Source organism: Tenacibaculum adriaticum (assembly GCF_008124875.1).
Classification (GTDB): Bacteria; Bacteroidota; Bacteroidia; order Flavobacteriales; family Flavobacteriaceae; genus Polaribacter; species Polaribacter adriaticus.
On record NZ_VNIA01000001.1, the window covers coordinates 57,672 to 242,846 of the forward strand.

General features: G+C 31.2%; 174 protein-coding genes, 1 tRNA gene, 2 pseudogenes and 1 riboswitch (1 of these 178 cut by a window edge). Of the genes and pseudogenes, 105 read left to right on the forward strand and 72 right to left on the reverse strand.

All coding sequences use genetic code 11. From position 1 onward, the window contains the following. The 19 genes from thrA to C7447_RS00410 all read left to right on the forward strand — a co-directional run. Nucleotides 1-843, forward strand: partial view of a bifunctional aspartate kinase/homoserine dehydrogenase I gene (gene thrA / locus C7447_RS00320; RefSeq protein ID WP_148868192.1) — the 3' end only. The gene continues 2,544 nt to the left of window position 1, outside the view; the window shows 843 of its 3,387 coding nt (coding positions 2,545-3,387); its start codon lies beyond the left edge, outside the window; it ends in the stop codon at nucleotides 841-843. Nucleotides 844-904: 61 nt separating this feature from the next. Next, nucleotides 905-2,071 (forward strand): O-succinylhomoserine sulfhydrylase, encoded by a 1,167-nt coding sequence (locus tag C7447_RS00325; RefSeq protein ID WP_148868193.1) that lies wholly within the window; start codon nucleotides 905-907, stop codon nucleotides 2,069-2,071. Nucleotides 2,072-2,099: 28 nt separating this feature from the next. Then, on the forward strand, nucleotides 2,100-2,507 hold the full coding sequence (locus tag C7447_RS00330; RefSeq protein WP_148868194.1) for an RrF2 family transcriptional regulator: 408 nt from the start codon (nucleotides 2,100-2,102) through the stop codon (nucleotides 2,505-2,507). 118 nt (nucleotides 2,508-2,625) lie between these two features. Next, nucleotides 2,626-2,880, forward strand: a complete 255-nt coding sequence (locus C7447_RS00335) for a DUF2061 domain-containing protein (RefSeq protein ID WP_148868195.1) — start codon at nucleotides 2,626-2,628, stop codon at nucleotides 2,878-2,880. Continuing rightward, a complete protein-coding gene (locus tag C7447_RS00340; RefSeq protein WP_211354882.1) occupies nucleotides 2,877-3,500 on the forward strand; it encodes a phosphoadenosine phosphosulfate reductase domain-containing protein in 624 nt (207 codons plus the stop codon). The genes C7447_RS00335 and C7447_RS00340 overlap by 4 nt, the downstream gene beginning before the upstream one ends. 11 nt (nucleotides 3,501-3,511) lie before the next feature. Beyond that, entirely contained in the window at nucleotides 3,512-4,417 is a 906-nt protein-coding gene (gene cysD, locus C7447_RS00345) for a sulfate adenylyltransferase subunit CysD (RefSeq protein WP_148868196.1), read from the forward strand. A gap of 91 nt (nucleotides 4,418-4,508) precedes the next feature. Further along, on the forward strand, nucleotides 4,509-5,756 hold the full coding sequence (locus C7447_RS00350) for a sulfate adenylyltransferase subunit 1 (protein WP_148868197.1): 1,248 nt from the start codon (nucleotides 4,509-4,511) through the stop codon (nucleotides 5,754-5,756). Nucleotides 5,757-5,764: 8 nt separating this feature from the next. After that, nucleotides 5,765-6,112 carry a 4Fe-4S binding protein gene (locus tag C7447_RS00355; protein ID WP_148868198.1) on the forward strand — a complete coding sequence of 116 codons (348 nt, stop codon included), beginning with the start codon at nucleotides 5,765-5,767 and terminating at the stop codon, nucleotides 6,110-6,112. A gap of 35 nt (nucleotides 6,113-6,147) precedes the next feature. Then, nucleotides 6,148-8,250 carry a nitrite/sulfite reductase gene (locus tag C7447_RS00360; RefSeq protein WP_148868199.1) on the forward strand — a complete coding sequence of 701 codons (2,103 nt, stop codon included), beginning with the start codon at nucleotides 6,148-6,150 and terminating at the stop codon, nucleotides 8,248-8,250. Nucleotides 8,251-8,258: 8 nt separating this feature from the next. Further along, nucleotides 8,259-9,026 carry a uroporphyrinogen-III C-methyltransferase gene (cobA, locus tag C7447_RS00365; protein WP_148868200.1) on the forward strand — a complete coding sequence of 256 codons (768 nt, stop codon included), beginning with the start codon at nucleotides 8,259-8,261 and terminating at the stop codon, nucleotides 9,024-9,026. Between the two features lies 1 nt (nucleotide 9,027). Next, complete coding sequence (locus C7447_RS00370; RefSeq protein WP_148868201.1) at nucleotides 9,028-9,615, forward strand: precorrin-2 dehydrogenase/sirohydrochlorin ferrochelatase family protein; 588 nt, start codon at nucleotides 9,028-9,030, stop codon at nucleotides 9,613-9,615. A 2-nt stretch (nucleotides 9,616-9,617) separates the two neighbouring features. Next, nucleotides 9,618-10,673 (forward strand): NAD(P)/FAD-dependent oxidoreductase, encoded by a 1,056-nt coding sequence (locus C7447_RS00375; protein ID WP_148868202.1) that lies wholly within the window; start codon nucleotides 9,618-9,620, stop codon nucleotides 10,671-10,673. A gap of 130 nt (nucleotides 10,674-10,803) precedes the next feature. Next, entirely contained in the window at nucleotides 10,804-11,691 is an 888-nt protein-coding gene (gene cysM / locus C7447_RS00380; RefSeq protein ID WP_148868203.1) for a cysteine synthase CysM, read from the forward strand. Between the two features lie 60 nt (nucleotides 11,692-11,751). After that, a riboswitch (SAM riboswitch) is annotated at nucleotides 11,752-11,856 on the forward strand. 50 nt (nucleotides 11,857-11,906) lie between these two features. After that, on the forward strand, nucleotides 11,907-12,917 hold the full coding sequence (locus tag C7447_RS00385) for a homocysteine S-methyltransferase family protein (RefSeq protein WP_148868204.1): 1,011 nt from the start codon (nucleotides 11,907-11,909) through the stop codon (nucleotides 12,915-12,917). A gap of 13 nt (nucleotides 12,918-12,930) precedes the next feature. Further along, the gene (gene metH / locus C7447_RS00390; protein WP_394343747.1) at nucleotides 12,931-15,585 is read left to right on the forward strand and encodes a methionine synthase; all 2,655 of its coding nucleotides are present in this window, start codon (nucleotides 12,931-12,933) and stop codon (nucleotides 15,583-15,585) included. A 163-nt stretch (nucleotides 15,586-15,748) separates the two neighbouring features. After that, nucleotides 15,749-16,705 carry a methylenetetrahydrofolate reductase [NAD(P)H] gene (metF, locus tag C7447_RS00395; protein ID WP_148868206.1) on the forward strand — a complete coding sequence of 319 codons (957 nt, stop codon included), beginning with the start codon at nucleotides 15,749-15,751 and terminating at the stop codon, nucleotides 16,703-16,705. A gap of 155 nt (nucleotides 16,706-16,860) precedes the next feature. Further along, a complete protein-coding gene (gene trxA, locus C7447_RS00400) occupies nucleotides 16,861-17,178 on the forward strand; it encodes a thioredoxin (RefSeq protein WP_148868207.1) in 318 nt (105 codons plus the stop codon). A 66-nt stretch (nucleotides 17,179-17,244) separates the two neighbouring features. Further along, nucleotides 17,245-18,171, forward strand: a complete 927-nt coding sequence (locus C7447_RS00405; RefSeq protein WP_148868208.1) for a DUF58 domain-containing protein — start codon at nucleotides 17,245-17,247, stop codon at nucleotides 18,169-18,171. Between the two features lie 65 nt (nucleotides 18,172-18,236). Further along, nucleotides 18,237-18,310, forward strand: a tRNA-Asp gene (locus tag C7447_RS00410). Between the two features lie 54 nt (nucleotides 18,311-18,364). Here the strand turns inward: C7447_RS00410 and C7447_RS00415 are convergent. Beyond that, entirely contained in the window at nucleotides 18,365-18,691 is a 327-nt protein-coding gene (locus C7447_RS00415) for a hypothetical protein (protein ID WP_246142996.1), read from the reverse strand. A gap of 2 nt (nucleotides 18,692-18,693) precedes the next feature. Continuing rightward, nucleotides 18,694-19,155, reverse strand: a complete 462-nt coding sequence (locus tag C7447_RS00420; RefSeq protein WP_148868209.1) for a hypothetical protein — start codon at nucleotides 19,153-19,155, stop codon at nucleotides 18,694-18,696. Nucleotides 19,156-19,450: 295 nt separating this feature from the next. Between C7447_RS00420 and C7447_RS00425 the strand changes: the two genes are divergently transcribed. The 7 genes from C7447_RS00425 (at nucleotide 19,451) to C7447_RS00455 (ending at nucleotide 25,555) form a co-directional block, all read left to right on the forward strand. Beyond that, complete coding sequence (locus C7447_RS00425) at nucleotides 19,451-20,275, forward strand: prephenate dehydratase (RefSeq protein ID WP_394343748.1); 825 nt, start codon at nucleotides 19,451-19,453, stop codon at nucleotides 20,273-20,275. Beyond that, a complete protein-coding gene (locus tag C7447_RS00430; protein WP_148868211.1) occupies nucleotides 20,272-21,414 on the forward strand; it encodes a pyridoxal phosphate-dependent aminotransferase in 1,143 nt (380 codons plus the stop codon). The genes C7447_RS00425 and C7447_RS00430 overlap by 4 nt, the downstream gene beginning before the upstream one ends. 1 nt (nucleotide 21,415) lies before the next feature. After that, on the forward strand, nucleotides 21,416-22,264 hold the full coding sequence (locus tag C7447_RS00435; RefSeq protein ID WP_148868212.1) for a prephenate dehydrogenase: 849 nt from the start codon (nucleotides 21,416-21,418) through the stop codon (nucleotides 22,262-22,264). Between the two features lie 20 nt (nucleotides 22,265-22,284). Next, entirely contained in the window at nucleotides 22,285-23,367 is a 1,083-nt protein-coding gene (locus C7447_RS00440) for a bifunctional 3-deoxy-7-phosphoheptulonate synthase/chorismate mutase type II (protein WP_148868213.1), read from the forward strand. 49 nt (nucleotides 23,368-23,416) lie between these two features. Continuing rightward, nucleotides 23,417-24,358 (forward strand): ribosome small subunit-dependent GTPase A, encoded by a 942-nt coding sequence (gene rsgA / locus C7447_RS00445; protein WP_148868214.1) that lies wholly within the window; start codon nucleotides 23,417-23,419, stop codon nucleotides 24,356-24,358. A gap of 20 nt (nucleotides 24,359-24,378) precedes the next feature. Beyond that, nucleotides 24,379-24,831: a D-aminoacyl-tRNA deacylase gene (gene dtd / locus C7447_RS00450; protein WP_148868215.1), complete on the forward strand. Its 453-nt coding sequence runs from the start codon at nucleotides 24,379-24,381 to the stop codon at nucleotides 24,829-24,831. Nucleotides 24,832-24,904: 73 nt separating this feature from the next. Beyond that, a complete protein-coding gene (locus C7447_RS00455; RefSeq protein ID WP_148868216.1) occupies nucleotides 24,905-25,555 on the forward strand; it encodes a YceI family protein in 651 nt (216 codons plus the stop codon). A 49-nt stretch (nucleotides 25,556-25,604) separates the two neighbouring features. On the opposite strand, the gene lipB is transcribed toward C7447_RS00455, so the two are convergent. Beyond that, complete coding sequence (lipB, locus tag C7447_RS00460; RefSeq protein WP_148868217.1) at nucleotides 25,605-26,306, reverse strand: lipoyl(octanoyl) transferase LipB; 702 nt, start codon at nucleotides 26,304-26,306, stop codon at nucleotides 25,605-25,607. An 82-nt stretch (nucleotides 26,307-26,388) separates the two neighbouring features. Here lipB and C7447_RS00465 point away from each other — a divergent pair, with 82 nt between their 5' ends. Further along, complete coding sequence (locus C7447_RS00465) at nucleotides 26,389-29,706, forward strand: reprolysin-like metallopeptidase (protein WP_148868218.1); 3,318 nt, start codon at nucleotides 26,389-26,391, stop codon at nucleotides 29,704-29,706. A gap of 66 nt (nucleotides 29,707-29,772) precedes the next feature. Here the strand turns inward: C7447_RS00465 and C7447_RS00470 are convergent, their stop codons facing one another. The 3 genes from C7447_RS00470 to C7447_RS00480 all read right to left on the reverse strand — a co-directional run bounded on the left by C7447_RS00470 (nucleotide 29,773) and on the right by C7447_RS00480 (nucleotide 34,281). Continuing rightward, the gene (locus tag C7447_RS00470) at nucleotides 29,773-32,502 is read right to left on the reverse strand and encodes a TonB-dependent receptor (RefSeq protein ID WP_148868219.1); all 2,730 of its coding nucleotides are present in this window, start codon (nucleotides 32,500-32,502) and stop codon (nucleotides 29,773-29,775) included. A 17-nt stretch (nucleotides 32,503-32,519) separates the two neighbouring features. Continuing rightward, a complete protein-coding gene (locus tag C7447_RS00475; protein ID WP_148868220.1) occupies nucleotides 32,520-33,359 on the reverse strand; it encodes a GLPGLI family protein in 840 nt (279 codons plus the stop codon). Nucleotides 33,360-33,447: 88 nt separating this feature from the next. Further along, the gene (locus C7447_RS00480) at nucleotides 33,448-34,281 is read right to left on the reverse strand and encodes a GLPGLI family protein (protein ID WP_148868221.1); all 834 of its coding nucleotides are present in this window, start codon (nucleotides 34,279-34,281) and stop codon (nucleotides 33,448-33,450) included. A gap of 121 nt (nucleotides 34,282-34,402) precedes the next feature. Here C7447_RS00480 and C7447_RS00485 point away from each other — a divergent pair, with 121 nt between their 5' ends. Genes C7447_RS00485 through C7447_RS00495 form a run of 3 tightly spaced genes read left to right on the forward strand, consistent with a single transcriptional unit; the run spans nucleotide 34,403 to nucleotide 37,344 of the window. Further along, nucleotides 34,403-36,001, forward strand: a complete 1,599-nt coding sequence (locus C7447_RS00485; RefSeq protein ID WP_148868222.1) for a sensor histidine kinase — start codon at nucleotides 34,403-34,405, stop codon at nucleotides 35,999-36,001. Then, entirely contained in the window at nucleotides 35,994-36,674 is a 681-nt protein-coding gene (locus C7447_RS00490; protein WP_148868223.1) for a response regulator transcription factor, read from the forward strand. Before C7447_RS00485 ends, C7447_RS00490 begins: the two co-directional genes overlap by 8 nt. A gap of 55 nt (nucleotides 36,675-36,729) precedes the next feature. Continuing rightward, a complete protein-coding gene (locus C7447_RS00495) occupies nucleotides 36,730-37,344 on the forward strand; it encodes a deoxynucleoside kinase (protein WP_148868224.1) in 615 nt (204 codons plus the stop codon). On the opposite strand, the gene C7447_RS00500 is transcribed toward C7447_RS00495, so the two are convergent. After that, nucleotides 37,341-38,069, reverse strand: coding sequence for a TrmH family RNA methyltransferase (locus C7447_RS00500; RefSeq protein WP_148868225.1), 729 nt, complete (start codon nucleotides 38,067-38,069; stop codon nucleotides 37,341-37,343). The genes C7447_RS00495 and C7447_RS00500 overlap by 4 nt on opposite strands. A gap of 71 nt (nucleotides 38,070-38,140) precedes the next feature. Between C7447_RS00500 and tamL the strand changes: the two genes are divergently transcribed. The 6 genes from tamL to folK all read left to right on the forward strand — a co-directional run bounded on the left by tamL (nucleotide 38,141) and on the right by folK (nucleotide 46,754). After that, entirely contained in the window at nucleotides 38,141-40,621 is a 2,481-nt protein-coding gene (gene tamL, locus C7447_RS00505; protein WP_148868226.1) for a translocation and assembly module lipoprotein TamL, read from the forward strand. Nucleotides 40,622-40,701: 80 nt separating this feature from the next. Beyond that, entirely contained in the window at nucleotides 40,702-41,769 is a 1,068-nt protein-coding gene (gene fbaA, locus C7447_RS00510; RefSeq protein WP_148868227.1) for a class II fructose-bisphosphate aldolase, read from the forward strand. 34 nt (nucleotides 41,770-41,803) lie between these two features. Then, a complete protein-coding gene (gene accD / locus C7447_RS00515) occupies nucleotides 41,804-42,661 on the forward strand; it encodes an acetyl-CoA carboxylase, carboxyltransferase subunit beta (protein ID WP_148868228.1) in 858 nt (285 codons plus the stop codon). A 135-nt stretch (nucleotides 42,662-42,796) separates the two neighbouring features. Beyond that, complete coding sequence (rpsO, locus tag C7447_RS00520) at nucleotides 42,797-43,066, forward strand: 30S ribosomal protein S15 (protein ID WP_148868229.1); 270 nt, start codon at nucleotides 42,797-42,799, stop codon at nucleotides 43,064-43,066. A 182-nt stretch (nucleotides 43,067-43,248) separates the two neighbouring features. Then, nucleotides 43,249-45,474, forward strand: a complete 2,226-nt coding sequence (locus tag C7447_RS00525; protein WP_148868230.1) for a polyribonucleotide nucleotidyltransferase — start codon at nucleotides 43,249-43,251, stop codon at nucleotides 45,472-45,474. A gap of 149 nt (nucleotides 45,475-45,623) precedes the next feature. Continuing rightward, nucleotides 45,624-46,754 (forward strand): 2-amino-4-hydroxy-6-hydroxymethyldihydropteridine diphosphokinase, encoded by a 1,131-nt coding sequence (gene folK / locus C7447_RS00530; protein WP_148868231.1) that lies wholly within the window; start codon nucleotides 45,624-45,626, stop codon nucleotides 46,752-46,754. 32 nt (nucleotides 46,755-46,786) lie between these two features. Here folK and gldC read toward each other — a convergent pair whose 3' ends face one another. Next, nucleotides 46,787-47,125, reverse strand: a complete 339-nt coding sequence (gene gldC / locus C7447_RS00535) for a gliding motility protein GldC (RefSeq protein WP_148868232.1) — start codon at nucleotides 47,123-47,125, stop codon at nucleotides 46,787-46,789. Beyond that, the gene (gldB, locus tag C7447_RS00540; protein WP_148868233.1) at nucleotides 47,125-48,081 is read right to left on the reverse strand and encodes a gliding motility lipoprotein GldB; all 957 of its coding nucleotides are present in this window, start codon (nucleotides 48,079-48,081) and stop codon (nucleotides 47,125-47,127) included. Before gldB ends, gldC begins: the two co-directional genes overlap by 1 nt. A 58-nt stretch (nucleotides 48,082-48,139) precedes the next feature. Between gldB and nadE the strand changes: the two genes are divergently transcribed. Then, nucleotides 48,140-48,928: an NAD(+) synthase gene (gene nadE, locus C7447_RS00545; RefSeq protein ID WP_148868234.1), complete on the forward strand. Its 789-nt coding sequence runs from the start codon at nucleotides 48,140-48,142 to the stop codon at nucleotides 48,926-48,928. 212 nt (nucleotides 48,929-49,140) lie between these two features. Here the strand turns inward: nadE and dnaG are convergent, their stop codons facing one another. The 12 genes from dnaG to C7447_RS00605 form a co-directional block, all read right to left on the reverse strand. Next, entirely contained in the window at nucleotides 49,141-51,144 is a 2,004-nt protein-coding gene (gene dnaG / locus C7447_RS00550; RefSeq protein ID WP_148868235.1) for a DNA primase, read from the reverse strand. 107 nt (nucleotides 51,145-51,251) lie between these two features. Continuing rightward, nucleotides 51,252-52,490 carry an ATP-dependent Clp protease ATP-binding subunit ClpX gene (gene clpX, locus C7447_RS00555; protein WP_148868236.1) on the reverse strand — a complete coding sequence of 413 codons (1,239 nt, stop codon included), beginning with the start codon at nucleotides 52,488-52,490 and terminating at the stop codon, nucleotides 51,252-51,254. A gap of 41 nt (nucleotides 52,491-52,531) precedes the next feature. Continuing rightward, on the reverse strand, nucleotides 52,532-53,191 hold the full coding sequence (gene clpP, locus C7447_RS00560) for an ATP-dependent Clp endopeptidase proteolytic subunit ClpP (protein ID WP_148868237.1): 660 nt from the start codon (nucleotides 53,189-53,191) through the stop codon (nucleotides 52,532-52,534). A gap of 129 nt (nucleotides 53,192-53,320) precedes the next feature. Continuing rightward, entirely contained in the window at nucleotides 53,321-54,094 is a 774-nt protein-coding gene (locus C7447_RS00565; protein ID WP_148868238.1) for a LytR/AlgR family response regulator transcription factor, read from the reverse strand. Nucleotides 54,095-54,098: 4 nt separating this feature from the next. Continuing rightward, nucleotides 54,099-54,845, reverse strand: coding sequence for a sensor histidine kinase (locus tag C7447_RS00570; RefSeq protein ID WP_148868239.1), 747 nt, complete (start codon nucleotides 54,843-54,845; stop codon nucleotides 54,099-54,101). After that, a complete protein-coding gene (locus tag C7447_RS00575; protein ID WP_148868240.1) occupies nucleotides 54,835-55,401 on the reverse strand; it encodes a hypothetical protein in 567 nt (188 codons plus the stop codon). Before C7447_RS00575 ends, C7447_RS00570 begins: the two co-directional genes overlap by 11 nt. Nucleotides 55,402-55,565: 164 nt before the next feature. Then, on the reverse strand, nucleotides 55,566-56,873 hold the full coding sequence (gene nqrF / locus C7447_RS00580; RefSeq protein ID WP_148869471.1) for an NADH:ubiquinone reductase (Na(+)-transporting) subunit F: 1,308 nt from the start codon (nucleotides 56,871-56,873) through the stop codon (nucleotides 55,566-55,568). 2 nt (nucleotides 56,874-56,875) lie between these two features. Then, entirely contained in the window at nucleotides 56,876-57,643 is a 768-nt protein-coding gene (nqrE, locus tag C7447_RS00585; RefSeq protein ID WP_148868241.1) for an NADH:ubiquinone reductase (Na(+)-transporting) subunit E, read from the reverse strand. Between the two features lie 30 nt (nucleotides 57,644-57,673). Beyond that, on the reverse strand, nucleotides 57,674-58,318 hold the full coding sequence (locus C7447_RS00590; protein WP_148868242.1) for an NADH:ubiquinone reductase (Na(+)-transporting) subunit D: 645 nt from the start codon (nucleotides 58,316-58,318) through the stop codon (nucleotides 57,674-57,676). Nucleotides 58,319-58,321: 3 nt separating this feature from the next. Then, on the reverse strand, nucleotides 58,322-59,068 hold the full coding sequence (locus C7447_RS00595; RefSeq protein WP_148868243.1) for a Na(+)-translocating NADH-quinone reductase subunit C: 747 nt from the start codon (nucleotides 59,066-59,068) through the stop codon (nucleotides 58,322-58,324). 2 nt (nucleotides 59,069-59,070) lie between these two features. Further along, nucleotides 59,071-60,276: an NADH:ubiquinone reductase (Na(+)-transporting) subunit B gene (locus tag C7447_RS00600; RefSeq protein WP_148868244.1), complete on the reverse strand. Its 1,206-nt coding sequence runs from the start codon at nucleotides 60,274-60,276 to the stop codon at nucleotides 59,071-59,073. A 3-nt stretch (nucleotides 60,277-60,279) separates the two neighbouring features. Further along, entirely contained in the window at nucleotides 60,280-61,626 is a 1,347-nt protein-coding gene (locus tag C7447_RS00605; RefSeq protein ID WP_148868245.1) for a Na(+)-translocating NADH-quinone reductase subunit A, read from the reverse strand. A 162-nt stretch (nucleotides 61,627-61,788) separates the two neighbouring features. On the opposite strand from C7447_RS00605, the gene C7447_RS00610 reads away from it, so the two are divergent. The 3 genes from C7447_RS00610 to C7447_RS00620 are packed head-to-tail and all read left to right on the forward strand — an operon-like array spanning nucleotide 61,789 to nucleotide 64,580. Next, entirely contained in the window at nucleotides 61,789-63,006 is a 1,218-nt protein-coding gene (locus tag C7447_RS00610; RefSeq protein ID WP_148868246.1) for a type IX secretion system plug protein, read from the forward strand. 51 nt (nucleotides 63,007-63,057) lie between these two features. Continuing rightward, nucleotides 63,058-63,444: a Co2+/Mg2+ efflux protein ApaG gene (gene apaG / locus C7447_RS00615; RefSeq protein ID WP_148868247.1), complete on the forward strand. Its 387-nt coding sequence runs from the start codon at nucleotides 63,058-63,060 to the stop codon at nucleotides 63,442-63,444. Then, on the forward strand, nucleotides 63,444-64,580 hold the full coding sequence (locus tag C7447_RS00620) for a DUF3667 domain-containing protein (RefSeq protein ID WP_148868248.1): 1,137 nt from the start codon (nucleotides 63,444-63,446) through the stop codon (nucleotides 64,578-64,580). Before apaG ends, C7447_RS00620 begins: the two co-directional genes overlap by 1 nt. On the opposite strand, the gene C7447_RS00625 is transcribed toward C7447_RS00620, so the two are convergent. Next, a complete protein-coding gene (locus C7447_RS00625) occupies nucleotides 64,577-65,290 on the reverse strand; it encodes an NRDE family protein (RefSeq protein WP_148868249.1) in 714 nt (237 codons plus the stop codon). The genes C7447_RS00620 and C7447_RS00625 overlap by 4 nt on opposite strands. A gap of 136 nt (nucleotides 65,291-65,426) precedes the next feature. Between C7447_RS00625 and pruA the strand changes: the two genes are divergently transcribed. The 9 genes from pruA to C7447_RS00670 all read left to right on the forward strand — a co-directional run bounded on the left by pruA (nucleotide 65,427) and on the right by C7447_RS00670 (nucleotide 74,056). After that, the gene (pruA, locus tag C7447_RS00630) at nucleotides 65,427-67,052 is read left to right on the forward strand and encodes an L-glutamate gamma-semialdehyde dehydrogenase (RefSeq protein ID WP_148868250.1); all 1,626 of its coding nucleotides are present in this window, start codon (nucleotides 65,427-65,429) and stop codon (nucleotides 67,050-67,052) included. A gap of 172 nt (nucleotides 67,053-67,224) precedes the next feature. Continuing rightward, nucleotides 67,225-68,274: a helix-turn-helix domain-containing protein gene (locus C7447_RS00635; RefSeq protein ID WP_148868251.1), complete on the forward strand. Its 1,050-nt coding sequence runs from the start codon at nucleotides 67,225-67,227 to the stop codon at nucleotides 68,272-68,274. A 90-nt stretch (nucleotides 68,275-68,364) separates the two neighbouring features. Beyond that, complete coding sequence (locus C7447_RS00640) at nucleotides 68,365-68,895, forward strand: type 1 glutamine amidotransferase domain-containing protein (RefSeq protein ID WP_148868252.1); 531 nt, start codon at nucleotides 68,365-68,367, stop codon at nucleotides 68,893-68,895. A gap of 26 nt (nucleotides 68,896-68,921) precedes the next feature. Beyond that, nucleotides 68,922-69,113, forward strand: a complete 192-nt coding sequence (locus C7447_RS00645) for a type 1 glutamine amidotransferase family protein (protein ID WP_148868253.1) — start codon at nucleotides 68,922-68,924, stop codon at nucleotides 69,111-69,113. An 11-nt stretch (nucleotides 69,114-69,124) separates the two neighbouring features. Further along, a complete protein-coding gene (locus C7447_RS00650) occupies nucleotides 69,125-69,541 on the forward strand; it encodes a nuclear transport factor 2 family protein (protein ID WP_148868254.1) in 417 nt (138 codons plus the stop codon). Between the two features lie 116 nt (nucleotides 69,542-69,657). Then, complete coding sequence (locus C7447_RS00655) at nucleotides 69,658-70,680, forward strand: serine hydrolase domain-containing protein (protein WP_148868255.1); 1,023 nt, start codon at nucleotides 69,658-69,660, stop codon at nucleotides 70,678-70,680. A 3-nt stretch (nucleotides 70,681-70,683) separates the two neighbouring features. Further along, entirely contained in the window at nucleotides 70,684-71,133 is a 450-nt protein-coding gene (locus C7447_RS00660; protein ID WP_148868256.1) for a YybH family protein, read from the forward strand. Between the two features lie 27 nt (nucleotides 71,134-71,160). Beyond that, the gene (locus tag C7447_RS00665; RefSeq protein WP_148868257.1) at nucleotides 71,161-72,591 is read left to right on the forward strand and encodes a serine hydrolase domain-containing protein; all 1,431 of its coding nucleotides are present in this window, start codon (nucleotides 71,161-71,163) and stop codon (nucleotides 72,589-72,591) included. A gap of 229 nt (nucleotides 72,592-72,820) precedes the next feature. After that, complete coding sequence (locus C7447_RS00670) at nucleotides 72,821-74,056, forward strand: DEAD/DEAH box helicase (RefSeq protein ID WP_148868258.1); 1,236 nt, start codon at nucleotides 72,821-72,823, stop codon at nucleotides 74,054-74,056. An 11-nt stretch (nucleotides 74,057-74,067) separates the two neighbouring features. On the opposite strand, the gene rsmG is transcribed toward C7447_RS00670, so the two are convergent. Next, nucleotides 74,068-74,697: a 16S rRNA (guanine(527)-N(7))-methyltransferase RsmG gene (rsmG, locus tag C7447_RS00675; protein WP_148868259.1), complete on the reverse strand. Its 630-nt coding sequence runs from the start codon at nucleotides 74,695-74,697 to the stop codon at nucleotides 74,068-74,070. Between the two features lie 142 nt (nucleotides 74,698-74,839). On the opposite strand from rsmG, the gene C7447_RS00680 reads away from it, so the two are divergent. Together C7447_RS00680 and C7447_RS00685 are read left to right on the forward strand one after the other, a co-directional pair. Further along, entirely contained in the window at nucleotides 74,840-75,931 is a 1,092-nt protein-coding gene (locus C7447_RS00680) for a fatty acid desaturase family protein (protein WP_148868260.1), read from the forward strand. A 12-nt stretch (nucleotides 75,932-75,943) separates the two neighbouring features. Further along, a complete protein-coding gene (locus C7447_RS00685; protein ID WP_211354883.1) occupies nucleotides 75,944-77,131 on the forward strand; it encodes a pyridoxal phosphate-dependent aminotransferase in 1,188 nt (395 codons plus the stop codon). A 59-nt stretch (nucleotides 77,132-77,190) separates the two neighbouring features. Here the strand turns inward: C7447_RS00685 and C7447_RS00690 are convergent, their stop codons facing one another. Next, nucleotides 77,191-77,670, reverse strand: a complete 480-nt coding sequence (locus tag C7447_RS00690; protein ID WP_148868261.1) for a retropepsin-like aspartic protease — start codon at nucleotides 77,668-77,670, stop codon at nucleotides 77,191-77,193. Nucleotides 77,671-77,830: 160 nt separating this feature from the next. On the opposite strand from C7447_RS00690, the gene C7447_RS00695 reads away from it, so the two are divergent. Both C7447_RS00695 and C7447_RS00700 read left to right on the forward strand, forming a co-directional pair. Next, a complete protein-coding gene (locus C7447_RS00695) occupies nucleotides 77,831-78,595 on the forward strand; it encodes a TatD family hydrolase (RefSeq protein WP_148868262.1) in 765 nt (254 codons plus the stop codon). A gap of 1 nt (nucleotide 78,596) precedes the next feature. Next, on the forward strand, nucleotides 78,597-79,070 hold the full coding sequence (locus C7447_RS00700; protein ID WP_148869473.1) for a methylated-DNA--[protein]-cysteine S-methyltransferase: 474 nt from the start codon (nucleotides 78,597-78,599) through the stop codon (nucleotides 79,068-79,070). A 76-nt stretch (nucleotides 79,071-79,146) separates the two neighbouring features. Here C7447_RS00700 and C7447_RS00705 read toward each other — a convergent pair whose 3' ends face one another. Continuing rightward, nucleotides 79,147-79,593 (reverse strand): nucleoside deaminase, encoded by a 447-nt coding sequence (locus tag C7447_RS00705; RefSeq protein ID WP_148868263.1) that lies wholly within the window; start codon nucleotides 79,591-79,593, stop codon nucleotides 79,147-79,149. 91 nt (nucleotides 79,594-79,684) lie between these two features. On the opposite strand from C7447_RS00705, the gene C7447_RS00710 reads away from it, so the two are divergent. Further along, complete coding sequence (locus C7447_RS00710; protein ID WP_170245859.1) at nucleotides 79,685-80,449, forward strand: UDP-2,3-diacylglucosamine diphosphatase; 765 nt, start codon at nucleotides 79,685-79,687, stop codon at nucleotides 80,447-80,449. A gap of 103 nt (nucleotides 80,450-80,552) precedes the next feature. On the opposite strand, the gene C7447_RS00715 is transcribed toward C7447_RS00710, so the two are convergent. The 4 genes from C7447_RS00715 to C7447_RS00730 are packed head-to-tail and all read right to left on the reverse strand — an operon-like array spanning nucleotide 80,553 to nucleotide 85,956. Then, nucleotides 80,553-81,275, reverse strand: a complete 723-nt coding sequence (locus C7447_RS00715; protein WP_148868264.1) for a hypothetical protein — start codon at nucleotides 81,273-81,275, stop codon at nucleotides 80,553-80,555. Next, complete coding sequence (locus C7447_RS00720) at nucleotides 81,265-82,077, reverse strand: hypothetical protein (RefSeq protein ID WP_148868265.1); 813 nt, start codon at nucleotides 82,075-82,077, stop codon at nucleotides 81,265-81,267. The genes C7447_RS00715 and C7447_RS00720 overlap by 11 nt, the downstream gene beginning before the upstream one ends. A gap of 10 nt (nucleotides 82,078-82,087) precedes the next feature. Continuing rightward, nucleotides 82,088-82,942 (reverse strand): hypothetical protein, encoded by an 855-nt coding sequence (locus C7447_RS00725; protein ID WP_148868266.1) that lies wholly within the window; start codon nucleotides 82,940-82,942, stop codon nucleotides 82,088-82,090. A gap of 11 nt (nucleotides 82,943-82,953) precedes the next feature. After that, entirely contained in the window at nucleotides 82,954-85,956 is a 3,003-nt protein-coding gene (locus C7447_RS00730) for a TonB-dependent receptor (RefSeq protein WP_148868267.1), read from the reverse strand. 241 nt (nucleotides 85,957-86,197) lie between these two features. On the opposite strand from C7447_RS00730, the gene C7447_RS00735 reads away from it, so the two are divergent. The 15 genes and pseudogenes from C7447_RS00735 to C7447_RS00805 all read left to right on the forward strand — a co-directional run bounded on the left by C7447_RS00735 (nucleotide 86,198) and on the right by C7447_RS00805 (nucleotide 101,063). Further along, the gene (locus C7447_RS00735; protein ID WP_148868268.1) at nucleotides 86,198-87,187 is read left to right on the forward strand and encodes an AAA family ATPase; all 990 of its coding nucleotides are present in this window, start codon (nucleotides 86,198-86,200) and stop codon (nucleotides 87,185-87,187) included. Nucleotides 87,188-87,226: 39 nt separating this feature from the next. Beyond that, complete coding sequence (locus C7447_RS00740) at nucleotides 87,227-87,556, forward strand: hypothetical protein (protein WP_148868269.1); 330 nt, start codon at nucleotides 87,227-87,229, stop codon at nucleotides 87,554-87,556. A 3-nt stretch (nucleotides 87,557-87,559) separates the two neighbouring features. After that, nucleotides 87,560-88,423: a DUF58 domain-containing protein gene (locus tag C7447_RS00745; protein ID WP_148868270.1), complete on the forward strand. Its 864-nt coding sequence runs from the start codon at nucleotides 87,560-87,562 to the stop codon at nucleotides 88,421-88,423. Between the two features lie 4 nt (nucleotides 88,424-88,427). Further along, nucleotides 88,428-89,306 (forward strand): annotated as a pseudogene (locus C7447_RS00750) (hypothetical protein); the annotation flags it as partial. Nucleotides 89,307-89,502: 196 nt separating this feature from the next. Next, entirely contained in the window at nucleotides 89,503-90,507 is a 1,005-nt protein-coding gene (locus tag C7447_RS00755) for a vWA domain-containing protein (protein ID WP_148868271.1), read from the forward strand. A 4-nt stretch (nucleotides 90,508-90,511) separates the two neighbouring features. Continuing rightward, complete coding sequence (locus tag C7447_RS00760) at nucleotides 90,512-91,552, forward strand: VWA domain-containing protein (RefSeq protein ID WP_211354884.1); 1,041 nt, start codon at nucleotides 90,512-90,514, stop codon at nucleotides 91,550-91,552. A 1-nt stretch (nucleotide 91,553) separates the two neighbouring features. Beyond that, nucleotides 91,554-92,369, forward strand: coding sequence for a tetratricopeptide repeat protein (locus C7447_RS00765; RefSeq protein ID WP_148868272.1), 816 nt, complete (start codon nucleotides 91,554-91,556; stop codon nucleotides 92,367-92,369). A gap of 52 nt (nucleotides 92,370-92,421) precedes the next feature. Continuing rightward, the gene (locus C7447_RS00770) at nucleotides 92,422-94,188 is read left to right on the forward strand and encodes a BatD family protein (protein ID WP_148868273.1); all 1,767 of its coding nucleotides are present in this window, start codon (nucleotides 92,422-92,424) and stop codon (nucleotides 94,186-94,188) included. Beyond that, complete coding sequence (locus C7447_RS00775; protein WP_148868274.1) at nucleotides 94,188-94,937, forward strand: tetratricopeptide repeat protein; 750 nt, start codon at nucleotides 94,188-94,190, stop codon at nucleotides 94,935-94,937. Before C7447_RS00770 ends, C7447_RS00775 begins: the two co-directional genes overlap by 1 nt. Before the next feature lie 83 nt (nucleotides 94,938-95,020). Continuing rightward, nucleotides 95,021-95,287: a hypothetical protein gene (locus C7447_RS00780; protein WP_170245861.1), complete on the forward strand. Its 267-nt coding sequence runs from the start codon at nucleotides 95,021-95,023 to the stop codon at nucleotides 95,285-95,287. Nucleotides 95,288-95,370: 83 nt separating this feature from the next. Next, nucleotides 95,371-96,963: a SulP family inorganic anion transporter gene (locus tag C7447_RS00785; RefSeq protein ID WP_148868276.1), complete on the forward strand. Its 1,593-nt coding sequence runs from the start codon at nucleotides 95,371-95,373 to the stop codon at nucleotides 96,961-96,963. 7 nt (nucleotides 96,964-96,970) lie between these two features. Next, the gene (locus tag C7447_RS00790) at nucleotides 96,971-97,774 is read left to right on the forward strand and encodes a universal stress protein (RefSeq protein WP_148868277.1); all 804 of its coding nucleotides are present in this window, start codon (nucleotides 96,971-96,973) and stop codon (nucleotides 97,772-97,774) included. A gap of 24 nt (nucleotides 97,775-97,798) precedes the next feature. Continuing rightward, a complete protein-coding gene (locus C7447_RS00795; protein WP_148868278.1) occupies nucleotides 97,799-98,425 on the forward strand; it encodes a carbonic anhydrase family protein in 627 nt (208 codons plus the stop codon). Nucleotides 98,426-98,559: 134 nt separating this feature from the next. After that, nucleotides 98,560-100,434, forward strand: a complete 1,875-nt coding sequence (locus C7447_RS00800; protein ID WP_148868279.1) for a SulP family inorganic anion transporter — start codon at nucleotides 98,560-98,562, stop codon at nucleotides 100,432-100,434. A 2-nt stretch (nucleotides 100,435-100,436) separates the two neighbouring features. After that, nucleotides 100,437-101,063 (forward strand): carbonic anhydrase, encoded by a 627-nt coding sequence (locus C7447_RS00805; protein WP_148868280.1) that lies wholly within the window; start codon nucleotides 100,437-100,439, stop codon nucleotides 101,061-101,063. Nucleotides 101,064-101,215: 152 nt separating this feature from the next. On the opposite strand, the gene C7447_RS00810 is transcribed toward C7447_RS00805, so the two are convergent. After that, a complete protein-coding gene (locus tag C7447_RS00810) occupies nucleotides 101,216-101,731 on the reverse strand; it encodes a CvpA family protein (RefSeq protein WP_148868281.1) in 516 nt (171 codons plus the stop codon). Between the two features lie 64 nt (nucleotides 101,732-101,795). On the opposite strand from C7447_RS00810, the gene C7447_RS00815 reads away from it, so the two are divergent. Then, on the forward strand, nucleotides 101,796-102,152 hold the full coding sequence (locus C7447_RS00815; protein WP_148868282.1) for a hypothetical protein: 357 nt from the start codon (nucleotides 101,796-101,798) through the stop codon (nucleotides 102,150-102,152). On the opposite strand, the gene C7447_RS00820 is transcribed toward C7447_RS00815, so the two are convergent. Then, nucleotides 102,145-102,939: an SDR family oxidoreductase gene (locus C7447_RS00820; RefSeq protein WP_148868283.1), complete on the reverse strand. Its 795-nt coding sequence runs from the start codon at nucleotides 102,937-102,939 to the stop codon at nucleotides 102,145-102,147. The two genes, C7447_RS00815 and C7447_RS00820, sit on opposite strands and share 8 nt — an antisense overlap. Nucleotides 102,940-103,065: 126 nt before the next feature. On the opposite strand from C7447_RS00820, the gene C7447_RS00825 reads away from it, so the two are divergent. Both C7447_RS00825 and C7447_RS00830 read left to right on the forward strand, forming a co-directional pair. Next, nucleotides 103,066-104,463, forward strand: a complete 1,398-nt coding sequence (locus tag C7447_RS00825) for a TlpA family protein disulfide reductase (protein WP_148868284.1) — start codon at nucleotides 103,066-103,068, stop codon at nucleotides 104,461-104,463. Then, a complete protein-coding gene (locus C7447_RS00830) occupies nucleotides 104,464-104,958 on the forward strand; it encodes a TlpA family protein disulfide reductase (RefSeq protein ID WP_148868285.1) in 495 nt (164 codons plus the stop codon). Here C7447_RS00830 and C7447_RS00835 read toward each other — a convergent pair. Continuing rightward, nucleotides 104,947-105,306, reverse strand: coding sequence for a YraN family protein (locus tag C7447_RS00835; protein WP_148868286.1), 360 nt, complete (start codon nucleotides 105,304-105,306; stop codon nucleotides 104,947-104,949). The two genes, C7447_RS00830 and C7447_RS00835, sit on opposite strands and share 12 nt — an antisense overlap. A gap of 38 nt (nucleotides 105,307-105,344) precedes the next feature. On the opposite strand from C7447_RS00835, the gene C7447_RS00840 reads away from it, so the two are divergent. Further along, nucleotides 105,345-105,551 carry a YgaP family membrane protein gene (locus C7447_RS00840; protein ID WP_148868287.1) on the forward strand — a complete coding sequence of 69 codons (207 nt, stop codon included), beginning with the start codon at nucleotides 105,345-105,347 and terminating at the stop codon, nucleotides 105,549-105,551. Here the strand turns inward: C7447_RS00840 and C7447_RS00845 are convergent, their stop codons facing one another. Continuing rightward, on the reverse strand, nucleotides 105,552-106,538 hold the full coding sequence (locus tag C7447_RS00845; RefSeq protein WP_394343753.1) for a S66 peptidase family protein: 987 nt from the start codon (nucleotides 106,536-106,538) through the stop codon (nucleotides 105,552-105,554). A 106-nt stretch (nucleotides 106,539-106,644) separates the two neighbouring features. On the opposite strand from C7447_RS00845, the gene metG reads away from it, so the two are divergent. The 4 genes from metG (at nucleotide 106,645) to C7447_RS00865 (ending at nucleotide 112,430) form a co-directional block, all read left to right on the forward strand. Beyond that, nucleotides 106,645-108,699 (forward strand): methionine--tRNA ligase, encoded by a 2,055-nt coding sequence (gene metG, locus C7447_RS00850; RefSeq protein WP_148868288.1) that lies wholly within the window; start codon nucleotides 106,645-106,647, stop codon nucleotides 108,697-108,699. An 18-nt stretch (nucleotides 108,700-108,717) separates the two neighbouring features. Beyond that, on the forward strand, nucleotides 108,718-108,981 hold the full coding sequence (locus C7447_RS00855) for a hypothetical protein (protein ID WP_148868289.1): 264 nt from the start codon (nucleotides 108,718-108,720) through the stop codon (nucleotides 108,979-108,981). A 434-nt stretch (nucleotides 108,982-109,415) separates the two neighbouring features. Continuing rightward, a complete protein-coding gene (locus C7447_RS00860) occupies nucleotides 109,416-110,213 on the forward strand; it encodes a hypothetical protein (protein WP_148868290.1) in 798 nt (265 codons plus the stop codon). Nucleotides 110,214-110,303: 90 nt separating this feature from the next. Beyond that, nucleotides 110,304-112,430, forward strand: coding sequence for a Tex family protein (locus tag C7447_RS00865; RefSeq protein ID WP_148868291.1), 2,127 nt, complete (start codon nucleotides 110,304-110,306; stop codon nucleotides 112,428-112,430). Nucleotides 112,431-112,454: 24 nt separating this feature from the next. Here C7447_RS00865 and C7447_RS00870 read toward each other — a convergent pair whose 3' ends face one another. Together C7447_RS00870 and C7447_RS00875 are read right to left on the reverse strand one after the other, a co-directional pair. Then, nucleotides 112,455-115,043: a phosphoenolpyruvate carboxylase gene (locus C7447_RS00870; RefSeq protein ID WP_148868292.1), complete on the reverse strand. Its 2,589-nt coding sequence runs from the start codon at nucleotides 115,041-115,043 to the stop codon at nucleotides 112,455-112,457. An 81-nt stretch (nucleotides 115,044-115,124) separates the two neighbouring features. Further along, complete coding sequence (locus C7447_RS00875; protein ID WP_148868293.1) at nucleotides 115,125-115,463, reverse strand: single-stranded DNA-binding protein; 339 nt, start codon at nucleotides 115,461-115,463, stop codon at nucleotides 115,125-115,127. 152 nt (nucleotides 115,464-115,615) lie between these two features. On the opposite strand from C7447_RS00875, the gene C7447_RS00880 reads away from it, so the two are divergent. The 3 genes from C7447_RS00880 to C7447_RS00890 are packed head-to-tail and all read left to right on the forward strand — an operon-like array spanning nucleotide 115,616 to nucleotide 117,022. Beyond that, on the forward strand, nucleotides 115,616-116,137 hold the full coding sequence (locus tag C7447_RS00880; protein WP_148868294.1) for a DinB family protein: 522 nt from the start codon (nucleotides 115,616-115,618) through the stop codon (nucleotides 116,135-116,137). Between the two features lie 2 nt (nucleotides 116,138-116,139). Next, on the forward strand, nucleotides 116,140-116,682 hold the full coding sequence (locus tag C7447_RS00885; protein ID WP_148868295.1) for a GNAT family N-acetyltransferase: 543 nt from the start codon (nucleotides 116,140-116,142) through the stop codon (nucleotides 116,680-116,682). Further along, on the forward strand, nucleotides 116,672-117,022 hold the full coding sequence (locus C7447_RS00890) for a hypothetical protein (RefSeq protein WP_148868296.1): 351 nt from the start codon (nucleotides 116,672-116,674) through the stop codon (nucleotides 117,020-117,022). The genes C7447_RS00885 and C7447_RS00890 overlap by 11 nt, the downstream gene beginning before the upstream one ends. Here the strand turns inward: C7447_RS00890 and C7447_RS00895 are convergent, their stop codons facing one another. Beyond that, the gene (locus C7447_RS00895; RefSeq protein ID WP_148868297.1) at nucleotides 117,023-117,490 is read right to left on the reverse strand and encodes a CBS domain-containing protein; all 468 of its coding nucleotides are present in this window, start codon (nucleotides 117,488-117,490) and stop codon (nucleotides 117,023-117,025) included. A 102-nt stretch (nucleotides 117,491-117,592) separates the two neighbouring features. Between C7447_RS00895 and C7447_RS00900 the strand changes: the two genes are divergently transcribed. Further along, nucleotides 117,593-119,887: a M20/M25/M40 family metallo-hydrolase gene (locus tag C7447_RS00900; protein ID WP_148868298.1), complete on the forward strand. Its 2,295-nt coding sequence runs from the start codon at nucleotides 117,593-117,595 to the stop codon at nucleotides 119,885-119,887. A gap of 55 nt (nucleotides 119,888-119,942) precedes the next feature. Here C7447_RS00900 and pyk read toward each other — a convergent pair whose 3' ends face one another. From pyk to C7447_RS00925, 5 genes are all read right to left on the reverse strand, one after another. Next, complete coding sequence (pyk, locus tag C7447_RS00905; RefSeq protein ID WP_148868299.1) at nucleotides 119,943-121,370, reverse strand: pyruvate kinase; 1,428 nt, start codon at nucleotides 121,368-121,370, stop codon at nucleotides 119,943-119,945. Nucleotides 121,371-121,373: 3 nt separating this feature from the next. Then, entirely contained in the window at nucleotides 121,374-121,844 is a 471-nt protein-coding gene (locus tag C7447_RS00910; protein ID WP_148868300.1) for an IPExxxVDY family protein, read from the reverse strand. 85 nt (nucleotides 121,845-121,929) lie between these two features. After that, nucleotides 121,930-122,667 carry a ribonuclease III gene (gene rnc, locus C7447_RS00915; RefSeq protein WP_148868301.1) on the reverse strand — a complete coding sequence of 246 codons (738 nt, stop codon included), beginning with the start codon at nucleotides 122,665-122,667 and terminating at the stop codon, nucleotides 121,930-121,932. A 7-nt stretch (nucleotides 122,668-122,674) separates the two neighbouring features. Next, entirely contained in the window at nucleotides 122,675-123,925 is a 1,251-nt protein-coding gene (fabF, locus tag C7447_RS00920; RefSeq protein WP_148868302.1) for a beta-ketoacyl-ACP synthase II, read from the reverse strand. Between the two features lie 7 nt (nucleotides 123,926-123,932). Beyond that, the gene (locus tag C7447_RS00925; RefSeq protein ID WP_068702406.1) at nucleotides 123,933-124,169 is read right to left on the reverse strand and encodes an acyl carrier protein; all 237 of its coding nucleotides are present in this window, start codon (nucleotides 124,167-124,169) and stop codon (nucleotides 123,933-123,935) included. Nucleotides 124,170-124,338: 169 nt separating this feature from the next. Here C7447_RS00925 and purN point away from each other — a divergent pair, with 169 nt between their 5' ends. Beyond that, nucleotides 124,339-124,908: a phosphoribosylglycinamide formyltransferase gene (gene purN / locus C7447_RS00930; protein WP_148868303.1), complete on the forward strand. Its 570-nt coding sequence runs from the start codon at nucleotides 124,339-124,341 to the stop codon at nucleotides 124,906-124,908. Beyond that, nucleotides 124,901-125,539: a ribonuclease H1 domain-containing protein gene (locus C7447_RS00935; RefSeq protein ID WP_148868304.1), complete on the forward strand. Its 639-nt coding sequence runs from the start codon at nucleotides 124,901-124,903 to the stop codon at nucleotides 125,537-125,539. The genes purN and C7447_RS00935 overlap by 8 nt, the downstream gene beginning before the upstream one ends. 1 nt (nucleotide 125,540) lies before the next feature. On the opposite strand, the gene C7447_RS00940 is transcribed toward C7447_RS00935, so the two are convergent. After that, nucleotides 125,541-125,939, reverse strand: coding sequence for a hypothetical protein (locus tag C7447_RS00940; protein WP_148868305.1), 399 nt, complete (start codon nucleotides 125,937-125,939; stop codon nucleotides 125,541-125,543). Nucleotides 125,940-125,989: 50 nt separating this feature from the next. Between C7447_RS00940 and C7447_RS00945 the strand changes: the two genes are divergently transcribed. Genes C7447_RS00945 through C7447_RS00955 form a run of 3 tightly spaced genes read left to right on the forward strand, consistent with a single transcriptional unit; the run spans nucleotide 125,990 to nucleotide 128,435 of the window. Further along, complete coding sequence (locus tag C7447_RS00945) at nucleotides 125,990-127,246, forward strand: Y-family DNA polymerase (protein ID WP_148868306.1); 1,257 nt, start codon at nucleotides 125,990-125,992, stop codon at nucleotides 127,244-127,246. Then, nucleotides 127,243-127,680, forward strand: a complete 438-nt coding sequence (locus tag C7447_RS00950; RefSeq protein ID WP_148868307.1) for a LexA family protein — start codon at nucleotides 127,243-127,245, stop codon at nucleotides 127,678-127,680. The genes C7447_RS00945 and C7447_RS00950 overlap by 4 nt, the downstream gene beginning before the upstream one ends. A gap of 53 nt (nucleotides 127,681-127,733) precedes the next feature. Further along, the gene (locus tag C7447_RS00955; RefSeq protein WP_148868308.1) at nucleotides 127,734-128,435 is read left to right on the forward strand and encodes a Bax inhibitor-1/YccA family protein; all 702 of its coding nucleotides are present in this window, start codon (nucleotides 127,734-127,736) and stop codon (nucleotides 128,433-128,435) included. 71 nt (nucleotides 128,436-128,506) lie between these two features. On the opposite strand, the gene C7447_RS00960 is transcribed toward C7447_RS00955, so the two are convergent. Then, nucleotides 128,507-129,718, reverse strand: coding sequence for an aminotransferase class V-fold PLP-dependent enzyme (locus C7447_RS00960; protein WP_148868309.1), 1,212 nt, complete (start codon nucleotides 129,716-129,718; stop codon nucleotides 128,507-128,509). Nucleotides 129,719-129,810: 92 nt separating this feature from the next. Here C7447_RS00960 and C7447_RS00965 point away from each other — a divergent pair, with 92 nt between their 5' ends. Continuing rightward, entirely contained in the window at nucleotides 129,811-131,133 is a 1,323-nt protein-coding gene (locus C7447_RS00965; RefSeq protein ID WP_148868310.1) for a serine hydrolase domain-containing protein, read from the forward strand. Between the two features lie 45 nt (nucleotides 131,134-131,178). On the opposite strand, the gene C7447_RS00970 is transcribed toward C7447_RS00965, so the two are convergent. The 4 genes from C7447_RS00970 to C7447_RS00985 all read right to left on the reverse strand — a co-directional run bounded on the left by C7447_RS00970 (nucleotide 131,179) and on the right by C7447_RS00985 (nucleotide 139,245). After that, complete coding sequence (locus tag C7447_RS00970) at nucleotides 131,179-131,925, reverse strand: LytR/AlgR family response regulator transcription factor (protein ID WP_148868311.1); 747 nt, start codon at nucleotides 131,923-131,925, stop codon at nucleotides 131,179-131,181. 121 nt (nucleotides 131,926-132,046) lie between these two features. Next, nucleotides 132,047-133,366 carry a RagB/SusD family nutrient uptake outer membrane protein gene (locus C7447_RS00975; RefSeq protein WP_148868312.1) on the reverse strand — a complete coding sequence of 440 codons (1,320 nt, stop codon included), beginning with the start codon at nucleotides 133,364-133,366 and terminating at the stop codon, nucleotides 132,047-132,049. 12 nt (nucleotides 133,367-133,378) lie between these two features. Then, nucleotides 133,379-136,690, reverse strand: a complete 3,312-nt coding sequence (locus tag C7447_RS00980) for a SusC/RagA family TonB-linked outer membrane protein (protein WP_148868313.1) — start codon at nucleotides 136,688-136,690, stop codon at nucleotides 133,379-133,381. 11 nt (nucleotides 136,691-136,701) lie between these two features. Then, entirely contained in the window at nucleotides 136,702-139,245 is a 2,544-nt protein-coding gene (locus C7447_RS00985) for a zinc-dependent metalloprotease (RefSeq protein WP_148868314.1), read from the reverse strand. A gap of 34 nt (nucleotides 139,246-139,279) precedes the next feature. On the opposite strand from C7447_RS00985, the gene C7447_RS15020 reads away from it, so the two are divergent. Further along, nucleotides 139,280-139,414 carry a hypothetical protein gene (locus tag C7447_RS15020; protein ID WP_262712193.1) on the forward strand — a complete coding sequence of 45 codons (135 nt, stop codon included), beginning with the start codon at nucleotides 139,280-139,282 and terminating at the stop codon, nucleotides 139,412-139,414. Here the strand turns inward: C7447_RS15020 and C7447_RS00990 are convergent. From C7447_RS00990 to C7447_RS01010, 5 genes are all read right to left on the reverse strand, one after another. Then, complete coding sequence (locus C7447_RS00990; RefSeq protein ID WP_148868315.1) at nucleotides 139,402-140,955, reverse strand: histidine kinase; 1,554 nt, start codon at nucleotides 140,953-140,955, stop codon at nucleotides 139,402-139,404. The two genes, C7447_RS15020 and C7447_RS00990, sit on opposite strands and share 13 nt — an antisense overlap. Before the next feature lie 92 nt (nucleotides 140,956-141,047). Next, nucleotides 141,048-143,306 (reverse strand): inorganic phosphate transporter, encoded by a 2,259-nt coding sequence (locus tag C7447_RS00995; RefSeq protein ID WP_148868316.1) that lies wholly within the window; start codon nucleotides 143,304-143,306, stop codon nucleotides 141,048-141,050. 73 nt (nucleotides 143,307-143,379) lie between these two features. Beyond that, the gene (locus C7447_RS01000) at nucleotides 143,380-144,270 is read right to left on the reverse strand and encodes a metallophosphoesterase family protein (protein ID WP_148868317.1); all 891 of its coding nucleotides are present in this window, start codon (nucleotides 144,268-144,270) and stop codon (nucleotides 143,380-143,382) included. 89 nt (nucleotides 144,271-144,359) lie between these two features. Continuing rightward, nucleotides 144,360-145,697 (reverse strand): DUF5689 domain-containing protein, encoded by a 1,338-nt coding sequence (locus tag C7447_RS01005; protein ID WP_148868318.1) that lies wholly within the window; start codon nucleotides 145,695-145,697, stop codon nucleotides 144,360-144,362. A 20-nt stretch (nucleotides 145,698-145,717) separates the two neighbouring features. Then, nucleotides 145,718-148,498: a TonB-dependent receptor gene (locus C7447_RS01010; RefSeq protein ID WP_148868319.1), complete on the reverse strand. Its 2,781-nt coding sequence runs from the start codon at nucleotides 148,496-148,498 to the stop codon at nucleotides 145,718-145,720. 162 nt (nucleotides 148,499-148,660) lie between these two features. On the opposite strand from C7447_RS01010, the gene C7447_RS01015 reads away from it, so the two are divergent. Next, entirely contained in the window at nucleotides 148,661-149,707 is a 1,047-nt protein-coding gene (locus tag C7447_RS01015; protein ID WP_148868320.1) for an endonuclease/exonuclease/phosphatase family protein, read from the forward strand. Between the two features lie 22 nt (nucleotides 149,708-149,729). Here C7447_RS01015 and C7447_RS01020 read toward each other — a convergent pair whose 3' ends face one another. The 6 genes from C7447_RS01020 to C7447_RS01045 form a co-directional block, all read right to left on the reverse strand. Continuing rightward, nucleotides 149,730-150,074: a hypothetical protein gene (locus tag C7447_RS01020; RefSeq protein WP_148868321.1), complete on the reverse strand. Its 345-nt coding sequence runs from the start codon at nucleotides 150,072-150,074 to the stop codon at nucleotides 149,730-149,732. A 53-nt stretch (nucleotides 150,075-150,127) separates the two neighbouring features. Next, nucleotides 150,128-151,813 (reverse strand): single-stranded-DNA-specific exonuclease RecJ, encoded by a 1,686-nt coding sequence (gene recJ, locus C7447_RS01025; protein ID WP_148868322.1) that lies wholly within the window; start codon nucleotides 151,811-151,813, stop codon nucleotides 150,128-150,130. A gap of 16 nt (nucleotides 151,814-151,829) precedes the next feature. Further along, a complete protein-coding gene (locus C7447_RS01030; protein WP_148868323.1) occupies nucleotides 151,830-152,255 on the reverse strand; it encodes an OsmC family protein in 426 nt (141 codons plus the stop codon). 199 nt (nucleotides 152,256-152,454) lie between these two features. Next, a complete protein-coding gene (gene mscL, locus C7447_RS01035; protein ID WP_148869477.1) occupies nucleotides 152,455-152,859 on the reverse strand; it encodes a large-conductance mechanosensitive channel protein MscL in 405 nt (134 codons plus the stop codon). 53 nt (nucleotides 152,860-152,912) lie between these two features. Beyond that, nucleotides 152,913-154,013 carry an alanine racemase gene (gene alr, locus C7447_RS01040; RefSeq protein ID WP_148868324.1) on the reverse strand — a complete coding sequence of 367 codons (1,101 nt, stop codon included), beginning with the start codon at nucleotides 154,011-154,013 and terminating at the stop codon, nucleotides 152,913-152,915. Then, on the reverse strand, nucleotides 154,010-154,615 hold the full coding sequence (locus C7447_RS01045) for a thymidine kinase (RefSeq protein ID WP_148868325.1): 606 nt from the start codon (nucleotides 154,613-154,615) through the stop codon (nucleotides 154,010-154,012). Before C7447_RS01045 ends, alr begins: the two co-directional genes overlap by 4 nt. Before the next feature lie 100 nt (nucleotides 154,616-154,715). Here C7447_RS01045 and C7447_RS01050 point away from each other — a divergent pair, with 100 nt between their 5' ends. The 4 genes from C7447_RS01050 (at nucleotide 154,716) to C7447_RS01065 (ending at nucleotide 157,604) form a co-directional block, all read left to right on the forward strand. After that, a complete protein-coding gene (locus C7447_RS01050; RefSeq protein WP_148868326.1) occupies nucleotides 154,716-155,561 on the forward strand; it encodes a hypothetical protein in 846 nt (281 codons plus the stop codon). A gap of 14 nt (nucleotides 155,562-155,575) precedes the next feature. Next, a complete protein-coding gene (locus C7447_RS01055) occupies nucleotides 155,576-155,971 on the forward strand; it encodes a DUF6165 family protein (RefSeq protein WP_148868327.1) in 396 nt (131 codons plus the stop codon). A gap of 47 nt (nucleotides 155,972-156,018) precedes the next feature. After that, nucleotides 156,019-157,041: a glycosyltransferase family 9 protein gene (locus tag C7447_RS01060; protein WP_148868328.1), complete on the forward strand. Its 1,023-nt coding sequence runs from the start codon at nucleotides 156,019-156,021 to the stop codon at nucleotides 157,039-157,041. An 86-nt stretch (nucleotides 157,042-157,127) separates the two neighbouring features. Next, on the forward strand, nucleotides 157,128-157,604 hold the full coding sequence (locus tag C7447_RS01065) for a DUF4252 domain-containing protein (protein ID WP_148868329.1): 477 nt from the start codon (nucleotides 157,128-157,130) through the stop codon (nucleotides 157,602-157,604). A 35-nt stretch (nucleotides 157,605-157,639) separates the two neighbouring features. On the opposite strand, the gene C7447_RS01070 is transcribed toward C7447_RS01065, so the two are convergent. Next, nucleotides 157,640-157,987 (reverse strand): arsenate reductase family protein, encoded by a 348-nt coding sequence (locus C7447_RS01070; protein WP_148868330.1) that lies wholly within the window; start codon nucleotides 157,985-157,987, stop codon nucleotides 157,640-157,642. Between the two features lie 40 nt (nucleotides 157,988-158,027). On the opposite strand from C7447_RS01070, the gene C7447_RS01075 reads away from it, so the two are divergent. Both C7447_RS01075 and C7447_RS01080 read left to right on the forward strand, forming a co-directional pair. Then, nucleotides 158,028-158,483, forward strand: coding sequence for a DinB family protein (locus tag C7447_RS01075; protein ID WP_148868331.1), 456 nt, complete (start codon nucleotides 158,028-158,030; stop codon nucleotides 158,481-158,483). A 37-nt stretch (nucleotides 158,484-158,520) separates the two neighbouring features. After that, nucleotides 158,521-159,675 (forward strand): cystathionine gamma-synthase, encoded by a 1,155-nt coding sequence (locus C7447_RS01080; protein ID WP_262712197.1) that lies wholly within the window; start codon nucleotides 158,521-158,523, stop codon nucleotides 159,673-159,675. A 94-nt stretch (nucleotides 159,676-159,769) separates the two neighbouring features. Here C7447_RS01080 and C7447_RS01085 read toward each other — a convergent pair whose 3' ends face one another. Both C7447_RS01085 and fbp read right to left on the reverse strand, forming a co-directional pair. Further along, nucleotides 159,770-160,378 (reverse strand): superoxide dismutase, encoded by a 609-nt coding sequence (locus C7447_RS01085; protein WP_148868333.1) that lies wholly within the window; start codon nucleotides 160,376-160,378, stop codon nucleotides 159,770-159,772. A gap of 108 nt (nucleotides 160,379-160,486) precedes the next feature. Then, nucleotides 160,487-161,488 (reverse strand): class 1 fructose-bisphosphatase, encoded by a 1,002-nt coding sequence (gene fbp, locus C7447_RS01090; protein ID WP_148868334.1) that lies wholly within the window; start codon nucleotides 161,486-161,488, stop codon nucleotides 160,487-160,489. Between the two features lie 207 nt (nucleotides 161,489-161,695). Here fbp and C7447_RS01095 point away from each other — a divergent pair, with 207 nt between their 5' ends. From C7447_RS01095 to C7447_RS01105, 3 genes are all read left to right on the forward strand, one after another. After that, on the forward strand, nucleotides 161,696-162,175 hold the full coding sequence (locus C7447_RS01095) for a GNAT family N-acetyltransferase (protein WP_148868335.1): 480 nt from the start codon (nucleotides 161,696-161,698) through the stop codon (nucleotides 162,173-162,175). Nucleotides 162,176-162,250: 75 nt separating this feature from the next. Beyond that, nucleotides 162,251-163,504, forward strand: a complete 1,254-nt coding sequence (locus C7447_RS01100) for an aspartate kinase (RefSeq protein ID WP_148868336.1) — start codon at nucleotides 162,251-162,253, stop codon at nucleotides 163,502-163,504. Nucleotides 163,505-163,553: 49 nt separating this feature from the next. Beyond that, complete coding sequence (locus tag C7447_RS01105; protein WP_148868337.1) at nucleotides 163,554-165,362, forward strand: GNAT family N-acyltransferase; 1,809 nt, start codon at nucleotides 163,554-163,556, stop codon at nucleotides 165,360-165,362. A 48-nt stretch (nucleotides 165,363-165,410) separates the two neighbouring features. On the opposite strand, the gene C7447_RS01110 is transcribed toward C7447_RS01105, so the two are convergent. Genes C7447_RS01110 through panB form a run of 5 tightly spaced genes read right to left on the reverse strand, consistent with a single transcriptional unit; the run spans nucleotide 165,411 to nucleotide 168,521 of the window. After that, nucleotides 165,411-165,842 carry a hypothetical protein gene (locus C7447_RS01110; protein ID WP_148868338.1) on the reverse strand — a complete coding sequence of 144 codons (432 nt, stop codon included), beginning with the start codon at nucleotides 165,840-165,842 and terminating at the stop codon, nucleotides 165,411-165,413. Between the two features lie 47 nt (nucleotides 165,843-165,889). Beyond that, the gene (locus C7447_RS01115) at nucleotides 165,890-166,279 is read right to left on the reverse strand and encodes a VOC family protein (RefSeq protein ID WP_148868339.1); all 390 of its coding nucleotides are present in this window, start codon (nucleotides 166,277-166,279) and stop codon (nucleotides 165,890-165,892) included. A 1-nt stretch (nucleotide 166,280) separates the two neighbouring features. Continuing rightward, nucleotides 166,281-166,739, reverse strand: a complete 459-nt coding sequence (locus tag C7447_RS01120; RefSeq protein WP_148868340.1) for a DUF1801 domain-containing protein — start codon at nucleotides 166,737-166,739, stop codon at nucleotides 166,281-166,283. 24 nt (nucleotides 166,740-166,763) lie between these two features. Further along, on the reverse strand, nucleotides 166,764-167,702 hold the full coding sequence (locus C7447_RS01125) for a 2-hydroxyacid dehydrogenase (protein ID WP_148868341.1): 939 nt from the start codon (nucleotides 167,700-167,702) through the stop codon (nucleotides 166,764-166,766). Next, a complete protein-coding gene (gene panB / locus C7447_RS01130; RefSeq protein WP_148868342.1) occupies nucleotides 167,703-168,521 on the reverse strand; it encodes a 3-methyl-2-oxobutanoate hydroxymethyltransferase in 819 nt (272 codons plus the stop codon). It lies immediately after the preceding gene. Nucleotides 168,522-168,645: 124 nt separating this feature from the next. On the opposite strand from panB, the gene C7447_RS01135 reads away from it, so the two are divergent. From C7447_RS01135 to C7447_RS01150, 4 genes are all read left to right on the forward strand, one after another. Then, on the forward strand, nucleotides 168,646-169,125 hold the full coding sequence (locus C7447_RS01135) for a nuclear transport factor 2 family protein (RefSeq protein WP_148868343.1): 480 nt from the start codon (nucleotides 168,646-168,648) through the stop codon (nucleotides 169,123-169,125). An 11-nt stretch (nucleotides 169,126-169,136) separates the two neighbouring features. Beyond that, nucleotides 169,137-169,712, forward strand: coding sequence for a sigma-70 family RNA polymerase sigma factor (locus tag C7447_RS01140; RefSeq protein WP_394343754.1), 576 nt, complete (start codon nucleotides 169,137-169,139; stop codon nucleotides 169,710-169,712). A gap of 3 nt (nucleotides 169,713-169,715) precedes the next feature. Next, nucleotides 169,716-169,982: a hypothetical protein gene (locus C7447_RS01145; protein ID WP_148868345.1), complete on the forward strand. Its 267-nt coding sequence runs from the start codon at nucleotides 169,716-169,718 to the stop codon at nucleotides 169,980-169,982. A 109-nt stretch (nucleotides 169,983-170,091) separates the two neighbouring features. Next, nucleotides 170,092-170,733, forward strand: coding sequence for an O-methyltransferase (locus C7447_RS01150; protein WP_148868346.1), 642 nt, complete (start codon nucleotides 170,092-170,094; stop codon nucleotides 170,731-170,733). Between the two features lie 2 nt (nucleotides 170,734-170,735). Here C7447_RS01150 and C7447_RS01155 read toward each other — a convergent pair whose 3' ends face one another. The 6 genes from C7447_RS01155 to C7447_RS01180 form a co-directional block, all read right to left on the reverse strand. Beyond that, entirely contained in the window at nucleotides 170,736-171,017 is a 282-nt protein-coding gene (locus tag C7447_RS01155; RefSeq protein ID WP_148868347.1) for a Sec-independent protein translocase subunit TatA/TatB, read from the reverse strand. Between the two features lie 95 nt (nucleotides 171,018-171,112). After that, nucleotides 171,113-171,394: a F0F1 ATP synthase subunit epsilon gene (locus C7447_RS01160; RefSeq protein WP_148868348.1), complete on the reverse strand. Its 282-nt coding sequence runs from the start codon at nucleotides 171,392-171,394 to the stop codon at nucleotides 171,113-171,115. A 10-nt stretch (nucleotides 171,395-171,404) separates the two neighbouring features. After that, a complete protein-coding gene (gene atpD / locus C7447_RS01165) occupies nucleotides 171,405-172,916 on the reverse strand; it encodes a F0F1 ATP synthase subunit beta (protein ID WP_148868349.1) in 1,512 nt (503 codons plus the stop codon). A 178-nt stretch (nucleotides 172,917-173,094) separates the two neighbouring features. Continuing rightward, nucleotides 173,095-174,465, reverse strand: coding sequence for an OmpA family protein (locus C7447_RS01170; RefSeq protein WP_148868350.1), 1,371 nt, complete (start codon nucleotides 174,463-174,465; stop codon nucleotides 173,095-173,097). Nucleotides 174,466-174,582: 117 nt separating this feature from the next. Continuing rightward, nucleotides 174,583-175,779: a glycine C-acetyltransferase gene (kbl, locus tag C7447_RS01175; protein WP_148868351.1), complete on the reverse strand. Its 1,197-nt coding sequence runs from the start codon at nucleotides 175,777-175,779 to the stop codon at nucleotides 174,583-174,585. A gap of 24 nt (nucleotides 175,780-175,803) precedes the next feature. Next, entirely contained in the window at nucleotides 175,804-178,959 is a 3,156-nt protein-coding gene (locus C7447_RS01180; protein ID WP_148868352.1) for a UvrD-helicase domain-containing protein, read from the reverse strand. A 265-nt stretch (nucleotides 178,960-179,224) separates the two neighbouring features. Between C7447_RS01180 and C7447_RS01185 the strand changes: the two genes are divergently transcribed. From C7447_RS01185 to C7447_RS14670, 3 genes and pseudogenes are all read left to right on the forward strand, one after another. Further along, complete coding sequence (locus C7447_RS01185; RefSeq protein ID WP_148868353.1) at nucleotides 179,225-181,543, forward strand: TonB-dependent receptor; 2,319 nt, start codon at nucleotides 179,225-179,227, stop codon at nucleotides 181,541-181,543. A 128-nt stretch (nucleotides 181,544-181,671) separates the two neighbouring features. After that, the gene (locus C7447_RS01190) at nucleotides 181,672-184,470 is read left to right on the forward strand and encodes a TonB-dependent receptor (protein ID WP_148868354.1); all 2,799 of its coding nucleotides are present in this window, start codon (nucleotides 181,672-181,674) and stop codon (nucleotides 184,468-184,470) included. Nucleotides 184,471-184,567: 97 nt separating this feature from the next. Continuing rightward, nucleotides 184,568-185,175, forward strand: a pseudogene (locus C7447_RS14670) (hypothetical protein); the annotation flags it as partial.

Below are 185,175 nucleotides of genomic sequence, written 5' to 3' on the forward strand. Positions count from 1 at the left end.
AAGCATCATTTAGAAAATTTAATAGCAATCGATAATACGGCTAGCAGCGATTTTATAGAACATTACATTCCTTTAGTTGAGGCTGGTTTTGATTTAGTCTCGTCAAATAAAATAGCCAATACGGTCTCGTATAATTTTTATAAAAAACTACGTGAAACATTAGAAAAAAATAAAAAAAATTACCTGTACGAAACAAATGTGGGCGCTGGATTACCATTAATAGACACCATAAAATTGCTACATGATTCAGGAGAAAATATTACGCGTATTAGAGGGGTTTTTTCAGGCTCTTTAAGTTATATTTTTAATCGTTTTTCTTCAGATGAAATACCTTTTTCAACCGTATTACAAGAGGCAATTGATAAAGGTTTTACCGAACCCGATCCTCGAGAAGATTTATGCGGTAATGATGTTGCTAGAAAATTGTTGATTTTAGCCCGTGAACTCGATTTAGAAAACGAGTTAGAAGATGTTTCTATAGAAAATTTAATTCCAGAAGAATTTAAAGAAGTTTCATCAGAAAATTTTCTATCTAACTTAAACAAGTTAAATATTTCTTTTGAAGAACAAAAAGAGGGTCAAAAAGAGAATCATGTACTAAGATATATAGGAGATTTATATGGCGATTTATCGCAACCGAAAGGAAATTTAGATGTAAAACTAGTATCTGTACCAGCTTCTTCTCCCCTAGGAAGTTTAAAAGGATCGGATGCCATTTTTGAAATTTACACAGAATCATATGGTGAACAACCAATTGTTATTCAAGGAGCTGGAGCTGGAGCTAAAGTTACGGCAAGAGGTGTATTCGGAGATATTTTACGATTAGCAAAAAATAATAACTAAGAGATTAAACATCAACTATAAAATATTAGGTGGCACAAAGCAAAGACTTAAACTATAAACAATGAGTAAAAATTTCGAAACACAAGCTATACGAACACAAACAGAACGTTCACAATTTTCAGAACATTCAACACCATTATATTTAACCTCAAGTTTTGTTTTTGACGATGCTGAAGATATGCGGGCTTCTTTTGCAGAAGAAAAAGAGAAAAACTTATACAGCAGATTTTCAAACCCAAACACATCAGAATTTGTAGATAAAATAGTTGCTATGGAAGGTGCCGAGGCTGGTTATGCTTTTGCTACTGGTATGGCAGCAGTTTTTTCAACTTTTGGAGCATTACTAAATGCAGGTGATCATATTGTTTCATGTCGTTCTGTATTTGGCTCGACCCATAGCTTATTTACCAAATATTTACCTAAATGGAATATAGAAACCAGTTACTTTAAAATAAATGAACCTCAACGTATAGAAAGTTTGATTCAACCAAATACTAAAATTTTATATGCTGAAACGCCTACAAATCCTGCTGTAGATATTTTAGATTTAGAATTACTAGGTAACATTGCTAAAAAACATAATTTATTATTGGTAATAGACAATTGTTTCGCTACTCCATATTTACAAAACCCAATAAAATTTGGAGCAGACTTGGTAATTCACTCAGCAACTAAATTAATCGACGGACAAGGAAGAGTATTAGGAGGGGTTACCGTAGGAAAATCAGATTTAATAAGAGAAATTTATTTGTTCTCCAGAAATACAGGACCTGCAATGTCTCCATTTAATGCTTGGGTTTTATCAAAAAGTCTAGAAACATTAGCCATTCGGGTAGAAAAACATTGTGAAAACGCATTAAAAGTGGCTCAGTTTTTAGAAAAACATCCGCAAGTAAATTTGGTGAAATATCCTTTTTTAAAATCACATCCACAATTTAAAATTGCAAAAAAGCAAATGCGTTTAGGTGGTAATATTGTTGCTTTTGAAATTAAAGGAGGAATAAATGTAGGTCGTAAATTTTTAGATGCCATAAAAATGTGTTCTCTCTCTGCAAATTTGGGAGATACTCGAACGATTGTTACACATCCAGCATCTACTACGCATAGTAAATTAAGTAAAGAAGATAGGTTAGAAGTTGGAATAACCGACGGATTAGTTAGATGCTCTATAGGATTAGAAAACATAGAAGATATTATAAACGATTTAAACCAAGCATTGAATAAATAGAAAATAAATAAAAGTGTATTTTTGTAATATGCTTTCTAAGAGAACAAAATACGGTATTAAATCACTTACTTTTATTGCTAGACAAGAAAAAGGAGTTAAAGTGCAAATTGCCACTATATCAGAAAGTGAAAATATTTCACATAAATTTTTAGAAAGTATATTACTTACCTTACGTAAAGCGGGTTTTTTAGGAGCTAAAAAAGGCAAAGGAGGCGGATATTATTTATTAAAGGAAGCAAAAGATATTAAAATGACAGAAATTATTAGAACCTTAGAGGGTCCTATAGCCATGCTTCCATGTGTTAGCCTAAATTATTATGAAAAATGTGATGATTGTCCCGATGAAGAGGCTTGTTCAGTTCACAAACTAATGATTCAAGTTAGAGATAATACTTTAAAAGTTTTGCACAACAATACACTTGCTGACTTAGTTTAAATAAAGCCATCAATATTAAAATTATTTTTTTAATTCATTTTTTTCTTTGAATTCAATAAAGGGTTTTTATATTTGTTGCTTAAAACCTAGTATTCCGATAGGATAATAGATTTAATTAATGATTGTAGAACAAATTACAGAAAACAAAGTTAATTATCACGAAGATAAACATTCAGAAAAACCAATTAGGAGCATAGCCAAATCAATAAGTTGGAGAGTAGTTGGAACAATAGATACTGTTTTGATTTCATGGATAATTACAGGAGAAATAATAACTGCTTTTTCAATAGGAGCCATTGAATTGGTAACAAAAATGGTATTGTATTTTTTTCATGAAAGAATGTGGAATAACATAAAATGGGGTAAAAAATGAATTTAGAGCATATTAATTTAAAAGAAGTAAATAAACAATTAAAGAATAAAGCACCACAAGAAATTGTAGAATGGGCTTTTTCCGTTGGAGGAAAACAAATTATTACAACAAACTTTAGACCTTATGAGAGTGCTATTTTACATTTAGTAACGTGTCAAAAAAAAGATGTTGAAGTAATTTGGTGCGACACAGGTTATAATACACCACAAACCTATAAACATGCTGAAGAATTAATTAAAGATTTAAATTTAAATATTCAGTTATATGTTCCAAAACAAACGGTAGCTCATAGAAATACAACTTTAGGATTACCAAGTATAAATGACCCTAATCATACAGTTTTTACAGAACAAGTAAAATTAGAACCTTTTAAAAGAGCAATGAAAATTCATAATCCTAATGTATGGTTTACCAATTTAAGAAAAGGACAAACTGCTTTTAGAGATAGCATTGATGTTATTTCAAAAAGTAAAGATGGAGTTTTAAAAATTAGTCCATTTTACAACTGGTCAGATAAGCAGTTAGATGAATATTTAGAAGAGCATAATCTTCCAAATGAATTTAAATACTTCGACCCAACAAAAGTAGAAAGTAATAGAGAATGTGGTTTACACATTTAAGAAACATAAAAATGAGTACAAGAACAATAAAAGTAGGAGCCTTAGAAAGTGAAGCCATATATATAATAAGAGAGGTAGTTGCACAATTTGAAAAACCAGTATTACTTTTTTCTGGAGGAAAAGATAGTATAACACTGGTCAGATTAGCTCAAAAAGCATTTTACCCTGCAAAAATTCCCTTTCCTTTATTACATATCGATACAGGGCACAATTTTCCTGAAACGATTGAATTTAGAGATCGTTTGGCAAAAGAACTAGGTGTAGAATTAATAGTACGAAATGTACAAGACAACATAGACGCTGGTAAAGTAAAAGAAGAAAAAGGAAAGTATGCTAGCAGAAATATGTTACAAACAGAAACCTTACTTGATGCTATAGAAGAATTTGGTTTTGATGCTTGTATAGGTGGTGCTCGTAGAGATGAAGAAAAAGCAAGAGCAAAAGAACGAATTTTTTCTGTAAGAGATGATTTCGGCCAATGGGATGAAAAAAACCAACGTCCAGAATTATTTGACATGTTAAATGGTAGAATTGATTTAGGACAAAACATTCGTGTTTTTCCAATATCCAACTGGACAGAGTTAGATGTCTGGTCATATATTCAACAAGAAAATATTGAAATTCCATCAATATATTTTGCTCATAAAAGAGCCACTTTTTTAAGAGATGGACTTATTTGGTCCGCAAATGATGATGTTGTGTATAGAGATGATAAAGAAGAGGTCCATGAACGCATGGTACGTTTTAGAACCGTTGGTGATATGAGCTGCACCGCAGCAGTTTTATCGGATGCCATAGACATAAATACCGTGGTTGATGAAATTAGAGAATCCTCAATTTCTGAAAGAGGTGCTAGAATAGATGACAAACGTTCTGAAGCTGCAATGGAAAAACGTAAGCAACAAGGATACTTTTAATAACAAAACAATAAAGCTAAAAAAGCTGTAAGAGATTAAATACATAATGGAGATTATAACACTTACAGCCTAAAGCATAAAATATAAAAAAATGAACGTACTAAAAATAGCAACTGCAGGAAGCGTAGACGACGGAAAGAGTACTTTAATAGGACGTATTTTATATGATACTAAATCATTAACGGAAGATAAATTACAGGCAATTGAAGAAAAAAGTAAACAACGTGGATTTGATTACTTAGATTTTTCATTAGCAACCGATGGTTTAGTAGCTGAAAGAGAGCAAGGAATTACGATAGATGTTGCCCATATTTATTTTTCAACACCCAAAACCAGTTTTATTATTGCCGATACCCCTGGTCATATTGAGTATACAAGAAATATGGTTACCGGTGCTTCAAACTCTCAAGTATCTATTATCCTTGTAGACGCTAGAAATGGTGTAGTGGAACAAACCTACCGCCATTTCTTTATCAATAATTTACTTAGAGTTAAAGACGTGGTAATTGCCATTAACAAAATGGACTTGGCCAATTATTCAGAAGAAAAATTTAACCAAATAAAAGGTGAAATAGAATATTTATCTGAAAAAAGTGGATATGAAAACCAGAGCCTAACTTTTATTCCTTTATCAGCATTACATGGCGATAATGTTGTTAAGGCTTCGAAAAAAATGGACTGGTATAAAGGAGAAAGTTTATTAAAATATCTAGAAAATTTAAATACTGAAAAAAATGAAAGCCCCTCACAAGCGCGTTTCCCTATACAAACAGTAATTAGACCTAAAACAGACAATTTTCATGATTACAGAGGGTATGCTGGTAAATTATATGGTGGCGATTTAGCGGTTGGTGACGAAGTAACAATATTACCATCAGCAACAAAATCAACAATAAAAAATATTCATTTTTTTAATAATGAGTTTCAAGTAGCAAAAAAGGGAAGCTCAATCAGCATAACTCTTCAAGATAATGTAAATATAAGTAGAGGTGATATGATTGTAAAAACAGGAGAAGAACCGAATGTTGTTAAACAATTAGAGGCTACCATTTGCTGGATGGACAAACTGCCTTTACAAACTTCAGAGAAATATTACATAAAACACGGAGTAAATGACGCTCAAGTGAAAATAACAAATATATCCTCATTAATTGAAACCGATTTTTCAGGTAAAAAAGAAGCCCCTAAACAATTATCATTAAATGAAATAGGAGAAGTTTCTTTAAAAGTAAGTAAACCTTTATTTATTGATTCATATCAAGAAAATAAAGCTAATGGAGTTTTTATTTTAATCAATCCTAAAACCAATAATACAGTGGGTGTTGGTTTTATTAAATAGGAACAAAAATGGCAATTATAATAACAGACGAATGTATCAATTGTGGGGCTTGTGAGCCAGAATGCCCAAATACAGCCATATATGAAGGTGCTGAAGATTGGAAATATAGCGATGGAACTTCTCTTACTGGTAATATAAAATTATTAAATGGTAATAAAATAGATGCAAATTCAGAGCAAGAACCCGTTTCTGATGAATATTATTTTATTGTTCCAGATAAATGTACCGAGTGTGTAGGTTTTCATGAAGAACCACAATGTGCAGCAGTATGTCCTGTAGATTGTTGTGTTCCGGATGAAGCACATGTAGAAACAGAAGAAGAATTGTTAGCAAAGCAACAATTTTTACACGATTAGGAGTAACGCTTTTTATAAGTAAATCATAAAAAATTATGCAAAGTTTTAGATCTGAAATAGAAAACCCTATTGTAGAAAAAGATATTCTTGAGTTAGAACGTAAAATTCAATTATTTAAAGAAGGAAAAATTGATGAAGAACGATTTAGAAGTTTACGTTTGGCCAGAGGTGTTTATGGGCAACGCCAACTAGGAGTGCAAATGATTCGTATAAAATTACCTTATGGTAAAGTTAGTAGCGAGCAATTGCATAGAATAGCCAATGTTTCTGACGAATACTCTCGTGGGCGATTGCATATTACGACGCGTCAAGACATTCAAATTCATCATGTAAGTTTAGATAGAACACCTGAGCTTTGGGCACAATTAGAGAAAGATGATATTACCCTTCGTGAAGCTTGTGGTAATGCTGTACGAAACGTAACAGCTTCTGAAACAGCTGGAATAGACATCAACGAACCATTTGACGTTTCCCCTTATGCACATGCTACTTTTCAATTTTTCTTACGTAACCCAATTTGCCAAGAAATGGGAAGAAAATTTAAAATGTCTTTTTCTGCTACGGATGATGATACAGCCTTAAGTTTTATGCACGATTTAGGTTTTATAGCTAAAACTAAAACAATAAACAAAAAAGAGGTTAAAGGCTTTAAAGTGTTATTAGCTGGAGGTCTTGGTTCTCAACCTCGTCATGCAGATGTAATTTATGAATTTTTAGAAGCAGATTTATTAATACCAACTATTGAAGGAGTTTTACGCGTATTTGATCGCTATGGTGAGCGTTCTAAAAGAGCTAAAGCACGTTTAAAATTTTTAGTAAAAGATCTAGGTGTAAATGAGTTTTTAACACTAATAGAAACAGAAAGAAAAGCACTTGCTTATCAGTCTTATCCTATCGACACTTCAAAATTTGAAGAAGAACCTGTTTTTAAAACTAACGATATACCTTCTGTTACTATTTTAAATCAAAAGGCATACCAAGAATGGAAAGAAACCAATGTAATAAAACAAAAACAAGAAGGCTTATATGCTATAGGAATTAAAGTTCATTTAGGAGATTTTTATACAGATAAAGCACGCTTATTAGCGGATTTAATAAAAAAATATGCCGCAAATGAATTGCGTTTTACTTTGCGCCAAAACATATTAATCCGTCACGTTAGAGAAGCTTTTTTACCTTTTTTTTATACCGAATTACAAAAATTAGGTTTTGCAGAGATAGGTTACAATAGTCTCTCAGACATTACTGCTTGTCCAGGAACAGATACTTGTAATTTAGGTATTTCGAGTAGTACAGGTATTGCGGCTGAATTAGAACGTGTATTAAAAACAGAGTATCCAAAATATTCAAACAATAAAGATATTACCATTAAAATTAGCGGCTGTATGAATGCTTGTGGACAACATAATATGGCGCATATAGGCTTTCAAGGAATGTCTATTAAAGTAGGTAATTTACTAGCACCTGCATTACAAGTATTAATTGGTGGAGGTATTCTAGGTAACGGTAAAGGTCGTTTCTCTGACAAACTAATTAAAATACCCAGTAAAAAGGGTCCAGAAGCTTTAAGAATTCTGTTAAATGATTTTGAAAAAAATCAAAAAATAAAGGAACCTTATTTAGACTATTATGATAGACTTGGAAAAACCTATTTCTACGATTTATTAAAACATTTATCTGACATTACTAATTTAAAAGAAGATGACTTTATTGATTGGGGACATGATCAAAACTACATAAAAGCTATTGGTGTTGGAGAATGTGCTGGTGTGGTCATCGATTTAATCGCAACATTATTATTTGAAAGTGAAGAAAAATTAGACAATGCTACAGAAGCCTGCAATGAAAAGCAATGGTCTAATAGTATTTATTTTTCATATACAGCAATAATTAACACAGCAAAAGCTCTATTAACTGCTGAAGAAGAAAAAACAAATACACAGGCTGGAATTATAACCAATTTTGATACTGTTTTTGTAGCTACTAAAAAAATAGATTTACCTGTTTCATTTTCTGATTTTGTGTATCAAATTAATAAAAATGAGCCTACAGAAACCTTCGCAAAAAAATATTTACAAGAGGCCAAGGATTTTTATAAAACCATTGATGCTTATAGAAAAGCTACAATAGAAAAATAATTATTAAAATGAAAAAGCAACCAAAATTAACAGTAGTAGGTGCTGGCCCAGGTGATATTGAATTAATCACCTTAAAAGCTATAAAAACATTAAAACAAGCAGACGTTGTTTTATACGATGCCCTAGTTAACATTAAACTTTTAAGCTATGTTCGTAAAAATACTGAGTTAATTTTTGTAGGAAAACGAAAAGGTTGCTACCGTTATCAACAAGAACAAATTAATGAATTGATTGTTGCTAGAGGTTTTTCACATGGTCATGTAGTTCGTTTAAAAGGAGGAGATCCTTTCATTTTTGGTCGTGGAGCTGAAGAGATGGAGTATGCACAAAAAAATGGATTAGAAGTAGCAATGGTTCCTGGTATATCATCATCATTAGCTGTTCCTGCATATCAAAATATACCATTAACAAAACGTGGTAGCTCAGAAAGTTTTTGGGTTATTACAGGCACCACAAAACAGCACCAATTATCAAGTGATGTAGAGCTCGCTGCTAAGTCTAATGCTACCGTTGTTATTTTAATGGGAATGGGAAAATTATCAGAAATAATTAATCTTTTTAAACAAGAAGGTAAAAACAAACTTCCTGTAGCTATTATTCAAAACGGTACTACACCGCAAGAAAAAATAGGAATTGGAACAGTAAACACCATTGAAAAAGTGGTAAAAGATAACCATCTTAGCAATCCTGCAATTATTGTTTTAGGAAGTGTAGTAAATCATCGACAAAAATTATTAAACGTTCAACAACAAGTTGAGATCAAAGATGTTGTTTGAAATGAGTGAAGAAAGAAACAACCTATATCCAGTTTTTTTAAAAGTTAAAAATTTAGAAATCTTGATTGTTGGTGGCGGATTTGTTGCTGAAGAAAAGCTTCATTTTTTACTAAAATCAAGTCCAGAGGCTAATGTAACTATGGTTTCTCCTTTTTACAGGGAAAAAACTGAGATTTTAGCCAAAAAATCAAATATTCATATAATTTCCGATGGTTATAACGAAAAATACATTGATGGAAAACATATCGTTATTGCTACTACAGATAACCCTAACGTTAATATTCAAGTTTATAAAGACTGTAGGGCTCAAAGTAAATTAGTTAATGTCGCAGATAACCCACCCTACTGCGATTTTTACATGGGAGGAATTGTTACCAAAGGAAATGTAAAATTGGCCATCTCAACCAATGGAAAATCTCCAACAACTGCTAAAAGATTACGTCAGTTTTTTGAAGAAGTTATCCCTGAAAACATAGATGATTTAGTTAAAAATTTAAACGAATATAGAAAAACAATTAAAGGCGACTTTGAACAAAAAGTTGAAACTCTAAATGAATTCACCAAAAGTTTAGTGGCTAAAAAAAAGTAAAAATGATACAAACAGATATATTAATTATAGGTGCAGGACCTACTGGATTATTTACCGTTTTCGAAGCAGGATTATTAAAATTACGTTGTCATTTAATTGATGCATTACCTCAACCTGGTGGACAATGTTCAGAAATTTACCCGAAAAAGCCCATTTATGATATCCCTGCTTATCCAGAAATTTTAGCAGGAGATCTAACCAAAAATCTACTAGAACAAATTAAACAATTTGAACCAGGATTTACCTTAGGTGAACGCGCAGACACTATTGAAAAACAAGATGATGGTAGTTTTATTGTAACCACTAACAAAGGAAACAAACACCACGCTCCTATTATTGCTATTGCAGGAGGCTTAGGTAGTTTTGAACCAAGAAAACCCCCCATTCAAAATATTACAAATTTTGAAGATAAAGGAGTTGAGTATATAATTAAAGAACCAGAATTATACCGTGATAAAGACGTAGTAATTGCTGGAGGAGGTGATTCAGCATTAGATTGGTCTATTTTCTTAACAGATGTTGCAAAATCAGTTACTTTAATTCACCGTAGAAACGAATTTCGTGGCGCTTTAGATTCTGTAGAAAAAGTTCAAGAATTAAAAAATTTAGGAAAAATAAAGTTAATTACACCTGCTGAGGTTAAAGGTGTTTTAGGAGACGACCACGTAACTGGAGTGGTTGTTGAACAAAAGGGAAAGGAACCATATATAATAGATACAGATCACTTTATACCGTTATTTGGATTAGCTCCAAAATTAGGTCCCATTGGAGATTGGGGTTTAGAAATTGAAAAAAATGCAATTAAAGTGAACAATGCTTTAGATTATCAAACAAACATTCCAGGAATCTACGCCATAGGAGATGTAAATACATATCCTGGAAAATTAAAATTAATTTTATGTGGTTTCCATGAAGCAACATTAATGTGTCAAAGTGCGTTTCAGCGTATTTTCCCAGATAAAAAATATGTAATGAAATATACAACAGTAGGTGGCGTAGATGGTTTTGATGGCACACGAAAGGAAGCACCAAAAGCAGTAGTTAAAGCAATAGAATAATGGAACAAGAGTGTGGTTTTCGTAATTGCTACCAAGAAAAGCATTATTATTTCGCTTTGCTAATTCAACAGTTATACATAAATTAGAAAAAGTATATATTTTTATTAGATCTCTTTTTAAAAATAAAAAAATGATAACAAAAAAAATAACAGATTTTGTAGGTAATACCCCTTTAGTAGAAGTTACAAATATTTTCAATAAAAAAAATGTTCACTTACTATTAAAATTAGAGGGTAATAACCCAGGTGGTAGTGTTAAAGACAGAGCTGCATATTATATGATCTCTGAAGCAATTAAAAGAAAAAACATTAAAAAAGGAGATACTTTAGTAGAAGCTACAAGTGGAAATACAGGTATAGCTCTTGCTTTAATGGCAAAAGTATTAGGTGTTAACATGGTGTTAGTTATGCCTGAAAATGCAACAATAGAAAGAGTAAAAACGATGAGGGCATATGGTGCAGAAGTCATTTTAACTCCTGCTTCAATAGGAATGGAAGGTGCTATTGATTATGCGCTTGAATTAAAATATAAAAAAGGATATTTTAGATTAAATCAGTTTGATAATTTAGATAATCCAAAAGCACATTATTCCACAACTGGTCCGGAAATCTGGAAAGATACCGAAGGAAAAATTACTCATTTTGTTTCTGCTATGGGAACCACAGGCACTATTACAGGAGTATCCAGCTACCTAAAAGAACAAAATAAAAATATTAAAATAATTGGTGTACAGCCCAAAGATGGAGCTAAAATACCTGGTATAAGGAAATGGCCAAAAGAATATTTACCCGCTATATTCAAACCTGAAAAAATAGATATGATATTAGAAGTTAATGAAGAAGAAGCAAAAACAATGACATTAAAGTTAGCACAACAGGAAGGTATTTTTTCTGGTATAAGTAGTGGTGGTGCAGTTGCCTCTGCTCTCAAAATAGCTAGCTCTATAGACGAAGGAGTTGTAGTTGCTATTATTTGCGATCGAGGAGACCGTTATTTATCTTCAGATATTTTTAATTAAATTATTAAATCAAAAAAAAAGTTCGTTAATTTGTAACCAAATTAGTTCATTAATTTATTGATGTTATCAAGAAAGGTGGAGGGATTAGACCCTTTGAAACCTTAGCAACCCTTTGTAAAAACAAAGAAGGTGCTAAATTCTACTGCATTTGCAGAGAGATAACGGAAAGAATTTTACTTCTCTTTTCCTGATAACACTATTATTTATATATCAGGATGTCAAATATTTATTCAGAAATACAAAAACGAATTCTCGTACTCGATGGGGCTATGGGAACCATGCTTCAGCAATATAATTTTACTGAAGAAGATTTTCGCGGCAAGCGATTTAAAGAACACCCCAGTTCTTTAAAAGGAAACAACGATTTATTATCAATTACACAGCCAGAAGCAGTAAAAGAAGTACATCGAAAATACTTCGCCGCAGGAGCAGATATTGTAGAAACCAATACTTTTTCTGGGACTACAATCGCTATGGCAGATTACCAAATGGAAGATTTGGTCTACGAACTCAATTATCAATCAGCTAAAATCGCCAAAGAAGTCGCAGATGAATTCACAATTAAAGAACCTCATAAACCGCGTTTTGTTGCAGGATCTATAGGGCCTACTAATCGAACTGCAAGCATGTCTCCAGATGTAAATGACCCAGGCTATAGAGCTGTAACTTTTAACGAACTTCGTATAGCTTACAAACAACAAGCAGAAGCTTTACTAGATGGAGGTTCAGATATTTTATTAGTAGAAACCGTGTTTGACACCTTAAATGCTAAAGCTGCTTTATTTGCTATAGAAGAAGTAAAAACGGAACGAAATATTGATGTTCCTGTAATGGTCTCTGGAACTATAACAGATGCCTCTGGAAGAACATTATCAGGACAAACAGCAGAAGCTTTTTTAATTTCAATTTCCCATATTCCGTTATTATCTGTCGGCTTTAACTGTGCTTTAGGAGCAAACTTAATGCAACCTCATTTAGAAGCTATTGCCTCTAAAACAAATTTCGCTATCTCAGCACATCCTAATGCTGGGTTACCTAACGCCTTTGGTGAATATGATGAAACCCCTAATGAAATGTCTATACAAATAGAAGAATATTTAAAAAAAGGTCTTATCAATATTATAGGAGGTTGTTGCGGTACAACACCAAAACACATTACGGCCATTGCAGAATTAGCAACTAAATATGAACCCAGAAAAATAAAAGAAGCTGTATATGGAGAGTGAGTGTATAAAATATATGAAATTATCTGGCTTAGAGCCATTAATAATTACTCCCGAAAGTAATTTTATTAATGTTGGTGAACGCACAAATGTTGCTGGTTCTCGCAAATTTTTACGATTAATAAAAGAAGAACAATTTGATGAAGCTTTAGCTATTGCTCGTCACCAAGTAGATGGAGGTGCTCAAATTATCGACATTAATATGGATGATGGTTTAATTGACGGGAAAGAAGCCATGGTTCGTTTTCTAAACCTAATTGCTGCCGAACCCGATATTTGTCGTGTTCCTATTATGATTGATAGCTCTAAATGGGAAATTATTGAAGCAGGTTTACAAGTTGTACAAGGTAAATGTGTTGTAAATTCAATCAGTTTAAAAGAGGGAGAAGAAAAATTTATTTGGGAAGCTACACAAATTAAAAGGTATGGTGCTGCAGTAATAGTAATGGCTTTTGATGAGATAGGACAAGCTGATAATTATCAAAGAAGAATTGAAATAGCAGAACGATCTTATAAAATATTAGTAGATAAAGTAGGCTTTCCTTCTGAAGACATTATTTTCGATTTAAATATCTTCCCTGTAGCTACAGGAATGGAAGAGCATCGAAAAAATGCGATCGATTTTATAGAAGCAACACGTTGGGTGCGTCAAAACTTGCAAAATGCAAGTGTTAGCGGAGGTGTAAGTAATGTTTCTTTTTCATTTAGAGGAAACAATACGGTTCGAGAAGCAATGCATTCTGTATTTCTATTTTACGCGATACAAGCAGGTATGAATATCGGAATTGTAAATCCAACAATGTTAGAAGTATACGATGATATTCCGAAAGATTTATTAGAGCATATAGAAGATGTAATTCTTGATAGACGAGACGACGCAACCGAACGTTTATTAGATTTTGCAGAAACAGTAAAAGGAATTAAAAAGAATGATTCTACAAAAAATTTAGAATGGCGTAGTTTACCTTTACAAGAAAGAATTACACACGCATTAGTAAAAGGAATAGATACTTTTATTATAGAAGATTCTGAAGAAGCTCGGTTAAGTGTAGCAAGACCTTTACATGTTATTGAAGGACATTTAATGACTGGAATGAATGTAGTTGGAGATTTATTTGGTGCTGGTAAAATGTTTTTACCTCAAGTGGTAAAATCTGCTCGTGTAATGAAAAAAGCCGTTGGATACTTAAACCCTTTTATTGAAGCCGAAAAAGGAGAAAAACAAAAAGCATTAGGGAAAATTTTAATGGCAACTGTAAAAGGAGATGTACATGATATTGGTAAAAACATTGTCTCGGTCGTATTAGGATGTAACAATTATCAAATTGTCGATCTAGGCGTAATGGTTCCTCCAGAAAAAATTATAGAAGCTGCAAAAAGAGAAAATGTTGATGCCATTGGTTTAAGTGGATTGATAACTCCTTCTTTAGATGAAATGGTTTATTTAGCCAAAGAAATGGAGCGCCAAAATTTTGAAGTTCCGTTGCTAATTGGTGGCGCAACAACTTCTAAAGCCCACACCGCAGTTAAAATAGATACTCAATATAAAAATGCAGTAGTTCATGTAAATGATGCTTCAAGAGCAGTAACAGTCGTTGGCGACTTATTAAACGAGAACACAAAAAACGAATATGTAGCCAACTTAAAAAAAAACTATGAAGAATTTCGGGAGAAGTTTTTAAAAAGAGGAAAAACCAAAACCTATATTTCTATTGAAGAAGCTCGTAAACGCAAGTTTAAAATAGATTGGAAAACATCAACCATCAAAAAACCGAAAGAACTAGGAATACAAACTTTACAACAAATAAGTTTAAAAGAATTAATTCCATATATAGACTGGTCTCCATTTTTTCGTTCTTGGGATTTACACGGAAAATTTCCCGATATTTTAACAGATGAACTTGTGGGTGAACAAGCTACAAGCTTATATGAAGATGCTCAAATAATGCTCCAAGAAATAGTCACGAAACAATTACTAAAACCGAAAGGAATTTTTGGCTTATTTGAAGCAAACACAATAAACGATGATGATATCTCTATTCAGAAAAAAGGAAAAGAAATTACAATTTTTAGAACCCTTCGTCAGCAATTAAAAAAGCGTGATGATAAACCAAGTTTTGCCTTAGCAGACTTTATTGCTCCGAAAACAACTAACAGAACTGATTATATGGGAGCTTTTTGTACAGCAATTTTTGGTGCTGACGAGTTAGCAAATAGATATAAAGCACAAGAAGACGATTATAATGCAATTATGGCACAAGCTTTAGCAGACCGTTTTGCAGAAGCCTTTGCTGAATATTTACATCACAGAATAAGAACTAAACATTGGGGCTATGCAATAAATGAAAACCTAACAAATGAAGATTTAATTAAAGAAAATTATAAAGGTATTCGTCCTGCTCCTGGATATCCTGCGTGCCCAGATCATTTAGAAAAAGAGACTATTTGGCAATTGTTAAACGTAAAAGAATCTATTGGTGTTACACTTACCGAAAGTTTAGCAATGTGGCCCGCTGCTGCTGTTTCTGGGTATTATTTTGCCAATGAACAAGCTAAGTATTTTGGATTAGGAAAAATAATGGATGATCAAGTGGAAAATTTTGCTAAAAGAAAAAATATTTCTTTAGATAAAGCACGTAAATGGTTGCATCCCAATATTACAGATAATTAACTTAATAAAATGTAGTTGCGCTAGCGATTGCATTGGCACCCCTTTTTTTAGCTATTACTTTAACAAAGCTGTAACTAAAAAAATATAATATAAAGCGTGCGCCTTGTGGTAACACCAAAAAAATAATTAATAATAAAAAGTCCTTTAATAAGGATTCAGAAACATGAAAGTAACAGAACATATAAAGAAAGCTAACGGCAACACCTTGTTTTCTTTTGAAATTTTACCCCCATTAAAAGGACAACACATTCAATCTGTTTTTGATAATTTAGATCCACTAATGGAGTTTAAACCTCCATTTATAGATGTAACATATCATAGAGAAGAATATACCTACAAAGAGCAAGAAAATGGTTTGTTAAAAAAACAAGTGGTAAAAAAACGACCTGGAACAGTAGGGATTTGTGCCGCAATTCAAAATAAATATCAAGTAGATGCCGTTCCGCATATTTTATGTGGTGGCTTTACCAAAGAGGATACTGAGAACTTTTTAATCGATTTAGATTTTTTAGGAATTAACAATGTGGTTGCTTTGAGAGGTGATGCTGTAAAAAGTGAGACGTATTTTAAAGCAGAAAAAGAAGGACATAAATATGCTAGTGATTTGGTAAATCAAATTCAAGATTTAAACAACGGATTGTATTTAGATGATGCCTTATTAAATTCATCAAAAACTGATTTTTGCATCGGCGTTGCTGGATATCCTGAAAAACATATGGAAGCGCCAAGTTTAGATAGCGACATCCATTTTTTAAAAAAGAAAATAAAAAAAGGTGCCGATTATATTGTTACACAAATGTTTTTTGACAACCAGAAGTATTTTGATTTTGTGGAAAAATGTAGGGAAGAAGGAATAACTGTTCCCATCATTCCTGGCTTAAAACCTTTATCAACCAAAAACCAATTAAATTTAATTCCACATCGTTTTAAAGTTGACTTACCAGATGAATTAATTAAAGAAGTAGTTTCTTGTAACGATAATAAAGCTGTAAGGCAGGTTGGTATAGAATGGTGTATATCTCAAAGTAAAGAATTAATACAAAAAGGAATTCCTGTTTTACATTACTATAGTATGGGAAAGAGTAGTAACATAAAAGAGATTATAAAAAAAGTATTTTAATTTATAGTGATTAATCTATATTCGTATATTGGCAGAATATAAGTTAAATCAATAGAACAATAATTAAAACAAATTTCATAAAAATTGGTTTGGTCAAATATTTGTTTATTTTTGTTGACTTAAATACGTGATTTATAAATTAAAACATAAATAAAATGGCATTAGAAATTACAGACGCGTCTTTCGAAGAATTAGTATTAAAATCAGACAAACCTGTATTGGTTGATTTTTGGGCAACATGGTGTGGTCCTTGTAGAATGGTTGGACCAATCGTTGATGAAATTGGTAAAGAATACGAAGGTAAAGCAATCGTTGGAAAAGTTGACGTAGATGCTAACCAAGAATTTGCAGCAAAATATGGTGTAAGAAACATTCCTACTGTTTTATTATTTAAAAATGGAGAAGTTATTGCTAAACAAGTGGGTGCAGCTCCCAAAAAATCTTACACAGAAAAATTAGATGCAGCTTTATAATAAAAAAAGCTTGTAATCCTAAAAAAGGTTTGGCAATAGCCAAACCTTTTTTTATTTTCGATATCTATGGTTGATCTTAGTAATCTTAATTCTGCCTCGGAAATTAAAAATCTTGACATACTTGCAAAACAAGTTGTTGAAGGTTTTATTACCGGAATGCATAAGAGTCCATTTCATGGTTTTTCTGTTGAGTTTTCTGAACACAAACTATACAACAAAGGTGAAAGTACACGCCATATAGATTGGAAATTATTTGCCAAAACAGAAAAACTTTACACCAAAAAATACGAAGAAGAAACCAATTTAAGATGTCATATTATTATTGATAATTCTGCATCGATGCACTACCCTATTGTTAAAACACAATCAATCAACACTCTAAATAAAATTGGTTTTTCAGCCGTGGCATCTGCATCATTAATAGAAATTTTAAAACGACAGCGTGACGCGGTTGGTTTAAGTGTCTATTCCGATACATATGAGTATTATGCTCCCGAAAAAGGAAGTGAACGACATAGAAAATTACTGATTAGTCAATTAGAAAGCTTATTATCCTCTCCCACAAGCTCATCTACAGAAACATATCAGTATTTACATGAAATAGCTGAGAAAATTCATCGTAGGTCGTTAATTTTTCTATTTACAGATATGTTTCAAACCTCTAAAAATCAAGAAGAATTATTTGATGCGCTACGCCATTTAAAATACAATAAACATGAAGTTGTTCTTTTTCATACTTATGATGGAAAGTATGAATTTAATTTTGATTTTGACAATACCCCTAAAAAATTTGTTGATGTAGAAACTGGAGAAGAAATTAATTTATACACCGCTACAATTCAAGAAAAATACACAAACTTAGTCTCTGAATATTTCAAAGAACTAAAAAACAAATGCTTACAATATAAGATTGATTATATACCTGTAGATATTCATAAAGGATTCAATGAAGTTTTAACAACCTACCTTGTAAGTAGGAGAAAAAATTTATAATTTTTTTTAAAAAAAGTTTTGCAGAAAGAAAAAAGGCTCATATATTTGCATCCGCTTAGAGCAACGGTCTGGTAGTTCAGCTGGTTAGAATACATGCCTGTCACGCATGGGGTCGCGGGTTCGAGTCCCGTCCAGACCGCAAAAAGCTTCTCAAAATTTGAGAAGCTTTTTTCTTTTTTACGACCTAAATTATTTAAAATACAAACCCTTTAATTACGTCGAAAATTGTTTTAATCACTTTATTCTTAAAATGACCTAAACTTATTTTAGACACACCTACCTTATGCAACGCTTTCATATGAAGTAAATCTTTTTGCGCGTTTAATAACCACTCAAAATCTTCTAAAGTTAATTTTCCTTCTGCTAACAAAAGTGTCCATCGTTCTAATCGATCTCTAGATTGTTTCAAAATCTCATCAATATCCTTCACAGATTCGCTTTTAAACTCCGAATATTTCTCTTTAAAAAGAGTTAAAAGAACGTTTTTTAATTCTTTGAGTATTTTTTCAAAATCTATCATGTTTAATTTTTTGAAATTATATCAAGTAATCTAGCTTTAAATTCAGGTTCTTTTTTTGCTTCATATTGAATTAACAAGTCCATCGCCTCTTCATTAATTTTTTTTGCTTCTTCAATAAAATAAGAACTCAATTTTTCTTTCTCTTTCCATCGTTTAAAAAAACCTGCTAGTAAATTTTTATCTTTATCAGAAAGCAACAACCACATTTTGTAGGTTACCTCATTATTCGGCTTATACTTTTCATACGCTACTATCTTTTCAATTTCCAATTCCAATTCGTCCACTTCATTTGAATATTGCTGATACTGTTCGGTTGCTTTTTCCATTAACTTTAAAGCTTCAATTTTGATTTCTATAGATTTCTGATAAGAATACTGATCAAAAACAGCAGTCTTAAGAGCGTTACATCCTAAAAGAATTACAGAAATTGAAAAAACTAAAAAAATTGATTTTAAAAATCTCATAACTAACTACTATTAAATTAGTTAAATTTAAATAAAATTCTATTATTAGAAGAATTAAACATATTATTAAATTGACACGTAAAAATCAACTGCATAATATTTGTTTATTTCAATTTAATGTTTAGATTTGCTTTTCAACAATTATTACAATGATGTTACAAAACGTTTGGCAAGGTTTTTATTTTTACTTTTATTTTTACAATAAGAGCGGAGACTTTGTATACGTTAGGTAAATTAAAATACTAAACTATTAATATAAAGTCTCGATAATTCGAGGCTTTTTTTTTATATAATAATGAAAATAATAGCCATTCAAGGAGTTGAAGGAAGTAATCACCATATTGTTGCTAATACTTTTTTCAAACACAACTTTACTCTCGACAAATGCATGTCTTTCGATGCCTTGGTAGATAGTTTATTAACGCGTAAAAGTGAGATTGGTGTAATGGCTTTAGAAAACTCCATAGCTGGCTCTATCATTCCAAATTATGCTTTAATTGACTCTAATAACCTACATATTATAGGTGAACATTATTTAAAAATCAGTATGAACTTTATGGCTTTAAAAGGTCAAAAAATTGAAAACATTACTGAAGTGTATTCGCATCCAATGGCATTGCTGCAGTGTAAAAATTACTTTAAACAATATCCGCATATAAAATTGATTGAAGATAAAGATACAGCGGAGGTTGCTGAAAGAATTCAAAAAAATCAATTAAAAGGAATTGCAGCTTTAGCTAGTAAACAAGCTGCAGAAATTTTTGATTTAGAAATTTTAGCCGCAGACATACAAACCATTCAAAATAACGCTACCCGCTTTGTAATTGTACAAACATCAAATTCAGTTATTTCTAAGGAAGAAATTAACAAAGCCTCTTTAAAATTTGAATTAGATCATAAACGGGGAAGTTTAGCAGCTGTTTTAAACGTTTTAAGTGATTGTAAATTAAATCTAACAAAAATTCAATCATTACCAAGAATAGAAACTCCATGGAAATATTCGTTTTTTGTGGATGTTACTTTTGATGCATATGATAATTATGACAAGGCAAAATCGATTATGCAAATTATGGCAGAGGATTTTAAAATATTAGGAGAATATAAAAACGGACGTATATGATACAATTTGCTAACCGATTACAAACCGTAGAGGAATACTATTTTTCAAGGAAATTACGTGAGGTACGTCAGTTAATTTCTGAAGGAAAACCTATAATTAACATGGGAATTGGAAGTCCTGATTTACTTCCTCCTACTTCAGTAATTGAAGTTTTAAAAGGGAGCTTAACTGACACAAACACCCATAAATATCAAAGTTACCAAGGTTTACCCGAGTTCAGAGAAGCGGTTGCTAATTTTTACTCAGATAAATTTTCGGTTTCAGTAAATCCAGATTCAGAAATACTTCCTTTAATGGGAAGCAAAGAAGGAATTTTACATATTTCATTAACAATTTTAAATGAAGGAGATGAAGTCTTAATTCCAAATCCCGGATATCCAACATACACCTCTGTAACCAAATTAGTGGGAGCAACTCCTATTTTTTACGATTTAACTGAAAAAAATAATTATCAACCTGATTTTTCAGCATTAGAAAAATTAGATCTTACAAAAGTAAAATTGATGTGGGTAAACTATCCACATATGCCTACAGGGGCAAAAGCTTCGAAAGAAACTTTTGAGAAATTGATTACTTTCGGGAAGAAACATAATATTTTGATTGTAAACGACAATCCCTATAGTTTTGTTTTAAATGATAATCCACAAAGTATTTTAAGCGTAGATGGGGCAAAAGATATCGCCATCGAGTTGAATTCATTAAGTAAAACCTTTAACATGGCAGGTTGGCGTGTGGGAATACTCTTAGGAAATCAAGAATTCATCAACCAAATATTAAAAGTAAAAACACAAATGGATTCTGGTATGTTTTACGGAATTCAAAAAGGTGCGATTGAAGCCTTGAAAACTTCAGCAGAATGGATTAAAAATCAGAATGAAGTCTATCAAAAAAGAAGAGAACTCATCTGGAAACTTGCAGAAAAATTAGATTGTACCTTCAATAAAAATAATTCAGGAATGTTTGTTTGGGCAAAACTGCCCGAAGGAAAAGAAGCCGAAAGAGTTGTAGATGATTTGTTATATGGGAAAGATATTTTTATCGCTCCAGGAACAATTTTCGGAACAAAAGGAGATGGGTATGTTCGATTTTCGTTATGTGTTTCTGAAGAAAAAATAACCGAAGCAATTAATAGGTTTTAAGATGAATGTATTTGTAATAGGTCTAGGATTAATTGGAGGAAGTTTATCTTTAGATATTCAAGAGCATTTTGTGGATGCGAAAATTTACGGAATTGATGTAAGTGAAAATCACTTACAAGAAGCTTTAGAAATTGGAATCATTCATGAAAAAGCAACATTTTCTGATTTAGAAAAAGCAGATGTTGTAATTGTTTCTATTCCAGTTGATGTTCAGTTGCAGGTTATTCCTGAAGTTTTAGATATAATAAATGATGATTGTTTGTTGATTGATGTTGGTTCTACCAAAGAAATGATTTGCACTGTTGTGGCAAATCATCCGAAGAGAAGAAACTTTTTAGCAGCGCATCCAATTGCTGGAACAGAATTTTCTGGACCCAAAGCAGCAATAAAAGGTTTGTTCAAAAACAAAACTAATATTATTTGCGAAGTAGAAAAAACAGCCTTTAAACTACAAGAAAAAGCATTAGAAATTTTTTCAACATTAGGAATGAGAATCCGTTATATGGATTCAAAATCGCACGATAAACATATTGCGTATGTTTCTCATTTATCGCACATAAGTGCATTTATGTTGGGAAAAACTGTTATCGAAAAAGAAAAAAATGAACGTGATATTTTTGATATGGCAGGAAGTGGATTTGCATCTACAGTTCGTTTGGCAAAAAGCTCACCAGCAATGTGGACGCCAATTTTTGAACAAAATAAAACAAATGTTATAGAAACTTTAAATGAATATATTATCAATTTACAACAATTTAAAGAGCTGATGGAGAACGATAATTTTCCTGAAATTTATAACGAAATGAAAAACACAAATTACATAAAGCAAATATTAAACGGCATAAAATAAAAGCCAAAACAATTAGAATAATGGAGAATACAAAAGAATTAAGAACATGGTTGGATGATATGAAATTAAATCATCCACTAGTAATAGCAGGGCCTTGTAGTGCAGAAACCGAAGAACAGGTTTTAAAAATTGCACACGAATTAAAAGATTCTGATGTAAATTATTTCCGTGCAGGAATTTGGAAACCAAGAACGCGTCCAGGTATGTTTGAAGGTGTTGGAGCAATCGGTTTAAAGTGGTTGCAAAAAGTGAAATCAGAAACAGGAATGAAAACCTGTACAGAAGTTGCCAATGCAGCACATGTAAAATTAGCGTTAGAATATGATGTGGATTTACTTTGGATTGGAGCAAGATCTACAGTTTCGCCATTTATTATGCAAGAAATTGCAGATGCTTTACAAGGAACAGATAAAATTGTATTGGTTAAAAATCCAGTAAATCCAGATTTGGCTCTTTGGTTAGGTGGAATTGAGCGTTTATACAAAGCAGATATTAAAAATTTGGGCGCAATTCACAGAGGGTTTTCAACATACGAAAAAACGAAATATAGAAATATCCCAGAATGGCAATTGGCAATTGAGTTTCAAAACAAATTTCCAGATTTACCATTAATTAACGATCCTTCTCATATCACTGGAAATAGAGATATGATTTTTGAAGTTTCTCAAACTGCTTTAGATTTAAATTTTGATGGATTGATGATTGAAACACATTTTGATCCAGACAACGCATGGAGCGATGCTGCTCAACAAGTTACTCCAACTACGTTAAAGCAGATTATGCAAGATTTAAAAATTAGAAAAGAGACAAACACAGAGGCAGATTATAAAAATTCTTTAGATAATTTACGTGCTCAAATTAATGTTGTTGACAACCAATTAATAGAAATGTTGGGTAAAAGAATGAAGGTTGCCGATGAGATTGGGAAACTAAAAAAACAGAAAAATGTTGCTGTTTTACAAACAAAACGTTGGAACGAAATTCTTGGAAACATGATTTTAGAAGGTGAAAGTAAAGGTTTAAGTGAAGAATTCATCTTAAAAATGTTTAAAGCAATTCATCAAGAAAGTATCAACCATCAAGAAAAAATAATTAATTCATAAAAATAAGTTCCCGCTTTTGCGGGAATTTTTTTATCCTCATCTTTGTTATATGACAGGAACGGTTTATAAATCAACAGGAAGTTGGTATTGGGTAAAATCTGGAGACGAATTTTATAATTGTCGTATTAAAGGAAAATTTCGTCTTAAAGGAATTAAAAGCACTAATCCAATAGCTGTGGGAGACAAAGTAGAATTTTCTTTAGAAACCAATAACGATGAAGTAACAGGCGTAATTACAAAAATCTTTGAAAGAAAAAATCACATTGTTCGTAAATCGGTAAACTTATCTAAACAAACGCATATTATAGCTGCCAATATTGATCAAGTTTTTTTATTAATTACCATAAACAACCCTCCTACTTTTACCACTTTCATCGATCGTTTTTTAGTTACTGCTGAAGCCTATTCAATAAAAGCAATTCTTGTTTTTAATAAAATTGACACTTATGAAATTGAAGAACGTGCAGAAATTTTATATTTAAAAGACATTTACGAATCCATTGGTTATGAGTGCATTGAAGTATCTGCCGTAACCGGTAAAAATGTAGATAAGATAAAAAAAATGATGCTTGGTAAAGTAAGTATGTTTTCTGGTCATTCGGGGGTTGGTAAAACTACTCTGTTAAATACTCTTGAACCATCATTAAATTTAAAAACAAAAGAAATTTCTGAACAACACAAACAAGGTCAACACACCACCACTTTTGCCGAAATGTTTGATTTAAGCTTTGATGCGCGAATAATCGACACTCCTGGAATTAAAGGTTTTGGTGTGGTGGATATGGAAAAAGATGAATTAGGTGATTATTTTCCTGAGTTTTTCGCGTTAAAACAGCACTGTAAATTTAACAACTGCATTCATGTTAACGAACCACAATGTGCTGTAAAAGAAGCTTTAGAACGTGAAGAAATTTCTTGGTCCCGTTACAAAAGCTACCTTCAAATTTTAGAAGGAGAAGAGGAACATTACCGAACGGATGTTTGGGAATAACAATCAAAAAAAAGAAGAATATGAAAGCTGTTATTCAGCGAGTTTCAAAAGCTAGTGTTACTATTAAAAATAAAAAAGTTGCCGATATTCAACAAGGATTATTAATTCTTTTAGGTATCGAAGATTTAGACACAATGGAAGATATAAATTGGTTATCAAAAAAAATTGTAAATCTTAGAATTTTTAATGATGAAAATAATATCATGAATAATTCGTTGTTAGAAATACAAGGTGATGCTATTGTAGTAAGTCAGTTTACACTACATGCATCTACTAAGAAAGGGAATAGACCAAGTTATATTAAAGCTTCTAAACCAGAATCTGCAATACCTATGTATGAAAAGTTTATTACTCAAATAGAGAACGTTTTAGGTAAGAAAGTAGAAACTGGTGAATTTGGAGCTGATATGAAAGTAGAATTATTAAACGATGGTCCTGTAACAATTATAATCGATTCAAAAGACAAAAAATAATTCCACGGAAAATAAATATTTAATATATTTGCCATGGAAAATATATTTAATCCATAATCAATTTTAAAAACAAATGAAAAAACTAATTTTATCCCTAGTAGTATTTGCATCAGTATTAACTGCATGTAAATCAGAAAAAAAAGAAAAAGTGGAAGTTAAAGAAGAAGTTGTAGTTGAAGAAACTGTAGCTGCTGAAGAAGTTGCTCTTGACAATGTTAATGTTGAAACTTCTGTATTAACTTGGAAAGGAACTAAGCCAACCGGAGCACACGAGGGTACAGTTGCTTTAAAAAGTGGTTCTTTAGTAGTAGAAGAAGGAACCGTTAAATCTGGAGAGTTTGTTGTTGATTTAAATACAATTAAATGTACTGATTTAGGTGATTCTGAATACGGACAAAAATTAATAGGACATTTAAAAAATGCTGATTTCTTTGATGTTGAAAAATACCCAACTTCTAAATTTGTAATTACTTCTGTTGAAAATAAAGACGATAAATTAGCTGTAACAGGTAACTTAACTATAAAAGATGTTACTAAAAGCATTACTATTCCTGCGACAGTATCTGAAGAAAACGGAGTTGTAACTTTTAAAAGTGATAAATTTAATATCGATAGAGCTGATTTTAATGTAAAGTATGCTTCTAAAAAATTCTTCGACAATTTAAAAGATAAATTTGTTGATGATTTAGTAGAACTGTCTTTTGAAGTAAAAGCTACGAAATAATTAAACTTATTATTTTATAAAAAAAAACCGAGCAAATGCTCGGTTTTTTTTATAAAATATAATTATCTACTTCAAACAAATTTTTAAAGTGTTTTAATATTTTTTCTTTCACCTCATCTGTAGGTATTTTTCTACCCAATTCAGACTCCATCGAAGCAACAGCTTTTCCACGAATTCCACACGGAATAATATTATCAAAATACCCTAAGTCAGTATTTACATTTAAAGCAAAACCATGCATGGTAACCCATCGGCTTGTTCTAATTCCCATCGCACAAATTTTACGTGCAAATGGAGTCCCCACATCTAACCAAACGCCTGTTTCTCCTTCACTTCTTTCTCCTTTTAATCCATATTCATCAATAGTTAAAATAATAGTTTCCTCTAACAATCGTAAATATTTATGAATATCAGTAAAGAAATTTTCTAAGTCTAAAATAGGATACCCAACAATCTGCCCAGGACCATGATATGTGATATCTCCTCCTCTATTTATCTTATAAAAAGTTGCTCCTTTTTCTTTTAATTGTTCTTCGTTGAGTAATAAATTGCTCATATCTCCACTTTTCCCTAATGTATATACATGTGGATGCTCAACAAAAAGAAAGTGATTTTTTGTTTGGATTGAAGATTCATTTCTTCTGTTTTGAATTTTTAAGTCGACAATACTTTGCAGTAAATCAGCTTGATAATCCCAAATATATTTGTAATCTTTTTGAGATAAATCCTGCAAATAAACATTTTTATTCATACTTTTGCTTAATTATTTCATTTTTATTGCGATTATCATAACGTAGAAAAACACTTTTTTTACCCCGAAACAACAAAAATATATGAAAAAAATTACATTGTTAGCTTTCTTTATGCTTTCTTTATGCATAAATGCTCAAGAATTATGGAAAAAAACAAAAGGTAATGAAAATATTAATGGTATCTCAACGCATAAGTTAGATAGTGATAATTTCACTATTGTTAACTTAAATTTATTAAAATTTAAGTCTTTAATTACTAATTGCCCTAAAAGAGGATTAACTTCAGGTAATTTAGTTACTATTCCTGATGAAAAAGGAAATATTGAGAGATTTGAAATTTTTGAAAATCCTATTCTTGCTCCTTCATTAGCCGCAAAATACCCTGAAATTAAATCGTACATAGGTGTAAACAAAAAAAATGGAGCTACTCTAAGAATGAGTGTATCACAAAAAGGTGTGCAAACTATGGTTAGCTACAAAAACAAACCAACTGTTTTTATACAACCAGTAGAAAACAGTACTGAAAAATATGTGGTTTATAATAGGTTATCTAAAACTAGCCTACCTAAAGAAGAATTCATTTGTTCTACGGCAGATGAAATTGTTTCTAAAGACAACATAAAAGACTCTTATAGCAGAGATGCAAATGACCAAACTTTGCGTAAGTTTAGATTAGCGATGTCTGTTAATGGAGAATATACAACATATCATGGAGGGACAGTTGCTGGAGCTTTAGCTGCAATAAATGCAACTATAACTAGAGTAAATGCTGTGTTTGAAACTGATATGGCAGTAACCTTTGAAGTACAAGATTTTCCAGAATTGATTTATACGGACCCAGCCACCGACCCTTATTCAGGTTCATTAAGTGCTTGGAATGTTGAATTGCAAAACACTTTGACAAATACGATAGGTAACGACGCTTATGATATCGGACATATGTTTGGTGCTTCCGGTGGTGGCGGAAACGCAGGATGTATTGGTTGTGTATGTGTAGATGATACAACTTCCATCAATGATGAAAACAAAGGAGCAGGAATTACTTCTCCTGCCAATGCAATTCCAGAAGGAGATACTTTTGATATAGACTATGTTGCCCATGAAATTGGACATCAAATGGGGGCAAACCATACATTTTCTCATAATACAGAAGGCACAGGCGTAAATGCAGAACCAGGTTCTGGTTCTACAATTATGGGGTATGCTGGTATTACAGGCTCTAACGTACAGCAAAATAGCGATCCATATTTTCACTATCATAGTATTCGTCAAATTTTAACAAATTTAGAAACTCAGACATGTTGGCAAAATAATAGTCCTATAAATTTAACAAATAGCCCTCCTGTAGCCAACGCAGGTAATGATTATATAATACCTGGAGGCACTGCTTTTGTATTAAGAGGAGATGCTACTGATGCTGATAGCAGTGATAATTTAATGTATTGCTGGGAACAAACAGATAGTGGCCAAGTTACAGCAAGTCAGTTTGGCCCTACAAGAGAAGTAGGAGCTCAAGCAAGATCTTTGTCTCCTTCTCCTGATTCAGACAGATATATACCAAAATTAAGCCGTGTAATTGCAGGGCAATTAACAGAAACCAACCCCAGCTCTGGTGATGATTGGGAAACTGTTTCTCTGGTTGATCGGGAACTAAACTGGGCTTTAACTGTGCGAGATAGAGAACCAACAGCTTTAGGTTTAGGAGGACAAACCAGCTATGACACTATGAAAATAACTGTTGATACCACTGCAGGACCATTTATAATTACTTCTCAAACCACTAATGAATTATGGGATGTTGGATCAACACAAACTGTTACTTGGGATGTTGCTGGCACAGATTCAGGCGCAGTTAATACGACAACTGTAAACATAAAAATGTCCGTTGATGGTGGTATAACATTTCCTTATATACTAGCTAGTAATGTACCTAATGATGGGAGTCATGAAATAATCACGCCTGCTACAGGTGGTGATACAACCTCTGCCAGAATTATGGTAGAAGGTAACGATAACATCTTCTATGCAGTAAATTCATCTAACTTCTCAACACAAGAATCTGAATTCGCTTTAACTATTGATAATCCAACTTTAGATGTTTGTAAACCTAATGATGCTGTTTATCAATTTACTTATAAAACATTTTTAGGTTTCACAGGTACTACGACATTTTCTGCAGATAATTTACCTGCTGGGGCTACAATTACATTCAACCCTGTTTCTGCAGTAGATAATAACACACAAGTAACTGCTACAATAACAACTACAGATGCTGCTAAAGCTAGCTACCCAATAATTTTAAAAGGAACATCTGGTAGTATTGTAAAATCCATAAATGCTACCTTAAATATATTTGATGATAGTTTTGACCAATTAACATTAACTTCTCCAACAGATGGAATTACAGGAGAACTTTTATCTCCCTTACTTAATTGGGTAGAAGACAACAATGCTACATCATATGACATAGAGTTAGCAATTGATAGTAACTTTGCAAGTATTGTTGCTAATGGTAATGTAACAACTAATTCTTATACCGTTCCTACAATTTTAGAGTACACTACTAGATATTACTGGAGGGTAAAACCTAAAAACAATTGTGGTGAAGGTTCTTTTTCTAACATTTTTAATTTTACTACAGAAGAACCCTCATATTGTAGTTCAACTTTTACACAGTCTAATGGAAGCGAATACATTTCTAATGTTACTTTCAATACCATTAATAATGATTCAGGAAATGATCACGATCCTGATGCAGATGATGGTTATCAGGATTTTACCAATATTTCAACCATAGTTCAATCTGGAGAAACCTATCAAGTGAGCGTTACATTTGATGCCAAAACCTTTAGAGACCATTGTTTTGTTTTCATTGATTGGAATCAAGACTATGTATTCAATATAGATGATGAAAGATATGATTTAGGCACAATATCTGGAAGTATTGTTACTGGAACCATGGACATTACTGTTCCAGAAAATGCAGTAAACGGATCTACCAGAATGAGAGTTATTATTGAATACACCAACCCAAATGAAGATAGTTACGGAGAAGGTGCTTGTGATGAAGATCAAGGAAGTGAGTGGGGAGAAACAGAAGATTACACAATTGTTGTGGATAACCCAGCATCCGTTAAAGACTTTTCTTTTAATAGCTTTAGCCTTTATCCTAATCCTTCAGAAGGAAAATTTAACTTGAGATTTGAAGTTTTAAATACAAATAAAGTTTCTCTTAAATTATTTGATATCAGAGGACGAATGATAGAGCAAAAAGATTATAAAAATACTTCATCTATTTTCTCTGAAGAATTAACATTTGACAAAATTAATGCTGGATTATATTTATTACAAATTCAAAACGGCAATAAACAAACAACCAAAAAACTAATTATTAAATAACCATACCTTTTATAAAGCAAAAAAGCGAACTTAAAAAGTTCGCTTTTTTATTGATTAATAATTAAATTACAAATTATACTTTACACTAAAAGTTGCATAACGTGGTTGTATTATATACGCTGACGTACTATTAAAAATAGTATTTGTATCGTCTTGATTCAAAGATTTTGTATTTAATAAATTAGTCATTCCAATTTTATATTCCCATTTACTATCTTTCTTCTGATAGGTTAAATCTGCATCCCAAAAACTATAAGTATTTAGTGTTTTTTCTTCATTTCTATAGTTATTATATGTATATTTTGTATTGAAAACTAAATCGTTTGTAATAAACGCATCAAAATTTATAAATGGACTATGAGTAGTAAACGTGTTTATATTCCCTCCTTGATCATACTTATTAATACTTACGTTGTATCCAACATCAAAGTTAGGGGCATCTCTAAAGTTAGAACTTAAACGAGTTCTATACAATTGTGTAAACGAATTTGATTCTCTGTTTTCATTTGTGTTTGTCTCGCTTGAAAAAAATAAGTTATTAGATTTTGAATATCCTACATTACCTCCTAATGATAATTTAAATTTTCGATAACTTTTTTGAAAATTAGCATTCGCTGAAATACTTTCATCTGGAAAAACCGAATTAATTGATGTTGAAGTTTGATCTACCCCATTAAACTCAGTTAATCCTTTTACAGCATCAATTCGTTTGTTATAATTAATGTTAGCAAACACATTTGTATAATTAAACATGTTAAAACTGAAATAGCTTAAACTAATATTATGAGAAAGCGCACTTTCTAACTCTCGGTTACCAGAATACAATCGATTGTAATTATTAAAGACGTACCCTTCTGCAACACTATTAATATCCGTAAAACTTACTTGTTGACTATAATTTAAACGTAATGTTTCTGATTTTTTTAACGCAACTTTAATCGAAGCATCAGGTAATAATTTAGTGAAATTATTATCAAACGATGTCCCTAATTGTATGTTTTCTGCTGAATATTGATGTAAAGTAAATCCTTGATCAAAGGTGAATATTCCTGTTATAAATTTATAATGCAATCCGCCAAAATAATCATTGAAAGTATACTCAACATCGTTAATTACATTTGTATTATTAATATTTTGTTGGTTTCCGTTATCTAAAACTTGGAAAACATCAGAATTAAATTGCTGGGTACTTAGAGTACTTCCTAAACTAAAATTCAAATTACTTTTAGCATTTAACACGTAATAATAATCAATTTTTACATCTAACTTGTTTGTCTTTACTCGTTTGTTTTGCGAAACATCAAACAACGTTTGGGGAGACGTTAATCCTAATTGATCAGCAAATGATAATTCTGCTAATTTTGCATTGTAAAATGGATCTTCGTTCTGCCATAAATGTTGCGCTTCAAAAGAAAAAATGTTTTTATCATTTAACGTATAATAATAATTTGCATTTTGACTGATTGAAAACGGATTTTGTGAAGAAACCTCATCAATAGGAACTGTAGTATTTGCTCCATTTACAGTTATTCTATTTGAAGTAAAATTTTGATATTCGTTTTGATCAGAAACTTTTATAAAAATATCATAATCAAATTGATTGTTTTCATTCTTTTTATAGCTAGAACTCAACTTTATCAACCCTAAATTACTTTTTTGATTTGTGGAACTCTGAGTTGTTTCTGTTTCTATAGCGTCTGGATTATTTTCTTCTGGATTGATATAATTCCTGGTTGTATTTTCTTCCATATCCGTATTAGTTCCTGAATAAATGGCAAACCCACTTAAGTCCCAATTCTGCTTAGGTGAGTAACTAAAATTTACGGCACCAAAACGCGTTTCAATTTCTTTAGCCTTATCATTTCTCATAGTTAAAAAACCAATATCCGAAGAAGCTACATTAAAACTTGTACCGCGACCTCCACCTCCTCTAAATCCACCAGTAAACTTAAAATAATCACGACGAGTAAATGGTATTTCTCCAATATTATTAAAGTCTGAAATTACATTTACACTATATTTTGGATTGTAATAAAATAATTTAGGATGTACTAAATAACGTTCATCTTGCATACCTAAACCAACTCCAGCAACTACTTCTCCAAACCAAAAATTTTTCTTTCCTTCTTTCAACTTCAAATTGATAACAATGTTATCTTCATTATCAGTAACTCTGCTCATTTGACTAACTTCACTATGATTTTTTAACACCTCTACTTTATCAATAGCATTGGCAGGAATGTTTTTGACAGCCAATTTAGAATCTCCATCAAAAAAATCTTTCCCTTCTACCATTACTTTTTTAACCGTTTTTCCTTCCACTTGAATTTCACCATCATCATTTACCTCAACGCCAGGTAATTTTTTTAAAACATCTCCTAATTTTTTTTCTGTTCCGCTTTTAAAAGAATCAGCATTGTACACAATAGTATCTCCTTTAACTGTAACTGGCATTTTAGAAATAATTTCAACCTCATCTAATGTTTCATCTAATTCAAGAATAATATCTTTTAAAAGATCAGATTCTTGTGTAACTATAGTTAGATCTGATGTTTTCATACCTACATAACTCGCTTTAATAGAATATGTCGCATTCTTCTTTAAATTAAGTTTATAATTACCATAAGAATCTGTAAACCCATAAGAATCTAACTTTTTAGTGTTATTATTAATAGCAATTAAATTTGCCATTTCTAATGGATTACCAGTACTATCTTTTACAACTCCTGATAGTTTAATTTGCGCATTGGTAATGTTAGCAATCATAATGACTGCGAGTAGTAATAGTTTTTTCATTTTTTTAATTTCACTAGTTATCTTCCTCCTCTTCCGCCATCTCGTCGTCCTCTAAACATTTCTCGCATTTCCTCCATCTTCTTTTTCATAATTTTATTATATTCTTCACGAGTTACCTTGTCTCCCTTAGTCGGTGCTTCAATCATAACTTTTTCTGTAGGATTTAAAACCACTTCTGTGCATAAAATTGTAGTTCTATCTGAATTAATTTCTAAAATCAACCCTGGCAATCCCCAATACTTCTCTGGCCCATTACTCACAGGAATTTGAGGTGTATACCAAGCAGTAACTAGAGTTTCCTTTGGCGTTTCAATTTCATCCGAAACTTTGATAACCTTCGTTGAGTCTTTTGGTTTGTCATCATTTCTCCTTCGCATACTTCTCCAATCAAAATCATCGTTCTTTTTTATCATCGTTGCTTTATAACAAGTATAGTTACCTATTTTTTTTGTTTCACCACTCATTTCCCATTGTGGCATTTCTACTTCTTCAGTTATTAAAAATTTTTTACCAAAAAACTCCTTGGCTTCTATCATTTTTTTTTCAGAAATATTTTTGTACTGTGTACCACCACTCATTCCTCCAAAACGAAAACCTCCTTGTCCTGGAGTTTCTAATTTTTCTTCTTCTTTATATAATGATGAAATTTTATTAAAATGAAGTATGTATGTTTTCTCTAACATATTCTTCATTCTATCCATCATTTGTTTTTTTCTTTGTTCAGACATTTCACGATCATTAAAACGACTCATATCGAATGAAGTTTTTGATTGATAAACCGCTTTTCCTTGAAAATCTTTTTGCGCAAATACAACAACTGAACAAAACAAAAACAGGTAAGTGAAAATTGATTTCATATTTTTAGCTTTAATTTTTTATAAAGATAATTCTTAGTTATCTTCGTTAGACTTAAAAAAAAGCTAAAGGTTTAATCGGTAATTATTTTTACCCTTGAATTTCTATACTAATAGATTCTCCGTCTTTTTTAGATTTTCTTTGATTTTTAAACCTTTCCATCATCTCTTGTGTTTTTTCTTTCATAATTTCATCAAACTTCTTTTGAGTTATTTTTTTTCCTTTTGTAGGTTCCTCTATTTCAATTTTATCTTTCGAATTTAAAACTAGTTCACTACATACAATCGTTTGTTTTCCCTCTTGAACTTCTAAAATTAATCCTGGTAACCCCCAGTGCATTCCTGGTCCATTACTAACAGGGATTTGTGGTGTATACCAAGCTGTTATTGCTACTGTAACTTCCTCTTTTTTCTCTTCTTTTTCTCCATCGGTCATAGTAAAACTAGTTCTCTTTTCTTCTCTACTTCTAGTTGCTTTATAACAAGTGTAATCACCAATTTTTTTAGTTTCTGATGTCATTTCCCATTCATGTTCTGGTAATTTATCTTTAATTAAAAATCGTTTTCCACTAATTTCAGTTTTGTTGGTATAACTTTTATCTACAATGTTTTTATATAACACATCGGTACCCCCTCCACTACCAAACATTACAACTTCAACTCCGCCTGATTTTACTTCTGGTTCTAATTCTTTATTTTGTTTGTAGGTAGAAGCCGACTTGGAAAAATTCAACGTAAATGTTTTTTGAAACATTTTCTTCATACGCTCATGTAGCTTCTTTTGCATATCTGCATTTGGCGCTCCTTTATCTGTACTGATTTTAATTTCCGTTTTTCGGTGTGTTTTATACGTTGCTTTTCCTTGAAAATCTTGAGAAAAAACTACAGAACTCATCAATAGAAATAATAGAATAATTTTTTTCATTTTTATTTAATTTTAAATTGAATACTTCAAAGATGAAAACTCTACTCAATTTTTATAGTTAATGAGTGTTAACGAGTGTTAACCGGTTAAAATTTATGATTATAAAACGTACTTTTGAAATGTGAATACAACAAGATATAACTGGGTACTCTATTTAATATCAGCAACAATACTAACTACCATTGCTGTACAATTCTATTGGAATTATAAAAATTATGAAGTAAATAAGCAGCGCGTAATGAACGAAATTCAATTAAGTTTAGACAACGCAATTGAACAGTATTATGTTGATTTATCTAAAAGAAGTTATTTTGCTATTGTAGAACCTAAGTTTCCTTCAAAATTAAATAACACAAAAAAGAGTAATCTTTTTAAAAAAATATTTACTTCAAGTTCAAAGAAAGATACACTTCATAACAATACTCTTGACGTTTCAGGTGCGTCACTGGAGATTACTACGGACAACAAAAATGAATTACAGGAAATAGATTCTGTTTTAAGCATTGTAACGAAAGAAGTTAAAAAAAAGTTAGGTTCTAGTGCTACTAATTCATTTAATAAAATAAAGGCTCTTACTCAGTTTTCTAAAGAGGGTAAATCTGGCTTTCACATACAATCAGAAGATATTAAAGAAGTAAAAGTATTTAAAGGAAAAAAAGCTACCGACAGTTTAAAACTCATTAAAGGATTACAAACCATTTTTGTTGCTGTACAAAACGATTCTTTAAATCATGAAAAAGTAGATTCAATTTTACAAAAAGAATTGACTCAAAAGAAAATAAATGTGTCATATGCTTTTAAATTTTTTAAGAATGATACTTTACATACTTGGCACAATTCATTAACTACAGATAAAAACCTTAACGAAATTGAGTCAAAATCTACTTTTTTGGGAGTTGGAAATCGTTTCGAAATGCTATACACAAATCCGTCAGCAGAGACATTAAAAAGAAGTTCAACTGGAATTTTATTATCTCTATTGTTATCAATTGCTGTAATTTCTAGTTTGTTTTATCTGTTGAAGATTATTAATCAACAAAAGCAATTAGCAGAAATAAAAAATGATTTAATCAGTAACATAACGCACGAATTTAAAACACCAATAACTACAGTTTCTACTGCTTTAGAAGCTATCAATAATTTTAACGTAATTGAAGATAAAGAAAAAACGCAGAAATATATTTCTATATCTGAAACCCAAATTAAAAAACTGCATTTAATGGTTGAAAAGCTATTAGAAACCGCAACTTTAGACAGTGAAAAGCTATTACTAAAAAAGGAAGATGTAAATCTTACTGACTTATTAGATAAGCTTACCAAAAAACATCTACTTATCGCTCCTGAAAAAACAATCTCTTTTTCATCTAACTTTGATGAATTATCTATAGAGGTTGATGAATTTCATTTTGAAAATGCGATTTCTAATTTAATTGACAATGCTGTAAAATACGGTGGAGGTACTATTGAAATTAGCTTATTAGCAGAAGACAATATAATTGCAATTTCAGTTTCAGACAATGGAAATGGGATTGAAAAATATCAGCAAGAAAAGATTTTTGGTCAGTTTTATAGAATTCCGAAGGGAAACACTCATGATGTTAAAGGCTTTGGGATTGGTTTGTATTACACTAAAAAAATCATTGAAAAACACGAAGGAACAATCAGCATAAATTCTAATCCGAAGAAAACAACATTTAAAATTAAGTTACCTAATGTCTAATAAAATTAAACTCTTACTCGCCGAAGACGAACCTAGTTTGGGACAAATAGTAAAAGAAAGCTTAGAGACTCGAGACTTTAAGGTGTTTCATGCTATAAATGGAGAGGAAGCACTTGATGTTTATAATCAAGAACAACCAGAAGTTTTAGTATTAGATGTAATGATGCCGAAAAAAGATGGTTTTACTGTAGCTAAAGAAATTAGGGAGAACAATAAATCGATTCCAATTATTTTTCTCACAGCAAAGTCTCAAACTAAAGACGTAATTGATGGATTTCAAAACGGTGGAAATGATTATCTAAAAAAGCCTTTTTCTATGGAAGAGTTAATTGTTAGAGTTCACGCATTATTAAATAGAATTCATGTGAAAAAAAATCAAGAAAATATAACCTTAGGAAATTTCAATTTTAACTACACTAAACAAACGTTAAGTTTTAATAACGAAAGTGAGTTACTTACACATAGAGAAGCTGAATTACTTTTTCATTTATCAGAAATGAAAAACGAAATATTAGATCGAAGTTTCATTCTAAATAAATTATGGGGTAGTGATGATTTTTTTAACGCTCGAAGTATGGACGTATTTATTTCTAAACTTCGAAAAAAGCTCAAAAAAGATCCAACAATTCAAATCATAAATATCCGCGGATTTGGATACAAATTGATGTGTTAATTCCTTTCAAAATCGGAAATAATGTGTAATTTTACCCTCCTCAAATTATTGAATTATGCACGTAGCCATTGCTGGAAACATCGGAGCTGGAAAAACAACCTTAACTAAATTATTAGCAAAACATTACAAATGGGAACCTCATTTCGAATCGGTTGATGAGAATCCTTATTTAGATGATTTTTATGCCGAAATGGAACGTTGGTCTTTTAATTTACAGGTGTTTTTCTTAAACAGTCGTTTTCGTCAAGTTTTAGAGTTACGTCAATCAGGTAAAGATATCATTCAAGATAGAACAATTTACGAAGATGCACATATTTTTGCTCCGAACTTACATGCTATGGGCTTAATGACCAATCGTGATTTCAGCAATTATTCTTCTTTATTTGAGTTAATGGAAAACTTGGTAACCCCTCCAGATTTATTAATTTATTTACGTGCGGATATCTCAACTTTAGTTGGGCAAATTCATAAACGCGGACGCGAATACGAAAGCTCTATTAGTATTGATTATTTAAGTAGATTAAATGAACGCTACGAAGCTTGGATAACAAAATACAACAAGGGGAAATTATTAATTATTGATGTTGATAATTTAGATTTTGTAGACAAACAAGAAGATTTAGGGTATGTAATTGACAGAATAGATTCACAATTACACGGATTGTTCTAGCCCCTTCTAAATTCACTTAATAAAATAGCGGTAGCCGTGGCTACATTCAAACTTTCAGTTTGTTGATTATCACCAAAACGAGGAATCGTTAATTTGTTTTTTACAAGTTGATTTATTTCTTCGGAAACTCCGTTAGCTTCATTTCCCATAACCAAAATCGCTTCTCTCGGTAAATTCGTTTTATATACATTTTTACCATCCATATCAGCAGTAAAAACAGGAAGTAAAGTTTCTTTTAAATAAGGATGTAAATCAGTATAATTAATTTGTACTCTTGTTATAGACCCCATTGAAGATTGTACTACTTTTTGATTGTAACAATCTACCGTATTTTTAGAGCAAATTATTTGTTGAACACCAAACCAGTCACACAAACGAATAATAGTACCTAAATTCCCAGGATCATTAATTGCGTCTAATGCAATTATTAATCCGTTCTCTTTAATTTCTTTTTCCTCCGGAATTTCAAATAGTCCTAAAACTTTGTTAGGTGCTTTAAGTGTACTTATTTTTTTTAATTCATTTTCTGAAATATGAATTATTCTACTAGTATCTGCTTCAAAAGTAAAATCTTCAACAATAAATAAAGTATCAATTTTTAATGATGATCTCAATAACTCACTTACTACTTTAACCCCTTCTGCAACAAATAAATTATGTTTTTGGCGATACTTTTTTTGCTGTAAACTAGTTATTAATTTTAATTGACTTTTAGATAAACTCATTTGCTTTTTTTTAACAAGCAATAACCACAAAAAAATAGTATTTTTGGTAATTAATGCGACGCGTAAAGTTAATGAAAAAACTTTCTATCTACTTTTTACTGTTACTATTTCTAAGCTCTTGTAGCACCATAAAACATGTTCCAGAAAAAGAACTTTTACTTACTAAAAACACAGTATACATAGACAGCGTAAAAAATTCTAAAAGTGAAATAACTGATTTATTATTACAACGCCCTAACACTAAAGCTCTTGGAATTCCTCTTTCATTATATTTTTATAACTTAGGAAACCCTAAAGGATCGCAAGATGTTTCTGAATGGAAAGAAAATCACCCAGGATGGTATCATACTTTTAAAGATCTTTTTTCTGAAAAACAAAGTATTTCAGTAGCAAGAACTTTTATTGGACTTAATAACTGGTACTTAGAAAACGGTCAAGCACCTATTATTATTAAGGATAAAAAAACTAAAGAAACCGTAAAAAACCTTGAGGCATACTATTTCACTGAAGGTTATTTTAGAACTAAAGTTTGGTCACAAAAAGACACACTTGGAAATAAAAAAGGAGCTATTAAATATTATATTTCGAGAGGTAAACCTTCTTTTCTAGATTCTATCTACAGTAATATAAAATCACCTGTTTTAGATTCTATTTACGCGACAACTTCTCAAAAAAGTTTTTTAAAAAAAGGAGAGCAATATAAAAATCAAAACTTCATTAATGAAGCTGATAGATTAATCAAGTTGTTTAGAAACAAAGGTATTTATCATTTTAATGAAAATAGTATTGAGTTTGTAAATGACACCTTAAATAATTACAAAAAAACGAATGTAGAAATTTCCATATCAGATAGATTAATTGAAAAGGAGGGCGCTTATATTTCAAAACCTTTTAAAATTCAAAGAATAAAAAAGATAAATATTTTTACAGATTACTTATACTCATTAAGAAATGAACTTCATAAAGATTCTATCAACTATAATGACATTTCATATTTTTCTCATACTAAATTAAGATACAATCCAAAATATTTATCACAATCTATTTTTATCAAACCCAATCAGGTTTATACGGACTCCCTTCGTAATTTAACTCGAAATCATTTACGTGGATTGCGAAATTTTAAAACAACTTCAATACGTTATACAGAGCTAAATGATGAAGAACTAGAAGCAAATATTTTTTTAACTCCCATAGAAAAGTACACCTTAGGAGTTGAAACTGAATTATCACGTTCTAACATCCGTACTTTTGATATTTCAGCAAAATTTTCTATCACAAACAGAAACACTTTTAAGGGAGCAGAAATTTTTAAATTTTCTATCCTTGGATCTTATTTTAATTCTAGAACAGTACCTGGTTGGGAAATAGGTAGTAACTTATCTTTAGAAGTACCTCGGTTTATGGCTCCTTTTGGTTTGCATAAATTTGTACCAAAAAGTATGTCGCCAAGAACAACTTTTCAAACAGGTATTAACATTCAAAAAAACATTGCTTTAGACAAGCAAAATATTTCTTTAGGGGTAGATTATAAATGGCAATATTCAAAACGAAAAACCATACAAGTTGAACTATTAAATGCACAATATATTAGAAATTTAAATGTAGATAATTACTTCAACATTTATAATTCTGAATATGAAAAACTTAATGAAGTATCCTTAACTTATGATGGTAATCCTTTACCTCAACCAAACAATCAAGAAAGTATAAATAAGATTGTGGATTTCATGAAAGAAAGAGCTTCAGATACTAATTTTAAAAGCACAGATCCAACAGCTTTTCAAGACAATCTAAATATTTTAAATCGATATAATATAATCACTTCCGATTTCTTAATTCCAGTTATAGCCTATAATTTTACTTATAATAATCAAGAAAATATTAGAGATGCAAATTTTTCATATTTTAGAGTTAGAGTAGCAAATTCTGGAAATATAATGGCTTTACTCTCTAATCAAACTGATGCTAAAGGTCAAAAAACAGTGTTTAAACTTCCTGTAGCTCAGTATTTTAAAACAGATATTGAATATAAGAAGTTTTGGAGATTGGGTGAAAATTCTGTACTAGCACACCGCTCTTTTTTAGGAGCTATTATAACGTATAACGACTCTAACATTCCTTTTTCGAAAAGTTATTTCGCTGGCGGCTCTAATGATATTCGTGCATGGAGAACCTACGATTTAGGACCAGGAAGAAGAACTCCTGGATTAGAGTACAACATTGGTAGCCTAAAATTTTTATCTTCTTTTGAATATCGTTTTGATATGATTTCTAGCTTAAAAGGAGCTCTTTTTGTTGATGCTGGAAATATTTGGGACATCACCAATTCTTCTTTAGTTGATGATGCAGCTAAATTTAAAAACTTAAAATCAATAACAGACATGGCTGTTGGGGCTGGTTTTGGACTTAGGTATGACCTCAAGTTTTTAGTCGCTCGTTTAGATTTAGGATTTAAAGCACGTGAGCCTTATTTAACAGACAAGAGGTGGTTTCAAAACTTTAATTTTAGTAACGCTGTATATAATATTGGAATCAACTATCCTTTCTAATCATCAGTTTATCATAAATTTTAGTCATCACTTTCTTAAAAAAGTGTAGATTTGTTTTCTAATTACCAAACAACTAAAAAATTAAAAACATGATTAAACCTGGAGTTGCCACCGGAAAACAAGTACAAGAAATCTTTCAACTTGCTAAAGAAAAAGGATTTGCTTTACCCGCAGTAAATGTAGTAGGTTCTAATACAATTAATGCCGTTTTAGAAACTGCTAAAGATTTGAATTCACCTGTAATTATTCAATTTTCTAATGGTGGAGCACAATTTAATGCAGGTAAAGGTCTCTCTAACGAAAATGAAAAAGCAGCTATAGCAGGTGCTGTTGCCGGTGCAAAACATATTCATCTATTAGCAGAAGCATATGGCGTTCCAGTTATTTTACATACAGATCACGCTGCAAAAAAATTATTGCCTTGGATTGATGGACTTTTAAATGCTAGTGAACAACATTTTAAAGAAACTGGCAAACCATTATATAGTTCTCATATGATTGATTTATCAGAAGAACCCATCGAAGAGAATATTGAAATTTGTAAAGAATATTTAGCTCGAATGAGTAAAATGGGAATGACTTTAGAAATAGAGCTAGGAATTACAGGAGGAGAAGAAGATGGAGTTGACAATAGTGATGTTGATGTATCTAAATTATACACACAACCAGAAGAAGTTGGTTATGCTTACGAAGAATTAAAAAAAGTAAGTGATCAATTTACAATTGCAGCTGCTTTTGGTAATGTACATGGAGTTTACAAACCAGGAAACGTAAAATTAACTCCAAAGATTTTAAAAAATTCACAAGAATATATTTCTAAAAAATATAACGTCCCTCATAACACAATAGATTTTGTATTTCACGGAGGATCAGGCTCTACAGTAGAAGAAATTAGAGAAGCTATTGGGTATGGTGTAGTAAAAATGAATATTGATACAGATTTACAATATGCATTTACTGAAGGTATTCGTGATTATATGAGTGAAAAATCTGCATATTTGCAATCTCAAATCGGTAACCCTGAAGGAGAAGAAGTACCAAATAAAAAATATTACGACCCTCGTAAATGGTTACGTGAAGGTGAATTAACCTTTAAAGCGAGATTAAAAAAGGCTTTTGAAGACTTAAATAATATAAATACGCTATAGGAAAAGAAGCCTAAAACAAACAACATTTAAAATTATGGCTTGGTTTAAACGTAAAGACAAAGGGATTCATACCCCTACTGAAGAGAAAAAAGACACACCAAAAGGCTTGTGGTATAAAACCCCAAGCGGAAAGGTTATAGACACCGAAGAATTAAAAGAAAACTTATATGTAAGTCCAGAAGATGGTTACCATGTAAGAATTGGAAGTAAAGAATATTTTGAGTTGTTTTTTGATAATAATGAATTTACAGAGTTAAATGAAAAACTAACTTCAAAAGATCCATTAAAATTTGAAGACACTAAAAAATATCCAGACAGACTAAAAGCAGTTCAAAAGAAAACAGGATTAAAAGATGCTGTTCGAACAGCTGTAGGAAAATCGGCAGGAAAAGACTTAGTTGTTGCTGCTATGGATTTTGCTTTTATCGGCGGATCTATGGGAAGTGTCGTTGGAGAAAAAATTGCACGTGCAATTGATTATGCTATCAAAAATGAAATTCCTTTTTTAATGATTTCTAAATCGGGAGGAGCGCGTATGATGGAAGCCTCACTTTCATTAATGCAGTTAGTAAAAACCTCAGCAAAATTAGCTCAATTAGCTGACGCAAAAATTCCATATATTTCATTATGTACAGATCCAACAACTGGTGGAACAACAGCCTCATTCGCAATGTTAGGTGATATTAATATTGCTGAACCAAATGCGCTAATTGCCTTTGCGGGTCCACGTGTTGTAAAAGATACTACAGGAAAAGAATTACCAGAAGGTTTTCAACGTTCGGAATTTGTTTTAGAACATGGTTTCTTAGATGCTATTTACGAACGTAAAGACTTAAAAAAACAAGTAAACCTATATATTGATTTAATCCAAAATCAACCTATTAGAGCATAATAAAAACAAAAAACTTAAATCTTGTAATCAAAATTCCTTAACAAAACGATATTCATTTATTTTAAAAATAGTTGTATATTTGCAACTTCAATGAAAAATCATTGTATACATTAAAATCATTTAAACAATATTGGTATGTATTTAACAAAAGAAGTTAAAGGAGAGATTTTCGCAAAACATGGTAAAGGAGCAAACGATACTGGTAGTGCAGAGGGTCAAATCGCGTTATTTACGCACAGAATTAACCACTTAACAGAACACTTAAAGAAAAATCGTAAAGATTATAACACAGAGCGTTCGTTAGTAATGATGGTTGGTAAGCGTAGAAGTCTTTTAGACTATTTAAAGAAAAAAGAAATCAACAGATATCGTGCGATTATCAAAGAATTAGGAATTAGAAAATAATTTCAACAAAAAGAGGCTCTATAAACGTGCCTCTTTTTTATTTTTAAAAGAATACTTTTCTATCTAATAAATAGAATTTTATATAAAAAACTCAAAATTAGTAACAGCAATTTTGAATTTCCATTGGAAAAACAACAACACAACAACAACAAACAAAGTAAAAAATTTAGAATTAAAAATTTATGATTCCAAAAGTATTTAGAGAGGTCATTGACCTTGGAGATGGAAGAACCATCTCATTAGAAACCGGTAAATTAGCAAAACAAGCACACGGTTCAGTTGTTGTTCAGATGGGAAAAGCAATGTTATTATGTACTGTAGTATCTAACTACAAACAATCTGATGTTGATTTTTTACCATTAACAGTAGATTATAGAGAAAAATTTGCTGCTGCAGGTCGTTACCCTGGTGGGTTCTTTAAAAGAGAAGCAAGACCAAGTGATGGAGAAGTATTAACAATGCGTTTAGTAGACCGTGTTTTACGTCCCTTATTCCCTAAAGATTATCACGCAGAAACACAAGTGATGATTCAATTAATGTCTCATGATGATGATGTGATGCCAGATGCTTTAGCTGGTTTAGCTGCTTCTACAGTAATACAGTTATCGGATATCCCATTCGAAACTCCAATTTCTGAAGTACGTGTTGCTAGAGTTAATGGAGAATTTGTAATCAATCCAAACAGGGAAGATTTAGCTAAATCGGATATTGACATGATGATTGGAGCTTCAGCAGATTCAGTAATGATGGTTGAAGGGGAAATGGATGAAATTTCTGAAGAAGAAATGGCAGATGCCATCAAATTTGCACACGAAGCTATTAAAGTACAATGTGCTGCCCAAATTCGTTTAGCTGAGGCATTTGGTAAAAAAGAAACTCGTGAATACGAACCAGAAAGAGAAGACGAAGATTTGGCTAAAAAGATTAACGATTTAGCCTACAATAAATGTTACGAAATCGCTAAAAAAGGTACTTCAAAAGCAGAAAGAGGGTTAGCTTTTTCTGAAGTAAAAGAAGAAATTATTGCTACTTTTTCTGAAGAAGAAATTGCTGATTTTGGAGATTTAATTGGAAAATACTTTAATAAAGCACAAAAGAACGCAGTTAGAGAGTTAACTTTAGCAGAAGGATTACGTTTAGACGGACGTAAGACTACTGATATTAGACCTATTTGGTGCGAAGTAGATTACTTACCATCTACACACGGATCTTCTATCTTTACTCGTGGAGAAACTCAAGCATTAGCAACCGTAACTTTAGGTACATCTAGAGAAGCAAACCAAATAGATATGCCTTCTTACGAAGGTGAAGAAACATTCTATTTACACTATAACTTCCCTCCTTTTTGTACAGGAGAAGCACGTCCTTTGAGAGGAACTTCTCGTAGAGAAGTTGGTCACGGAAATTTAGCACAAAGAGCATTGAAAGGAATGATTCCTGCTGATTGCCCATATACAGTAAGAGTTGTATCTGAAGTATTAGAATCTAACGGTTCTTCTTCTATGGCTACAGTTTGTTCTGGTACAATGGCGTTAATGGATGCTGGGGTGCAGTTAAAGAAACCTGTTTCTGGTATTGCAATGGGATTAATTTCTGACGGTGATCGTTATGCAGTTTTATCTGATATTTTAGGTGATGAAGATCATTTAGGAGATATGGACTTTAAAGTAACTGGTACAGCTGACGGAATTACAGCTTGCCAAATGGACATTAAAGTAAAAGGGTTAAGCTATGAGATCTTAGTAAACGCATTAAAACAAGCTCGTGATGGTCGTTTACATATCTTAGAAAAATTAACAGATACGATTGCTGCTCCTAATAAAGAAGTAAAAGCACACGCTCCTAAAATGGTAACTAGAGTTATCCCTAACGATATGATTGGAGCATTTATCGGACCAGGTGGTAAACATATTCAAGAATTACAAAAAGAAACAGAAACTACTATCGTTATTAACGAAGACCCTGTTACTGAAGAAGGAATTGTTGAAATCCTAGGAACAAGTCCAGAAGGAATTGAAAAAGTTCTTGCTCGTATCGAATCAATGTTATTCAAACCGCAAGTAGGTAGTGTTTACGAAGTAAAAGTAATTAAAATGTTAGATTTTGGTGCGGTTGTGGAATATACAGAAGCTCCAGGAAACGAAGTTTTATTACATGTGAGTGAGTTAGCATGGGAACGTACAGATAATGTTTCTGACGTTGTTAAATTAGGAGATGTTTTAGATGTTAAATACTTCGGAATTGACCCAAAAACCCGTAAAGAAAAAGTTTCTCGTAAAGCTTTGTTGCCAAAACCAGAAGGTTATGTAGCTAGACCTCCTAGAGATAATAGTAAAGGTAGAGATAATCGTGGACGTGATAATCGTCGTGACGATAGAAAACCTAGACAAGAAAAGAAAGAAAACTAAATATTTTCTTCCTAAGAATGTTGAAAAATCGGTAAAATATTTTACCGATTTTTTTTTTGCTTTTCGTTTCTTTGCTCTCGATATCGGCCTTAATTATTTTAACGCTATATCCACTTATAATTAATAATAAAGTATTTAGTGGTTTTATATTGAAAATTCAACGTGTTACATATTTATCTCTAGGTACTAACCAAGGAAACAAGTTAGAAAACTTACAAAAAGCCATCAATTTAATTAGTGATAAGATTGGTGCTATACAAAAAGTAGCTTCGGTTTACAAAACAGCTTCTTGGGGATTTGATAGCGAAGATTTTTTGAATACTTGCATTCAAGTTTCTACATATTTACCTCCAGAAGTTTTAATGGTAAAACTTCTTTCTATCGAAAAAGAATTAGGTAGAAATAGAAAAAACAAAAACGGTTATTCTGATAGAGTTATAGATATTGATATTTTATTATTTGATGATGAAATTATCTTTTCTAAAAATTTAATTGTTCCACATCCACGAATGTTGGAACGTAAATTTGCCTTAGCTCCTTTAGTTGAAATTGCTCGTAATGTAATTCATCCAATCGTTAAAAAACATTTGTTTATTTGTTTAGAGAATTGTAACGATGATTCTGAAATTACAGTTATTGATGAAAAGTTAGTTAGACCCATTCCAATTTCAGAGAAGTTTAATTACATTGCTATTGAAGGAAATATAGGTGCTGGCAAAACATCTTTAGCCAACATGATGTCTGACGAATTTAATGCCAAAGTAGTCTTGGAACGTTTTGCAGACAATCCGTTTTTACCTAAGTTTTATCAAGACGAAGAACGCTTTGCTTTTCCTTTAGAAATGAGCTTCTTAGCAGATCGTTATCAGCAATTATCAGATGATTTAGCCCAATTTGACTTGTTTAAAAACTTCATTGTTTCTGATTACTATATTTTCAAATCCCTCATTTTTGCTCAAGTTACTTTACATAAAGACGAATATATTTTGTACCGAAAAATGTTTGATATGATGTACAATGAAATCACAAAACCAGATTTGTATGTATACTTATATCAAAATACGGAAAGGCTACTACAAAACATAAAAAAACGTGGTCGTGATTATGAACAAAATATAGAAGGGAGTTACTTACAAAAAATACATGATGGTTACAGTAATTTTATCCAAACTCAACAAGATTTAAACATTTTAATTATTGATGTTTCTGAACTAGATTTTGTTAATAACGAAGATGATTACCACTATATAATAAACAAGATCAAGAATCACAATCCTTGATCTTATGAATATAATATTTTTTAGAAGACTGCTTACTTCTGAATCAATTCTAACTTTTCAGCAAAATACTCACAAAAATCGCGCATGGTAGCACTCATTTTTTGGTCGTCTGTTGCGCGTTCAAAAGAGTTCGCCATAGATACGAGTGTTTGATGAAAAAATTGCTTCATTTCATCTACAGGCATGTCTTTAGTCCATAAATCCATACGAAGTGTATCTTTTTTCTTATGATCCCAAACAGATAACATAATTGCTTTAGAAGGTTCATTATTAATCCCACCATCTTGTGCATTCCAAGAAATTTCTTCTGGTACTCTATTTTCGTCTAATCCTACTGTAAATGTAATTTTTGATGTATGCTCTACCGCCATTATCTTTTCGGTTTATATTTAGATTTTTGGAAGATTTCCTCTTCTTTTATTTGCATTAATTGTTGCAAAGATACATCATTATTTTGCATATAAGAACGTACAATTTGCCAGCCAATAAACACTCCTATTCGTCCTGGAGACAGCGTATCATTACCTAAATAAAACTTAGAAAATGGGGCTATATCTAAAAATCGCTGGTTTAATTTTAAATCGGTACTATATAATAAGTCTCTCTCTATAAAATACTTCCAAACATCTTCTTCTGAGTTTATTGCCCAATTAAATTTCTCCTCTGAATACCCTATTTTTTCTTTGTCAAATACTTTTGGTAAATAAGCATCTAGTAAGTACATCTTTTTCCCTTCTGAAATCATTTTCTCTAAAAACAGACGGTTTTTATTAGGTAAAACCTGTTTATTAATTATAGAATTAGCAACATCTACAATTATATGTTCTTTAGTATTGTTTTGTTTGATGTACGCTGGGTAATCATTATAAAACTCATGCTTCTTTCCTAAATAAGCATCTAAAGAAATCAACAACAAACTATCTGCAAAAACCACGCGATTATCATAATCGATATTGGTTAGCATAGTAATTACTCTAGGTGTGTTGAATTTAGGATTGTAATACTTTACATGCTGAAAAAGACTTTTTAATTGAACTTCAATAGCAGATACATTATTAAACACTTTTTGAGTCTCTGAAAATAATTCTTGCTCATCCTTATTCTTAATTTTTTGAACCCAAATACTATCAACATCCGAAGGAAATAACATAGGATATTTTTTCTTGGTCGATGATAATGTTTTTTCTGTTGATGTATAAAAATCAACATCAAATCTATCTATTTTTACATCTACTGGAATATGAGAAACATCAACCTGTTTTATAGTAGATTTTTGGCAAGAAATAAAAAGGAATATCAGTAGAGAAACTCTTAAAAAATTTTGCATTAACTTTAGTATATTTACATTCAAAATTAAAACTTCAAATTTACTAAAATAGTATATAATGAACGTACCAAAAGTTACTGAACATATTGTAAAATGGTTAAAGAATTACGCAGAAAATGCAAAAGTTAAAGGTTTTGTAGTTGGTGTTTCTGGAGGGATTGATAGTGCTTTAACTTCTACATTATGTGCTAAAACTGGCTTACCTACTTTATGTTTAGAAATGCCTATCCATCAAGCAGAAAGCCAAGTAAGCAGAGCTTTAAACCATGTAGATTGGTTAAAAAGTAATTTTGATAATGTCTCAATGAAACAAGTTAATTTAACCCCTGTATTTGACAGCTTAGTCAATTCCTTGCCTCCTGTAGAAAACGAAGAAGAACGTTTTATGGCTTTAGCAAATACCAGAGCTAGATTAAGAATGACATCTTTATATTATTTTGCTGGCTTACAAGGTTTACTAGTAGCCGGTACAGGAAATAAAGTAGAAGATTTTGGTGTTGGTTTCTTTACAAAATATGGTGATGGCGGTGTAGATTTAAGTCCCATTGCTGATTTAATGAAATCTGAAGTTTATGAAATTGCAAAACACTTAGGAGTAAACAAAGACATTATTGTTGCTCCCCCAACAGATGGATTGTGGGGTGATGATCGAACAGACGAAGATCAAATTGGCGCTTCATACGACGAATTAGAATGGGCAATGCGAATGCAAGACGCAGGAAAATTGGACACCGATTTTAAAGGTCGTGAATTAGAAGTGTATAAAATTTACACACGGCTAAACCGTATTAACCAACATAAAATGGTACCAATACCTGTTTGTAAAATACCTAATAACCTAAAGTAAATTTGCTGATATCATCAGCATTTTTATTTTTCTGTAGGCATGCTTTTTGTGACCATTAGATATTTGAAACGGGAGTTTTAAAAACAGCCAGACAAGCTGACAAATTTGTAGCAATTTTCTCATAATTTTTGGTTTTCTTATTCTTTTCTATAGGGGAGTGCCGCAAATGTACAAAAAAACAATGGATTAGTTAAAGTTATGAGAAAAAATAGTTAAACCACCCTATTTAACTTATCAAAAAGTAATTTTTTTAATTCAGTATAATTAGTGATTTCTTCTAAATCTGGAGTAATTTGCTGGGTTTGAATACCATTTAAAACTTCACTTATTTTCTTTTCAATTAAAATACGTCGTAAGTTTAACATCGCATCGCTTACCAATTTTGGTAGTATTTTAGCTGTAGAAGTGACAAATATTTCTTTTCGCTCCCAATCACTTAATGAATATTTTTCTTCATCCATTAAAATATTGGTCACTAAACCTGAAATCACTGGATTTTCATGAGCTACTAACTGTTCAATAGAAATTTTTTCTTCTTGGTTTAGTTGATGTATTAATTCATAATACACCGTTTTAAACACTTCATTAGAAAACTCAATCTCATCTTCTTGTAAATTCAAATACAACTCATTAGAAACAGTATTTTTATACTCCTCTTTTTCTATTATGGGTCTTCCTTGTTTATCTTCACCGTCTACCCAATTCACAAAATCTACTTCTTCATTTCCATACAATAATAGAATACGAAGTATCTCTTTTTCTAGAATATTAAGTTGGTTAATACTTTCTGATGATTTACCTGGTGACTTTACAACTCCCATTGCAGCTTGCTCTTGTTCTAAAAAGTACTCTGGCGGTGGTTGATCATAATTGCTTTGATTCTGTTTTGCTTTGTTTGTAACATCTTTTTTAAGTAATTGTGCTAATTCACTAAACAAAACACGTTCTGAGATATCCATAATACGAGCACATTCTTGTATATATACTTCTCGCTGGATAGCATCTGGGATTTTAGATATACTCGTAACAATATCACGAATTAAACCTGCCTTTTTTACAGGATCATTAGCAGCATCTTTCATTAATAAAGACACTTTAAAATTAATAAAATCTTGCGCTGTGGTTTCTAAATATTCTTTTAACTCAACATCTGAATGTGATTTAGCGAAACTATCAGGATCTTCTCCTTCAGGAAAAGAAACAACCTTCACATTCATTCCTTGTTCGAGAATTAAATCAATTCCACGAAGAGAAGCTCTTATCCCCGCTGCATCACCATCAAACAGCACTGTAATATTATTGGTTAATCGATGCACCAATCTAATTTGATCAGAAGTTAAAGCAGTACCCGAAGAAGCTACTACATTCTCTATTCCTGATTGGTGAAACGAAATAACATCTGTATATCCTTCTACTAAAAAACAATTATCTTGTTTTGCAATTTCCTTTTTAGCTTGATAAACTCCGTAGAGAATTTTACTCTTATGGTAGATATCGCTCTCAGGAGAATTTAAATATTTTGCCGCTTTTTTATCATTTGTTAGAATTCTTCCTCCAAAACCTAAAATTCGACCAGACATACTGTGGATAGGAAACATTACACGTCCTTTAAATCGATCGAATTTCTTTTCTTCTGCTCCTCCTTCTTTTACAATAGTTAACCCAGTAGATTTTAAGTATTTCAAGTCATATCCTTTACTCAATGCAGCCTTGGTAAAGTTGTCCCATTCATCTTTACAGTATCCTAAATCAAACTTCTCAACGACATCTTCTCTAAAGCCTCTCTCTTTAAAATATGATAACCCGATAGCACGCCCCTGTTGAGTGTTCATTAATACATCATGAAAATAATCTTTGGCAAATTTGGAAACCAAAAACATACTCTCTCGTTCATTAATTTGTTGCTTTTGTTCATCAGTTTGTTCAGTTTCTTCAATTTCTATATTGTATTTTTTTGCTAACCAACGAATAGCCTCTGGGTATGAATAATGCTCGTGTTCCATTAAAAATGAAATAGCATTTCCTCCTTTACCTGTACTAAAGTCTTTCCAGATTTGTTTTACTGGAGATACCATAAAAGATGGAGATTTCTCGTCAGTAAATGGACTTAGCCCTTTGAAATTACTTCCCGCTTTTTTTAATTGTACAAACTCACCGATTACCTCCTCTACACGAGCAGTTTCAAAAACACGGTCTATGGTTTGTTTAGTTATCATAAAAAGGAATTAAAAACCTCACAAACTTAAAAAATATCTGTGAGGTAATTTAGATTTTATTAAAGCACTCTCAATTATTTCGAGAGATAATAATTTTGTTCTTTTAATTAAGACGCTGCTTTTAATTTTTTTAATGTTGTATTCGTTAATTTATGTTCTGCATACTCTTTAGTCACCAAAAGTTCTTTGATTTCAGAACCTGGTAACTCAAACATTGCATCGGTTAAAATAGCTTCACATAAAGATCGTAAACCACGAGCTCCTAACTTATATTGTACCGCTTTATCTACAATATATTGTAAGGCCTCTTCTTCAATTGAAAACGCTACGTCATCCATAGAAAAAAGCTTGGTATATTGTTTAATTATTGAATTTTTAGGTTCTGTTAAGATGGCTCTTAATGTTTTGGCATCTAACGGATTCATATAACTCAATACTGGTAAGCGACCAATAATTTCTGGAATTAACCCGAACGATTTTAAATCTGAAGGAATAATGTATTGTAGTAAATTTTCTTCATCAATTTTATCATCCTCTAAAGATGCCCCAAAACCAACTGCTTGACGGTTCAATCTTTTACTGATAATTCTATCAATTCCTGAAAAAGCTCCTCCTGCTACAAATAAAATATCTTTTGTATCAACTTGAATAAACTTTTGCTCAGGATGTTTTCTTCCTCCTTTTGGAGCAACGTTAACTACTGTTCCTTCTAATAACTTTAGCAATGCTTGTTGTACTCCTTCTCCAGATACATCACGAGTAATCGAAGGATTATCTCCTTTACGAGCAATTTTATCTATTTCATCTATAAAAACAATTCCTTTTTCAGCTTTTTCAACGTCATAATCCGCCGCTTGTAATAAACGACTTAAAATGCTTTCCACGTCTTCGCCAACATATCCTGCTTGTGTTAAAACTGTAGCATCTACAATAGAAAAAGGAACATTTAACATTTTAGCAATTGTTCTAGCTACTAATGTTTTACCTGTACCTGTATCTCCTACTAAAACAATGTTCGATTTTTCAATTTCAACTTCGTTTACATCGCTCTTAGTTTGTAATAACCTTTTATAATGATTGTAAACAGCAACAGACATTGCTTTTTTGGTTTGATCTTGACCAATGATGTATTCATCTAAAAAGTCCTTTATTTCTTTAGGTTTTTTTAAAATCAAATCATTAGATAGACTTGTACTTTTTGCTTCCGCAACTTCTTCTTCTACTATTCCGTGTGCCTGCTCAATACATTTATCACAAATATGAGCATCCATACCTGCTATAAGCAAATCTGTTTCAGATTTTTTGCGTCCGCAAAACGAGCACTGTAAGTCTTGTTCTTTTGACATTTTTTTATTGTTAAACCTTTAGCTCAGAGCTAAACTGATCATTATTTTCTGCTTAAAATTTCATCAACCATACCATAAGTTTTCGCTTCTTCAGCTTTCATCCAATAATCTCTATCAGAATCATCGTGAACTTTTTCTATAGTTTGTCCTGAATGTTTTGCTATAATTTGATACAATTCATCTTTTAATTTCAAAATTTCACGAGTTGTAATTTCGATATCTGATGCTTGTCCTTGAGCTCCACCTAAAGGTTGATGAATCATAATTCTTGAATGTGGTAATGCAGAACGTTTTCCTGCTGCTCCTGCACACATTAATACAGCTCCCATAGAAGCAGCCATACCTGTACAAATAGTGGCTACATCTGGCTTTATAAACTGCATGGTATCATATATACCTAAACCTGCATACACTCCACCTCCAGGAGAATTAATATATATTGAAATATCTTTAGAAGCATCAACACTTTCTAAGAATAATAATTGAGCTTGAATGATGTTTGCTACCTGATCATCGATACCAGTACCTAAAAAGATAATTCTATCCATCATCAAACGAGAAAAAACATCCATTTGAGTAATATTCATTTGACGCTCTTCCATAATATAAGGCGTTAAACTACTTACTATTTTACCGTAATGAGTGCTATTTATTCCGTGATGCTTAGTTGCGTATTTTTCGAATTCTTTTCCGTAATCCATTATGGCTTTTTGTTTTTTAAGTTACGAACTGTAAAGATACAAAGATTTTCTGTGAAAAAAGAAGATGTTTCAGAGTTCCAAAATCACAACAAGGTTTCAAAGATAAACACGAAATTTCAGTTAAAGTATTTAATAGAAAATGTCATTGTCTTTTCTAAAAATAGATTTATATCGTTCACTAAAAGGAACTTTCTCATTATTATCTAGAACAATTAAACTGTCTTCAAAATACATTTCTTTAATCTTATCTAAATTAACTAAATAACTCCTATGCACTTGTTTAAATTTAGTTTCTGGCAATAATTTCATAACCTCCTTTAATGACATTCTTATTAAATAGGAACTATTTGCTGAATTTAGACTGCAATATTTTTCTTCTACCGAAACATAATAAATAGAAGGCACATCAATTTTTACTACTTTTTTATTTTTTTTAACAAAAAGGTATTTTGAATATTTTTTCTTTTCTTGAATTACATTCAAATCATTACCTACATCATTAATTTTATTTTGTTTTATTTTATTTTTATTAAAATTTTCTAATACTATATTTATAGTCGTTATCAAGGTAGCTTCTTGGTATGGCTTCATTAGGTAACCATTAGGTTTTGTAGCAACAACCTCATTTAATGTTTTTTGATCTCCGTATGCTGTTAAATAGATAATTGGAATATGAAAACGGCCTCTCACTTGTTCTGCTAACCAAATCCCATTTTTATCTCCTGCTAAGTTTACATCTAATAATATCAAATCCACCTCCATCGTTTGAAGATCATTCCATACGTTTTCTGCCTTTGCAGAAGATCCAACAACTTCAAAATCATGCTCAAATAACATATCTTCTAATGAGGCTCTTGCAATTGCAGCGTCTTCTACAATATAAATTTTTACCAAATCTTTCATATACTTACTTAATCTTAAAATTTAATGTATAAGACAATCCGTTATCATTTTTAACATTTAAATTTGCATCAATTTCTTCTGAAAACATTTTAATGAGTCTTAAACCTAATGTTTTTCTATCTCCTTTATTAGAGTTTAAATTCATTCCTACACCATTATCTTTATACTCAAATTCATATTCATCTTCACCAATATATTTTATTATGATTTCTATAACGCCAACTTCACCTTCAAATGCATATTTTATTGAGTTCGTTATTAATTCATTCAAAATTAAACCCAAAGTAGTCGCATAATTAACAGGCAACATTATCTTTTTAATTTTTATTTCTAATGAAATTTTTAAATCTTCTGATAACTTCACTAATCTACTTCCTAATTCACGCACATATTTATCCATTGAAATTGTTGATAACGTTTTTTCATTATAGAGCATTTCATGCACTAATGCAATGGAATTAATATATCGTTGTAAATCATTTAACATATTTTCGATTTCTGGATTCTTATATTTTTTAGATTGTAAATAGAGTAAGCCTGATATCAACTGCAAATTATTTTTAACCCGATGATGGATTTCTTTTAGCAAAACTGTTTTCTGTGATAAAACTTGCTCAATTTCGAGCTTTTGACTTTGAATATTTTGCCTATCGCTTCTAGATTTTATTATAAATACAATAATACTTGTTAGTATAATTAATAAAAAAACAATTGCATATGTAACCTCTTTTAATAATGTATTATCGACCATTATTAGCAACTTTATTTATAAATAACCATTCTTTAAATATCAAAAATTGAAATAAAATATAAAAAAAGGTATTAAAGATCCAAATATCAATATAAGGATCTTCTATAAACACAAGTTGATAGTTCCCTGACATAAATATTAGAGAACTACATATCAAGTATAAAATAAGCCCTATGCTAAAATAAAAATATTCTTTTTTATTATTCAACGTGTTAAATAAATGAATGAATCCATAAATAACCAATAAGGCTGAAGTACTTACTATTTCAAACAAGTTAAATTGCCAAAAAATTTTAGGATTCAAAACATAACCAGCTGTAATTAATAGAGTTATTGTAACGTAAGAAACAATCACAATTTTCTTTAAAGTTATATCAATAAATAATTCTCTAAAGAAAATACTCAACAATAAAAATTGACTGTTAAAATAAAAATGAGATAAAAAAGAATTTTCTCCTGGTTTTAAATAACCAATTAGATTGCATAATAATTCAACAAAAAATAAGATCACAAGATATGCAGTAACAGTTTTGTATAATTTGTTACGTTTTTTCATTTTTAATGAAAATAAAAAAGCATTCATCAATAATAAAAAAAGACTAAAAATACTAAGAGTAAAACCCCAAAAAAATGGATCCATAATTTTATACTATTTTTTACTAATATAAAAAAAACCGACACTTTCGTATCGGTTTTATATATTTAATAATTTTCATTGACCTATCCTCCAAAGTCATCAAAACGGATGTTTTCATCTGGTATACCAAAGTCTTCTCCCATTTTTTGTACTGCTTTGTTCATTAATGGTGGTCCACAGAAATATAATTCTATATCTTCTGGTGAATCGTGTTTACTTAAATAGTTGTCAATTACACAATTGTGAACGAATCCTACAAAACCATCCCCTTCTGCTTCCATGCTATCTTTTACTTTCCAGTTATCTTCTGGTAAAGGCTCAGATAATGCAATATGGAATTTAAAGTTAGGGAAATCTTTCTCTAACTGGTAAAAATGATCTAAATAGAATAATTCACGTTTAGAACGTCCTCCATACCAATAAGAAACTTTTCTTCCTGTTTTTAAAGTTTTGAATAAGTGATATAAATGAGAACGCATTGGTGCCATACCTGCTCCTCCTCCTACATATAACATTTCTGCGTCAGATTCATTAATGAAGAACTCTCCATAAGGTCCTGAAATAGTCACTTTATCTCCCACTTTTCTTGAGAAAACATATGAAGAAGCAACTCCTGGATTTACATCCATCCATCCACCTTTTGCTCTATCAAAAGGAGGAGTAGCAATACGAACGTTTAACATAATTTCACGTCCTTCCGCAGGGAAAGAAGCCATAGAATATGCTCTTTCAACCGTTTCTGGATTCTTCATTACTAACGGCCATAACTTAAACTTATCCCATTCCTCTTGGAACTTGTCTGGAGTTTCATGCTCTTCTGGGTGTGCTGTAATATCCATATCAGCAAACTTCACTTCACAAGGTGGAATTTCAATTTGAATATATCCTCCTGCTTTGTACCCCATATCTTCTGGTATTTCTACCACAAATTCTTTAATAAAGGACGCAACGTTGTAATTGCGAACTACTGTAGCTTCCCATTTCTTAATCCCAAAAATCTCTTCTGGGATAGAAATATCCATGTCTTGTTTTACTTTTACCTGACATGCTAAACGAATACCATGTTGTAATTCTTTGCGTGTAAAATGAGGTGTTTCTGTAGGTAAAGCTTCACCTCCGCCAGAGTTAACGTGACACTCACATTGTACACAAGATCCACCACCACCACATGCAGATGGTAAAAATATTTTTTCATTTCCTAAAGTTGACAATAAAGTACCCCCTGAAGCTACTTCTATTGTTCTTTCACCATTAATAGTAATTTTTACAGGTCCTGATGGCGCTAATTTTTGTTTTACAAATAACAATAAAGCTACTAATACTAAAGTAATAACTAAAAATGCTAATACTGTTACAGCTACTGTTCCTCCTGTGCTTACTTCTAAAAACATCATTATTCTGTAATTTTTTTAGTGTTATCTGCTAATTCTTTTTCAGTTTCTTCTTTCTCTGTTTCGTTTACTTTTGTTAACGAATCTTCTACTTGTTTTTGCTCTACTTTGATTTCAGCCTTTGGCGCTTCTTTCTTCTTACTAGCATCATCTCCACCAGTTAACATTCCACCAAAACTCATAAATCCAATAGCCATCAAACCAGTAATAATAAATGTAATTCCTAGTCCTCTTAAGGCAGGAGGCACAGAAGAATATCTGATTTTCTCTCGAATTGCAGCAATTGCTAAAATAGCCAAAAACCAACCAATACCTGAACCAATACCATAAACTAATGATAAACCTAATGTTGGAATCTCACGAGACTGCATAAATAAAGATCCTCCTAAAATTGCACAGTTTACTGCAATCAACGGTAAGAAAATACCTAATGAATTGTATAATGCTGGTGCAAACTTCTCAACAATAATTTCTACCAATTGTACCATGGTTGCAATGGTTGCAATAAACATGATAAATGATAAGAAACTTAAATCGTACTCTGCATATTCTGCTCCTAACCAAGACAATGCTCCTGGCTGTAATAAATATTGATCTAATAACCAGTTGATAGGTACGGTAACTGCCAATACGAAGATTACCGCTGCTCCTAAACCTACTGCTGTAGATACTTTTTTAGATACTGCAAGATAAGAACACATTCCTAAGAACGTAGCAAATACCATGTTATCTATAAATATTGACTTGAAAAATAATTCTAAATGTTCCATTTTTCTATATTTTAATGAATCTAACTAAGGTTAGTCTTCAATTAATGCTTTATTTCTACTACGTTGTACCCAAATGATAATCCCTACAACTATTAATGCCATTGGTGATAATAACATAAATCCGTTGTTTTCATATCCTAAAGCATATAATCCAGTTTTTTCTATTGGATCTCCTAGTACTTTAAATCCTAATAGAGTTCCCGAACCTAATAATTCTCTAAAAAAACCAACAGCAATCAATATTAAACCGTAACCTGCTGCGTTCCCAATTCCATCTAAGAATGATCTCCATGGTCCGTTACCCAAAGCAAATGCTTCAAAACGCCCCATAATAATACAGTTTGTAATAATTAACCCAACAAAAACAGATAGTGTTTTACTCAATTCGTAAGCAAAAGCTTTTAAAACTAAATCAACAATAATTACCAATGCTGCAACAACTATTAATTGTACAATAATTCTAATTTTTGATGGAATGATATTACGCATTAATGAAATTACCACATTCCCAATAGCTAAAACTGCCATTACAGAAATAGCCATCACTATTGACGCTTTTAACTCTGCAGTAATTGCTAATGCTGAACAAATACCTAATACTTGAATAGTAATTGGGTTGTTGTCTGCTAATGGGTCAGTAATTAATGCTGCGTCTTTTTTTGATAAAAGTCCCATATATTATTTTTTTAAAGTTTTAAAATAAGGCATGTAAAGGTTTAAATCACTTTTAATCATAGCTGTTACACCATTCCCAGTAATTGTTGCTCCTGCTATAGCGTCTACCTCGTTATCTGTCTTATTTTCGTTTTTTGGATCGTTGTTTCCTTTGGTTACATTAATTCCTTTAAAATCACCTGCTTCATTTAACAAATGTTCACCGATAAAATCATCCATAAAGAAACGTTGCTTTATATTAGCACCTAAACCAGGTGTTTCTCCTTTGTGATCAAAATAAGCACCTTGTACCACCATGTTTTCATCCATAGCTACGTACCCCCAAATAGCATCCCAAAGACCTTTACCTCTAATTGGAGCTATATAAAACATTTTACCTTCTTTTTCCCCAACAAACAATGGCAATCTTCTTGTTTTACCTGCCTTTGCATTTGTTTGTTCTTTTTTAACATCAATTAAATATGCTTGACTATCTTCAGTAATTTTATCACCTTCAATAACGATTTGTTTTTTGATGTACTTCGTAAACTCTTGTTCTGCAATCTCTGTAGAAACAAAATTTGCATTTGTTTCATCATTTTGATTTACGCCCATGGCGTATAAAATGTTTTGTTGCTTTTCTATACGTTTATTAGCATCAATATTTCCTCTTAATGAAGATGCTGTAAAAGCTAATAATGCACCTACTATTAACACCATTCCTATGGCGAAAAGTATTGTATATAAATTACTATCTGTTCTCTTACTCATAATTAGGCAGTTTTAACTTTAGCACGTTTTAATCTTCTCTTCACATTTCCTTGAACCACATAATGGTCAATTGTTGGAGCAAAAACGTTCATTAATAAAATCGCTAACATCACTCCTTCTGGATATGCGGGATTAAATACACGAATCATAATCGAAACAAAACCGATTAAGAAACCGTAAATCCATTTTCCTTTGTTTGTTTGTGATGCAGATACTGGGTCTGTTGCCATATATACTGCTCCAAATGCAAAACCTCCAATTAGTAAATGTTTCCAAAAATCTAAAGACATCAATCCATAGAATTTACTTGTTTCACCAATCCAACCAAAATCAACAACTTGGTTAAAGATGAATCCCATTACTAAGGCTCCAATTACTGATGACAACATAATTCTCCAACTTCCAATCTTCGTAAAGATTAAGAATAAAGCTCCTAATAAGATTAAGAATGTTGAAGTTTCACCAACTGAACCCGGAATAAATCCGAAGAACATATCAGAAACTGAATAGCTTAATGGCTGTGATTGTGCTAAACTTCCTAGAATCGTTTCACCAGAAATAGCATCTGCTTTCCCTATTGACTCTACCGCTCCTTGTACCCAAACCTTATCTCCAGACATCCAAGTTGGATATGCAAAGAATAAAAACGCACGAATTGTTAGTGCTGGGTTTAAGATGTTCATCCCTGTTCCTCCAAAAACTTCTTTACCAATTACCACACCGAATACTACTGCAACAGCTAACATCCATAATGGTAAATCTACTGGTACAATTAACGGAACTAACATTCCTGTTACTAAGTACCCTTCTTCTACTTCGTGTCCTTTAATTACAGCAAAAATGAATTCTACTGCCAGACCAACCACATAAGAAACTATAACTAATGGAAGAATCTTAACAATTCCAATCCATAAGTTATCAAGATTCCAAAAGTTTCCGCTAAAAAAGCTCATTGCTCTTTCAGCCTCTCCTGTTGCTACGTGATGTTGGTAACCAGCATTAAACATCCCGAAAATTAAACACGGCACTAATGCCATAATTACGATATTCATCGTACGTTTTAAATCGTCTGCTGCTTTAATATGAGTTCCATTGTGAGTGGTCTCATTTGGCAAATATAAAAAGGTGTGAATTGCGTTAAACGCAGGTGCCATCTTAGTACCTTTATATTTCTCTTTTAAATTATGTAAATTTTGTTTTAAGCCCATATCTTATCCTAATTCTTCTCTCATTAAATCTAATCCTTCGCGAACTATCTTTTGGTGAGGTTGTTTAGACACACAAATAAATTCTGTTAAAGCGAAATCTTCTGGTGCAACTTCGTAAGCTCCTAATCCTTCCATTTCGTCAAGATCTTTATACATACAAGCTTTTAATAATTGCATCGGATAGATATCTAATGGAAATACTTCTTCGTACGAACCTGTTACCACAAATGCTCTGTGCTCCCCGTTTGTATTCGTATTTAAGTCGTATTTTTTCTTTGGATTTAGCCAAGAGAACGTAAATGCTCTTGAAGTAGAAATCTTATTAAATACTGGCTTGTTCCATCCGAATAACTCATAATCATTTCCTTCTGGAATAGCCGTAATTTGATTGTCATAAAAACCAATAAATCCTTTTTCACCAACTTCTAATCCGCTTAATACATTTCCACTAATAACACGGGTGTTATCAGTATCTAAATTCCCTTTTACAACCTCAGCAATATTCGCTCCTGGTAATGCAGTAACATATTGTGGAGTTTTAAATTTAGAACCTGTTAAAGCAATCGTACGTTTTGCATTGAACTTCCCTGTTAACAATAACTCACCGATAACCACTAAATCTTGAGGTGTAACGACCCACACAACTTCTCCTTTGTTAATAGGATCTATTTGTGCAATTTGTGTGCTTACATTCCCTACAGGATGTGGTCCAGAAACTTTATGAACCTCAACTCCTTTTGTGGTAGCTAATGGCGAACTATTAGATCCTACAGAAACATGTACTTTACCATCAGTCAACTTTGTTAAAGCTGTTAAAGCAACTTGTAATTCAGCTTCTTTACCTTTTAACGTATAGTCATAATCTGCTGCCAACGGAGCACTTGCATAAGCCGACACAAAAATAGCTTTTGGAGCTTGATTTGGATTTGCAACAACATCGTACGGACGTTGCTTGATGAATGGCCAGCATCCTGCTGCAAATAAGTGCTTTTTCACTTCTTCACCAGACATAGCTGCTACATCTTTTTTTCCAAAATCCTCAAACGCTTGATTGCTATCTGCAGTGATTTTAATTTCTAATACTTTTCTCCTTGCTCCACGCGTAATCTCAGTAATTTTACCACTTACAGGACTCGGAAATAAAATACGTTCATCACTTTTTGCATGAAAAAGTGCTTGACCTGCTTTTACCTCAGTTCCTTCTTTTGCTAAAATTTTAGGAATAACGCCGTGAAAATCTTCTGGCTTTATTGCATAAACACTACCTATAGGAAGTTCGGTAGTCACTTGTTTTGCTTCACCAACGAGCTTAATATCAAGCCCTTTCTTTATACGGATGTCTTTTGACATAGTAACTATTGATTTGATTCTCTTAAAAAACACGCAAATTTAAAAATTTTGGGTACTAGATATGGCCAAATATTATTTTATCTTCCGTAAAACATCTTATTTATATTTGTTCTAAATAATTTTAATTTGTCTTTGGCTTACATTTTGATACTTTTGCTATATATGTTGAAAAAGTATTTTTTTTTACCCCTTATATTCTTTTCCTTTTTAGGGAAAGCACAAAATATTAAAACCGTACAGCTAAGACCCATAAATAGCAATTCCTTTTCTGCGATTGTTCCGTTAGGTAGTATTTTAGAATTATCTTTTGATGATTTAGACGCTGACAATAAAGAATATCAATATAGAGTTCAGCATATGACCTATGATTGGAAACCGAGCAACCTAACCTCCAATCAATATATAAATGGGTTTGCAGAAAATTACATTAATGATGTTACCAACTCATTTAACACTTTGCAAGATTACACGCATTATTCTGTGCAAATTCCTAATGAAAACACAATCATCACAAAAAGCGGAAACTATTTAATTTCAGTATTAAACTATAATAATGAAGTTGTTTTTACACGTCGTTGTGTATTTTATGAAGACTTAACTATGGTTGGTGTTGCCGCTTTTAGAAGCAGGTTTATAAAAACCATAAACGAACAACAAACCGTTCAGTTTTCGATTAATTATCCCGAACTACAAATTAACAATCCTGCACAAGAAATTAAAGTTGTTCTTTTTCAAAATAATAACTGGAATACCGCAATCACCAATATACAACCACAGTTTTTTAGACCTCAACAGTTAATTTACAATTATACTCAAACTACAAACTTTTGGGGAGGTAACGAGTTTTTAAATTTTGATAATAAAACTATCAGAAATACAAACTTAAACATCGCTAAAACTGAACGCGAGGAAGTTTATCATAATTATCTTTATACCAACGAACCTCGCGCCAACAAACCTTATTCGTACAACCCTGATATTAATGGAGAATTTATTGTGCGTACTTTAGATGCTAACGACAAAACAACCGAAGCAGATTATGCTACCATTCATTTTTCTTTGGATTCACATAAACCTTACCTTAATAAAGAAGTATACGTTTACGGAGCGTTTAATAACTTCGAATTATCCGAAGAAAACAAAATGACGTACAACAAGAAGGATAAAATATACAAAGCTGCCGTTTCTTTAAAGCAAGGTTTTTATAATTATTGCTTTGCGACTGTTGATAGAGACAGAAACGTAAACTTAAACGAAGTAGACGGTTCTTTCTACGAAACTGAAAACGAATACACTGTCATCGTATACTACCACCCTTTTGGAGAAATTTATGATCGTGTTGTTGGAGTAGGAAACGGCTTCTTCAATCAAAACAGATAATCTGTAAATTCTGCTGTTGTAATATTCAATAAAAACTTTTACATTTATTGAATGTTTCAACAAATAACAAAAGGTATTAAGATTTCGGTAAAAACCACTTACAACGGAATCATAACACGTGGTCATTTTAATTATCATGCCTTTAGTTATTTTATAACTATTGAAAACAAATCGAAAGACACAGTACAGTTATTAGAAAGATACTGGACCATACACGATTCATTAAACAAAACAGAATTTATAGAAGGAGAAGGCGTTGTAGGGCAAAAACCCATTTTACATCCTAATGATGAGTACAATTATAAATCTAATTGTTTTTTACTCTCTACACATGGGGCAATGTCTGGCAATTACAAAATGATAAAGACAGAATCTACTGAAAGATTTTTAGTAACCATACCAACTTTTCAACTAACCACAACCCCTACGCTTAACTAATGGCGAAAAAAAATAAGCTCGTAATAATTAAAAATTCAAATTGCTTAAACTGCGGATATCCTTTTTCGGGTCAAGAAATATTTTGCCCTGAATGTGGACAAAAAAATAAAGGAGATAAATTGACTTTCGGAGCTTTTCTTAAAGAACTTTTTAATGGTCTTACTTCTTGGGACGCTAAATTTTGGAAAACCTTAATCCCTTTATTATTTTCCCCTGGAAAAGTATCCAAAGACTATATTGAAGGAAAAAGAACTCGGTATGTAAATCCGTTTCGTTTTTATTTAACTACATCTATTATTTTCTTTTTAATCATTGGTTTTACAGATAGTTATAGTAAATTAAACATGCTTAGAAGTGGTAGAAATGTCTCCTCTTTTAAAAATGTGCAAATATCAAAAAACGGAATTAAAACAGTTGAAAAACCAATAAATTTAGACTCCATTCAAGATGTTGTTTTCAAAGAAATAGATAAAGCTCAAAAGAGAAAAGATTCTATTAATAGCTTAATAGCACTCGATTCTTTAAACAATATTAACGACTCCATAAAAACTAAAAATCAAGCAGATGGCTTCAACGTGTCTTTAGCAGATAATAAAAACGTGATGTCATTTCTTAAATTTCAAAAGAACAATCCTAAAATTTCTATAGACACTGCTTTGGATAGTTTACATATGGAAAAAACATTTTCTAACAGATTTTGGTACTCAAGAGCAGAAGTTATAAACTCTTTTGTATCTAAAGAAGGTGAAAGTAATAAATTTAATAAGCAACTATTGTCTTACGCTTCTATTTCTCTATTCATTTTACTTCCTTTATTCACTTTCTTTTTAAGAATTATTTATTTTAGAAGAAAATTCACCTATGTAGAACACTTGGTTTTCGTATTTCATGTACAAACCGTTTTCTTTTTACTTTTTTCTATTTTTTATCTAATTGATTTTGTAAAAGATACTAACTACATTATCCGTATTTTTTTACTTGTTTTTTTAGTTTACCTTTTTATAGCTATGAAGAAATTTTATGAGCAAGGTTACTTTAAAACTTTTTTAAAATTTATACTAGCAAACACTTTATTTATGATTATTTCATTGTTTGGAGCAATAATTGTGTCTGCAATTGCTTTTGCTTTATACTAAGATAAAACGTTTTCTAATTTAAGAAGCGTATCATTCACAAAATCAATATATTTTATACTAACTTTTTCGGAAGATTTTTGTACAGAAGTAATACTTACCGTTTCGGCATAAGATCTTTTCATTTTTAAAGAAACTTCTTTATTTCCTTTTTTGGTATCTTGATGAAATGATAAAATATTTTCTTGTGAAAACTCTGGGTCTGAATTTAACCAATCTGCAAACCAGTCTTGTCTCAGTTTTTTCATTTCTTCGGTATACAAAGTCGAGCTCGACCAAATTTTAGGCTCTTGAGATAAACGGCTAAAATGCTTTTGATTTCCATCCCAAACTAACTCGTAGGCTTTTAAAGTATTTTTCCAATCAACCAACACAATTGTAAAAGGTTCTATTCCTTCAAAATCGAAATGCTCAATAATTTCTATCGGATTATTCACTTGTAGCAATTGTTTTACAATTACACCTCTACTCAATCTATATGAAGTATCCCTTTTATGTTTTTCAAAACCACCATTTAGCAAACAAATCAATCGTTTTTTTTCGCTTAATCCAATCCAAGTTCCTCCTGCTATTTCATCTTTCGGATATATCAACTCCACCCCATTTTCTTTATACTTTATTGGCGGTATTGTTTTTCGCTTTGGATTCTCATCTCGATTAGAGGTTAAAATAAAATCATTACCTCCAAGCGGTAAATAAGTTACTGTACACATTAATTAGGGATTTATAAATAAACTCTCTAGATTTCTTTAAGTCGGTTTAATGTAGCAAACGTTACAAAATGTTTACACTAAAAATTGTACCTTTACACTTCAAAATTAAACGAATAAAACCAATAAACAAACAACAATGGGAAAAGGATTTTTCAACGTACCAGTTGCTGTTAACGAACCCGTAAAAGGATACGCTCCAGGTTCGTCAGAAAGAGAAGCAGTAGCAAAACAATATAAAGAATACTTTAACGGTTCTGTTGACGTACCAATGTACATTGGTGGTGAGGAAATAAGAACTGGAAACACTAAAAACATGACGCCTCCACACGATCACAAACATGTAGTGGGGCAATATCATGTAGGTAACAAAACACATGCAGCCAAAGCAGTAGCAAACGCTTTAGAAGCTCGTAAAGACTGGGCACAAATGCCTTGGGAACAACGTGCTGCTATCTTTTTAAAAGCTGCGGATTTAATTGCAGGTCCTTACCGCGCAAAAATTAACGCTGCAACCATGATTGCACAGTCAAAAACCATTCACCAAGCAGAAATTGATGCTGCTTGTGAGCTAATTGACTTTTTACGTTTTAACGTAGAATACATGACGCAAATTTATGCTGAGCAGCCAGATTCTGCTGAAGGAATTTGGAACCGTGTAGAATACCGTCCGTTAGAAGGATTTGTATATGCAATTACCCCATTTAACTTTACTGCAATTGCTGCTAATTTACCTGCATCTGCTGCAATGATGGGAAATGTTGTGGTTTGGAAACCTTCCGATAGCCAAATTTTTTCAGCTAAAGTAATTGCGGATGTATTTAAAGAAGCAGGGGTTCCTGATGGCGTAATTAACATCATTTATGGGGATCCTGTAGAAATTACCAACGTAATTTTAGACAGTCCTGATTTTGCTGGATTACACTTTACAGGTTCTACCTTTGTATTTAAAGAATTATGGAAACAAATAGGTGCAAATATTCACAACTATAAAACCTACCCAAGAATTGTAGGTGAAACTGGTGGTAAAGATTTTATTGTTGCACATCCATCTGCAAACCCTAAGCAAGTTGCCACAGGAATTTCTCGTGGTGCTTTTGAATTCCAAGGACAAAAATGTTCTGCAGCATCGAGAGTGTATTTACCAAAATCGATGGCAAATGAAGTGTTAGATTTTGTAAAAGAAGACATCAAATCTTTCAAAATGGGTTCTCCAGAAGATATGAGTAATTTTATTACTGCCGTTATTCACGAAGGTTCTTTTGATAAATTAGCAAAGTATATTGATCAAGCTAAAAAAGATAGTGATGCAGAAGTTATTGCGGGTGGTAACTACGATAAATCGAAAGGTTACTTTATTGAGCCAACCGTTATCTTAACAACCAACCCTAAATACACTACTATGGAAACTGAATTATTCGGTCCTGTAGTTACTATTTACGTGTACGAAGACAAAGATTGGGCAGCAACATTACAGTTAGTAGACCAAACTTCTGAATACGCATTAACAGGAGCAATTTTCTCTACAGATAGATATGCGATTGTAGAAGCTACCAAAGCATTAGAAAACTGTGCAGGAAACTTCTATGTAAACGATAAGCCAACAGGTGCTGTAGTAGGACAACAACCATTTGGTGGAGCGAGAGCTTCAGGAACAAATGACAAAGCAGGTTCTGCACAAAACTTATTACGTTGGGTTTCTCCTCGTTTAATTAAAGAAACATTTGTTACACCAACAGATTATCGTTATCCGTTTTTAGGATAAGATCTTAATCTTTTTATAAAACACAAAAGCAACCTCATTTTAGGTTGCTTTTTTAGTTTGATTCTTAACTTACTTTTCGATAACTTCGCTATCGTCTGATTTAAGCCATTAAAACGAACTCATATCATTAAAGTTGGCAATAATTAAAATAAACAACTCTGAATATCATTAAATGAATTATGAAAATCAAATTATCTTCTTTTTAAGCGCATTAGGAGCTTTTAATGGTCTTTTATTAAGCTTTTATTTTGCATACTCAACAAAGTATAAGAAGTTTGCAAACTATTTCCTATCATTACTTTTACTTGTTTTAAGTATAAGAATTATCAAATCTGTTTTCTTCCACTTCAATCCAAAAATATCAGTTACTTTTATTCAAATTGGCCTTACAGCTTGTGTTTTAATAGGTCCAGCATTGTACTTGTACATTGTATCTACATTAAACGAAAAAACACCTAAAAGATGGTTAATTCATATTGTTCCATTAGTATTGTTATTAATTATATTAGGTATAATTTATCCATATTGGACATTTAAAGAACTTTGGTCAAAATTTATTGTTAAAGGGATATATTTACAATGGTTAACCTATATTGTTTTAACTGGTTTTCGATTAAAACATATTCTAAAAAAAGTATTTTCGAAAGCTAAAAAACTCAATGAAATTGAGTTTTGGTTGTTGAGTATTTTTACAGGAGTATCAATCATTTGGTTTTCTTATACTATAGGTTCTTATACATCTTACATTGTTGGGGCATTATCATTTTCATTTGTTTTTTACCTTTTAGTATTATTATGGTTGTTTAAAAGAAATAAAAACACCTTATTTTTTCATGAAAAAGAAAAATACGAGAATAAAAAAATTGATACAGAAGAAGTAAAATTAATTACAGAAAAATTAACCATCATCAAGGATAAAAAACTCTTCAAAAATCCCAATTTAAAATTGTCAGATATTGCTAAACATCTAAATATTCCATCTCATCAATTATCACAATTTCTGAATGATAATTTAGGTAAATCATTTTCCTTATTTATAAACGAACTTCGAGTTGAAGAAGCAAAACAGTTGCTAATTTCAAATGATGTACACACAATTGAAACCATTGGTTATGATTGTGGTTTTAACTCTAAATCTACTTTTTTTACAACCTTTAAAAAGATAACAAGAACCACGCCAGCTCAATACAAAAAAACAAAGAGTCAAAAAGAAAACACCTAAAAGTTTTTATTTACAAATTAGTAGTTCGGATTTATAATAGAAAACCTATATAAATAAGAATGATTGCATATTGCGGTAAATTAAAACCATATGCAAAAAATAATATTTATTTTGTCATTCATTTCTATTCTAATAGGATGTAAAACCTCACAAAAAAAGCAAGATAAAATACTCTTTGTAGTATCTAATCAAGATACTTACGGAAGTACAAATTTAAATGCCTCTAATCATTTTTCTGAAATTGTCTTGGCTTATGATATTTTTAAAAAATCAGGCTACAAAGTAGATTTTATAAGCCCAAAAGGTGGCGTAATTCCTATAGGATACATAAAAAAATCTGATAGCATTCAAAAAAAGTATCTAAACGATCCTGATTTTATGAATTTACTTAAAAAAACACTTCGTCCAAACGAGATTAATCCATTAAGTTATAAAGCAACCTATTACAGTGGTGGAGGTTCTGCAATGTTTGGAGTACCAGAAAACAAAGAAATTCAAACTATTTCAAGAACTATTTATGAGAACAATGGTATTATATCCACCGTTTGCCACGGTACAGCAGGAATAGTAAATTTAAAATTATCAAACGGAACATATATATATATGAAGATAAACAAATAAGCGGCTATCCTGATTTTTTTGAAAATATGGATTCGGAAAAATATAAAACCTTCCCTTTTTCTATCGAAAAAACAATCAATAAACGAGGTGGATATTTCTCCTATTCAAAACAAAGAAATGCAAATTATTTTGAGGCAGATGGAAGATTAGTAACAGGTCAAGATCCTTCTTCTTCAATATCAGTTGCCAAAAAAGTTATAAAATTACTAGAAAAATAAATATAAAAATAATGAAAAGAACAATTATTATATGCTTACTAAGTATCAATGTTTCACTAAATACATTGGCTCAAGAGTCTGATTACAACCTCGTAGAAAAAACAGTTTCTTATTATTTAGACGGTGGTACAAATAACGATTTTAAAACCCTTAAAAAGGCCTTTCATCCTGACGCTAGGATGAAATTTATCAAAGGAGAAAGCTACACAGAGGTCAATGCTCTTGAGTTCTTTGAAAAAGCAATCAAACCAGGCCCAAAACAAAACCGTACATCTATCATAGAGCAAATCAATATTGCTGGTAATGCGGCAAATGCACGACTCCGTATAGACTATCCCAACTTCTACTTCATCGATTATATGAATTTACTGAAAATTGACGGGGAATGGAAAATCGTAAACAAGATATTTCACAGAGAAAATAAATAAAAATTAAATACAGGTTTGTTTTAATTGAGATATCTAAGCATCCTAAAATCTGCTTCTGATATTCAAAAAAACGTGACCTATTATAATGTGGCAAACCCTATTAAAAGAAATTAAACATGAAGAAATTATTATATCTACTAATTATGGTAAATAGTTTAACAATAAGCTGTCAGCATAGCACTATTGATGAATATGTGCAGCAAGAATACAATAAGGGCCAACTCAACGGCAATGTTCTAGTCGTAAAGAGTGATACTATAATCTATGAAAAATCCTTTGGTATTGCACATCCCGAAACAAAAGAACATTTGACAGCTGCACATCGTTTCAACATTGGCTCAATCTATAAAGAATTTCCAGCAGTTGCAGTCATGCAACTCTTTGAAAAAGGAAGCCTCAAAACTGATGATGAGATTAGTAATTACTTAGATAATTTACCCACCTGGGCATCGTTAATAACAATACAGCAACTATTTAAGTATACTAGTGGTTTACCTAAGGTATCATGGGAACACTATGTGGATAACCAAATTCCAATAACAGAAGAATTACTTTTGAAAGATTTAAAAAAGGTGGAGGAGCTCACTTTTAAACCTGGTACGGATTATCTGTATTCAAACTACAACCCATTACTATTAACGCTTATAGTTGAAAAGGTAACTGGGCAATCCTTTGAAGATTATGTTCAACAACATATCTTTAAACCGGCAAAAATGACCGATAGTTATTTTGGCAAGGCAATGCCTTACAAAAATGAAGTACTACCTGCTATAGCATTTGATAAAGATTACAATTTTGACCCCTTTACAAATAAAGAAGCAAAGTTTTTAATGTTGTTTACTGCAAAAGACCTTTACCAGTGGCTCTATCATTTACATAGTTATCAATTGTTATCAAAAGCATCTATAAAGTTCCTTTCAGAAAGAGAAGGCTCACAATCACCTTTGGGAATTTTAGAATGGAAAGACGATGTATTAGAAGTTCATCATCATCATGGTGAACAAGGAAACTATGAATCTGTCATTAGATACTATCCTAAAGATGATCTATACATTGTGATTTTAAAGAATCAAAAATATTTCAATGTTATGGATATGGCAGATGAAATACATGATATTGTAACTAACACTAAAAATTAAAAAATGAAAAATTTAATTATAATAATTTTAACTCTTGCAAGCATAAGGCATGTACAAAGTCAAACCTTAAGCGGAAATAAAGAAGATATTCAAATCATACTGAAAAACACAGAAGACTTTTCAAAATACGTAATGGCTTCAGATTACACAAATATTGCTAATTCGTATACTAATGGTGCAAAAATATTTCCTAATAATACGAACATATTGGAAGGTGAGGACATTATTAAATATTGGACACTTCCAGAAGGAATAAGTACCACTTATCATAAAATAACCCAATCCGAAATAAATATTATTAATGATATGGCTTATGATTATGGCTACTATGAAGGTAAAACCAAACATAAAGATGGACGCATTTCATCCTGGAAAGGCAAATACGTAATTGTTTGGAAAAAAGTAGATGACGATTGGAAAATGCACTTGGATATTTGGAACAATACAAAATAATCAAGTTCTGGACAACAAACTAATAATATGAAAATCAAAATATCATCACTTTTATTAAGCCTACTTATAATAGCTTCTTGTTCAAAAAAGATAGTTAAAAAAGAATCTGTAAAGTTTAACAAACAAATAGATAAATACATCTCATCACTTATGAATGCTGATGAAATTCCAGGATTGGCTATTGGCGTAATTCAAAATGGGAAAATAATTCACAAAAAAAATTATGGTCTTGCTAATCTAGTTCATAAAGTTCCTGTTACAGATAGTACTTTATTTCGGGTCTACTCTACTTCTAAAATAGTTACTTCTATCGCAATATTCCAGTTAATTGAAGATAGGAAACTCTCTTTAGATGATTCTATTTCAAAATATATAGATAATCTTCCTAAATTGTGGGAAAACATCAAAATAGAACATTTGTTAACCCATTCTTCTGGGCTTCCTGATTATAAAAAATTTGACAAAAAGTTATCCGATCAATTACTTATATCAGAAATGGCTAATGAGCCACTACATTTTGAAAAAGGATATCGACACGAGTATAATCAAACCAATTTTTGGTTTCTTAAATTAATTATAGAAAAAGTTGCAAACCAAAAATTTGAGGATTTCATTAAAGAAAATCAATTTAATGAAGATAGCCATCAAGTATTCTATGCTTCCAATAGTTTGGTTGCAATACCTAATCGAGTATCAAAATATCAATTCAATAAAGAGTACAATGCTTACGAGATAAGCACATTTAACGCTGGGTCTAGATCCATTGCAGGTAATGGTTTAAATATAAATTTAAATACATTGCTAAAATGGAATAGTAAATTGGACCAAAATTATTTCATTAACCAAGAAACCAAAATTAAAATGCTAACACCATACGATTTTAATAATCAGGATACTTCGTTTGGATACAGTTGGGGTATTTTCGGCCCTCAAGGTAAGCAATATTATGGATTTTCAGGTGGTGGAGTAAGTGCTTTGATGAAATTTTTAGATAAGGATTTAACTATAATTATTTTATCAAACGGATTTAAAAACAGACCAGTCATTAGTAATACCATTACTTATATTTCTGGTTTATCTGATACTACTTTGGTTAGAAAAGATAGAATGCTGAATGAAGATGTTCGCCTTGCATTTATGTTGAATAATTATAACGATGCATTACAAATATATAAACAAAAAAAACTTGAAAATAAGAAAGTAAGTTTTGAAAGAGCATTAAATGAAATAGGTTATTATTATTTGTCAAATAATCAGTTAAATAATGCGATATCAATATTTAGATTACTTACCGAAGAACATTCAAATTCATCAAATGCATTTGATAGTCTTGCTGAAGCCTATTTTATTAAAAAACAATATGGTTTAGCTAAACAGAATTATAAAAAATCTTTAGTATTGAATCCTGAAAATGATAATGCGGAAAAAATGCTAGCTGAAATTGAGAAATTAAACTAATGCTAACTTAAGCCGTGTATAATTCATTGCTAGTACTCGCCTACTTACGAAAATCCTCGCGGATTTTCTATTCGGTTTTTATTTGCTAAATTACGTGCTAAACCACGCAACAAACCATATAGAAACACGATAGCGATGCTTTTTTATTTCTCTTTTTGTTCAATAAACCCACCAAAAAAATTCATCTCTCTGTATCTTGTTTTAGTCTACCTTTGCAAAAAAATAACGCATGCAGTTTTCAGACTTACCTTTACATAAATCTATCTTAAAAGCGATTGCCGAAGAACGATATCATACTCCAACTTTGGTGCAAGAAAAAACGATTCCGTTAATCTTAGCTAAAAAAGATGTAATTGTATCTGCACAAACGGGTACAGGTAAAACCGCAGCGTTTGCATTACCCATTATTGAACAGTTATTTAACGAGCAAGATGCTGAAAAAGGAGAAAAGAAAATAAAAGCGTTAGTTATAAGTCCTACACGTGAATTAGCACAACAAATAGAACAAAATTTTAAAACCTACAGTAAATACACCAATTTAAGAACTACCGTTGTTTACGGTGGTATGTCTTTAGAACCTCAAAAAGACGTTCTTAAAAAAGGCGTAGACATTCTTATCGCAACTCCCGGTAGATTGATTGATTTGCACAAACAAGGAAATATAGATTTACGTTTTTTAAAAACATTTGTGTTAGACGAAGCTGATTTAATGTTAGACATGGGCTTTATAAACGATGTTAAAAAAATTGAAGAATTGTGTCCTCGTAAAAAACAGACCTTATTATTTTCTGCAACCATGCCAGAAAAAATAGTAGAACTGGCAAACACAATCTTACACCGACCAGAAAAAGTAGAAATTAATCCTACGGATACAACAGCAAAAAATATTGGTCAACTTTTATATCGTCTTCCTAAAAAGAACAAAACCGATTTGTGCTTGCATTTGTTACGAAACACTATTAACGGGCGAATTATCATTTTTCGTCGCACTAAATATGGGGTTGACAAATTAGAGCAAACACTATTAAAAAATGGCTATAAAGTAACTAGTTTGCATGGAGACAAAACCCAAAATCTTCGTAACGAAGCTATCGAACTATTCAAAAACAAAAAAGTAAGTATTTTAATTGCTACAGATGTTGCTGCTCGTGGTATCGACATTAGCAACGTAGATGCGGTAATTAATTTCGACATCCCAAACATACCTGAAACGTACGTGCACAGAATTGGTAGAACAGGTAGAGCAGGAAAAGCAGGAATTGCCTTTTCTTTTTGTAGCCCAGATGAAAATCCGTATATCAAATTAATTGAAGATTTACTACAAAGAACTATTAAGGTGATTGAGGATCATCCATATCCGTTAACAAAACCTAAAAAAGTGAAAGTGCAACCAAATACGGTTAGCAAAAATAAAAAAGGGAGAAAATCTGAAGCTTCTAAGAAAAACAAAAAACGCTGGTATTAACCAGCATTTTTTTATCCTCTATATTTTAGTGGTAAGTGCACCACTTTTTTAGTTTCAAAGAAATCTTCCTCAAAGAAATCTGGCAAATTGTAAATAGTTGCTTTGGAGAAATCTGCCAACTCTTCCGTTAAATCACCTCCTTTTAAGTATAAAATTCCGTTTTTTAACTCGTGAATATGTTTTTTATGTACTTTATTTCTCACCCAACGATGAAAAGTTTCCATTTGTGCTACGGCTCTACTTACAATAAAGTCGTAAGTATCTTTTACTTCCTCAACGCGTCCATGGGTCGTTTTTACATTCTCTAAGCCTAAACCTTCAACAACTTCGTCTACAACTTTTATTTTTTTACCAATACTATCTACTAAATGGAACTGCGTTTCTGGAAATAATATTGCTAACGGTATACCTGGAAAACCTCCTCCTGTACCAACATCCATCACCTTTGCTCCGGGTTTAAACGGCATAACTTTTGCTATACCTAAAGAGTGTAATACGTGACGTAAGTACAACTCATCTATATCTTTACGAGAAACTACGTTTATTTTTAAGTTCCAATTTTTGTATAATTCTTGTAACTTTGAAAATTGTTCAATTTGTGTTTCCGTTAAATTTGGAAAGTATTTTAAAATGATATCCATAGTATTCGTAAATTGGAATGCAAAAATATGAAACAAATCAACAAAAGTTGAGTTTAATACAAATGAATAATTATCGTTAAAAAATATTATAACAAAATAACATGAACTAAAAAGAGTTATTTTTACAACTTTAAATTAAAATATGAAGACAATTCAATTTTCAAGAATAGATAAAGCAAAGTTTTTTAGAACTTTGAACAAGCGGGTAAACACCTACTTTAAAGATAATAATATTAAAAGAACGGGTAACTGGAAATTATACTCAAAAGCAATTTTAATGTTTGCAGTTTTTCTTGTGCCTTTCATTTTAATTTTAACAGTGAGCATGTCTCATTGGTTAATATTAGCCTTAACCATTTTAATGGGAATAGGTATGGCGGGTGTTGGTATGAATGTAATGCACGATGCTAACCACGAATCCTTTTCAACGAAAAAATGGGTAAATAAATTAATGGGAAGTAGTATATACATTCTTGCAGGGAACGTATATAACTGGAAAGTGCAACATAATGTTTTGCATCACACGTTTACCAATATAAAAGATCATGATGAAGATATAGACGCGGGTAGAATTATTCGTTTTTCAAAAAAATCTACATGGCTTCCTATTCATAAATTTCAAAAATATTACTCTCCTATTTTATACGGATTGTTAACCATAAATTGGGCGATAACTACCGACTTTAAACAAATGCGAAGTTACTTAAAACGTAAATTATCGTACGGAGAGTTTCCAAATCCAGCAACAGAATGGACTAAATTGGTCATTTCTAAAATAGTTTATTATTTACTTTGGATTGTTTTACCAATCGCAATTATGGATGTTGCATGGTGGAAAGTATTAATTGGTTTTTTCGTAATGCATTACACAGCAGGAATCATTTTAAGTGTGGTATTTCAATTGGCACATATTGTACCTTCTACCAAAATGCCTGAACCAGATGAGAATGGAAATATGGAACATACTTGGGCAGTACACCAATTATACACAACGGCTAATTTTGCACCTAAAAACTGGTTAGTTAATTTTTATACAGGCGGGTTAAACCACCAAGTAGAGCATCATATTTTCCCTCATATTTCTCATGTTCACTATGATAAATTAGCGAAAATTGTGAAAGAAACTGCGAAGGAGTTCAATCTTCCATACAACGAATACAAAACTATGCGACGTGCTATTATAGAACATTTTAATCACCTTGCAGAACTTGGTAAAAAACCTCAACTAGCATAAACAACACTATAAATGTCACACCCATTATCTAACAGGATTAACAGTTTACCTGTTTCAGAAACTTTAGCCATGGCTGCTAAAGCACGCGAATTAAAAGCGCAAGGAAAAGATATTATTAGCTTAAGCTTAGGCGAACCCGATTTTAATACACCCGATTTTATTAAAGAGGCCGCAATTGAAGCTATTAATCAAAATTACAACTCATACACTCCTGTAGATGGTTATGTTGAGTTAAAAGAAGCTATTTGCGTAAAATTTAAACGTGATAATAACGTTGACTATTCACCTAATCAAATTGTAGTCTCTACAGGTGCAAAACAATCTATTGCTAACATTGCACAAGTTTTATTAAACTCTGGTGACGAAGTTTTATTACCAGCTCCTTATTGGGTAAGTTATTCAGCAATCGCAACTTTATGTGAAGCTAAATATATTGAAATTCCTTCGTCAATAGAATCGGATTTTAAAATTACTCCTGAGCAATTAGAAGCGGCGATTACACCAAAAACAAAAATGATTTTCTTTAACTCGCCAAACAACCCAAGTGGTACAGTTTATAGCGAAAAAGAATATCGTGCATTGGCAAAAGTATTAGAAAAGCATCCACAGATTTTTATCCTTTCTGATGAAATCTACGAACATATTAACTACGGTACAAAACCCTTTAGTTTTGCTGCGATCGAAAACATGTACGATCGTACCATTACTGTTAACGGATTAGCAAAAGCGTTTGCAATGACTGGTTGGAGAGTGGGTTACATAGGTGCTCCAGAATGGATTGCTAAGGCTTGTACAAAAATGCAAGGGCAAATTACTTCTGGAACCAATTGCATTGCACAACGCGCTGCAATTACAGCTGTTTTAGCAGATCCAAGTAAAGTACAATTTATGGTAGATGAATTCAAAAGCCGTAGAGATATTGTATTAGATTTATTAGGAAAAATTGAAGGATTTAAACTAAACGTACCAGAAGGTGCTTTTTATGTTTTCCCAGATATTTCTGCTTTCTTCGGAAAGACTATTCGTAATAAAGAAATTAAAAATGCAAACGACTTCTCAATGTTCTTGTTAGAAGAAGCAAATGTAGCTACCGTAACTGGTGATGCTTTTGGAGCCCCAAATTGCATTCGTTTATCATATGCTGCATCAGAATTACAATTACGCGAAGCGATTAAAAGAATTAAAGAAGTTTTGAGTTAAAACCTACTTATATACACAAACAAAAATCCCGAGTTAATAACTCGGGATTTTTTTATTTCTTAAAAAGGTAATTTTAATTTCTTATATTTTTTCTTTTTCATCTTTTTTAAATACAAAACTTTTTTATCGTAATCTATAAATGCTCTACCTTGCTCTAAAATATCAGCTCCAATAATACCTTGTACCTCATCAGCATCATGTTGTTTTAAAGCCGTATTTACATGTGTTAAGTCAAACAATACTAAATGACTTTCATTTGTTTTCCACTTCCCAATTTTTAGAGTATTATTTACAGATTTTTGAGTAACCATATCCGTAGCTCCTGCACCAGCCGCTTTAACATCACTTTCTTCGGAAATCAATTTAAAATGTTCTATTAGATCTAATCCAACACACGAATTCGAGGCACCAGTATCTAAAATAAAATTACCTGAAACTCCATTTATTTTTGCTGATAATTCTAAATGATTAGTAACTATCTTTTTTAATTTAATTTTGATGTATTTCTTTTTTCGTAATACTTTTTTCAAACTTGCCATTTCTCGTACTTTTGCTATCTGATAAACAAAAATACGTCATTACGAACACTATTAAAATCAAAATACATTTTGATTGAAAATAAAAACGAAGTTTATGAAGTAATCTCATAAAAAGATTGCTTCGTCATTTCTTCCTCGCAATGACTTAAGAAAACTAGAAATGATTACAGATACACATACTCACTTATATTCAGAACAATTTGATGAAGATAGAAATGAAATGATAGCCCGCGCAAAAGAAGTTGGCGTTTCTCGTTTTTTTATTCCTGCTATCGATAGTTCTTATACGCAACGCATGTTAGATTTAGAAACGAACTATCCTAACGATGTGTTTTTAATGATGGGCTTGCATCCCACTTCGGTAAAAGAAAATTACAAAGAAGAATTAGCACATGTAAAAGAATGGATTGATAAACGTGACTTCTATGCAATTGGCGAAATTGGTATCGATTTATACTGGGATAAAACTTTTTTACCTCAACAACAAGAAGCTTTCAGAACGCAAATTCAATGGGCAAAAGAGAAAAAATTACCGATTGTAATTCATTGTCGTGATGCTTTTGATGAAATTTTTGAAGTGTTAGAAACTGAAAAAGGCGATGATTTATTCGGAATTTTTCACTGCTTTACCGGAACATTAGAGCAAGCACAGAAAGCAATTTCTTACAACATGAAATTAGGAATTGGAGGAGTTGCTACCTTTAAAAATGGAAAAATAGATCAGTTTTTGAATCAAATAGCTATTGAACATATTGTTTTAGAAACCGATTCACCTTATTTAGCTCCCACTCCATACCGAGGAAAACGTAACGAAAGTAGTTATATAACTCAAGTTGCAGGTAAATTAGTAGATATTTACGGGTTATCGTATCAAGAAATTTCAAAAATTACTACTCAGAATTCTAAAGAGATTTTTGGTGTCTAAAATTGAAACTACATATTACAAATCACCTATTGGAACTCTTGAAATAAAAGGTGATAAAAATGGTATTCAATCTATTTTGTTTGATAAAAATGATATTGAAACTTCAACCGAAGTTCCAGATTCATTACAAAACTGCATAACACAGTTGGATGAGTATTTTTCTAGAGAAAGAACAGAATTCAACCTAAAATTAAACCCCAAAGGAACCAATTTTCAACAAAAAGTTTGGGGAGAATTATTAAATATTCCTTTTAATAAAACAAGGAGTTATTTAGAACAAACAAAAGCATTAGGAGACGTAAAAGCAATTCGTGCAGTTGCTTCTGCTAATGGTAAAAACCCTATTTCGATTATTATACCTTGTCATAGAGTTATAGGTTCCGACGGCTCATTAACCGGATATGCTGGTGGCATTTGGCGTAAAAAATGGCTATTAGAACACGAAAGTGGAAATAAACAACAAAGTCTTTTTTAACACGTCATTGCTAAATATTTATATTGAAGCAATCTTACTACATAAAGATTACTTCACCTTGCTCGTAATGACTAAATTAATTTAAGTTTCGTTTTTCTACAAAAAAACGTTTCAATAACAAACCACATTCCTCTTCTAAAACTCCAGAAATCACTTTTGTTTTTGGATGTAATTTAGTTTCTAAAACACTAAACCCGAGTTTTGGCTCTCTGGCTCCGTAAACAATTTTACCAATTTGCGCCCAATAACTTGCCCCCGCACACATTTGGCACGGCTCGAGTGTAACATATAAAATACAATCTTTTAAATATTTTCCTCCTAAAAAATCAGAAGCTGATGTATATGCTTGCATTTCTGCATGTGCTGTCACATCATTTAAAGTCTCCGTTAAATTATGTGCACGGGCTATAATTTGATCTTTTAAAACGATAACCGCTCCTACCGGAACCTCTCCTTTATCAAAAGCTGTTTGCGCTTCTTGCAAAGCTTTTTTCATAAAATATTCGTCATCAAACGGATTCATTTATATTGTTTTTAAGTGATAAAACAAAAGTAGCTAAAAATTGAAGCTACATACTCTGTACAAAATAGTTATTTTTACCAAAAATTTCGATTTGATATCAATCAACACTTCAGAAAATAAGAAAATCTATTTTGCTTCAGATCAACATTTAGGAGCACCCACTCAAGAAGCAAGTTTTCCTCGCGAACAAAAATTTGTTCGTTGGCTCGATGAAATAAAAATGGATGCAGAAGCCATCTTTTTACTAGGTGATTTATTTGATTTTTGGTTTGAATACAAAACCGTTGTTCCAAAAGGTTTCGTTCGTGTATTAGGAAAACTAGCCGAAATTAAAGACAGCGGAATTCCGATTTATTTCTTTGTAGGAAATCATGACTTATGGATGTGTGATTATTTTGAAACCGAATTGAACATACCTGTATATCATTCGCCTCAAGAATTCACCATTAACGGGAAATCATTTTTAATTGGTCACGGTGATGGATTAGGACCACATGATAAAGGTTACAAACGAATGAAAAAAGTGTTTACTTTTAAACCATTTCAATGGTTATTTCGTTGGTTACACCCTGATATTGGCGTTCGTTTAGGGCAATATATGTCCGTTAAAAACAAGTTGATTTCGGGTGATGAAGATGCTAAATTTTTAGGCGAAGAAAATGAATGGTTAGTACAATATTGTAAAAAGAAGCTTACTGAAAGACACTATAATTATTTTGTTTTTGGCCATCGTCATCTTCCTTTGGAAATTGAATTACAGGAAAACAGTATATATATCAATTTAGGTGATTGGATTGGGTATTTTACTTATGGTGTTTTTGAGAGAAGTGGTTTTTCTTTGAATGGGTATAAATAAAAAGTATTAAATGATTGCTTTTTTAAATTGAAAAGAGAATAATAAAAAATACCTGTAAAGATTACAGGTATTTTTTATTATTCTCTTAAATTCTATACAATCTTTAAGGCAAACTAAATTCTGTAGACTCAAACAATCCAAAAGCCCCTCCTTGAGCTATAATTTTTGAACAGAAAGGTACCGTTAGAGAATAAGAACCATTACCCCATGCACAACACATACCATCACCATAAGCATCATTAATTGTAAATGTATAAGTACCGTCTGGCAAAGTCATGTCTATGTTAATTTCTTGTCCTGAATACGCCCCTCCAGAAGCCACTACCGCTGAACTTGAATCTTGTATTTGCCAACTTGTTTCTTCTGGAAAAAGATCAAAAACTATATTTAAATGAATATCATTAGAAAAACAAACTTTTTTATAGTCAATAATAACCTCATCTGGATTCCCAGCAATTTTTAATACTAACGATCTTTGTACATCAAGAGGAATAGACTCAAAATTAAACTTTATTGGGGTAGTTCCCGATGTCTCTCCTGCTTTAATTACTATTGCTCCTGTAAAACTATAATCCATTCTACTCCCTATAGACTCATCACTTACTTCTACCTCTACATAACGGTCTGCTGGATACGTAGTAGAAGCTTCAACAATCAAATCATAAACTAATCCTTCAGGAGAGTCAATAATTAATGATGTTGAAGTGGATTTAAAAGAATCTATAGGATTCTCAATCAATTCTTCTTTGTTATTTATATCACAACTAGAGAATGTTATTCCTAGAAATAATATCGTTAATAAAAAGTATATATTCTTAATTTTCATAATTTAAATTTTGAGTGAAATTAAAAAGTTTATTGCCAGGAACATCAGGATCATCAGACACATCTACTAATATTACATCTTGATCTGTCGATCCATTTAAATCCAAGTTTGAACCACTAAAAATTTCAATAGAAGTATCTGGTTTTACTACGTATATTGTATAACCAGGATCTGTTAATGGAGCAGAATAAATATCTATCGCATAATAAAAGTCTGGTGAAATATCAATTGAATTTTGAATATTAGCATTTATAGGAATAGAAAAACTTGTACTTAGCCCACCATATAAATCGGCCTCCCATCCTCCATCAGAATTAAATGCAGCAAATGAGAAGAATACATCTGTTGGTGAATCTAAAGACAATACTATATTTATAGCATTTGCAGACGCTGCTGGAACACTAACTAGTTTTACAGAAGTTTGAGCACCAAGCACCAAACTAGTATTATATAAACTAACCGCCTTTGTAAGAGTGATATTACTTACATTACCCACTACATTAGGTATAGTTATTGGAGCAACAGTATCTCCGCTATTTAAAACGACCGATTTTTCAACCCCATTTAATGTGTATATAAATTGACTTGTAGTCTCCACTGGACTAGATAAAACAACATTAACAGTTGCTTCATTTTCTGGAGGTGAAGGAAAAACAAAAATTTCTCCCGTTTTATCCAATGAAGCAGTTACGATAGTTCCCGAAGGCCTTATAGCAGGATCATCATCCACCGCACACGAATTTAACAAAGCTCCTATCAAAATAAACGAAAATATATGTATTTTTTTTAATGTTTTTTTCATAATTTATTTTTTAAAGTTGTGAAATTATATAAGTTACATCATCTCCATTTGTTTCTTTATTGAACTGAAAGAGTATACTATCATCTGATATTGTTCCCGTATATTCTATTTCTTGAGCATCTGGAAACGTAAATGTCATTGTATAATCTACAGCTACAGGAGACGTCCAATATTGTGCATAAACTGTAAATATATTATCCACTTCTAACGTTGGTAATTCTACGATTTCCGTAGTGGTTGTTCCTACACTGTAATCAATTACGTTAGCATTTAACAACTCCGTTCCTCTTATTAAATACAAATCTAAATCCGCTGAACTATTCCTCCAGGTAAACTCAACTTGTACATCACCAACAGTAGTTTCAACTACAGTAGGAAGAACATCATAAACTTTTACTATTCTCTCCTTTTTGTTTACATCAGAAGCACTGATTACATATTGCTGTGTGAGTGTTGTTGCTGTTGTAAAGTTTTTAATTCGCACAGTATACGTTTCTTCTCCATCATTCAAAGTATCATCAGAGAAGGTAAATGTAACTGGTACTGATGTTACTCCTGCAGGAATGATGAAATTCTCTTGATAAGTTACTTCCTGAACACCTGAACTTTCAATAGAACCATCTGACGATGTAACTTCTAACTCAACATTACCATCATAAGATAAAGCTTTTGATAAGAAGACTTCAAAAACTACTTCTCCTCCGTCTTCCAAAAGACTCGCTCCATTATTATCATCTAAGAAGCCAATTACAACTTCTTCTGTCTCTGTTACTGTAGATTCTATTGGTCCGAAATTATCATTTTCACAGGCAATAAATGTCATTGAAAAGACGAATAGATATATTATTAATTTTAAATTTTTCATTTTTTCTAGTTTTATTTTATTACAAAGCTCAGTCTTGCAAATACAAATCTTCCTCCAATTCCAAATTGCTGTGCTCTTCGTGACCAATCGAAACGACCATCACTTCTGTTATTTCCACCATCTGAAAAACTAGTTGCTGCTTTGTCTGGATAAATATCAAATAAATTATTTGCCCCAACAGTAAATGTTAATTCTTCTGTTGCTTTAAACCCAACAGACAAGTCAGTAACTATCTTAGAACTAAAAACTTGCTGTCTATCAAGATCAGTAGTTGCCTCAGTTACTTCTCCGAAATACACATTCCTCAAGAATACATTAAACCTGTCTGTTGACAAGGTATTCGAAAGATTAACCTTCGTTCTAGGTACAGCTTCTTCAAGATAAACTCGACTATCTTCTGGAAAATATGTATCCACTAAACCTGCATTTGCAATTTGTTGAGAGCTATGAATATCATCTACTTGTTTAGTTTGAGAAAAAGTTGCTGATAAATCTGATTTTAATCTCATTCCATCACCTAATTCAGCACTATGTGTAATAACAACATCTAAACCTTTCGATTCTGTATCAATCGCATTTGCAAAAAATGATGCTGCAGTAGCATTTGCTTTTTCTAATAATTTTCCAAATTCTGAATCTGAATCATCATTCGTATTGCTATTTGTGTCATTTGTCGTAAACTGACCAGTATACACAACTCGATCTTCAATACCTACCCAGTAACCATCCACAGTAACCTTTAAATTAGCACTAGGAATTTTAGCTGTAAAACCTAAACTTACACTAGCTGATTCTTCTTGCTTTAACTCTGGGATACCTAATAATTTAGCAACTCTACTATCATTTGCAAAAGTACCTACCTCTTGAGGGTTTCCTAGGTTATCAAAAATGGTAGATGTAGAGTTAAAGTTCAACTGATGTAAAGAAGGTGCTCTAAACCCAGTGTTAAAAGCTCCTCTAATATTAATGTTTTCATTCAATTTATATCTTGATGAAACCTTGTAATTAAATGTCGATCCAAAATCACTATAATTTTCGAATCTCCCCGCTAAACTAACTAATAATTTCTCTGTTAAATCAGCTTCTAAATCTGCATATACCCCAATACTATTTCTATCTTTTACTACTTCATTGTCTGGACTAAATCCAGGAAACACTTGAGATGCTCCTGGTCTTGTTCTACCAAAAAAATCTTCAGTTGACGAGGTACTACCTATAACTGGTAATCCGTCTCCATCGTATTGAGTATAAGATGCTTCTTCACCAGCTACTATCTCATAAATCTCAGTTCTATACTCACTTCCAAAGGCCGCATTTAACCCTTTAAAAACATCTTTATATTTTTTGGAAAAATCAACATTTGTAGTATTTTGAGTAAAAGAGAACCCTCCTGCATCAAACTCCGTTGATGAATCATTTAATAAGGAAGCATTTGAAGTGTTTGTTATTTCATATAGAAATCCATTTTTACCCCAAGTATTACTTACATCCACATCCCATTCACTAATTTTACCTCTAATACCAACAGCAACCGATTGATCTTTAATTTTAGAATTAATTTCTGGTAAAAAACCGTTAATATAAATCGGTGTATAAGTTCTTTCTTGATTTGGTAATCTATAAAAACCAGCAGAATTACCATTTCTGGAACCAAAGCCTCCAAAAGAATATAACTCTGTTCCGTTATCATCTAAAGGTAATAACATATTTGCAAAAAAACGTCCTCCTCTTAAACCAGATTGACCAACTCTCATATTGTAATCACTTCTTTCCTGACCTCTAACCACTAATTCTTGTTCTGTAAAATCTAAAGGTATAATTCCTGTTGTTTGACCAGATGAATTTACATTTAGAGTAGATAGAATACCCGCCATTGAATTACTCCCATCATCAACACCAAAAATATCAACCAAAGAGTTAGCATTAGCAATAGCGTTTTTTGTTTGAAGATCAAAATATGTTACTCCTTGAGCTGCAAATTGAACTTCAGATAAAGAAAGATCTGCTAAATTCATTCCAGAATTACTAGCTACCCATTCTATTGCGTTAGCACCATTAAAAATATCGCCTTCCCATTCTTTCATTCTACTATATGGGTTACGATAGTCAAAATCTCCTGAAAAATTTATAAAACCTCCTTCTTTTCCTAATTTTATACCATAACTAGCAGAAACATTTACAGACTCACCATCCATCCCTCCTGTTTGTTCTTCTGCATACTTAGATACATTAGCTCCAGATGTTACTGACAAATTTAATTGATCTGTAGTATCATTAAGTACAATATTAATTACTCCTGCAATAGCATCACTACCATACTGTGCAGCCGCACCATCTCTTAAAACTTCAATTCTTTTAATTGACGCAGCAGGGATAGCATTAAGATCTGTACCTACACTCCCTCTACCAAAAGTTCCGTTTACATTTATTAAAGAAGAAGTATGTCTTCTTTTACCATTAACCAGCACTAAAACCTGATCTGGCCCTAAACCTCTTAAAGAAGCAGGATCTACATGGTCTGTCCCATCCGAAATTGTCTGAGTATTTGATGAAAATGAAGGTGCCACATAATTTAAAATTTGATTTAAATTAACTTGAGGACCTGATGTTAATAATTCTTTAACATCAATAACATCAATTGGCACTGGAGAATCTACTACTGTTCTACTCTTGTTACGTGATCCTATAGACAATACTACCTCTTCTAAACCAACACTATCTTCTAATAATTTAATAGTAATCGAAGAAACTGATGTTACATTTTTTTCTACAGTTTTAAAACCTATAGATGAAATCGTTAAAATAGTTGGCAATTTTTTTACGTTAATCGAAAACTTACCATTTTCATCGGTATTTACCCCATTTGTAGTCCCCTTTTCAACCACATTAACAAAAGGTAAAGAATCCCCGTTTTCCCCAACAACTTTTCCGTTTATTGTTTGAGCTATGATATTCCCTGTAAATAAAAAAAGTAATGCAACTATAGTTTTCCTAAAAATATAGCTTTTTTTCATATAAAATTTGGTTAAAGTTAATTTAACAAATATTTGCATTTTTTTTAACAAAAACAAGGTTTTGATGAAAATATTAAACAACAACTCAGACATAAACGCAAATAAATAAAAATAAAGGTTAAATTATTGAAAATAAAACATCTTATAAACATCAAAATCTTTAACCAACTTTTAACAACAAAAAAATTCTTATTATTGTAGTTTTGTTTACCAAAATGTAACCTATAATATTTTAAGAAAAATGGATGTAGATGTAAGAGCTATCAATGAGAAGATTGAAAAAGAAAGTGCTTTTGTAGATTCATTAACTGCAGAGATGAACAAAGTAATCGTCGGTCAAAAACATATGATTGAACGACTATTAATAGGTCTTTTGGGTAACGGACATATTCTATTAGAAGGTGTTCCTGGTTTAGCTAAAACATTAGCTATCAACACACTTTCAAAAGCAGTACAAGGTAGCTTTAGCCGAATTCAGTTTACTCCAGATTTATTACCCGCAGATGTTGTAGGTACTATGATCTACAATGTTAAAGAAAATGACTTTTCTATTAAAAAAGGACCAATTTTTGCCAACTTTGTATTAGCGGATGAAATTAACCGTGCTCCAGCGAAAGTACAATCTGCTTTATTAGAAGCTATGCAAGAGCGTCAAGTTACCATCGGCGACACTACTTTTAAGTTAGACGAACCTTTCTTGGTCATGGCTACACAAAACCCTGTAGAACAGGAAGGTACTTACCCATTACCCGAAGCACAGGTCGATCGTTTTATGTTAAAAACAGTAATTGATTACCCAAATTTACAGGACGAACAAATTATTATGCGTCAAAATTTAAATGGAAAATTTGCAACTATTAATCCTGTTGTTTCCATAGATCAAATTATTAAAGCTCGTAAAGCAGTTGATGAAGTTTACATGGATGAAAAGATAGAAAAATATATTCTTGATATCATATTTGCAACTCGTTATCCAGAAAAATATAATTTAGAAAAATTACAACCTTTAATTAGCTTTGGCTCTTCTCCTCGTGGAAGTATCTCTTTAGCAAAAGCTGCAAAATGTTATGCTTTTATAAAAAGAAGAGGTTATGTAATTCCAGAAGATGTTCGCGCAATAGTTTATGATGTGTTACGTCATAGAATTGGAATCACTTACGAAGCTGAAGCTGAAGACATCTCTTCTATTGATATTATTAATGCAATAATAAATGAAGTACAAGTACCTTAAAACAACAAATAGAATATAATCCCCAAAATCATTCCCCAAATGACATATAATTTAACAACTTACAGAACTATTACAGGAAAAAAACAAATTTTAGAAACCAAAAAAAAGAAAAGCACAGAGGCTATCATCTATCAAGATGGGAAACCTGCTTTTTTTGTTGACTGTTTCGATTTACAAACGGAATCTAATGTAATAATGAACAGCTTGGTATTATGCCAACAACGCAGTATGAATACCGTAATAAAAGAAATTGCTCAAAAAAACAACATTAATTTATCAATAAAAGGAACTCCTTTATTTGTTATTAAAAAGACTTCTGAAATTAAAGAATTAGAATTACCACCATTACCGGAAGAATGGTTAAACTAAAAAATGGATACCAAAGAATTACTCAAAAAAGTTCGTAAAATAGAAATTAAGACAAAACGTTTGTCTAATCACATCTTTGGAGGTGAATATCATTCTACTTTCAAAGGACGTGGTATGACATTTTCTGAAGTGCGTCAATACCAATATGGTGATGATATTCGTGCTATAGATTGGAACGTTACTGCTCGCTATAACGAGCCTTATATAAAAGTATTTGAGGAAGAACGAGAACTTACCATGATGTTAATGGTAGATGTTTCTGGTTCAGAATTTTTTGGTACAGCTACTCAATTTAAAAAAGATACCGCTACGGAAATTGCTGCAACTTTAGCTTTTTCTGCAATTCAAAACAATGACAAAGTTGGCTTAATTTTATTTTCTTCGGAAGTTGAATTGTTTATCCCTCCTAAAAAAGGAAAAAGCCATGTACTTAGAATTATTCGTGAGTTAATAGAATTTCAACCAAAGAGTAAACAAACAAACATCGATGAGGTTTTAAAATTTTTGTCTGGTATTATGAAGAAAAAAGCAATCGTTTTTATGTTGTCTGATTTTATGGATGATAGTTACGAGCGTACTCTAAAAATTGCAGGAAGAAAACACGACATAACAGGAATTAAGGTGTACGACAAACACGACGAAGAAATTCCAAACCTTGGAGTTGTTCCAATGCTAGATAGTGAAACTGGCTCAGTAAGTTTAATAAATACAAGTTCGAAATCCGTAAGAACACAGTATAAAGCAAATGCATTACGATTAAACGATTATTTTACCACATCTTTCAAAAAAAGTGGTTCTGGAACTATCAATACTAGAGTTGATGAAAGTTATGTAAAAAAATTATTGAGTTATTTTAAAAGTAAATAATCCATTGAAAAAACTATTATTTTACATATCGCTTTTTATTTCTGCTTTTGCATTTTCACAATCATCAATAGTAAAAGTTGAAGTTGACACTACCAACATACGAATTGGAGAACAATTTCAATACAAAATGTCTGTAGATGAAACAGAAAATGTGATTATTCCTAAGTTAGAAAACCTTAATGGATTGGAGGTTATTGATAGTTTAAAAATTGATACCATCAATAATAAATTAATTAGAAAATACATTTTAACAGGTTTTGATAGTGGTGCTTTTTATATTCCGCAACAACAAGTTTTCATTAAAAACCAAGCTTTTTTAACAGACAGTCTATTAATAAACGTAACTACAGTTCCTGTTGACACAACAAAAATTAAAAAATTCCCTATAAAAGGAATTAAAGGCGAACCTTATCAGTTTGATGATTTTAAAACTATTTTATTTTGGGTTTTAGGAATTCTTCTTTTTGTTGGAACTGTTCTTTACTTTGCTTTAAAACGCACACAAAATAATGAAGTTAGAACTGCAGAGCCTTTATTAGCTCCATATCAAGAAGCTTTAAGAGGCCTAAAATTATTAGATGAAAAATTATTGTGGCAAAACAATAAAATTAAACAATATTATAGCGAATTAACAGACGTTATTCGCCATTATATAGAAAGAGAATTACACGTCCCTGCACAAGAAACAACAACCAACGGATTAATAGAAACATTATCAGATTTTAATGATACTAAGTCTATAAACACCAATAAAGAAACCATTAAAAAATTAGAACTTTTGTTACAGCAGGCAGATTTAGTCAAATTTGCTAAATCAAAACCAATGGCACACGAAATTGAAAGTGATAGAAATATTGCTGAAAACATTATTAATAATTTAAAGCTAAATATTACCGAAACTTCACCTGAAATTAAAAATATTCAGCCGGTCATTATTGTTGAAAAGCCTACTGTAAAAAAGCCTACTGTTATAATAAGAGTATTACTTATCTTACTAATTTTAGTAATAGTTGGATTAATATCATACGGATTATCAAAAGCAGTAACCTTGTCAAACTCGTTAAAACAGCCGATAACAAATGTTAAGTAATTTCGAGTTTCATAGTCCAGAATTTTTATGGTTATTTATCCTAATTCCATTATTAGCTATTTGGTTTTTCTTTAGTAGAAAAAAAGAGAGTGCACAACTTACCATATCGAGCATAAAAGGATTTAAAGGTTCAAATTCATTTCTTCCGAAATTAAAACCTTTGTTATACATGTTTCGTTTGTTGGCTTTTAGCGCACTTATTATAGCATTGGCAAGACCAAGAAATGTAGCAGTTAGTAAGAAAACCAAAACCAACAGAGGTATCGATATAGTTATGGCTATTGACGTTTCTGCTAGTATGTTAGCAAAAGATTTACAACCTAACCGCTTAGAAGCCTTAAAAAGAGTGGCTACCGATTTCGTAAATCGTCGTCCGAATGACAGGATTGGAATTGTGGTGTACGCAGGTGAAAGCTTTACACAAACACCAATTACAAGCGACAAATCTATTATAAAAAGAACTATTTCTGAAATTAAATGGGGACAATTAGATGGCGGGACAGCTATAGGAATGGGGTTGGGTTCTGCGGTTAACAGACTTAAAGAAAGTAAAGCAAAAAGTAAAGTGATTATTTTGTTGACAGATGGAGTAAACAACTCTGGTTTTGTGGATCCTAGAACAGCTACTGAACTCGCTAAAGAGCTCAACATTAAAGTATACACTATTGGAATAGGAACTAATGGAATGGCTCCTTTTCCTTGGGCAAAAGACCCTAGAACAGGACAATTATCTTTTAGAAATCAACAAGTAGAAATCGACGAAGAATTATTAAAATTCATCGCTAAAGAAACTGAAGGACGTTATTTTAGAGCCACAAACAATAGTAAACTGAAAGCAATTTACGATGAAATTGATAAATTAGAAAAAACAAAAATTGAAGAATTTAAGTATTACAATTACACCGAAAAATATCGTTTTTGGGTACTTTTAGCAGGACTTTTTTTATTGTTAGAATTTTTACTGAAAAACACATTATTCAAAAGCTTTATATAAGAAGATGTATAAATTAGAAGAGCCAGTATATTTTTATTTATTTACAATTATTCCCGTGATAATTGTGGTTTTCTTGTTGGTTTTATGGTGGAAAAAGCGAACGCAAAAAAAATTCGCATATCCTGATCTTTTAGCAAGATTAGCTCCTAATATATCTACTTTTAAATCTGTTCTGAAATTAATTTTATTTTTAATTGGTATATCATTTTTAATTATTTCTTTAGTAAACCCGAAGATGGGTACCAAACTTAAAACAGTAAAACGCGAAGGTGTTGATATTGTTTTTGCGTTAGATGTTTCTAAAAGTATGTTAGCCGAAGATATTGCTCCTAACCGATTAGAAAAAGCGAAACAAATTATTTCTAAAATCATAGATAAACTAGGAAGTGATCGTGTTGGAATTATCATTTATGCAGGAAACGCATATCCGCTATTGCCAATTACAACAGATCACGCCGCAGCAAATATGTTTTTGCAAAATGCAAATCCTGATATGGTTTCTAGCCAAGGAACAGCAATTAATGAAGCTTTGAATTTGGCAAAAACTTATTATAATAATGACGAGCAAACCAATCGCTTTTTAATTGTTATTTCTGATGGTGAAGATCATCAAGAAGAAACCAAACAAATAGCACAAAACCTAGCTAATGAAGGGGTAAAAATGTATACAATTGGTGTAGGAACAGAAAAAGGAGGTCCAATTCCGATAAAATTAAATGGCTCGCTTATTGGTTATAAAAAAGACAATAAAGGCGAAACAGTAATCACACAACGTAAACCAGATATTTTACAAGGCATTGCTGAAGCCTCTAATGGCATGTATATTGATGGTAATAAAACAGAAAACCCTGTAAACACTATTGAAAAGATAATTGGGAATGCACAAAAAAGTGAATTTGAGACCAAACAATTTTCCGATTATAAAGATCAATTCCAATGGTTTGTAGGGCTTGGATTCTTATTTTTATTATTAGATGTTTTCTTGTTTGATAAGAAGACTAAATGGTTAAAGAAAGTTGATTTATTTAATGAGGAAAAGAAGTAAAATGAAGAAGATATTCAACATATTATTAATACTACTGATGTTTTCATCAGTTAAAATTATTGCACAACAAGACTCTTTAAAACTTCAACGCGAAGCTCGTGCTTTACTTAGAAACGGAAATGAGTTGTATAAAAAGCAAAAGTACAGCGACGCTTCTATTGCATACAGAAAAGCGTTGGGAAAAGACAGCAAATATGATAAAGCGAGTTATAATTTTGGCAATGCTTTATATCAAGATAAAAACTACAAAGAAGCAGTTTCTCAATACGAATTAACTGCAAAAACGGCTAAAGATAAATTTGTGAAAGCTGAAGCTTACCATAATATTGGTAATGCTATGATGGAACAAAAACAATTTCAACAAGCTGTAGATGCATATAAAAATGCATTAAGAAAAAATCCGAATGATGATGAAACTCGTTACAATTTAGCTGCCGCACAAAAACAATTAGAAAAAGAGAAACAAAATCAGAATAAAGACAAGGATAAAAACAAAGACAATAAAGATAATAAGGACAAGAAGAACGAAGAGGATAAGAAAAAGGATCAAAATAAAGACAAAAAAGACGGCGACGATAAAGATAAAAAGGACGATAAGAAAGATCAAAAAGGAGACGATAAACAGGATCAGAACAAACAAAATAAAGACGATAAAAAAGATCCTAATCAACAACCAAAACCTCAACAAGGTAAAATGACGCCTGAACAAATGAAGCAATTGCTTGAGAGTTTAAATAACGAAGAGAAGAAGACTCAAAAGAAAATGAATGTTCAAAAGTCTAAAGGACAAAAAGTAAAACAAGAGAAAGATTGGTAATGTTGAATGAATAAATCAAATTTTTTATTTTTACCTGTTTTTTAAAAAATATATGAAGTTGAGATTTTACATATCATTTTTAATCACATTATTAACCGTTTCAATTTTTGCGCAAGATGTAGAATTAGTAGCTACGGTAAGCAAAAATAAACTAGGCGTTAACCAACGCTTACGCGTAGAATACTCTATTAACAAACAAGGAGGAGACAACTTTAAAGCTCCTAATTTTAAAAATTTTAAAGTTGTTGGTGGTCCGAGCCAATCGGTTAGCCAATCTTGGATTAATGGTAAAGCTAGTTTTTCACAATCGTATACGTATATTATTGAACCTCGTGCTAAAGGAGAATACGATTTACCCTCTGCAAGTATAGAAATTGACGGAAAAACCCTTACATCAAAATCTGTAAAAATTATTGTTACCGATGCTGTTGATGTTCCTAGAAATCCTAATGATCCTAGTTATATTGCTGAACAAAACATTCATTTAGTTGCTGAAGTTTCTAAATCTCAACCTTATGTAGGTGAAGGGATTTATGTAGAATACAGATTATACTTTAGTGACAATGTAGGTATTTATGATAATGCTATTACCGAGGCTCCTCAATACAACGGTTTTTGGAATCAGGAAATTAAGCGTAATGGAATGCCGGTGAAAACTGCTATGTATAATGGCGAACGTTATCGTTATGCTGTGTTACACAAAGCATTATTAATACCAACAAAATCTGGTAAATTAACCATAGACCCAATGAAAATGGATATTGTAGTTGCGGTACCAACAGGTCGTGGTGATTTTTTCGGGAATGCGATTACAAGACAAGTTCGAAAAGAATTTTCATCAGCAAAAAAAAATATTCAAGTTAAAGCATTACCTACTATTGGAAAGCCAGAAAGTTTTACGGGAGCAGTTGGTGCATTTACTTATGAAGTAAATGCAAGTAAAAATTCATTAAAAGCAAATGAATCTTCTCAAATTAAAGTAACAGTAACAGGAAAAGGGAATTTAAAATTATTTGAAATCCCTAAAATTGTAACCCCAAAAGAACTTGAAGTATATCAACCCGAAAGAAAGGAGAATGTATCTATTACTACTTCTGGTTTAAATGGATCTGTTGCTGATAACTATACTGTTGTTCCTCAATACAAAGGGAAATATAAAATACCAAGTACTGAGTTTTCTTATTTTAATCCTGAGAATGAAAAGTATTATACAATTTCTACTGATGATTTGTATGTAAATGTATTAGAAGGAAAAGAATTAATCACAAATACGGAAGAAAATAATACGATTAGTAAGCAAGCTGTAAAATCAACTGGGAAAAACTTTAGATACATTCAAACAGCTACTAATTTACACCCTGTAAAATCAACAGATTTCTTTAATTCTAATTTGTTTTATGTTTTATTATTCTTACCATTAATAGCTATTCCTGTAGGAATTTTAATCGGTAAAAAGAAAGAAGAACGCGATGCTGATGTGACTGGAAACAAACAAAGAAAAGCAGATAAATTAGCGAAAAAATATTTATCTGAAGCTCAAAAAAAGCTAGGTAATAAAGAACGCTTTTACGAAGCTTTAGAACGTGCCCTGCATAATTATTTAAAAGCAAAATTAGGAGTAGAAACTTCCGATATTAGTCGAGATAAAATCACACAATTATTACGTAATAAAAAAGTGGGAGAAATTACTGTTTCAAATTTTATAAATGTATTAGATGATTGTGATTTTGCACGATACACACCTATAAATGATGTGCAAATGAAACAAGAATTTGAGAAAGCAAAACAAGTAATAACACAATTAGATAAGCAACTATAATGAAAAAATTGTTCTTATTATTTTTATTAATTTCAAACATCGCCTCAGCTCAAAATACAGATGAGTTGTTTACTAGTGCTAATAATTTATATAAAGAAGGAAAATATCAAGAAGCAATCGAATTATACCATCAAATAGAAACAAAAAACTTGGTTTCTTCGGAACTTTACTACAACCTTGGTAATTGTTATTACAAACTCAACAAAGTAGCACCTACCATTTATAATTACGAAAAAGCCTTGCGTTTAAATCCGTTAAATGAAGATGCTCAAAATAATTTAATTTTCGCAAAACGATTAACACTCGACAGGATTGAGGAATTACCAAAATCTGTTTTTCAAAAATTTAACGAACGTTATTTACAAAAGTTAACCTATAATAATTGGGGAATAATATCAATTATACTTTCGTTATTGGGTTCAATTTTATTTCTGCTTTTTCACTTTACAAATATTTCGTCAAAAAAACGTTTCTTTTTTATCACAAGTATTTTAAGTTTTCTTTTTTCAATAACTTCGTTTTCATTAGCCTATAATCAGTACTCAAATTCAAATAAAATCGTAGAAGCTATTATTTTTCCAGAAGAAGTAACCGTTAAAAACGAACCTACTAATAATGCTGACGAGGCCTTCCTATTACACGAAGGAACAAAAGTTTTCGTTTTAGACAACGTAGACAATTGGAAAAAAATTCGTTTATCTGATGGTAAAATTGGCTGGTTATTAGCCAAAAATTTAAAAGAATTATAACATCATTCTATTTGAAAATCATTATTTTCGCCTCAACAATGATTAAATTATTTAAACATACTTATTTTAAATATATGCTTCTAATGATTCTTTCATTAAAGGCTGGTTTTTTTATTGTTGAAAATGTTTCATCTATCAACGAAATCGAAATTTGTTATGAATTAGACTTTGATGATGTTGAAAATGATGATAATACTGAGTTAGATGAAAAAGAAAAAATTGTACAACAACAATCTTATTCTTTTAACTTAAAGAGAAAAATAAACAATGAAAATCATCCTATTTTCATTAACGAATATAGAATTCAATATTTAGAATTCTCTACCCCACCTCCAGAGTTTTTAGCTTAATTCTATTTAGTTAAAACAAAATCAATTTTATTTCAATAAAAAACATTACTCTAAATAATTTTTAGAGTAAAAAATAATTATATATGTTCAAAACAATTAAGAGTGACTTACCCGCAAGTATAGTCGTATTTTTCGTTGCACTACCTTTATGTTTAGGTATTGCATTAGCAAGTGGAGCGCCACTTTTTTCAGGAATAATAGCAGGAATCGTAGGAGGAATTGTAGTAGGTTCTTTAAGTGGTTCTAAAATTGGTGTAAGTGGCCCTGCTGCAGGTCTTGCAGCAATTGTATTAACATCGATAGGTAGCTTAGGTGGTTATCAAAATTTTCTAGTTGCTGTTGTGTTAGGAGGTATTATTCAAGTAGTATTCGGCTTCTTAAAAGCAGGAGTAATAGGATATTATTTTCCTTCTTCTGTAATTAAAGGAATGCTTACAGGAATTGGAATTATTATCATTTTAAAACAAATTCCCCACTTTTTCGGTTATGATGCAGAACCCGAAGGAGCAGATAGTTTTGTAGAAACATCAGGAGAAAATACTTTTTCTGCAATCTTAAATATAATGGATAATATCACTTTAGGATCAACAGTTATTGGGCTTATTGGTTTAGCTATTTTATTATTATGGGATAAAGTTTTATCTAAAAAAGGGAAGATATTTAAACTTATACAAGGTCCTTTAGTAGCCGTTGTTGTAGGTATTATTTTCTTTGCTTTAACACAATCTAATACCTTATTGGCTGTGGACCAATCTCATTTAGTTAGTGTACCGGTACCTGAAGATGCAGCCTCTTTCTTTGGCCAATTTAGTTTTCCTAATTTTAGCGCAATAACAAACCCAGAAGTATGGTTAGTAGCTTTTACAATAGCTTTAGTTGCAAGTCTAGAAACTTTACTTTGTGTTGAAGCTACAGATAAAATAGACCCAAGTAAAAATGTAACACCAACTAATAGAGAATTATTAGCTCAAGGAGCTGGAAATATTTTTTCAGGCTTAATAGGAGGTTTACCAATAACTCAAGTAATTGTAAGAAGCTCTGCAAATATACAATCTGGTGGACGCAGTAAGTTATCTACTATTATTCACGGTTTTCTATTGTTAATATCTGTAATTCTAATTCCTAGATTACTTAATATGGTTCCATTATCTGTTTTAGCTGCCATATTATTTATAGTTGGTTTTAAACTTGCAAAACCTAAGATGTTTAAACAAATGTATTTAATGGGATGGAAACAATTTGTTCCCTTTATTGTTACAGTTTTTGGTATTGTTTTTATTGATTTATTATGGGGAATTGGTCTTGGTTTAAGTGTAGGTATTGTTGTAGTACTTTTAAAAAGTTATCAAAACTCTCACTTTTTACATATTGAAGACAATAGTAATGGTAATCATTCTATAAAAATGACACTTGCAGAAGAGGTTACTTTTTTCAATAAAGGTGCTATTTTAAAAGAATTGGATAGTTTACCAAGGGACACGAAATTAGAGTTCAATATATTAAAAACAAGGTATTTAGATAATGACATTATAGAAATTCTTGAAGATTTCCTATTTAAAGCTAAAGATAGAAATATAGATATAAAATTAGTTTCTAAACGAGGAATAGTAGAAAACCCTTCAAGTTTTATTGAATTTTTTAAAGAAAGACCAAAATCAAGTTTAAGCTTAAGTTAGGTCGATTATGAAAACTAATAAAAACAAGATATTATTACTTTCAGACCTAAAAAAATCTTCTAATTTAGAGTTAAAAAGTGCCGTAAGTTTAGCAAAAATGTTTCATGGTGAGATAACACTTTTTCATATAAAAAAACCAACAGAAATAGTTGAAAGAGAAAGTCAGCTATCAACTATCCGTTCTATTAATGAAAAACATATAATTTTAGATAAAGAAATAGAAAACTTGGTCAAACCTATACGTCAAAAATTTAATATAAACATAGATTATAAGTTAACTTTTGGCAATATAAAGCATGAAATTGAAAGTTATATTCAGGAATATAAACCAGACATAATAGTTCTTGGTAAAAAGAAAGGAAAAAAGCTTAATTTTATTGGAAACAATATTACAGAATTTGTTTTGAAAATTCACAAAGGGTCTGTTATGATTGTAAAAGATCAAGATGCACTACAACCAAATCAAGAAGTTTCATTAGGTGTTTTGAATACGATAGATAAAACCCTGAATATACATGATATTGAAGAATTAATTAACAAAACAAAAACACCAATTAAGACATTCAATATTATTAAAGGAGCGAAGAGCAATTTAAAAAAACATTCAACCGCTAACTCTAATAAAAACAACATTGAATATTTTTTTGAACAAAGCGATAAAGCATTAGAAAGTGTATCTAAATACGTATCTAAAAACAAGATAAACCTAATGTGTTTAGACAAAACAAATAAAAAAAACAGAGACATTATAAATAAACTCAATGTTTCATTATTACTAACAGGAGAAAAAGTACAAATACTACAAAAATAGTATCCTAATAATAAATTAAAATTTATGAAAGCACATACAAAAGAGACGCAGTCTACAATGACTCCAGAAAAATCTTTGAATTTTTTAAAAGAAGGAAACCTAAGATTTCAGAACAATTTAAAAGCAAATCGCAACCTTTTAGAGCAAGTAAATGACACAAGCGATGGTCAATTTCCATTTGCTACTATTTTAAGTTGTATAGATTCACGTGTTTCTGCCGAACTAGTTTTTGATCAAGGTTTAGGTGATATTTTTAGTATTCGTATCGCTGGTAACTTTGTAAACGAAGATATTTTAGGTAGTATGGAGTTTGCCTGTAAATTAGCTGGAACAAAACTTATTGTTGTACTAGGACACACAAGTTGTGGTGCTATAAAAGGAGCTTGTGACCATGCAGAAATGGGCAACTTAACTAAATTAATAGAAAAAATTACCCCAGCAGTAAACGCTGTTTCTGAACCAACAAACGAAACTCAAAGAACCTCTAAGAATATTGATTTTGTAAACACTGTTTCTAGAAAGAATGTTGAGCTAACAATAGAAAGAATTCATACTGAGAGTCCAATCTTATCTGAAATGGAAAAAAACAATGAAATTAAAATAGTTGGCGCTATGTACGATATCAATTCAGGTGAAGTTACTTTTTACTAACAAAAGAGAATATCTAATTTTAAAGCAGTATTTTTATAAATGTACTGCTTTCTTTTACAATTATATAATGTTTTTATTTATTTCTTCAAAATAAAAAAGTAAATTACAAACTTATTAAACAAATAAATTAAACATTGAAAAAACTATTTTCTAACTTAAAAGGGGATATTTTTGGTGGTATTACAGCAGGTATAGTAGCATTGCCTTTAGCTTTAGCATTTGGAGTTTCTTCAGGATTAGGTCCAAGTGCTGGTTTATATGGAGCTATTTTTATTGCTTTTTTTGCAGCGCTTTTTGGAGGAACAGATACTCAAATTTCGGGCCCCACTGCTCCAATGACAGCTGTGAGTATGGTCGTAATTGCAGGTATTATTGCCGCCAATGATGGTGATGTTACCAAAGCCTTACCAACCATATTAACCGTTTTTCTTTTAGCTGGTTTACTACAAATTGGCTTAGGATTAATTGGCCTAGGAAAATACATCCGGTATATACCTTACCCTGTTGTTTCAGGGTTTATGACTGCAATCGGCTTAATTATTTTAGTTACACAAATTTTACCTTCATTGGGGTATTATGCTAAAGAAGACACCCAATTTGTACAGCAATTTAAACCTCAGGCAGAAGAAATAATTTTAGAAAACATTTTAAAAGAAGAAGCTGGTGAAGGAATTTTAGTTCTTGATAATTTTAAAGAAACTATTAATAGAGCTGAAAAAATTACCGATGAGGATATTTTAAGAGAAAGTAAAACCTTAGCAGGCAAAGAAGCATCTGGTGTTTTAGGTGCTTTAAAAGTATTACCAAATGCTTTAAAAAATATTAACTGGTTAGAAGTATTATTAGCTTTGGGTACTATTATTATCATTTATGGTTTCAAAAGAATAACCACAGCTATACCTAGTACCCTTGTCGCTTTAGTTGTTATGACTGGTATTGCTATTGGCTTCGGATTACATTATCGCCCGATTGAAGAAATACCTGGGGGCTTTCCAATACCTAATCTTGGAATCTTTACCTATTTTAGTCTCGAAAATGTTACTCCTTATATTTTTACGGCATTAACACTTGCTCTATTGGGTGCAATTGACTCTTTGTTAACATCAGTCGTGGCAGATAATATGACAAAAACCAAACACAAGCCTAATAAAGAATTAATTGGGCAAGGAATTGGGAATAGTATAGCAGCAATTTTTGGAGGAATTCCAGGAGCTGGAGCTACTATTCGTACAGTTGTAAACATTAATTCTGGCGGAAAAACAAAACTATCAGGTATGATAGCGGGTATAATGCTTTTAATCATTTTATTAGGTTTAGGTCCAATTGCTTCAAAAATTCCTGCAGCAGTTTTAGCTGGTATTTTAATTACAGTTGGTATTGGAGTAATGGATTACAAAGGATTGAAAGCAATTCCAGCGTTACCAAAAGATATTAAATTAGGTCCATTAAAATTAAGTTCAGAAGTATTAATAATGTTGGTCGTTTTATTTTTATCAACTTTCTGGAACTTAGTATATGCTGTTGGTATAGGTTTAGTAATTGCTTCATTAATGTTTATGAAAAAAATTGGAGATTTGACTGCAAAACGTTCGGATGTGAAACCTCTAAAAGAAGAAGCCTGGACAGATGAAGAAGATTTTCCAAATAATTTAAAGGAGGAAGTATTCATAAAACATATTAAAGGACCTTTATTTTTTGGATCAACTAGTGATTTTCAACAATTAGCAAAACAAATTCCTAAGACTGCTTCAACTGTAATTATTAGGATGGGTAGAATGCAATATATGGATCAATCTGGATTATATGCTTTAGAAGATATTCTAGTAGATTTAAAAAAAGAGGATATAAATGTTTTATTAGTTAACGTTTTAGAGCAACCAAAATATATGATGGAGCGTATCGATATTATTCCTGATTTAATTAAAAAAGAACATATTTTTAATTCTTTTAAAGAATGCCTTTCTTGGGTAAAACAAAATGTTAAAGACACAACTACAAAACTTTCTTGATTATGAACCTATCAAAAGTATTTGAAAATAATAAAGCTTGGATAAAAAACAAATTAATCTCCAATAAAGATTATTTTAAAGACCTTAACAAGGGGCAAAATCCAGAATTTTTATACATTGGTTGTTCGGACAGTAGAGTCTCTGCAGAAGATCTAATGGGTTTAGCTCCAGGGGAGGTATTTGTTCACAGGAACATTGCAAACATGGTCTCTTCCATCGATTTAAACTCAGCCTCTGTAATAGAATATGCTGTAGAACATCTAAAAGTAAACCATGTAGTGGTTTGTGGACATTATTCTTGTGGTGGTGTTAAAGCTGCAATGCAATCGGCTGATTTAGGTATTTTAAATCCGTGGTTACGTAACATTAGAGATGTTTATCGCATTCATAAGGATGAATTAAATGCTATTGTAGATGAAGAAAAGCGCTATGATCGGTTAGTAGAATTAAATGTACAAGAGCAATGTGTAAATTTAATTAAAACTGCTGCAGTACAAAAAGCTTACAGAGATCGTGGACTAAAAGTACACGGTTGGGTTTTTGATATAAAAACAGGAAAACTTATTGATTTAAACATAGATTTTGAGCACATCTTACAAGATATCATGGAAATCTATCACTTAGATTAATTAAATTCAGATTCATTAAAAATTAATCACCTTGGAATAGTTTATATAATAATAAATGTCTTTATATTTACAGTTGAGAAAATTTATTTGTTATTTATCTTTTCAAAAATCATTCAAAAAAAAATCGGGTAAGTAAATACTACCCGATTTTTTTATACTTCTTTGTTTTCTGTTTGCACTTCATCCTCTCCTTTAATAATAGAAGGAAATATCATCGGAGCAATTTTTTTAACGGGTTTATATAAAATAGATTCGTCTAAATTTTCTTGTTTAACAAAAGGTATTGTATCATTCATTTTTCCGAAGAAAATAAAAACCACACTTAAGATTAATCCTATTTTTAAAGCACCAAAAACACCTCCAAGAATTTTATTAATTATTCCCAAAGATGCAAAATCTGCTATCTTGGTTAAAATTTTACCCATCAAAGCAATTACCACTATAATCACTACAAACGTACCTGCAAAAGCCGCTAGTGAAATGTATTTTTCATCCCACTCTACACTATTTTTTAGCCATTCTCCTAAAAAATAAGAAAAGTGAATAGCGCCATATACACCCGCTACTAAAGCAACTAGTGAAGCAATTTCAACAAATAACCCTTTCATAAGTCCACGTACAAAACCAAAAAGGAGCAAGGCAGCTATTATAATATCAAACGTGTTCATTCTTAAACTTTTTGTGGCAAATATAAGTAACTCATTTGTATCTTTGCTTTTCAATTAAATTAGGATGATAAAGAATACAGATTTAAAAGAAAAGTGGGATTATTTAGTTGCTAAATTATCGCAACAATTTGTAGAAGGAGATGAATTAAATCTAGACGGAATTATCTATTTAATTGGGGTACAAGAATTAGGTCAAGGGCATCGTCGTTTTAAAAAAGACGAAAAAGTAAACCTAATGCATATTGCCATTTGCAAACTGTTAGAACCTTATGGTTATTATGAATTTGACTTTTTTGATGAAGAGGGTTGGCCTCACTACAAAACAATTACAGAATTACCTAGTTTAAAACCAGGAGAACAATCTGTATTAATTAAAGAATCTATTATTACCTATTTTGACAGGATTGAGTTTTTTAAGTAACGCTCAATTTTCTTATCATTTTTGATAATAGCTTCGGGTAAAAACGTTTCATGTACACTCCTAATTTTTCTTTAGCTCCTGCAATATAAACCTCTTCTTTTTCTTTCTTAATAGCTTTTAGCATCAACTTAGCAAAACGGTTTGGATCTATTCCGTTAGCGGTAGCAGCATCCATGGTTTCTTGTGGACTTCCATTACCCGTTAAAGCGTTTTTAGATACATTCGTAGTTACAAATCCTGGGCAAACTAAAGTAACCTTTATGTTGTTATTAAAAACCTCAGCTCGTAAACTATCAAAAAAACCATGTAATGCATGTTTAGTCGCTGCATAAGATGATCTTAATGGCGTGCCAATTTTACCTACAATACTAGTTGTCACTACTAAATGACCTTTTTTTTGTTGAATAAAATACGGTAAAATAGCCTTAGTAAGCGCTACTGTTCCTAAATAATTAATATCCATTAAACGCTTATCTACTAATATATTAGTGTCTTTAACTAATGATCGTTGGCTGATGCCTCCGTTATTCACCAAAACATCAATTTTTCCAAAAAAAGTAATTGCCTCAGCAACTTTAGAAGTTAAATTTTCAAAATCCTCTAAATCTAATGGCAGAACCACAATATCTTCTTGATTGTTACATAATGCTTTAACTTCATCTAGAGCTATTTTATTTCGAGAAGATAAAATTATTTTTGTACTTTGGCGCGAGAGCTCAATTGCTAAAGATTTTCCGATGCCAGATGAAGCACCTGTAATCCAATAAACATTGTTATTTACATTCATCTACTAAGAAACTTTAATGCAAAGTACTTAAATTAAATAAGAAATAGTAATTTTGGTATACTTATTGAAAGATTATAAGTAATATACAATTGTGATTAAAAATAAACGAATAAAAAATCCCTAATAATGAAAAAACTTCTTGCATTACTCGTATTTGTAACATCTATTGCAAACGCACAATACACGATTAAAGGTACAATGACACCTCCAGATGAAGGAGATTGGGTTATTTTATATAAATTAGAAGGAGCAAATCAAAAATTTGTTCTAAACACTACTATAAAGTTTGAGACTGTAAATATTGGTGGTAATGAGCAAAAAATTGGGAGATTTCAATTTGATCTTCCTGCCGACACAAAAAAAGGAACTTATAGAGTTACTTATAGAGATAAAGGAGCTGGTTTCGTAGATTTTTTATTTAACAAAGAAAATGTTGAATTTATATTTAATCCCGTTTACCCAGATCAATCAATAGTTTTTACAAAATCTATTGAAAACAAAGTATATCGTGAATATTTAGAAGCTGTTTCTTTAAAGCAAAAAGACATAGATGCTATACAGGTTAACTATATTAAAACCCAAACAAGAGATTCTAAAAAAGCATATAAAAAAGCTTTAAGCAGCTTAGAGGATTTGCAAGAAATTTATGAAGGAAAATCTAAAGGAATGTTGGCTTATCATTTTATTAAATCTTCAAAAACTGAATACCCTTCTTCTATTTTAGAAAACACACAAGATTATTTAAATTTTGTAGTAGATAACTTTTTTACAAATGTAGATTTTAAAAGTCCAGAATTATATAATTCTTCATTTCTAATAGATAAGGTTACTGATTATGTATTTCTTATAAATGTTCCTGAAAATCAAGTGTTAAGACAAAAAATATACAAGCAATCTATTACTAAAGTAATGGAAAAAGTTAGTCATAATCCTAAATTAAAAAAGGCTGTTTCCGAATTTTTAATTGAACGTTTTACTAACGCAAGAAATTCAGAAATAGTAGATTGGTTATTTGCTGACTATTATAATAATCTTCCTACGGAATTGCAAGATGAAAAATTCAAGAAAGACAAAGTAGCTTTATTACTCGCTACTGTTGGTAGAATTGCACCTGATTTTTCTTGGCAAGAAGAAGGTACAGATTTTAAATTATCTACTTTAAACGATGGTGATAATTATTTATTAGTTTTTTGGAGTACACAATGTTCTCATTGTGTGGAAGAGATTCCTCAAGCCCATGAATTCATGAAAAATTATGGAAAAACTTCTGTAGTCGCTTTTGCTATTGAACAAGATGACTTAGATTTTAATTCTTGGGTTAAAAATAAATTATATGGCTGGCATAATGTTATGGGTACTCATCCTGATAACAAATGGGAAAATGAAACAGTTCAAACGTATCAATTGGTCGGAACACCAACCTATTTTGTATTAGATAAAAACAAGAAAATTATAGCAATGCCTAATTCTTTAGCAGATGTTAAAGATTATTTTGAAAAGGCAAATAAAGTTGCTGAAGAATAAATGTTTCGTAACCTACTTTTAATTTGTATTGTATTCTTAAATACAAACACATTTTCACAAGAAAACTTTAAAGTAGGCGATAACGTGCCAGAATTCAAATTATGGCTTACCGATGGTAGTAGGCTAACTAAAAACGACATCCTTAATAAGGTTGTCGTTTTTAAATTTTGGTTTACCTATTGTATACCTTGTTTATTAGATATAAATAAATTAAACGAATTAGTGATATCATTAGATGAAAGAAATGATATCTTATTTATAGCTCCTGCTCTCGAGAGAAAAGAAATTATTGAAGAGTTTACTTCAAACACTGCTTTTTTGTTTAAAATAGCTTATTCAGCAATGGATGTAAGCCAGATTTTCAACAAGAAACAAGTATATCCTTCTTATTTTGTTATTGATAAAAAAGGGAAATTTACATACATAGATAGTGGCATAAAAAAGTCTGAATTCATACCACTAAAAAAAGCGATTCTAAAAGCTTTAAAAGAATAAAAAAGCATCTTCTAAATGCTCTATACTAAAACGTGTCTGTTTCTTTATGATAGCAATTATATCAAAACGAACTTCAACATCTAAATTATTTTCAAACACATAGTTATCGATAGCTGAGGTTAATAATTTTATTTTCTTCTGGTTTACAAATTCTTCAGGATTCCCAAAAAAAGTGGTAGATCTTGTTTTTACTTCAACAACCGCTAAAACATTATCTTTCTTTGCAATAACATCAATCTCTGCTTTTTGGAATCGATAGTTTTTTTCAACAATAGTATATCCTTTTTTTTGTAAATATTCAATTGCTAACTCCTCTCCTTTTTTACCAAGTTCGTTGTGTTGTGCCATATAAAAACTTATATTTGAATAACTTAAAAAACATCATCATGAAAAAAAATATGGGAAATAATGATAGAGTTATTCGTATTCTTATTGCTTTAGTGTTTGCTATTTTATCTTATTTTAATGTAGTATCTGGAGTGTTAAGTGTTATTTTACTAGCACTTGCTGTTGTTTTATTAACTACGGGGTTATTTAATTTTTGTCCGTTGTACACTCTTTTAGGGATTAATACCTGCAAATTAAAAGAATAATTATTCAAATGACACAGTAGAAGTTTCTTTTCCAACAATCAAAGAAATTTTTCTACCCATAATTAATGCTCTATTATCTGGTTCATGACCTGCAGGGAAATCAAATAATACTGGAATGTCTTTCGGAAGAACATCTAAAATAAGCTCTTCAATTGAACTTCCCCAAGGTGTCGTGTTTTTCTTAATTTTAGACATATTACCAACAATAACACCCTTTAATTTCGTAAAATATCCCGCACGCTTAATGCTTTGTAACATTCTATCAATACTGTATTTGTATTCTCCTATTTCTTCAATAAACAAAATTTTTCCATCTGTAGAAATCTGACTTGAAGATCCTAACATAGAAGCTAAAATAGCAATATTTCCTCCTACTAATTCTCCTTCAATTTCTCCTTTTCTATTGTACTTTGAAGATTTTAAATTATATTTTAATTTATCACCAAACATCGCTTTTTTAAACGTTGCAATGGTTTCAACAATATCTTCAGGCTTGTCTTGCATACTTGTTCCCATCATCGCATGTAAAGTTTCTACACCAAGATTATTAACATGGTTATGAAAAGCCGTAATATCAGAATATCCAATTATCCACTTCGGATGTTGTTTAAACTTGGTAAAATCTAACTGATCTAAAACTCTAACAGAACCATAACCACCACGTGCGCTCCAAATCGCTTTAATATTAGGATTGTCTAACGCATCTTGAAAATCTTGACAACGTTGCTCATCCGTTCCTGCAAAATGATCATTTTGATTAAACAAATGTTTTCCATAAACCACTTTTAAGCCCCAACTTTCTGCTAACTTTTTAGCTTCATCAATAACGTCTTTTCGATTTTTTAAAATTCCTGCAGGTGCTACCATAGCAATAGTATCTCCTTTATGTAAATAAGGTGGTGTAATCAATTTCATCGATTTGTTTTGTGCGTTAGCTGATGAAAATATCATCAATAAAAAGAAAAAAACAATCTTGTTTTTATATATAATCTTCACGTTAAAAATGCTTTTTGTAAAAGTATCTATTTTCCTTCACTTTAAAAAACGAGTTATAAAGGGTTTTTGTACTTTTGTGAGGCAAAAAATTAAACGAATGAATTCACCACAAAGATATACCATTACCGCAGCATTACCTTATACTAACGGACCTATCCATATTGGTCATTTAGCGGGTGTATATGTTCCGGGAGATATTTATGCGCGTTTTTTACGTGCAACAGGTAACGATGTAGCCTACATTTGTGGGTCTGACGAACACGGAGTTGCTATTTCTATGAAAGCAAAAAAAGAAGGTATTACTCCGCAACAAGTTATCGATAAATACGATGGTATTATTAGACGATCTTTTCAAGATTTCGGAATTTCATTTGATAATTACTCAAGAACTTCACGAGAAATACATCATAAAACAGCGTCAGATTTCTTTTTGAAGCTATATAACGACGGGGAATTTATTGAAGAAGTTTCTGAACAATTATACGATGCTGAAGCAGATCAATTTTTAGCAGATCGATTCGTAATTGGAACATGCCCTAAATGTGGAAACGAAGAAAGTTATGGAGATCAATGTGAAAAATGTGGAACGAGCCATAACGCTACAGATTTAATTAACCCAAAATCTGCAATTACAGGAAATGTGCCTACTTTAAAGCAGACCAAACACTGGTTCTTACCGTTAGACAAACATGAAGCTTTTTTACGTGAATGGATTTTAAAAGATCATAAAAGCGATTGGAAAACAAATGTTTTAGGGCAATGTAAATCTTGGTTAGATGATGGTTTACGTCCAAGAGCCGTAACTCGTGATTTAGATTGGGGAATTCCAGTGCCTGTTGAAGGTGGAGAAGGAAAAGTATTATATGTTTGGTTTGATGCTCCTATCGGATATATTTCTGCGACCAAAGAATGGGCAGAACGCGAAGGTAAAAACTGGGAAGATTATTGGAAAAAAGAAGATACCAAGTTGGTACACTTCATTGGTAAAGATAATATCGTATTTCACTGTATTATTTTTCCCGCAATGTTAAAAGCACATGGAGACTATATTTTACCAGATAACGTGCCTGCTAACGAATTTTTAAATTTAGAAGGAAACAAATTATCAACGTCTAAAAATTGGGCGGTTTGGTTACACGAATATTTAGAAGATTTTCCTGGTCAGCAAGATGTGTTGCGTTATACGTTAACAGCAAATGCACCAGAAAATAAAGACAACGATTTTACTTGGAAAGATTTTCAAGCGAAAAACAACAATGAATTGGTAGCCATCTTCGGAAACTTTATCAATCGAGTGGTTGTTTTAACAAATAAATATTACAACGGGCAGGTACCACCTGCGGGGGATTTTTCTGAAGTAGATGAAGATGCTGTAGAACAATTAAAACAGTTTCCAGGAATTATTGCAAAATCTATTGAGCGTTATCGTTTCAGAGAAGCTTCTCAAGAATTAATGAATTTAGCGCGTTTAGGAAACAAGTATTTAGCGGACGAAGAGCCTTGGAAAGTAATTAAACAAGATGAAGAACGTGTAAAAACAATTATGAATGTAGCATTACAAATTGCCACAGCATTATCTGTTTTAAGTGAACCTTTTTTACCATTTACATCAGCAAAATTAAAATCAATGTTAAATGTTGATGAGAATCTTTCTTGGGAAGATGTTGCTGAAAAAGAAGTATTGTTACCAGTAAATCATCAAATAGGAAAAGCTGAATTACTATTTGCTAAAATTGAAGACAAAGAAATTGAGGCACAATTAGCAAAATTAGAAGCGACCAAACAAGCAAATGAAGCCGCTAATAAAATAGTAGAACCACAAAAAGAAACGATCGATTTTGAAGATTTCACCAAAATGGATATTCGTGTAGGAACTATTTTAGAAGCTGAAAAAGTTGCAAAAGCTAAAAAGTTATTACAATTAAAAGTTGATGTGGGTATCGATGTTAGAACGATTGTTTCTGGTATTGCAGAAAGCTTTAAACCAGAAGATATTATCGGACAACAAGTAACGGTTCTATGTAATTTAGCGCCAAGAAAAATTCGTGGCGTAGAAAGTCAAGGAATGATTCTAATGACAGACACACCTGATGGAAAATTAGCTTTTGTTGAACCTCAACAACCTATTAAAAACGGTTCGGAAATTAGTTAAATCCCTAAGTTTAAATAAATGCTAAAAAAAATATCGGTAGTATTAGCTTTTACATTATCATCATTAACTCTTGCTCAAGAAAAAATCGTTGAATTTGAAAATTTTCTAAAGACTAATGGTACATTTATAAAAGATGTTTTTCCAATTATAAATCACAAAAACCATGATATTTCAATATTTATAGCTGATGCTAAAAAAGTATATGGCTACAAATTGAATAACAATTTTAAACTTATAGGAAACCTATCTTCAGAAAAAAAAGAAGAAAGTATAAAACGATAATTGGTAATAGTATTTCGGATAATGGAGATTATAGAATATTTTTAACCAATAAAAGCAAAAATAAATTTTTAACTGTTAATTTTTCGTTTAACAATCAGACTACAACGTCAGAAGAATTTAAATTAAATCTTCTTGAAGAACAGTTTGTTCAAACCGTTTCAGTTAATAATAAATTTTATCTTATTTCAGTTACAAGTGATATAAGTGATTCTTATACTTATTCTAAAGATGCAAATGGTTATTTAAACATTTATTCTTTTGACGATAATGGTGCTTATAAAAGAAATAAAATCAACTTAACTGAACTAGAATTCATTTCTGATTATGGGGAAAAAACTACAGCTGAAAAGTTACTGACTTTCTCAAGAAAAGATATCAATAAAATTGATGCGTATATTCCTAATTCTATTGAAGTTGTCGCGGAAAGAGAGAAAATGTATGTTAGAGATAATTCAATTGTTTTTAGTTTTGACAACAATAATGAATTTACACAGGTTCTTACTATCAATTTAAATGATTTTTCAGCCAAAAGTAAAGCTTTTAAAAAACCAATGATAGACGTTAAACCGAATGATAAGAAATCTAACTCTTTTATAAACGGTAATCATATTTTTATCATAGCAAATAACAAAGAAAAACTAGTTTTAAACATAGTAAATTATAATAATAAGGAAATTTTAAAAAGTTACTCAATATTAAAAGACGAACCTATTACTTTTAAAAACACACCGATAATTCAAGAAGGAGGTTCGTACAATAATTATAGAGAACTAGAAAAGACTAAAAAATTTCTACGAAAAATAAATGTTAATGAAGTAGGTGTTTCTGTTAGGAAACTTAATGGAATATACCATTTAACTTTGGGTGGTTATACACTACAGAGTAATGGAGGTACAATGATGATGGGTGGATTTGGAGGATTGCCTATTACTTCTTTTGGTAATGTTTCCATTTTTTTTAATCCTGCTCAATTTGCTTATAATTCTATATCTAATACAAAATCAACTCGAATAGAATCTCTTTTTGATGAACATTTTAATCATATTGAAGGTGAAATTCAAGAGAATGCATTTGATAAGATAAAAAAAAATGAAAAAGAAATTCAAGACAATGTATTTAATTCTGATTCTGAAAAGGGGGGGACTATCTTCAAATACAAAGATTACTTTATTAAAGGAACCTATAATTATGAATCGAAAATTTACACCTTAAAAAAGTTTACCGATAATTAAACCATTACATAAGTGTATTAAAAACACACCGTTTACTATATTAGCAACCTCACTAAAAGTGAGGTTGTTTACTTTTTAAAACATATTTAAATGCAACTCAATAATTATATTTTACAACACGCACAGCTTTCATCAACATCAATTCAAAACACTATTGAATTATTAAATGAAGATTGTACCGTTCCTTTTATTGCTCGTTACCGTAAAGAAAAAACCGGGAATCTAGACGAAGTAGAAATCGGACTCATTGTAAAGTTAAAAGAGCAATTTGAAGCGCTTGAAAAGCGAAAATTAGCTATTTTAAAATCATTAGAAGAACAAGATGTATTAACTAATGAATTAAAAGAAAAGATTGAAAAAATACAAGATTTAACTTCTCTTGAGGATATTTATCTTCCTTATAAAAAGAAACGAAAAACGAAAGCGGAAACTGCTCGTGCTAACGGATTAGAGCCTTTGGCTAAAATCATTATGAGTCAACGCAATAATGATTTAGATACTGTTGCTTCAAAATACATAAACAAAGATATTAAAAACGAAAAAGAAGCTTTAGAAGGTGCTCTACATATTATTTCAGAATGGATTAGCGAACGTACAGATATTCGTAATTTAATACGAAGAGAACTCGAAAGGTTTTCAACCATCGTTACCAAAGTTGTAAAAACAAAAAAGGACGATGAAAAAGCACAAAAATTCAAAGATTATTTCGATTGGTCTGAGAATTTAAGCAGAATTCCATCACATCGTTTACTGGCTATTTTACGTGCCGAAAAAGAAGGTTTTATTCGTGTAAAAGTTGAAATTGATGATGAAAGAGTTCTCGAAAAAATAGATAGAAAACTTATTAAAAGCAATAACGAAAGCGGAGCAGAAGTTCAATTAGCTATTGATGATGCTTACAAACGTTTGTTATTACCATCATTAACCACTGAAGCTATGAATATAGCTAAAGAAAAAGCGGATGAATCTGCCATTGAGGTTTTTACTAAAAATTTAGAGCAGTTGCTATTGGGCTCACCATTAGGGGAAAAAAGAATTTTAGCACTAGATCCTGGCTTTAGAACAGGTTGTAAGGTGGTTTGTTTAAATAAACAAGGAGATTTATTGCACAACACTACTATTTTTCCTCATCCACCACAAAATCAAGTTTCAGAAGCCTCTCATACCATTGAACATTTAATCAAGAAATTCAATATTGAAGCTATTTCTATAGGAAACGGAACTGCCTCAAGAGAAACCGAACGTTTTGTAAAGAACATTCCGTTAGCTAAAACTATCGAAGTTTTTGTGGTTAACGAAGCTGGAGCATCCATTTATTCAGCTTCTCAAATAGCACGTGATGAATTTCCTGACTATGACGTTACTGTTCGTGGAGCAGTTTCTATTGGTAGACGATTAGCAGATCCTTTGGCTGAGTTGGTAAAAATTGACGCAAAATCGATTGGAGTTGGGCAATATCAGCACGATGTCGATCAATCTAAATTAAAAAAATCGTTAGATACCGTTGTTGAACATTGTGTGAACAAAGTAGGTGTAAACATCAATACCGCTAGTGCATCTTTGTTGAGTTACGTTTCTGGTATCGGATCTAAATTAGCTGAAAATATTGTGAATCATCGTAACGAAAATGGTGTTTTTAAAACTAGAAAAGACATTAAAAAAGTAGCACGTTTAGGTGGAAAAGCATTTGAACAATCCGCTGGATTTTTAAGAATTAAAAATGGTGAGAATCCGTTAGACGATTCAAGTGTACATCCTGAAAGTTATTCTTTGGTGAATAAAATTGCTAAAGATTTAGGTAAAAATACTGATGATTTAATTGGAAATTATAAAATTTTAAAAGAAATAAAATTACAGCAATATGTAACCAATTCTTTTGGGTTACCAACATTAAAAGATATTGTAAAAGAGCTAGAAAAACCTGGTTTAGATCCTCGTTCAAAAGCGAAGGCTTTTTCTTTTGATGAAACTATACAGACTATTAATGACATAAAAGTTGGTCAAATTCTTCCAGGAATTGTAAACAACATCACCAATTTTGGTTGTTTTGTGGATATCGGAATTAAAGAAAGTGGATTAATTCATATTTCTAATTTATCAGATACGTTTGTAAAAGATATTAACGAACATGTTAGCTTACAACAACAGGTAACTGTAAAAGTTTTAGAAGTTGATTTTGCGAGAAAACGAATTCAATTACAATTGATAAAAAAATAAAAAGCGGTATTTCTACCGCTTTTTTTATGCTGAATTTCTACTTGCGTTAATATTTCCGAATAATGAACGGGTAACCATTTTTTCAAATACCTCAACTTGTTGCATATCTTTTTCTGATTGCTTTTCAAATTCTTGTAACTTTCGTAATGCAAATTGTTGGATCGTCAATAATGGTAAAACGATAGATTCTCTTACTTCAATAGATGCTTTTCCTGCGGGTTCGTTTTCCATTAATTCTTTATACCCCGAAATTTTTAACAATAATCGTTTAGTTGTTTTATACTCTTCAAAAATAATAGTCCAAAAAGCACCAAACTCTTCATCATCTGCCATGTATTTGGTCAATTCAAAGAATGATTTGGTTAATGACATCATACTGTTTGCCAACAAAGTTCTAAAGAAACTCGAGTTTTTATAAAATGCCTCAACTCTATTCCATTCATTATTTTCTTCAAACGTTTTTAAAGCTGTTCCAACTCCAAAAAAACCTGGAACATTTTGCTTTAACTGACTCCATGAACCCACAAATGGAATTGCTCTTAAATCAGAAAAAATTAATTTATCAGATTTTGATCGTTTTGACGGACGACTTCCAATATTAGTTTTAGCATAGTATTTCAACGTACTCATTCGTTCTAAATACGGAACAAACATTGGGTGATTTTTAAAATCGCTATATTCCTTATAACTTATTTCTGCCAACTCATTCATCACGGTAACATCCTCTTTTGAAAGTCCTGAGTTTTTGCTGTATAAACTATTTGAAAGCCCTGAACTAATTAACTGCTCAAGGTTGTATTGTGCACTTTCATCAGTTCCGAAGTTAGAACTGATAGTTTGTCCTTGAATAGTTAATTGCACTTCTTTATCTTCAATTGTTGGACCTAAAGAAGCATAAAACTGATGTGTTTTTCCTCCTCCACGAGCAGGTGGACCACCACGACCATCAAAAAACACCACATCGACATCATATTTTCTTGACACCTCGGTTAATTGCTCTTTTGCTTTGAAAATTGCCCAATTCGCCATTAAATAACCACCATCTTTCGTTCCATCAGAAAAACCTAACATAATAGTTTGTTTGCTTCCTCTTTCAGTTAAATGTTTTCGATAATTTTTATTCAAATACAACTGTTCCATAACCGCAGGTGCATTTTGTAGGTCATTAACCGTTTCAAAAAGTGGAACAACATCTACCGTTAATTCATCATTGAAAGCAACTAGTTTTAACATAACAAATAACTGCATAACATTTAAAGCAGTTTGGTTGTTACTAATCACATATCGATTCGCTCCTTTTTCTCCATTTTGTTGCTGAATTTCTTTTACTATTTCAATGGTTTTTAGTGTGTTGTAAACCAATTCATCATCTTTGGTAATATCAATATTTATAGAATCATTTACTTCTGATAAAATTTGAACCTGTTCATCTTCTGATAATTCATGATAATTTTTTGGGAAGATGTCCAATCCATTTTCCAAAGTTTTATCGACTAACGTAGTGAATACTTTGTGGTGAATTCTACTGTCTTGACGAATATCTAATGTTGCAAAATAAAAACCGAAAAGTTTAATTCTATTCAATAAACTATTAATCTCATTTAAATACAATGATTGATGCTTATCAATAATTATATCTTTAATACTTTCAAGTTCTTTTGTTAAGTAATCAAGTTGAATATTATGTAATTCATCTTCATCAACACTGCTTTTATAAACAAGTTTATCTAAGTGTTCAATCTTGTCAGCAACCTCTTTAAAAGTGATTTTCCTTTTAAGTTTTCTAATATCTCTGTAATAAGACTTAAGAATTGTTTGTTTCAATCTTTTAGCTACTTTTTGTGTAGTTGAAGGTAATACAAACGGATTCCCATCTCTGTCTCCTCCAGGCCAAAATCCGATGTTGATAATCTCATTATTAATAGCATCATTATCGAAAATATTTTGCTGGATATAATCGTAAATTTTCCCGAAGGAATCATAGAAAACATTTTCTAAATACCAAACTAAACTCACAGCTTCATCATACGGAGTTGGTTTCTGTCGTTTAAAAAATGGCGTTTTCCCTAACTGTGCCAACAACGTATTTATAGTATTTAAATCATTTTCTCTAACTGCTTTTGTTAGATCAGTAATAATTCCCAATACGCTACCTGGATAAAACTGAGTTGGGTGTGCGGTAAGCACAATTCGTACTTTGAACTCTTCTAAGTATCTTTTTAACTCATCAAACTTATCTTCTTGAGCCGCAGTTTCTTTTAAGCTTCTTAAAGTACCGATTCCGTCCATATTATTTATTAATGAAAAACCAGCATCTTCAATAGCATCAAACAAAACGACTTGACGTTCTATATATTGAATAAATCTAAAAAGCAAGTTGATTTTATCTTCATCTGAACTTTTATTTAAATACTTTTCAAAAAAAGTTTCTACGATGGTTGATGGATTTTTTCCTTCTTGAAATCCTTGTTCACAAACATCGTGAAACAAAGGAAGTAATACTCCTGTTTTAGATATTCTATCGAAAGGTAAAGTCATAAATATACTGTTGTATATTTGATATCTTGACAAGATATTTTCTTTAAACCGAACCAATTTAGGTTGTATTGACATAGTTAGCTATTTATTTTTATAAATATACTAAAGAAATAAAAAAGGCTTGCTTATGCAAACCTTTAATTTTAGATATGTAATTTACTGTTTATTTCCCAACATTAATAATTCATTACAAACCACTTCTGTAACATATCGTTTGTTTCCTTCTTTATCTTCATACGAACGAGAAGTTAATTTTCCCTCAATCATTACTTCGCTTCCTTTATCAAGATAGTTTTCTATAATTTCTGCTGTTTTGTTCCATGCAACAATATTATGCCATTGTGTATCTGTAACTTTTTCTCCTTTCGAGTTTTTATAAGTTTCATTGGTTGCTATCGAAAATTTTGCTAGTTTTTTTCCAGAATCTAACGTGATAATCTCTGGCATGTTTCCTAAATTTCCAATTAACTGTACTTTGTTTTTTAGTGCGTTCATAATATTTTATTTTATTCGTTAAACAGTTAAGACTTGCCATTCATTTGAATTGACACTGCAAAGATGAAACAGCAAACAAATATTAACTGGTTGTTAAACACTTGTTTTCGTTTGTAAATGAATGTAAACGAATAATTTCATATCTTTATAAGATGGAATTTATAATTGAAAAGGCATTAGAAATTTTAAAACAAACACCAAAAACACTGTCCTGTTTATTAGAAAACCTTTCTGATGATTGGGTTTTATCTAATGAAGGAATAGACACTTGGTCTCCTTATGATATTGTTGGACATTTAATTCATGGTGAAAAAACGGATTGGATTCCAAGACTAAATATCATTTTATACGAGGACAACAAAAGATTCACTCCTTTTGATAGATTTGCTCAGTTTGAATCTTCCCAAGGGAAAAATATAAAAGAATTGCTCTCAGAATTTAAACATCTACGAAGCAGTAATATTGATTATTTACAATCGTTGAATCTACCTAATGAACAATTAAATCTTACTGGAATACATCCTGAATTTGGTGATGTTACAATTCGAGAATTATTATCAACTTGGGTAACTCATGATTTAGGTCACATAGCACAAATATCGAGAGTAATGGCTAAACAATATAAAGAAGAGGTTGGTCCTTGGACAGCCTATGTTTCAATTTTAAATAAATAATAATGCAATTTTATTTAGAAACAGAACGCTTAATTTTAAGGGAACTACTAGAAACGGACATTGATGGAATATTTGAGCTCGACTCAAACCCTGAAGTGCATAAATATTTAGGTAACAACCCTATAAAAACCAAAAAAAAGGCAGAAGAAATTATAACTTTTGTAAGAAATCAATATAAAGAATTAGGTATTGGCAGATTTGCTTGTATTGAAAAGTCTACTGGGGAGTTTATAGGTTGGTCTGGATTAAAATTAAATACAGGTAAAAAAGAAGGATTAAATGGTTTTACTGATTTTATTGATATTGGTTATCGCTTAATTCCTCGTTTTTGGGGTAAAGGCTATGCTTCTGAATCTGCTTTTGCAACTTTAAATTTCGGTTTTACTAAAATGAACTATGAAACTATTTATGGTGCGGCTGAAATTGAAAATATTGGTTCTAATAAAATCTTACAAAAAATTGGCTTACAATTTCAAAATGAATTTATATATGATGATGTAAAAGTGAATTGGTATAGACTAACTAGAGAAGATTATGGAAAGTAAAAAATGTTTAGAATGTGGTGAAAAAGTAATTGGCAGAATTGATAAAAAATTCTGCTCTGATTATTGTAGAAATGCCTACAACAATAAAGTAAACAAAGAGAGTAAAAATTTAATTAGAAACACCAACAACCGCTTAAGAAAAAACTATAAAGTTTTAACGGAGTTGAACACTACAGGTAAAACAAAAACCACCAGAAGAAAATTATTCGACCGTGGTTTTGATTTTCATTTTTTCACCTCAATATACACCACAAAAACGGGCAACACCTATTATTATGTGTATGATCAAGGATATTTACCTTTAGAAAATGAAATGTATTTGTTAATTAAAAAGGAGTAACTATTTCCAGTTATTTCCTTTTAATTTCATTGCTGCTTTTAACACATCTTTCTGACTTATCTGACCAACTAACTTACCATTTTCAACAATGGGAAATCTCCTTCTTTTCGATTGTAAAAATTTATTAGCTGCATCGAAGATATTCATATTTCCATCAATAGTTTCAACTTGTTTTACCATTGCTTTTTCAACTGTACTATTTTTATCAATTGGTAAATTATAATATCTACTTTCAGAAATCTGCTTCATACAATCTCCTTCAGATATAATTCCGATTAATTCATTTTTATCATTTACAACAGGTCCACCAGAAATTCTATTTGTTATTAAAGTATCTATAACATCCTCAATAGGTTGTTCCGCTTTAAAAGTGATTAACTTTTTAGTCATATAATCAGAAACTAAAATTGGTTCACTAGATTTTGGTGTTGTGTTAGTTCTTTTTCCTTGAAAACTTTTAATTGCCATAACATAAGATTTTGAAATGTACTAAATTTACTGATTTTTAGTGAGTTACAGAAGATAGTTGAATGATTTTATTTTTTTACATTTAAACAACCAAAAAAAACCATGAAAACACCAAACAAACTCCTTACGCTTATCATTATCTTGATAACTATTTATGGGAGTTTTTCTTCTATACTTCCTCGGTATAAAACAGAAAATAAAAGCTTAGAAAAAACGGAATTTTCAGTTAACAAAGCGCTATTACACTTAAAAAATATTTCTCAAAAAGCACATTATACAGGAAGTGAGGAACATAAAGTTGTTAAAAATTACTTGTTTGATGAACTTAAAAAACTAGGGCTAGAACCAGAAATTCAAGTGAAAACTGCTTTTAATAAAAAATGGATTGCTGGTACTACAGTTGAAAATATTATTGCTACTATAAAAGGAGAATCAAGCGAAAAATCATTATTGTTACTATCTCATTACGATAGCAATCCACATTCTGCAATTGGATCTGCGGATGCTGGATCTGGAATCGTAACTATTTTAGAAGGGATCAGAGTATTTTTAGAAAAGAACAAAACTCCTAAAAATGATATTGTTATTTTATTTTCTGATGCTGAAGAATTAGGTTTATTGGGTGCAGAAGCTTTTGTACAACATCATCCTTTAGCAAAAAACGTTGGGTTAGTTTTAAATTTTGAAGCAAGAGGTAGTGGCGGACCAAGTTATATGTTAATGGAAACCAACGGAAAAAACAGTAAGCTTTTAACTGAATTTTTAAAAGCTCAGCCACATTATCCAGCGGCAAATTCTTTAATGTATAGCGTTTATAAAATGCTACCTAATGATACAGATTTAACCGTTTTTAGAGAAAAAAATAACATCAACGGGTTTAACTTTGCTTTTATCGGCAATCATTTTGATTACCACACAGCACAAGACAACTATGATAGATTAGACAGATCTAGCTTACTACATCAAATAGATTATTTTACAACAACACTTAATTATTTTTCGAATGCAGATTTAACAAATCTTAATAGTACCGAAGATTATGTGTATGTAAATTTTCCGCTAATGAAGTTATTAATCTATCCTTTTTCATGGATTGGTATTTTATTAATTGTAGCAACAATTGTATTGTTAATAATTATTTACTTCGGATTAAAAAAAGGAAAACTTACCATTCCTGGAATGTTTAAAGGATTTGTTCCTTTTTTAAGTTCCTTGCTTTTATGTGGTATAATTTCATATTTTCTATGGAAATTATTAGTAATTATTCATCCACAGTATCAAGATATGCTACATGGTTTCACCTACAATGGTTACCAATATATAGCTACTTTTATTTTTCTAAATCTTTGGATTTTAATAAAAACATACAACCAATTTAAAAATGAAAAAACAATTGATTTATTAATTGCTCCTATTGTAATTTGGTTATTAATTAATTTAGTAATCTATCAATATTTACAAGGAGCAGGATTTTTTATCATTCCAGTATTTATAGCTCTTTTAATATTGTCAATTCAGCTTTTCACCAATTTAAAGAAAAGAAATCAACCCATCTTATTTGCATTTTTATCTGTTCCCACTTTGTATATTTTTGCTCCTTTAATTAAAATGTTTCCTGTAGGATTAGGCTTAAAAAATCTTTTCATTTCTGGTATTCTGCTCGCTTTAATTTTTGGTTTATTACTTCCAGCATTTCATCAACAAAAAAAGATAATCCCGTGGCAAAAATTCGTTGGTTTTTTAACTATTTTACTATTTGCTATTACAACTTTTAATAGTGGCTTTTCAATTGATAAAAAGAGACCTAATAGTTTAGTGTATATACAAAATGAAGATAGTAAAACATCCTATTGGGGAACCTATAACAAAACTTTAGATAGTTACACTTCTCAAATTTTTGATAACAATTATCAAAAAGGGAGTATTCCTAATGCGGAAACCAAAAGCAAGTACAATACACATTTTAAATATCATAAAAAAACAGATTATAAAGATGTTAGAACCTCTTTAATTACTGTTGAACTAGATACCATTATAAATAATGACCGTCATTTAAAACTAACATTATTACCCCAACGAAAAATAAACAAATTTGAATTATTTAATAATTCTTCTATTACTATAAAAAGCTTAACGGCTAACAATACTTCACTTTACGACGATGCTGATCTTGAAAAAGGGACTTTATTAATTTATCACATGGCAAATTCAGACAAAGAGTTAAAAATATCTTTAGTTTTTAATGAAAAAGATAAACCTAGTTTTACCGTCAATGAAATCTCTTACGATTTACTATCGCATCCTAAGTTTAATTTATTGCCAAGGAGTGATGCTATGATGCCCATGCCTTTTGTTACTAATGATGCTATTATTTGTACTAAAACAATAAATTTATAAAAGAAAAAGCACAGCATAAGCTGTGCTTTTTCTTTTATAATATAATTTTTTGGAATTAATCTATTTGAGAAACGCGTAAGGTGTTCACCATCCCTTTTTCATCTACTGGCATAGAACTAAGGTTAATTACAAAATCACCAGACTTTACAAATCCTTTTTCTACAATTATTTCGTTAATATCTTTTACTGTATCATCGGTATTTAATTCTCTGTCATAATAAAAAGCACGAACTCCCCACAATAGATTTAATTTTCCTAAAATTCTTTTCTCAGATGAAAAAGCAATTACATGCGATTTAGGTCTCCATGCAGAAATTTGAAACGCTGTATACCCACTGTTAGTTAATGTTGAAATAGCCGAAGCTTTCATATCATCTGCCATTTGAGCAGCATGATGACAAACAGATTTCGTTATAAAACGGTTCGTACGAATATGTGGTGGCTCATGTGGCACTTTAATTAAAGTAGAAAACTCAACACTTCCAATAATTTCTGTCATTTTCTGAATCACTTTTATTGGGTGTTTTCCCACTGATGTTTCACCTGATAGCATAACTGCATCAGCACCATCCATAATTGAGTTAGCTACATCATTCACCTCAGCACGTGTTGGTACTGCATTTTCAATCATCGTCTCCATCATTTGTGTAGCAATAATTACAGGTATTCTTGCTTTTTTAGCTCTTTGTACCAACATTTTTTGAATAAGTGGTACATCTTGCATCGGTATTTCTACCCCTAAATCTCCACGAGCAACCATTAATCCATCACAATAAGGAATTAAAGCATCAATATTTTCTACTGCTTCTGGTTTTTCAATTTTAGCAATTACAGGTACTCTATAACGTGAATTTTGTTTAATGATGTCACGCAACATTCGTAAATCTTCTGGATTTCTAACAAAAGAAAGTGCTACCCAATCGACTTCTTGTTCTAACGCAAAAATAACATCCTTTTTATCTTTCTCTGTTAGTGCTGGTAATGATATATTCGTATTTGGTAGGTTAACTCCTTTTTTTGACTTCAAAGCTCCACCAACAACAACTTTAGTTTTTACTTCTTTTTGTTTATCTGTAGAAACAACTTCAAACTGCAATTTACCATCATCTACTAAAATGTTTTCTCCTGGTTTTACATCTTTAGGAAAACGTTGGTAGGTCATAAAAGCTTTATCTTTTGTACCAACACACTTTTCTGTAGTAAATATAAACGTTTCTCCTGCTTTTACCTCCACTTCATCTTCCATAATTCCTACACGTAATTTTGGCCCTTGTAAATCAGCTAAAATTGCTACATTATAACCTTTTTCTTCATTAATCTCTCTAATTTGCTGAATCCGTTCTTTTACAATATCGTAATCAGCGTGAGAAAAATTTACTCTAAATACATTTACTCCAGCTGCTGCCATTTCCGTTAAAATTTGTTTAGTATTGGTTGCAGGGCCTAGAGTGGCAACTATCTTCGTTTTTTTGTTATGAGGCATAGGTTAAAAAATTAAAAATTCTTTAGATTTTAATGTGTTTGTGTCAATTATGTATGAGGTGATTATTTGTGGAATCTGATTTATTTTTTCAATAGATTTTACTATATATTCAAATTCAACATCTCCTTCTAATTTCAGGAAATAATCTACTCTTTTTTTTTCGGGCACTAAAAAGGTACGAGTTTCACTTTCGCTAAAAAGACCTGTGGTTATAGATTTGCTTATGGATTTATATACATTCCCTATTATAAACCAATCGTAATCTAACTTTTTATTTGTGTACTCATAAACCGAATAAAAAGAATTGTTATTTTTATTTTCGAAGTCTAAATCGTAAGACGCTCTTTTAAAATTAACTCCTAAATGTTTATTTAATAAAAAAGCTAATCGATAATCTTCTAATGTCGAATGGATACCTATTAAATGGTAATCATAACTAGAAAAATCATCAATTTCTAACGAATATAACTGCATAAAAATTTACATTTCTTCTCATGCTAAGTTACTGAATGTATTAATAATTTTAAATGAAATTAACGAAAACGTTTTCGGCTTTATGTTAAGAATTAGTGATTTGATTTTGAAAAGTAAAATACACTCTTTTTGCAGCCATTTCTTCTGCTTTCTTTTTTGATGTAGATCTTCCTTTAGCTATTTTTTGTCCATCAATAGTAATACGAACGCTAAAATGTTTTTTAGTTTGATTTCCTGTGTCTTCATAACTTTCAAAGTTATATTTCTTTTTAGTTTTTTGACACCATTCAATTATCAACCCTTTATAACTAGAAATCTTTCCTTCTAATCTTTCAATATCCACATAAGGAGTTATTACTTGATCATAAATAAATTGATGACAATAATTATAACCTCTATCTAAATAAATGGCACCTACTAAAGCTTCAAAAATATTACCATGAATATTATCTCCAACTTGATCTCTGGAAACATTACTTCTTACAAATCGAATTAAATCTAAATCTTTACCAAGTTTATTTAAATTCTCACGACTAACAACTTTAGATCGCATTTGAGTTAAATATCCTTCATCTCCTTTTGGTGATTCTTTATAAAGATAAGAAGCTATTACCGATCCTAAAATAGCATCACCTAAAAACTCTAATCGCTCGTAGTTAATAGGTTTTCCAGTTTTATCTGTCATTTTTAAAGAGCGATGTGTAAACGCCTTTTTATAATGATTTAGTACAACTGGTTTAAAATTTAATAAATCTTTAAGGTCATAGTAGAAGTCTTCGTCTTCTTTAGTTTTTGGCCGAACTATTTTACGAAGAAAATTCATACTTACATTAGTCTAATTTTTTAAAGACAACACAAGCATTATGTCCACCAAAACCAAATGTATTACTCATCGCTACTTTAATATCTCTCTTCTGAGCCTTATTTAAAGTTAAATTCAACTCCGGATTAATATTTTCATCCACCACAGAATGGTTTATTGTTGGAGGAACAATTCCGTGTTTCATTGCTAAAATAGTCGCAATCGCTTCTATTCCTCCAGCAGCACCTAATAAGTGCCCTGTCATAGATTTTGTAGAATTGATATTGATATTTTTAGCATGATCACCAAAAACTTCAGATATCGCCTTTAATTCAGCTACATCACCTAGCGGTGTTGAAGTTCCGTGAGTATTAATATGATCTACTTCTTCTGGTTGAAGCCCAGCATTTTGAAGACAATTTTTCATAACTGCAATTACCCCAACTCCTTCAGGATGTGGCGCAGTCATGTGGTATGCGTCCGATGATAATCCACCACCTAAAACTTCTGCATAAATTTTTGCTCCACGTGCTTTAGCATGTTCGTATTCTTCAAAAACCAATGCACCAGAACCTTCTCCTAAAACAAAACCGTCTCGCTCTGCGTCAAAAGGTTTTGAAGCAGTTTTTAGATTTTCATTATTGGTAGATAAGGCGTGCATTGCATTAAAACCTCCCATACCTGCTATAGTAACTGCGGCTTCAGAGCCACCAGTTACAACAACATCACAATGTCCTAAACGAATGTAGTTTAAGGCATCTATCATAGCGTTTGCTGCAGATGCACAAGCAGATACTGTAGTGTAATTAGGCCCCATAAATCCATTTTTAATAGATATATTTCCTGGAGCAATATCTGCAATCATTTTAGGAATAAAGAAAGGGTTGAATTTTGGTGTTCCATCTCCAGAAGCAAATTCTAATACTTCATTCTGAAAAGTTTCTAAACCACCAATACCTGCTCCCCAAATTACTCCTACTCGAAGTTTATCAACTTCTTCTAGGTTTAACTTAGCATCTGCGATTGCTTCATCAGAAGCTACCATTGCATATTGCGTAAACCTATCCATTTTACGCGCCTCTTTTCTATTAATGAAATCGGTCGCGTTAAAATTTTTCAACTCACATGCGAAACGAGTTTTGAACTTGGCAGCATCAAAATACGTAATAGGTGCTGCTCCGCTAACTCCGTTAACCAAACCGTTCCAATACTCTTCAATATTATTTCCTATTGGCGTTAATGCGCCAAGTCCAGTGACTACAACTCGTTTTAATTGCATATAATTCTTACTTTTTTGCTTCTTCTATATAGCTAACTGCTTGACCAACTGTTCCGATGTTCTCTGCTTGATCGTCTGGAATTTGAATATCAAATTCTTTTTCGAACTCCATGATTAACTCAACAGTGTCTAAAGAATCTGCTCCTAAATCATTTGTGAAGCTAGCTTCGTTAGTTACTTCGTTATCGTCTACTCCTAATTTATCAACGATAATAGCTTTTACTCTTGATGCAATGTCTGACATAATTTTCTAATTTTTAAATTTAAAATCGGGGCAAAAATACAAATCTTACGTTTTAATTCTAATTTTTCCTCAAAAATGTGAAGTCTAAATTAAAAAAATCTTTTGTTATAGACGACACGTTGTTAATATTTATTCTTTTTTTTGCAGTAACAACACAATTAATATAAAAATGAAACGTATTGTAATTTTTGCTTCGGGCTCTGGTACCAATGCCGAAAATATTATTAAGTATTTTCAATTTACCCAAACTGCTATTGTTACTCGTGTCCTGTCTAACAACGAACGTGCCAAAGTTTTTGACCGGTGTAAGGGGTTAAAAATAAGCTTTTTACATTTTAAAAAAGACTCTTTTTCTACTTCAGACGAAATATTAAATTTACTAAAAAAAGAAGCCGACTACATTGTTTTGGCGGGTTTTTTATGGAAAGTTCCTAGTAAAATTGTAACTGCTTTTCCTAATAAAATAATTAATATTCATCCTGCACTTTTACCAAAATATGGTGGAAAAGGAATGTATGGAATGCATGTTCATAAAGCTGTAAAAGAAAATAATGAAAAAGAAACTGGTATTACAATCCATTATGTAAATGAAAAATATGATGAAGGAGCAATCATTTTTCAAGAAAAAATAGCTATTTCTTCGGAAGATACTCCAGAAATAATTGCGCAAAAAGTACATTTATTAGAATATAAGTATTTTCCGAAAGTAATTGAAGAGGTTATTTTAAAAAATGAGTAAACAAAAAAAATATTACGTTGTTTGGAAAGGAAAAAAAACAGGTGTTTTTACTTCTTGGGATGTTTGTAAAAAACAAATAACTGGATTTGAAGGCGCACAATACAAATCTTTTGCAGACAAAGCTGAAGCCGAAAAAGCGTTTACCAAAAGCTATAACGATTATAAAGGTAAAAACACTAAAAAAACTATCCTTTCTGCTACTGAAAAAGCACAATACGGAAGTCCTATTTTAAAAAGTTTAGCTGTAGATGCTGCTTGTTCAGGTAACCCTGGAAAGCTAGAATATCGAGGCGTATTAACCGATTCTAAAAAGCAAGTTTTTATCCAAGGTCCGTTTGAAAAAGGCACTAATAATATTGGTGAATTCTTAGCTTTGGTACACGGTTTAGCCTTATTAAAAAGTAAAAACCTACCAGATTTCCCTATTTATTCGGATTCTAAAATTGCAATGAGCTGGGTAAAAAAGAAACAATGTAGAACCAATCTTGAGTTCTCTTCTAAAAACAAAGTGCTCCTTGATTTAATAAAACGTGCCGAAAAATGGTTACAAGAGAACACTTATAAAAATCCAATTTTAAAGTGGGAAACCAAAGCTTGGGGTGAAATTCCTGCAGATTTTGGCAGAAAATAAATTATTCTTTTATAAAACTCATTAACAAATCAACCAATGGTTTTAATTCCGCTGGCGGATGACCATCATCAAAAGTGGATGAAATATACTCTTTACCCCCCTGTTTAACAGTAACTGTTGCATGCAATGCTCCGTCGTGTAGTCTTTCTTTAGTAGGCGCCTCTAAATCTTTCATCTCTTCCAAAGTAATTTTACTAATTATCTCATTTAGTTTTTTTAAATTTTCTGAAGATATTGTTACTATTTTTTGTTTTTGGTTTGTAGCATATGATAGTTGATTACCAACAACTATTAATTTTTTAGAACTCCCTCGCGTCATTGCTTCGTAAGTAACATCAGTTTTTTGCGATGCACAACTCATCATCAATAATAAAAAAGTAAATGTTAAAAGTCCTTTCATTTGAATATATTTTTTCTAAAAATACAACATAATAGATTAATTTTACAAGAATGTTTGCACTAATAGATTGTAATAATTTTTACGCGTCTTGCGAACGGGTGTTTAATCCGAATTTGCAAGGTAAACCCATCGCTATTTTAAGTAATAACGACGGGTGTGTTATCTCGTTAAGTGACGAAGCTAAAGCCTTACAACTACCTTTTGGTGCTCCTATTTTTAAGTGGGATCAATTTTGTAAAGAAAAAAATATTCAAGTACTTTCTTCAAATTATCCTTTATACGGAGATATGAGTGAACGTGTTATGAAAATTATTTCACAATTTTCCCCTGATATCGAAGTATATTCTATCGACGAGGCTTTTTTACAATTTAGAGGGTTTGAAAGTTTTAATTTAGATGAATACGGACATCAAATTAGAAATCGTGTTTTACAGTGGACTGGGATTCCTACTTGTGTAGGTGTTGCTACCACAAAAGGATTAAGTAAAGTTGCAAACAAAATTGCTCGAAAATTTCCAAAAGAAACTGGTGGTGTTTACGTGATTGATTCCGAAGAAAAAAGAATTAAAGCATTGCAATGGACACCCATTGAAAATGTGTGGGGAATTGGTTATCGACTACAAAAGAAGCTCAAAGCAAAAGGTTGCATAAAAGCATATGATTTCACGCAGTTAAATAGTGAGTGGGTACGAAAAAATTTCTCTATTACACTTTGGAAATTACAGCAAGATCTCTTAGGAAATTCAGCCATTGAGTTAGACGAATCAATCACCAAAAAAGCCATTGCGACCACACGAAGTTTTGAATACACGTATTCTGATATTGATAATATTAAAGAACGTGTTGCTACATTTGCTATAAGTTGCGCTGAAAAATTACGCAAACAAAAAAGTAGTTGCCATATGCTCATCGTAACTTTGAGTAGCGACCGACATAAAAAAGAGCTAGCCCAACACTGCGCAAACAAAACAATAATTTTTCCATACCCAACAAACTCTTCGTTAGCCATTAGCAAAAGTGCTATTGAAGCGGTAAAAAGTATTTACAAAAACGGCATTAAATACAAACGCGCAGGTGTTATCGTTACAGGTTTGGTGCCCGAAGATAATTTTCAGTTGAATATGTTTATCCATGAAAATCCAAAGCATAAACCCTTAATGAATGCGATTGATCATATCAACAAAAAATATAAAGCTGATAAAATTAAATTAGGAAGTCAGGATTTAGAACGCACTTGGAAAATGCGCCAAGAAAGGTTATCTCCAAAATACACCACTAATATTAAAGATATAATTAAGGTAATATGAGTATACAATCACAAAGCTTAACTTTTTTTAGTCCGAAAACCTCAAAAAGCGAAGGCGCTATCTTTTTTGATTCTGGAATTTCTGCTGGATTTCCTTCTCCTGCTGATGACTTTAAAGAAACTCGAATTTCTTTAGATGAAGAGCTAATTCAAAATAAGGAAGCTACATTTTTTGCTAGAGTTAGTGGGCAATCTATGATTGGCGCAGGTTTAGATGATAATGATTTGCTGGTAATCGATAGAAGTATTGAACCTACTAATAATAAAATTGCCGTTTGTTTTTTAGACGGAGAATTTACCGTAAAACGCTTACGTGTTGAAGGAGAAAATGTGTGGCTACAACCAGAAAATCCCGATTATCCTATCATCAAAATTACAGAAGAAAATAATTTTGTTATTTGGGGCATTGTAACCAACGTAATTAAAAGGGTGTAAATTTTTATATTTCAAGAAAAAAACTACTTTTATCAAAACTAAAAACTATATCTATGGAAAATACATTTAATGACAAAGTACTATTATCTGCTGGCACCGATATTGAACGAATAGAATTTTACAAAAAGACTTACACACATGTTGCTGGTGGTGTATTACTATTTATAATTTTTGAATATTTGTTCTTACAAAGTAATTCTATTGTAGAATTTGCCTTATCAATGACACAAGGTTATAAATGGTTATTATTATTAGGAGGGTTTATGTTTATCACCAATTATGCAGAAAGTACCGCCTTAAAATCATCTGATAAAAACTTACAATACTTGGCTTATGCAGGTTATATTTTTGCTGAAGCTTTTATTTTTATTCCATTGATTTATATGGCAATTTCATATACTGGGAATTTTGATTTAATTCAGCAAGCAGGAATTGTAACACTTACTTTATTTGCAGGATTATCTGCTGTTGTATTTGTAACTAAAAAGGACTTTTCTTTTTTACGCGCAGGATTAACTGTTGGAGGTTTTATTGCTATTGGTTTAATTATAGCGGGTATCTTATTCGGTTTTAATTTAGGACTTTGGTTCTCAGTCGGAATGTGTGTTTTAGCTGCAGGCTCAATTTTATACCAAACATCTAATTTAATACATAAATTTTCTACTGATGATTATATTCCTGCTGCTTTAGGATTATTTGCGTCATTAATGTTATTATTTTGGTACGTATTACAAATCTTTATGTCTAGAGACTAAACATCCTCTTTTATCATATAAAAAAGCGACCTTTTAGGTCGCTTTTTATTTTAATCTTATTTTTCACAAAGCTAACTCAGCATCATTTTTGCTTTTTTAACAGCCTCTACTAGTATATCAATTTCTTCTTTTGTATTATAAAATGCAAAAGACGCTCGAACTGTTCCCGGTATTTTATAAAAATTCATAATAGGTTGAGCACAATGATGCCCTGTACGAACTGCAATTCCTAATTTATCTAAAATTGAACCAATATCATACGGGTGAATTCCTTCTATATTAAATGATATTACAGACGCTTTTCTTGTTGTACCGTAAATTTTTAGACCTTCTATTTCTAACAATTTTTCTGTTCCGTAGGCCAATAACTCATTTTCCTGCTTTGCTATATTCTCAAAACCAATAGAATTCATATAATCAATCGCTACACCAAAAGCAATTCCACCACAAATATTTGGGGTTCCTGCTTCGAATTTATGAGGTAAACCTGCATACGTTGTTTTTTCGAACGTTACGGTTTCTATCATTTCTCCTCCCCCTTGATATGGCGGAAGTTTTTCTAACAACTCACTTTTTCCATATAAAATTCCCACACCTGTTGGTCCACACATTTTATGTGCAGAAGCAACATAAAAATCAACATCTAACTCTTGAACGTCTGGTTTAATGTGCGGACACGCTTGCGCCCCATCTACTAAAACATATGCTCCAAATTTATGTGCTCTATGTATAATCGCCTCTATAGGGTTTATAGTTCCCAAAGCATTTGACACATGATTACAAAACACCAATTTCGTTTTATTACTTAACATTTGATCAAACAAATCTAATCGCAAAGAACCATCTTCATCCATCGGTAACACACGTAGAACAGCTCCTGTTTTTTCGCACATCATTTGCCAAGGAACAATATTAGAATGATGTTCTAAAGCAGATACAATTACCTCATCTCCTTTTTTTAAGATTGATGAAAAACCAGACGAAACTATATTAATACTCTCAGTGGTTCCTGAAGTAAGAATAATCTCATATGAATGCTTCGCATTAAAATGTTTTTGAATTTTAATACGTGCTTCTTCATATTTATCTGTTGCCTCTTGACTTAAAGTATGCACACCACGATGAATATTAGCGTTGTAATTACTATAATAATCTACAATTGCATCAATTACCACTTGCGGCGTTTGGGAAGTAGCTCCGTTATCAAAATAGACCAAAGGTTTTCCGTGAACTTTTCGTTTTAAAATAGGAAAGTCGGCACGAATTTTATCAATAGTAAACATATAAAAATCAAATTTGAAACAAAGGTAGTGCTTGCTTTCCAAACCAACAATCAATCAATTAAATTCTTACATTTGTTACAAACCAAACATCTATGAAATTCTTACAACGGAGCTTACTATTAGTTTTTACTTTACTAATTTTAATTGTTTTTTTTAATTATCCCAAACTTAACATTATCGCAGGATACTCTGCAAAAAGCACAGCTTCTTCAGTTTTTTTAGCCAATAGAAGTTTAGAATTTACCGATACTACAGATAATGATTTTTCTCCAATCAATTTAGCTTTAGATGCTGTTAATGAAAAGGAAAAGTCCGCAACCTCTTCTGCTTTTGGTTTACTTACCAGAAAGGCTATTTATAGAGAAGGTTTAGGAAGCGTTTTAATTACCGATAATTTTAATCCTAAAAACACTCCTTTAGTCCCAAAAAGAAGTAAACCGAATAATGAAACTCCGTTCCCTTACGGTAATGCAACACCTAAAGACAGTGTTTTTGCTAATATAGACTACTCTTTACTAAACAACACTGTAAGCTCAATGTTTAACGATACCAACAAAACAAGAGCAGTTGTAGTGATGTATAAAGACAAAATTATTGCCGAAAAATATGATGCAGGTTTTGATGAAAAATCACGTTTATTAGGGTGGTCGATGACTAAAAGCATTACTGGTACTTTATTTGGTATTTTACAATGTCAAGGAAAAATAGATGTTCGAGCAAAAGCTCCAATAAAAGAATGGCTAAACGATGATCGCAAAAACATAACTATTCATAATTTATTACAGATGAATAGTGGTTTAAAATGGGATGAAGATTATAATTCAATCTCGGATGCCACAAAAATGCTTTTTCTCGAAGAGGATATGACTAAAATTCAAATTAAAAAACCTCTTATAGGCAAACCAAATGAAACTTGGAATTACTCTTCAGGAACTACTAACCTATTATCTGGAATTTTAAGGCAACAATTTAAAACTCATCAAGAGTATTTAGATTTTTGGTACACCCATTTAATTGATAGAATAGGTATGAATTCTATGATTATAGAAACTGATTTAAGTGGTAATTATGTAGGTTCTTCTTATGCTTGGGCCACTGCAAGAGATTGGGCTAAATTAGGGCTATTATACTTACACAATGGAAACTGGAATGGCGATAATTTATTTGACGAGGACTGGGTTAAATATGCTACCACACCTACTCCTACTTCAGACGGTTGGTACGGAGCTCAAATCTGGTTAAATGAAGGAAATCGTTATCCTGATGCACCTAAAAACATGTATTCATTTAACGGCTATCAAGGACAAAATGTGTTTATTTTACCAGATCAAGATTTGGTTATTGTTCGCTTAGGTCTCACTAAAAATGCTGATATTAATGTTTTTATAAGTGAAATATTACAATCTATAAACTAAAAATCATTATATTATAACATTCTATGTTGTTAGTTATTTAAAGTATTATTTATCTAACCATTTCTTAAAAGACTTAGCTTCACTTTTACTTACAAAAACTTTTTCTTTACCAGGATTTTCTTGGTTTAAAACAACTTCTAACTTTAGAGAACTATGTTTAATTACTTTAGAAACAGCATTAAAATGTATAATATAGTTTCTGTTGATTCTAACAAAGTTATTTGGATTTAACTTGTTGATCACATTTTTAATAGTGTCATCATACAAATAGCTATTTTCATTTTTTGTATAGATAAATAAATACTTTTCAAACCCATAAAAAAAGGAAATTTCATCAGTTTCTATTGATACCAGCTTATTTCCTTGATTTACTAAAAACCGCTTCTGATAAGATCCTTTTTTAGATTCAGAATTTTCTGAATTTTGTTGAAAAGTCTTTTTAAACGACTTGAATTTTGTCAAAGAAGCTTCTAAATCTTCTATATCGAAAGGTTTTAAAAGATAATCTATAGCAAAATGCTTAAAAGCTTGTACAGCATAATCATTGTAAGCTGTTGTAAAAATAATTGGGGCTGTAATACTAATCTCTGGAAGAGTCTCTAAACTATTACCGTCTGCCAAATGAATATCTAAAAAAATCAAATCCGCAGAAGATTTTTTAAAAAAAGTCTTCATTTCCTCTACTGAATATAACCGTTGAATGGAGTGAATTAACAAAATGTTTTGCTTCTTCAAATTATCTTCCAAATTGTAGGCTGCTAAATCCTCATCTTCTACTATTACAACGTTCATAATACTTAATTATATGATCAAAAATACATAAATATATACACCAAAATAAAAAAAGCCTAACATCAATTTGTTAGGCTTTTAACTATTAAATATCACCTAATAGTTTTATTAATCCAAATTACTATAAGTTAGGGTTATTAAGCTTTGCACTACGAGGGTATTGTAATGTATATCTTGGGTCATTTTGCTCAAGAGTATATACTGTACCATCATAGGTGTGAGTGATTTCTTTTTGATTATTTCTTCTTAAATCAAACCATCTATGCCCTTCTAAAGCCAATTCTCTTCTACGTTCTTCAAATAATCTTTGAGTATATTCTGCTTCATCCATAGACTGAATCTCAGTATTTAATGTTGTAAAATATGCTGTAGTGTAACGATTTTTAAGCAAGGAAAGTAATGCTGTTTTAGATGCGTCTAATTGATTTAAGTTCAATAAAGCCTCTGCTTTTATTAAGTAAAGCTCTGAAGTTCTCATTGAACATATAAAATCTTGAGTTCCTCCTTTTCTAGCTTTATAGTTAGTTCCATTTTCAACAAAATACAAGTCAAAACGTAAATCGTTACCTCTGTCATATGAAGCAATTAAGTCATTTGATATAAAAGAAGCATTATTCATTTTATACCCAAACACGTCTTCTAATGCAAGAATAGATTCTGATGAATTATATTGATTTGGCAATGTGCTATCTACATTAAAATCTACGAGTGTTTCATTATATGTTAATGCCTTATTTGCTGATTGTAATGCATTGTCCCAATTTTTCATATAAAGGTTAACTCTAGCTTCTAAAGTATATAAAGCACTTTTAGAAAAACGGTAGTTCTTACCAACTTCTTGAGTATTTACATTAATAAGTTCTTTAGCTCTTTCAATGTCTGCTACAACTTGTTCATAAACAGTTGCCACAGAAGAAGGAGATAACACCTGTTCTAAATCTGTTATCAAAACAATAGGCACTCCTTTATCTTGACTAGAAGTTGTAACATTATATGGCTTACCATAAAGGTTTACAAGGTCAAAATAAACGAAAGCTCTTAAAGCATAAGCTTCTCCTATTAATTGATCCTTTTCTTCAGATTGTTTTATTGTAGAAACACCTTCATTTATAATATGATTCGCATAAAAAACTGTTGTATAAAACGAAAGCCATGGATATTCAAATGTTATAGGATCTGGATTCGTATCGTTCCAAAGGTAAAAATCCTTAAAAAAAGGAGCATCATCTGTACTACTATCCAAAATCAATTCATCTGACCTAAACGCTGCATAAGACTTATGAACTGGAAATGCATTATAAGCTGTTGTTATTAAAGCTCTATTTTCTTCTAACGTTTTCGGGATTACTTTCCCTTCTGGTTCTATTTCAAGAAAATCATCACAAGAAATAAAACCAAGACTCATTATTAATACGAGTGATATGTTTATAATTATTTTCATTTTTTATTTTTTTTAGAATGATACATTAACTCCTAATGCAATAGATCTTGGGATAGGTTGTGCATAAATATTCCCATACGTTTCTGGGTCAAAATAACCTGAATAATCAGAACCTATAACAAATAGATTTCTTCCTTCTAAATTAAACCTAAACTTACTTATGTTTAATTTAGATGTTACTGAACTCGGTAAACTATACCCTAATCGAATACTAGAAATTCTAGCATAACTTATTTCCTTCACATAAGTATCTAAATACCCCATTGTGTTAATCGCATTCCCTCCAGAAAACCATTTATAAGCCATCCAAGAATCTCCTGTCCCCGAAGTTTCTCCTACAATAGCTGGTAAATTAGAACCAGTATTAGATGGTGACCATGCATTTAAAATATCTCTAGTATAATTTTGACCTCTATCAACTTGAGTTGAATTATATGGTAAATTTTCAGTTACCGTTTGTTTTAAGTTGAAATTTACTGAAGCGGTTAAGTCGAAATTTTTATATTTTATGGTATTTATAAGACCTCCTGTATACTTAGGGTCTCTATCTCCAACATAAGTAAATAAATTTCTAAAATCTTCATTACTTAAATTTGACTGTGATAGGTATCCTGGGAAAAAATCTGCCCAAGGATCGAATAAATCAAAAAATTCAACGGCAGAAACTTTTTCGTCTCCTTTCCAAAACATAGGGTAACCGTTTTCATCTATCCCAGCCGTTTTTAATGCAAAAACTGCATTTACAGGTAATCCTTCTCTAGATGGGAAAAAGCTATTTTCTGCAATTTTAATATTATCTACATTACTTTTATTATGAGCAATATTAAAACTGGTAGTCCATTTAAAATTTTCAGTAACTATGTTTTTTGTCGAAAAAGAAATTTCGAAACCTTTATTTGAAACTTGAGCCCAATTAAGGTTCGTAAATTCAAATCCGTTTTCTAAAGCAATAGATTTTAACCCAATTAAATCAGAACTTTTTCTTGTATAAGCATCAAAGCTTAAATTAATCCTGTTGTTAAACAATCCAATATCAGTACCTACATTATAATTCTCTGTTTTTTCCCAACGTAACTTACCATTTGGTGGAGAAGTAACTGTAATTGCTTCTTCATTCGTATTAGGTAATACAGAAGCTTGCCCGTAAGAACCAACAACAAAAGGAGAAGTATTTCTATCGATATTTCCTTGTAAACCATATGAAGCTCTCAAACGTAAATCAGAAATTACATTACTGTTTTTAAGAAATTCTTCTTCAGATAATGCCCAAGCTGCTGAAGCAGACCATAATGGAAGATATTTATATTTAGGATCTACCCCAAATAAATTAGACCCATCGTAACGAACACTTCCAAAGACAGTATATCTTTTATCATAAGTATAAGAACCTGTAGCATAAAAAGAAGAATATGCGTTTTCTGTTGTTCCTCTCAGGTAGGCTCTATAAATAGACTCATTTGCAGTAGACTCATTAGGAAATATAATAGGAGTAGTAGTCAATGTTTTAGGATTGTACCCAAAACCTTGTGTTGCTATAGTTTTACCATATGTTTTTCTAAGCTCCGAACCAATCATTGCATCAATCTCGTGCTTACCTGCAATTTTAGTATTGTACTCTAACAAAGATTTCCAGTTATACTGAAAAAAACTATCTTCTTGGTTTTGAATGATTCCTCCCTCTGGTAAAAAATAATAATAATCCCCTAACTGAGAATCATATCTACGACTTCTTTCTTTTGCCTTTCTAGTGAAATAAGTATCAACACCAGCATACTTTTCTGTACTACTTTGATCTACTTGTAAACCTAATTGAGTAGAAGCTTTTAAGTCTTTAGTTAATTTATACGAAGCATCAACAATCGCTTTTAAAGCATTATTTTTTAAATTATAAGAAGTATTGTTTCTTTCCTCAAGAAAGTTAAAAGGAACATGTCTTCCATCTAAACCTTCAATATCTTCATCATATAAATACATTCCATCTTCATTAAAAGGGGTAAGGTATGGATTTACGTTTCTTGAATAATTAGAAGGATTGGTAAATGCGTCCGTTCCTGTAATATATGATTCCTTTTTAGAATGTGAGCCTAATAAAGAAATTCCTACATCAAATTTATCAGATAATTGGTAATTATTTTTAAGAGTAACATTATAACGTTTAAAACCTGTACCAATTGTTGTTCCTTCTTCGTCATAAAGACCCAAAGAAAAATAATAATCAGAAATATCGTTACCTCCAGATATACTTAAACTGTATTGCGAATTAACAGCTGCTTGGTATAACAAGTTACCCCAGTTGGTATTATTAGATTTTAAATTATTAATACTGTTTTGTGTAGAATTACTCAATGCAGAAAATCCTCCGTTTCTATAAGCATCTAACTCACTACTACTATTTAGTATTCTCATTACTGCACCTTTGTCTGATCTAAAGTCTAAGTCAGTACGATTGGCTAGAGCTAATTCAAAATCTACTTTTTCAGCAGCTGACATTAAATTAAGTTTGCTGAAATTTGGACGCATACTGTAAAATGTATTCGCTGAGAAATTAACTCTCATTTGTCCTTTTTTTCCTTTTTTAGTAGTTACAACAATAACTCCATTAGATGCTCTAGCACCATAAATTGCTGTAGCTGCTGCATCTCTTAAAATAGTAATATCTTCAACGTCATCAGGATTAATTCCTGCAATACTGTAGTTTCTTAATTGGTCAATATTATCTTTATCAGAAAAATCAGGCACATCATTTCCTTCAAGAGGCAATCCATCAACTACCCAAAGAGGATCTTGTGGCCCTGATAAAGATGCTGTACCACGAATTCTTATTCGAGAAATAGTTCCAGGAGAACCTGCTTGTTGAGCCACTACTACACCTGGCGCTTGCCCTTGTAATAATAAATCAACACTAGAAACACCTATTTGATTTACATCTTCCAATTTTACTTTACTTACTGCAGAGGTAAGTTTACGTTTTTCAATTTCTTGATAACCTGTTACTACCACCTCGTTAAGTACATCTATTTCTTCATCTAGGGTAACATTAATCTTTGTTTGATCTCCAACAACAATTTCTTTATCAGTAAAACCTATAAACAAAAAAACAAGGATGTCATTAGGCTTAGCTTTTATTTCAAAGTGTCCATTTTCATCTGTAGAAACACCTCTCATAGTATTTTTTACCATCACAGTGGCTTCCATTATAGGCATTTCAAATTCATCGATTACAATACCTGTTATAATTCGCTCTTGCTCTTTTGTTGAGCCTCCTTCTTGCCCGAGACATAGCAAAGGGAATAGTAATAAAAATAGTATTCGTATTTTTTTCATAAAATTAAAGTTTAGGGGTTTATAACATTTGTAATTCTTTCAATTAAATCGAGATAATGAGCCTGTGTTAATTCATCACCTTTATTTCTTTTTCTTTTTAAGAATTTCAGTAAAGTGTGTAATTCTCCTTTTTTTAAAGAGCCTATTTCTGAAGCTCTTTTTAGGGAAGTGAAATTGATATTTCTAGCAGCTATATCTCCTTTTTCTAAGGAGAAATTACAAATTGTTGGTATTTGTAATGATGAAGAAATTTGTAAAGATTTATTATTTTCTTTTTTTGAAAGTTTGTCTAAATCGACAATTAACACATCAACATAATTTTTTTGTGTCATTCGTTCGAAAAGGCTCAATGATTTATTCTTCATAGTTTTTTTAAAAACCTTACTCCTAACTTCTTCAAACAATTCCTTTGCTGTAAATACCTTTTGATTTTTAGAATGATATAATTCCGATTCTATTATCCTCAATAATCTAGCATCATTAAACAAATCATAAAACACACTAGCTTGTAACTCTCTAGCAAGAGTATAAGGACTATACTCATATGGTCCTAAAGGAGATTTTTTAAGAGGGTAAGTATACTCTATCGTGTTATTTAAAAACAACCATTCAGGAATAGCAAATACATGTTTATTTAGATAACCAACAGCATCTTGTTGTATTTTATAAGGTACTGGTTCATAAGATTGTTTATTATCTCCATGAACAGTATTATTTAAATGAATACCCCCTATATTATTTAACACATGTTTATTATACAGTTGCCATTGCCCTATAGCACCCATATAGAGCTTACCTGTATTATAATAATCATCTCCTTCTTCGTAAGTCCAATTAATTAAATTATTAACGACTCTTTTTAGGTTTTTAATCCCATATTCACTAGCTAATACTGCATTATCACCGAGGTCTTCAGTTTGTGAACGTGGATCTACAATATCTTTATAAGACTGCTGCTCTCCATAAAAATATTCAGGATCGCTAGAATGTTTCTTTATAAGGTTTATTAAATACTTTTTTTCTTCATCATTATTAGTAAACCACTTATACCCCCATTCTATAGCATATTTATCATAAACTCCTATTTTCGGAGTAATTGTTGTTATATGATCTTCTGGTTGTGCCACGTAATTATACCTAGCATAATCCATTATAGAAGGTGCAGTTCCATGATGTTTTGTAAATGTTTTTGACCGCAAAGAATCTACTTCAAAAGCATAAGAAGACCCCATATTATGCTTGAGCCCTAAAGTATGCCCCACTTCATGAGATGATACAAATCGTATTGCCTCCCCCATATGATCGTCTTCAAAAACATTCTTTCTAGCTTTTTCATCAATGGGCCCTGTTTGAACTCTCATCCAACTATGCAAAGATTCCATTAAATTATGCCACCATATAATGTCTGATTCCAGAATTTCACCACTTCTAGGATCTACTACAGAAGGTCCCATAGCATTTGCCTTTGGTGAAGCGGCATAAGTAATCACAGAATACCGCACATCATCTACATCAAAATCAATATCGTTTTCACTTGGCTCTTTCGCTATAATCGCATTTTTAAACCCTGCTCTTTCAAATGTTTTTTGCCAATCTAAAACACCTTTCTTAATGTAATCCCTCCATTTTTTTGGGGTAGATGGATCAATATAAAATGTAATTGGTTTTTCAGGTTCTACCAACTCTCCTTTTAAATAACGACTAACATCTTCTTTTTTTGGTTCTAAACGCCACCTTGTTATAAGGTCTTTTTCTTTCATAGAATGTTGCTTATCGTTAAAAAACCAGTGTTTTTTAGAAAAATAACCAATATGTTTGTCTGAGAACCTCGGCTGCATTGGAGTTTTAGAAAGCAACACAATATTACAAGCCGTTTCTATAGTTAAAGGTATACTACCTCCTATATCATTAAAAGTAGTAGAAAGAGCGGATCTAACTAAAACATTTTTGGGGAATGTTTTTATCTTTTTTATATATGATAAATCTGTTTCAGTCGACCCGCCTAGGCCTGTATCATTAAAAACATTATTAAAACTTTTCTTCTCTCCGTTAAATACTTTATTCACATTTACAACAACAGAGGATGCTTCTTTATTTATAGAAGCTATATTAAAAACTTCAATAATAGAAGAAGAAAAATTATTTTGTACAGATTCAGTAATAGCATCATTCTTAGGTGATGTTACCATTGGATTAGAAGTACGCACCCATACCTTGTTTAATAAAGTGTCTTTTTGAAAAGTGATGATTTTTTCCTCAAACACCATTCCTTTGTTTAAACCCGATTCGTTAAGTGCTAAAGGAACTTTAGATATTTTATTTACTATAAGAAACTCCCTACCTAATAAAGAGTCTGGAATTTCAAAATAATAATCATTTTTAACCTTAATGATATTAAATATTCCTTTTTTCAAGGTCCCTTTCTCTATTAACTCTGCATATTTTTTTAGAGTGACTTTAGAAGAATCCTTCTCTTTTATTTCTTGAGAAACAACTGTCGTTGAGGGTAATATACAAATGATTGATATTATCAGTAGGCGTAAAAAAAATGTCATAAACTAGATTAACTCTTTATTAAAAGCTGTAAAAATGAGAGATATACTCCTCTTAGACAAAAGAAAAGGAGTGAATGGGTTAAAAAACGGAGTAGATGAATATTTACTAATTAAAGTCTATAAGATTAAAATACTTTTTGAAATAACTAATTCTAATTATTTCAAATAAGGTAATTCACAACAAAAAAAATCATCTTTTATATAAAATTTAAAATTCGGTGTCTTATAAAAATTATAAATATCCTTTAAGTATTTTAATCCAAATTGATTCCCTTTTTGTATTGTTTTTTTAGGCTGATAAGAATTTTTAACAACTACCTTTTTGTCAAGCATTAAAACAACAATAAAAAGAGGCTTTTCTTTAGAAGTGATATTATGCTTGATCGCATTTTCTACCAAAGTCTGTAAAGATAAATAAGGAATTTTTTCACTTAAACAGTGTGTATTAACTTCTATATCCCAATGAAGACTCTCATTAAATCTAGTCTTTTGTAGAAATAAGTATTGTTTTACAAACTCCAGTTCGGTTTTTACATCTACAATATTGTCCTTAGGATTTTCAATAAGATATCTATATAACTTAGAAAGCTTAATAACAAAAGTTTTAGAGAGGTTATTATTTTGTCCTATTAACGTGTATAATGAATTTAAACTATTAAATAAAAAGTGTGGGTTAATTTGATTTTTTAATTGCTGTAACTGTAACAAAGCACTTTCTTTTTGATAAATCTCATTTTCTAAAACTAAATTAGCTTTATCGTGTTCTAGCGTTGCTTTTTCTTTAAAATGAACATATACTGTTAAAGCAAAATAATAAAACACAAAAAGCAAAAGGATAGTGAAAATTATATAAATAAAAGAACTATATTTTTTTATTTGATTTACATCTTCTTCATAAATGCTTTTGAGAAAATTAATAGACACAAAAAAAGTATCATCAAATAATGGTAGACATTTTGTGTAGTTGATTACATCAAATTGTAAATATTCTGATGTTACAATACGTTCGCTATATTTACTTTTTACATTTAGAGTATCCTCTGGTTGCAAAGGTGTCATTTTAAAAACATCTTTACCTATATAGCTAGTATCAGGATGTACCAAACATACTCCTTCTAAATTAAACACATAGGCGTAACTTACTGCATAAACGTCTATATTTCTAAATTGATTTTGAACAGCCAATAAATCCAAATCATAACCATAAAAAACAGTTCCGTAAGGAGTTTTAAATATAGCTATGTGCCTCCACAAATAATTATTATTTACATCTTTAAAAACTCTATTACAAAGCCTTTGTGTAGATAAACTATCATATTGTAACAAAACTTCTTTTTTCAAAGAAATAATACTATCATTAGATAATTCTGCACTATCAAAATCTATAATATTAGACTCTTTTATAACACCAAACCAACTACTTACCCTACTACTATCTGATGTGTGGATTTCTCTTAGAACTTCTAACTGTTGAATAACATTTTCTAAGTTAGATTGTTTTAAAGCAACATTTTTAGCTTCGTAAAGAGGTTTTTGCAATAGCTCAAACTGATGCTGTAAATTATTATATTTTTTATAAAAACTTCGTTGAGCAATACTCTGGCTTACTATCGTCGCTTTCTCAGATATTAGTTTATTTATACTATAAGTAGCACTAATAGTAATTAAAACAACTATAAATAGTATAAAAATATATTTTTTCTTGAACAAATATTACTATATTTTTTTGATGAACTAAAGTAAAGGTGCAATAAACAAAAAATCCCGAGGTGACCCTCGGGATTTTTTGTTTATTATTTATTTTAAGGAATATGTATAATTTTTGTACTTACATAAAACTCTTCATACGTTTCCAGTAAACTAATTAAACCAGATATTAAATCTTGTGTTTCTAATAAGATACTAAAATATAAAGTAGTGTTCTTAGGACTCGTTTCATCTGTCCTAATTCTATCCACCTGTCTTTCAATTGATAAAGAAACATCTTTTAATAGCTCTCTTTTTTCCTGAAGAATATGAGCAATACTGTCAAAACTTTGGTTTTCAAAAGTTTTACTAACATCGTTCAATAATTTTGATAATTGATTGTCTATCGTTTTTAAATCTTTAATTTGTGATTTTTTAAGATTTTTATGATTATTATTAACATGTTTATATGTAGCACGAGATATATAACTAATTGACTGAGCAACATCTTGTAAATACCCTAAAATCAAAATATAAAATCTACTTGCTTGTACAGAAGTATCGTCTAATGATTTAATAAAATAGAACACACCATCTTTTAAGTTATCTATTTCATTGTTTAGCTTTGTAACATGCTTATCTGTCTTTCTTAATTTATTTAAATCATGATTTGCTAAATCATTTACCACACTAGAATATAACTTGTTTACACGATCAGCAACCTCTGCAATATGGCTAGAACTTTCTTCTATTACCCCACTAATAGAAATTAATTCTGCTCTTTCAACATATTGTTGTTTTTTCTCTTCTTTTGCTTTTTGAGAATATTGCAATGAAGTACGAACTAACATGGCTATAACAACCATTAATAATACTGGTATTATAGCTGTATGCCAACTAATAAGATAAGCAACTAATCCCGCAGCTACAAAGGCAATTATAGCCGTTAAAAACCATCCTCCAATCACATTAAGAACACCAGCTACTCGATATACAGCACTTTCACGCCCCCATGCTCTATCTGCCAATGAAGTACCCATTGCCACCATAAAAGTTACATAAGTAGTTGATAATGGCAACTTCATAGAAGTAGCGATAGAAATTAAAACACTTGCCATTATTAGGTTTACAGCCGCTCTTACTAAATCAAAAGCTGGTAATTCATATGTTTTATCTCTAGGCAACTTAACAACAGGTTTTTCAAATTTTGAATTAATATAGTTTTGAGTTTTCTCTGGAATTATATAATTTAATCCTTGATTGGTAAACATCGCTGCCCTAACTACTACTCTAGATAAGTTATTAGGTTGAAACTTTTCTTGACCATCACCTTGACGTGACAAATTAATACCTGTTTCTATAACAGCACGGGCTTTTTTGGACGTCCATAAAGTAATCACCATTATTAAACCTGCAAACAATAACAACCATGTATTAGAAGGTACTTTCTGCGCTAATATTCCCATTGAAAAAGCATTGGCACTTACACCTGAAGCTTGCCATGCATCGTACGAGTTTAATGCAGCAATGGGCACTCCTATAAAGTTTACTAAATCATTTCCTGCAAAAGCCATTGCTAATGAAAAAGTACCCACAGCAATAATTGCCACTAAAATATTTATTTTAAAAAATTGAATTATCGCATATGAAATAGAAGACCAAAGTAAAAAACTACCAAGAATAATTGCACCTGTATTTCCTTCAATTAAACCTGCAACACTACCATAAAAAGGAGTTCCTTTTAATCCTTTTATGATAATAAAATATGTAATAGCTGTTAAGGCAAAACCACCAAAAAGTGCGCTAATATATACAGGTCTTTTTTCAAAGTCGAATGAATAAATTAATCTTGAAAAATACTGAACAATAGCACCTACAGTAAATGCTACTATTACAGATAATATAATTCCAAAAATTATTTCAGTAGCTTTTTCATCATTTATATAGCTCCAAATATCTTTAATGCTTTGTGAATCATTTGTTGAGATTTTTATTAAAGCAATTGCTACAGCTGCTCCCAGTAACTCAAATACAATAGAAACTGTTGTTGAAGTTGGCATCCCTAACGAATTAAAAACATCTAACAATAGAACATCTGTTATCATTACTGCCATAAAAATGTACATAATCTCTTCGAACATAAACATATTCGGATTAAAAATACCTTTTCTAGCCACTTCCATCATTCCGCTTGATGTCATCGCTCCAAAGAAAACACCAACACTGGCAATAATCATAATAGTTTTTATAGGTAGTGCTTTAGATCCGATAGCTGAATTTAAAAAATTTACAGCATCGTTACTTACTCCTACGACTAAATCTAAAATAGCAAGCGCAGCAAGCGCTACTAACATTAAAATATATGGATCTCCCATTCTAAAAAATTAAACTCAACAAATGTATAAAGGTATGCCTTCGCTAATGTTACGTAATTGTTATCAAATATATCTATTCACCTGTGTATTTTGATATATTTTGTGGTTCTTCTAATATCGTTTTTATAATTTGCATAGTACCATCCTCATTAGTAATTAAGTGCCATTTTATAAGTATTATTTGATTGTTTTCTATTTCTAAACCTGTTATACATCTAGGATGCACACAACTACCATCATTAAAATAAGGTAATTCGTTGGGTTGTGGAAAACGCGGACGATGAGTATGTCCTGTTATTAGCATTTGATTATTATTCTTACGAATCCAACGCTCTAAATGTCGTTCAACTTTTATTAGCTCTCTAAAATTTTGGGCTGGACTCGTAGGGTCATCAACTCCTAAAGTTTGCAAAGGTCGCCATAAAATTTTAACTAAAAACCTACTTAGCTTCCAAAAAGTATAATTAAACATATCTGCTTGATGCCCATGTAGTAAAAACACACATTTTCCATCTTTTCTCTGTAATTTAATAGCTTCAGAAAAAGTCGTGTTTACTAATAGTTCTTTATCTTTTCCTGTCGCAGGGTCTCGATAATAACTTAAATTTTTAATTACTTTTTTGGGGTTTTTATATTCCATATCATGGTTTCCCCAAATAAAGTGTAATCTATTCTTATCGTGGAATTTTTTAAGCGTTAAAAAGACCTCTTTATTTGCTCTAAAAATTTTATCAAACGAATTTTCCCACAATTCATCCCCATCTCCTAATTCTATATATGTAAATCCTTTTTGAAAATATTGAGATAGCGCATATTGATAAATTTTTCTATTATGCGCAAAATCATCTGCAAAACTGTTATCTCCCCTATGGCAATCTGAAAATAAAATATATTTAGAATCGGCGTTTAACGGCAATATTTTTGCTTCCTGAAATGCTCTATTTATTCTACTATCCGCAGACATTTATAGTTAATTTTTAAGGAGGTAAAGATGCGTAAAAAAAACCAAGTTTTAAAACTTGGGTTTTTAAATATTTTTATTCAATTCTAAATTTATTGAACAGCTACTTTTACATTTTCTACATGCAATGTCATATTTTGATTCATAGTGTCACTTCCTGTATATCTAAAAGCAACATATGCATTACCTGAAAAACCAGCTAAATCTATTGTTCCAGAATCTGTAAAAGTAAACCACTCATCAAAATCGACAATGTAACTTACGTTAAAATCTAAAGCTATCCATGTTGCTGTTGCAATACCAGCTTCTGTTCCATCAAAATCAGTAGAAATTAATACTTGTAATGGCTCATGGCCTGCGTCTGGATATGCATGTTCTGTTTGGAATGTTAAAGCTTCTCCGTCTTGGGCATCTAAATCAATACTTGGTGTGATTAACCAATTGATATTTGAAGCATCACCAGATCCAAATGGGTTTAATTCTGCATAGCCGTTACCATTAAATACTTGCTCTGTCCATACTGCTGAACCAGCTTCTGTATAGTTAATCCATCCACTTAAATCTAGAGTAGTATTGTCTACCGCACTATTAAAATTTTCTTCAAAGACTGGATCGCATCTGTCTTCTGTAAAATCTACATCTTCAGTACTTCTAATATACAATTGAAAATCTGTTCTATATTTACCTAATACTGCTGTTAATGTTCCTCTTTTGTTTGGAATTGATTGAGCTCTAAAATCAGCAAAACCACTATTTCTTAAAATAATAGTTTCATTATCTGAACAGCTTTTAAAAGTCCTATTAACAGAGAATGTATTCTCTACATTTGCATAAGTTTCGTCTTGATTTGAAGCTTGTATATTTTCAAATTGTACTAACATATTAAGGTAAGAATCATTAACACTATTAATACTAGGAAGAATTAAAGGCTGAATAGTTGTTACTTCTATAGAGCGAACAATATGATTTTTATATGATGTTGACGAAATTCTATCTACAACTGTTCCTGTTAATGCACCTATTTCTAGAACACCGTTATTATCCTCCAACCCTAAACCACTTAGTTTAACATATACTTTACGACCTACTTCATAAAAAGTATACATATCTACAGCATCAACTGCTAATTGAATAGCAGCAGTAGGATCTACTGGTTTATCTTGAATAGATATTGTTTTATAAATATTCCCTGTTTCATCACTAGAAACTACATATCCTTCAATAATCAAGTCTCCTAAAATGCTAAAATCTACTACAGATCCTTGATACATATCTTTAACAGACTGAATAGTATTAGTTACTACTAATCCCGGATCTTGAACTGTAGTTGCGTCTGGAATTTGATAATCGCTATCTTCAACACAAGCGCTGAATGTAAATACAAACACTACTATTACAATGATTAATTTAATTATGTTTTTTGTTTTCATTTTTTATGTGTTGTTTTTTATTAAAATCTAAAGTTTACATTGATAAAATAAGTTGTACCTCTACCATACCAATATTTATTACCAAATACTGGTGTATCTAACTCTTTATCATTTTTTAAATTACGGTAACTTGCATTTCTACTTTGTTCAAAACCTCCTGTTTTGTATTCTTTATTAAATAAGTTATTAATACTTCCAAATAAACTTATATAATATTCTCCTATTTTCCATGACTTTCCCCCAACTGCATTTACAACCGTATAAGCTTCAAATTTTTCTTGTGCTAATAATTGCCTTGCAACTACTGGGTCATAATCAGAAAAGGGTAATCCATCTGTGTCTTGATAAAAATTATTAGTTCTTGTAATTGGTGCTACATCTACATAAATATCATCTAAATAATTTACTGTTGCTCCAACCCACCAGTAATCTGGATCGCGGTACTCAAAACCTAAAGAATATGCTTTTTGTGGTCCTGTCGCTAATTTATAATCTTTTAAAGTAGATTCATTTAAATCTAATACATCTTCAAACCTATCTGATGTTAAATAAACATTCGGATTGTTATCGTATGTATACTGACCAATATTAGCGGCTCCTTTTAATTTTATAGTAGGTGTTGCTTGTACCTCTATCCCTAACTCAACACCGAAATGTTTTTTGTCAGCTCCTGTTAAAATTTCTTGTACAAAACCACTATCATCATTCGTTTCTTCCTGAATAGTTGACAATCCATCAGTATAGTAAAACGCTATTTCTGTAGCATTTTGGATCTTTGTATAATATGTAGTAACTTTTGTTTGTACAATCGGACTTCTTAAGATATAACTAAAATCTCCTGATAAAATTTTTTCGCTTGTTAAATCTCTAACCACATTATTGTTTTCTCTCGAATTAGAAAAAGAGTTTCTTAATGATGGAGCTTTAGTTAAATAACCAGCATTAATATCCACTAGATGGCGCCCAGACAATTTGAATGTAGCTCCTGCTTTTACCCCGTAGTTTGTAAATTCTAGTTTTTCAGAATTCCCTAAAGAGTTTGTAGGAAAACTCCCGTTTAAATACAAACCCTCTCTTTGATGAGAAGTTCTTGAAACATTTCCCGCTAAATAAAAATCAACTTTATTGTATTTAAATTGACCTTGAGCAAATGCTGTATATACTTCAGAATTTAAATTATAGTTATACTTAAAACGATCTCCAACACCAACAATTCGATTCGGATTTAATAAATCGTTTTGCTTTTCATCAAATGTAGAGCCAAAAGTATCAACATCCAAATAACCTTCACCACCTAATAAATCTAAAACATTTGCAAAGTTTTCAGATTTCAGTTTTTTGTAATCTAAAGACGCATTTAAAGTTATATTATCCGTTAATTCTGTATTTAATATAGTATTAACCGTAAATTGCTTATCATCATTACGGTCTTCATACTGAATATAAATTGAGTTCGTACTGTTTTGACGAGTTATATTTTGACGATATAATTCATTCCAATTTAACTGACCATCGTTAATTAAATTCTGTAATAAAGCATACTCATTCCCTTCTTCATCTCTAATAGCTGTACTAGGCATGTTTTGATAATACGTAGGATCTGGATTTGAACCTCCTCCAACTGGCCATCCGTTTTGATCTAACCTAGCTCCGTTATAATCTATTCTACTATTTCCTATCTCTCCAAACTGATAAGCCACACTTGTTTTTAATTGTGTTTTATCAGATATATTCCAGTAATGATTTAACATTAAAATCGGCTCTTCTACATCTTTAATTCTAGAATTTCTTATTTTTCCGTTTTGATACCCCCAGTAAGGATTGTACTTTATTCCTTTAATATCATAAACTTCTTGCGTATTTGGAGCTGACTTCCCCCTTCTATTTGAAGCAAAAATAGAAGTGAGATTTAAACTGTGCTCGTCATTGATTATTTTCTCTATAGAAGCAAAAGTTGAAAAAGCATTGTAAGATGTACCATCGACAAACCCCTCATTAGCAGCTCTTCTACTTCCAGAAATAGCAAATGCCCAACCATCTTCTAAAACACCCGATGCATAAGTAGCCATCACTCTATGAGTATAACTTCTATTTGAAGAAGCATAAGAAACTCTACCCCCTTCTCTATATTCAGAAGCTCTGGTAGAAATATTTGTTGAACCTAATGCTCCTCCAAAGGTATAGTTAGAAGGCGTAAAACCATTAGAAAACTCTTGATTTCTTAACACATCGTTTAATCCTCCCCAATTACTCCACTGTGGGCGACCATTGTATAGCTTATTCATCTCAACACCATTGATAAGAACTTTACCATTTTCTGAATCTAAACCACGAATTCTATAAAATGACGGACTCCATTCGAAAGCTGCTGTACGAGAATACACATCTCTAGATGCTTGTAGTAGTCCAGAAATATTATCTGCTCCACTAGTATCATCACTTAATTCATCATCTGTGATAGTAATTGTACTTAAATCTTGTTCTTCATATAATTCATCCTCATACATAAAAACAATTCCTAAATCAACAACATCTCCCGATAATTTAACAGGATAGTTTTGAGTTTCATAACCGTTCTTTTTTAAAACGACAATATACTCTCCGTTGGATATATTTTGTAAAACAAAAACCCCATCAGCACCAGTTACTTGACTAATTTCTGTTTCTTTAACACTTACAGAAACACCTTCCATAAAATATTCAGAATTGCTATTCTTAACAACTCCTTTTATGATGTTTTGTGCTGGTAAATCTAAGGTTAAAAAAAAACCGAACAACACTGATATAATGATTTGTTTCATAACAAGTAATTTAGTTTTAAAAAATGCTGTATAAATGCATTTAAAGTTACATTTTTTTCAAGAAATTAACACCATGTTTACCCCCTTTATACACTAATTATTAACCAATTAAAAACATTGGCGTGAAATTTGTTTTATTTTTACTCAATAAATAACTAGTAAATGAAAACAACATTTTTATCAATTTTAGGCTTCTTAACTTTGTCAATAGGATATTCTCAAAAACAATTCGATATAAGAACTGTTGCTTTTTATAATCTTGAAAATTTGTTTGATACAATTAATGACCCAACAAAGGATGATGAGTTTAGTCCAATAATGGAACTAAAGGGAAATAAATCTAAAGTGTATTGGGACAAAATTGGCAAACTTAGTGACGTTATTTTACAATTGGGTAAAGAAAAAGCAAATACAAGTCCTGCAATCTTAGGTATTGCCGAAATTGAAAATGAAGCTGTTATACAAGATTTAGTGAAATCAGAAAATTTAAAAAAGAAAAGATACGGTATTATTCACTTTGATTCTCCTGATAAACGGGGTATTGATGTTGCTTTATTATATCAACAACGATATTTTAAACCAATTCACTACGAAGTTTTTGACCCAAATATTTATGATAAAAACTATAAAGTATATACTCGAGATATTTTATGGGTAACAGGTTATTTAGATGATGAAATAATACATATTATCGTAAATCACTGGCCCTCTAGACGTGGCGGAGAAGCAGAAAGTAGACCGCTACGTGAAAAAGCAGCGTATAAAGTTACCCAAATCATTGAAAAAATTAGAACGAACGATAATAATGCGAAAATCATTATTATGGGCGATTTTAACGACGACCCCATCAACTCTAGCTTAAAAAATGTTTTGAAAACAAAAGCGGATAAAAATGATGTAAAAGAAACAGATATTTATAATCCTTATGAAGAAATGTTTAAAAAAGGATTTAATACTTTAGGCTATAGAGATAATATCAACTTGTTTGATCAAATTATGTTTACCTCTCCTTTATTAAATAAAAAAGGAGAAAAAACCTATTCAAGTTATAAAATGTTTAAATCAGGAATTTTCAACAAACGTTTTTTAACTCAGAAAAGCGGTCGGTACAAAGGTTATCCTTTTAGAAGTTTTTCTAACGGGCAATATACTGGAGGATATAGTGATCATTACCCTGTATATATTTATTTAATTAAAGAAAAAAAATAAAGCTTAAAAATTAAGAATCTCTTTAATTTTTACAGATATCATTTAAATAATTATTCATTCTTAATTGAAATAATGTCCCTTTAAGTAAATCTTCTATTTGCCCCAATTCAACTAAAGAAACAGCCATACTTACTTTATTTGATGGAGTTTGTAATAATATAGACTTACAATATTCACCTGCTTCACACTTAAAACAAGTCTTCTGCATTTTAGCATCCATAATTTTTTCAATAAACAATTCTATTTCTTCTACAGATAAATGAAAACCTGTATCTCTAAAGATTACTTGTGTGAGTTTTGATTGAACGTCTTTCCACTGAAAAGATATTCCTATTTTATTGTCGTAAATTTTAAATATATCTTCCATAGTCAAAATATTATGGATCAAATATAAGTATTATTTAGATTTGTTCTAAATAATCATTTTAAATCTTTTAATACTAACTGAATCGATGTGTTTCCATTCCATACATTTTCATCTAAACTATAAGCAATATCGAACTCATTTTCTACACAATTTATTTTAGCTCCCAACCCGAAACCAATGGCTCCATACGACTTCCTATCAGAACCTTGAAAAACGGTCAATTTTAAATGTGTTTTATCTTCTCCAACTTGTTTTCCATAACCATTATCTCTAACTGATGTTGAAGCAAAAATAGGTTTCATATTTAATGGCCCAAAAGGAGCCATTTGCTGAATTATTCTAAAAAATTTGGGTGATATTTCAGATAATTCTAACTCAGTATCTATAGTTATTTCAGGAGTTAAAAGCTCTTTATCAATGGTATTTTTAACCACTTCTTCAAACTTGAATTTAAAATTCTCGTAGTTTTCTGGTAATAAAGTTAACCCTGCAGCATATTTATGTCCACCAAATTGTTCTATAAATTCTGAACATTGATCAAGTGCATCGTACACATCAAATCCTTTTACAGAACGTGCAGAAGCAGCTAACTTATCGCCACTTTTAGTAAACACCAATGTAGGTCGATAATAGGTTTCAATTAAGCGAGACGCCACAATACCAATTACACCTTTATGCCAATTTTCATTATACACTACTGTTGTATAAGAATCCGTTTCATTATTATCCTCAATTTGATATAATGCTGATTTAGTAATTTTTTTATCGAGTTCTTTTCTGTCAGAGTTAAATGTTTCTATAGAAGAAGCAAATGTAATTGCTGAATCAAAATCCATTTCAGTTAATAATTCAACTGCATAATTACCATGTTTCATCCTTCCTGCAGCATTAATTCGTGGAGCAATAATAAAAACTACATCTGTAATGGTTAATTCTTTTTTTTGTAATTGATGGATAATCGCTTTAATTCCGTTACGAGGTTGAGTATTTATGACTTGCAACCCAAAATAAGCTAATGCTCTGTTCTCACCTGTCATCGGAACAATATCTGCTGCAATTGCTGTTGCTACTAAATCTAAATACGGAACTAAATCGTTAATCGTTTGATTTCTTTTTGAGGCTAATGCTTGAATTAATTTAAACCCAACTCCACAACCACATAATTCATCGTACGGATAAGAGCAATCTATTTGTTTAGGATTTAAAACCGCAATAGCATTTGGAACTTCATCTCCTGGTTTATGGTGATCGCATATTATAAAATCAATGTTTTTTTCTTTTGCATAAGTAACTTTATCAATCGCTTTTATTCCACAATCTAACGCAATAATTAAGCTAAAATCATTATCCTCTGCAAAATCTATTCCTTGATAAGAAACTCCATAGCCTTCATCATAGCGATCGGGAATATACGTTGCCACATTCGAATAAAAAGTTTTTAAATATGAGGAAACTAACGAGACGGCTGTGGTACCGTCAACATCGTAATCTCCAAAAACTAAAATATTTTCTTCATTCTCAATTGCATTTTCTATTCGTTGAACGGCCAAACCCATATCTTTCATCAAAAATGGATCATGTAAATCTTTTAATGTAGGACGGAAGAATTTTTTTGCTTCTTGAAATGTTGTAATGTTTCGCTGTACTAAAATTTTAGCTAACGTTTTATCGATAGATAACTCCTCTGCTAATCTTTCTACTATTTTATAATCTGGTTCGGGCTTAAAAGTCCAGCGCATTTATTTGTTTTTAGAATTATTGATTGTGAAAGTGATTTTGTGTGGTAACAGTAGCAAACTGACGAAACATTTCCATCACACCACAATACTTATCTACTGATAATTTTACTGCTTTATTTATTTTTCCTTCAGCTAAATTATTTCCATAAAAATGATAGTTAACATGTACTTTATGATAATATTTTGGATGCTCTTCTGTTAATTCAGCTTCAACAATAATTTCAAAAGTATCAAATTCAACTTTCATCTTTTTTAATAAGGAAGCCACATCTAATCCTGAACAACCAGCTAAAGAAGATAACATTAAAGCTTTAGGGCGTAACCCTTCATTATGCCCTCCGCTTTCTGGAGAAGCATCTATGAAAACGTTTTGACCACTAGGGTTATCGCTTACTAACAACATGTCCGTTTTCCATTTGGTAGTTACTGTATCTAAAGTCATATAGTATATTTTTATGATGATCTACAAAGCTACTTAATAAAAATATAACCTATACCATTAGATTCAAATCATGATAAAGAAACCATGCTTTTGTTCAATTTTTATACTAAAGGAGAAATACATTTAACAATTACTTACCCTTATAAATAAAAAAACCTCGCTAACTAGCGAGGTTTATATTTTTACAAGAATTAAAAGATTAATTTTTCTTTAATAAATCTCTAATTTCAGCTAATAAATCTTCTTGACTTGGTCCTGCAGGTGCTTCTGGAGCTGGATCTTCTTTCTTCTTTGTTGCATTAACCGCTTTAACAATCATAAACATAACAAATGCAACAATTATAAAGTCAATTAAATTAGTTAAGAAATCACCATACATAATCGCTACTTCTCCAGCAACCTTTCCTTCAGCATCCGCAACACCTTCTTTTACAACATATTTTAAATCTTTAAAATCTGATTTAAAAATTAATCCAATTAATGGAGAAACGATACCTCCTGTAAAAGAAGAAACCACTTTATTGAAAGCTGCCCCCATTACAAAAGCTACTGCAATGTCGACCAAGTTGCCTTTCATTGCAAAATCCTTAAATTCTTTTAACATACTCATAGTTTTATTGTTTTTAATAATTAATTGACGAGCAATTTAAGAAAATTTTAACGTTTCACAAATCTTTTTATACGCCTTGACAGCCCAGTCAATATCTCATAAGGAATCGTTTCACATTTATGTGCCATATACTCTATTTGCTGTTGATGATTAAACACAATAACCTCAGTTCCCACTTTACAATCAATATTGGTAACATCAACCATAATCATATCCATACAAACATTTCCAATAATAGGTGCTGGTTGATTGTTAATGATTAAAAAACCATTTTTATTTCCTAATTTTCTCGAAATTCCATCTGCATGACCAATTGGGATTGTTGCACTTTTAGTAAGTTTATTTGCAACAAATGAACGATTATAACCAACCGTTTCCCCTGGTTGAATAATATTAATTTGAGATATAATAGATTTTAATGTATGTGTGTTTTTAAGGTTTGCTGTTTCTTTTTCATCATTCCCAAATCCATACAATCCAATTCCCAATCTTACCATGTCAAATTGTGCCTTCGGATAGTTAATAACACCAGAAGTATTTAAAATATGTATCATCGGTTTATAATCCATATGTCCATACATCTGCTTAACGATGTATGCAAAATTATTAATTTGATTCACCGTGAACTCCTGTTCATTTGGGTCTTCGCTCGCAGCTAAATGAGAAAAAATAGACTGAACAAATACATTATTCGATTTTTTAAGTTGAATTAAAATATTCGGAATATCTGTATGCCAAAAACCTAATCGGTTTAAGCCAGTATTAAATTTAATATGAATAGGGTAATTAATTAAAGGTGCTTCATCTGCATATTTTAAAAAAGCTTCAAAAATTGTAAAATTATACAAATTGGGCTCTAACCTATATTTTACAATTTCTGCTATATTTTGTACTTGCGGATGTAATACTAAAATCGGGGTTTTAATTCCTGCCTCACGTAACTCAATTCCTTCATCGCAATATGCTACTGCAAAATAGTCAACTTTATCTTCAACTATTTTAGCTATTTCTACAGCATTGCTACCATATCCGAAAGCTTTAACTACTGCGAGTATTTTTGTTTCGGGTTGTAATTTTTGCTTAAAATAGTTTAGATTATGTAAAACTGCATTCGCATCAATTTCTAAAACTGTTACGTGATTTTTCATTCTTCTTCTTGGTTTTTAGCAGCTTGTTCGCGTATTGCTTTGTAATAAGCAGCACGACTTAGAGGTTCGTATTCTTGTGTTTCACCAAGCAATACCAAATTATCACTTAATGATTTTCTAAAACTATAATGTGCTAAGTTTCCTGTTCGAGTACAAACTGCATGCACTTTAGTAACATACTCGGCAGTTGCCATAAGCGCAGGCATAGGCCCGAAAGGTTTTCCTTTAAAATCCATATCTAACCCTGCAACAATTACACGAATACCACGATTGGCTAAATCGTTACACACCGCTACAATTTCATCGTCAAAAAACTGCGCTTCATCTATCCCTACAACATCTACATCATTAGCCAACAATCTAATATTAGACGATGCTGGCACTGGTGTAGAACGGATACGAGTATCGTTATGAGAAACCACTTCTTCCTCATGATAACGTGTATCAACTTCAGGTTTAAAAATCTCAACACGTTGTTTTGCAAACTGCGCTCTTCTTAATCTCCTAATTAATTCTTCGGTTTTTCCCGAAAACATTGAGCCACAAATTACCTCAATCCACCCAAATTGTTCTGTATGATTTACTGTATTTTCAAGAAACATTTTGTAATTTTAAAGCTCGAAGTATTATTTTTGCCTTACTTTCGAGAAGCAACAAATTTATTAAAATTAAACAGCATAAAATAAAAACCAATAACAACTTATGCACAAAAAATTAGCATCAGACTTAACGAGTTTAGCACACAGTATCTTACAAATGAAAAATAAGGAAGATATCTTTGCGTTAAAAGAAAAAGCATATGAAGTTTACGAAAAGCTAGCATTATTAGCTTATGTTGAAGAGTATATAAATACAACACCGAATGCTACTATTTCTAAGGAAGAGCTAATAACTAAGATAGCTGAAGCCGAAATAAAAAAAGAACAAACTTTATCAGAACCAATTCCAGAAACAACAACTAATACAAAAAATGAATTAACTACTTCAGAGACTAACAAAAACATTCTAATTGATGAAAAAATGTTAGACGATATTGTGGAAGAAGTAGCAGGTGACATTATTGAGCAAATTGAAGAAGAAAATTTATCTACAAAAATAATTGAAGAAACAACTCAAGAAATAAAGGAAGTTATAGAACAACCTTTTGATGAGTTAGAAAATATCTTATTTAAAGATAGTGCTGTAAAAGATGAAGCTCAATTTATCGAGAATCTAAAAACCCCTACTTTAGAAGATGAGTTACAAGACACAATATCTGTTGATATTATGGCTAATTTATTTGAAAAAGCAGAACCTAAAAAAACATTAAACGACCAGTTGCAAGGCACTATGCAAATTGGATTAAATGATAGAATTGCTTTTGTAAAACATTTGTTTGATGGCAATCAAAATGATTTTAATAGAGTAATTTCGCAATTAAATACATTTAAAACGGAAAAGGAGGCTAAAAAATTCATCAACAAGATCATAAAACCTGATTATGACTGGTCTGAAAAAGAAGAATATGAAACTCGCTTTTTAGAAATTATTGAACGAAAATTTATTTAACAAAAAGAAAATTCATGAAAATTGAAGTATCGAACGGAGAAATTATTGATAAGTATACCATTTTAGAAATTAAACTTTCTGAAATAAAAGACACCAAAAAACTTGCTAACATACAACACGAACATGATGTACTAACACCTGTTGTAAATAGTATCTATAAAGAATCTACAAATAAAGACCATTTAAAAAAATTACACCATAATTTATTAGAAGTAAACAAAAAATTATGGAAAATAGAAGACGATATTAGAGAATGTGAACGTGCTAAAGATTTTGGTGATACCTTTATAAAATTAGCTCGTGCAGTATACTACACTAATGATGATCGCTCTGATGTTAAAAAAGAGATTAATAAATTTACAGGTTCTGATTTAGTTGAAGAAAAATCGTACGAAGATTACAAAGCTTAAATACTTAAAAAATAAAGCTATCATAAACATCTTTCAATAAGCAAAAAATGAAACATATTTTAGTAATACGTCTTTCAGCAATGGGAGATGTAGCTATGACTGTGCCAGTTATAAGAGCCTTAACTCAACAAAATGATTCTATAAAAATAACTTTTTTAACACGTTCATTTTTTAGTCCTTTTTTTAACGAGTTTAGTAATGTTTCTATTTTCTCTCCAGATTTAAAAGGTAGACATAAAGGTTTATTAGGCCTTTTTAAACTTTTTAAGGATCTTTCTAAATTAAAAATTGATGTTGTTGCTGATTTGCACAACGTTCTAAGGTCAAATATAGTTGTTGGATTATTTAAATTAACAGGCACTCCTTGTGTTCAGTTAAACAAAGGAAGGAAAGAGAAAAAAGAACTTACAAAACCTGTTATTGGTAAATCATTACTTCCTTTAAACCCCATGCATAACAGGTATGTAGATGTTTTTAAAAAATTAGGATTTATTCTCGACTTAACTAAAAAAATCTTCCCAGAAAAAAGTGAAATTCCTTCTTCAATTTTCAATCAATTAAAAGGAAAAAAACTTATTGGACTTGCTCCTTTTGCTACTTATAAAAGCAAATCTCTTCCTATAAAAAACATTAAAGAATTAATACATCAAATTAACCTTAAAACAGATGCAACAGTACTATTATTTGGGGGAGGAGAAAAAGAAAAATTAATTTTAGAGGGTATTGCCGATGATTCCGAAAATGTAATTTCATTGGTAAAAAAAATATCATTTGAAGATGAACTAAAACTAATTTCAAATTTAGATGTAATGATTGCTATGGATTCTGGCAACGGACATATAGCTGCTATGTATGGCATTCCTGTAATTACCATTTGGGGAATGACACATCCTTCATTAGGTTTTTCTCCGTTTAACCAACCTTTTAAAAATCAAATTTTACCTGATTTAAAAAAATACCCACTAATTCCTACTTCTGTTTATGGAAATAAATATCCACAAGAATATCTTACTTGTTTTGACACCATATCTATAAATGGAATAGTTAAATTGTTAAATGAGTATCTTTAAAAATAGAGTTCTATTCAAATATTTTTTCTAATTCCCTTTGTAACAAAAGCTTTACAGTTTCGTCTTCATTTTAAAAACCAAGTATTATGAAACGATTAACCTCAATTTTCTTCGCATTTTTTATAGTTGTAACAGTAAATGCACAAACAGCATTTAAAGAATTTTACAAAGCCAATGAAAATAAAACAGCTTTTTCAATCAACTTATCAAGCTCATTTGGTAGTTCTTTTTTTGATGATGAAGACGCAGATGAGTTTCAAAAACTTATTAAAAAGTCGAGCGACTTTAAATTACTGGTTTTCAACAATGAAAACAACTCCGTTGCAAACGACTTTAAAAAATTCAAAAGAAAAAACAACTTAAAAACATTAGTTCGAGTAAAAGACAAAGAAAGCAAAGCAGAAATATTCTTTATTGAAAAGGATAATTTTGTACGAGAAATTATTGTACAAGCAAGTAGCGATGATGATAAACTTGTTTTGTTTGGACTACAAACCAAACTCACTAAAGACGAATTAGCTTCAATAATGTCTTCTGCACAAGAAAAAGTAGCCTCAAAATAAATAATGAAACCCGAGTTTAAAACTCGGGTTTTTAGTTATCCTATTTTAACTTTTAAAGCTTCTACAACCTTTTTACTATTACCTATAAAAATTGCATCATCTACCATAAAAACAGGGCGCTTTAAAAAAGTATATTCATCTAAGATATACTGACGATAATCTTTTTCTGTTAAATTTTGACTCTTCAAATCCATCTCTCTATACAACTTTGCTCTTTTATTAAACAAAGCTTCATAACTCTTAGACAGTTTGTGCATTTCTTCTAACTGAGCTACAGTAACTGGACTCGTTTTAATTTCTTGCTTTTCAAACCCATCTAAATTCACTTCTTTTAAAATTCTTCTGCACGTATCACAAGTCTGTAAAAAATAAACTTTCTTCATGTTAAATAAGTATCTTTATCTCCGCTAAAATAACAACAAAATGAATATACAGTTCGACGTTTTAAAAAAAACTAGAGAATTAGTTTTAAAAAGCATTGATGGGTTAACACACGAGCAATTACATACAATTCCAACAGGCTTTAATAATAATATAGCTTGGAACGTGGCTCATTTAGTCGTTACCCAACAATTACTACATTATAAACTATCAGGCTTACAATGTTTAGCTCCTGATGAGTTAATTGAAAACTATAAAAAAGGAACTTTTCCTTCGGAAGAATTTACACCTGAAGATTTTGAAGAAGTAAAAGAATTATTATTAGGTTTACCTGATACTTTACAAGAAGATTACGAAGCTGGTATTTTTGAAAATTATGAAGAATATACCACTAGTACAGGTTATGTATTAAAATCTATAGAAAGTGCTATCGCTTTTAATAATATGCACGAAGGAACTCATTTAGGTATTATTAAATCATTAGCTAAATTAGTGTAACCTTTCATGAATTCAACAACTCATAAAGAAGAAAATAATTAGTGTGAAATTTAATACAAAGACAATACATGGAGGACAAAAATATGAAGAGGCAACAGGTGCTGTAATGCCTCCTATATTTCAAACCTCAACATACGCTCAATCAAGTCCAGGAATTCACAAAGGATATGAATATTCTCGAGGCAAAAATCCAACTCGTACTGCTTTAGAAAATGCTTTTGCTGCCATTGAAAACGGAACTCATGGCTTCGCTTTTGCCTCTGGCTTGGCAGCTATAGATTGTGTTTTAAGAACATTAAATCTTGGTGATGAAGTTATTGCTGGAGACGATTTGTATGGTGGAACATATCGTATGTTTACTCGTTTGTTTCAAAAATACGGATTGAAATTTCAGTTCGTTGATATGAACAACGTAGAAAACGTAACCAATGCTATAACATCCGACACTAAATTAATTTGGATAGAAACTCCAACCAATCCGTTAATGAAAATTGCGGATATTGAAGAAATAAACAAAGCTGTAAAAGCAAAAGATGCTACTATTTTAATAGCAGTTGATAATACGTTCGCAACACCATACTTACAACGTCCGTTAGATTTAGGAGTAGATATCGTAATGCATTCCGCAACCAAATATTTAGGTGGTCATTCAGATTTAGTAATGGGGGCATTAATGGTGAAAGACGAAAAGTTAGCGAATGACTTACATTTTATCCAATTTGCTGCTGGAGCAATTGCAGGACCAATGGATTCGTTCTTAGCCTTACGTGGAGTAAAAACATTACACATTCGTATGCAACGTCATTGTGAAAATGGTCGTGCAGTAGCAGAATATTTGGTAAATCATCCAAAAATTGGTGATGTGTATTATCCTGGATTAGAAAATCACCCAAACCATAAAATAGCCAAAAAGCAAATGGATGATTTTGGAGGTATGGTTTCTTTCCGTTTAAAGGATGAAAGTAAAGAAGCTACTTTCAAGTTTTTAGAAAACACTAAAATTTTCACCTTAGCAGAATCTTTAGGCGGTGTAGAAAGTTTGGTAAACCACCCTGTAACGATGACACATGCTTCTATTCCGGAGTCTGAACGTTTAAAGATTGGAATTACTGATTCTTTAATTCGCTTAAGTGTTGGTATTGAGGATATTGACTATTTATTAGCAGATTTAGAACAAGCGTTAAATAAGTAAAAGATCGTTTCACTTTTAGAAAAAAGACATAAGGCTAAAAAAGCACCGAAATTCGGTGCTTTATATTTTTAATTTAAGAAAAATGAAATGCTAATTACTTAGCTTCAGCATACCTTCTTTCAACCTCGTTCCAGTTAATTACATTAAAGAAAGCTTCAATATAATCTGGACGACGATTTTGATAATGTAAATAATAAGCGTGCTCCCAAACATCAATTCCTAAAATTGGGGTTCCTCCACAAGTAACACCTGGCATTAACGGATTATCTTGATTTGGAGTTGAACAAACTTCAACTTTTCCTCCTTTATGAACACATAACCATGCCCAACCTGAGCCAAATTGAGTGGCTGCTGCTTTAGAAAAAACATCTTTGAAAGTATCAAAAGAACCATAAGCCGCTTCAATAGCATCTTTTAATTCTCCTGATAAACGTCCTTTCCCTTCTGGGTTCATGATTGTCCAAAATAAAGAGTGATTGTAAAAACCTCCTCCGTTATTTCTTACAGCACTATTACTCATATCTATATTTCCTAAAATACTTTCGATTGATTTCCCTTCTAAATCAGTTCCTTCAATCGCTGCATTCAATTTAGTTGTATATCCATTGTGATGTTTAGTATGGTGAATTTCCATAGTTCTTGCATCAATATGTGGTTCTAACGCATCATAAGCGTAACCTAATTCTGGTAACTTAAAAGCCATAATATGTATATTTTTTAGTTATTATTTTTTATAATACGAATTTACCATAAAAAAACAGTCCTTGCAAGAAGTTTACTTTTTCATAATCTATTGCCTTATCAACAGAATTTATTTACGCATAAACTCTTCCGCCTTTTCTACCATGTTTTTGCTTCCGCAGAAAAAAGGAACACGTTGGTGTAACTCTTTTGGCTCAATATCTAAAATTCTTTGAACTCCATCACTTGCTTTTCCGTTTGCTTGTTCAGCCAAAAACGCCATAGGATTACATTCGTATAACAAACGTAGTTTACCGTCAAAATTCTTGGAGCTTTTTGGATACATATAAATTCCTCCTTTTATCATGTTTCTATGAAAATCTGATACTAAAGAACCGATATATCTACTCGTATAAGGCCTATCTCCATCTTCTTCTTGACAATATTTAATATAATTTTTTACTCCCTGCGGGAAATGTATGTAATTACCTTCATTTACAGAGTAAATTTTTCCATCTTCAGGGAATTGCATCTCTGGATGCGATAAATAAAAAGTTCCTATTGCTGGGTTTAATGTAAACCCATTCACTCCATGACCTGTTGTGTAAACTAGCATTGTAGAAGTGCCATAGACTACATATCCTGCAGCTACCTGCTGACTTCCTTTTTGTAAAAAATCTTCCATTTGTACTGGAGTTCCTACAGGTGTTACGCGTCTATAAATGGAAAAAATAGTTCCTACAGAAACATTTACATCTATATTAGAAGATCCATCTAGAGGATCTATTAAAACCACGTATTTATTTTGATGATTTTCATCTTGACTATTTACGGTTATAAAATCATCCTCCTCTTCACTTGCAATACCACAAACAATATTTCTATTGGTTAATGTTTCAATAAAAATATCGTTGGCATAAACATCTAACTTCTGCTGATCTTCTCCTTGAATGTTAGTTTCTCCTACAGCTCCAATAATGTCTACTAAACCTGCTTTATTTACTTCGTGATTTACCACTTTTGCAGCCAAACGAATTGAATTAATTAAACGCGATAGTTCTCCTGAAGTGTACTTAAATGCAGATTGATTTTCTATAATAAACTCTCCTAAAGTTTGATTTTTTTTAGCCATAAAACGTATGCAATTTTTGTGTTGTGCACAAAGATGCCAACTTTTTAGGGTAACTACAACGATTTCGAAGATTAATTTTTACACCAATTAAAACACACCTTAATGCTATCCATATTAAAAATTCAACAAAACAAAATGATATGTTGTAATTTCTTATTTACTTTAACAAATTGTTATAAAAAGTATCTTTGCTTAAAATTTTAAATGATGAGTTATATTCTTAGAAAAGGAGAAAAAAAAGATGCACAAGCCATTTTAGATTTAATTATTGAACTGGCAGTTTTTGAAAAACTTCCTAACGAAGTTGAACTTACGGTTGACGATATAATTCACGACGGTTTTTCATCGAATCCTAAGTTTAAAACTTTCGTAGCAGAAGAATCTAACGGAACTATTATTGGTATGGCGCTTTTTTATGAGCGTTACTCAACCTGGAAAGGTAAAATTATTCATCTAGAAGATTTAATGGTTACACAATCTAAAAGAGGTATAGGTGCTGGTAAAGCTTTATATACTTCTGTTTTAAAACATGCATACGATACAAATTGTAAACGCGTAGCTTGGGATGTATTGGATTGGAACAAGAATGCTATCAATTTTTATGAAAGTACAGGTGCAAAAGTTTTAGAAGATTGGCGCGTTGTACATATGGATGAACAAAATTTAAAAAATTTTATTGAAAAATAATGTCATTCCAAGCAAAGTGTGGAAATCTCAAAATAGCCATTGCTTCACTCTGTTTGCAAGAACGAAAATAAAAAAATGAAAATATTTAAGTTTGGAGGAGCATCCGTAAAAGATGCTAATTCGGTTAAAAATGTTGCAAACGTTTTACAACATGAAGGAACTGATAATAAATTAGTGGTAATTTCTGCCATGGGGAAAATGACCAATGCATTTGAAAATATTGTGCATGCGTATTGTTATAAAAAAGATGAATTAAGCAAAGCTCTTTTTTTTGTACAAGATTTTCATCAGCAAATGATGGATAATCTTTTTAACAATAACCATGATATTTATAATAGAGTTACTTTTATTTTTGGAGAATTGAGTGGGTTTATGGCTCGAAATACCTCTAAAGATTACAATTATATATACGATCAAATTGTTGGATATGGTGAGTTACTTTCAACTAATATTGTGAGCAGCTACTTAACTGAAATTGGCATCCAAAACAATTGGCTAGACGTTAGAGATTTGATTGTTACCGACAATAATTATCGCGATGCAAAAGTAGATTGGGAGAAAACTCAAAAAAATATTCAACAAAAAATAGATTCCTCCACACTAAATATTACACAAGGTTTTTTAGGTGGATGTGGTAACGAAACCACAACTTTGGGTCGTGAAGGCTCTGATTATACTGCTGGTATTTTTGCTTATTGCTTAAATGCAAACAATGTAACCATTTGGAAAGACGTACAAGGAGTTTTAAATGCAGATCCTCGGGTTTTTGATAAAACAGAGTTATTACAAAAAATATCATACACAGAAGCAATTGAAATGGCTTTTTACGGTGCATCTGTAATTCACCCAAAAACGATTCAACCTTTAGAACAGAAACGAATTCCGTTGTTTGTTCGTTCGTTCGAAGATTTGTCAAATAGTGGGACTCGGGTAAGTAATGAAACCGGAATTGAGCCAGAGGTTCCATGCTTTATTGTAAAGAAAAATCAGATTTTAGTTTCAATTTCTGCAAAAGATTTTTCTTTTATGGTTGAAGACAATATCAGTGAAGTGTTTAAAAAATTACATGAATATAAACTGAAAGTAAATTTAATCCAAAATTCAGCCATTAGTTTTTCTGTATGTATTGAAGATAAATATGATAATTTTCAACGCTTATATGATGATTTGAAAGGTTTTTTTACCATTAAATCATATCAAAATACTACCTTGTATACCATACGACATTTTGATAATAATGCTATTGAAAGCATTAAAAAGAGAGGAAAAACAATCATTCGTCAAATTAATACAGAAACAGCACAATTGGTAATACAAGAAAACATTTAACAAAAAGTTTTTTTCGCCTATATTTGCAGTTATCTCTAACGTTAACTAAATGGGAATCGTTACATCTAAAGAAGTAGCAAAAGCAATTAATGTTGAAAAATTTGGGATTTTCGGAACCTTTCTCGGATGGGTTTTGATTAAAGTTTTACGCATTTCTGCTATCAATAATATTTATAATAAAAACAAACATAAATCGGATTTAGATTTTTTAAATGGGGTTTTAGAAGAATGTAAAATTGAATTCGAAATACCTGAAGAAGATTTGAAACGCATTCCTAAAGAGGGGCCTTTTATTACCATTTCTAATCATCCTTTAGGAGGAATTGATGGGGTTTTATTACTTAAGCTACTTATTGAAAAAAGAACTGATTATAAGATTATTGCCAATTTCTTGTTGCATAGAATTGAGCCATTAAAACCTTATATAATGCCTGTAAATCCTTTTGAAAACCATAAGGATGCAAAATCGAGTGTAACGGGTATAAAAAGTGCATTATTGCATTTACGCGAAGGGAAACCATTAGGTATTTTTCCTGCAGGAGAAGTTTCTACTTATAAAGATGGAAAATTAATGGTCGATAAACCTTGGGAAGAGGGTGCTGTTCGTTTAATAAAAAAAGCAAATGTCCCTGTAATCCCGATTTATTTTCATGCTAAAAACTCTAAACTCTTTTATTTCCTTTCAAAAATTAGCGACACATTAAGAACCGCTAAATTACCTTCTGAAGTAATTTCTCAAAAAAACAGAGTAATAAAAGTAAGAATTGGTAAACCTATTTCTGTTGCTGACCAAAATACATATACAGAAATTCCTGCTTTTTATGAGTTTTTACGTAAGAAAACCTACATGTTAGCAAACCCTTTTGATAAAACACCTCAAAAAATTTTATCAACACAAAATTTAAAAATTAAGAAAAAAGCAAAGAAAATTAGCTCTCAAAGAAGTACTGATTTATTTGTTAAGGAAATTGAAGTATTAAGAGAAGAAGGAAATCGCCTACTGCAAAGCAAGAATTATGAAGTCTTTTTTGCAAATGCAAAAGACATTCCTAATTTATTACATGAAATTGGTCGTTTAAGAGAGGTTACTTTCAGAGAAGTTGGTGAAGGAACCAATGATTCTATTGATTTAGATAAGTTTGATAAATTTTATTATCATCTAATTTTATGGGATTGTGATGATAATAAATTAGCTGGTGCATATAGAATGGGGCTCGGTAAAGATATTTACAAGAAATATGGTATAAACGGATTCTACGTTCACACCTTATTTAGAATAGAACCCGAATTATATCCTATGATGGAACAAACCATTGAATTAGGTAGAGCATTTATTATTAGTGAATATCAACAAAAACCAATGCCTCTTTTCTTACTTTGGAAAGGAATTGTTCATGTCACACTTCGTTATCCAGAATATAAATATTTAATGGGAGGTGTAAGTATAAGTGATCAGTTTTCAGATTTTTCAAAATCGTTAATGATAGAGTTTATGAAATCGCATTATTACGATCCATATGTAGCGCAATATATTCATCCGAAAAAAGAATTTAAAGTAAAGTTAAAAGATGCAGACAAAGATTTTGTTTTTGATGCTACGGAAGCCGATATGCAAAAGTTTGATAAGATTATAGATGAAATTGAGCCAGGAGCATTAAGAATACCTGTGTTAATTAAAAAATACGTAAAACAAAATGCTCGTTTGGTCGCTTTTAATGTAGATCCTAAATTTAATAATTCTGTAGACGGATTAATGTATATTAAAGTTGCAGATATTCCCGAAAGTACTGTAAAACCAGTTATGGAAGAATTTCAAGCAGAATTAGAAAGCCGAATTTCTAACGGAGAAAATAAATAAAAAAAGCGACCAAAAATGGTCGCTTTTTTTATTTTAATTTATAAAGGATTATTTTCCGAATAAACGTTGAAAAAAGTTTTTAGCTTTTCCTTTTGCTTCTTTTAATTCTTCAGCTGCATCTTCAGCAAAGTCTGCTAATTTTTCACTTGCTTCTCCAGCTAATTCTGCTGCTTTTTCTGAAGCATCTCCTAACACTTCTTTTGCTTCTCCTGCAAACTCAGTAGCTTTTGCTTTAATATTCTGCACTTCATCTCCAGATAAAATTTCAGCTACTTTTCCTTTTGCTTCTGCAAATGCCTCTTTTGCATCTTCAGCAAAATCTGCTAATTTTTCACCTGCTTCTCCCGCTAGTTCTGCTGCTTTCTCTGAAGCAGTTCCGAAAACTTCTTTAGCCTCATCTGTAACGTTTCCAGCAAATTCTTTTGCGCTATCAACAGCTTCGTGAGCGTGATCTTCTAGATTTTTGTTTTCTTCTGACATTTTTTTGATTTTAAGTTAGATAGTTCTCAAAAATACTAAAAAAACTATTATAAAAAAGCTTCATCTACAGGCTCCCATAGTTCAATTTTATTTCCATCTAAATCTAGAATCCACCCAAATTTTCCATAGTCAAATTCTTCTATTTTATCAATAACTGTAACACCTTCTTTTTTTAATTCCTCTAGTAATTCAACTAAATTTTCTACCCGATAATTAAACATAAAATCTTTCTTAGACGGTTCAAAGTGTTTCGTGTCTTTCTTGAACGGACTCCACTGTGTCATTCCTTTTTTACCGTTATCATCTTTCCACCAAAATGAACAACCCCAATCATCTGTATTAAAACCGAGATGCTTTTTATACCAATCTTTTGTCGCAGATGGATCTTCAGTTTTAAAAAAAACACCACCTATTCCTGTAACTTTACCTTTTTTCATCTTACTTTTTTTTAATATTAGTTTCATAAATAGTTATCCATTCCTCTACAGGTATTTTAGTCGTTAATTCTGCTATTAAACTATAAGGAATATCATCAAACTTTTTAAATCTAACACAACTTTTTCCCTTGTCTAATTTATACTTACAATGCTTAGGATATTCGTTAACAAACCAATCGTGTAATTCTGGCTTAGCATATAACCCAGAATGGTATAATGCTATAAAATTCTTTTGAGACGCTATGTTTATAAATGGCAAAGGTAATTCTGGAGTACAATGATACCCATCTGGATAAAGAGAATGTGGTACAAAATAAGCAAGCATACCATAACCTATACCTTCTTCAAATCCCTTGGGTAAATTATCTTTGATTGTTTTCCGGAGCTTTTCTATTGGAGCTTTTCTCTCTTCTGACAACTGATTTATATAATCTTCCGGCGATGTTGCTTCGTATTGCATTATTATGAGTTCTGAAGCTACAAGTTAGCAAAATTTTGCTTTTATTTTATCTACAATAGTTTGTGCTAATTTTTCTTTACTCTCAACTGTCCAACCCGCAACATGTGGTGTTAAAATTACATTTTCTGATTGAATTAAATATTGAAAAGCTTCTGGTGTTTCAGATTCTGTAAAAAGGTTTTCGAACGATTTTTTCTCGTATTCTAACACATCTAACCCTACCCCTAATATTTTGCCCGTTTTTAACGCTGATACTAGATCTTTAGTAACCACAGATTTTCCTCTTGCTGTATTTAGCAACCAAAAAGATTTTGAAAAAGCATTAATAAAAGCTTCATTAATCATATTAACCGTCAACAAAGTTTGTGGTGTGTGTAAACTCAGTACATCTGCTTTTTGTTGTAATTCTTGTAAAGAAACTTGACGACAATTTTCATCACCGACATTTGATTTTATATCATAACAAAGTACTTCTACATCAAAACCACGCAGCTTTTTAGCAAATGCTTTCCCCATATTACCATAACCAATTAAACCAACAGTTTTGCCATCTAGTTCAATTCCTCGATTGTCTTCGCGCAACCATTTTCCGTTACGAACTTCTTTGTCTGCTTTATTTAGTTTGTTAAATAAGGAAAGTAACATTGCTAACGAATGTTCTCCAACTGCATTTCGATTTCCTTCCGGAGCAGAAATTAGATACACTCCTTTACTTTCAGCATATTCACAGTCGATATTTTCTAATCCAGCACCAACACGACCAATAAATTTTAAATTGGTAGCTTTATCTAAAAATTCTTTATCAATAGTAAAACGACTGCGGATGATAATTCCGTCATATAAATGAATTTTTGCTTCAATTTCTTCTCTAGAAGAAGTGTAATCTTCATAATTATCAAAACCGAGCTTAGAAAGCTCAGTTAATAATAATGAATGATTTGTATCTAAATGAAGAATTTTCATTTAATACTGTTCTTTTTCGTTCGGAAAGTCTTTTGATTTTACGTCTTTAATATACTGTTCAAAAGCTCCTGTCATTTCTGTATATAAATCTAAATATCTGCGTAAAAAACGTGGATGAAACTCATGCGTCATTCCCAACATATCGTGCATTACTAATACCTGTCCATCAACACCGCCTCCTGCTCCAATTCCTATTACAGGAATAGATATGCTATCTGCTACTTTTTTAGCTAATTTTGCAGGCACTTTTTCTAAAACCAAAGCAAAACAACCTAATTCTTCTAATAATTTGGCATCCTTCATTAGTTTTTCTGCCTCCTCTTCTTCTTTAGCTCTAACTGTATAGGTTCCAAATTTATAAATAGATTGAGGTGTTAACCCTAAATGGCCCATTACAGGAATACCAGCAGTTAAAATACGTGAAATAGATTCCGCAATTTCACTCCCTCCTTCTAACTTTACTGCATGCCCCCCAGATTCTTTCATAATCCTTATTGAAGAATCTAATGCATTTTTCGAGTTACCTTGGTAGGTACCGAAAGGTAAATCTACCACTACCAAACAACGTTCAACAGCTCTTATAACTGAACTTGCGTGATAAATCATTTGATCTAATGTTATTGGCAATGTAGTTTCATGACCCGCCATAACGTTTGAGGCAGAATCACCAACTAGTATAACATCAATTCCTGCTCCATCAACAATTTTAGCCATTGTATAATCGTAAGCAGTAAGCATAGATATTTTTTCTCCATTAGCTTTCATTTCTACTAATGATTTTACCGTAACTCTTTTATATTGTTTTTTTGCTACTGACATTTGTTTGTTTTTTCGTTGGGTAAAAATAGACAATTTACCAATACCTCAAATACGTTAATCTTCTGTTAATTTGATTTTTTTGCTGTTTTTTTTCAATAGTTTTACTCTTTCAAGTCAATTAACTATGCAACGGATTATAACACTACTCGCTATTTTAGCTTTAAATTATGTAGTTAATGCGCAATCTTCTTCTGAAAAAAAAGCAATAAAAAACACTATTGAAACTTTTTTTGAAGGACTGCATAAAGGAGATAGTACTCTTGTTAGTTCTACTCTGCATCCATCAATAAAAATGCAAACGACTTTTACTGATAAAGGAGGTGAAAAAAAATTAATTACCGAGACCAAAGAAAAAGTACTTATATCAATTGCTTCAAAAAAATCCACGGACACTTATTTAGAAAAATTACTATCCTATGATATTAAAATTGATGGTAACCTAGCTTCTGTATGGACTCCTTATGAGTTTTACTACAATGGTAACTTTAGTCACTGTGGAGCAAACTCTTTTCAACTATTTAATAACAATGGTAAATGGGAGATTATTTATATAGTTGATATGAGAAGAAGAGATAACTGTGAAGCGTTAAAAGCAAAAAAATAGCGTATATTTAAATCGTGAGCGAAACGAACCAACCACACACTTTATCTCCAGATTTATGGGTAGATAATTATGCAGATTACTTATACAATTATGCAGTAGTTCGTATAAATAATAATGATCTTGCAAAAGATTTGGTTCAAGAAACTTTTTTTGCAGGATTAAAATCAGCTAAAAATTTCGAAGGAAAATCCACTGAACGCACATGGTTAATCTCTATATTAAAAAGAAAAATTATAGATCATTATCGTAAGATAAACTCAAAAAAAGGACAGGCTGAAATTAGGATGAGTTTTTACGATAACGGTGAAAATGAAGGTAATTGGATTGAAGAACGTGTTCCTCAATCATGGAATAGTGAAACTGAAAGTGATATTGAAAATGAGGAGTTAAAAGAACAGATTGACAAATGCATCAACAATCTTCCAGAGAAATATGCAATGGTTTTTAGAATGAAAACTATTTTAGAATTCGAAACAGAAGAGATTTGTAAGGAACTAAATATAACACCGTCAAACTTGTGGGTAATTATTCATAGAGCACGCACACAACTTCGTACTTGTATGGAACAAAATTGGTTTAATAAATAACAAATGTTTAAGTTTTTAGGTATAACATGCGAACAAGCAAATGAAATCTGTAATAAGGCACAGTATAACGAAGCTAATTTTACAGAGAAATTAAAACTTAATTGGCATTTATTAGTTTGTAAGGTTTGTACCTTATATTCTAAACAAAATAATACATTAACAAAAGTTTATAAGATTAAAGCAAATGAGTGTAGAAAACAAAAATTTTGCTTGAACAACAAAGAAAAGGAATTATTAAAAGAAGAAATGAAAAAAACTTCATTACAATAGTTTTTTCGGTTTTTAAATAAACCATTTTTTTGATTTTTTGTTAGATTGAGACGGAGTTTACTTATAAAGTGAGCTCCGTTTTTTATATTTTTGCTTTAAATTTTAAAAGATGCATTTTTTATCTGAAGATATAAATGATTACGTAGTTAATCATTCTCAAGAGGAACCTCAATTATTAAAAGAATTGAGTAGAGAAACTTGGCAAAAGGTATTAAATCCAAGAATGTTAAGTGGTGCTTTTCAGGGACGTGTGTTATCTATGATTTCTAAACTAATTCAGCCAAAAAAAATTCTTGAAATTGGTACGTACACAGGGTATTCTGCACTATGTTTAGCGGAAGGTTTACAAAAAAAAGGCGTATTACACACAATTGATAAAAACGAGGAGCTAGAAGAGCTACAATACGCTTATTTTCAAAAATCGGCATACAGAAATCAAATTAAGCAGCATGTTGGAAATGCTTTGGAAATAATTTCTGGTATTGATGAAAAATTCGATTTAGTTTTTATCGATGCTGATAAATCAAATTATGTAAATTACTTTCATCTAATTATAAATAAAATGAATAAGGGTGGAGTAATTTTATCTGACAATGTATTGTGGAGTGGTAAAGTAGTTGAGCCATTAGACCCTAAAGATATTGATACAAAAATGTTACTAGAGTACAATACGCTTTTAAACACAGATAACCGAGTAGAAACAGTATTACTACCTATTAGAGATGGATTAACAATTAGTAGAGTAAAATAAACTTATGACTTTCTTTTTATAGGACCTGTTAAGTCATCTATATTGTCTTTTACCTCATTAACTTGTTTATTAATATTAGAAACAAGATCAGAATCTATGCCTTGCTTTTTTGCAGTATCATTGATTTCTTTTTTAATATCATTCGTTGCATCTTTAATTTGACGCATTCCTTTTCCAAGACCACGCGCAATTTCAGGAATCTTATCTGCACCAAATAACATAACCACAATCAAAATGATTACAAAAATTTCTGGTCCTCCAATAAATAAAAAAGGTACATTCATGAATACAAAGATACGTAAATTCAAAATTATTTATTGTTATAAAAAGAAAAAGCCAAACTAAATAGTTTGGCTTTTTTTATCTTGATTTAAAACAATTAATCTGCTAAGATAATTGCTTTATTATCTTTCATTTCTAAAGTTCCAGATTTAATGCTAAAACCTAATCTACCATCTACTGTTTTAGTAAATCTATCTTCAAATTTTTCATCTATAGAAACTTTTGAAGCTTCAATCTTGATTATTCCAGCGTTTAACAATGAAACAACTGGTGCGTGATTACTCAACATTTGGAATTCACCATTAATTCCTGGTACAGCAACAGAAGTTACTTCTGATGAAAACAAAACCGCTTCTGGTGTTACTATTTCTAAAAACATAATTATATTTTTATGCTTCAGCTAACATTTTCTCACCAGCATCAATTGCATCTTGAATTGACCCTCTTAAGTTAAATGCTGCTTCAGGATATTTATCTAACTCACCATCCATGATCATGTTAAATCCTTTGATGGTATCTTTAATATCTACTAAAACTCCAGGAATACCTGTAAATTGTTCAGCAACGTGGAATGGTTGAGATAAGAAACGTTGTACACGACGTGCTCTGTGAACTACTAATTTATCCTCCTCAGATAATTCTTCCATACCTAAGATTGCAATAATATCTTGTAATTCTTTATAACGTTGTAATAATTCTTTTACAGCTGTAGCTGTATTATAATGTTCATCACCTAAAATATCCGCAGATAAAATTCTTGAAGTAGAATCTAAAGGATCTACTGCAGGATAAATACCTAACTCAGCAATTTTACGAGATAATACTGTTGTTGCATCTAAGTGAGCAAATGTTGTTGCAGGTGCGGGATCTGTTAAATCATCTGCAGGTACATATACCGCTTGTACAGATGTAATAGATCCTTTCTTAGTAGAAGTAATACGCTCTTGCATTGCACCCATCTCTGTTGCTAATGTTGGTTGGTAACCTACTGCAGATGGCATACGCCCTAATAAAGCAGAAACCTCAGAACCTGCTTGTGTAAAACGGAAGATATTATCCACGAAGAAAAGAACGTCTTTTCCTTGTGCTTCTCCTGCTCCATCACGGAAGTACTCAGCAATTGTTAAACCAGATAATGCAACACGTGCACGTGCTCCAGGTGGCTCATTCATTTGACCAAATACGAAAGTTGCTTTAGAATCTCTCATTCCAGGTTTATCAACTTTAGATAAGTCCCATCCACCTTCTTCCATAGAGTGCATAAAATCATCACCATATTTGATAATTCCAGACTCTAACATCTCTCTTAATAAGTCATTTCCTTCTCGAGTTCTTTCTCCAACACCTGCAAATACAGATAATCCTCCGTGTCCTTTTGCAATGTTGTTAATTAACTCCTGAATTAATACTGTTTTTCCTACTCCAGCTCCTCCGAATAATCCAATTTTACCTCCTTTTGCGTAAGGCTCAATTAAATCAATTACCTTAATACCAGTAAATAAAACTTCTGTAGAAGTTGATAACTCCTCAAATTTAGGTGCTTGACGGTGAATTGGCAAACCAGCATCACCAGTTTTTGGTAAGTCTCCTAATCCATCAATAGCCTCTCCTGTTACATTAAACAAACGACCATAGATATCATTACCTATTGGCATTTGAATTGGGTTACCTGTAGCAATTACCTCTTGCCCTCTTTGTAATCCATCAGTAGCATCCATAGATATGGTACGCACTGTGTTTTCTCCAATGTGTTGTTGAACCTCTAAAACTAATGTAGAGCCATCAGTTTTCTTAATTTCTAATGAATCGTAAATCTTTGGTAATTCAGCATTTTCTGTGTTGAACTCAACATCGATAACCGGACCAATAATTTGAGAAACTTTACCTGTTATTGTAGACATTACTTTATGTAATTAAGTTATTTTATTTATTGAGTGATATTTATGTCACTTTTTCAGAGTGCAAAGGTAATTTTTTTATAACAAAATAAAAAACGTTTACGTGTATTTTTAACCAATAAAATATAGTATAAAAAAAGCCTCGCAAATGCGAGGCTTTCTATTATTTATTTAATTAAGATTACTTTCTTAATTTGATCTCAACACGTCTGTTTTGAGCTCTACCATCTCTAGTTGCGTTAGATGCGATTGGATAATCCTCACCATAACCTACAGAAGATAATCTAGAAGAAGGGATTCCTTTTTTAACTAGGTAATCTAATACTGCTCTAGCTCTTCTATCAGATAATTTTTGGTTTAAAGTGTTAGAACCTTGGCTATCTGTATGACCTTCAATGTTGAAGTTAGCTTTAGAATATTCTGACATAATACCAACAATTAAATCTAACTTACCAGTAACACCTGGTCTAAAAGTAGTTTTACCTGAATTAAAATAAATAGCTCTTGCGAACTCATTTAATTTAGCAGTAGCTTCTTCAGTAATAACTGGCTTAACTTCTGGACATCCGTTGTTAGCAGCAACACCAGCTACGTCTGGGCACTTATCAACGTTATCTAAAACACCATCTTTATCTTTATCTCCCCAAGGACATCCTCCATTATCAGCTGGACCAGCTTCAGTAGGACACTTATCTTGAGCATCTGCGATACCATCCTCATCTGAGTCAGGACAACCGTTCATAGCTTTAGTTCCAGCTTCAGTAGGACAAGCATCATCTTTATCCGCAATACCATCTCCATCTGTATCAGGACAACCGTTTAAAGCAGCTAAACCAGCTACGTTAGGACAAGCATCATCAGAATCTTTAATGTTATCTCCATCAGCATCAGGACAACCGTTGAAGTCTTTTAAACCAGCAACTTCTGGACAAGCGTCATCTTTGTCATAAACACCATCTCCATCTGTATCTTTTCCTCCAAAACGGAAAACTAAACCTAAAGAGTGTTGGAAGTGATCTTGTACTTTACCAGCAAATTCCTTTTTACCTCCAGTTTGGAAATTTAAACCTAAGTTATCATTAAACCAAGTATTAAAACCAACACCTGCATTTAACATACCTTCACCTCCGTAAGTATCCATATCAGTGTAACCACCACCTACATATACATAAGGGTCAAACCAAGAAGTATCTCCAACTAAGTTATTTAAATCATACTTTACGTTAGCATCAATAGCCCAGTATAATAAATCTGAATCATCTTCGGTTCTAAAAGTCTTAATCTTATTTAAAGACCCTGCTAATTGTAAAGTAAATCCAGCATCTAAATATTTCTCAGCTGTGATTCTTGAGATTGAAGGCAATGTATTATCTGCCCATTCTCCAGTACCAATGTAATCTTTTACATAGTCTCCAAATTCTGTTGGGATTCTAACATCAATCGTATTGATACCAAATCCTACAACCCATGGATTGTTTTCATCTTGTGCGCTAACGTTACTTACAGTTAGGAACGCAAACATAGCTAACATAGCTAATTTTAATTGTTTCATTATCAAAAATTTAAATTAAAAGTTCTTTTATATACATCGCAAATGTAAGTTGTTAAAACTTATTTACAAAAACAAATCTACAAAAACTTATGAAAAAAACAAGTTTTTAGACTTCTTTTACGCTATTACATTTAATTGCCTTCCTACTTTAATAAATGCCTTAATTGCCTTGTCTAAATGTTCTTTTTCATGAGCTGCAGATAATTGCACACGAATTCTAGCTTTTTCTTTTGGGACAACAGGAAAGAAAAACCCGATTACATAGATTCCTTCTTCCAAAAGTTTATCTGCCATTACTTGTGAAAGTTTTGCGTCATAAAGCATAACTGGTACAATTGCTGCATCTGCCCCTACTAAATCGAAACCTGCTTTTTCCATTTCTGTACGGAAATAATTTGTATTCCATTCTAACTTATCTCTAAGAGACGTATCCTTAGATAATAAATCAAATACTTTTAAAGAAGCCCCTACAATTGCTGGTGCTAATGAGTTTGAAAATAAGTATGGTCTAGAACGCTGACGTAAAACCTCAATAATTTCTTTTTTACCCGTTGTATAACCTCCCATTGCTCCTCCTAGCGCCTTTCCTAAAGTTCCGGTTACAATATCAACACGTCCCATTACATTTTTCAACTCTAAAGTTCCACGTCCTGTTTTGCCTATAAAACCTGCTGCATGACATTCATCAACCATCACCAATGCATCATATTTATCTGCTAAATCACAAATCTCATCTAATTTAGCAACAATACCATCCATAGAGAAAACACCATCAGTAACAATAATTTTAAAACGATGCTCTTTTTTATTTGCCTCAATTAGTTGTTCTTCTAAAGAAGCCATATCATTATTATTATATCTATAACGAGCTGCCTTACATAAACGAACCCCATCTATAATAGAAGCATGATTTAAACTATCTGAAATAATAGCATCTTCTGCTGTTAATAATGGCTCAAAAACACCTCCATTCGCATCAAAAGCTGCTGCATATAATATGGTATCTTCTGTTTGGTAGAATTCAGCAATTTTAGCTTCGAGTTCTTTATGAATATCTTGTGTTCCGCAAATAAAACGAACCGACGACATTCCGAAGCCATGGGTATCCATTGTATCTTTTGCTGCTTGAATTACTTCCGGATTGTTTGACAATCCTAAATAATTATTCGCACAAAAGTTTATAACTTCTTCTCCTGTTGATATTTTGATTACAGCATCTTGAGACGAAGTAATAATTCTTTCTGACTTATATAATCCAGCATCTTTTATATCCTGAATTTCTTTTTGTAAATGTTCTTTTATTTTACCGTACATATATAGTTTGTTTGTGGCGTAAAATTAACCAATTTCTTCAACTAAAATTTCATCATTTATATAAACCAACAATTTTTTATCAACTTTAAAATTCATCAATTTTAAAATATTTGCATATTTCAATACTTGTTGATGATATTTTTTATCTGGTTTACCAGTTTTATAATCTATAATTGTTACGCTTTCGTTTTCAAAAACCAATCTATCAGGAATAATAATCTGATTATCGATCGAGACAATTTCACGCTCATTAAAAACGGAAACCTCATCAGAAAAATAATATTGTAATTGATCATGATTCACTATCATATTAATCATTCCTTTTATTTCTGATAATTTACCCTTCGGAATCTCGCCTTGTTGCCCGGAAAGACTCACCACTTTATCAACATCTTTTCTTTTGATGATTTTTGCCATCATTTCGTGAATCAAATTACCAAAATCAATTGCTTTTCCTTGTTCGGTATCCCACAACTTAGACGAGCTTGCCAACATTGCTATATTATGCTGTTGCCAAGGCGTAGAAATAAACTCTTGCTGAATATTAACCAATGATTCTCTAGGTTCGTTTTTACTGACACGTTCTGAACCCCCAAAGGAATACTCTAATTGTTCATCAGTCCAAAGCTTCATTTCCTTTAAATAATTGATAAAAATACCCGAATAGTAATTGGTGTTTTCTCCTGCTCTAGAAATTCTCTTTTCTGTAATTATATATAATTGTTCTACTGCACGTGTAAGCGCTACATACAGTAAATTGAAATTATCTAACTCTAACTCTTCTCGTTGTTGCTCATAAATTTGCAACCCTTTATCATTTATATAACTTAAACTTTTACCGTAATCGATTAAAAGTTCATTAAACCCTTCGAAATTTTCGGGTAATTCATCAAACCAAACTTTAGGTTGTATTTGCTGATAAATATCTAAATCGTAGGGAAAAATTACTACTGGAAACTCCAACCCTTTCGACTTATGAATGGTCATTACATTGACCGCATCCGAACTTTCGGGAGCGACAATACTTAATGATTTCTTTTTGTCGTTCCAAAAATCTAAAAACTCTTGAATACTCGTTCCTTTTCGTTGTTGATCTAAAACCACATCTAAAAAAAATTGCACATACGCATCTGAAGAGTTTATTAATTGAAAACCTCGAATAATTTCTTCTATTTTCTCATAAAACGGTAATTGATGAAACATTTCCAAACTAAATGAAACATTATATTCTTTTAAATGATTAAAAATGTCAGGCAATGAATTTTTAACAAGTTTATTTAAAAATGAATGTTTATCCAATTGAACCTTTAAATGATGATGCAAAAAGTAAAGAACATTAAAACGTGTTTCTTCATCATTCGGATGTTGAATTATTTGTAAAATATCCGTGATAAAGTTTACTTTCGAACTATTTTTCAGTAATAAAGTTTCTGACGAAACAATATCAATTCCTTTTTCTGAAAGATAATTTGCTACAGCAATTCCGTCTTTCTTTTTACGAACTAACACACAAATTTCACTAAGTGAAAATTCTTTTTTTAGCGCTGTTATTTTTTCGAGAACTTTATTTTGATACTTAAATTTTTCATCTTCTTTATCTCCTTCCTTTTCTAAAAAGGAAAGAGATACAAACCCTCCTTTTTTAGCGTTTTCTAATTGCTTGTTTCCTTCTAAAAACAGTTTTTTATAACTATCGTTTTGTAAAAAATTAGCCGTGTGCTGAAAAAAATTATTATTAAAATTAATAACTTCAGAATAACTACGATAATTAGTTGCTAGCTCTTTTATTTCTTTTGAAATATAAAACGGATTTTCTGCATTCTCTTCTTCAGAACCTAAATTAATAAACTGTTCTGCCTTTCCTCCTCGCCAACGATAAATTGCCTGTTTTCCATCTCCTACAATTAACAAATTACTATTCTCTTGCGCCAATGCATTATCTATCAACGGAATTAAATTTTGCCATTGTAATACAGACGTATCTTGCATTTCATCAATAAAATAATGCATAAATTTTTGACCAATACGCTCATAAATAAACGGAGCTGGTTGATCTTTTATATTATCTGAAATCAACTGATTAAATTCCGCATTTAAACGAATGTTATTTTCCTCTTTTAAATTATTTAACTCAGAATTTATATTGTTTAAAACCGCTAGTGGAATAATACTTTTTAACGCTAGATTATTAATTACATACAAAGGATGTGAATTTTCAAACAATGTTTTAGATTGTAAATACAAGTTTTTAAACTCATCATACAAATCATCTATGGTTGATTTTGATGCTGCACTTGCTTTTGCTGAATACAAATTTTTGTCCTCACTAAAATTCTTATCAATTCTACCTTCAAATTTTAAATCATCAACCTTCAAGTTTTTGAAATTGAGTAATTTTTTAAAATGATTTGGACATTCTCCTGCATACGCAAAATCAGATATTTGCAAATGGTTGTTCTTTATTAAATCCAATGCCTTTTTTCCTACTTCTTTAAAAGACATTTCAATTTGAGTATTCGCCTTTATTAACTTTTCTTTTAACTGAAAAAAATCTTCAATAGTTTTTTCGCTTAAACTTCTAAAATGTTTTACATCATCTTCATTTAATAAAATTCTTGAAAAGTCATTCAACTCACGAGAAATATCCCACGACTTATCATCATCAATCTTAGATAAAGAGAAGTCAATTAATAGCTTTGTCAACTCTTCGTTTGTGCCAATTTTAGAAATCAACACGTCAACCGCTTCACTTAGTAAGGAAACAGCATCCATTTCTACTTCAAAATTGAGTGTTAACCCTAAATCATGTGCAAAATTTTTAATAATTTTATGCGTAAAACTATCTATTGTTGTAATTGAAAATGCTGAGTAATTTTGTAAAATCGCATCTAAAATTTTCTTACTTCGTTCTTGAATTGTAGTACTGTCCAAAGAAGTTTCTTCCAAGATTTTTGAAGACATGTCTGTTTCTTTTCCTTCGGAAAAAGCATGTAGGTTTTTCATTACACGCTCTTTCATTTCATTTGCCGCTTTATTTGTAAAAGTAATCGCTAGTATTTTTTGAAAACGAAAAATATCTTCCGATTGTAATATAATCTTCAAATATTCTTTTACGAGTGTAAATGTTTTTCCGCTACCAGCGGAAGCATTATAAACTTGAAAATTCGTTGGGTTTTGCACGTGATAATTTTAATGCAAAATAAGTTTTTTTGAGTCAGGAAACAAACAGAAGAACTAGACAAAAAATAATAAAACCTAATTGAATTTTATCTTAATTGCTACCTAAAAGGTTTATTTTTTTACCCTCTACTTAACCGATACTACTCTTCAAATTACCTGAATACAACTCTCTTTTCAATAAAACACACATAATATTTATATTTATAAAATAATATTTTTAGATAAATCTAAAAATTAATTTATATTTGTTCAAAATTATATACTAATGAAAAAAGTAATTCTATTCATAGTTATACTCATTTCAATAACACTAAGTAGTCAAACCATTAAAGGAAAGGTAACCTCTAGTAGTGGAGAAATTTTACCATTTGCTAACATTATTATTAGGGGTACACAAATCGGAACAACTTCTAACGAAAATGGTTTTTACGAACTTAAAACTTCAAAAAAAAAACTAGTTATCATTGCCTCTTTCGCTGGATATTTATCTGAAAGGAAAAGTGTGAGTATAGAATCATCTAAAGAAAAAACAATAAATTTTGCACTAAAAGAACATGCACAAATCCTCGATCAAATAACAATTACAGGAACCAGAACTGATAAACGAAGAACCAATAGCCCCATAATTGTAAATGTAATTAATAGTGAAACACTAGCCAATGTGCAAGCTTGTAATCTATCAGAAGGGTTAAAATTTCAAACAGGTTTACGTGTAGAAACTGATTGTCAAACATGTAATTACACACAATTACGCATGAACGGATTAACGGGAGGTTATTCTCAAATTTTAATTAATGGCCGTCCTATATTTAGCCCGTTAACTGGTTTATACGGATTAGAGCAAATTCCCGCAAATATGATTGACAGAATAGAAGTTGTTCGTGGTGGAGGATCTGCACTATACGGTTCTAGCGCAATTGGAGGAACGGTTAATGTTATTACAAAGGTTCCTAAACGAAACACATACAGTTTTGGGTATACCTATCAAAACACAAAAGGAATATCAGATCATATTTTTGCTGGAAATGCAACTGTTATTAATGAAGATAAGAATACTGGCGCATCTTTTTTTGTAAATAATAGAAATAGAAGTACATATGATGCGAATGGAGATAATTTTTCAGAATTACCCGAACTAAAAAACACTTCTTTCGGTACAAATTTGTTTTTTCTTCCTACAGAGAATCAAAAACTAGAAATAAACTTCAATAAATTAAATGAATATCGTTACGGAGGGGAAATGGTAAACAAAGCTTCTCATTTAGCTTTACAATCTGAGGAAAGAATACATGATGTTTATATGGGAAATATAGACTATCAAATTAACTTTAACAAAAATAAAAGTTCATTGATAACCTATATTTCGACACAATACACCGATCGAGAACATTATACAGGGATTTTTCCTAATGAAGTAAACGATATACAAAACCATATTGAAAACCCTCCTTACGGAACTTCAGAAACTACAACTTTTCAGGGCGGACTTCAACTCAATCATACATTAGAAAACTTCTTAGGTGAAGATAACATTATAACTCTTGGTGGAGAATTTGTAGAAGATAATGTTTTTGATATCATTGAAGCTTATAAATACAAAGTTGACCAACTCACTCAAAATATTGGACTATTCTTTCAATGTGACTGGGAAATTAACGATAAATGGAACCTATTAGCTGGAATTCGATTTGACAATCACTCGTTGAACAACAAAGCAAATAATAAAAGTGCAATAAATAATGTTTTTAGTCCGCGAATATCTCTATTATATAAACCGTTTAAAAAAACACAAATTCGCGCAACTTGGGGAACAGGCTTTAGAGCTCCACAAGCTTTCGATACGGATTTGCACATTGCTTTCGCTGGTGGCGGTATTTCTCGAGTTCAGCTTGCAAGTGATTTACGAAAAGAAAAGTCTAATAGTTACAACTTATCATTTAATTATGACAAACCTACAGAACATTATATTTACGGTTTTACCATAGAAAGCTTCTACACAAAATTAGATGATGCTTTTATTCTAGAAAATATTGGTACTGATGAATTTGGCGAATTGTTTGAAAAAAGAAACGGAGATGGCGCAATTGTAAAAGGAATTGCATTAGAAACTCGCTTAAATTATGATGGCTTTTTTCAAATAGATGCAGGACTTACAGTACAATCAAGTAAAAATAATTCCGCTGTAATTAATTCCGATAATTTACCCACAAAAAGAGAATTCTTAAGAACGCCTAATAACTATGGGTATGCAACGCTAACTTATGAACCAAATCAAAAGTTTAAAACCGCAATCAATATTATTTACACTGGCAATATGGACGTTTTACATTTAGAGTCACAAAACAATATATCTTCAGATGAATACTTTACTTCTCCTTCTTTTACAGAAGTGGGAATAAAATCAAGTTACAATATTACTTTAACCAAATTGAAAACCAACTTAGAGTTATCTGGAGGTATAAAAAATTTATTTGACAACTACCAATCTAATTTTGATCTTGGTAAAGAAAGAGATAGTAACTTTATCTATGGTCCTGCCTCTCCAAGAACTTTCTTTGTAGAATTAAAGTTTTCTGATAATTAAATACTTAATAAAAGTATAAATTTTTTCTTAACATTAAAGAAACGTTCTAATAATAGAACCATAATTTACAAGTAACGTTATGTTTACAAAGTAGGCGGACTTTTGCAGTTGATAATAGATAATTAAAAATGAAAAAAATCTTATTAATTGCTTTGTTAAGCATTTGTCAATTTGCCTTCTCACAAAATAAAGGAATCGTTACTGGTACAGTAACAGATAAAGAAATGAGTGGTGAACCATTACCTTTTGCCAATGTTTTTATAAAAGGAACTTCAATAGGCGGAACAACTGATATGGATGGTAAATATACTATTTCTGTACCAGCAGGTAATCATACCATAGTATTTAGTTTTGTGGGTTACGAAACTATAGAAAAAACTATCACAATAATTGCTGGACAAACTTTAACATTAAATCAAGAAGTAGGAGCTAGTCAAGGTGTTGCTTTAGATGAAGTACAAATAAATGCTAGTGTAAATAAAGAAAAAGAAAGTGCTTTATTATTAGAACAAAAGAAAGCTGTTTCTATTAAAACAAGTATTGGAGCACAAGAATTATCTAGAAAAGGGGTTAGTGATGTAGCTACAGCGGTTACTAAAACTACTGGTATTTCTAAACAAGAAGGAACAGGAAGTGTCTTTGTTAGAGGATTAGGAGATAGATATAATGTGACAACTTTGAATGGATTACCTCTACCTTCAAATGATCCTTCTAAAAAAAATATAGACCTAGGTATTTTCTCTACTGATATTGTGGAATTTATTGGAATTGATAAAACATATGACGTACAAAACTATGGTGATTTTTCTGGTGCTAATATTGATATCTCATCAAAAAATTATAAAGGCAAAGGTTTCATTGAAATTGGCTTAGGTTTAGGAGGTAATACAGAAGCAATTTCTGTTGATAATTTCTATCTAAATGATGGACCAAATACATCTGGTTTTTATAACACAAACTACCCTGCTTTCCCTTTAAACAATTATAATTTTGTCACAAGTTGGGATAGAGAAGAATCAAATCCTCCCTTCTATAATAGTATGTCTTTAAAAGGTGGGGACTCATTTCAACTGGGTAAAGACACTAGATTGAATATTTTTGCTGTTGGCTCTTTTGATAATAATTTCAAGTATAAAGAAGGGGTTTCAAGAGGTAGTGTTAATGTATCTGGAGTAGCGAGAAGAGATTATAATTTTAATAGTTATGCTTATAATACTAACACTACCACAATGGGTAACCTACAATTAAAACACAAACAGCATACTTTCAAATACAACGGTCTTTTCATCAACACTTCAAGTCAGAAACAAGATGAATACAATGGTACTGTTGACGCATTTGATTACGCTCCTAATGGTGGTGCCTTCGTACAAAGAGCTACTTTTGATAGAACAAAACTTTTTATTCATCAATTATTAGGAGATCATAAATTTGGTAAGCAATTTGAAGTTAATTGGGGAGGATCATATAATTTTGTTGACAATGATACCCCTAACAGAAGACAAGTTATTGTAACTCCAGATGATTGGAATCAACCTGATGGCCCAAAATCTTTTCAATTAACAAATAACGATTCTGACAATCATAGATTTTACCAAGAACTAGAAGAAGAAGAACTTGCTACAAATATCTCTACAACATTCAAATTCAATCCTAATGAAGATGAAGAATACATGTCAAAAATAAAAATGGGTTATAGTGGCCGTTTTAAAACAGTAGATTTCAAATCTACTCAATTTAACTTTAGAATAAACAGATCAGGCTCTACTGTTCAACCAATTATAGATGATGTTTATGATTTAGATAGTTATTTTAACCAAGAAAACTTCAATGCTGGTCTTTTTAGTATTAGAACGTTCAGAGGAGGATTAGGAACTACTGGCGTTAATGTTTTATTTCCTCAAACATTTGGAGGTAAACAAGATATAAATGCTGCTTTTATTTCTTTTGAACATAAGTTTTCATCTAAATTTACTGCTATTCTTGGAGTAAGAGGAGAAAAAATAACACAAACTTTATCATTCAACACTTCATTATCTTCTGGCAATAGTGATTTAGATGAGTTTGAAATATTACCTATGCTAACTATGAAATATATTCTTAATGAGGATCAAAATTTAAAACTTGCTGTTAGTAAAACATATACTTTGCCTCAGTATAAAGAAAGAGCTCAGTTTCAATTTGAAGAAGTAACACAAAGCTTTATTGGTAACCCAGCTCTTTACTTATCTACAGATTATAATTTTGATTTAAAATGGGATTATTTTCCTACTCGAAATGAAATTATTTCATTAGGTGTTTTTGGTAAATACATTCAAGATCCTATAAATGATGTTACTATCAATTCAGCTTCGAATGATGTAAGTTGGGTAAACTCAGGTGAAAAAGCAACTGCTTTTGGTGTTGAATTTGAAATGAGAAAAAATATTTTTGAAAAAGAAAAAGATGATTCATTCGGTAGTAATTTAGATGCTGGATTAAATATTTCTTACATGTATTCAAACCAAGACTTAGATGGAAATAAAGTAATACAAGAAACTGATGCTGCTGGTTTTCCTTTGAGTGTTGATTTCACAGAAAATGAAAGTAGATTATCAGGAGCTTCAGACTTATTATTAAATGCAGATGTTAGCTATATGAAAAATTTTAGGAATGATAAAAATATTCAAGGTACTTTAGCTTTCAATTACTTTTCAGATAGAATTTTTGCTCTTGGAACTGAAGGCAAAGGTAATTTAATAGACTCAAGTGTTGGAACATTAGATTTTATATTGAAAACTAAACTAAATAAAAACTTAGGTTTAGGTTTGTCTGCAAAAAATTTATTAAACCCTACAATTGAGAGAAAACAAGAATTACAAAATGTAATAGTTTCCTCATACAAGGCAGGTGTTGATCTTAAATTATCTCTATCATATAACTTTTAATTAACATTATACTAACTCAACATTAATTTTAAACAAATACTAACTTAACATAGATACAGTTATTTTGGTGTACACTTAAATTATAAAAACTAAAAAAATGAAAAAACAAATTTTAACACTAATGATGATGGTTGCAAGTTTTGCTTTCATTACATCTTGTGGAGATGACGATCCCATTCAAACAGCAAGTTGTTCAGATGGGATTCAAAATGGAAATGAAACAGGTGTAGACTGCGGAGGGTCTTCTTGTCAACCTTGTCAAGAATCAACAGCTCTTGAAGGTGATGTAACAAGTGATATAACACTAAACGCAACATTAATATATGAACTTAAAGGCGCATATGTTGTAAGAGATGGTGGTGTTTTAAGAATTCCTGCTGGTACAAGAATTGAAGCTACAGGTGGTACAGCTTCTTATATTGCTGTTGCTCAGGGTGGTAAAATATTTGTTGATGGTAATAGTGATAATCCAGTTGTAATGACTTCTGGTGCAGATACTCCAGCTGCTGCAGATTGGGGTGGCTTAGTTGTATGTGGTAAAGCCCCAACAAATGTTGGATCAACAGCTACATCTGAAGTTGCTGATTTAACCTACGGTGGTACGAATGCAAACGACAATTCGGGTTCTATTCGTTACTTAAGAATTGAGTATACTGGTGCTACTTTTAACAGTTCTAAAGAATTTAACGGGCTATCTTTATTCGG

What these genes read in the sequence shown, in the direction of transcription:
- C7447_RS00325 (WP_148868193.1), top strand. Translation starts at nt 905, where the DNA reads ATGAGTAAAAATTTCGAAACACAAGCTATACGAACACAAACAGAACGT.
- C7447_RS00330 (WP_148868194.1), top strand. Translation starts at nt 2,100, where the DNA reads ATGCTTTCTAAGAGAACAAAATACGGTATTAAATCACTTACTTTTATT.
- C7447_RS00335 (WP_148868195.1), top strand. Translation starts at nt 2,626, where the DNA reads ATGATTGTAGAACAAATTACAGAAAACAAAGTTAATTATCACGAAGAT.
- C7447_RS00340 (WP_211354882.1), top strand. Translation starts at nt 2,877, where the DNA reads ATGAATTTAGAGCATATTAATTTAAAAGAAGTAAATAAACAATTAAAG.
- cysD (WP_148868196.1), top strand. Translation starts at nt 3,512, where the DNA reads ATGAGTACAAGAACAATAAAAGTAGGAGCCTTAGAAAGTGAAGCCATA.
- C7447_RS00350 (WP_148868197.1), top strand. Translation starts at nt 4,509, where the DNA reads ATGAACGTACTAAAAATAGCAACTGCAGGAAGCGTAGACGACGGAAAG.
- C7447_RS00355 (WP_148868198.1), top strand. Translation starts at nt 5,765, where the DNA reads ATGGCAATTATAATAACAGACGAATGTATCAATTGTGGGGCTTGTGAG.
- C7447_RS00360 (WP_148868199.1), top strand. Translation starts at nt 6,148, where the DNA reads ATGCAAAGTTTTAGATCTGAAATAGAAAACCCTATTGTAGAAAAAGAT.
- cobA (WP_148868200.1), top strand. Translation starts at nt 8,259, where the DNA reads ATGAAAAAGCAACCAAAATTAACAGTAGTAGGTGCTGGCCCAGGTGAT.
- C7447_RS00370 (WP_148868201.1), top strand. Translation starts at nt 9,028, where the DNA reads ATGAGTGAAGAAAGAAACAACCTATATCCAGTTTTTTTAAAAGTTAAA.
- C7447_RS00375 (WP_148868202.1), top strand. Translation starts at nt 9,618, where the DNA reads ATGATACAAACAGATATATTAATTATAGGTGCAGGACCTACTGGATTA.
- cysM (WP_148868203.1), top strand. Translation starts at nt 10,804, where the DNA reads ATGATAACAAAAAAAATAACAGATTTTGTAGGTAATACCCCTTTAGTA.
- C7447_RS00385 (WP_148868204.1), top strand. Translation starts at nt 11,907, where the DNA reads ATGTCAAATATTTATTCAGAAATACAAAAACGAATTCTCGTACTCGAT.
- metH (WP_394343747.1), top strand. Translation starts at nt 12,931, where the DNA reads ATGAAATTATCTGGCTTAGAGCCATTAATAATTACTCCCGAAAGTAAT.
- metF (WP_148868206.1), top strand. Translation starts at nt 15,749, where the DNA reads ATGAAAGTAACAGAACATATAAAGAAAGCTAACGGCAACACCTTGTTT.
- trxA (WP_148868207.1), top strand. Translation starts at nt 16,861, where the DNA reads ATGGCATTAGAAATTACAGACGCGTCTTTCGAAGAATTAGTATTAAAA.
- C7447_RS00405 (WP_148868208.1), top strand. Translation starts at nt 17,245, where the DNA reads ATGGTTGATCTTAGTAATCTTAATTCTGCCTCGGAAATTAAAAATCTT.
- C7447_RS00415 (WP_246142996.1), bottom strand. Translation starts at nt 18,691, where the DNA reads ATGATAGATTTTGAAAAAATACTCAAAGAATTAAAAAACGTTCTTTTA.
- C7447_RS00420 (WP_148868209.1), bottom strand. Translation starts at nt 19,155, where the DNA reads ATGAGATTTTTAAAATCAATTTTTTTAGTTTTTTCAATTTCTGTAATT.
- C7447_RS00425 (WP_394343748.1), top strand. Translation starts at nt 19,451, where the DNA reads ATGAAAATAATAGCCATTCAAGGAGTTGAAGGAAGTAATCACCATATT.
- C7447_RS00430 (WP_148868211.1), top strand. Translation starts at nt 20,272, where the DNA reads ATGATACAATTTGCTAACCGATTACAAACCGTAGAGGAATACTATTTT.
- C7447_RS00435 (WP_148868212.1), top strand. Translation starts at nt 21,416, where the DNA reads ATGAATGTATTTGTAATAGGTCTAGGATTAATTGGAGGAAGTTTATCT.
- C7447_RS00440 (WP_148868213.1), top strand. Translation starts at nt 22,285, where the DNA reads ATGGAGAATACAAAAGAATTAAGAACATGGTTGGATGATATGAAATTA.
- rsgA (WP_148868214.1), top strand. Translation starts at nt 23,417, where the DNA reads ATGACAGGAACGGTTTATAAATCAACAGGAAGTTGGTATTGGGTAAAA.
- dtd (WP_148868215.1), top strand. Translation starts at nt 24,379, where the DNA reads ATGAAAGCTGTTATTCAGCGAGTTTCAAAAGCTAGTGTTACTATTAAA.
- C7447_RS00455 (WP_148868216.1), top strand. Translation starts at nt 24,905, where the DNA reads ATGAAAAAACTAATTTTATCCCTAGTAGTATTTGCATCAGTATTAACT.
- lipB (WP_148868217.1), bottom strand. Translation starts at nt 26,306, where the DNA reads ATGAATAAAAATGTTTATTTGCAGGATTTATCTCAAAAAGATTACAAA.
- C7447_RS00465 (WP_148868218.1), top strand. Translation starts at nt 26,389, where the DNA reads ATGAAAAAAATTACATTGTTAGCTTTCTTTATGCTTTCTTTATGCATA.
- C7447_RS00470 (WP_148868219.1), bottom strand. Translation starts at nt 32,502, where the DNA reads ATGAAAAAACTATTACTACTCGCAGTCATTATGATTGCTAACATTACC.
- C7447_RS00475 (WP_148868220.1), bottom strand. Translation starts at nt 33,359, where the DNA reads ATGAAATCAATTTTCACTTACCTGTTTTTGTTTTGTTCAGTTGTTGTA.
- C7447_RS00480 (WP_148868221.1), bottom strand. Translation starts at nt 34,281, where the DNA reads ATGAAAAAAATTATTCTATTATTTCTATTGATGAGTTCTGTAGTTTTT.
- C7447_RS00490 (WP_148868223.1), top strand. Translation starts at nt 35,994, where the DNA reads ATGTCTAATAAAATTAAACTCTTACTCGCCGAAGACGAACCTAGTTTG.
- C7447_RS00495 (WP_148868224.1), top strand. Translation starts at nt 36,730, where the DNA reads ATGCACGTAGCCATTGCTGGAAACATCGGAGCTGGAAAAACAACCTTA.
- C7447_RS00500 (WP_148868225.1), bottom strand. Translation starts at nt 38,069, where the DNA reads ATGAGTTTATCTAAAAGTCAATTAAAATTAATAACTAGTTTACAGCAA.
- tamL (WP_148868226.1), top strand. Translation starts at nt 38,141, where the DNA reads ATGAAAAAACTTTCTATCTACTTTTTACTGTTACTATTTCTAAGCTCT.
- accD (WP_148868228.1), top strand. Translation starts at nt 41,804, where the DNA reads ATGGCTTGGTTTAAACGTAAAGACAAAGGGATTCATACCCCTACTGAA.
- rpsO (WP_148868229.1), top strand. Translation starts at nt 42,797, where the DNA reads ATGTATTTAACAAAAGAAGTTAAAGGAGAGATTTTCGCAAAACATGGT.
- C7447_RS00525 (WP_148868230.1), top strand. Translation starts at nt 43,249, where the DNA reads ATGATTCCAAAAGTATTTAGAGAGGTCATTGACCTTGGAGATGGAAGA.
- gldC (WP_148868232.1), bottom strand. Translation starts at nt 47,125, where the DNA reads ATGGCGGTAGAGCATACATCAAAAATTACATTTACAGTAGGATTAGAC.
- gldB (WP_148868233.1), bottom strand. Translation starts at nt 48,081, where the DNA reads ATGCAAAATTTTTTAAGAGTTTCTCTACTGATATTCCTTTTTATTTCT.
- nadE (WP_148868234.1), top strand. Translation starts at nt 48,140, where the DNA reads ATGAACGTACCAAAAGTTACTGAACATATTGTAAAATGGTTAAAGAAT.
- dnaG (WP_148868235.1), bottom strand. Translation starts at nt 51,144, where the DNA reads ATGATAACTAAACAAACCATAGACCGTGTTTTTGAAACTGCTCGTGTA.
- clpX (WP_148868236.1), bottom strand. Translation starts at nt 52,490, where the DNA reads ATGTCAAAAGAACAAGACTTACAGTGCTCGTTTTGCGGACGCAAAAAA.
- clpP (WP_148868237.1), bottom strand. Translation starts at nt 53,191, where the DNA reads ATGGATTACGGAAAAGAATTCGAAAAATACGCAACTAAGCATCACGGA.
- C7447_RS00565 (WP_148868238.1), bottom strand. Translation starts at nt 54,094, where the DNA reads ATGAAAGATTTGGTAAAAATTTATATTGTAGAAGACGCTGCAATTGCA.
- C7447_RS00570 (WP_148868239.1), bottom strand. Translation starts at nt 54,845, where the DNA reads ATGGTCGATAATACATTATTAAAAGAGGTTACATATGCAATTGTTTTT.
- C7447_RS00575 (WP_148868240.1), bottom strand. Translation starts at nt 55,401, where the DNA reads ATGAAAAAACGTAACAAATTATACAAAACTGTTACTGCATATCTTGTG.
- nqrF (WP_148869471.1), bottom strand. Translation starts at nt 56,873, where the DNA reads ATGTTTTTAGAAGTAAGCACAGGAGGAACAGTAGCTGTAACAGTATTA.
- nqrE (WP_148868241.1), bottom strand. Translation starts at nt 57,643, where the DNA reads ATGGAACATTTAGAATTATTTTTCAAGTCAATATTTATAGATAACATG.
- C7447_RS00590 (WP_148868242.1), bottom strand. Translation starts at nt 58,318, where the DNA reads ATGGGACTTTTATCAAAAAAAGACGCAGCATTAATTACTGACCCATTA.
- C7447_RS00595 (WP_148868243.1), bottom strand. Translation starts at nt 59,068, where the DNA reads ATGAGTAAGAGAACAGATAGTAATTTATATACAATACTTTTCGCCATA.
- C7447_RS00600 (WP_148868244.1), bottom strand. Translation starts at nt 60,276, where the DNA reads ATGGGCTTAAAACAAAATTTACATAATTTAAAAGAGAAATATAAAGGT.
- C7447_RS00605 (WP_148868245.1), bottom strand. Translation starts at nt 61,626, where the DNA reads ATGTCAAAAGACATCCGTATAAAGAAAGGGCTTGATATTAAGCTCGTT.
- C7447_RS00610 (WP_148868246.1), top strand. Translation starts at nt 61,789, where the DNA reads ATGTTGAAAAAGTATTTTTTTTTACCCCTTATATTCTTTTCCTTTTTA.
- apaG (WP_148868247.1), top strand. Translation starts at nt 63,058, where the DNA reads ATGTTTCAACAAATAACAAAAGGTATTAAGATTTCGGTAAAAACCACT.
- C7447_RS00620 (WP_148868248.1), top strand. Translation starts at nt 63,444, where the DNA reads ATGGCGAAAAAAAATAAGCTCGTAATAATTAAAAATTCAAATTGCTTA.
- C7447_RS00625 (WP_148868249.1), bottom strand. Translation starts at nt 65,290, where the DNA reads ATGTGTACAGTAACTTATTTACCGCTTGGAGGTAATGATTTTATTTTA.
- pruA (WP_148868250.1), top strand. Translation starts at nt 65,427, where the DNA reads ATGGGAAAAGGATTTTTCAACGTACCAGTTGCTGTTAACGAACCCGTA.
- C7447_RS00635 (WP_148868251.1), top strand. Translation starts at nt 67,225, where the DNA reads ATGAATTATGAAAATCAAATTATCTTCTTTTTAAGCGCATTAGGAGCT.
- C7447_RS00640 (WP_148868252.1), top strand. Translation starts at nt 68,365, where the DNA reads ATGCAAAAAATAATATTTATTTTGTCATTCATTTCTATTCTAATAGGA.
- C7447_RS00645 (WP_148868253.1), top strand. Translation starts at nt 68,922, where the DNA reads ATGGATTCGGAAAAATATAAAACCTTCCCTTTTTCTATCGAAAAAACA.
- C7447_RS00650 (WP_148868254.1), top strand. Translation starts at nt 69,125, where the DNA reads ATGAAAAGAACAATTATTATATGCTTACTAAGTATCAATGTTTCACTA.
- C7447_RS00655 (WP_148868255.1), top strand. Translation starts at nt 69,658, where the DNA reads ATGAAGAAATTATTATATCTACTAATTATGGTAAATAGTTTAACAATA.
- C7447_RS00660 (WP_148868256.1), top strand. Translation starts at nt 70,684, where the DNA reads ATGAAAAATTTAATTATAATAATTTTAACTCTTGCAAGCATAAGGCAT.
- C7447_RS00665 (WP_148868257.1), top strand. Translation starts at nt 71,161, where the DNA reads ATGAAAATCAAAATATCATCACTTTTATTAAGCCTACTTATAATAGCT.
- C7447_RS00670 (WP_148868258.1), top strand. Translation starts at nt 72,821, where the DNA reads ATGCAGTTTTCAGACTTACCTTTACATAAATCTATCTTAAAAGCGATT.
- rsmG (WP_148868259.1), bottom strand. Translation starts at nt 74,697, where the DNA reads ATGGATATCATTTTAAAATACTTTCCAAATTTAACGGAAACACAAATT.
- C7447_RS00680 (WP_148868260.1), top strand. Translation starts at nt 74,840, where the DNA reads ATGAAGACAATTCAATTTTCAAGAATAGATAAAGCAAAGTTTTTTAGA.
- C7447_RS00685 (WP_211354883.1), top strand. Translation starts at nt 75,944, where the DNA reads ATGTCACACCCATTATCTAACAGGATTAACAGTTTACCTGTTTCAGAA.
- C7447_RS00690 (WP_148868261.1), bottom strand. Translation starts at nt 77,670, where the DNA reads ATGGCAAGTTTGAAAAAAGTATTACGAAAAAAGAAATACATCAAAATT.
- C7447_RS00695 (WP_148868262.1), top strand. Translation starts at nt 77,831, where the DNA reads ATGATTACAGATACACATACTCACTTATATTCAGAACAATTTGATGAA.
- C7447_RS00705 (WP_148868263.1), bottom strand. Translation starts at nt 79,593, where the DNA reads ATGAATCCGTTTGATGACGAATATTTTATGAAAAAAGCTTTGCAAGAA.
- C7447_RS00715 (WP_148868264.1), bottom strand. Translation starts at nt 81,275, where the DNA reads ATGAAAATTAAGAATATATACTTTTTATTAACGATATTATTTCTAGGA.
- C7447_RS00720 (WP_148868265.1), bottom strand. Translation starts at nt 82,077, where the DNA reads ATGAAAAAAACATTAAAAAAAATACATATATTTTCGTTTATTTTGATA.
- C7447_RS00725 (WP_148868266.1), bottom strand. Translation starts at nt 82,942, where the DNA reads ATGAAAAATTTAAAATTAATAATATATCTATTCGTCTTTTCAATGACA.
- C7447_RS00730 (WP_148868267.1), bottom strand. Translation starts at nt 85,956, where the DNA reads ATGAAAAAAAGCTATATTTTTAGGAAAACTATAGTTGCATTACTTTTT.
- C7447_RS00735 (WP_148868268.1), top strand. Translation starts at nt 86,198, where the DNA reads ATGGATGTAGATGTAAGAGCTATCAATGAGAAGATTGAAAAAGAAAGT.
- C7447_RS00740 (WP_148868269.1), top strand. Translation starts at nt 87,227, where the DNA reads ATGACATATAATTTAACAACTTACAGAACTATTACAGGAAAAAAACAA.
- C7447_RS00745 (WP_148868270.1), top strand. Translation starts at nt 87,560, where the DNA reads ATGGATACCAAAGAATTACTCAAAAAAGTTCGTAAAATAGAAATTAAG.
- C7447_RS00755 (WP_148868271.1), top strand. Translation starts at nt 89,503, where the DNA reads ATGTTAAGTAATTTCGAGTTTCATAGTCCAGAATTTTTATGGTTATTT.
- C7447_RS00760 (WP_211354884.1), top strand. Translation starts at nt 90,512, where the DNA reads ATGTATAAATTAGAAGAGCCAGTATATTTTTATTTATTTACAATTATT.
- C7447_RS00765 (WP_148868272.1), top strand. Translation starts at nt 91,554, where the DNA reads ATGAAGAAGATATTCAACATATTATTAATACTACTGATGTTTTCATCA.
- C7447_RS00770 (WP_148868273.1), top strand. Translation starts at nt 92,422, where the DNA reads ATGAAGTTGAGATTTTACATATCATTTTTAATCACATTATTAACCGTT.
- C7447_RS00775 (WP_148868274.1), top strand. Translation starts at nt 94,188, where the DNA reads ATGAAAAAATTGTTCTTATTATTTTTATTAATTTCAAACATCGCCTCA.
- C7447_RS00780 (WP_170245861.1), top strand. Translation starts at nt 95,021, where the DNA reads ATGATTCTTTCATTAAAGGCTGGTTTTTTTATTGTTGAAAATGTTTCA.
- C7447_RS00785 (WP_148868276.1), top strand. Translation starts at nt 95,371, where the DNA reads ATGTTCAAAACAATTAAGAGTGACTTACCCGCAAGTATAGTCGTATTT.
- C7447_RS00790 (WP_148868277.1), top strand. Translation starts at nt 96,971, where the DNA reads ATGAAAACTAATAAAAACAAGATATTATTACTTTCAGACCTAAAAAAA.
- C7447_RS00795 (WP_148868278.1), top strand. Translation starts at nt 97,799, where the DNA reads ATGAAAGCACATACAAAAGAGACGCAGTCTACAATGACTCCAGAAAAA.
- C7447_RS00805 (WP_148868280.1), top strand. Translation starts at nt 100,437, where the DNA reads ATGAACCTATCAAAAGTATTTGAAAATAATAAAGCTTGGATAAAAAAC.
- C7447_RS00810 (WP_148868281.1), bottom strand. Translation starts at nt 101,731, where the DNA reads ATGAACACGTTTGATATTATAATAGCTGCCTTGCTCCTTTTTGGTTTT.
- C7447_RS00815 (WP_148868282.1), top strand. Translation starts at nt 101,796, where the DNA reads ATGATAAAGAATACAGATTTAAAAGAAAAGTGGGATTATTTAGTTGCT.
- C7447_RS00820 (WP_148868283.1), bottom strand. Translation starts at nt 102,939, where the DNA reads ATGAATGTAAATAACAATGTTTATTGGATTACAGGTGCTTCATCTGGC.
- C7447_RS00825 (WP_148868284.1), top strand. Translation starts at nt 103,066, where the DNA reads ATGAAAAAACTTCTTGCATTACTCGTATTTGTAACATCTATTGCAAAC.
- C7447_RS00830 (WP_148868285.1), top strand. Translation starts at nt 104,464, where the DNA reads ATGTTTCGTAACCTACTTTTAATTTGTATTGTATTCTTAAATACAAAC.
- C7447_RS00835 (WP_148868286.1), bottom strand. Translation starts at nt 105,306, where the DNA reads ATGGCACAACACAACGAACTTGGTAAAAAAGGAGAGGAGTTAGCAATT.
- C7447_RS00840 (WP_148868287.1), top strand. Translation starts at nt 105,345, where the DNA reads ATGAAAAAAAATATGGGAAATAATGATAGAGTTATTCGTATTCTTATT.
- metG (WP_148868288.1), top strand. Translation starts at nt 106,645, where the DNA reads ATGAATTCACCACAAAGATATACCATTACCGCAGCATTACCTTATACT.
- C7447_RS00855 (WP_148868289.1), top strand. Translation starts at nt 108,718, where the DNA reads ATGCTAAAAAAAATATCGGTAGTATTAGCTTTTACATTATCATCATTA.
- C7447_RS00860 (WP_148868290.1), top strand. Translation starts at nt 109,416, where the DNA reads ATGTATGTTAGAGATAATTCAATTGTTTTTAGTTTTGACAACAATAAT.
- C7447_RS00865 (WP_148868291.1), top strand. Translation starts at nt 110,304, where the DNA reads ATGCAACTCAATAATTATATTTTACAACACGCACAGCTTTCATCAACA.
- C7447_RS00870 (WP_148868292.1), bottom strand. Translation starts at nt 115,043, where the DNA reads ATGTCAATACAACCTAAATTGGTTCGGTTTAAAGAAAATATCTTGTCA.
- C7447_RS00875 (WP_148868293.1), bottom strand. Translation starts at nt 115,463, where the DNA reads ATGAACGCACTAAAAAACAAAGTACAGTTAATTGGAAATTTAGGAAAC.
- C7447_RS00880 (WP_148868294.1), top strand. Translation starts at nt 115,616, where the DNA reads ATGGAATTTATAATTGAAAAGGCATTAGAAATTTTAAAACAAACACCA.
- C7447_RS00885 (WP_148868295.1), top strand. Translation starts at nt 116,140, where the DNA reads ATGCAATTTTATTTAGAAACAGAACGCTTAATTTTAAGGGAACTACTA.
- C7447_RS00890 (WP_148868296.1), top strand. Translation starts at nt 116,672, where the DNA reads ATGGAAAGTAAAAAATGTTTAGAATGTGGTGAAAAAGTAATTGGCAGA.
- C7447_RS00895 (WP_148868297.1), bottom strand. Translation starts at nt 117,490, where the DNA reads ATGGCAATTAAAAGTTTTCAAGGAAAAAGAACTAACACAACACCAAAA.
- C7447_RS00900 (WP_148868298.1), top strand. Translation starts at nt 117,593, where the DNA reads ATGAAAACACCAAACAAACTCCTTACGCTTATCATTATCTTGATAACT.
- pyk (WP_148868299.1), bottom strand. Translation starts at nt 121,370, where the DNA reads ATGCCTCATAACAAAAAAACGAAGATAGTTGCCACTCTAGGCCCTGCA.
- C7447_RS00910 (WP_148868300.1), bottom strand. Translation starts at nt 121,844, where the DNA reads ATGCAGTTATATTCGTTAGAAATTGATGATTTTTCTAGTTATGATTAC.
- rnc (WP_148868301.1), bottom strand. Translation starts at nt 122,667, where the DNA reads ATGAATTTTCTTCGTAAAATAGTTCGGCCAAAAACTAAAGAAGACGAA.
- fabF (WP_148868302.1), bottom strand. Translation starts at nt 123,925, where the DNA reads ATGCAATTAAAACGAGTTGTAGTCACTGGACTTGGCGCATTAACGCCA.
- C7447_RS00925 (WP_068702406.1), bottom strand. Translation starts at nt 124,169, where the DNA reads ATGTCAGACATTGCATCAAGAGTAAAAGCTATTATCGTTGATAAATTA.
- purN (WP_148868303.1), top strand. Translation starts at nt 124,339, where the DNA reads ATGAAACGTATTGTAATTTTTGCTTCGGGCTCTGGTACCAATGCCGAA.
- C7447_RS00935 (WP_148868304.1), top strand. Translation starts at nt 124,901, where the DNA reads ATGAGTAAACAAAAAAAATATTACGTTGTTTGGAAAGGAAAAAAAACA.
- C7447_RS00940 (WP_148868305.1), bottom strand. Translation starts at nt 125,939, where the DNA reads ATGAAAGGACTTTTAACATTTACTTTTTTATTATTGATGATGAGTTGT.
- C7447_RS00945 (WP_148868306.1), top strand. Translation starts at nt 125,990, where the DNA reads ATGTTTGCACTAATAGATTGTAATAATTTTTACGCGTCTTGCGAACGG.
- C7447_RS00950 (WP_148868307.1), top strand. Translation starts at nt 127,243, where the DNA reads ATGAGTATACAATCACAAAGCTTAACTTTTTTTAGTCCGAAAACCTCA.
- C7447_RS00955 (WP_148868308.1), top strand. Translation starts at nt 127,734, where the DNA reads ATGGAAAATACATTTAATGACAAAGTACTATTATCTGCTGGCACCGAT.
- C7447_RS00960 (WP_148868309.1), bottom strand. Translation starts at nt 129,718, where the DNA reads ATGTTTACTATTGATAAAATTCGTGCCGACTTTCCTATTTTAAAACGA.
- C7447_RS00965 (WP_148868310.1), top strand. Translation starts at nt 129,811, where the DNA reads ATGAAATTCTTACAACGGAGCTTACTATTAGTTTTTACTTTACTAATT.
- C7447_RS00970 (WP_148868311.1), bottom strand. Translation starts at nt 131,925, where the DNA reads ATGAACGTTGTAATAGTAGAAGATGAGGATTTAGCAGCCTACAATTTG.
- C7447_RS00975 (WP_148868312.1), bottom strand. Translation starts at nt 133,366, where the DNA reads ATGAAAATAATTATAAACATATCACTCGTATTAATAATGAGTCTTGGT.
- C7447_RS00980 (WP_148868313.1), bottom strand. Translation starts at nt 136,690, where the DNA reads ATGAAAAAAATACGAATACTATTTTTATTACTATTCCCTTTGCTATGT.
- C7447_RS00985 (WP_148868314.1), bottom strand. Translation starts at nt 139,245, where the DNA reads ATGACATTTTTTTTACGCCTACTGATAATATCAATCATTTGTATATTA.
- C7447_RS15020 (WP_262712193.1), top strand. Translation starts at nt 139,280, where the DNA reads ATGAGAGATATACTCCTCTTAGACAAAAGAAAAGGAGTGAATGGGTTA.
- C7447_RS00995 (WP_148868316.1), bottom strand. Translation starts at nt 143,306, where the DNA reads ATGGGAGATCCATATATTTTAATGTTAGTAGCGCTTGCTGCGCTTGCT.
- C7447_RS01000 (WP_148868317.1), bottom strand. Translation starts at nt 144,270, where the DNA reads ATGTCTGCGGATAGTAGAATAAATAGAGCATTTCAGGAAGCAAAAATA.
- C7447_RS01005 (WP_148868318.1), bottom strand. Translation starts at nt 145,697, where the DNA reads ATGAAAACAAAAAACATAATTAAATTAATCATTGTAATAGTAGTGTTT.
- C7447_RS01010 (WP_148868319.1), bottom strand. Translation starts at nt 148,498, where the DNA reads ATGAAACAAATCATTATATCAGTGTTGTTCGGTTTTTTTTTAACCTTA.
- C7447_RS01015 (WP_148868320.1), top strand. Translation starts at nt 148,661, where the DNA reads ATGAAAACAACATTTTTATCAATTTTAGGCTTCTTAACTTTGTCAATA.
- C7447_RS01020 (WP_148868321.1), bottom strand. Translation starts at nt 150,074, where the DNA reads ATGGAAGATATATTTAAAATTTACGACAATAAAATAGGAATATCTTTT.
- recJ (WP_148868322.1), bottom strand. Translation starts at nt 151,813, where the DNA reads ATGCGCTGGACTTTTAAGCCCGAACCAGATTATAAAATAGTAGAAAGA.
- C7447_RS01030 (WP_148868323.1), bottom strand. Translation starts at nt 152,255, where the DNA reads ATGACTTTAGATACAGTAACTACCAAATGGAAAACGGACATGTTGTTA.
- mscL (WP_148869477.1), bottom strand. Translation starts at nt 152,859, where the DNA reads ATGTTAAAAGAATTTAAGGATTTTGCAATGAAAGGCAACTTGGTCGAC.
- alr (WP_148868324.1), bottom strand. Translation starts at nt 154,013, where the DNA reads ATGAAAAATCACGTAACAGTTTTAGAAATTGATGCGAATGCAGTTTTA.
- C7447_RS01045 (WP_148868325.1), bottom strand. Translation starts at nt 154,615, where the DNA reads ATGTTTCTTGAAAATACAGTAAATCATACAGAACAATTTGGGTGGATT.
- C7447_RS01050 (WP_148868326.1), top strand. Translation starts at nt 154,716, where the DNA reads ATGCACAAAAAATTAGCATCAGACTTAACGAGTTTAGCACACAGTATC.
- C7447_RS01055 (WP_148868327.1), top strand. Translation starts at nt 155,576, where the DNA reads ATGAAAATTGAAGTATCGAACGGAGAAATTATTGATAAGTATACCATT.
- C7447_RS01060 (WP_148868328.1), top strand. Translation starts at nt 156,019, where the DNA reads ATGAAACATATTTTAGTAATACGTCTTTCAGCAATGGGAGATGTAGCT.
- C7447_RS01065 (WP_148868329.1), top strand. Translation starts at nt 157,128, where the DNA reads ATGAAACGATTAACCTCAATTTTCTTCGCATTTTTTATAGTTGTAACA.
- C7447_RS01070 (WP_148868330.1), bottom strand. Translation starts at nt 157,987, where the DNA reads ATGAAGAAAGTTTATTTTTTACAGACTTGTGATACGTGCAGAAGAATT.
- C7447_RS01075 (WP_148868331.1), top strand. Translation starts at nt 158,028, where the DNA reads ATGAATATACAGTTCGACGTTTTAAAAAAAACTAGAGAATTAGTTTTA.
- C7447_RS01085 (WP_148868333.1), bottom strand. Translation starts at nt 160,378, where the DNA reads ATGGCTTTTAAGTTACCAGAATTAGGTTACGCTTATGATGCGTTAGAA.
- fbp (WP_148868334.1), bottom strand. Translation starts at nt 161,488, where the DNA reads ATGGCTAAAAAAAATCAAACTTTAGGAGAGTTTATTATAGAAAATCAA.
- C7447_RS01095 (WP_148868335.1), top strand. Translation starts at nt 161,696, where the DNA reads ATGAGTTATATTCTTAGAAAAGGAGAAAAAAAAGATGCACAAGCCATT.
- C7447_RS01100 (WP_148868336.1), top strand. Translation starts at nt 162,251, where the DNA reads ATGAAAATATTTAAGTTTGGAGGAGCATCCGTAAAAGATGCTAATTCG.
- C7447_RS01105 (WP_148868337.1), top strand. Translation starts at nt 163,554, where the DNA reads ATGGGAATCGTTACATCTAAAGAAGTAGCAAAAGCAATTAATGTTGAA.
- C7447_RS01110 (WP_148868338.1), bottom strand. Translation starts at nt 165,842, where the DNA reads ATGTCAGAAGAAAACAAAAATCTAGAAGATCACGCTCACGAAGCTGTT.
- C7447_RS01115 (WP_148868339.1), bottom strand. Translation starts at nt 166,279, where the DNA reads ATGAAAAAAGGTAAAGTTACAGGAATAGGTGGTGTTTTTTTTAAAACT.
- C7447_RS01120 (WP_148868340.1), bottom strand. Translation starts at nt 166,739, where the DNA reads ATGCAATACGAAGCAACATCGCCGGAAGATTATATAAATCAGTTGTCA.
- C7447_RS01125 (WP_148868341.1), bottom strand. Translation starts at nt 167,702, where the DNA reads ATGAAAATTCTTCATTTAGATACAAATCATTCATTATTATTAACTGAG.
- panB (WP_148868342.1), bottom strand. Translation starts at nt 168,521, where the DNA reads ATGTCAGTAGCAAAAAAACAATATAAAAGAGTTACGGTAAAATCATTA.
- C7447_RS01135 (WP_148868343.1), top strand. Translation starts at nt 168,646, where the DNA reads ATGCAACGGATTATAACACTACTCGCTATTTTAGCTTTAAATTATGTA.
- C7447_RS01145 (WP_148868345.1), top strand. Translation starts at nt 169,716, where the DNA reads ATGTTTAAGTTTTTAGGTATAACATGCGAACAAGCAAATGAAATCTGT.
- C7447_RS01150 (WP_148868346.1), top strand. Translation starts at nt 170,092, where the DNA reads ATGCATTTTTTATCTGAAGATATAAATGATTACGTAGTTAATCATTCT.
- C7447_RS01155 (WP_148868347.1), bottom strand. Translation starts at nt 171,017, where the DNA reads ATGAATGTACCTTTTTTATTTATTGGAGGACCAGAAATTTTTGTAATC.
- C7447_RS01160 (WP_148868348.1), bottom strand. Translation starts at nt 171,394, where the DNA reads ATGTTTTTAGAAATAGTAACACCAGAAGCGGTTTTGTTTTCATCAGAA.
- atpD (WP_148868349.1), bottom strand. Translation starts at nt 172,916, where the DNA reads ATGTCTACAATAACAGGTAAAGTTTCTCAAATTATTGGTCCGGTTATC.
- C7447_RS01170 (WP_148868350.1), bottom strand. Translation starts at nt 174,465, where the DNA reads ATGAAACAATTAAAATTAGCTATGTTAGCTATGTTTGCGTTCCTAACT.
- kbl (WP_148868351.1), bottom strand. Translation starts at nt 175,779, where the DNA reads ATGTACGGTAAAATAAAAGAACATTTACAAAAAGAAATTCAGGATATA.
- C7447_RS01185 (WP_148868353.1), top strand. Translation starts at nt 179,225, where the DNA reads ATGAAAAAAGTAATTCTATTCATAGTTATACTCATTTCAATAACACTA.
- C7447_RS01190 (WP_148868354.1), top strand. Translation starts at nt 181,672, where the DNA reads ATGAAAAAAATCTTATTAATTGCTTTGTTAAGCATTTGTCAATTTGCC.